General features: G+C 64.8%; 231 protein-coding genes, 2 tRNA genes, 3 pseudogenes and 1 riboswitch (1 of these 237 running past the window's edge). Of the genes and pseudogenes, 84 read left to right on the top strand and 152 right to left on the bottom strand.

Translation table 11 applies throughout. From position 1 onward, the window contains the following. Positions 1-531, bottom strand: the 5' portion of a protein-coding gene (locus ACVISU_RS39505) for a hypothetical protein (protein ID WP_456710534.1). 93 nt of this gene lie to the left of the window's left edge; 531 of the gene's 624 nt are visible here — the first part of the coding sequence; its start codon is at positions 529-531; the stop codon falls past the left edge of the window. A 447-nt stretch (positions 532-978) separates the two neighbouring features. On the opposite strand from ACVISU_RS39505, the gene ACVISU_RS39500 reads away from it, so the two are divergent. The 3 genes from ACVISU_RS39500 to ACVISU_RS39490 all read left to right on the top strand — a co-directional run bounded on the left by ACVISU_RS39500 (position 979) and on the right by ACVISU_RS39490 (position 2,924). After that, a complete protein-coding gene (locus ACVISU_RS39500; protein WP_456710533.1) occupies positions 979-1,962 on the top strand; it encodes an IS1595 family transposase in 984 nt (327 codons plus the stop codon). Positions 1,963-2,191: 229 nt separating this feature from the next. Next, the gene (locus tag ACVISU_RS39495; RefSeq protein WP_456710532.1) at positions 2,192-2,380 is read left to right on the top strand and encodes a hypothetical protein; all 189 of its coding nucleotides are present in this window, start codon (positions 2,192-2,194) and stop codon (positions 2,378-2,380) included. A 118-nt stretch (positions 2,381-2,498) separates the two neighbouring features. Next, positions 2,499-2,924, top strand: coding sequence for a GNAT family N-acetyltransferase (locus tag ACVISU_RS39490; protein ID WP_456710531.1), 426 nt, complete (start codon positions 2,499-2,501; stop codon positions 2,922-2,924). On the opposite strand, the gene ACVISU_RS39485 is transcribed toward ACVISU_RS39490, so the two are convergent. Next, positions 2,921-3,379 carry a hypothetical protein gene (locus ACVISU_RS39485; protein WP_456710530.1) on the bottom strand — a complete coding sequence of 153 codons (459 nt, stop codon included), beginning with the start codon at positions 3,377-3,379 and terminating at the stop codon, positions 2,921-2,923. The genes ACVISU_RS39490 and ACVISU_RS39485 overlap by 4 nt on opposite strands. Before the next feature lie 105 nt (positions 3,380-3,484). Between ACVISU_RS39485 and ACVISU_RS39480 the strand changes: the two genes are divergently transcribed. Then, entirely contained in the window at positions 3,485-3,727 is a 243-nt protein-coding gene (locus tag ACVISU_RS39480; protein WP_456710529.1) for a DUF6471 domain-containing protein, read from the top strand. On the opposite strand, the gene ACVISU_RS39475 is transcribed toward ACVISU_RS39480, so the two are convergent. After that, the gene (locus ACVISU_RS39475; protein ID WP_456710528.1) at positions 3,663-4,427 is read right to left on the bottom strand and encodes a hypothetical protein; all 765 of its coding nucleotides are present in this window, start codon (positions 4,425-4,427) and stop codon (positions 3,663-3,665) included. The two genes, ACVISU_RS39480 and ACVISU_RS39475, sit on opposite strands and share 65 nt — an antisense overlap. Before the next feature lie 105 nt (positions 4,428-4,532). Between ACVISU_RS39475 and dprA the strand changes: the two genes are divergently transcribed. After that, entirely contained in the window at positions 4,533-5,573 is a 1,041-nt protein-coding gene (gene dprA / locus ACVISU_RS39470) for a DNA-processing protein DprA (protein ID WP_456710990.1), read from the top strand. Between the two features lie 165 nt (positions 5,574-5,738). Here the strand turns inward: dprA and ACVISU_RS39465 are convergent, their stop codons facing one another. Beyond that, positions 5,739-6,146: a winged helix-turn-helix transcriptional regulator gene (locus ACVISU_RS39465; RefSeq protein WP_050399757.1), complete on the bottom strand. Its 408-nt coding sequence runs from the start codon at positions 6,144-6,146 to the stop codon at positions 5,739-5,741. Between the two features lie 99 nt (positions 6,147-6,245). On the opposite strand from ACVISU_RS39465, the gene ACVISU_RS39460 reads away from it, so the two are divergent. Continuing rightward, positions 6,246-6,854, top strand: coding sequence for an FMN-dependent NADH-azoreductase (locus ACVISU_RS39460; protein ID WP_050399758.1), 609 nt, complete (start codon positions 6,246-6,248; stop codon positions 6,852-6,854). 188 nt (positions 6,855-7,042) lie between these two features. On the opposite strand, the gene ACVISU_RS39455 is transcribed toward ACVISU_RS39460, so the two are convergent. Further along, positions 7,043-7,207: a hypothetical protein gene (locus ACVISU_RS39455; RefSeq protein WP_172803587.1), complete on the bottom strand. Its 165-nt coding sequence runs from the start codon at positions 7,205-7,207 to the stop codon at positions 7,043-7,045. 158 nt (positions 7,208-7,365) lie between these two features. Next, complete coding sequence (locus tag ACVISU_RS39450; protein WP_050399759.1) at positions 7,366-8,139, bottom strand: SDR family NAD(P)-dependent oxidoreductase; 774 nt, start codon at positions 8,137-8,139, stop codon at positions 7,366-7,368. Positions 8,140-8,248: 109 nt separating this feature from the next. Here ACVISU_RS39450 and ACVISU_RS39445 point away from each other — a divergent pair, with 109 nt between their 5' ends. After that, positions 8,249-8,722: a winged helix-turn-helix transcriptional regulator gene (locus ACVISU_RS39445; RefSeq protein ID WP_456710527.1), complete on the top strand. Its 474-nt coding sequence runs from the start codon at positions 8,249-8,251 to the stop codon at positions 8,720-8,722. Between the two features lie 114 nt (positions 8,723-8,836). Here the strand turns inward: ACVISU_RS39445 and ACVISU_RS39440 are convergent, their stop codons facing one another. After that, positions 8,837-9,076 carry a hypothetical protein gene (locus ACVISU_RS39440; protein ID WP_456710526.1) on the bottom strand — a complete coding sequence of 80 codons (240 nt, stop codon included), beginning with the start codon at positions 9,074-9,076 and terminating at the stop codon, positions 8,837-8,839. A 229-nt stretch (positions 9,077-9,305) separates the two neighbouring features. On the opposite strand from ACVISU_RS39440, the gene topA reads away from it, so the two are divergent. From topA to ACVISU_RS39405, 7 genes are all read left to right on the top strand, one after another. Next, entirely contained in the window at positions 9,306-12,080 is a 2,775-nt protein-coding gene (gene topA, locus ACVISU_RS39435) for a type I DNA topoisomerase (RefSeq protein ID WP_456710525.1), read from the top strand. Then, positions 12,081-14,444 carry a ribonuclease R gene (gene rnr / locus ACVISU_RS39430; RefSeq protein ID WP_456710524.1) on the top strand — a complete coding sequence of 788 codons (2,364 nt, stop codon included), beginning with the start codon at positions 12,081-12,083 and terminating at the stop codon, positions 14,442-14,444. Then, positions 14,435-14,872, top strand: coding sequence for a DUF983 domain-containing protein (locus ACVISU_RS39425; RefSeq protein WP_456710523.1), 438 nt, complete (start codon positions 14,435-14,437; stop codon positions 14,870-14,872). Before rnr ends, ACVISU_RS39425 begins: the two co-directional genes overlap by 10 nt. Positions 14,873-14,908: 36 nt before the next feature. Beyond that, positions 14,909-15,658, top strand: a complete 750-nt coding sequence (locus ACVISU_RS39420; RefSeq protein ID WP_456710522.1) for an NUDIX hydrolase — start codon at positions 14,909-14,911, stop codon at positions 15,656-15,658. Positions 15,659-15,934: 276 nt separating this feature from the next. After that, positions 15,935-17,260 carry an LLM class flavin-dependent oxidoreductase gene (locus ACVISU_RS39415; RefSeq protein WP_050404847.1) on the top strand — a complete coding sequence of 442 codons (1,326 nt, stop codon included), beginning with the start codon at positions 15,935-15,937 and terminating at the stop codon, positions 17,258-17,260. Between the two features lie 128 nt (positions 17,261-17,388). Continuing rightward, positions 17,389-17,556, top strand: a complete 168-nt coding sequence (gene rpmG / locus ACVISU_RS39410) for a 50S ribosomal protein L33 (protein ID WP_018271988.1) — start codon at positions 17,389-17,391, stop codon at positions 17,554-17,556. Positions 17,557-17,668: 112 nt separating this feature from the next. Next, the gene (locus ACVISU_RS39405) at positions 17,669-18,199 is read left to right on the top strand and encodes a hypothetical protein (protein ID WP_050404846.1); all 531 of its coding nucleotides are present in this window, start codon (positions 17,669-17,671) and stop codon (positions 18,197-18,199) included. Here ACVISU_RS39405 and ACVISU_RS39400 read toward each other — a convergent pair. The 3 genes from ACVISU_RS39400 to ACVISU_RS39390 all read right to left on the bottom strand — a co-directional run bounded on the left by ACVISU_RS39400 (position 18,196) and on the right by ACVISU_RS39390 (position 21,459). Continuing rightward, positions 18,196-18,324, bottom strand: a complete 129-nt coding sequence (locus ACVISU_RS39400; RefSeq protein ID WP_244522036.1) for an inositol phosphorylceramide synthase regulatory subunit KEI1 — start codon at positions 18,322-18,324, stop codon at positions 18,196-18,198. The two genes, ACVISU_RS39405 and ACVISU_RS39400, sit on opposite strands and share 4 nt — an antisense overlap. 71 nt (positions 18,325-18,395) lie before the next feature. After that, positions 18,396-19,793: an ammonium transporter gene (locus ACVISU_RS39395; protein ID WP_050404844.1), complete on the bottom strand. Its 1,398-nt coding sequence runs from the start codon at positions 19,791-19,793 to the stop codon at positions 18,396-18,398. Between the two features lie 433 nt (positions 19,794-20,226). Next, on the bottom strand, positions 20,227-21,459 hold the full coding sequence (locus ACVISU_RS39390; protein ID WP_456710521.1) for an MFS transporter: 1,233 nt from the start codon (positions 21,457-21,459) through the stop codon (positions 20,227-20,229). A 132-nt stretch (positions 21,460-21,591) separates the two neighbouring features. Between ACVISU_RS39390 and ACVISU_RS39385 the strand changes: the two genes are divergently transcribed. Then, positions 21,592-22,194 carry a TetR/AcrR family transcriptional regulator gene (locus ACVISU_RS39385; protein WP_050404842.1) on the top strand — a complete coding sequence of 201 codons (603 nt, stop codon included), beginning with the start codon at positions 21,592-21,594 and terminating at the stop codon, positions 22,192-22,194. Positions 22,195-22,327: 133 nt separating this feature from the next. Beyond that, positions 22,328-23,533 (top strand): serine hydrolase domain-containing protein, encoded by a 1,206-nt coding sequence (locus tag ACVISU_RS39380; RefSeq protein ID WP_456710520.1) that lies wholly within the window; start codon positions 22,328-22,330, stop codon positions 23,531-23,533. Positions 23,534-23,636: 103 nt separating this feature from the next. Here the strand turns inward: ACVISU_RS39380 and ACVISU_RS39375 are convergent, their stop codons facing one another. Further along, positions 23,637-25,010, bottom strand: a complete 1,374-nt coding sequence (locus tag ACVISU_RS39375; protein ID WP_456710519.1) for a PleD family two-component system response regulator — start codon at positions 25,008-25,010, stop codon at positions 23,637-23,639. 15 nt (positions 25,011-25,025) lie between these two features. Continuing rightward, on the bottom strand, positions 25,026-25,391 hold the full coding sequence (locus ACVISU_RS39370) for a response regulator (RefSeq protein ID WP_016845968.1): 366 nt from the start codon (positions 25,389-25,391) through the stop codon (positions 25,026-25,028). 228 nt (positions 25,392-25,619) lie between these two features. Between ACVISU_RS39370 and ACVISU_RS39365 the strand changes: the two genes are divergently transcribed. Then, the gene (locus ACVISU_RS39365; RefSeq protein WP_050404840.1) at positions 25,620-25,919 is read left to right on the top strand and encodes a DUF3572 domain-containing protein; all 300 of its coding nucleotides are present in this window, start codon (positions 25,620-25,622) and stop codon (positions 25,917-25,919) included. Then, positions 25,898-27,214 (top strand): DNA polymerase IV, encoded by a 1,317-nt coding sequence (locus ACVISU_RS39360; RefSeq protein WP_456710518.1) that lies wholly within the window; start codon positions 25,898-25,900, stop codon positions 27,212-27,214. The genes ACVISU_RS39365 and ACVISU_RS39360 overlap by 22 nt, the downstream gene beginning before the upstream one ends. 115 nt (positions 27,215-27,329) lie before the next feature. Here ACVISU_RS39360 and ACVISU_RS39355 read toward each other — a convergent pair whose 3' ends face one another. Both ACVISU_RS39355 and ACVISU_RS39350 read right to left on the bottom strand, forming a co-directional pair. Beyond that, positions 27,330-27,731: a RidA family protein gene (locus ACVISU_RS39355; protein ID WP_050404838.1), complete on the bottom strand. Its 402-nt coding sequence runs from the start codon at positions 27,729-27,731 to the stop codon at positions 27,330-27,332. Positions 27,732-27,889: 158 nt separating this feature from the next. Further along, on the bottom strand, positions 27,890-28,756 hold the full coding sequence (locus ACVISU_RS39350) for a cell envelope integrity EipB family protein (RefSeq protein ID WP_050404837.1): 867 nt from the start codon (positions 28,754-28,756) through the stop codon (positions 27,890-27,892). Between the two features lie 267 nt (positions 28,757-29,023). Here ACVISU_RS39350 and ACVISU_RS39345 point away from each other — a divergent pair, with 267 nt between their 5' ends. From ACVISU_RS39345 to ACVISU_RS39330, 4 genes are all read left to right on the top strand, one after another. Beyond that, on the top strand, positions 29,024-29,491 hold the full coding sequence (locus ACVISU_RS39345) for a RidA family protein (RefSeq protein WP_050404836.1): 468 nt from the start codon (positions 29,024-29,026) through the stop codon (positions 29,489-29,491). Positions 29,492-29,494: 3 nt separating this feature from the next. Continuing rightward, positions 29,495-30,247: a glycerophosphodiester phosphodiesterase family protein gene (locus tag ACVISU_RS39340; protein ID WP_456710517.1), complete on the top strand. Its 753-nt coding sequence runs from the start codon at positions 29,495-29,497 to the stop codon at positions 30,245-30,247. Between the two features lie 155 nt (positions 30,248-30,402). Then, positions 30,403-31,650, top strand: a complete 1,248-nt coding sequence (locus ACVISU_RS39335; RefSeq protein WP_456710516.1) for a GNAT family N-acetyltransferase — start codon at positions 30,403-30,405, stop codon at positions 31,648-31,650. A 53-nt stretch (positions 31,651-31,703) separates the two neighbouring features. Beyond that, a complete protein-coding gene (locus ACVISU_RS39330; protein WP_456710515.1) occupies positions 31,704-32,129 on the top strand; it encodes an HIT domain-containing protein in 426 nt (141 codons plus the stop codon). 117 nt (positions 32,130-32,246) lie between these two features. Here the strand turns inward: ACVISU_RS39330 and tsaA are convergent, their stop codons facing one another. The 5 genes from tsaA to ACVISU_RS39305 form a co-directional block, all read right to left on the bottom strand. Then, the gene (gene tsaA / locus ACVISU_RS39325; protein ID WP_050404832.1) at positions 32,247-32,738 is read right to left on the bottom strand and encodes a tRNA (N6-threonylcarbamoyladenosine(37)-N6)-methyltransferase TrmO; all 492 of its coding nucleotides are present in this window, start codon (positions 32,736-32,738) and stop codon (positions 32,247-32,249) included. Positions 32,739-32,741: 3 nt separating this feature from the next. Further along, on the bottom strand, positions 32,742-33,722 hold the full coding sequence (locus ACVISU_RS39320) for a Bug family tripartite tricarboxylate transporter substrate binding protein (RefSeq protein WP_063695449.1): 981 nt from the start codon (positions 33,720-33,722) through the stop codon (positions 32,742-32,744). Positions 33,723-33,784: 62 nt separating this feature from the next. Further along, positions 33,785-34,129: an AzlD domain-containing protein gene (locus ACVISU_RS39315; RefSeq protein WP_050404831.1), complete on the bottom strand. Its 345-nt coding sequence runs from the start codon at positions 34,127-34,129 to the stop codon at positions 33,785-33,787. Next, on the bottom strand, positions 34,126-34,878 hold the full coding sequence (locus ACVISU_RS39310) for an AzlC family ABC transporter permease (protein WP_050404830.1): 753 nt from the start codon (positions 34,876-34,878) through the stop codon (positions 34,126-34,128). The genes ACVISU_RS39315 and ACVISU_RS39310 overlap by 4 nt, the downstream gene beginning before the upstream one ends. Before the next feature lie 188 nt (positions 34,879-35,066). Next, positions 35,067-36,155: a transglycosylase SLT domain-containing protein gene (locus tag ACVISU_RS39305; RefSeq protein WP_456710514.1), complete on the bottom strand. Its 1,089-nt coding sequence runs from the start codon at positions 36,153-36,155 to the stop codon at positions 35,067-35,069. 121 nt (positions 36,156-36,276) lie between these two features. Between ACVISU_RS39305 and ACVISU_RS39300 the strand changes: the two genes are divergently transcribed. After that, positions 36,277-37,206 (top strand): glycine/sarcosine/betaine reductase selenoprotein B family protein, encoded by a 930-nt coding sequence (locus ACVISU_RS39300; protein WP_456710513.1) that lies wholly within the window; start codon positions 36,277-36,279, stop codon positions 37,204-37,206. A 139-nt stretch (positions 37,207-37,345) separates the two neighbouring features. Here the strand turns inward: ACVISU_RS39300 and ACVISU_RS39295 are convergent, their stop codons facing one another. Next, positions 37,346-38,335: a bile acid:sodium symporter family protein gene (locus ACVISU_RS39295; protein ID WP_456710989.1), complete on the bottom strand. Its 990-nt coding sequence runs from the start codon at positions 38,333-38,335 to the stop codon at positions 37,346-37,348. Between the two features lie 120 nt (positions 38,336-38,455). Here ACVISU_RS39295 and ACVISU_RS39290 point away from each other — a divergent pair, with 120 nt between their 5' ends. After that, entirely contained in the window at positions 38,456-39,307 is an 852-nt protein-coding gene (locus tag ACVISU_RS39290) for a LysR family transcriptional regulator (protein ID WP_050404827.1), read from the top strand. A 195-nt stretch (positions 39,308-39,502) separates the two neighbouring features. Here the strand turns inward: ACVISU_RS39290 and ACVISU_RS39285 are convergent, their stop codons facing one another. Continuing rightward, positions 39,503-40,555: a phenylacetaldoxime dehydratase family protein gene (locus ACVISU_RS39285; protein ID WP_456710512.1), complete on the bottom strand. Its 1,053-nt coding sequence runs from the start codon at positions 40,553-40,555 to the stop codon at positions 39,503-39,505. A gap of 35 nt (positions 40,556-40,590) precedes the next feature. After that, positions 40,591-41,598: a carbon-nitrogen hydrolase family protein gene (locus tag ACVISU_RS39280; protein ID WP_050404825.1), complete on the bottom strand. Its 1,008-nt coding sequence runs from the start codon at positions 41,596-41,598 to the stop codon at positions 40,591-40,593. Positions 41,599-41,820: 222 nt separating this feature from the next. Between ACVISU_RS39280 and ACVISU_RS39275 the strand changes: the two genes are divergently transcribed. The 3 genes from ACVISU_RS39275 (at position 41,821) to ACVISU_RS39265 (ending at position 44,835) form a co-directional block, all read left to right on the top strand. Further along, positions 41,821-42,777, top strand: a complete 957-nt coding sequence (locus tag ACVISU_RS39275; protein WP_456710511.1) for an AraC-like ligand-binding domain-containing protein — start codon at positions 41,821-41,823, stop codon at positions 42,775-42,777. A 151-nt stretch (positions 42,778-42,928) separates the two neighbouring features. Beyond that, positions 42,929-43,282 (top strand): PilZ domain-containing protein, encoded by a 354-nt coding sequence (locus tag ACVISU_RS39270; RefSeq protein ID WP_456710510.1) that lies wholly within the window; start codon positions 42,929-42,931, stop codon positions 43,280-43,282. A 131-nt stretch (positions 43,283-43,413) separates the two neighbouring features. Next, the gene (locus ACVISU_RS39265; protein ID WP_456710509.1) at positions 43,414-44,835 is read left to right on the top strand and encodes an MFS transporter; all 1,422 of its coding nucleotides are present in this window, start codon (positions 43,414-43,416) and stop codon (positions 44,833-44,835) included. A gap of 90 nt (positions 44,836-44,925) precedes the next feature. Here the strand turns inward: ACVISU_RS39265 and clpA are convergent. Both clpA and clpS read right to left on the bottom strand, forming a co-directional pair. Continuing rightward, a pseudogene (clpA, locus tag ACVISU_RS39260) lies at positions 44,926-47,335 on the bottom strand (ATP-dependent Clp protease ATP-binding subunit ClpA). 259 nt (positions 47,336-47,594) lie between these two features. Then, positions 47,595-47,927, bottom strand: a complete 333-nt coding sequence (gene clpS, locus ACVISU_RS39255; protein ID WP_050399822.1) for an ATP-dependent Clp protease adapter ClpS — start codon at positions 47,925-47,927, stop codon at positions 47,595-47,597. 509 nt (positions 47,928-48,436) lie between these two features. Here clpS and ACVISU_RS39250 point away from each other — a divergent pair. Beyond that, positions 48,437-50,326, top strand: a complete 1,890-nt coding sequence (locus tag ACVISU_RS39250) for a pilus assembly protein TadG-related protein (RefSeq protein WP_456710508.1) — start codon at positions 48,437-48,439, stop codon at positions 50,324-50,326. A 74-nt stretch (positions 50,327-50,400) separates the two neighbouring features. On the opposite strand, the gene ACVISU_RS39245 is transcribed toward ACVISU_RS39250, so the two are convergent. Further along, complete coding sequence (locus ACVISU_RS39245) at positions 50,401-50,739, bottom strand: phasin family protein (protein ID WP_050399774.1); 339 nt, start codon at positions 50,737-50,739, stop codon at positions 50,401-50,403. Between the two features lie 423 nt (positions 50,740-51,162). Between ACVISU_RS39245 and ACVISU_RS39240 the strand changes: the two genes are divergently transcribed. Then, positions 51,163-52,956 carry a serine hydrolase gene (locus tag ACVISU_RS39240; protein ID WP_456710507.1) on the top strand — a complete coding sequence of 598 codons (1,794 nt, stop codon included), beginning with the start codon at positions 51,163-51,165 and terminating at the stop codon, positions 52,954-52,956. 241 nt (positions 52,957-53,197) lie between these two features. Here the strand turns inward: ACVISU_RS39240 and ACVISU_RS39235 are convergent, their stop codons facing one another. Then, positions 53,198-53,917: a DnaJ domain-containing protein gene (locus tag ACVISU_RS39235; protein ID WP_456710506.1), complete on the bottom strand. Its 720-nt coding sequence runs from the start codon at positions 53,915-53,917 to the stop codon at positions 53,198-53,200. A gap of 129 nt (positions 53,918-54,046) precedes the next feature. On the opposite strand from ACVISU_RS39235, the gene ACVISU_RS39230 reads away from it, so the two are divergent. Continuing rightward, a complete protein-coding gene (locus tag ACVISU_RS39230) occupies positions 54,047-54,454 on the top strand; it encodes a DUF302 domain-containing protein (RefSeq protein ID WP_456710505.1) in 408 nt (135 codons plus the stop codon). Between the two features lie 13 nt (positions 54,455-54,467). Here ACVISU_RS39230 and ACVISU_RS39225 read toward each other — a convergent pair whose 3' ends face one another. The 3 genes and pseudogenes from ACVISU_RS39225 to ACVISU_RS39215 form a co-directional block, all read right to left on the bottom strand. Continuing rightward, positions 54,468-55,208: a vWA domain-containing protein gene (locus tag ACVISU_RS39225; RefSeq protein ID WP_050399778.1), complete on the bottom strand. Its 741-nt coding sequence runs from the start codon at positions 55,206-55,208 to the stop codon at positions 54,468-54,470. A 98-nt stretch (positions 55,209-55,306) separates the two neighbouring features. After that, the gene (locus tag ACVISU_RS39220) at positions 55,307-56,248 is read right to left on the bottom strand and encodes an alpha/beta hydrolase family protein (protein WP_050399779.1); all 942 of its coding nucleotides are present in this window, start codon (positions 56,246-56,248) and stop codon (positions 55,307-55,309) included. A 330-nt stretch (positions 56,249-56,578) separates the two neighbouring features. Beyond that, positions 56,579-57,318, bottom strand: a pseudogene (locus ACVISU_RS39215) (helix-turn-helix transcriptional regulator). Between ACVISU_RS39215 and ACVISU_RS39210 the strand changes: the two are divergent. Next, positions 57,312-57,555, top strand: a pseudogene (locus tag ACVISU_RS39210) (alcohol dehydrogenase); the annotation flags it as partial. The pseudogenes ACVISU_RS39215 and ACVISU_RS39210 overlap by 7 nt on opposite strands. Here ACVISU_RS39210 and ACVISU_RS39205 read toward each other — a convergent pair. From ACVISU_RS39205 to ACVISU_RS39195, 3 genes are all read right to left on the bottom strand, one after another. Continuing rightward, positions 57,552-58,706: a serine hydrolase domain-containing protein gene (locus ACVISU_RS39205; RefSeq protein WP_456710504.1), complete on the bottom strand. Its 1,155-nt coding sequence runs from the start codon at positions 58,704-58,706 to the stop codon at positions 57,552-57,554. The pseudogene ACVISU_RS39210 and the gene ACVISU_RS39205 overlap by 4 nt on opposite strands. A gap of 98 nt (positions 58,707-58,804) precedes the next feature. Continuing rightward, a complete protein-coding gene (locus tag ACVISU_RS39200; protein WP_456710503.1) occupies positions 58,805-59,950 on the bottom strand; it encodes a helix-turn-helix domain-containing protein in 1,146 nt (381 codons plus the stop codon). Between the two features lie 5 nt (positions 59,951-59,955). After that, entirely contained in the window at positions 59,956-60,879 is a 924-nt protein-coding gene (locus ACVISU_RS39195; RefSeq protein WP_456710502.1) for a division plane positioning ATPase MipZ, read from the bottom strand. A gap of 307 nt (positions 60,880-61,186) precedes the next feature. Between ACVISU_RS39195 and panC the strand changes: the two genes are divergently transcribed. Beyond that, positions 61,187-62,038, top strand: coding sequence for a pantoate--beta-alanine ligase (panC, locus tag ACVISU_RS39190; protein WP_050399783.1), 852 nt, complete (start codon positions 61,187-61,189; stop codon positions 62,036-62,038). A 74-nt stretch (positions 62,039-62,112) separates the two neighbouring features. Here panC and ACVISU_RS39185 read toward each other — a convergent pair whose 3' ends face one another. The 5 genes from ACVISU_RS39185 to ACVISU_RS39165 all read right to left on the bottom strand — a co-directional run bounded on the left by ACVISU_RS39185 (position 62,113) and on the right by ACVISU_RS39165 (position 65,400). Next, a complete protein-coding gene (locus ACVISU_RS39185) occupies positions 62,113-62,553 on the bottom strand; it encodes a DUF1489 family protein (protein WP_050399784.1) in 441 nt (146 codons plus the stop codon). Between the two features lie 131 nt (positions 62,554-62,684). Continuing rightward, positions 62,685-63,635, bottom strand: coding sequence for a hypothetical protein (locus ACVISU_RS39180; RefSeq protein WP_456710501.1), 951 nt, complete (start codon positions 63,633-63,635; stop codon positions 62,685-62,687). Between the two features lie 146 nt (positions 63,636-63,781). Beyond that, positions 63,782-63,985, bottom strand: a complete 204-nt coding sequence (locus ACVISU_RS39175) for a hypothetical protein (protein WP_092114848.1) — start codon at positions 63,983-63,985, stop codon at positions 63,782-63,784. A gap of 216 nt (positions 63,986-64,201) precedes the next feature. After that, positions 64,202-64,570: a YidB family protein gene (locus ACVISU_RS39170; RefSeq protein WP_050399786.1), complete on the bottom strand. Its 369-nt coding sequence runs from the start codon at positions 64,568-64,570 to the stop codon at positions 64,202-64,204. Positions 64,571-64,746: 176 nt separating this feature from the next. Beyond that, entirely contained in the window at positions 64,747-65,400 is a 654-nt protein-coding gene (locus ACVISU_RS39165; RefSeq protein ID WP_456710500.1) for a glutathione S-transferase N-terminal domain-containing protein, read from the bottom strand. 116 nt (positions 65,401-65,516) lie between these two features. Between ACVISU_RS39165 and ACVISU_RS39160 the strand changes: the two genes are divergently transcribed. After that, positions 65,517-66,194, top strand: a complete 678-nt coding sequence (locus ACVISU_RS39160) for a DUF599 domain-containing protein (protein WP_050399788.1) — start codon at positions 65,517-65,519, stop codon at positions 66,192-66,194. A gap of 13 nt (positions 66,195-66,207) precedes the next feature. On the opposite strand, the gene ACVISU_RS39155 is transcribed toward ACVISU_RS39160, so the two are convergent. The 13 genes from ACVISU_RS39155 to psrA all read right to left on the bottom strand — a co-directional run bounded on the left by ACVISU_RS39155 (position 66,208) and on the right by psrA (position 80,545). Continuing rightward, complete coding sequence (locus ACVISU_RS39155; RefSeq protein WP_456710499.1) at positions 66,208-67,119, bottom strand: hypothetical protein; 912 nt, start codon at positions 67,117-67,119, stop codon at positions 66,208-66,210. Positions 67,120-67,325: 206 nt separating this feature from the next. Continuing rightward, positions 67,326-68,108, bottom strand: coding sequence for an aldo/keto reductase (locus ACVISU_RS39150; protein WP_050399790.1), 783 nt, complete (start codon positions 68,106-68,108; stop codon positions 67,326-67,328). A 130-nt stretch (positions 68,109-68,238) separates the two neighbouring features. Further along, positions 68,239-68,622: a hypothetical protein gene (locus ACVISU_RS39145; protein ID WP_456710498.1), complete on the bottom strand. Its 384-nt coding sequence runs from the start codon at positions 68,620-68,622 to the stop codon at positions 68,239-68,241. Positions 68,623-68,841: 219 nt separating this feature from the next. Next, a complete protein-coding gene (locus tag ACVISU_RS39140) occupies positions 68,842-69,726 on the bottom strand; it encodes an alpha/beta fold hydrolase (protein WP_456710497.1) in 885 nt (294 codons plus the stop codon). Between the two features lie 45 nt (positions 69,727-69,771). Beyond that, on the bottom strand, positions 69,772-71,184 hold the full coding sequence (gene hydA / locus ACVISU_RS39135) for a dihydropyrimidinase (RefSeq protein WP_456710496.1): 1,413 nt from the start codon (positions 71,182-71,184) through the stop codon (positions 69,772-69,774). Continuing rightward, the gene (locus tag ACVISU_RS39130) at positions 71,184-71,948 is read right to left on the bottom strand and encodes an aspartate/glutamate racemase family protein (protein ID WP_456710495.1); all 765 of its coding nucleotides are present in this window, start codon (positions 71,946-71,948) and stop codon (positions 71,184-71,186) included. Before ACVISU_RS39130 ends, hydA begins: the two co-directional genes overlap by 1 nt. Then, positions 71,945-72,748, bottom strand: coding sequence for a GntR family transcriptional regulator (locus ACVISU_RS39125; RefSeq protein ID WP_050399794.1), 804 nt, complete (start codon positions 72,746-72,748; stop codon positions 71,945-71,947). Before ACVISU_RS39125 ends, ACVISU_RS39130 begins: the two co-directional genes overlap by 4 nt. After that, positions 72,745-73,521: a maleate cis-trans isomerase family protein gene (locus ACVISU_RS39120; protein ID WP_456710494.1), complete on the bottom strand. Its 777-nt coding sequence runs from the start codon at positions 73,519-73,521 to the stop codon at positions 72,745-72,747. The genes ACVISU_RS39125 and ACVISU_RS39120 overlap by 4 nt, the downstream gene beginning before the upstream one ends. A gap of 54 nt (positions 73,522-73,575) precedes the next feature. Then, positions 73,576-74,880, bottom strand: a complete 1,305-nt coding sequence (locus ACVISU_RS39115; protein WP_456710493.1) for an MFS transporter — start codon at positions 74,878-74,880, stop codon at positions 73,576-73,578. A 377-nt stretch (positions 74,881-75,257) separates the two neighbouring features. Then, positions 75,258-76,574, bottom strand: a complete 1,317-nt coding sequence (locus ACVISU_RS39110) for an MFS transporter (RefSeq protein WP_456710492.1) — start codon at positions 76,572-76,574, stop codon at positions 75,258-75,260. Between the two features lie 95 nt (positions 76,575-76,669). After that, positions 76,670-78,118 carry a phosphonoacetaldehyde dehydrogenase gene (gene phnY / locus ACVISU_RS39105; RefSeq protein ID WP_456710491.1) on the bottom strand — a complete coding sequence of 483 codons (1,449 nt, stop codon included), beginning with the start codon at positions 78,116-78,118 and terminating at the stop codon, positions 76,670-76,672. Between the two features lie 23 nt (positions 78,119-78,141). Further along, positions 78,142-79,386: a phosphonoacetate hydrolase gene (gene phnA, locus ACVISU_RS39100; protein ID WP_456710490.1), complete on the bottom strand. Its 1,245-nt coding sequence runs from the start codon at positions 79,384-79,386 to the stop codon at positions 78,142-78,144. Between the two features lie 28 nt (positions 79,387-79,414). Next, the gene (gene psrA, locus ACVISU_RS39095; protein WP_050399825.1) at positions 79,415-80,545 is read right to left on the bottom strand and encodes an iron-containing alcohol dehydrogenase PsrA; all 1,131 of its coding nucleotides are present in this window, start codon (positions 80,543-80,545) and stop codon (positions 79,415-79,417) included. Between the two features lie 80 nt (positions 80,546-80,625). Here psrA and ACVISU_RS39090 point away from each other — a divergent pair, with 80 nt between their 5' ends. Continuing rightward, on the top strand, positions 80,626-81,534 hold the full coding sequence (locus tag ACVISU_RS39090; protein ID WP_456710988.1) for a LysR substrate-binding domain-containing protein: 909 nt from the start codon (positions 80,626-80,628) through the stop codon (positions 81,532-81,534). On the opposite strand, the gene ACVISU_RS39085 is transcribed toward ACVISU_RS39090, so the two are convergent. The 4 genes from ACVISU_RS39085 to ACVISU_RS39070 are packed head-to-tail and all read right to left on the bottom strand — an operon-like array spanning position 81,503 to position 84,130. Then, positions 81,503-82,669, bottom strand: coding sequence for an MFS transporter (locus tag ACVISU_RS39085; protein WP_456710489.1), 1,167 nt, complete (start codon positions 82,667-82,669; stop codon positions 81,503-81,505). The two genes, ACVISU_RS39090 and ACVISU_RS39085, sit on opposite strands and share 32 nt — an antisense overlap. After that, on the bottom strand, positions 82,666-83,091 hold the full coding sequence (gene arsC / locus ACVISU_RS39080) for an arsenate reductase (glutaredoxin) (protein ID WP_456710488.1): 426 nt from the start codon (positions 83,089-83,091) through the stop codon (positions 82,666-82,668). Before arsC ends, ACVISU_RS39085 begins: the two co-directional genes overlap by 4 nt. Next, a complete protein-coding gene (locus ACVISU_RS39075; protein ID WP_050399826.1) occupies positions 83,088-83,774 on the bottom strand; it encodes an aquaporin in 687 nt (228 codons plus the stop codon). Before ACVISU_RS39075 ends, arsC begins: the two co-directional genes overlap by 4 nt. Next, positions 83,774-84,130 (bottom strand): ArsR/SmtB family transcription factor, encoded by a 357-nt coding sequence (locus tag ACVISU_RS39070; RefSeq protein WP_050399803.1) that lies wholly within the window; start codon positions 84,128-84,130, stop codon positions 83,774-83,776. Before ACVISU_RS39070 ends, ACVISU_RS39075 begins: the two co-directional genes overlap by 1 nt. 49 nt (positions 84,131-84,179) lie before the next feature. On the opposite strand from ACVISU_RS39070, the gene ACVISU_RS39065 reads away from it, so the two are divergent. Further along, on the top strand, positions 84,180-84,707 hold the full coding sequence (locus ACVISU_RS39065) for a DUF6428 family protein (RefSeq protein WP_456710487.1): 528 nt from the start codon (positions 84,180-84,182) through the stop codon (positions 84,705-84,707). 56 nt (positions 84,708-84,763) lie between these two features. Here ACVISU_RS39065 and ACVISU_RS39060 read toward each other — a convergent pair whose 3' ends face one another. The 3 genes from ACVISU_RS39060 to mgtE form a co-directional block, all read right to left on the bottom strand. After that, positions 84,764-84,973, bottom strand: a complete 210-nt coding sequence (locus ACVISU_RS39060; protein ID WP_050399827.1) for a hypothetical protein — start codon at positions 84,971-84,973, stop codon at positions 84,764-84,766. 240 nt (positions 84,974-85,213) lie between these two features. After that, a complete protein-coding gene (locus ACVISU_RS39055; protein WP_456710486.1) occupies positions 85,214-85,534 on the bottom strand; it encodes a helix-turn-helix domain-containing protein in 321 nt (106 codons plus the stop codon). Between the two features lie 95 nt (positions 85,535-85,629). Then, positions 85,630-87,051 (bottom strand): magnesium transporter, encoded by a 1,422-nt coding sequence (gene mgtE, locus ACVISU_RS39050; protein WP_050399806.1) that lies wholly within the window; start codon positions 87,049-87,051, stop codon positions 85,630-85,632. Between the two features lie 84 nt (positions 87,052-87,135). On the opposite strand from mgtE, the gene ACVISU_RS39045 reads away from it, so the two are divergent. Both ACVISU_RS39045 and ACVISU_RS39040 read left to right on the top strand, forming a co-directional pair. Beyond that, the gene (locus tag ACVISU_RS39045) at positions 87,136-87,951 is read left to right on the top strand and encodes a polysaccharide deacetylase family protein (protein WP_456710485.1); all 816 of its coding nucleotides are present in this window, start codon (positions 87,136-87,138) and stop codon (positions 87,949-87,951) included. 95 nt (positions 87,952-88,046) lie between these two features. After that, a complete protein-coding gene (locus ACVISU_RS39040) occupies positions 88,047-89,423 on the top strand; it encodes a polysaccharide deacetylase family protein (RefSeq protein WP_456710484.1) in 1,377 nt (458 codons plus the stop codon). Between the two features lie 13 nt (positions 89,424-89,436). Here ACVISU_RS39040 and ACVISU_RS39035 read toward each other — a convergent pair whose 3' ends face one another. Then, positions 89,437-89,811 (bottom strand): hypothetical protein, encoded by a 375-nt coding sequence (locus ACVISU_RS39035; RefSeq protein WP_456710483.1) that lies wholly within the window; start codon positions 89,809-89,811, stop codon positions 89,437-89,439. A gap of 233 nt (positions 89,812-90,044) precedes the next feature. Between ACVISU_RS39035 and ACVISU_RS39030 the strand changes: the two genes are divergently transcribed. The 3 genes from ACVISU_RS39030 (at position 90,045) to ACVISU_RS39020 (ending at position 97,028) form a co-directional block, all read left to right on the top strand. Further along, entirely contained in the window at positions 90,045-93,203 is a 3,159-nt protein-coding gene (locus tag ACVISU_RS39030) for a hypothetical protein (protein ID WP_456710482.1), read from the top strand. Beyond that, positions 93,200-94,870 carry an SWIM zinc finger family protein gene (locus ACVISU_RS39025; RefSeq protein ID WP_456710481.1) on the top strand — a complete coding sequence of 557 codons (1,671 nt, stop codon included), beginning with the start codon at positions 93,200-93,202 and terminating at the stop codon, positions 94,868-94,870. Before ACVISU_RS39030 ends, ACVISU_RS39025 begins: the two co-directional genes overlap by 4 nt. A gap of 352 nt (positions 94,871-95,222) precedes the next feature. Then, positions 95,223-97,028 carry a reverse transcriptase family protein gene (locus tag ACVISU_RS39020; protein WP_456710480.1) on the top strand — a complete coding sequence of 602 codons (1,806 nt, stop codon included), beginning with the start codon at positions 95,223-95,225 and terminating at the stop codon, positions 97,026-97,028. A 225-nt stretch (positions 97,029-97,253) separates the two neighbouring features. On the opposite strand, the gene ACVISU_RS39015 is transcribed toward ACVISU_RS39020, so the two are convergent. After that, positions 97,254-97,338 (bottom strand) — tRNA-Leu (locus ACVISU_RS39015). Between the two features lie 93 nt (positions 97,339-97,431). Continuing rightward, positions 97,432-97,677 (bottom strand): FliM/FliN family flagellar motor switch protein, encoded by a 246-nt coding sequence (locus ACVISU_RS39010; RefSeq protein WP_021080574.1) that lies wholly within the window; start codon positions 97,675-97,677, stop codon positions 97,432-97,434. 60 nt (positions 97,678-97,737) lie between these two features. Between ACVISU_RS39010 and lipB the strand changes: the two genes are divergently transcribed. Beyond that, positions 97,738-98,466, top strand: a complete 729-nt coding sequence (lipB, locus tag ACVISU_RS39005) for a lipoyl(octanoyl) transferase LipB (protein WP_456710479.1) — start codon at positions 97,738-97,740, stop codon at positions 98,464-98,466. A 3-nt stretch (positions 98,467-98,469) separates the two neighbouring features. Here lipB and ACVISU_RS39000 read toward each other — a convergent pair whose 3' ends face one another. Further along, entirely contained in the window at positions 98,470-98,895 is a 426-nt protein-coding gene (locus ACVISU_RS39000; RefSeq protein WP_456710478.1) for a tautomerase family protein, read from the bottom strand. Positions 98,896-99,009: 114 nt separating this feature from the next. On the opposite strand from ACVISU_RS39000, the gene ACVISU_RS38995 reads away from it, so the two are divergent. Then, positions 99,010-99,867 carry a LysR family transcriptional regulator gene (locus ACVISU_RS38995; protein ID WP_456710477.1) on the top strand — a complete coding sequence of 286 codons (858 nt, stop codon included), beginning with the start codon at positions 99,010-99,012 and terminating at the stop codon, positions 99,865-99,867. A 20-nt stretch (positions 99,868-99,887) separates the two neighbouring features. Here ACVISU_RS38995 and ACVISU_RS38990 read toward each other — a convergent pair whose 3' ends face one another. The 4 genes from ACVISU_RS38990 to ACVISU_RS38975 all read right to left on the bottom strand — a co-directional run bounded on the left by ACVISU_RS38990 (position 99,888) and on the right by ACVISU_RS38975 (position 103,006). Continuing rightward, positions 99,888-100,220, bottom strand: a complete 333-nt coding sequence (locus tag ACVISU_RS38990) for a hypothetical protein (protein WP_456710476.1) — start codon at positions 100,218-100,220, stop codon at positions 99,888-99,890. A 103-nt stretch (positions 100,221-100,323) separates the two neighbouring features. After that, positions 100,324-101,760, bottom strand: a complete 1,437-nt coding sequence (locus tag ACVISU_RS38985; RefSeq protein ID WP_456710475.1) for a TIGR01777 family oxidoreductase — start codon at positions 101,758-101,760, stop codon at positions 100,324-100,326. Next, positions 101,757-102,422, bottom strand: coding sequence for a DUF4166 domain-containing protein (locus ACVISU_RS38980; protein ID WP_456710474.1), 666 nt, complete (start codon positions 102,420-102,422; stop codon positions 101,757-101,759). The genes ACVISU_RS38985 and ACVISU_RS38980 overlap by 4 nt, the downstream gene beginning before the upstream one ends. 26 nt (positions 102,423-102,448) lie before the next feature. Further along, positions 102,449-103,006, bottom strand: a complete 558-nt coding sequence (locus tag ACVISU_RS38975; protein WP_456710473.1) for a GbsR/MarR family transcriptional regulator — start codon at positions 103,004-103,006, stop codon at positions 102,449-102,451. A 170-nt stretch (positions 103,007-103,176) separates the two neighbouring features. Between ACVISU_RS38975 and ACVISU_RS38970 the strand changes: the two genes are divergently transcribed. Then, a complete protein-coding gene (locus ACVISU_RS38970; protein WP_456710472.1) occupies positions 103,177-103,989 on the top strand; it encodes a class I SAM-dependent methyltransferase in 813 nt (270 codons plus the stop codon). On the opposite strand, the gene ACVISU_RS38965 is transcribed toward ACVISU_RS38970, so the two are convergent. The 5 genes from ACVISU_RS38965 to ACVISU_RS38945 all read right to left on the bottom strand — a co-directional run bounded on the left by ACVISU_RS38965 (position 103,986) and on the right by ACVISU_RS38945 (position 107,841). Continuing rightward, on the bottom strand, positions 103,986-104,285 hold the full coding sequence (locus ACVISU_RS38965; RefSeq protein ID WP_456710471.1) for an acylphosphatase: 300 nt from the start codon (positions 104,283-104,285) through the stop codon (positions 103,986-103,988). The two genes, ACVISU_RS38970 and ACVISU_RS38965, sit on opposite strands and share 4 nt — an antisense overlap. Further along, complete coding sequence (locus ACVISU_RS38960) at positions 104,282-105,148, bottom strand: isocitrate lyase/PEP mutase family protein (protein WP_456710470.1); 867 nt, start codon at positions 105,146-105,148, stop codon at positions 104,282-104,284. The genes ACVISU_RS38965 and ACVISU_RS38960 overlap by 4 nt, the downstream gene beginning before the upstream one ends. A 100-nt stretch (positions 105,149-105,248) precedes the next feature. Further along, the gene (locus ACVISU_RS38955; RefSeq protein ID WP_456710469.1) at positions 105,249-107,264 is read right to left on the bottom strand and encodes an acetyl-CoA carboxylase biotin carboxylase subunit; all 2,016 of its coding nucleotides are present in this window, start codon (positions 107,262-107,264) and stop codon (positions 105,249-105,251) included. 188 nt (positions 107,265-107,452) lie between these two features. Further along, on the bottom strand, positions 107,453-107,659 hold the full coding sequence (locus ACVISU_RS38950; RefSeq protein WP_456710987.1) for a hypothetical protein: 207 nt from the start codon (positions 107,657-107,659) through the stop codon (positions 107,453-107,455). Between the two features lie 53 nt (positions 107,660-107,712). Continuing rightward, complete coding sequence (locus tag ACVISU_RS38945; RefSeq protein ID WP_283807390.1) at positions 107,713-107,841, bottom strand: hypothetical protein; 129 nt, start codon at positions 107,839-107,841, stop codon at positions 107,713-107,715. A gap of 159 nt (positions 107,842-108,000) precedes the next feature. Between ACVISU_RS38945 and ACVISU_RS38940 the strand changes: the two genes are divergently transcribed. Both ACVISU_RS38940 and ACVISU_RS38935 read left to right on the top strand, forming a co-directional pair. After that, positions 108,001-108,819, top strand: a complete 819-nt coding sequence (locus ACVISU_RS38940; RefSeq protein ID WP_050405573.1) for a thermonuclease family protein — start codon at positions 108,001-108,003, stop codon at positions 108,817-108,819. A 69-nt stretch (positions 108,820-108,888) separates the two neighbouring features. Continuing rightward, entirely contained in the window at positions 108,889-111,357 is a 2,469-nt protein-coding gene (locus ACVISU_RS38935; RefSeq protein ID WP_456710468.1) for a PAS domain-containing protein, read from the top strand. Positions 111,358-111,376: 19 nt separating this feature from the next. Here ACVISU_RS38935 and ACVISU_RS38930 read toward each other — a convergent pair whose 3' ends face one another. From ACVISU_RS38930 to ACVISU_RS38915, 4 genes are all read right to left on the bottom strand, one after another. Then, positions 111,377-111,646: a septal ring lytic transglycosylase RlpA family protein gene (locus ACVISU_RS38930; RefSeq protein ID WP_083992153.1), complete on the bottom strand. Its 270-nt coding sequence runs from the start codon at positions 111,644-111,646 to the stop codon at positions 111,377-111,379. A 107-nt stretch (positions 111,647-111,753) separates the two neighbouring features. Then, on the bottom strand, positions 111,754-114,462 hold the full coding sequence (locus tag ACVISU_RS38925) for a bifunctional diguanylate cyclase/phosphodiesterase (RefSeq protein ID WP_456710467.1): 2,709 nt from the start codon (positions 114,460-114,462) through the stop codon (positions 111,754-111,756). Positions 114,463-114,594: 132 nt separating this feature from the next. Further along, complete coding sequence (locus tag ACVISU_RS38920; protein WP_050405576.1) at positions 114,595-115,113, bottom strand: hypothetical protein; 519 nt, start codon at positions 115,111-115,113, stop codon at positions 114,595-114,597. 149 nt (positions 115,114-115,262) lie between these two features. Next, the gene (locus tag ACVISU_RS38915; protein WP_456710466.1) at positions 115,263-115,757 is read right to left on the bottom strand and encodes an ArsI/CadI family heavy metal resistance metalloenzyme; all 495 of its coding nucleotides are present in this window, start codon (positions 115,755-115,757) and stop codon (positions 115,263-115,265) included. A 93-nt stretch (positions 115,758-115,850) separates the two neighbouring features. Between ACVISU_RS38915 and ACVISU_RS38910 the strand changes: the two genes are divergently transcribed. The 5 genes from ACVISU_RS38910 to ACVISU_RS38890 all read left to right on the top strand — a co-directional run bounded on the left by ACVISU_RS38910 (position 115,851) and on the right by ACVISU_RS38890 (position 123,053). Further along, complete coding sequence (locus ACVISU_RS38910) at positions 115,851-116,084, top strand: hypothetical protein (RefSeq protein WP_050405578.1); 234 nt, start codon at positions 115,851-115,853, stop codon at positions 116,082-116,084. Positions 116,085-116,168: 84 nt separating this feature from the next. Next, entirely contained in the window at positions 116,169-116,519 is a 351-nt protein-coding gene (locus tag ACVISU_RS38905) for a hypothetical protein (RefSeq protein ID WP_157113496.1), read from the top strand. 113 nt (positions 116,520-116,632) lie between these two features. After that, the gene (locus ACVISU_RS38900) at positions 116,633-117,856 is read left to right on the top strand and encodes an efflux RND transporter periplasmic adaptor subunit (RefSeq protein ID WP_456710465.1); all 1,224 of its coding nucleotides are present in this window, start codon (positions 116,633-116,635) and stop codon (positions 117,854-117,856) included. Further along, on the top strand, positions 117,849-121,073 hold the full coding sequence (locus ACVISU_RS38895; RefSeq protein WP_456710464.1) for an efflux RND transporter permease subunit: 3,225 nt from the start codon (positions 117,849-117,851) through the stop codon (positions 121,071-121,073). The genes ACVISU_RS38900 and ACVISU_RS38895 overlap by 8 nt, the downstream gene beginning before the upstream one ends. A 138-nt stretch (positions 121,074-121,211) precedes the next feature. Next, positions 121,212-123,053, top strand: a complete 1,842-nt coding sequence (locus ACVISU_RS38890; RefSeq protein WP_456710463.1) for an alkaline phosphatase family protein — start codon at positions 121,212-121,214, stop codon at positions 123,051-123,053. 60 nt (positions 123,054-123,113) lie between these two features. Here ACVISU_RS38890 and ACVISU_RS38885 read toward each other — a convergent pair whose 3' ends face one another. Further along, a complete protein-coding gene (locus ACVISU_RS38885) occupies positions 123,114-123,695 on the bottom strand; it encodes a hypothetical protein (RefSeq protein ID WP_050405582.1) in 582 nt (193 codons plus the stop codon). A gap of 388 nt (positions 123,696-124,083) precedes the next feature. On the opposite strand from ACVISU_RS38885, the gene ACVISU_RS38880 reads away from it, so the two are divergent. Beyond that, positions 124,084-124,743 carry a peroxiredoxin gene (locus ACVISU_RS38880; protein ID WP_050405583.1) on the top strand — a complete coding sequence of 220 codons (660 nt, stop codon included), beginning with the start codon at positions 124,084-124,086 and terminating at the stop codon, positions 124,741-124,743. Positions 124,744-124,764: 21 nt separating this feature from the next. Beyond that, a complete protein-coding gene (locus ACVISU_RS38875; RefSeq protein ID WP_456710462.1) occupies positions 124,765-126,228 on the top strand; it encodes a cryptochrome/photolyase family protein in 1,464 nt (487 codons plus the stop codon). Here the strand turns inward: ACVISU_RS38875 and ACVISU_RS38870 are convergent. Next, the gene (locus ACVISU_RS38870) at positions 126,225-127,097 is read right to left on the bottom strand and encodes a DMT family transporter (protein ID WP_050405585.1); all 873 of its coding nucleotides are present in this window, start codon (positions 127,095-127,097) and stop codon (positions 126,225-126,227) included. The genes ACVISU_RS38875 and ACVISU_RS38870 overlap by 4 nt on opposite strands. 149 nt (positions 127,098-127,246) lie before the next feature. Further along, positions 127,247-127,621, bottom strand: coding sequence for a hypothetical protein (locus tag ACVISU_RS38865; protein WP_456710461.1), 375 nt, complete (start codon positions 127,619-127,621; stop codon positions 127,247-127,249). Between the two features lie 234 nt (positions 127,622-127,855). Here ACVISU_RS38865 and ACVISU_RS38860 point away from each other — a divergent pair, with 234 nt between their 5' ends. From ACVISU_RS38860 to ACVISU_RS38840, 5 genes are all read left to right on the top strand, one after another. Next, complete coding sequence (locus ACVISU_RS38860; RefSeq protein ID WP_456710460.1) at positions 127,856-128,083, top strand: hypothetical protein; 228 nt, start codon at positions 127,856-127,858, stop codon at positions 128,081-128,083. Positions 128,084-128,166: 83 nt separating this feature from the next. Next, positions 128,167-128,352, top strand: a complete 186-nt coding sequence (locus ACVISU_RS38855; protein WP_456710459.1) for a hypothetical protein — start codon at positions 128,167-128,169, stop codon at positions 128,350-128,352. Positions 128,353-128,398: 46 nt separating this feature from the next. Next, positions 128,399-128,698 (top strand): plasmid stabilization protein, encoded by a 300-nt coding sequence (locus ACVISU_RS38850; RefSeq protein ID WP_456710458.1) that lies wholly within the window; start codon positions 128,399-128,401, stop codon positions 128,696-128,698. A 168-nt stretch (positions 128,699-128,866) separates the two neighbouring features. Further along, the gene (locus ACVISU_RS38845) at positions 128,867-128,995 is read left to right on the top strand and encodes a hypothetical protein (protein WP_283807391.1); all 129 of its coding nucleotides are present in this window, start codon (positions 128,867-128,869) and stop codon (positions 128,993-128,995) included. Positions 128,996-129,390: 395 nt separating this feature from the next. Next, on the top strand, positions 129,391-131,655 hold the full coding sequence (locus ACVISU_RS38840; RefSeq protein WP_456710457.1) for a cation:proton antiporter domain-containing protein: 2,265 nt from the start codon (positions 129,391-129,393) through the stop codon (positions 131,653-131,655). 47 nt (positions 131,656-131,702) lie between these two features. Here ACVISU_RS38840 and ACVISU_RS38835 read toward each other — a convergent pair whose 3' ends face one another. Next, positions 131,703-132,149, bottom strand: a complete 447-nt coding sequence (locus tag ACVISU_RS38835) for a hypothetical protein (protein WP_021080599.1) — start codon at positions 132,147-132,149, stop codon at positions 131,703-131,705. A 223-nt stretch (positions 132,150-132,372) separates the two neighbouring features. Here ACVISU_RS38835 and ACVISU_RS38830 point away from each other — a divergent pair, with 223 nt between their 5' ends. The 4 genes from ACVISU_RS38830 (at position 132,373) to ACVISU_RS38815 (ending at position 134,542) form a co-directional block, all read left to right on the top strand. Beyond that, on the top strand, positions 132,373-132,645 hold the full coding sequence (locus ACVISU_RS38830) for a hypothetical protein (protein WP_050405589.1): 273 nt from the start codon (positions 132,373-132,375) through the stop codon (positions 132,643-132,645). 85 nt (positions 132,646-132,730) lie between these two features. Continuing rightward, positions 132,731-132,807, top strand: a tRNA-Arg gene (locus tag ACVISU_RS38825). Positions 132,808-133,833: 1,026 nt separating this feature from the next. Next, entirely contained in the window at positions 133,834-133,977 is a 144-nt protein-coding gene (locus ACVISU_RS38820) for a hypothetical protein (protein ID WP_456710456.1), read from the top strand. A gap of 376 nt (positions 133,978-134,353) precedes the next feature. Beyond that, a complete protein-coding gene (locus ACVISU_RS38815) occupies positions 134,354-134,542 on the top strand; it encodes a hypothetical protein (protein ID WP_456710455.1) in 189 nt (62 codons plus the stop codon). Positions 134,543-134,662: 120 nt separating this feature from the next. Here ACVISU_RS38815 and ACVISU_RS38810 read toward each other — a convergent pair whose 3' ends face one another. Further along, a complete protein-coding gene (locus ACVISU_RS38810) occupies positions 134,663-134,998 on the bottom strand; it encodes a VanZ family protein (protein ID WP_050405592.1) in 336 nt (111 codons plus the stop codon). A gap of 444 nt (positions 134,999-135,442) precedes the next feature. Here ACVISU_RS38810 and ACVISU_RS38805 point away from each other — a divergent pair, with 444 nt between their 5' ends. From ACVISU_RS38805 to ACVISU_RS38795, 3 genes are all read left to right on the top strand, one after another. Beyond that, a complete protein-coding gene (locus ACVISU_RS38805; RefSeq protein ID WP_050405593.1) occupies positions 135,443-135,631 on the top strand; it encodes a hypothetical protein in 189 nt (62 codons plus the stop codon). A gap of 9 nt (positions 135,632-135,640) precedes the next feature. Beyond that, positions 135,641-135,790, top strand: coding sequence for a hypothetical protein (locus tag ACVISU_RS38800; RefSeq protein ID WP_172803588.1), 150 nt, complete (start codon positions 135,641-135,643; stop codon positions 135,788-135,790). Positions 135,791-136,348: 558 nt separating this feature from the next. Then, a complete protein-coding gene (locus ACVISU_RS38795; RefSeq protein WP_456710454.1) occupies positions 136,349-137,203 on the top strand; it encodes a sterol desaturase family protein in 855 nt (284 codons plus the stop codon). On the opposite strand, the gene ACVISU_RS38790 is transcribed toward ACVISU_RS38795, so the two are convergent. Then, positions 137,200-138,210 (bottom strand): helix-turn-helix domain-containing protein, encoded by a 1,011-nt coding sequence (locus ACVISU_RS38790; protein ID WP_456710453.1) that lies wholly within the window; start codon positions 138,208-138,210, stop codon positions 137,200-137,202. The genes ACVISU_RS38795 and ACVISU_RS38790 overlap by 4 nt on opposite strands. A 160-nt stretch (positions 138,211-138,370) precedes the next feature. Between ACVISU_RS38790 and ACVISU_RS38785 the strand changes: the two genes are divergently transcribed. Further along, positions 138,371-139,516 carry an alkane 1-monooxygenase gene (locus tag ACVISU_RS38785; RefSeq protein WP_050405597.1) on the top strand — a complete coding sequence of 382 codons (1,146 nt, stop codon included), beginning with the start codon at positions 138,371-138,373 and terminating at the stop codon, positions 139,514-139,516. Positions 139,517-139,546: 30 nt separating this feature from the next. Here ACVISU_RS38785 and ACVISU_RS38780 read toward each other — a convergent pair whose 3' ends face one another. From ACVISU_RS38780 to ACVISU_RS38755, 6 genes are all read right to left on the bottom strand, one after another. Continuing rightward, the gene (locus tag ACVISU_RS38780; RefSeq protein ID WP_456710452.1) at positions 139,547-140,266 is read right to left on the bottom strand and encodes a hypothetical protein; all 720 of its coding nucleotides are present in this window, start codon (positions 140,264-140,266) and stop codon (positions 139,547-139,549) included. Between the two features lie 243 nt (positions 140,267-140,509). After that, on the bottom strand, positions 140,510-140,881 hold the full coding sequence (locus tag ACVISU_RS38775; protein WP_456710451.1) for a hypothetical protein: 372 nt from the start codon (positions 140,879-140,881) through the stop codon (positions 140,510-140,512). A 131-nt stretch (positions 140,882-141,012) separates the two neighbouring features. Further along, positions 141,013-141,306, bottom strand: a complete 294-nt coding sequence (locus ACVISU_RS38770; protein ID WP_050405601.1) for a hypothetical protein — start codon at positions 141,304-141,306, stop codon at positions 141,013-141,015. A 202-nt stretch (positions 141,307-141,508) separates the two neighbouring features. Next, positions 141,509-141,973, bottom strand: coding sequence for a zinc-ribbon domain containing protein (locus ACVISU_RS38765; RefSeq protein WP_456710450.1), 465 nt, complete (start codon positions 141,971-141,973; stop codon positions 141,509-141,511). Next, positions 141,970-142,200 (bottom strand): hypothetical protein, encoded by a 231-nt coding sequence (locus tag ACVISU_RS38760; RefSeq protein ID WP_456710449.1) that lies wholly within the window; start codon positions 142,198-142,200, stop codon positions 141,970-141,972. The genes ACVISU_RS38765 and ACVISU_RS38760 overlap by 4 nt, the downstream gene beginning before the upstream one ends. A 129-nt stretch (positions 142,201-142,329) precedes the next feature. Then, positions 142,330-143,193, bottom strand: coding sequence for a bifunctional 5,10-methylenetetrahydrofolate dehydrogenase/5,10-methenyltetrahydrofolate cyclohydrolase (locus ACVISU_RS38755; protein WP_456710448.1), 864 nt, complete (start codon positions 143,191-143,193; stop codon positions 142,330-142,332). A gap of 15 nt (positions 143,194-143,208) precedes the next feature. Then, positions 143,209-143,288, bottom strand: a riboswitch (ZMP/ZTP riboswitch). A gap of 217 nt (positions 143,289-143,505) precedes the next feature. Here ACVISU_RS38755 and ACVISU_RS38750 point away from each other — a divergent pair. Then, positions 143,506-143,919 (top strand): hypothetical protein, encoded by a 414-nt coding sequence (locus ACVISU_RS38750; RefSeq protein WP_456710447.1) that lies wholly within the window; start codon positions 143,506-143,508, stop codon positions 143,917-143,919. A 120-nt stretch (positions 143,920-144,039) separates the two neighbouring features. Here ACVISU_RS38750 and ACVISU_RS38745 read toward each other — a convergent pair whose 3' ends face one another. Beyond that, positions 144,040-144,570 carry a hypothetical protein gene (locus tag ACVISU_RS38745; RefSeq protein ID WP_456710446.1) on the bottom strand — a complete coding sequence of 177 codons (531 nt, stop codon included), beginning with the start codon at positions 144,568-144,570 and terminating at the stop codon, positions 144,040-144,042. A gap of 216 nt (positions 144,571-144,786) precedes the next feature. Then, positions 144,787-145,395 (bottom strand): hypothetical protein, encoded by a 609-nt coding sequence (locus ACVISU_RS38740; RefSeq protein ID WP_050405606.1) that lies wholly within the window; start codon positions 145,393-145,395, stop codon positions 144,787-144,789. A gap of 263 nt (positions 145,396-145,658) precedes the next feature. On the opposite strand from ACVISU_RS38740, the gene ACVISU_RS38735 reads away from it, so the two are divergent. After that, a complete protein-coding gene (locus ACVISU_RS38735; protein ID WP_050405620.1) occupies positions 145,659-146,042 on the top strand; it encodes a VOC family protein in 384 nt (127 codons plus the stop codon). Positions 146,043-146,056: 14 nt separating this feature from the next. On the opposite strand, the gene ACVISU_RS38730 is transcribed toward ACVISU_RS38735, so the two are convergent. Then, positions 146,057-146,488 carry a hypothetical protein gene (locus ACVISU_RS38730; RefSeq protein WP_456710445.1) on the bottom strand — a complete coding sequence of 144 codons (432 nt, stop codon included), beginning with the start codon at positions 146,486-146,488 and terminating at the stop codon, positions 146,057-146,059. Positions 146,489-146,723: 235 nt separating this feature from the next. Between ACVISU_RS38730 and ACVISU_RS38725 the strand changes: the two genes are divergently transcribed. Beyond that, positions 146,724-147,074: a GrlR family regulatory protein gene (locus tag ACVISU_RS38725; protein ID WP_456710444.1), complete on the top strand. Its 351-nt coding sequence runs from the start codon at positions 146,724-146,726 to the stop codon at positions 147,072-147,074. Positions 147,075-147,219: 145 nt separating this feature from the next. Here the strand turns inward: ACVISU_RS38725 and ACVISU_RS38720 are convergent, their stop codons facing one another. The 10 genes from ACVISU_RS38720 to ACVISU_RS38675 all read right to left on the bottom strand — a co-directional run bounded on the left by ACVISU_RS38720 (position 147,220) and on the right by ACVISU_RS38675 (position 161,616). Beyond that, positions 147,220-148,305 (bottom strand): SMP-30/gluconolactonase/LRE family protein, encoded by a 1,086-nt coding sequence (locus ACVISU_RS38720; RefSeq protein ID WP_050405608.1) that lies wholly within the window; start codon positions 148,303-148,305, stop codon positions 147,220-147,222. A 182-nt stretch (positions 148,306-148,487) separates the two neighbouring features. Next, positions 148,488-151,169 (bottom strand): PAS domain S-box protein, encoded by a 2,682-nt coding sequence (locus ACVISU_RS38715; protein ID WP_050405609.1) that lies wholly within the window; start codon positions 151,167-151,169, stop codon positions 148,488-148,490. A gap of 256 nt (positions 151,170-151,425) precedes the next feature. Next, positions 151,426-152,337, bottom strand: a complete 912-nt coding sequence (locus tag ACVISU_RS38710; protein WP_456710443.1) for a DMT family transporter — start codon at positions 152,335-152,337, stop codon at positions 151,426-151,428. A 188-nt stretch (positions 152,338-152,525) separates the two neighbouring features. Further along, on the bottom strand, positions 152,526-153,347 hold the full coding sequence (locus ACVISU_RS38705) for an NUDIX hydrolase (protein ID WP_456710442.1): 822 nt from the start codon (positions 153,345-153,347) through the stop codon (positions 152,526-152,528). Between the two features lie 2 nt (positions 153,348-153,349). After that, positions 153,350-154,306, bottom strand: a complete 957-nt coding sequence (locus ACVISU_RS38700; protein ID WP_456710441.1) for a dihydrodipicolinate synthase family protein — start codon at positions 154,304-154,306, stop codon at positions 153,350-153,352. 79 nt (positions 154,307-154,385) lie between these two features. After that, positions 154,386-155,264, bottom strand: coding sequence for an SDR family oxidoreductase (locus tag ACVISU_RS38695; protein ID WP_050405613.1), 879 nt, complete (start codon positions 155,262-155,264; stop codon positions 154,386-154,388). 77 nt (positions 155,265-155,341) lie between these two features. After that, positions 155,342-156,202, bottom strand: a complete 861-nt coding sequence (locus ACVISU_RS38690) for a MaoC/PaaZ C-terminal domain-containing protein (RefSeq protein ID WP_456710440.1) — start codon at positions 156,200-156,202, stop codon at positions 155,342-155,344. A 203-nt stretch (positions 156,203-156,405) separates the two neighbouring features. Then, complete coding sequence (locus ACVISU_RS38685; protein WP_279706606.1) at positions 156,406-156,795, bottom strand: Zn-ribbon domain-containing OB-fold protein; 390 nt, start codon at positions 156,793-156,795, stop codon at positions 156,406-156,408. Continuing rightward, positions 156,795-157,952 carry a thiolase domain-containing protein gene (locus tag ACVISU_RS38680; protein ID WP_050405615.1) on the bottom strand — a complete coding sequence of 386 codons (1,158 nt, stop codon included), beginning with the start codon at positions 157,950-157,952 and terminating at the stop codon, positions 156,795-156,797. Before ACVISU_RS38680 ends, ACVISU_RS38685 begins: the two co-directional genes overlap by 1 nt. Before the next feature lie 169 nt (positions 157,953-158,121). Next, the gene (locus tag ACVISU_RS38675; RefSeq protein WP_456710439.1) at positions 158,122-161,616 is read right to left on the bottom strand and encodes an indolepyruvate ferredoxin oxidoreductase family protein; all 3,495 of its coding nucleotides are present in this window, start codon (positions 161,614-161,616) and stop codon (positions 158,122-158,124) included. 243 nt (positions 161,617-161,859) lie between these two features. Between ACVISU_RS38675 and ACVISU_RS38670 the strand changes: the two genes are divergently transcribed. Then, entirely contained in the window at positions 161,860-163,086 is a 1,227-nt protein-coding gene (locus ACVISU_RS38670) for a cytochrome c (RefSeq protein WP_050402292.1), read from the top strand. A gap of 24 nt (positions 163,087-163,110) precedes the next feature. On the opposite strand, the gene ACVISU_RS38665 is transcribed toward ACVISU_RS38670, so the two are convergent. After that, positions 163,111-163,752, bottom strand: coding sequence for a trimeric intracellular cation channel family protein (locus tag ACVISU_RS38665; RefSeq protein WP_050402291.1), 642 nt, complete (start codon positions 163,750-163,752; stop codon positions 163,111-163,113). Between the two features lie 145 nt (positions 163,753-163,897). Here ACVISU_RS38665 and ACVISU_RS38660 point away from each other — a divergent pair, with 145 nt between their 5' ends. Further along, a complete protein-coding gene (locus tag ACVISU_RS38660; RefSeq protein WP_456710438.1) occupies positions 163,898-164,338 on the top strand; it encodes a hypothetical protein in 441 nt (146 codons plus the stop codon). 63 nt (positions 164,339-164,401) lie between these two features. On the opposite strand, the gene ACVISU_RS38655 is transcribed toward ACVISU_RS38660, so the two are convergent. Genes ACVISU_RS38655 through ACVISU_RS38645 form a run of 3 tightly spaced genes read right to left on the bottom strand, consistent with a single transcriptional unit; the run spans position 164,402 to position 165,968 of the window. Beyond that, entirely contained in the window at positions 164,402-165,220 is an 819-nt protein-coding gene (locus ACVISU_RS38655; RefSeq protein ID WP_456710437.1) for an isocitrate lyase/PEP mutase family protein, read from the bottom strand. A 56-nt stretch (positions 165,221-165,276) separates the two neighbouring features. Then, on the bottom strand, positions 165,277-165,627 hold the full coding sequence (locus ACVISU_RS38650) for an antibiotic biosynthesis monooxygenase family protein (RefSeq protein WP_050402288.1): 351 nt from the start codon (positions 165,625-165,627) through the stop codon (positions 165,277-165,279). 32 nt (positions 165,628-165,659) lie between these two features. After that, positions 165,660-165,968, bottom strand: coding sequence for an NIPSNAP family protein (locus ACVISU_RS38645; protein ID WP_456710436.1), 309 nt, complete (start codon positions 165,966-165,968; stop codon positions 165,660-165,662). Between the two features lie 90 nt (positions 165,969-166,058). Here ACVISU_RS38645 and ACVISU_RS38640 point away from each other — a divergent pair, with 90 nt between their 5' ends. Beyond that, entirely contained in the window at positions 166,059-166,754 is a 696-nt protein-coding gene (locus tag ACVISU_RS38640; RefSeq protein ID WP_456710435.1) for an ArsR/SmtB family transcription factor, read from the top strand. Between the two features lie 308 nt (positions 166,755-167,062). After that, positions 167,063-167,329, top strand: coding sequence for a GCG_CRPN prefix-to-repeats domain-containing protein (locus ACVISU_RS38635; protein WP_050402285.1), 267 nt, complete (start codon positions 167,063-167,065; stop codon positions 167,327-167,329). A 70-nt stretch (positions 167,330-167,399) separates the two neighbouring features. On the opposite strand, the gene ACVISU_RS38630 is transcribed toward ACVISU_RS38635, so the two are convergent. Continuing rightward, the gene (locus ACVISU_RS38630; RefSeq protein ID WP_456710434.1) at positions 167,400-167,732 is read right to left on the bottom strand and encodes a twin-arginine translocation signal domain-containing protein; all 333 of its coding nucleotides are present in this window, start codon (positions 167,730-167,732) and stop codon (positions 167,400-167,402) included. A 255-nt stretch (positions 167,733-167,987) separates the two neighbouring features. Here ACVISU_RS38630 and ACVISU_RS38625 point away from each other — a divergent pair, with 255 nt between their 5' ends. Continuing rightward, complete coding sequence (locus tag ACVISU_RS38625; protein WP_456710433.1) at positions 167,988-168,317, top strand: cupin domain-containing protein; 330 nt, start codon at positions 167,988-167,990, stop codon at positions 168,315-168,317. Positions 168,318-169,290: 973 nt separating this feature from the next. Here ACVISU_RS38625 and ACVISU_RS38620 read toward each other — a convergent pair. The 3 genes from ACVISU_RS38620 to ACVISU_RS38610 all read right to left on the bottom strand — a co-directional run bounded on the left by ACVISU_RS38620 (position 169,291) and on the right by ACVISU_RS38610 (position 171,852). Beyond that, positions 169,291-169,653, bottom strand: coding sequence for a BA14K family protein (locus ACVISU_RS38620; protein WP_347336835.1), 363 nt, complete (start codon positions 169,651-169,653; stop codon positions 169,291-169,293). Positions 169,654-169,866: 213 nt separating this feature from the next. Continuing rightward, positions 169,867-170,214 carry a hypothetical protein gene (locus ACVISU_RS38615; protein ID WP_050402281.1) on the bottom strand — a complete coding sequence of 116 codons (348 nt, stop codon included), beginning with the start codon at positions 170,212-170,214 and terminating at the stop codon, positions 169,867-169,869. 105 nt (positions 170,215-170,319) lie between these two features. Then, positions 170,320-171,852 (bottom strand): acyl-CoA carboxylase subunit beta, encoded by a 1,533-nt coding sequence (locus ACVISU_RS38610; RefSeq protein ID WP_253608234.1) that lies wholly within the window; start codon positions 171,850-171,852, stop codon positions 170,320-170,322. Between the two features lie 160 nt (positions 171,853-172,012). On the opposite strand from ACVISU_RS38610, the gene ACVISU_RS38605 reads away from it, so the two are divergent. Beyond that, positions 172,013-172,414 carry a DUF4260 domain-containing protein gene (locus ACVISU_RS38605; RefSeq protein ID WP_456710432.1) on the top strand — a complete coding sequence of 134 codons (402 nt, stop codon included), beginning with the start codon at positions 172,013-172,015 and terminating at the stop codon, positions 172,412-172,414. Here the strand turns inward: ACVISU_RS38605 and ACVISU_RS38600 are convergent. Together ACVISU_RS38600 and ACVISU_RS38595 are read right to left on the bottom strand one after the other, a co-directional pair. Beyond that, on the bottom strand, positions 172,407-173,207 hold the full coding sequence (locus ACVISU_RS38600; protein WP_083992158.1) for a PilZ domain-containing protein: 801 nt from the start codon (positions 173,205-173,207) through the stop codon (positions 172,407-172,409). The genes ACVISU_RS38605 and ACVISU_RS38600 overlap by 8 nt on opposite strands. Before the next feature lie 273 nt (positions 173,208-173,480). Next, positions 173,481-174,395 carry a DMT family transporter gene (locus ACVISU_RS38595; RefSeq protein WP_050402279.1) on the bottom strand — a complete coding sequence of 305 codons (915 nt, stop codon included), beginning with the start codon at positions 174,393-174,395 and terminating at the stop codon, positions 173,481-173,483. 154 nt (positions 174,396-174,549) lie between these two features. Here ACVISU_RS38595 and ACVISU_RS38590 point away from each other — a divergent pair, with 154 nt between their 5' ends. Continuing rightward, on the top strand, positions 174,550-175,905 hold the full coding sequence (locus ACVISU_RS38590; RefSeq protein WP_050402297.1) for an aminotransferase-like domain-containing protein: 1,356 nt from the start codon (positions 174,550-174,552) through the stop codon (positions 175,903-175,905). 6 nt (positions 175,906-175,911) lie between these two features. On the opposite strand, the gene ACVISU_RS38585 is transcribed toward ACVISU_RS38590, so the two are convergent. From ACVISU_RS38585 to ACVISU_RS38565, 5 genes are all read right to left on the bottom strand, one after another. Next, positions 175,912-176,568 carry a carboxymuconolactone decarboxylase family protein gene (locus ACVISU_RS38585; RefSeq protein WP_456710431.1) on the bottom strand — a complete coding sequence of 219 codons (657 nt, stop codon included), beginning with the start codon at positions 176,566-176,568 and terminating at the stop codon, positions 175,912-175,914. Positions 176,569-176,652: 84 nt separating this feature from the next. Then, entirely contained in the window at positions 176,653-177,465 is an 813-nt protein-coding gene (locus ACVISU_RS38580; protein WP_456710430.1) for a penicillin-binding transpeptidase domain-containing protein, read from the bottom strand. An 82-nt stretch (positions 177,466-177,547) separates the two neighbouring features. Beyond that, on the bottom strand, positions 177,548-177,811 hold the full coding sequence (locus tag ACVISU_RS38575; protein ID WP_050402277.1) for an EscU/YscU/HrcU family type III secretion system export apparatus switch protein: 264 nt from the start codon (positions 177,809-177,811) through the stop codon (positions 177,548-177,550). Continuing rightward, positions 177,808-179,391, bottom strand: coding sequence for a flagellar hook-length control protein FliK (fliK, locus tag ACVISU_RS38570; protein ID WP_456710429.1), 1,584 nt, complete (start codon positions 179,389-179,391; stop codon positions 177,808-177,810). The genes ACVISU_RS38575 and fliK overlap by 4 nt, the downstream gene beginning before the upstream one ends. Positions 179,392-179,455: 64 nt before the next feature. Further along, positions 179,456-180,241: an ATP12 family chaperone protein gene (locus ACVISU_RS38565; RefSeq protein ID WP_456710428.1), complete on the bottom strand. Its 786-nt coding sequence runs from the start codon at positions 180,239-180,241 to the stop codon at positions 179,456-179,458. A gap of 69 nt (positions 180,242-180,310) precedes the next feature. Here ACVISU_RS38565 and ACVISU_RS38560 point away from each other — a divergent pair, with 69 nt between their 5' ends. The 4 genes from ACVISU_RS38560 to ACVISU_RS38545 all read left to right on the top strand — a co-directional run bounded on the left by ACVISU_RS38560 (position 180,311) and on the right by ACVISU_RS38545 (position 185,675). Further along, positions 180,311-180,766 carry a hypothetical protein gene (locus tag ACVISU_RS38560; protein ID WP_456710427.1) on the top strand — a complete coding sequence of 152 codons (456 nt, stop codon included), beginning with the start codon at positions 180,311-180,313 and terminating at the stop codon, positions 180,764-180,766. 397 nt (positions 180,767-181,163) lie between these two features. Continuing rightward, complete coding sequence (locus tag ACVISU_RS38555) at positions 181,164-182,903, top strand: multicopper oxidase family protein (protein WP_456710426.1); 1,740 nt, start codon at positions 181,164-181,166, stop codon at positions 182,901-182,903. Then, positions 182,903-185,077 (top strand): alkaline phosphatase family protein, encoded by a 2,175-nt coding sequence (locus ACVISU_RS38550; RefSeq protein WP_456710425.1) that lies wholly within the window; start codon positions 182,903-182,905, stop codon positions 185,075-185,077. The genes ACVISU_RS38555 and ACVISU_RS38550 overlap by 1 nt, the downstream gene beginning before the upstream one ends. 139 nt (positions 185,078-185,216) lie before the next feature. After that, positions 185,217-185,675 carry an N-acetyltransferase family protein gene (locus ACVISU_RS38545; RefSeq protein ID WP_456710424.1) on the top strand — a complete coding sequence of 153 codons (459 nt, stop codon included), beginning with the start codon at positions 185,217-185,219 and terminating at the stop codon, positions 185,673-185,675. Between the two features lie 54 nt (positions 185,676-185,729). Here ACVISU_RS38545 and ACVISU_RS38540 read toward each other — a convergent pair whose 3' ends face one another. From ACVISU_RS38540 to ACVISU_RS38525, 4 genes are all read right to left on the bottom strand, one after another. Then, positions 185,730-186,944: an amidohydrolase family protein gene (locus ACVISU_RS38540; RefSeq protein ID WP_456710423.1), complete on the bottom strand. Its 1,215-nt coding sequence runs from the start codon at positions 186,942-186,944 to the stop codon at positions 185,730-185,732. 122 nt (positions 186,945-187,066) lie between these two features. Further along, entirely contained in the window at positions 187,067-188,263 is a 1,197-nt protein-coding gene (locus tag ACVISU_RS38535) for an RluA family pseudouridine synthase (protein WP_050402270.1), read from the bottom strand. Between the two features lie 334 nt (positions 188,264-188,597). Continuing rightward, complete coding sequence (locus ACVISU_RS38530) at positions 188,598-189,932, bottom strand: replication-associated recombination protein A (protein WP_456710422.1); 1,335 nt, start codon at positions 189,930-189,932, stop codon at positions 188,598-188,600. Beyond that, the gene (locus ACVISU_RS38525) at positions 189,929-191,341 is read right to left on the bottom strand and encodes a DegQ family serine endoprotease (RefSeq protein ID WP_050402268.1); all 1,413 of its coding nucleotides are present in this window, start codon (positions 191,339-191,341) and stop codon (positions 189,929-189,931) included. The genes ACVISU_RS38530 and ACVISU_RS38525 overlap by 4 nt, the downstream gene beginning before the upstream one ends. A 290-nt stretch (positions 191,342-191,631) precedes the next feature. Here ACVISU_RS38525 and ACVISU_RS38520 point away from each other — a divergent pair, with 290 nt between their 5' ends. Continuing rightward, positions 191,632-193,230, top strand: coding sequence for an OprO/OprP family phosphate-selective porin (locus ACVISU_RS38520; protein ID WP_456710421.1), 1,599 nt, complete (start codon positions 191,632-191,634; stop codon positions 193,228-193,230). 155 nt (positions 193,231-193,385) lie between these two features. On the opposite strand, the gene ACVISU_RS38515 is transcribed toward ACVISU_RS38520, so the two are convergent. Beyond that, on the bottom strand, positions 193,386-193,763 hold the full coding sequence (locus ACVISU_RS38515) for a winged helix-turn-helix transcriptional regulator (RefSeq protein ID WP_050402266.1): 378 nt from the start codon (positions 193,761-193,763) through the stop codon (positions 193,386-193,388). Positions 193,764-193,882: 119 nt separating this feature from the next. Between ACVISU_RS38515 and ACVISU_RS38510 the strand changes: the two genes are divergently transcribed. From ACVISU_RS38510 to ACVISU_RS38500, 3 genes are all read left to right on the top strand, one after another. Next, complete coding sequence (locus ACVISU_RS38510; RefSeq protein ID WP_456710420.1) at positions 193,883-194,896, top strand: zinc-binding alcohol dehydrogenase family protein; 1,014 nt, start codon at positions 193,883-193,885, stop codon at positions 194,894-194,896. Positions 194,897-195,260: 364 nt separating this feature from the next. Beyond that, positions 195,261-196,340 (top strand): phosphotransferase family protein, encoded by a 1,080-nt coding sequence (locus ACVISU_RS38505; RefSeq protein WP_456710419.1) that lies wholly within the window; start codon positions 195,261-195,263, stop codon positions 196,338-196,340. 21 nt (positions 196,341-196,361) lie between these two features. Further along, complete coding sequence (locus tag ACVISU_RS38500; RefSeq protein WP_456710418.1) at positions 196,362-197,489, top strand: hypothetical protein; 1,128 nt, start codon at positions 196,362-196,364, stop codon at positions 197,487-197,489. On the opposite strand, the gene ACVISU_RS38495 is transcribed toward ACVISU_RS38500, so the two are convergent. Together ACVISU_RS38495 and ACVISU_RS38490 are read right to left on the bottom strand one after the other, a co-directional pair. Further along, complete coding sequence (locus ACVISU_RS38495; RefSeq protein WP_456710417.1) at positions 197,486-197,782, bottom strand: DUF1330 domain-containing protein; 297 nt, start codon at positions 197,780-197,782, stop codon at positions 197,486-197,488. The two genes, ACVISU_RS38500 and ACVISU_RS38495, sit on opposite strands and share 4 nt — an antisense overlap. Positions 197,783-197,788: 6 nt before the next feature. After that, positions 197,789-198,583, bottom strand: coding sequence for an SDR family NAD(P)-dependent oxidoreductase (locus ACVISU_RS38490; protein WP_456710416.1), 795 nt, complete (start codon positions 198,581-198,583; stop codon positions 197,789-197,791). Between the two features lie 398 nt (positions 198,584-198,981). On the opposite strand from ACVISU_RS38490, the gene ACVISU_RS38485 reads away from it, so the two are divergent. Continuing rightward, positions 198,982-200,976 (top strand): methyl-accepting chemotaxis protein, encoded by a 1,995-nt coding sequence (locus ACVISU_RS38485; protein ID WP_456710415.1) that lies wholly within the window; start codon positions 198,982-198,984, stop codon positions 200,974-200,976. Positions 200,977-201,034: 58 nt separating this feature from the next. Here the strand turns inward: ACVISU_RS38485 and rplQ are convergent, their stop codons facing one another. The 31 genes from rplQ to rpsL all read right to left on the bottom strand — a co-directional run bounded on the left by rplQ (position 201,035) and on the right by rpsL (position 220,050). Then, complete coding sequence (rplQ, locus tag ACVISU_RS38480) at positions 201,035-201,451, bottom strand: 50S ribosomal protein L17 (protein WP_021081645.1); 417 nt, start codon at positions 201,449-201,451, stop codon at positions 201,035-201,037. 123 nt (positions 201,452-201,574) lie between these two features. Continuing rightward, entirely contained in the window at positions 201,575-202,606 is a 1,032-nt protein-coding gene (locus ACVISU_RS38475) for a DNA-directed RNA polymerase subunit alpha (protein ID WP_050402259.1), read from the bottom strand. A gap of 118 nt (positions 202,607-202,724) precedes the next feature. Continuing rightward, positions 202,725-203,114: a 30S ribosomal protein S11 gene (rpsK, locus tag ACVISU_RS38470; protein ID WP_006021048.1), complete on the bottom strand. Its 390-nt coding sequence runs from the start codon at positions 203,112-203,114 to the stop codon at positions 202,725-202,727. A 114-nt stretch (positions 203,115-203,228) separates the two neighbouring features. Next, the gene (gene rpsM, locus ACVISU_RS38465; protein WP_050402258.1) at positions 203,229-203,597 is read right to left on the bottom strand and encodes a 30S ribosomal protein S13; all 369 of its coding nucleotides are present in this window, start codon (positions 203,595-203,597) and stop codon (positions 203,229-203,231) included. Positions 203,598-203,788: 191 nt separating this feature from the next. Beyond that, positions 203,789-204,676, bottom strand: coding sequence for an adenylate kinase (locus ACVISU_RS38460; RefSeq protein WP_456710414.1), 888 nt, complete (start codon positions 204,674-204,676; stop codon positions 203,789-203,791). Between the two features lie 70 nt (positions 204,677-204,746). Continuing rightward, positions 204,747-206,081, bottom strand: a complete 1,335-nt coding sequence (gene secY / locus ACVISU_RS38455; protein ID WP_021081647.1) for a preprotein translocase subunit SecY — start codon at positions 206,079-206,081, stop codon at positions 204,747-204,749. A 157-nt stretch (positions 206,082-206,238) separates the two neighbouring features. Beyond that, a complete protein-coding gene (gene rplO, locus ACVISU_RS38450) occupies positions 206,239-206,724 on the bottom strand; it encodes a 50S ribosomal protein L15 (protein ID WP_456710413.1) in 486 nt (161 codons plus the stop codon). 21 nt (positions 206,725-206,745) lie between these two features. Then, a complete protein-coding gene (gene rpmD, locus ACVISU_RS38445) occupies positions 206,746-206,937 on the bottom strand; it encodes a 50S ribosomal protein L30 (RefSeq protein WP_024578582.1) in 192 nt (63 codons plus the stop codon). Between the two features lie 34 nt (positions 206,938-206,971). Continuing rightward, on the bottom strand, positions 206,972-207,547 hold the full coding sequence (gene rpsE, locus ACVISU_RS38440) for a 30S ribosomal protein S5 (protein WP_021081649.1): 576 nt from the start codon (positions 207,545-207,547) through the stop codon (positions 206,972-206,974). A gap of 58 nt (positions 207,548-207,605) precedes the next feature. Continuing rightward, positions 207,606-207,965 carry a 50S ribosomal protein L18 gene (rplR, locus tag ACVISU_RS38435; protein ID WP_050402255.1) on the bottom strand — a complete coding sequence of 120 codons (360 nt, stop codon included), beginning with the start codon at positions 207,963-207,965 and terminating at the stop codon, positions 207,606-207,608. An 11-nt stretch (positions 207,966-207,976) separates the two neighbouring features. Then, the gene (rplF, locus tag ACVISU_RS38430) at positions 207,977-208,510 is read right to left on the bottom strand and encodes a 50S ribosomal protein L6 (RefSeq protein WP_024578581.1); all 534 of its coding nucleotides are present in this window, start codon (positions 208,508-208,510) and stop codon (positions 207,977-207,979) included. Positions 208,511-208,526: 16 nt separating this feature from the next. Further along, positions 208,527-208,925 carry a 30S ribosomal protein S8 gene (gene rpsH, locus ACVISU_RS38425; protein WP_021081651.1) on the bottom strand — a complete coding sequence of 133 codons (399 nt, stop codon included), beginning with the start codon at positions 208,923-208,925 and terminating at the stop codon, positions 208,527-208,529. Between the two features lie 16 nt (positions 208,926-208,941). Further along, the gene (gene rpsN / locus ACVISU_RS38420; RefSeq protein ID WP_016843757.1) at positions 208,942-209,247 is read right to left on the bottom strand and encodes a 30S ribosomal protein S14; all 306 of its coding nucleotides are present in this window, start codon (positions 209,245-209,247) and stop codon (positions 208,942-208,944) included. Positions 209,248-209,293: 46 nt separating this feature from the next. After that, positions 209,294-209,851, bottom strand: a complete 558-nt coding sequence (rplE, locus tag ACVISU_RS38415) for a 50S ribosomal protein L5 (RefSeq protein WP_021081652.1) — start codon at positions 209,849-209,851, stop codon at positions 209,294-209,296. Then, positions 209,844-210,158 carry a 50S ribosomal protein L24 gene (gene rplX, locus ACVISU_RS38410; protein ID WP_050402253.1) on the bottom strand — a complete coding sequence of 105 codons (315 nt, stop codon included), beginning with the start codon at positions 210,156-210,158 and terminating at the stop codon, positions 209,844-209,846. The genes rplE and rplX overlap by 8 nt, the downstream gene beginning before the upstream one ends. Beyond that, entirely contained in the window at positions 210,158-210,526 is a 369-nt protein-coding gene (gene rplN, locus ACVISU_RS38405) for a 50S ribosomal protein L14 (protein ID WP_011473865.1), read from the bottom strand. Before rplN ends, rplX begins: the two co-directional genes overlap by 1 nt. A gap of 75 nt (positions 210,527-210,601) precedes the next feature. Beyond that, complete coding sequence (gene rpsQ / locus ACVISU_RS38400; protein ID WP_016843754.1) at positions 210,602-210,850, bottom strand: 30S ribosomal protein S17; 249 nt, start codon at positions 210,848-210,850, stop codon at positions 210,602-210,604. A gap of 11 nt (positions 210,851-210,861) precedes the next feature. Beyond that, complete coding sequence (gene rpmC / locus ACVISU_RS38395; RefSeq protein WP_021081654.1) at positions 210,862-211,068, bottom strand: 50S ribosomal protein L29; 207 nt, start codon at positions 211,066-211,068, stop codon at positions 210,862-210,864. A 5-nt stretch (positions 211,069-211,073) separates the two neighbouring features. Then, positions 211,074-211,487, bottom strand: coding sequence for a 50S ribosomal protein L16 (rplP, locus tag ACVISU_RS38390; protein WP_016843752.1), 414 nt, complete (start codon positions 211,485-211,487; stop codon positions 211,074-211,076). Between the two features lie 30 nt (positions 211,488-211,517). Further along, positions 211,518-212,219: a 30S ribosomal protein S3 gene (gene rpsC / locus ACVISU_RS38385; protein WP_018272135.1), complete on the bottom strand. Its 702-nt coding sequence runs from the start codon at positions 212,217-212,219 to the stop codon at positions 211,518-211,520. A 20-nt stretch (positions 212,220-212,239) separates the two neighbouring features. Beyond that, a complete protein-coding gene (rplV, locus tag ACVISU_RS38380; protein WP_018272136.1) occupies positions 212,240-212,626 on the bottom strand; it encodes a 50S ribosomal protein L22 in 387 nt (128 codons plus the stop codon). A gap of 10 nt (positions 212,627-212,636) precedes the next feature. Then, the gene (gene rpsS / locus ACVISU_RS38375) at positions 212,637-212,915 is read right to left on the bottom strand and encodes a 30S ribosomal protein S19 (protein WP_018272137.1); all 279 of its coding nucleotides are present in this window, start codon (positions 212,913-212,915) and stop codon (positions 212,637-212,639) included. 12 nt (positions 212,916-212,927) lie between these two features. Then, on the bottom strand, positions 212,928-213,761 hold the full coding sequence (gene rplB, locus ACVISU_RS38370; RefSeq protein WP_050402252.1) for a 50S ribosomal protein L2: 834 nt from the start codon (positions 213,759-213,761) through the stop codon (positions 212,928-212,930). A gap of 12 nt (positions 213,762-213,773) precedes the next feature. Next, positions 213,774-214,073 (bottom strand): 50S ribosomal protein L23, encoded by a 300-nt coding sequence (locus tag ACVISU_RS38365; RefSeq protein WP_074126940.1) that lies wholly within the window; start codon positions 214,071-214,073, stop codon positions 213,774-213,776. Continuing rightward, positions 214,070-214,690, bottom strand: a complete 621-nt coding sequence (rplD, locus tag ACVISU_RS38360; protein WP_194460838.1) for a 50S ribosomal protein L4 — start codon at positions 214,688-214,690, stop codon at positions 214,070-214,072. Before rplD ends, ACVISU_RS38365 begins: the two co-directional genes overlap by 4 nt. A gap of 1 nt (position 214,691) precedes the next feature. Continuing rightward, positions 214,692-215,411 carry a 50S ribosomal protein L3 gene (gene rplC / locus ACVISU_RS38355; RefSeq protein ID WP_050402250.1) on the bottom strand — a complete coding sequence of 240 codons (720 nt, stop codon included), beginning with the start codon at positions 215,409-215,411 and terminating at the stop codon, positions 214,692-214,694. 54 nt (positions 215,412-215,465) lie between these two features. Continuing rightward, positions 215,466-215,774 (bottom strand): 30S ribosomal protein S10, encoded by a 309-nt coding sequence (rpsJ, locus tag ACVISU_RS38350; protein ID WP_002712302.1) that lies wholly within the window; start codon positions 215,772-215,774, stop codon positions 215,466-215,468. Between the two features lie 84 nt (positions 215,775-215,858). Then, positions 215,859-217,049, bottom strand: a complete 1,191-nt coding sequence (gene tuf / locus ACVISU_RS38345; RefSeq protein WP_021081658.1) for an elongation factor Tu — start codon at positions 217,047-217,049, stop codon at positions 215,859-215,861. Positions 217,050-217,089: 40 nt separating this feature from the next. Next, complete coding sequence (gene fusA, locus ACVISU_RS38340) at positions 217,090-219,162, bottom strand: elongation factor G (protein WP_456710412.1); 2,073 nt, start codon at positions 219,160-219,162, stop codon at positions 217,090-217,092. A gap of 30 nt (positions 219,163-219,192) precedes the next feature. Beyond that, positions 219,193-219,663 carry a 30S ribosomal protein S7 gene (rpsG, locus tag ACVISU_RS38335; RefSeq protein ID WP_050402248.1) on the bottom strand — a complete coding sequence of 157 codons (471 nt, stop codon included), beginning with the start codon at positions 219,661-219,663 and terminating at the stop codon, positions 219,193-219,195. A gap of 15 nt (positions 219,664-219,678) precedes the next feature. Continuing rightward, positions 219,679-220,050 (bottom strand): 30S ribosomal protein S12, encoded by a 372-nt coding sequence (gene rpsL, locus ACVISU_RS38330; protein ID WP_006611834.1) that lies wholly within the window; start codon positions 220,048-220,050, stop codon positions 219,679-219,681. Between the last annotated feature and the right edge of the window lie 233 nt (positions 220,051-220,283).

Here is a 220,283-nt window from a genome sequence, read left to right as displayed (position 1 = left end):
TACAATCTGTTCCAGATTGGCAATTGCCAAGCACAGGCGACTGGTCCGTTCCACGGCTCCGAAAATGTCAAAATACTTGACGATCACGATCAGATAAATTCGCTGCCCAGATTTATGGATTTCGGAGATCGTCCCCAAGCTGATGGGGCCCCGCATCTGGCGGGATGCCTCGCCCCCTATGGTGCCGTTGTTACCTACGCTCATCCCGCCAACGTAGCGCTCGGGCTTGGGTTGCGGGACGATAAAATCTTTCGGGAGCGGGAACGGCCAGATTTCAAGCGTCGAAGCATGTCGCACGTTATGAGCGGGAGTTTGACCCGTGTTTCGCAGTTCGTATCCGGCGCTCACCACGCCGGAAGGGCCGTGAAGATTGACCGCTTTTGGATCGATGGCGACATAGGCGCGCAACTGGCGCTGAGCCGTCTCCTCAGCGCCTCGCCACAGCTTGATAGTCGCCCAAACGAGCCATGCCGTCGCAAAGACCAGCAAGAAAGTGAAGAACCCGACAACGAACCCCTCGTTGTGGTTCATGAATTGTCTAGCCGCCCGTAGGGACGCCAGCGACACCACAAACGAATGGCTCGCCTACGGCTTTATGCTCATGCTGGGCATTCCCATCGTTGGTCTTATTGCTAGGCGTCGCGTGACCATCGTTTGGTGCGGGCTTAGCTTTGTACTCTTGCTGGTAGGAGCAATTCGCGGCCTGATATCCTAGGATCGTCTCCCAAAGACCAAAGAGAACGAGACCAGCCGCAAACGCCAAAAACAACTCTGGATACCTAAAGTGCATCTGTTTGAAATCGCTATAGTTTGAAATTCTCCCATACTACCTGTTGGGGTTATGAGGCCGCAATACACCCCAGAGCTAATGCCGCGATGCAACCTAACGATTTCGTGACCTAACGAAAACGATAGATTTCTTGACCTAAGGCTAAACCTATCATATTCGTTACCTATCGTATTCGTTAGGTAGCGACTGTGTCCCAACACTTCCTCCTCAGCAAAGCGGCAAAGACCCTGAGCCTAGCCCAGGTCTTCCGCATGACTGACGCGGAAGCCGAGACAGCCTTCAAGGCCATCCGTTGGGCTTCTACCGCTGGCGCTCCGGTTTGCCCTTCTTGCGGCTCCGTAGAGGCTTACGAGGCCCGTCGTCCGAACGGCTCCCTGCGCTTCCGCTGCAAGGGCTGCAAGAAGGACTTCACCATTACCAGCGGAACACTGTTCGCCAGCCACAAGCTGCCATTGCGCGGCTATCTGGCGGCCATCGCGGTGTTCTGCAACGAGGTGAAGGGCAAGTCCGCGCTGGCGCTCAGCCGCGACCTGGGACTGTCCTACAAGTCCGCATTCGTGCTCCTGCACAAGCTCCGCGAGGCGATGGCTGAGGAAATGAAGGATCGCGTCATCGGCGGCGAAGGCAAGACTGCGGAAGTCGATGGCGGCTACTTCGGCGGCTACGTGAAGCCCGCCAACCTCAAAGAGGATCGCATTGACCGCCGGTTCGCTCAAAACCAGAATGGCAAGCGCAAGGTTGTTGTCGTGGTGCGCGAGCGCGGCGGCAACTCGGTCCCGGCAGTGTTCGGCTCCGAGAGCCAAGCCGCCGCGTTCATCAAAGCCCGGATCGCCAAGGGGACCGTCGTCAACGCTGACGAAGCCGCCTCTTGGGATGGCCTCCATGAGCGTTTTGAGATGCGCCGGATCAACCATCAGGAGGCGTACAGCCTCGACGGTGCCTGCACCAATCAAGCTGAGGAGTATTTCAGCCGCCTGCGCCGCGCTGAAATCGGCATTCACCACCATATCGCTGGCGCGTACTTGCTCCGCTATGCGCAGGAGTCCTCATGGCGCGAGGACAACCGCCGCGTCTCGAATGGCGATCAGGTAAACCGCATCGCGGCGCTGGCGCTGAAGCGCGGAAAGAGCGCGGATTTTACGGGGTACTGGCAGCGACATATTGTTGATTAGTCAACAGGTATCGAAGAATTTACTTGACAGCCCTTAGCTAAGCCCCGTTACTACTTAGTAATCCCCTTGAGGTTAAGCTCCAGAATTCCTTAAGTTCAGGACGAAAGGCGGGTTTACCCGCCGAGCCGTAGGCTTCGTCCTGAACTTAAGGATTCTGGAGCTTATTTGACGATTTGCCAATAGGAGCGACTCCTGTAACGTGGGAACGTCTCCCGCAAGGAGCGAAAAGATGGCCCTTTCTGATAAAATTTCATCTTTTTGGAGCACGCCTGCGAAACAGTCGGATTCGACGAAAGCGCGTGAATTCGTGAAAGAATCTTATAAAAAGTCTGGTGGTAGACCCACCCCCGAGCTTGAGCGGGTTTATGGCGAATATCTTAGGTACGAGCGGAACAAAGCCGCCCCGAAAAAAGATTGACCCCGCTAGAATTGAGTTTAGGCGCCTCTCTGAGACCTGTCCGAGAGGCGCTTTTTCATGTGGTTACACCCACATTGATGACTTCCTGAACAACAAGTCTTGGGACCACCACGAGACTTTGCTTTCCCGCACAGTAACGGCCCACCTTGATGGCGGTGATGATCCTGTAGGGTTCTATGCCATGACAATTGGCCCGGAGCCCGCAGATCAGTTTGTCGCGGAAGAAGAACAATCATGGCTCTCGACCATGAAGGCGAGGTTCCTGCGCAGTCAGCTTACAACAGTGCAACTGCTATGGGTTGGCGTGGAAACTCGCCTCCATCGCTTGGGTATTGGAACCCTTTTAATGGGTCACGCGCTTGACGATTTTTATCAAGTAATCGAGCGCACCGGGGTTGCCGCCCTTACCCTTCATCCTATCAGCACAAACGCAGCCACATTCTATTCGTCGATCGGATTTCAGCCCTACGGAACTGGAAACCCCAAGCGTATGCTGCTGTCTGCTGATGCAGTAATAGAAACTCAGAAGAAGGCGAGCACTTAGTCTGTAGAAGCGATGGCCCACCGCGCCGGGCTGGCCTCGCCAACTCGCTCCACCCCTTTCCCCTCATGGTTCTTGAGACTGTGCTGGATGCCCAGCGCGATGCCCTGTACGTCGTCGCCGGTCGCGTCCTGCACGCCATGGGCGGCTAGAACCGCCTTCGCCAGCTCCGTGGTGGTCATCGGTTCCGTGGCCGTCCTGAGCACGTCCAGCGCCCGCCTGTAGAGGGTGCCGCGTTTGAACCACGGGTTGGGCTTCCGCCGCTTCACCGCGATCCGCCCCAGGTTGTACGTGGGGTCCAGCATCTTGATGACGGCCTCGACGTGCCGCATCTGCTCAGCCAAGGCGTCGTGCTGTTGCCGGTTGGCGAGTATCTGGCCGCCCAGCTCCATATGGAGCCGTTCAAGGGTGTTGATCGCCGGGCGGGTGTGTGGGTCTTTCGTCGGTCTGCCGCGCATTGCCGCATCCTATCGAATGTGATAGCTAACGGATATGAAGGGTTTGACCGGAAGTCAAGGCCGGTCTATCATATTTGTTAGCTCACGGAATCGATAGGAGATGCCATGGTTCTACCCAAGGCAGAAGAGGAATGGGCCGCACGCGCCAGCGCCTTCCTCAAGGCAAAGATGAAAGAAGCAGAGGTCACCTATGCGGAGCTATCCAAGCGGCTCAAAAAGCACGGCTTTAAGAATGAGACCGAAGCCGGGATCACGATGAAGCTCAAGCGCGGAACATTCTCGGCTACGTTTTTTCTGGCGTGTCTGGCTGCAATGGAGCTTGAGGGGGTTGGGCTGGAAGAGCTTTAGTCTCATCCTCGGGTGTGTTGGCTTGCAACTCTTTCCCGTCAAGCTGCTTCATGCGTTCCGCAATGTGCTCTGGACTCGGAGGGATGCTGATCCAATTGACATTCGGGTTGTCCTTCCAGCTTGCGTAGTTCTCTACGCTGGCAAACAAGGTGATGCGCTGGAATGAACAATTGCGGAAAATGCAATTGCTGAAGACGAAGCCATTATTGAAAATTGCGGTTGGTCCAAGCCAAACGGCATCTATTTTAGGAGGCCTGATAGGCTGCGCGTTATTCGAGGTCGCGAAATAAATGTTCGCGGGTCCTATTAGGTCGCATTCTATGAATGTCTTCCCGTCAATGAATGCAAAAGACGGTAAGACGAAATCGTTCAATAGAATTCTCTTCCTTTCGAAGGTCAAATCGAGCGGGTTCACACGCGAGCCATCTTGAAGGGATTTGGCATCAAACCTCGTGCGGACCTTTAACCGGTTCGCCCCCTGCCAAAGCACCCGGATAAACGACCAAATCAGCACCCCCAAGAATCCAGCCACCACCCACGAAAAAGGCGAATATTGAGAAAAGATGCTGGCGGCCCAAACTGCCCATGCAGGCAAGCTGAAACTCGCCACTAGGCCGCTCCCCTGAATGAGAGCGACCAGTGACCAGCGCGATTCTAGAGTATTGAGAAGCCGCCCGGTTCGTTCCGAAATTGCCGCCATATGAATTCCCACCCCTAGGGCACCTTAACCCAGCGGCGGCAACCTGAGAATGTGTCGCGGAGCGCTGTCCCAAGGTCATTTTCGGGACCTTGTGGCGTTTGCGCCATAATACCGGGCCCGCGCACCTTTGCATCGCTGCTCCGCCATTTTGGCGATGCGGCGCACGCGCTGGAGCGCCTGCCCGATCTCGCGCGACGCGGCGGCGCATCGGGACCCGGGCGTATCACGAGCGAAGCCGATGCCGCCGCGGAGCTCGCGGCCTGCCGCAGGTTCGGCGTCGATCTCGTCGCGCCGGAGGAAGCCCACTATCCGGCGCGGCTTGCCAGCATCGACGACGCGCCGCCGCTGCTCGGCGTACGCGGCGCGCGTGACACCTTGACGCGCCCGATGATCGCGATCGTCGGCTCCCGCAATGCGTCCGGCGCCGGGTTGAAATTTGCTGGCACCCTGGCACGCGATCTGGGCGACGCAGGCTTCGTCGTGATCTCCGGCCTCGCCCGCGGCATCGACCAGGCGGCACATCGCGCCACCGTAGCAAGCGGCACGGTCGCCGTGCTGGCCGGCGGCCACGACAAGATCTACCCGCCGGAGCATGAAGACTTGCTGGCTGCCCTCCTCGCGCGCGGCGCGGCGATCTCGGAGATGCCGCTCGGCCACGTGCCGCGGGCGCGCGACTTCCCTCGCCGAAACCGGCTGATCTCGGGCGCATCGCTCGGCGTCGTCGTGGTGGAGGCCGCGCATCGCTCGGGCTCGCTGATCACGGCGCGGATGGCTGCCGAACAGGGCCGGGAGGTGTTCGCGGTACCGGGCTCGCCGATCGATCCGCGCGCCGCCGGCGCCAACGATTTGATCAAGCAAGGCGCCACGCTGGTCACCGAAGCCGCCGACATCATCAGCGCAGTCACGCCGATCATGGAGCGGCCGATCATGCTGTCCGCGCGCGAGGACGACGAACCGCTGGATTTCGCCACCGATAGCGGAGATCGCGCCCGCATCATCAATCTGCTCGGCCCGAGCCCGATCAGCCTCGACGATCTGATCCGGATGGCCGACGCCTCGCCCGCCATCGTTCGCGCGGTGCTGCTGGAGCTCGAGCTCGCCGGCAGGCTCGAGCGTCACGGCGGCGGGCTGGTGTCGATGATTTAGGGCCACGAACGGGCGTCTTGCGAATGTCTATCACCGTCATCCCCGCGCAAAGGCTTCGCCTTTGTCGCTGGAGGTGCACGCGGAGCGAGCCTCGAAGGGTGCACGGCCCCGCTGGTGGCCGTCGCCCCTTCGAGACGCGCTACGCGCTCCTCAGGGTGACAGAATTCACTCCGCGTTCCGCGCGTCGAAATCATTTCGCGCGCCCTCGATCTCAGGCAGATGGGCAAACGCCCATTCGCCGAGCGCCATGACAGGCACGGCGAGCCCGCGCCCGAGATCGGTCAGCTCGTAGTCGACCCGCGGCGGGATGGTCGGAAACACCGTGCGCGTCACCAGGCCGTCGCGCTCCAGCCCGCGCAGGGTCAGCGTCAGCATGCGCTGCGAAATGCCGTTGATCATGCGTTTCAGCTCATTGAAGCGACGCGGTCCGTCGCGCAGCAGCATGATGACCAGCACGCTCCATTTGTCGCCGACCCGCGACAGCACAGAGGCCACGCCGCGGCAGTCCTGGTGCGTCCCGGGTTGACGCGGCAGGCCGGTCTCAGCGGTTACATCGATGTGCTCGGGTTCCATTGGTGTGCTCGGGTTTCAAAAATGTGCGTTCTTGCGAACATTTAGGGCGGTCACTCATATAGCGCCAGTTACAAACCTATACCAAAGGTGACCCCAGCCATGAAGCTCCTGCACATCGACTCCTCGGTCCTCGGCTCCCACTCCGTCAGCCGTCAGGTCTCCGCCGCCGCCGTCGAGCGGCTGCGCCAGGCCAACGCCGGCCTCGTCGTGAGCTACCGCGACCTGACTCAGACCCCGCTCGCCCACCTCTCCGGCCTGCACCTCGCCGCCAGCCAGGGCGCGGCCCCGGATCCGTCGGTGCGCGACGACATCGCAACCGGCCAGGCCGTGCTGGACGAGTTTCTCGCCGCCGACATCGTGGTGATCGGCGCACCGATGTACAATTTCACCATTCCCTCCCAGCTCAAGGCCTGGATCGACCGCATCGTGGTCGCGGGCAAGACCTTCAAGTACGGCGCCGGCGGCGTCGAGGGGTTGGCCGGCAACAAGCGCGTCATCATCGCGATCTCGCGCGGCGGCTATTACGGTGCCGACACGCCGATGGCCGCGCTCGAGCACCTTGAGACTTATCTGCGGGGGGTGTTCGGCTTCATCGGCGTCACGAATCTCGAACTGATCTCCGCCGACGGGATCCAGGTCGGTCCCGAGCATCGGGAGAAGGCGGTCGCGGGCGCGCTGCAGGCCGCCGGCAGCCTGAACGCCGCCTAGTTCCGGAACCGCTGTCGTCACCCGCGAAAGCGAAAGCGGGTGGCCCAGTATTCCAGAGACGCCGTTTATTGAACCGAGAGGCCTCGGCGTACTGGATACCCCGCATACGCGGGGTATGACAGTTGTGGGTGAGGCAAGGTCTCGTCCAAACGCCACGCGTCATGCATGGACTTGCCCCGCGCGATACCTCAGAACCAGACGCCTTGAATGCCGAGGATGACGGCAACGAGCGAGATCAACAAACCGATGCCGGAAAACAGCGCGACCGTCACGAATTGTGCTGCGTCTGAATTTTCATTTTCGGACGTAGACGAAACCGGGACCGGCGTCGAAATGCGGGCTGCTTTCGGCATGAAGGAACTCCAAAATGATTCCGTGGTGAAAAAATCCCCGCCCATTCAGGAGTCCGGCGAGTTCGTCAAAGGTTCAATACGAGATAAGATAGCCGCGCACGAAATAGTCCGGTGTGAACTGCTTCACACCGGCCGTTCGCTACAATGAGAAACAAAATCTAGCCGCGATAGATCGGCGCGCCGGCGGGCGATGCGGTTGAACCGCCGTCGATGAACAGTTCCTGCCCCTGCACATGCGCCGCGTCGTCGGACGCGAGGAACAACACAGTCTTCGAGATGTGATCGGGTTCGCCGATCCGTCCGAGCGGCGTGCTCTTGCCAATCCGCTGTTCGAACGCCTTCTCGGCCTCGGGCGTTGCGATTGCCGCGCCCCAGATCGGCGTGCGCACGGCGCCCGGCGCCACCACGTTGACGCGGATGTTGCGCGGCGACAGTTCTGAGGCCATCACCCGGGCCATCGCACGGACGCCGGCCTTGCTCGCCGCATAGGCCGAATAGCCGGGATTGCCGAGCACCGAAATCACCGAACCGTTGAGGATGATGGACGCGCCGTCGTTCAGATAGGGCGCGACCGCCTGCACGGTGAAGAAGACTCCGGTCAGATTGGTGCGGATGACGTTCTCGAATGCGGCGAGCGTGGTGCCGCCGACCGGCGTCTGGCCGGGAATGCCGGCGTTGGCGAACAGCACGTCGTACTTGCCGAACTTCTCCGCGCCCTGCTTCACCGCGGCTTCCAGCGCCGCCACATCGGTGGCATCGGCCACGACAGCGAACGCATTCGGCCCAAGCTCCCTCGCCGCCGCCGCGAGCGTTTCCTTGTTGCGCCCGGTGATGACGACCCTGGCGCCTTCGGCGACGAACAGCCTTGCTGTCGCGAGACCGATGCCGCTGTTGCCGCCGGTGATCAACGCCGTCTTGTTCGCCAGTCTCATGTCCGCCTCCAATTGGTTGCATTATTAAACTTCGTTGCCTACCTACGGCATACGGTTTAATATTGCAACCACACAAGCCCGTGATGGCCGAACTTTTGGAGCGCGCGTCGTGAAACGAACCAGCCTTGCAGGCGACAGCTGCCCGGTGGCGCGCGCTCTCGACGTGTTCGGCGACTGGTGGTCGCTGCTGATCATCCGAGATGCCAGCCTCGGCCGGCGCCGCTTCGGCGAATTCCAGGCCAGCCTCGGGCTGGCGAAGAACATCCTCGCCACCCGGCTGCGCACGCTGCTCGAGCGCGGCATCCTGAAGACGGTCCCCGCCTCCGACGGCAGCGCCTATCAGGAATATGTCCTGACGCCGAAGGGCCACGGCATCTTTCCGATCCTGGTCGCGCTCCGGCAATGGACCGAGGAGTTCGACGACCATCCGGACGAGATCGCGACCATCATGGTCGACCGCGACAGGGGCAAACCGGTGAAGAAGCTCGCACTGCTTTCGCAGGACGGGCGGGTGCTGGGAGCGGGCGACACGACACTGAAGCCGCGGCCTGCGCGGAAGCCGGCACGACGCGCATCAGCGTGACCACGTCATCGTGGTCCTGGCAAAAGCCAGGACGCATTACTCCAAATCTCAATTGTTGCACGACGCTGGGGCCGCGATCACGCTGCCGGCCCCGTCATCCCGCAAGACATACCCTCACGACAGCTTCCTGCGGCTGCGCGCGCGCAATTGCTCATCGGCCTCCAGGCGCGTCATCGCAAGCAGGTGGTCGAGGACATCGAATTTGTGGCGCTGGGCGAGTTTGGCGAGTTCGGTCGCTGCCGCGGCGATCAGGACCAGGGCGTCATCCGGGCCGCCCTCCCCACCTGACTCGTCGCCCGCCGGTCGCCGTCGGCCGGACGGCCTGGGCTTGCGCCCGCCCCCTGTGCTGCTCAAAAGGCCTAATCCGATTCCCATCCCATATATAAAGAGATACGCCCTTTCCGACCGCAACTCTAGGACGCATTTTTCAACCTTTGGGATAGAAACTCCACAGCTTGAGCCCTCCCTTCAATATCTGGCGATTTGACACCGACCGCCCCAGCACCCATGTTCGCCCCGACATGGCGGGCCGCGAGTCTAGCGGAACCCACCTTCAAGTTTTCCCGTAAGCTATTGGAATGACATGAATATCGTCATTGTGGAGTCGCCGGCCAAGGCCAAGACGATCAACAAATATCTGGGGTCCTCCTACGAGGTCCTGGCGTCGTTCGGCCATGTTCGCGACCTCCCGGCCAAGAACGGTTCGGTCGATCCGGACGCCAATTTCCAGATGATCTGGGAGGTCGATGCCAAGGCTGCCGGCCGGTTGAACGACATCGCCAAGGCGCTCAAGGGGGCCGACCGCCTGATTCTGGCAACCGACCCTGATCGCGAGGGCGAGGCAATCTCCTGGCACGTGCTGGAGGTGATGAAGGAGAAGCGCGCGCTGAAGGACCAGAAGGTCGAGCGCGTGGTGTTCAACGCCATCACCAAGCAGGCGGTCACCGACGCCATGAAGGCGCCGCGACAGATCGACGGCGCGCTGGTCGACGCCTATATGGCGCGCCGCGCGCTGGACTATCTGGTCGGCTTCACCCTCTCGCCGGTGCTGTGGCGCAAGCTGCCCGGCGCCCGCTCCGCCGGCCGCGTGCAGTCGGTCGCGTTGCGGCTGGTCTGCGACCGCGAGCTCGAGATCGAGAAGTTCGTGCCGAGGGAGTACTGGTCGCTGGTCGCGACGCTGCTGACGCCGCGCGGCGAAGCCTTCGAGGCCCGGCTGGTCGGCGCCGACGGCAAGAAGATCGCACGGCTCGACATCGGCTCCGGCGCGGAAGCCGAGGACTTCAAGAAAGCCATCGAGGCCGCGCTGTTCAAGGTTGCGACCGTCGAGGCCAAGCCGGCGCGACGCAATCCGCAGGCGCCCTTCACCACCTCGACCCTGCAGCAGGAAGCAAGCCGCAAGCTCGGCTTCGCGCCGGCGCATACCATGCGCATCGCGCAGCGGCTGTATGAAGGCATCGACATCGGCGGCGAGACCACCGGTCTGATCACCTATATGCGAACCGACGGAGTGCAGATCGATCCGTCCGCGATCACCCAGGCGCGCAAGGTGATCGGCGAGGATTACGGCAACGCGTATGTGCCGGACGCACCGCGCCAGTACCAGGCCAAGGCCAAGAACGCCCAGGAAGCCCACGAAGCGATCCGCCCGACTGATCTGTCGCGTCGCCCGGCCGCCATCGGCCGCAGGCTCGATGCCGACCAGGCCAAGCTCTACGAGCTGATCTGGAAGCGCACCATCGCGAGCCAGATGGAATCCGCCGAGCTCGAGCGCACCACCGTCGACATCGAGGCCAAGGCCGGCGCCCGCGTGCTGGAGCTGCGCGCCTCCGGCCAGGTCATCAAGTTCGACGGCTTCCTCGCGCTCTATCAGGAAAGCCGCGACGACGAGGAAGACGAGGATTCGCGCCGCCTGCCCGCGATGAGCGAAGGCGAGGCCGTGAAGCGCCAGAGCCTTGCCGTCACCCAGCATTTCACCGAGCCGCCGCCGCGCTTCTCGGAAGCATCGTTGGTGAAGCGGATGGAAGAGCTCGGCATCGGCCGTCCCTCGACCTACGCGTCGATCCTGCAGGTGCTGAAGGACCGCGGCTACGTCAAGCTCGAGAAGAAGCGGCTGCACGGCGAGGACAAGGGCCGCGTCGTGGTCGCATTCCTGGAAAACTTCTTCTCGCGCTACGTCGAATACGACTTCACCGCCGACCTCGAGGAACAGCTCGATCGCGTCTCCAACAACGAGATCTCCTGGCAGCAGGTGCTGAAGGATTTCTGGCGCGGCTTCACCGGCGCGGTCAACGACATCAAGGACCTGCGCGTCTCCGAGGTGCTCGATGCGCTCGACGAGATGCTCGGCCCGCATATCTATCCGCCGCGCGCGGATGGCGGCGACGTCAGGCAGTGCCCGACCTGCGGCACCGGCCGGCTCAACCTCAAGGCCGGCAAGTTCGGCGCCTTCGTCGGCTGCTCGAACTATCCGGAATGCCGTTACACCCGCCCGCTCGCAGCCGACAGCGCCGAGAGCGCCGATCGCGTGCTCGGCACCGACCCCGACACCGGGTTCGACGTCACGGTGAAGGCTGGCCGCTTCGGGCCCTACATCCAGCTCGGCGAGCAGAAGGATTACGCCGAAGGCGAGAAGCCGAAGCGCGCCGGCATTCCGAAGGGCACCTCGCCTGCCGATGTCGATCTTCAGCTGGCGCTGAAGCTGCTGTCACTGCCGCGCGAGATCGGCAAGCATCCGGAGACCGGACAGCCGATCACCGCCGGCCTCGGCCGGTTCGGGCCGTTCGTGAAGCATGAGAAGACCTATGCCAGCCTCGAAGCCGGCGACGAGGTCTTCGACATCGGGTTGAACCGTGCCGTCACGCTGATCGCGGAGAAGATCGCGAAGGGCCCGAGCGGCCGCCGCTTCGGCGCCGATCCGGGCAAGCCGCTCGGCGACCACCCGACGCTCGGCGCCGTCGCGCTGAAGAATGGCCGCTATGGCGCCTATGTCGCGGCCGGCGGCGTCAACGCGACGATCCCGAGCGACAAGACGCCCGACGAGGTCACGCTTGCGGAAGCGATCGCATTGATCGACGAGCGCGCGGCCAAGGGCGGCGGCAAGAAGGCCAAGAAGGCGAAGGCGGCAAAGCCCGCCAAGGCCACAAAAGCCAAGGCGGCAAAGGCCGAAGAGGCCGACGGCGACGCCGAGGCCAAGCCCGCCAAGAAGGCTGCGTCCAAGAAGGCCGCGGCAAAGCCGAAAACGGATGCGACCAGCAAGGCGCGCGCGCCGGTTGCTTCCGGTGCCAAGACCTCGCCTGCAAAGTCATCGGCATCAGCGAAAGCGCCCGCGAAGAAGAGCGCCGGCAAGGCACGAGGATAAGTGAAACGAAAACCCGACCATGGCTTTCCGGGCCGGGACGCCATCGTCGCCTTCATTCGCGCCAATCCAGGCAAGGTCGGCACCCGCGAGATCGCGCGCGAGTTCGGCCTGAAGAACGCCGACCGCATCGAGCTGAAGCGGATCCTCCGCGAACTCGCCGACGACGGCAAAATTGCAAAACGCGGTCGCAAGATTCATGAGCCGGCGGCGCTGCCGCCGACGGTGCTCGCCGACGTCACCGGCCGCGACAGCGACGGCGAGCTGATCGCCACGCCCGCCGAGTGGGACTCCGAGGACGGCACCGCCCCGAAGATCCGCATCGAGATGCCGCGGCGGCCGAAGCCCGGCACCACCGCCGGCGTCGGCGACCGCGCGCTACTGCATGTCGAGGTGGTGACCGACGACGGCGACGGCACGCCCTATCGCGGCCGCGTCATCAAGGTGATCGATCACGGGCGCACACGCATCCTCGGCATCTTCCGCCGCAACCCCGATGGCGGCGGACGCCTGATCCCGGTCGACAAGAAGCAGGCGGGCCGCGAGCTCAACATCGCCAAGGCCGACAGCGGCGGCGCCGAGGACGGCGACCTGATCAGTGTCGACCTGATCCGCACCCGCGGCTTCGGGCTCGCCTCCGCCCGCGTCAAGGAGCGGCTCGGCTCGATCGCCAGCGAGAAGGCGATCAGCCTGATCGCGATCAACACCCACGACATCCCGCAGGTGTTTTCGTCGTCTGCGCTACGCGAGGCGGAAGAGGCAAAACCCGCGACCTTGCAGGGCCGCGAGGACTGGCGCGAAGTGCCGCTCGTCACCATCGACCCGCCTGACGCCAAGGATCACGACGACGCCGTGCATGCCGAGGTCGACCCGGATCCGAACAACAGAGGCGGCTTCATCGTCCACGTCGCGATCGCTGACGTCGCCTACTACGTGCGGCCCGGCTCGGCTCTCGACCGCGACGCGCTCCAGCGCGGCAATTCGGTGTATTTCCCCGATCGCGTGGTGCCGATGCTGCCCGAGCGCATCTCCAACGATCTCTGCTCGCTGGTGCCGGGCGAGCCGCGCGGCGCGCTCGCGGTACGGATGGTGATCGGCGCCGACGGCCGCAAGCGCTCGCACACCTTCCATCGCGTGCTGATGCGCTCGGCCGCGAAGCTCGCTTACGCGCAGGCGCAGGCGGCGATCGACGGCAGGCCCGATGACGTCACCGGCCCCCTGCTCGATCCGATCCTCAAGCCGCTGTGGTCGGCCTATGAGCTGGTCAAGCTCGCACGCAACGAGCGCGACCCGCTCGATCTCGATCTGCCCGAACGCAAGATCCTGCTGAAACCGGATGGCACCGTCGATCGGGTGATCGTGCCGCAGCGGCTCGATGCGCACAGGCTGATCGAGGAGTTCATGATCCTGGCCAACGTCGCCGCGGCCGAGATGCTGGAGAAGAAGGCGCTGCCGCTGATCTATCGCGTGCATGACGAGCCGAGCCAGGAGAAGGTGCACAACCTGCAGGAATTCCTGAAGACGCTCGACCTGCCCTTCACCAAGCAGGGCGCGCTGCGTCCCTCGCAATTCAACCGCGTGCTGGCGCAGGTCGCCGGCGAAGATTACGAGCCGCTGGTCAATGAGGTCGTGCTGCGCTCGCAGGCGCAGGCCGAATACTCCGCCGAGAATTACGGCCATTTCGGCTTGAACCTGCGCCGCTACGCGCACTTCACCTCGCCGATCCGCCGCTACGCCGACCTGATCGTGCATCGCGCGCTGATCCGCGCGCTCGGCCTCGGCGAAGGCGCCTTGCCGGCCGACGAGAGCGTGGAGACGCTGGCCGAGATCGCCGCGCAGATCTCCGTCACCGAGCGCCACGCGATGAAGGCGGAGCGCGAGACCACCGACCGCCTGATCGCGCATTTCCTTGCCGACAAGGTCGGCGCCTCGTTCCAGGGCCGCATCTCCGGCGTGACGCGCGCCGGCCTGTTCGTGAAGCTCGACGACACCGGCGCCGACGGCCTGATCCCGATCCGCACCATCGGCAGCGAGTATTTCAACTACGACGAAACCCGCCACGCGCTGATCGGCACGCGCAGCGGAACCATGTATCGGCTCGGCGACGTCGTCGACGTACGGCTGGTCGAGGCCGCGCCGGTGGCGGGCGCGCTGCGCTTTGAGCTATTGTCCGACGGTCAGGCAATTCCGCGCGACAGAAAACGCGACAGCGCAGGGTCCGGGCGCCGCGCCGCAGGATTTGCCAAGGGGCCAAAAAAAGGATCGGGCAAGCAGGCGCACAAGGAACGAAAGGCGCGCAACAAGAAGGATCGCAAGCCGGCGAAGCAAAAGTCCGGCAAATCGAAGCGAGGCAAGTCATGGACGTGACACCGCCAACAGTGGTCTGGACTCGCGACGCCGCCGAGCCCGAGAAGCGCGACGTATGGACCGCGATGAAGCGCGGGTTCCTTGGGCGATGTCCGCGCTGCGGAAAAGGCAGGCTGTTCCGCAAGTTTCTCAAATGCGACGGCCATTGCCCGGTTTGCGATCTCGATTTCACGCCGCATCGCGCCGACGATCTGCCCGCCTATCTCGTCATCGTCATCGTCGGCCATATCGTGGTACCGACCGCGCTGTGGATCGAGACCGACTATTCGCCGCCGGTGTGGCTGCAACTTGCGATCTATCTGCCGCTCACGCTGTTCGCATCGCTGACATTGTTGCAGCCGGTGAAGGGAGCCGTGATCGGCTTGCAATGGGCCCTGCGCATGCATGGCTTTGACGAGAATCCCCCTAGCGACATCCCGCCGGTCTAGCTAAACCGGACGCCAAGAAGAAATGAAAGGGATGAAATGACTGACGCTGCCGCCCCTGCCGCCGTCGTCCATCAGGGCGAGAAGGAAGCCGATCATCACGCGTATTTCCGGCCGAAGGATGCGGCGACGCTGATCCTGATCGATCGCTCCGGCGCCAAGCCTAAGGTCTTGGTCGGCAAGCGCCACGACAAGGTCGTGTTCATGCCGGGCAAGTTCGTCTTCCCCGGCGGCCGGGTCGACAAGGCCGACAACCGCGTGCCGGTCGCGGCTCCAATCACGCCGGAGCTCGAAGCCAATCTGTTGAAGGGCAGCCCGAAGATCACGCCCGGCCGCGCCCGCGCACTCGCCAACGCGGCAATCCGCGAGGCCTGCGAGGAGACCGGGCTCTGCCTCGGCCGCAAGGTCGAGAAGACAATAAAGCTCGACGGCCCCTGGGCGCCGTTCGCCGACGCGGGTCTCTTGCCCGATCCGTCCGGCCTGTTCCTGATCGCGCGCGCGATCACCCCGCCCGGCCGCGTGCGCCGCTTCGACACCCGCTTCTTCACCGCCGATGCCTCGACGATCGCGCATCGGGTCGAGGGCGTGGTGCATGCCGACGCCGAACTGGTGGAGCTGGTCTGGGTCGAGATCGGCTCCGAGCCGCTCGCCGACGCGCATGCCATGACCAAGAACGTGCTCGTCGAGCTCGACCGCCGTCTCGCCACGGGCCCACTCCGTCACGACGCGCCGGTGCCGTTCTTCCATTTCTACGGCGGCAAGATGCAGAAGGACGTGCTGGGGGCGTGAGGCTCGTCATTCCGGGACGACGCGAAGCGGCGAGCCCGGAATCCACTCCTCCACCAACCATGCGGCCTGATGGATTCCAGGCTCGCGCATCCAAGTCGGCTGTTGCCGACTTGGACAAATGGCAAACGCCGAACTCGGGTAGACCCGAGTTCGGTCGGCGCGCCCCGGAATGACGATGTTGAGGGAGCCGCCAAAAACAAAATAATCTTCCCGATGGCGCGCCGCAAAGCGCCTCCCTATCTGTTCCGCTAACGACAACAACGACGGAACGGGGCAATGGCGAAGCGTCAACTCAAGCTCGGCGCGTTCATGCGGCCGATCAGCATTCACACCGGTGCCTGGCGCTATCCCGGGGCCTGGCCGGACGCCAATTTCAACTTCGATCATATCAAGACGCTGATCCGCAAGCTCGAGGCCGGCAAGTTCGACGCCTTCTTCATGGCCGATCATCTGGCCGTGCTCAACATGCCGATCAACGCACTGAAGCGCAGCCACACCGTGACCTCGTTCGAGCCGTTCACGCTGCTGTCGGCGCTGTCCGCCGTGACCGAGAATATCGGCCTGATCGCGACCGGCTCGACCACCTTCGACGAGCCCTATCACGTCGCCCGGCGCTTTGCCTCGCTCGATCACATCTCCGGCGGCCGCGCCGGCTGGAATATCGTCACCACGTCCAATCCGGACGCCGCGCTGAATTTCGGCCTCGACGATCACATGGAGCACGCCGAGCGCTACAAGCGCGCCCGCGAGTTCTACGACGTCGTCACTGGCCTGTGGGACTCCTTCGCCGACGATGCATTCGTGCGCGACGTCGAGTCCGGGCTGTTCGTCGATCCCGACAAGATGCATGTGCTCAACCATAAGGGCAAATACCTCTCGGTCCGCGGCCCGCTGAACATCGCCCGCCCGGTGCAGGGCTGGCCGGTCATCGTGCAGGCCGGCGCCTCCGACGACGGCCGGCAGCTTGCGGCCGAGACGGCGGAGGCCGTGTTCACCGGCGGCGGCAGCCTTGCCGACGGCCAGAAGCTCTACGCCGATATCAAGGGCCGCATGGAGAAGATCGGCCGCGATCCCGAGCATCTGAAGATCCTGCCCGGCGCCTTCGTCGTGGTCGGCGACAGCGTCGAGGAAGCAAAAGAGAAGCGCGCGCTGCTCGACAGCCGCGTGCATTACGACAGCGCGATCGCCTCGCTCTCGGTGATCCTCGGCACCGATGCCTCCACCTTCGATCCCGACGGACAATTGCCGCCGATCCCGGAAACCAACGCCAGCAAGAGCGGCCGGCAGCGCCTCGTCGACGTCGCCGCGCGCGACAAGCTCACCGTGCGCCAGCTCGCGCAGCGCGTCGGCGGCTATGGCGGGCTCGCCTTCGTCGGCACGCCGCAGACCATCGCCGACCAGATGCAGGAATGGCTGGAAGGGCGCGGCAGCGACGGCTTCAACATCATGTTCCCCTACCTGCCGCAGGGCCTGTTCGAGTTCGTCGACAAGGTGGTGCCGGAACTGCAAAAGCGCGGGATTTTCCGTAACCAGTACGAAGGGCGGACCCTGCGCGAGAATTTGGGCCTGCCGCGGCCAAAAAATCAGTTCTTCGGGGGGTAGTCGACCCGGATTCGGGATGGTCTTGGCTCGGAAATCCTTGACTCTGGGCGGTTTCTGGCTAGTTTCCGGGCCAAACGCGGGCCGATTTGGCCGGCTCCCGATACCCCTTCATTTTCGAGGTTTTGCATATGGCCAAAGCGGTCACCATCAAGGTCAAGCTCGTGTCGACGGCCGATACCGGCTTCTATTACGTCGCCAAGAAGAATTCGCGCACCATGACCGACAAGCTGGTCAAGAAGAAGTACGACCCGGTCGCGCGCAAGCACGTCGAGTTCAAGGAAGCCAAGATCAAGTAAGCAAGATCGCCTGCTTCTGACGTTCAAACGGGGCCCTCGCGGCCCCGTTTTTGCTTTCTAGCCTAGCGTCATCCCTCACGATTCCCGGACCAGTCCCGGGCGCGGGGTTCACATGATCGCAAGCTTGGACGAGGGAAACGTCGGCGGCTATTCGGTCGCCTACGGCCGCGAGGACACCTACTTTCCGGTCTATGTCACGGCCGCCTTGGCCGCGATCTTCCTGACCGCGAGCTGGATCACCGGCGCGCTCTATTGGCTGGCGCCGGCGGCGGCCGCGGCCGCCTTCACCTACTACAACATCCCCCTGCTGGAGGCCGGTCGTCCGACCATCGGCGCCAACCAGTACGGCATCTTCATCCAGGCCTTCGGGCTGATCCGCTGGCGAGCCATCACGCGCATCGACCTCGTCGAGATCGCCGAGCGCGCGATGACCGTTCATGAGTTGCAGATCGCGCTCAACGGACCGCTGGGCAGCGCGCTGGTGGCGGATTGGCGCAAGCGGCCTGCCTATCGGCTAATGATGCGCCTGCCGTGGCGCATGGATCATCGCGGCGTGGTGCGCGTCGATCTCGAGCCATTCGACCGGACGCCCGATGAGATTCACCGGACGTTTCTCAGGATGTGGCGCTACTACCGGAGCTAGCGCTTGAACGCCTCGTCGCGCAAATGCCCGTCGGCGATGCGCGCATCCGGATTGTTTGTGATGGTCATGAACCAAATGAGGCTGAAGAACAGCGACCACGCTGTGTTCCAATAGAACCAGTTCATCGGATCACCTCGAACAGCTTTGTCCCGCGACAGCCGGCTGATATCGCCGGCTGTGCAGGATGCCGCCAAGTCTACTGCACGACCTCGCCGTGCAGTGCCAGATCCAACCCTTCGCGCTCGATGTCGCGCGTCACGCGAAGCCCGACGAAGAGATTGATCACGAACAGGATGATCAGGCTCACGACGGCATCATACACGAAAACCGTCGCGACGCCGATGCATTGATTGATGAACTGCCCGGGATTTCCCTCCAGAACGCCTGCCGTTCCACCATACTGCTCGACCGCGAACACCCCGGTCAGCAGGGCCCCGACGATGCCGCCGAGGGCATGGACGCCGAAGCAGTCCAGCGCGTCATCGTAGCTGAACATGCGCTTCAAGCCGGTGCACCCCCAGTAGCAGCAGACGCCGGCGGCGATGCCGATGGCGAAGGCGCCGACCGGCCCGACGAAACCGGAGGCCGGCGTGATCGCGACGAGGCCCGCAACGGCACCCGAGCAGATGCCGACGACGGTCGGCTTGCCCTTCAATGCCCACTCCACCAGCATCCAGGTGAAGCCCGCGACTGCGGTCGCGATCTGGGTCACCAGCATGGCCATGCCGGCCTGCATTCCGGCCGTAACGGCGGAGCCGGCGTTGAAGCCGAACCAGCCGACCCACAGCAGCGAGGCGCCGATGAAGGTCAGCACCATGTTGTGCGCCGGCCCGGTCTCGACGCGCTTGCCGAGCATGATGGCGCACATCAGTCCGGCCACGCCGGCATTGATGTGCACCACGGTGCCGCCGGCGAAGTCGAGAACCTTGACGTACGCAGCGTCGTTGCCCGCCGAGAAGATGCCGTCGGGTCCCCAGACCCAATGCGCGATCGGCGCGTAGACGAAGATCGCCCACAGCCCGATGAACCAGAGCATCGCGGAGAATTTCATCCGCTCGGCGAACGCGCCAGCGATCAGCGCCGGCGTGATGATCGCGAAGGTCATCTGGAAGCAGATGTAGACGGACTCAGGGATGGTCGCGGCGAGCGGGTTGGGATTGCCTATGCCACCCTTGCCGATGTCGCTCAGGATGTCCTTGAGGAACATGCGATCCAGACCGCCGATGAACGGCGTGCCGGCACGAAACGCCAGGCTGTAAGTGATGACGGCGAACAGGATCGTCACCAGGCAGGTCACGGCGAAGCTGGTCATCACGGTGTCGCCGACATTCTTCTTGCGCACCATGCCGCCGTAAAACAGGCCGAGCCCCGGCACCGTCATCATCAGGACGAGCGCGACTGATGTGAGCATCCAGGCGGTGTCGCCGGAATTCGGCGTGCACTTCTCGAGGATCTTGCCACCGCAGGCCGGCGGGGCCGCCGCATCTTCAGCCAGAGCAAGGTCGCTGAACAGCAGGCAAAGAACCGCCACGCCAAGCAGAGCAACCAGAATTCTCAAGAGCTTCGGGCGCATGTATGTCGCAGACTCCATCATCGTCCTCCCATCACAAGAAATGCTGGTGTTCGGAATGGCGCAGCGCGTTCTGCGCGTGAGCGCCGAAGTCGTCGCGGCATCAGGCCGGACGCGGGGCACAATGGCCTCCCGCTCGGCGGCGCGGCGAAAGCCGTGGTGCGCGGATGGCTGGAGAATGACGGCGACTAGCCCCATTGCGGCCAGCCCTTCCCATGAATCCCCAGGCCGGAACTCAGCGATGAGTTGCCGGCACGATTTCTAGCCAAATTCAATCAAGATTCGTGCCAGCGATGCGCACGCTGTAACAGCTTGAAGACGCTGTGACTTCAATGCGGGCAAGCAAGGGCTTCGCGCGCCATTGCACGTTCACACAGCAAGCGATTGATGGAAAAATAAGCAGCAACGCGCGGCTGCCCGCAGACGGGGCAGTCGCCATCTTGCCCGAGATCGGAGCCTAGGCGGCCTTCAGCAGCGGCGGTTGCGCCGGCCGGATCAGCGCGAAAGCGAGCTGGATGATGCCGCCGGCAAGACCAAGCGCGACGCCGATCCGCCAGGCCATGGTGTAGGAGCCGAGCGAGTCGTAGATCACCCCGCCTCCATAGGCGCCGAGGAAGCTGCCGACCTGGTGGCTCATGAAGGCAAGGCCCTGGATCATCGCCTGCCAGCGCAGACCGAACATCTCGGCCACCGCGCCCGCGACCAGCGGACCGACACCCATCCAGAGGAAGCCCATGATGGCGCCGAACAGCAAGGTCGAGTCCGGCGTCGCCGGCAGCATGAAGTACCAGGCGAGCGCCAGCGAGCGCAGGATGTAGATGCCGCCGAGCAGCGCGAGCTTGTTCCAGCGCTGGCCGGCCCAGCCGAAGAACAGCGAGCCCAGCACGTTGAAGCCGCCGATCATGCCGAGCGTCTGCGCGCTCAGCATCGGATCGAGCCCGCAGATCGCCAGATACGACGGCAGATGCGTGGTAAGGAAGACGAGTTGCATGCCGCAGACCATGTAGGCGCACGTCATCACCACGAAGGACGCATTGCCGAACGCGGTCTTGGCCGCGGTCGCCGCAGTGGCGTTGCCGATGTCGTCCGCCGCGGGTTTCGGCAGCGGGATCTTGTCGACCCGACCGGCGTACAGCGCGGCTGGAATCATCCCGATCGACAGGATCACGAATCCGGCAAGCCCGACACGCCAACCGAACCCTTCATTGAGCATCTGGCCGATCGGCGCCGACAGCAGCGCGCCGAGCGAGCCCGCGGCGGAGACCATGCCGAGCACCGTCGAGCGCACCGTCTCCGACACCGCGCGCGCCGCGACCGACATCGCGATCGCATTCGCAGTGCAGGCGAGCGAAAGGCCGATCAGCACACCGGCGCCGATCATGATGCTGACGAGCCCATCCGCCGTCGTCATCAGCAAGAGGCCCGCGGTGTAGGCCAGCGCGCCAACCACCATGATCGGGCGGAAGCCGTAACGCACCGTCATTGCGCCCGCGAGCGGCTGCAGAAAGCCCCAGGCGAGGTTCTGCACTGCCAGCGCCAGCGTGAAGTACGACACCGAGATGCCGATGTCATGCGTCAACGGCTGCATGAAGATGCCGAGGCTCTGCCGCAGCCCCATGCTCAGCGTGAGCATGATGGAGGCACCGATCAGAATGGGAAGCGTGGGACGCAGGACCTGCAACAGGGGCATTGTTCTTATTCTCCCAAGACGGGGCGGCACGCGCGCCACGGCCTGCAATTCACGCATGTTTGGTTACACAGACCTGTGTACTTAGGCTATAGAGAGGGCCAACTGTCAAGCGAAGAGGATCACGGCCGGCGCATGGCTTCCCCGCCTCCCAAACAGACCATGAAAGAGCGGATCCTCGAGACCGCCGACAAACTGTTCTACCTGCAAGGCATTCGCGCCATCGGCGTCGACACCATCGCGGCCGAGATCGGCATCAGCAAGCGCACGCTCTACAACCACTTCCCGTCGAAGGACGCGCTGATCGAGGCCTATCTGCAGCGCCGCTTCGTGCAGCCCCGCTCCTCCGACAAGCCGCCGGCCGAGCAGATTCTCGCAACCTTCGATTCGCTGCAGCGGCGGTTCTCGGCGAAGGATTTTCGCGGCTGTCCGTTCGTGAACGCGGTCGCCGAGCTCGGGCCGGACGACGAGGACCGTACCGTCCGCAACATCGCCGTCGCCTTCAAGGAAAGCCGCCGGGTCTGGTTTCGCGAGCTGCTGCGGCAGCTTGGCGTTGCCGACGCCGAGGGGCTTGCGACCCAGTTGACGCTCTTGGTCGACGGCTCGATCGCGCAGGACCTCGTGCGCGACGATCCGACCATGGCGCGCGCGGCGAAGGAAGCCGCCCGCGTGCTGCTGGCGAATGCGGGCGTCAAGGTCGGCGGGTCCGCGCCTGCTGACAACAAGCGCACTGGATAAATCCGGTTGCGTCCCCAAATCCGGTTTGGTTGTTAGCATCGACCGCACACGACGGCATTCCCGATTTGGATATTCCGTCCGGCGAGATTGGCGGCGACCGCGTAACAACTTGCGGCACAACTGGGGAACGACCATGGAAGATTTGAAGGTGACGGCCACCGGCTACGATTTCGCGCCGGCTCGCGCCGCCATGCAGCGCTATGTCGACAACAATCTGCTGTCCGGCATCTCCTGGACGGTTCTGACCGGGCGCGACGTCGCTGACACCGGCTGCGTCGGATGGGCCGACAAGGAAGCACAGATCCCGCTGCGCGCCGACCACATCTTCCGGGTGTTCTCCAACACCAAGCTGATCACTTCCTGCGCGGCGCTGCTGCTGTTCGAGGACGGCCGCTTCCGGCTCGACGACCCGATCGAGACCTTCATCCCGCAACTCGGCAACCGCAAGGTGCTGCGACCGGGCGCGACGTCGATCGATGACACCGAGCCGGCGCAGAGCTCGATCACGATCCGCCAATTGCTGAGCCACAGCGCCGGTTTGAGCTATGGGTTCTTCGATCCCGGCACCGTCATTTTCAAAGCGCTGAACGAGCGCGGCGTGCACAATCCCAACACGACCCTGGCTGAAATGGTCGATGTGCTCGCCGATCTGCCGCTGATCTATCAGCCGGGTACGTCATGGGAATATTCGCTTGCGATCGACGTGGTGGCACGCCTGGTCGAAGTCGTCAGCGGCCAGAGCTTCGACACGTTCATCAAGGCGCGCATCCTCGATCCGCTCGGCATGGCCGATACCGGCTTCGTCGTTCCGGAAAGGGATCACAGCCGGCTCGTCGCCTATTACGCCGGCGCCGACCTGATGGAGCCGATGAAGCCCGGCCTCACCCGCACCGACAATGCGCCCTTCCCCGGTGCCTATCTGCGCCCGGTCGCAAGGCTCAACGGCGGCGGCGGCCTGGTGTCCACGCTGCCCGACATGGTCGCGCTGATCCGCAGCCTGCTGCCGGGCGGACCGACATTGCTGAAGCCGGACACGATCGCAATGATGATGTCCAACCAGTTGCCCAACGGACAGTGGATCCGGTTCGCGATGATGGGCGAGCAACCCGGCAAGGCGCACGGACTTGCCGGTGGCCTGATCCTCAATCCCTCGCCGATCGATCATCCGGACGCAGCCGGCGAGTTCTATTGGGGCGGCGTCGCGGGCACGCAGTGGTGGATTTCGCCCAAAAAGGGCATCGCCGGCGTGATGATGGCGCAGCGCCAGATGGCGTTCGTCCATCCGTTCTCGTTCGAGTTCAAGCGGATGGCCTACGACGCGATGAAGCGCGGAAGATAACGGCGCTTCGTAGCCCGGATGAAGCGCAGCGAAATCCGGGTATCGCGCCAGATGCACAGGCGTCCCGGATTACGCTTCGCTTCATCCGGGCTACGAGATCGCGTTACGCCGCGGCAGACACCACGCGGTTGCGGCCGTCGTGCTTGGCGCGATAGAGCGCGGTGTCGGCGCGCTTGAGCACATCGGTGACCTGCTCGCCTTTGCGCTCCAGCGTGGTCAGCCCGATCGAGATCGTGACCGTGATCCGCTTGCCGCCCTTGTCGACGGCAAACGGCTCGCCCGCGATCGAGCGCCGCAGCCGCTCAGCGACCATGCTTGCGACGTGCAGGTCGGTCTCCGGCATCACGATCACGAACTCCTCGCCGCCATAGCGGCAGGCGAGATCGATGCCGCGGATCGACTTGCGGATGCGAACGGCGAATTCGCGCAGCACGTCGTCGCCGGCGTCGTGGCCGTAGGTGTCGTTGATCGCCTTGAAGTAGTCGATGTCGAGGATCATCAGCGCCAGCGGCTTGCCGCGGATCGAAGCCTGCTCCGCCAGCGTCGCGAGGTGGCTCTCCATGTAGCGCCGGTTGTTGAGGCCGGTCAGCGCATCCGTGATCGCCATCTCGATCGAGTTCTGCACGTTGTCGCGCAGATGATCGGTGTAGCGGCGGCGGCGGATCTGGGTGCGCGCCCGCGCCAGCAACTCGTTCTTGTCGACCGGACGCAGCAGGTAGTCGTTGACGCCGATCTCGAGCCCGCGCATCAGCCGCGCGTTGTTGTCGGCATCCGAAACCGCGAGGATCGGCACCTGGCGCGTGCGCTCCAACGAGCGGGCCTGGCTGCACAGCCGCAGGCCGTCGAAATTGTCGAGGCTGAGCGACACGATCAGGAGGTCGTAATTGCCTTCGGCCGCGTGGAACAAAGCTTCCGCCGGATTGACCTCGACGTCGACGGTGTGCTCGGCGGAAAGGATCGGCGCCAGCTTCTCGTAGGACGACGGCCGGTCGTCGACCAGCAGGATGCGGCCGCCCGTTCCCCGGTCGGCGATCGCGCTGCGCTCGGGCGCCTGCATGCCGATCTCGAGCGAGGTGATGGCGCGCATGCGCAGCTCATCGGTCATCATCTTCAGCCGCGTCAGCGAACGTACGCGCGCGATCAACACGACGTCGGACACCGGCTTGGTCAGGAAATCATCGGCGCCGGCTTCGAGGCCGCGCACGCGATCGGCCGGACTGTCGAGCGCGGTGACGATGACGACGGGAATGAAATGGGTCGCCGGATTCGACTTCAGGCGGCGGCAGACCTCGAAGCCGTCCATGTCAGGCATCATGACGTCGAGCAGGATGATATCGCATTCGGCGCGCGTGCAGATCTCCAGCGCCTCGGTCCCGTTGGACGCGGTCAGCACATCGAAATATTCGGCTGACAGACGGGCTTCCAACAGCTTGACGTTCGCCGGAACGTCGTCGACGACGAGGATACGCGCGGACATGGCACCACAACTCCCCTATCCGATAAAGCGTCGGACAGTCTCAATAAATTTGCCGACCGAGATCGGCTTGGACAAATAGGCTTCGCAGCCGCCCTCGCGGATGCGTTCTTCGTCGCCCTTCATGGCGAAGGCGGTAACCGCGACCACCGGAATCGTGCGCAGATCGGGATCGTCCTTGATCCAGCGCGTGACCTCGAGGCCGGAAACCTGCGGCAGTTGAATATCCATCAGGATGAGATCGGGGCGCAGCTTGCGGACGAGATCGAGCGCTTCGAAGCCATTGCTGGTGCCCGAAGTCTGATAGCCATGCGCTTCCAACAGATCGCGAAAGAGCTTCATATTGAGCTCGTTGTCCTCCACGATCAGGACGGTTTTGGCCATCCCGTCCCTCCCAGACTTAGGAAACAGGCCCGGCTGCGGCACCTCACGCACCGCGCGCGGAGCGCGTCGAAAATGTGAATTCAAACTAGCGCCAGAATCGCTCTAACCCGTTAACTCGACATCCAACTTCCGCAGCGTGGTTTCCGTTGCTTGAACACACGCGGAAGACTCGGGCATGATGGGCCTCTCAATAGAGACCATAAGTTAACGGAAAGGCAAACCGGCGCGTTGAAAAAGCCTGTTCACAACCCCCGGGAAGTCGCTGAAATCGTTGCGATTCAGGCGCTGGGCTTCATTGCCGGCGATCCTGAACGGCTGGGCCTGTTCCTGGCCGAGTCCGGAATCGGTCCGGAGACGCTGCGGAACGCGGCGTCCGATCCTCAATTTCTTGCGAGCGTGCTCGAATTCGTGATGCGCGACGATGCCACGGTGACGGCGTTCGCCAAGGCCTCGGAACTGCACCCGACCAACATCGCCGCCGCCCATCAGGTGCTGGGCGACCCGAAATGGGAGCGCGACGTGCCGTGACGACGGCAGCGGCGGCATCCGACGGCCCCCTCAGTTTCTGCCGAGACTGCCTCGGCGATCTCGATATCAAGGTGAAGCGATGCGGCCATTGCGGGTCGCCGCGGCTGGTCCGTCATCGCACCCTGCCCGCGCTGGCGCTGGCGCATATCGATTGCGACGCGTTCTACGCCACCGTCGAGAAGCGCGACAATCCCGAGATCGCCGATCGCCCCGTCATCATCGGCGGCGGCAAGCGCGGCGTGGTGTCGGCCGCCTGCTACATCGCCCGCACCTACGGCGTCCGTTCGGCGATGCCGATGTTCAAGGCGCTGGAACTCTGTCCCGACGCCACCGTGATCCCGCCCGACATGGCGAAATATGTCCGGGTCGGGCGCGAGGTGCGTCAGGCGATGCAGGCGCTGACGCCGCTGGTCGAGCCGCTGTCGATCGACGAGGCCTTCCTCGATCTCTCCGGCACGCAGCGCGTCCACGGCATGATCCCGGCCAAGGTGCTGGCGAAATTCGCCCGCGACGTCGAGCGCGACATCGGCATCACGGTGTCGGTCGGGCTGTCCTGCAACAAGTTCCTCGCCAAGATCGCCTCCGACCTCGACAAGCCGCGGGGCTTTGCCGCGCTCGACCAGGACGAGGCGCGCGAGATGCTGGCCAGCAAGCCGGTCGGCTTCATCTACGGCGTCGGCCCTGCGACGCAAGAGAAGCTCGTGCAGTGCGGCTTCCGCGTCATCGCCGATTTGCAGCGCGCCGACGAGAACGAGTTGATGAAACAGTTCGCGAGCGAAGGCCGCAGGCTGTGGCGGCTGGCGCGCGGCATCGACGACCGCTCTGTGGTGCCGGATCGCGGCGCCAAGACGATCTCGAGCGAGACCACCTTCGAGACCGACATCCGCGACTTCGCAACGCTGGAAAGGCTGCTCTGGAAACTGTCGGAGAAGACCTCGGCGCGGCTGAAGAGCAGCGAGCTTTCGGGCTGCACCATCACGCTGAAGCTGAAGACCGCTGATTTCCGCCAGCGCACCCGTTCGCAATCGATCCAGACGCCGATCCAATTGGCCGCAAAGATCTTTGCGGTGACGCGCGAGATGCTGGCCAAGGAGATCGACGGCACCGCCTTCCGCCTGATGGGCGCCGGCGTCAGCGCGCTGCGCCCGGGCTCGCAGGCCAATGATTCCGACATGCTCGACCGCCGCTCGGCGCACGCCGAACGCGCGATCGACAATCTGCGCAAGAAGTTCGGCAACGCCGCCGTGATCCGGGGCATTGCCTATGAGGGGCCGCCGAAGAGCGCGGAGGACTAGCAGCTATTCCAGCCCCGTCATTGCGAGCGAAGCGAAGCAATCCATGCTTCAGCATACGGGGAACGATGGATTGCTTCGTCGCTTCGCTCCTCGCAATGACGGGGAGGCACTGTCCTCAATCCGCCACCGCCACCGCCTCGATCTCGATCAGCCATTCCGGCGCCGCGAGCGCGGTGACGCCGACGAGCGTCGAGGCCGGCGGCTCCATGCCCTCGAAGAACGCCGAGCGCGCCTTGCCGATGATCGGCCGCAGCTCCGGTCTGTAGCCGACGACGAAGGTCGTGATCTTGACGATGTTGGCGTAGCTCGCCCCGGCCGCCTTCAGCGCCATGCCGAGGTTCTGCATCACCTGCGTCGTCTGCGCTGCGAGGTCGCCGGCGCCGACCACGCGCCCCTCCTCGTCGACAGAGACCTGTCCCGAAATGTAGATCGTGCGCGCGCCCGAGGCGACGACGACGTGGGAGTAAGCCGGATTGTGATGCAGGCCGCTGGGGCGCAGATGGTCGAGCTTGGTCATGAGGTGCCTCCCTGACACACGCGTGTTTGGGGAAGCCTATCCGGCCGCAGCGCGCTCGACTAGAGAGGACGTCATTCCGGGATGGTCAAGGACCAGACCCGGAATCTCGAGATTCCGGGTTCGATGCTTCGCATCGCCCCGGAATGACAACTACGTTGTCACTTGCAGGGCTTGGAATCCCTGACGTCGAACTTGTCGAGCGCGCCCGAGATCACGAAATCGTTGTAGTCGAGCACCAGCGCGCGGGAGACGCCGTTCTCGTAGAGCTCGAACGACATCGCATAGACCGGCGTCTGCTCGCCGTCCTTGGCGCGTGCGTCGCTGTCGTAATAGCTCACCGTCACCGGCCAGCGCGTCATGGTCTTCATCGCATCGCTCGCGGTCGACGGATCGGGCGACGACGGCGCGCGGTCGCCGGCGATCGGCCGGCCGATCACGGTCAACGTGTTGTAGACCTTCTCGCCATTGTCGGAGCCGTCATAGACGGTCTGCTCGAGCACCGATTTGCCGTCGCGGGCGGCGGCGATGATGTGCTGGATCTGCTCGGTCGGGAACACGATCTTGCCGTCGAGATTGAAGGTCTTCTTCACCGGCTGGGTCAGCTTTACGGTGATATGATCGCCGACGCGCTCGGCGATCCCGTCGACCGGCGAGGAGTCGCTGTCGTTCATCCGCGTGTCGATCTTGAAGCGGTAGCTCTTGCCCGAGGCGTCCTCCCAGGACGAGGAGCGCAGATCGGACAGCGTCACCTTGCCTTCGCCGCTGTCGAGCTCGGACACCTGGCGGAATTCGGAGGTGTAGCCTTCGCAGGAGCTGCCGGAGAAATTGTAGAGGATGCGTCCGCGCGCATCACTGACCGAATTGGAGCCGCGCGATTTCACGAGGCTCAGATCGTACAGCGCCTGATGCGCCAGAAACGGCCCGCTCGCCGCGGCAGCCGACGACCCCTGCGCCAGACCGGATCCTGCGGCAACGGCGATCGTGAGCACCAGGGCACGCGACGGATTGCGAAACGGCAGGGTCATGGTTTTTCCTCGATGAGGCGGGGATTCGTCACAATAGTGACGGTGGTATTGCGCCGCAACTGGGGCAAATCTGACAAAATCGCAATGTATGCGGCGAAAATGCCGTGATTCTTGACCGTTTTCCGTGCGATTCCTCAACGTCGGGGCGCGCGCGCCCTTCACCTGACCGCCGCTTGCAACCGGCGGCACGATGCGCGAAACAATCGAAACAAACTTGGCCCTGACCGCGTTTCAGGCTTCGTGCAAATCCAATCTGGGGACAAAAAGATGGCGGGTACCGTCGAACAGAAACTGGCGTCACAGGGCATCACACTTCCGCAGCCGACCTCCCCGGTCGCGAATTACGTCCCCTTCGTCCGCAGCGGAAACCTGTTGTTCGTCTCGGGCCAGGTCTGTTTCAACGCCGAAGGCAAGCTGATCGCCAAGGGCAAGCTCGGGGCCGGCGTCACGCTCGAGCAAGGCGTCGCCGCGGCGCAGGGCTGCGCGATCAACCTCCTGGCCCAGGTCAAGGCCGCGCTCGGCGATCTCGACAAGGTCGTGCGCGTGGTGCGGCTCGGCGGCTTCATCAACTCGGCGCCGGATTTCTTCGACGGGCCCAAGGTGCTGAACGGCGCCTCCGACCTGATGGTCGCAGCGTTCGGCGACAAGGGCCGCCATGCCCGCACCACCGTCGGCGTCGCCTCGTTGCCCGCCGACGCCGCGGTCGAGGTCGAGGGCGTGTTCGAAGTCGCCTGATCGATGCGCGCCCCTGAGTGGCTGACCAAACGGCCGGTCGCCCATCGCGGCCTGCACGATGCCGCACGCGGCGTCATCGAGAACATGCCGGCCGCGGCCAACGCTGCGGTCGCCGGCAATTTCGCCATCGAGTGCGATATCCAGCTCACCGCTGACGGCGAGGCGATGGTGCATCACGACGATGCGCTCGGCCGCCTCACCGAAGGTTCGGGCCTGCTCGCGACCAAGACCGCCGCCGAGCTGAAGGCGGTGAAGTTCAAGAATACCTCCGAGCACATGATGACGCTCGGCGATCTCTGCACGCTGGTCGCCGGCCGCGTGCCATTGGTGGTCGAGGTGAAGAGCCATTTCGACGGCGACCGCAGACTGGTTCGACGTATGGCCGAGGTGCTGTCATCCTATTCCGGCCCTGTCGTCGGCATGTCGTTCGATCCCGACCAGGTGCTGGCACTGCGCGAGATCATGCCGAACCTGCCGCGCGGCATCACCGCCCAGCGCACCTATGACGACAGTTCCTGGACCAAGCTGACGCCGGCGCAGCGCGACGGCATGCTGTACTTGCGCCACGGCTTCAGGACCGAGCCGCATTTCGTTGCCTTCTGGGTCAACCAGCTGCCGGCGCCGGCGCCCTGGATCGCCCGCAACGTGTTCGGCTGCCCGCTGCTAGCCTGGACCGTGCGGACAGTGGAACAGCGTGAACGCGCGGCACGCTACGCCGACCAGATGATCTTCGAGGGGTTTGTGCCGCGAACCTGACATGACGTCCGCAGTCTTGAACTCCTCGCTGCGACGCACGATGTTGTCGGGAGTTGGTCGTCATCGGCGATGGCGGAATGCGGAGCATGATCCGGAAGTGGAGCCAGCTGTTCCGGAAAGATCATGCTCGAAAGAGGCACCGGTCTTCACTCTCGATGGCGTCGTCTGAAATCACCCTAGAGGCTGTAGCTGACATCGGCGGCATTCCGGCCGCCGAGTGGGACGCCTGCGCCAATCCCAAGGCCGACGTGGACAGCATCCACAAGCTCGACACGCTGGCCTCGCCCGCTTCCGCAGGCGATTGCCAAACGATCGCAAGTTCGAGCTACAACCCCTTCGTTTCCCACGCCTTTTTCGCCGCAGCCGAAGCCTCCAACTCGGCCTGCCCGCGGACCGGCTGGGGCCCGCGGCATCTGATCGCCAAGCTCGATGGCCGGATCGTCGGAATCGTGCCCTGCTATCTGAAATCGCACTCGCAGGGCGAATACGTGTTCGACCGCGGCTGGGCCGAGGCCTATCACCGCGCAGGCGGCAGCTATTATCCGAAGCTGCAGGTCTCCGTCCCCTTCACGCCCGCCACCGGGCCCCGGCTGTTGATCCGCGAGCGGGTCGACCGCGAAGTGATCGGCTCGGCGCTGGCGCGCGGCCTGCGGGCGCTCTGCAACGCCACCGAGGCCTCCTCCGTGCACGTCACCTTTGCCCGCGAGGACGAGGCAAAATTCCTCGGCACCCACGGCTTCCTGCAACGCACCGACCAGCAGTTCCACTGGCACAACCAGGGCTACAAGACCTTCGACGATTTCCTGGGATCGCTGAACTCGCGCCATCGCAAGGGCATCAAGCGCGAACGCCGTGAGGCGCTCGCTGCCGGGATCACCATCCACTGGCTGACCGGCTCCGACATCACCGAGGACGCCTGGGACGCGTTCTTCGAGTTCTACATGGAGACCGGCTCGCGCAAATGGGGCCGACCGTATCTGACCCGAAAATTCTTCTCGCTGATCGGCGAGAGCATGGCCCGCGACGTGCTGCTGGTCATGGCCAAGCGCAACGGCCGCTGGATCGCCGGCGCCATCAACTTCATCGGCTCGGACACGCTGTTCGGCCGCAACTGGGGCGCAATCGAGCACCACCCGTTCCTGCATTTCGAGGTCTGCTACTATCAGGCGATCGATTTCGCGGTTCAGCGCGGGCTCAAGGTCGTCGAGGCCGGCGCGCAGGGCGAGCACAAGCTGGCGCGCGGCTACCTGCCGCAGACCACCTATTCGGCGCATTTCATTGCTGATCCCGGCTTGCGCCGCGCCATCGCCGATTACCTCAAGCGCGAGCGCGATTATGTCGCCGAGGTCGGCCGCGAGCTCACCGAGGCCGGTCCGTTCCGCAAGACAGTCGACGACGCTTGACGTTTGCCTCGCGACCGAGACATTAGATCCACAAAATCCAGGGAGCCGCCGCCATGCCCGCCGCCTATGACAACAACAACCCCTTCGCAAAAATCCTGCGCGGCGAGTTTCCCAGCTACAAGGTCTACGAGAACGAGCACGTGCTCGCCTTCCTCGACATCATGCCGCGCTCGCCCGGGCATACGCTGGTCATCCCGAAGGCCCCTGCCCGCAACATCCTCGACATCACGCCCGACGACTACGCCCACGTCGCGCGCGCCGCCCACAAGATCGCCGCCGCCGCGATGAAAGCGTTCGAGGCCGACGGCATCACCGTGCAGCAGTTCAACGAGCCCGCCGGCGGCCAGGTCGTGTTCCACCTGCACATGCATGTGATGCCGCGCAAGGACGGCGTCGCGCTGCTGCCGCCCGCCAGCCACAAGGAAGACGGCAAGGTGCTGGAGGCGCACGCGGCGAAGCTGATCGCGGCGTTGAAGTGACGCCCACCGCTGTCATTCCGGGGCGCGCGTAGCGCGAGCCCGGAATCCATTTCACCAGGAGACGCGCGGCCAGATGGATTCCGGGCTCGTCGCTACGCGACGCCCCGGAATGACGAGCTACTCCGTCTCGAAATCCCCCGGCTGCGGCGGGGCCAGCGGGGTGAACTCGCAGCGGTCCGGTTTGACGTCGATCAATGGCGTCTCGTCGAGGCAGTCGAGGCCGCGCACCAGGATGACGTTGCCCTCGACGCCGACCAGCTTGACGATCGAGGTCCCGATCGGGTTCGGCCGCACCGGCGAGCGCAGCGAGAAGGTGCCGCGGGTGTTGCCGTTGTTCTTCGGAGATTGCAGCACGATGTCGCGGCGCGACTGGTGCAGCCAGTACAGCACTTCGAGGTTCGAATAGAAATCGACGCCCTTGATCGCGGCGACCCAGGGCTCGAAGATCTCGAGCCGGCATACCGGGCCGTCATGCCGCCCCTGCCGCGGCGTCGCCAGCCGCGAGGTCCAGGGCGTGCGGATGCGGCCGATGAAGACCAGCGCGGCGTCGCGTGCCACCGGCATGTCGACGGCGACCTCGCCCTGGCGCAATTCCATTTCACGTACCATGTGTCAGTCCAGCGATATGTTCAGCGCCTTGACCACGCCCGCCCACCGCGCGCGATCGGTGTCCACAAATCTGTCGATCTCGGCCTGGCTCTTTACGCGCAGCGGCGGAAAGCCGATCCTGACCAGCGAAGCGCGAAACGCCTCGTCGTTCAAGGCCCGGTCGAGGCTCGCCTTGATCTTGGCCGCGATCTCGTCCGGCACCTTCGACGGCGCTGCAATACCATACCAGACGCTGACCGCATAATCGGGATAGCCGCTCTCGGCGATCGTCGGCAGGTCCGGCAGATCGGGGATGCGCTCGGTCGAGCTGACGCCGAGCGCGCGCAGCAGGCCTGACTTGATCGGCGGCAGCGCGGTGCCGAGCGTGTCGAACATCAGCTGGATGTTGCCTGACAGCAAATCCTGCAACGCGGGTCCCGCGCCCTTGTAGGGCACGTGGGTCATCTCGACGCCGGCCATCTGCTTGAACATCTCGCCGGCGAGGTGAACCGTGCCGCCGGTGCCGGCCGACCCGAAATTGAGCTTGCCGGGATTCTTCCTGGCGTAGGCGACGAACTCAGCGATCGTCGTCGCGGGCACGGACGGATTCACCTCCATGATCATCGGTGCATCCGTGATCACAGACAGCAGGCGAAAATCCCTCGCGGGATCGTAGGGCAGCTTCTTGTAGAGCAGCGGATTGAGCACGAAGATCGAGGCGGCCGTCACGAACAACGTGTAGCCATCAGGGTCGGAGCGCGCCACCGCCTCGGCACCGATCGCGCCCTGCGCGCCGGCCTTGTTCTCGACCACGACCACCTGCTTGAGATCGCGCCCGAGATATTCGCCGACGAGGCGGCCGAGCACGTCGGTCGGCCCGCCCGCGGCATAGGGCACCACGAGCTTGATCGGACGCGTCGGATAGTCGGCGGCACGCGCCGGCAGCGCTGCTGTCAGCAAGGCAGTCAGAGCCACGATGAAGGCCGATGATGCACGCCGCGGCATGGCGTTTCCCCTGTTCTTGTTTTCTTGAAGAACGAGAGTAGCGGATAATGCGGGCGCCGCAATCAGCCGAGCCAGTATTTGCCCGCGATCAGGACGATCTCGCCCACGAGCACGCCGGCGAAGATCGACTTCCGCGCCAGCATGAACGCGACGAAGCCTGCGGCGACGGCGCCGTAACGCAGCCAGTCCGGCACGCTGGCGAGCGCGCCCGGCGGCTGCACCACGATCTGCGCGATGATGCCGGCGAGGATTGCGGTAGCGACCGCCCTCACCCAGACCAGCAGCTCGGAATTCTCGTCGATGCCGCCGCCGAACCACAGGCCGAGCATGCGCCAGATCTGGTTGGGGATGACGCCTGCCACGAACAGGATCGCCAGCGCGTGCCAGTCGCCGATGAAGGTGCTCATGCGCCCGCCTTCACCATGCCCGCCCTCGCCCGGTGCACGCCATAGGCGACGGTTCCCGCGAAAACGCCGCTGACCAGGATATCGACGCCGCTGTTCAGCATCGCCGCCAGTGGGAACAGCAACAGTCCGAGCACCAGCGCAATGACATCTGCGAGCTCGCGGCAGTTGCGCGCGGTGGAGAACAGGAAGGCGAGCGGCGTCAGCATCAGCATGCCCGCGGCCAATAGCGGCGTCAGGTTTGCGGCGAGCGTGTAGCCGATGGTGTTGGCGAGCAGGCAGACCGAGACCAGCCCGAGGCCGAGCCCGTGGATGAAGGCGATCCGCCGGTTGCGCGGCACCTGCGGCAGGAAGCGGTAGCATTCGACCCACAGCGTTACCGCTGTGAGATGCGCCACCAGGATCAGTTGCCGCCGCTTGGTTTGTTCGGTGCGCATCAACGGCAACACCGACACCACCATCGGAAACAGCCTGATCGCGCTGACCGTGACCGCGATCGCCGATTGCAGCACGGTAGCGCCGGAGCCGAGCGTGGTGATCACGATGATCTGCGCGGGGCCGGCCCAGACGAACGCGGTGCTCGCCAGCGTCCAGCCCAGCGAGAAGCCGCTATCATGCGCCAGCGCACCGATGCCGAGATAGGTCGCAAACAGCACCAGGGTCAGCACCGTCGCACCAATCGACCGCGCACCCCACAGGAAGGCGCGGAACGAGGTCTGCCATTGCGGAGAATCGAGCGGAGGAAGCGCCACGGGAAGCCGGATGGTTTGCAATGTCGGCGGCTTAGGGCGCGATGCTCAATGGGTCAAGCAAGCGGCGGCACAGGGCGGGTATGCAGTAGCCCGGATGGAGCGAAGCGCAATCCGGGACAGCTCTGCCCCACAGCAAGAGCGGCCCCGGATTTCGCTGGCGCTTCATCCGGGCTACGGGAGCTACGTCATCACGCCCGGTTCTTCAGCACGAAGCACGCGCCGCCAGCCTTGCGGATGCGGTTGCACAGGCCGTCGGCCTCGGGGCGCGTGTCGGCGCCGATGCGTACCTGGTAGAAGGTCGCGCTGCCGCGGGTGCGCAGCCGCGAGCCGAGCAGGCTCGGATCCTGATCGCCGATCACGCTCGACAGCCGCTTGATGGCGCGGGCATACATCGCGAGCGCCTTGTCGCGGCTGAACCCGGCGGCGAGCTGCACGCCCCAGACCTTCGCCGCCGACAGCGTGATGTGCTGCTCGAGACCCGCGACGAACGGATTGGGCGCGCGCTTCAGCAATGCCATCAGCTCGCGGCAGCTCTTGGCCGGCGGACGCTCCGGCATCTTGCCGTTGTTGCGGGCGGCGGCGGCCCAGTCGTCGACGCTGGAGCCGGTGATCGCGGAGACATAGTTGCGCGTCTCCTGCGGCATGTAGCCGGTGCCGGCGAGCCAGTCCTGAATCCGGCGCGGGCCGGCATTGTAGGCTGCGGCAGCGAGGCCGAGATTGCCGAACTGGTTGCGCAGCTCGCTGAGGAATTCGGCCGACTTCGGCAGCGCCTGGACGGGATTGAAGGGATCGAGCAGCCCGCGCTCGTTGGCGGTGCCCGGCATGAACTGCGCGATGCCCTGCGCCCGCTGGCCGCTCCGCGTCACGGGACCGACCGCGTCGGCCTGGAAGCGGCTCTCCTGCCAGATCACCCGCGCGAAGAACTCCAGCGGCAGGTCGTTGGCCCGCGCCGCCGACTCGATCATCAGGCACATCGCCTCGCGGGTGTCGCTCTCGCGCGCGTCGTCTGCGGGTTTCTCGGTCGTTGCCGCAGGTTTCTCGGCAGGCGTCGCCGGCATGTCCGCGGGGGGGGCAGGTTTTTCAGCCGATGGCGCAGCCTGCTCACCCGGCGCTGGCGCATGCTGGTCTGCCGGCGCAGCCGCGGGTTTCTCGGCGGGCGCTACGGGCTTGTCCGCAGGCGGCGATGCGGGCTGCTCGGCGCTTGCTGGCGGCGCCGGAGCGGAGGCAGGCGCGTCCTCCGCGCCGACGCCGGCCGGCGGCACCAGCAACACAAGCATGACCCATGCGGCGCAAAGACCCGTTCGCATCGCAAATCTGTTCCCGCGCAACGCGGCTTGACACCGCAAGCTCGTGGTCTAGCTATGGACTGAAATGATGGCGCACAAAAGGGAGCGCAAAATGGCAGCAAGCCCCGACGATCAATCCGGCTTTGCCCCCGACGACGACGCCCCGATCGGCTACATGAAGCGGACCCGCGATTATTACGCGGCAATCGGCTACACCACCCCCTACCGCTGGGCGCACTACACCGCCGCCCCGTTCCAGCCGCTGCAGAAGCCGGTGAGCCAGTCCCGCGTCGCCATCATCACGACGGCGGCACCGTTCGATCCCGCCAAGGGCGACCAGGGCCCCGGCGCGAAATACAATGGCGGAGCGAAATTCTATTCGGTCTACGACGGCGACACGTCGCAGCCACAGGACTTGCGGATCTCGCACATCGCCTATGACCGCACCCACACCGCGGCCACCGACAGCGGCACCTGGTTCCCGCTGGCGCAGCTCAAGCGCCTCGCCGCGGCCGGCACGATCGGCGAAGTCGCACCGCGCTTCTTCGGCGCCCCCACCAACCGCAGCCACCGCGTCACCATCGAGACCGATGCGCCTGATATCCTCAGGCGCTGCCGGGACGACAAGGTCGACGCCGCGGTGCTGGTGCCGAACTGCCCGGTCTGCCACCAGACCGTCAGCCTCGTGGCGCGGCATCTCGAAGCCAACGGCATCCCGACCGTCGTGATGGGCTGCGCCAAGGATATCGTCGAGCACGCCGCGGTGCCGCGCTTCCTGTTCTCCGACTTCCCGCTCGGCAACTCGGCCGGCAAGCCGCATGACGTGGCCTCGCAGGCCTTCACGCTGGAGCTGGCGCTGCGCGTGCTGGAGTCTGCCCCCGGTCCGCAGACCACGGTGCAATCGCCGCTGCGCTGGAGCGAGGACGCGTCCTGGAAGCGCGACTACAGCAACGCCGATGCGCTGAGCACCGAAGAGCTGGCGCGCCTCCGCCGCGAGTTCGACGCGCAGAAGGAAATCGCGAAGGGCTTGCGCGTCGCGTAAAGCCTACCCCACTCGAGCTCTCATCGCCCGGCCTCGACCGGGCGATCCAGTATTCCAGAGACGTCAATGAATCACGGAGAAGCCGCGGCGTACTGGGTCCCCCGGACAAGCCGGGGGACGACGAGCGGAGGCGAACTGCCTACGCATGCGCCGGGGCGGCACTATGTGACGCCGTGTCCTCGCTGCCCGCATAGCGGCGCGCCAGCGCGGCGCAGGTCATCAGCTGGATCTGGTGAAACAGCATCAGCGGCAGCACGATCAGGCCGACTGACTGCCCGGCGAGCAGCACGCTCGCCATCGGCAATCCGCTGGCAAGGCTCTTCTTCGAGCCGCAGAACATGATGGCGATGCGATCGGCGCGCGAGAAGCCGAGCAGCTTACTGCCGAAATTGGTGACCAGCAGCACGGTTGCCAGCAGCAGCGCATCGAGGCCGATCACGATCGCCATCTGCGTTGCGTTGACCTGGTGCCAGATGCCGTGGCTGACGCCGTCGCTGAACGCGGTATAGACGATCAACAGGATCGAGCCGCGGTCGACGACGCCGAGCATCGCATGGTGCCTGGCGACAAAGCCGCCGATCAGCGGCCGCGACAATTGCCCGGCCACGAACGGCAGCAGCAGTTGCACGACGATGTCGAGCGCAGCATTGCCCGAGAACCCGCCATGGCTGGAGAGCAGCACGCCCGCCAGCAGCGGCGTCGCGACGATGCCGAGCAGATTGGAGGCGGTCGCCGAACACAGCGCCGCCGACACATTGCCGTGCGCGATCGAGGTGAAGGCGACCGACGACTGCACCGTCGACGGCAGGATGCAGATCAGGATCACGCCCGCCCACAGCGCCGGGGTCAGCAGATGCGGCGCCAACGCATGCGCGGCGAGCCCGAGCAGCGGGAACAGGGCGAAGGTCGAGAGGAAGATCACGAGGTGCAGCCGCCAGTGCCGGGCGCCGACCAGTGCCTCCGTCGTCGACAGCCGGGCGCCGTGCAGGAAGAAAAGCAGCGCGATCGCCACCTCGGTGGCATAGCCGCCGATCACCGTGCCCTGCCCGTGCAGCGGCAGCAGCGTGGCGAGACCAACCATGCCGACGATGGCGGCGATGTAGGGGTCGACGGGCACGAGCGAACGCAAGCGGCTGATGGTCATGGCGGCTTCCTTTCCTTGAGCGGAAAATGGCCCTCCCCGCGCCGATTGTGAACCGCGCTTACCGATGTTATTGTCATTACGCTATGTAATGACCGTTTGGCCGCCATGCTCGACCCGACCCAGCTCGAAACCTTCCTGACCGTGGTGCAGACCCAGAACTTCACCGAGGCCGGCCGCCGGCTCGGCCTGAAGCAGTCGACGGTCAGCCAGCACATCCGCAAGCTCGAGGCCGCCGCCGGGCGCCGCCTGTTCGTGCGCGACACCCATTCGGTGGTACTGACCGCCGACGGCGAGGCGATGACGGGCTTTGCGCGGCCGATCCTCGAGGCCAATGCGCGCGCCCGCGATTACTTCGCGGGGTCGCAGGTGCGCGGCAAAGTCCGGTTCGGCGCCGCGGAGGATTTTGCCAGCTCCCGCCTGCCCGATCTGCTGCGCGATTTCGTCCGCCGCCACCCGCAGGTCGATCTCGAGCTCACGGTCGGCCTCAGTGCCGTGCTGTACCAGCAGCTCGACGCCGGCGAGCTCGACCTCGTGCTCGGCAAGCGCCGGCCCGGCGACGCGCTGGGGCAGCTGGTGTGGCAGGATAGGCTGGTATGGACCGGCGCGCCCGGCATGCGGTTCGATCCCGAGCAGCCCTTGCCGCTGATCCTCTACGCGCCGCCGAGCGTCAGCCGCAGCGTGGTGCTGGAGGCGATGGAGCGGTTCGGACGACCCTGGCGCATCGTCTGCTCCAGCGGCAGCCTCAGCGGCCTGCGCGCTGCGGCGCTGGCCGGTCTCGGCATCACCCCGCAGGCGCAGGGCCTGATCCCGGACGGACTGGAGGCTTTGCCCGGAGCGGGCCTGCCTCCGCTGGGCAACGTCGAATTCGTGGTCCGCACCGCGCGCCGGACCAAACGCGGCCCGGCCGTCGAACTGGCGCAAGCGATCACGGAACGCGGCGGCCGGCTGCGGCCATAGAAATACAGAGGAAGTGAAGCTACATCCTCGTCCACGCCGTCGTCGAGCCGCACGCATAATTTCGGATTAATAGAACTCGACCCCTGAGTTGCCCGACGAGTCAAGCCGCCGTGTCCGCCGGCAGCCGCCGGCTACTTTGCATGGGGTTGTTTTCGATATTTTGGCAGCGCCCCTGCTCGGACCAAGCTGCCCGCGTCAGGCGGATGGCGCCCCCGCGAGTTGCACCGCGCCCAGCATGCCGGTCCGCTCGTGGCAGCCGAGATATTCGAAGAACTGCTCGTCGGCAGCTGCGACCGTGACCTCGTGATACAGCCTGAGCTTCGCCGCTGGCCCCAAGGTCGACAGATACTTCATCGCCGCGCCGAAGATCCGGACATGGGTCGGATGCGACTCCGCCCAGCGCTCCAGCGCAGCGAGGCTCTTCCACCAGCTCTGGCCGTAGGACTTCTCGGTCGGCCGTCCCTCCGCATCGACCACCCGCATGTAGCGGTTGGCGTAGCAGCCGATCGGCACGCCGTCGTCGCGCAGAAAGTCCATGCCCTCGCGCAGCACCGGCTCGACATCGTCGAGATACATCTTGCGCTCCGACGCCTCGGTGTCGCTCCAGTCCTGGCCGGAGCGGATCAGGCAGAGATTGTCATGCGCGACCACGCGGATGCGCGCACCGTCGCGGATCGCGCGTGGTTCGCCGCCGGGCGTCATCGCGTCGGTCTGCGACAGCGGGATGCGGTCGCGCATGCCACCCCAGTAAGCATGCTCCTGCACCTCGCCGCTCATGCCGTCGGCAAGGACCGCGACGCCCTCGGGGCGGCCGAGCGACGAGAACAGCGTCTCGTAGCGCGCAACATGCGGCCGCAGCACCTCGATGAAGCGGCCGACGCCATCGCCGGCACCGCTGCCGGTCCAGGCCTCGCGCGCACCTTCGAACCAGGCGTCGAACCTCCCGGCATCGTCCCAATAGGCGACCGAGACCACGTTGGTGTAGCCGGCCTGGTCGACATATTGCGCGCGGTCCCAATGCGTCGGGCCGTTGTCGCCGGCAAAGCGCTTTGCGATCGACGCCAGCGCCTCAGTCACCGCGGCGGTCGGCTCGCCACGATATTGCACGCCGAAATAGGCCATGATGACGCGTGCGACCGCGGGCTTGTGGCGCGCGACGAAGGACGGATAAGGCGGCGCGTAATCGTCCGGGACGCGACGATGACGCGAGCGGGCCGTCTGCAGATGAGATGGAATAGCGGATTCCATGGCAGTCGCCTCCGGTTGGATGTTGCCCTGATGCGTCAGCTCGCGGCCGCGTCGATCTCTTCGATGTCGAGCGGCAGCGCGAAATGCTCGACCCGCTTCGAGGGCTTCTTGTTCAGCAGCAGCCGCGTGACGTCGGGCCGCGAGTAATGCCCGGCCGGATCGGCGGCGTTCTTGGCGACCCCGATCGCGCCGAGATCGATATCGGCGAGCAGCAAGCCCTCCTGGTCGGGCGGCAGCTTCTCGGCGATCATGCTGCCGTCCGGCCCATAGATCGCGGCGTGTCCGCCGCCGACATGCAGCAGCGCGTGCTTGTCGTCGCGATCGCACATCTCGTCGATCATCGCCTGCGAGACCGTCGCGCACGGCGCCAGCACGAAGCAGGAGCCCTCGACGGCATAGACCCGCGAGGCCGCGTTGTTGACCTCCCAGCCGAGCGCCGGCGCGAACGGATCGTACAGCGAGAAGCTCGGCCAGGCCGCGACGTGGACCTGCTCGTTCTGGGCGTACATCGCGTATTTCGACAGCGGCTGCAGATGCTCCCAGCAGCACAGCGCGCCAAGCCGGCCGATGCCGGGGCGGTCGTGCACCGCAAGGTCGCTGCCGTCGCCCTCGCCATAGACGGTACGCTCGGCATGGGTCGGCCGCAGCTTGCGCCGTTTTGCAATCGTCTCGCCGTCAGGGCCGATCAGCCATTGCGCGAGATAGAGGCTGCCGCCGTCGCGCTCGGACAGGCCGAGCACTGCGGTCATGCCGGCCTTCTTCACGGCGAGCCGCAGCTTCTCCGCCTGCGGGCTGTCGTAGCTCAGCGAGTTGTCGAAATAGCGCTGCACGAAGCCGCGTCCGATCGCCCAGGCCGGCGAGTCCAGCCAGATGTACCAGGGATAGCCGGGGATGAACGCCTCGGGGAACGCGATCAGTTTGGCACCCTTGGCGGCGGCCTCCTCGATCAACGCAATGCTCTTGGCGATGGAGGCGTCGAGGTCGAGCCACGCAGGCGCCGCCTGCACCACCGCAACGCGATATTTCGGATGTTCGATGCCCATGATGTCCTCCTCGCAGGCAGCCGCTCGGGGCCGGTTCGTGCTTGATCGGGCCTATTGATAAGTCCTGGCGGCCTCTGACATCATGCTGCCCCGGGACCGGGAACGCCGTTCGACCAGAACGGAAGGAAAATTCGACTGCGGAGGAGATTCCCCCAGCCGTCCCCGGTACGAAGCTTGCTTTGTTTGCGTGGCCAGCGTTTGCACTCGTGAAGGGAGGAAATCATGCCGGCCCTGTTCACCACGGAAGCCGCGCCCACGCATCGGCGCCTCGCGCTCTGGCGCGACATCGTCTGCGACGTGTTCGTGCAACTCGACTGCAAGTCCGATCTCGGCACCGCCTTCCACGGCGCCATCACCAGCGCGCAGCTCGGCGCGGTGAAATGCTCCGTCGTCTCGTCGGGCCGGCAGCGCGTGCTGCGCACCCCGTCGCGGATCGCGCGCACCAGCGAGGATTTCGTGCTGTTCGCGCTCGGCCAAAGCGGCACGGGCGGCGTGGTGCAGGACGGCCGCGAGACCGTCATCCGGCCGGGCGAGTTTGCGTTCTATGACACCACGCGCCCGTATGAGCTGCGTTTCAACGACGATTTCACACAAACCATCTTCCAGGTGCCGCGCGCGATGCTGCACCGGCGCTTTGCCGGCACCCAGGGCCTGACCGCGACAACGTTCACATCGGATCGCCCGGTGCAGCGGCTCGCCTGGCAGTTCATCTCAGGACTCTCCGAGATCGCTGACAGGCTCGATCCCGACAATGCGATCCGCCTCGCCGATCAGGCCGCCGACCTGCTGGCGATGGCGATCAGCGAGCGGCTCGGTGGCGCTGCGCTACCGGCCTCGACGCATCGCTCCGCCCTGCTCTACCGGCTGAAAGCGCATGTGCTCGCGCATCTGCCGAACCCCGAGCTCAACCTCACCGATACCGCCGCGACGTTCGGCATCTCGCCGCGCTACGTCAACAGCCTTTTGGCCGACGAGGACACTTCGTTCCAGCGCTTCGTGCTCGCAGAGCGGCTGGAGCGCTGCAAGCGCGATCTCGCCTCGCCGGCCCACGCGCATCGCCACATCGGCGAGATTGCGTTCGCCTGGGGCTTTAACGATCTCTCGCATTTCGGCCGCGTGTTCCGCGAGCATTACGGCCTGTCGCCGCGCGATTGGCGACAAAGCCGGGTTCCGAACTGACTTCTCGGGTGGTTTGCGGCGCAAAATAGCCGGGAATCCGGACCTTCACAGATGCAAACAATTTACACTAACTGCAACGGGTTCCGTTGGTACCCTTCTTTTCGCGGGTCCGGACCGGTACAGTCGTGCCGTTGATTTAGGAGGATTTCCCATGCAGGACCGGCGCCAGAGCCCACGTGACAAGGTGTTTTACGGTGCGGTTGCGGAGATCAATGAGCGCGGCTCGACGATGGATTGCGTGGTCCGCAACATCAGCGAGGGCGGTGCCTGCGTCGAATTCGGCGACGCCGCACGCTTGCCCGAAGAGATCAATCTCAGCGTCGCGCGCAAGGGACGCACGTTCCTGGCGCGCATGATCTGGCGCCAGGCCAACAAGGTCGGCCTCGCGTTCCGAATCATGACCTCGGACACCCCGGTCAGCGATCTCGACGAGCGGGTCCGCCGCAGCGAGATGAAGAAGCGGCAGCTGCAGCGGCGGATCAAGGAACTGCTCGGCCAGGGCTGAGCGTCCTCTCGCAGCTTCCCGGCGGCGTTCGGATCGCGGGCGACATCTGTCATTTCGGGGGTTGCAAAGGCCAGGTTAATCCAGCATCCGGGTAAGCCCGCCATTGCTGGAACCGAAGGCCATTTCACGACATGTCGTCCGCGATATCAGAGCATCCCGACGGGCTGCCGCAGCCGCAGCGCAATTGGGCCATTCTCACCATCGCGCTCGGCCTCGTGATGGCCGTCGTCGATGGCTCGATCGCGAACGTCGCGCTGCCGACCATCGCGCGGGATCTCAACGCCAGCCCCGCGTTTTCGATCTGGATCGTCAACGGCTATCAGCTGGCGATCACGATCTCGCTCTTGCCGCTCGCCTCGCTCGGCGAGATCATCGGCTATCGCCGCGTCTATCTGGCGGGGCTGTTGCTGTTCACGCTGGCCTCGCTGTTCTGCGCGCTGTCGCACACGCTGCCGCTGCTGACGGTCGCCCGCATCCTGCAGGGGTTCGGCGCCGCCGGAATCCTCAGCGTCAATACGGCGCTGGTCCGCTTCATCTATCCGCATTCGCAGCTTGGCCGCGGCATCGGCATCAACGCGCTGGTGGTCGCGATCTCGGCCGCGGTTGGCCCTACGATCGCCTCGTTCATCCTGGCGGTCGGGACCTGGCCATATCTGTTCGCCATCAACGTCCCGCTCGGCATCGTCACGCTGGCGCTGGGCTGGCGCTTCCTGCCGCACACCAGGCCCGCGGTTCACGCCTTCGACTGGCAGAGCGCAGCGATGAGCGCCATCGCGTTCGGGTTCGGCATCAGCGCGATCGACAGCGCCGGCCACGGCGAAGCGCTCTATCTCTGCGCCTTGGAGTTCGCGATTGCCGCAGTCGCCTCGCATCTCTTGTACCGGCGGCAGCAGCATCTGCCCTCGCCGCTGCTGCCGGTCGACCTGTTACGGATTCCAATCTTCGCGCTGTCGATCGGCACCTCGATCGCCTCGTTCTGCGGCCAGATGCTGGCCTTCGTCGCGATGCCGTTCTATCTCGAGAACCATTTCGGATATTCGGCGGTGCAGATCGGCCTGTTGATCACGCCGTGGCCGATCGCGGTCGCCTTCGCCGCGCCGATCGCGGGCTGGCTGGTCGAGCGCTACCCGGCCGGCCTGCTCGGCGGCATCGGCCTGCTGCTGTTCGCATTGGGGCTGGGCACGCTGGCGTTCATGCCTGCCAATGCGACGCCGATCGACGTGATCTGGCGGATGGCAATCGCCGGCGCCGGCTTCGGCCTGTTCCAGACCCCGAACAACCGCACCATGATCGCCGCCGCCCCGCGCGAACGTTCCGGCGGCGCCAGCGGCATGCTGGGCACCGCGCGCCTGCTCGGACAGACCATCGGCGCCGCGCTGGTCGCGATGCTGCTGGCGCGCTATCCTTCCGACGGCACGAGAATCTCGCTGATGGTCGGCGTCGGCTTTGCCATGGTGGGTGCCGTGCTCAGCACGCTGCGGCTGTCCTCGGCCGGCAGCCGCGGCGCCGATCAGGTGCGGGTCCATGAGGGCCAGCGGCTGAAGGGCGAGTGAGGCGGCGCGCACGCGACTTGCGACTCCAGCGGCACAAACAAAAAGGCCGGCTGTTCAGCCGGCCTTTTCATTTGGTTGTTCGCTCGCGCCTCAGGCCTTGACCATCGGCCCCTTCGAGGCCGGCCCCTTGGTGCCGCCTCCGCCGCCATTGTTGGGGCCACCCTTCGGCGGCTTGCGCTTGCGCGGCGGCAGGCTCTCGGGTTTCGGCGTGACCTGGGCCCTCGACATATTCGAAGCCGATCTTGTCCTTGGCGGCCGCCTCGTCCTTGACGAGGACGACGCGAACGTGTCCGCCGCCCTTGAGGTGGCCGAACAGAACTTCATCCGCGAGCGGCTTCTTGATGTGCTCCTGGATGATCCGCGCCATCGGACGCGCGCCCATCTGTTCGTCATAGCCGTGCTCGATCAGCCAGGCCTTGGCGGGCTCCGACAACTCGATCGTGACGTCGCGGTCGGCGAGTTGGGCCTCGAGCTGCAGCACGAACTTCTCGACCACCATGCCGATCACCTCGGCATTGAGGTGTGCGAAGGAGACGATCGCATCCAGCCGGTTGCGGAACTCCGGCGCGAACTGCCGGTTGATCGCCTCGTGATCGTCGCCTTCTCGCTTCGAGCGGGTGAAGCCGAAGGCCTGCCGCGCGAGGTCAGCCGCGCCCGCATTGGTGGTCATGATCAGGATCACGTTGCGGAAGTTGACCTGCTTGCCGTTATGGTCGGTGAGCCGGCCATGGTCCATGATCTGCAGCAGCACGTTGTAGAGATCAGGATGCGCCTTCTCGATCTCGTCGAGCAGCACCACGCAATGTGGATGCTGGTCCACGCCATCGGTGAGCAGGCCGCCCTGGTCGAAGCCGACATAGCCGGGAGGTGCGCCGATCAGCCGCGACACGGTGTGCCGCTCCATGTATTCGGACATGTCGAAGCGCAGCAGCTCGACGCCCAGCGACGCCGCGAGCTGCTTGGCCACTTCGGTCTTGCCGACGCCGGTCGGCCCCGAGAACAGGTAGCTGCCGATCGGCTTCTCCGGCTCGCGCAAGCCGGCTCGCGCCAGCTTGATCGATGCCGCCAGCGACTCGATCGCCTTGTCCTGACCGAACACCGTGCGCTTCAGGGTCTGCTCAAGATGCTTCAGCACCTCTGCATCGTCCTTCGACACGCTCTTCGGCGGGATCCGCGCCATGGTGGCGATCGTTGTCTCGATCTCCTTGATGCCGATCGTCTTCTTGCGCTTGCTCTCGGCGACCAGCATCTGCGCCGCGCCGGACTCGTCGATCACGTCGATCGCCTTGTCGGGCAACTTGCGGTCATGGATGTAGCGCGAGGACAGCTGCACCGCCGCCTCGATCGCCTCATTGGTGTATTTCAGCCGATGGTAATCCTCGAAATAGGGCTTGAGGCCCTTGAGGATCGCGATCGCGTCTTCCACCGTCGGCTCGTTGACGTCGATCTTCTGGAAGCGCCGCACCAGCGCGCGGTCCTTCTCGAAGTGCTGACGATATTCCTTGTAGGTCGTCGAGCCCATGCAGCGGATCGTGCCCGAAGCCAGCGCAGGCTTCAGCAGGTTGGACGCATCCATCGCGCCGCCCGAGGTGGCGCCGGCGCCGATCACGGTATGGATCTCGTCGATGAACAGGATGGCGTTCGGATGCGCCTCCAGCTCCTTCAGGACCTGCTTGAGCCGCTCCTCGAAATCACCGCGGTAGCGGGTGCCCGCGAGCAGCGTGCCCATGTCGAGCGAGAACACGGTCGCGGCCGCCAGCACCTCAGGCACGTCGCTGTCGACGATGCGCTTGGCGAGGCCTTCGGCGATCGCGGTCTTGCCGACGCCGGCTTCGCCGACGAACAGCGGATTGTTCTTCTGGCGGCGGCACAGCACCTGGATCGCACGGTTGATCTCGGCATTGCGGCCGATCACCGGATCGATCTTGCCGTCGCGCGCCTTCTTGTTCAGGTTGACGCAATAGGTCTCGAGCGCCTCACCCTTCTTCTTGGCGTCCTCGTTGCCCTTGGTCTCGGTCTCCTCGTCGACGCCGCGCACCGGACGCGCCTCGGAGACGCCGGGCCGCTTGGCGATGCCGTGACTGATATAGTTGACGGCGTCGTAGCGCGTCATGTCCTGCTCCTGCAGGAAATACGCGGCGTGGCTCTCGCGCTCGGCGAAGATCGCGATCAGCACGTTCGCGCCGGTCACTTCCTCGCGACCGGACGACTGGACGTGAATCACCGCGCGCTGGATCACGCGCTGGAACCCGGCGGTCGGCTTCGCGTCGTCGGCGCCGTCAGTCACCAGGTTTTCGAATTCGGTCTCGAGATAATTGACGAGGCTGGTCCTCAGCTTGTCGAGATCGACGCTGCAGGCCCGCATTACCGCCGCCGCATCCGAGTCATCGATCAGCGACAGCAGAAGGTGTTCGAGCGTCGCGTATTGATGGTGACGCTCGTTCGCGATCGCCAATGCACGATGCAAGGATTGTTCTAGGCTTTGGGAAAAAGTAGGCATTCGCGTCCTCTATGGCCCCCGGCCATCATGATCGCCATTACCGGGTCAGGCAATAACAACCTTCGTGATCGCCATTGATATAGTTACGACGGATCGTGGCGAAAGACCGGTCCCGAGGTGATGGTTTTCTTCTAAAATTCAGGCGCCGGGACGTGGTCCGGCCGCGCCCCGTGATCATACGGGAACACCGTCCGCTGCCGTCAAAAACGCGAAGCAAGACCCGTTCCGCTTCCCGCGGCAGGTCAATCGTTGCCGCGAACTATTTCTTTTCCATCACACATTGCAGCGGATGCTGATGCTTCCGCGCGAAGTCCATGACTTGCGTCACCTTGGTCTCGGCGATCTCATAGGTAAACACGCCGCACTCACCGATCCCGTGATGGTGGACGTGCAGCATGATCTTGGTCGCCGCCTCGGCGTCCTTGTTGAAGAATCGCTCCAGCACGTGAACCACGAACTCCATCGGCGTGTAGTCGTCGTTCAGGATCAGGACGCGATACAGGTTCGGGCGTTTGGTCTTCGGCTTGACCTTGGTGATGACCGAGGTCGACGGGCCGCCGCCCGCTCCATTGCGGTTATCGTCATTGCTCATTTTCGGCGCCGGCGCGGCGGACACCGCGGGCTTGGCCGAAACCGGCTCGGAGATCGGGACTGTCAACGTGTATCGCAGCATGGCTCAGGCGTTCGAATTCCCCAAGGAGACCGGCGGGAAACCGGTTGGCAATTGGAAGGTGGACGCGATTGCCGCAAGACTGATCGCGGAACCCCCAGCAAGTACTCTCCGATTGCCGCTCCCGGTCCGATCCGGCGGCCGGATTGACCTCCCGAATATGGGCCTCACGACGCCCCGCCGCAAGCGCAGACCCGCCGCAGCCCACCGGTTCGTCTCCCGGCGCGGCAACCCCGCAAGGTTAATCTTTTCTGCCCGATTTGACAAAGGAGCAGGGCATCCAGTTTAGACGGCATTCAGGATGGCACCTGCTTTTGCCCTGCTTTTGACCATCTGCGGGGGCCGCGCCACCGGGTTTCCCTAGGCCGATTCACCATCTGTTTAGCCACGCTAGTCGAGATGGCCCCGCAATCCATTTTGACGAGGGCGCCATGCTTGGCTCAGCCGTTTCCAATCGCATCCGCGCGGCCCTCCGCCGGTTTTCCAGGGCAACCGACGGCAATGTCGCGGTGATCTTCACCCTCGCCATCCTGCCGATCCTCGCCTTCGTGGGCGCTGCAATCGACTATACCCGCGCCAACAACGCCCGCACCGCGATGCAGGCGGCCCTCGATTCCACCGCGCTGATGCTGTCCAAGGATCTGACCATGGGCACCATCACGGCCGCGCAGATCCCGAGCAAGGCGCAGACCTATTTCAACAGTCTCTTCACCAACAAGGACGGCCAAGGCATTGCCATCTCGGCCACCTATACGACCCCGACCGCGAACACGGCGGCGACCATTCTCCTGAGCGGGTCCGGCTACATCAACACCTATTTCATGAAATTTGCTGATCTGTCCGGCGGCAATTTCCAGAAAATGAACTTCGGTACCTCGACCACCACCACCTGGGGCAACGTCAAGATGCGCGTCGCCCTCGCCCTCGATAACACGGGGTCGATGGCGGACAACGGCAAGATTACCGCGCTGCGCAACGCGGTGGCAGGATCCGGCGGCCTGATCGACCAGCTCAGCGCGCTGAGCAAGAACAACGGCGACGTCTACATCTCCGTCATCCCGTTCGCCAAGGTCGTCAATGTCGGCTCCAGCAACTATACCCAGAACTACATCGACTGGACCGACTGGCTCAATCCTCCGACCACGCAGCCCAACAACGGCAGCACCCAGGCAACCCTTCCCATGAACTGGCATGCGGTGGGACCGGGTGCACGATGCCCCTGGACCAACGGGAACGGCGGCTTCACCTGCACGAAGGGGCCGACCAATTCATCCAGCACGACCTACATCCCGTCGAGCGGGACCTATTCGGGCTACATCTGCCCGAGCGTCGATTACAATTCGCACACGAAATACAATGGCTGCTGGGTCAGCACGCAAGTTGGCACGGGCGTATTCTGCTCCGGCTCGAACTCGTGCTCCTGTCCCACGGACTCGACGGGCAACCCCGTCAGCGGCTGCAGCTGCGGCACCAAGAACGGCGTCTATCAGTGCACCGGCACGCTGTATACCCATGACTGGACACAGCCGGGCCCCAACGACACGGTCGACAACAAGAGCCAGCCCCGGGTCACCGCCGTCGTCGGCTGGACCAACAACCAATGGACTGCGACCAACCAGACGCCGACCGTGGTGAACAACTGGCAGCAGCCCTCCACCAATCCCATCAGCACATGGACAGGCTGCATCACTGACCGCACGCAGCCAAACGATGCGACCGGCGTACTGCCGAACACATCCGACGTCACCACGATGTTCCCGGCCAACGAGTACTATGAAAACAGCACGGCCTATTGCAGCAGCAGCGCCTCGACGACGCTCGGGCCGATCATCCCCCTGAGCTACAATTGGAGCGCGCTCAAGACGGCGGTCAACGCAATGCAACCGACGGGCGGCACCGACCAGTCGGTCGGCCTCGCCTGGGCGTGGCAGTCCCTTCTGGTGGGCGGTCCGCTAAACGCGCCTGCCGAGGACGCCAACACCACCTACAACCGGGTCATCATCATACTTTCCGACGGTCTGAACACCGAGGACCGCTGGCCCGATTACGGCGACGGCAGTTCACAGGCCTCAGGCAATCCGATTGACGCCAGGCAGGCCCTGCAGTGCCAAAATCTGCAAGCCGCAAAGGATGCCAACGGCGCGCCGATGTACACGATCTACGCGATCCAGGTGAACACGAGCGGCGATCCGACCTCGACCGTGTTGAAGAACTGCGCCAGCAGCCCCGACAAGTTCTTCATGCTGACCAGTTCAACCCAGATCGTGACCACGTTCAACACGATCGGAACCGCTCTCAGCAAGCTGCGGCTGGCGAAATAACCGCCCGCTTCACGCGCAACAAAAAAGCCCGGCCAAAACGGCCGGGCTTTTGGTTTATCTTGGATCGGCGACGCTTACTGAGCGGCGGGCGCGAACTTGGAGACCAGGCCCTCATAGGGCTTGAAGGTCTGCTTGGCGCAGTCGCTGTAGAGGCCGGCGATCTTCTGCGATTCCGCGACGAAGGTCTCGTAGGACGAGCGCAAGAACTCGGTCTGGGCCTCGAGCGCCTTGTCCAACGACTTCACGCCCGACAGCTTCTCGACGAACGACTTGGTGTCCTCAAACGACTTCTTGGCGTAGTCGCCATAGGCGGTGGCGATCGCCTGAACGCCGCTCTGCAGGTTGTTCGCAGACGCAGTGACGGACTCGAAATGCTCTTTGCCGTAGTTCTGAATGTCTTCGATCTTGACCATGGATGGAATTCCTTTTCCCAGACTTGAAGGCGCAAATTCCCATTGCCGGGAAGCTCCCGGCCCCCAGACAACGATTGGAATATCGCATCGCACAATAAAGTCAACAAATATTGTGCGCCGCACAATGATGTTTGCCCGAATCCTGAGCATTTGCCATAAACCTTGGGGAGCTACGCAACGGTTGCTTAATCTTTTGGAAACTCGGGCCGCCTAACCTGATTCCCGGACTTTGTTCGCCTTCCGACGGACAGCCTTGAAAGCTGTTTGTGAACAACACCTTAGCTAGAAGAGCGACCTGAGCCGCCATGAGGGCCGATGGTTCTGCCCGAAGTGGTCTGTTGCGCAGGCAAGGATCGACGGCCGCCGGGCACAATTTCGCCTCACGAGCCGGTGATCTAGATAGAAATTGGGACGGGGAAGTAGATGCTTCGAACAACCTTGGCCTCCTCGCGGGCGCTGCGAGTTGGCGTTCTTGGGCTCGTTACCGTCACGACGGCGATCCTGATCACCAGTGATAGCGCGGAGGCGCGCCGTCACCGGCGTCACACCGCACGTCACCACCACAGCGAGTCCGCGCGCGAAAGCTACAGCCCGCAATTCGCGTCGATCGTCGTCGACGGCAACAGCGGCTCGGTGCTGACGTCGAACAGTCCCGACGGCCTGCGGCACCCCGCCTCGCTCACCAAGATCATGACGCTCTATCTGCTGTTCGAGCGCCTCGATTCCGGAAAGATGAAGCTCGACACCGAGATGCCGGTCTCCGAGCACGCCTCCGAGCAGGACCCGACCAAGCTCGGCCTGCGGCCCGGCCAGACCATCAGGGTCGAAGACGCCATCAAGGGCCTCGTCACCCGCTCCGCCAATGACGCCGCGGTCGTGATCGCCGAGGCGATCGGCGGCAGCGAAGACGACTTCGCCCGGATGATGACCCGCAAGGCCCGCGCGCTCGGCATGAGCCGGACCACCTACCGCAACGCCTCCGGCCTGCCCAACGACGAGCAGATCACCACCGCGCGCGATCAGGCGACGCTCGGCCGCGCCATCCAGGATCGCTTCCCGCGTTACTATCGCTACTTCTCGACCACGGCGTTCAATTTCCGCGGCCACACCATCACCGGCCACAATCGCCTGCTCGGCAGCGTCGAGGGCGTCGACGGCATCAAGACCGGCTACACCCGCGCCTCCGGCTTCAACCTCGTCACCTCGATCCACCGCGGCAACCGCTTCCTGGTCGGCGTGGTGCTCGGCGGCCGCAGCGGCGGCTCGCGCGATGCCATCATGCGCAACCTGCTGGCCGAAAACATCGGCAAGGGCGCGACCACCCGCACTGCCGCCGCGATTACCGAGCGCAACCCGGCCGACGCCAATGTCGAGGTTGCCGATGCCGACAACGGCCGCAGCGCGGACACCGCGCCGGTCGCGGCCTCCGAGCCCGCTGCGGCAGCCGTCGCGGTGCAGTCGCCGCGCCCGGCGAGCAAGCCTTCGCTGATGGCGGCAGTCGCCGCCGCTCTGCCACCGCCCCCGGCGAAGCCTGAGCCGCAGGCCAAGCCCGAGCCGGCCCCGTTGACCTCAGGCGTGATCCAGACCCAGCCGATCACCGCGATCCCGGGCTCAGCCGAACCGATGAAACCGGTCAAGGTGAAGACCGTCCAGGTGAAGGCCGGCCAGGTCAGGCTTGCCGCCGCAGGCCCGGCACAGTCCGCGCCCCCGATCACCAGCACCATCCCGTCACGCGGCGAAGTTCCCGAGACCTCCAATGCGATGATAGCGCGGGCTGCCGAGACCTCGCGGCCCGAGATGCCGGCGCAGCCGGCCAATTTCGGCACCGGCAACGGCATCCTCGGCGTGCTGCCGGCCTCGGCCGTCCATGCACCGGCCGCCGCTCCGGCACCGCAGGCCGCGGCCTCGATCGAACCGACCCGCAGCCTGCAGGCCTCCCCGCAAACCAGCGTCGTCAAGCCAGGTGCCCCGCATTCCGGCTGGATCATCCAGGTTGGCGCGCTCGAGTCTGAAGGCGAGGCCAACAAGCGTATCGACCTTGCGCGCAGCTCGGCCCGCGGCCTGCTCAGCAAGGCTGACCCGTTCACCGAGGTGGTGGCCAAGGACAATCGCAAGCTCTACCGCGCCCGATTTGCCGGCCTCGAGCGCGATCAGGCGGAAGCTGCATGCAAGACGCTGAAGCGCGCCGAGATCTCCTGCATCACCGTTCGCAACTGATCGACGCGATCTCTTCATTGCAAAGGGCCGGCGCCGCAAGCGCCGGCCCTTTTGCTTGGCAGGCCGCCGTGAACGACCGACCTTTCCGCGCGCGGCGCAACCATGAAACTTCTCGTCAAGATTTTACGGTTAAGTTTTCCCGAAAGAACGATCGGCCACGCCGGACAGCGGCGGGCCACGCGGGGCATCAATCAGAAACGGAAGGCAGCTCTCGGCTGTGGCGTCAGTAGCGTAGCCGGAGTTAGAGATGCGTGCGAAGCAGAGTATCCTTGGCCTCGTTCACACGGGCAGCGAGATACGTCGAGCCCCCCTGGTCGGGATGCAGTTTCTTCATCAGGGTGCGGTGAGCCCGGCCAATATCGTCACGCGACGCTCCCGGCTGCAGGCCAAGGATCTGATAGGCCTCCTCGTTCGTCATTTTGCCACTCGCCGCCGCGCGGCCCTGCCCCCCTGTCCGATCGCCCTGCGCGTCCTGACGCCAGGCGGGAAAGCGGCGGTCCAGATAGCTTTCAAGTAGCGCTACGCTTTCGGCGTCGAAGCTCGGCACCATCGCCAGCAGCTGCGACAGGTCGAACTCGTCGAGCATGCGGCCGGCCTGCGGTCCCGCCACGATCTGGCCCTTGAGCACGCCGCTGTCGTGATCGAGGCTCATGTCGAGATATTGCGAGCGCACCCGCGAGCTTTGTCCCTGATTGCGCGAGCCGCCGAACATGCCGCCGAAATTGGGAAGACCGGTGCTCCCGAACGGCGACCAGCCGAGCAGTCCGGCGCCGAAGATGCCGAGCGGGATTGCCACCGCCAGTTCGCCCCGCACCCCGGTAAAGGCCGCAACGGCAAGCGCAAGCACCCCGCCCCCGATCTTGATCGCACGCGCGAGCACGGCAGGATTGGCCGCACGAAACATCTGCAGCGCGGAATAGAGGACGACAACGGCGACGACGCCGGCGATCAGGGTTGGCATGCGCGGAATATAAGCGGCCCGGCGGCAAAAAGCATGCGAAGCTTCGTCTCACTGGAGCGTGAAGGCGTATTGCGTGGCGCCGTCCCCTGCGATTGAGTAGCCTGCGGCAATCGCGCTGGAGCAAGCTTAATGGCGATCGACGGACTGATCAGCCTTCGCAGCGATGCCGGGCCGAAGCAAACGGCCGACCGGCTCAAGGCCGAGCTGCAGGCGCGCGGTCTGACCTTGTTCGCGCAGATCGATCATGCGGCGGGCGCAGCTAGCGCCAGTCTTGCACTCCGTCCGACCGAACTGTTCGTGTTTGGCAACGCCAAGGGCGGCACGCCCTTGATGCAGGCTGCGCAGAGCATCGGGATCGATCTGCCGCTTAAGGCGCTGGTCTGGCAGGACGAAGCCGGCGCCTGCTGGTTCTCCTACAATGATCCGGCCTGGCTGACGGAACGGCACGGCGTCGCGGAGCCGACCCAACAGGTCACGGCCGGCATGTCGGCGCTGCTCGGCGCAATCGCCAAAGCCGTGACGTCGGGCGTAACCTGACCCGGCGGGGGGCCTATTTCATCTGGCCGATCAGCCTCGCCGCGCCGCTCGCCGTCTTCGCCAGCTGCAGCAGCGCCTCGCGGCCGCCGGCAGCATAGGCCGCCGCGGCGCGCAGCAGTTCGCGGAGTTGTGCCGCCGCGCCGGGATCGAACCTGCACCATGCGCCGCCGGTCAGCCGCGCGATCTCGCGAAACGTCCGCTCGGCGGTTGCGTCCGCGCCCTCCTGGAACATGAAGACCGGCACCTTGAGCAGGCCGAGCTCACCGGCGCTTGCGCACAGCGCATCCGCGTTCTCCTCCATCGCGTCGCCCACGAACACCAGCGCGCGCACGCCTGCCGCAACCGCCTCGCGGCGGGTCTCCGACAACACCTTGCCGATCTGGGTATTGCCGCCCCGGCAATCGATCTTGCTCATCAACCGCGCGAGCTGCGCGCTGTCGGAGATCCAGCCCGACGCACGGCACTCGTTGAAGCCACGATAATAGACGAGGCGGATATCGAGGCTGCCGAGCGCGCCAGCCTCGCGGAACATGTCCGCTTGCAACGTGCACGCCATGTCCCATGTCGGCTGCCGGCTCATGGTGGCATCGAGCGCGAACACCAGCCGGCCGCGTGCGCCGGCGCGATGCGGCGACATCGCGCGCGCCTTGGCCACGAACGCGGCGATGTCATTGGCGCTCGATGCCGGTGCGCCAGGCGCATCGGCCGGGCGCACCTCGCTTCCCGATGTCGGTCTGATCGTCTTGCCAGCCATCAGCGCTTGCCTCGTACAGCAAACACTATGTGGGCCGCGGTATCGGATTGGTCAACGTTGCGCGCCCGCCGAGCCGGTTCGGATCCCGGGCAGCCCCTTCAGTTGGTGACCGACGGATCCTTCTTGGTCTCGGTCTTGGTCAGCGAGAGCGACTTCTTGACCTTCTCGCCAAAGGTCTGGGGCTTCTCGACCGGCACGTAGAGCGAGACGGGACCCGGCTCCAGAATCTTCGGCGGCGCATTCCTGGTGTCGACCGCCGCGACATCGCTGTCGGTGTCGGCCAGGAATTTATCGAGCATCGCCTGGATCGAGTCCTTGGCCTTCTCGGGTCCGGTGTCGCGCATGTCGTTGTGCTGGAAGTTGGTGTTCACGACAGTGATGCCGGCCTTCTCGCACTGCTCCTCGTCCGGCACGACGCCGGGATCGGGTTTGAATTGCTGATCGTGCGATCGGAACGAGAGGATCTTGAACTTGCCGTCGGTCATGAACGGAACGCGCAGATTGTCCAGCGTGACGACCTTCTTGATCTCGTCAGGATACTGCTTGGCGAAATACATCGCGATGTCGCCGCCATTGGAATGGCCGACCATTGTCAGCTTGCTGTAGTCCGCGTTCGGCTGACGCTTCTTCATCTCCTCGATCGCAAATTTGATGTTGGTGATGCCGCGCTGATATTGCGGCAGGCGCCCGACATAGAGCTCGCCGACCTTGGTCACCATCGGTCCGTCCGACGGCAGGTCGTTCTGAATGCTGATGGTCAGATAGCCGCGCGCGGCGAACACATTCGCGAGGAAGGAATATTCGGTAAATTTGACGGTATTGCCATGATTGAGGATCGCAACCGGGAGCTTGATCATGCCGGCGTCGGCCTGCATCTCCTTGTCGAAGCGCACGGCAACGTCGACCGCGACCGGCCGCTCATCGCGGGTCGGATCCTTGAACATGAGAGTTTCGTGACGGATCGCCCACTTGCTCGCGGTGAAATACGCACCCGTAATCACAACGGAGAGCGAAAGCAGAACGAGAATTCCACGCTTCATGACGTCCTCGAGGTGCCAGCCTTTACAGGGCGATTTTGGCGGAGGCTCTTCGGCCTCCTTTTGAGAATATATGTCACAGCGCCGTGACAGGAAGTCCAAATATTGTGGCTTCGGTGGCATAACGTTGTGCGTCGCACCTATACTTTGTGCAATTGCACACGCCTTGCCGTGAGGGCTCGTGCTCTCCTCTCCCCTTTGACGCGAGTTCCCAAGGTTGCGTTCGAGCGTTGAATCGCCCTTGGATCGACGCTGGGGAGAAACTGGATTTCGGCTGCTTTGTTCCGGCTTTTTGGCCGTGGCGTGGCCAAAATCACCGGGAAACCACGGAATTCAGCCAATTTCCGTGTAGATAATCAGCTTCAGGCCGGGATCGTCGTTGGCCTGGAAGGTGGCGTATTCAAATGTCAGCCGGCCACGCTTGGGGTGGTTGAACTCCTTTCGGCCGGCGACGCTGACGCTGACATCGTGGGTCCCCCACCAGCCGTCGAACTCCGGGCAGCCCCGCCGAAGCCGCGCCTGCAGATCGAGAAATGCGGGGTCGCCGGCCCAGAGGTCGTGGGTCCGGCGGAACTGGGTCGCGATACGCCGCGCTTCCTCGGCCCAACTGGCGCCGAACAGCCGTCGGCTCCTGGAGTTGGTCAGCACACAGATCAACGTGTTCCGCTCGTTCTCCGGCAAGCGGCCGAAGGCGAAGACCTCCTCCGCGGCCTTGTTCCAGGCCAGCACGTTCCATCGCCGTCCCGTGACATAGGCCGGCTGGTTGAGGCTTTCGACGACCCGCCGGATCGCGGGCGGCACGGCCTCCGCGGCGAACGGCCGGCGGTCGCCGTCCTTCGCAAGCGCCCGCAGGTGCGTGTGCTCGGCCTTGCTGAGGCGCAGCGCCCGCGCCAGCGCGTCGACCGTGGTGGCGGACGGGCTGACCGAACGGCCCTGCTCGAGGCGGATGTACCAATCGACCCCGACACCGGCGAGTTCGGCCACCTCCTCGCGGCGCAAACCGGGCGTGCGGCGCCGCCGCCCGGCCTGGGCGCGGTGAGCTTGGGCGTCAGCTTCTGCCGCCGAGAGCGCAGGACCGGGGCTCGACCTGCCCTACCCCTGGATCATGCGCGAATGCATCAGCATTCACGGTGTGTGGATGTATCCGCCGGAGGCCACCTTCGGCCTCGTCAACCTCGCCCGCGCCGGGCTGTTGCGGCTCGATCAGTTCGAGGTCACCACCTTCGATCTCGGACCACGCCAACCACGCCGTGGCACACGCCGCCGCCAATAGCGGCCCGTTCAAGATGACGGTGCTGGAGCCGAACTAGGTCGGCGGCGAAATCGCACCCAGGACGTCTTTGAAGACGGCGTACTGCGCGCGAAAGGCCTCCGGGCTGTAGTCCTGATAGTAGCCTCCGGTCACCACGACAACGAGATCGAGCTCCGGCACGATGCGGATCGACTGCCCGCCACGCCCCAACGCGCCGACCCATTGGACTGCGCGCCCATTGGACTGGGAGCGGCCGAGCCACCACAGGTATCCATATTGCTGATGCTCCGAGGCCTTGAGTTTCGGTGCCGTCGAGCTCTCGATCCATGCCTTTGGGACGATCTGGCGACCGTTCCAGCGGCCACCCGCGAGGACGAGCTGGCCGATCTTGGCCATGTCGCGCGGTCGCAGCCGCAAGCCGCCACCGGCGTCGGTGTCACCCTTGCGGCGCTTCCACTCCACGGCCGTGATGCCAAGAGGCTCAAACAACACCTCCCGAGCAAATTCGTCTAGCGGGCGTCCGGTCGCCTTGCGCACGATGGCCGATACGAGCGCGAGCGCGCCGGTGTTGTAGAAGAACTCCTGTCCCGGCGGGGCCGTCACCGGAAGACCGAGGACGTACCGGCAGGAATCGGGCGACCTGTTCATACGCGCCTCGTCGTTGTCCTCGTCTCCCGTCTCCGGCGTCGCCTCCATCCACTTCTGACCCATCGACATTGTGAGTGCGTGCACCAATTTGAAACGGTTCCGCTCAGGAGAATGCAGATCGGACAGTTCGGGGAAGAAATTCAGGATCGGTTCGTCGACGCTGGCGATCAGGCCGCGATCGATCGCGATACCTGTTGCGAGCGACGCGACGCTCTTCGAGACCGACTTCATGTCGTGCAGCGTGTCGGCATCGAAGACGACGTTCCTCAGCTTGCGGTTGTCCACCTCGTCGGGACCGCTGAAGTACCGCTCGAACACCAGGCCGCCTCCGCGCGCGACGAGGACGGAGTGCACGTTGGTAGTCTTCGCGAGGCGATCGGCCATCCTGCACAACGCACCGCGATCGACGAGCCCGTCCTCAGTCACGGGGGCGACGGGCCAACCGTCGTCGCGGCGAACCGGAGCGCTGCAGCCATTGGAGGGGTCCGCGACAGCTGGCAATCGGGCGAGCGGTGTCAACGCAGCGCCCCCGAGCAGTGAAACAAACTGGCGCCGATCCATTCGATCCTCCACTTCGCAGCCCTTGCGACCGCTTGGAGAAGTCTGCCCAATGTCTTCGGTCCGCGCTTGCCGGGTTCAGAATTCGGCTGGCCGATTCCTCAGTCCGACTGGCCGATTCCTGGCTTTCCTGCGCTTCCTGGGCTGCTCGCGCCGTCACCGAACGCGTGCTTCGCCAGCGCCAGCCGCCGGAATTCGGTCGGTGTCAGGTCGGTGGCGGCCTTGAACGCCCGGTTGAACGGACCGATCGACTGAAAGCCGGCGTCCATCGCGATCGTCAGCACCGGCACTTGCTTCTGTGTGGGATCCGCGAGAGCCGCACTGGCATCCTCAATTCGGTAGTGATTGAGGAATGCATTGAAGTTGCGATACCCGAGCCCTTCGTTGATCAGCTGCCGCAGCCGGTATTCCTGAACGCCGAGCTCGGCCGACAGCGAACCGATGGTCAGTTCCCGCCGATAGGCGCAGTCGACCGTCATCAGGCGCTGCAACCTGCGCAACAGCTCGGCATCGACCGCCGACGGCTTGTCCTCCCGTCCAGGCGGAGCCCCGCCGATACCGCCGGGAACTTGAGCCGCGGCGGGCAGAAGGACGGACGGCTGCTGTGTTGGTGCCACCTGAAACCGGCTCCATGCCGTGATACCGAGCAGCGCCCCCAGCACGGACGCGTTGGCTGCGCTCCAGACCGATGAACTGGCGACCAGGGTCGGCCAAACATTGTGAAAGAAAACGGCGGCGCTCCAGGCCACCGCACCGAGCAGGACGATCGCGCGCAACCGCCGCCGTCCCGCCATCAGGTCCGCCTGCCATGTCGCAACCGTCTGTGCCGCGGCCAGCACGGCGAAGCCGAGATAGACGAACGATAGTGAATCATCGAGCCCACCCCGGAGCACGCCTCGAGCGGGCCAGGCATCGAACAATTGCGCGCCGACGACCGCGACCAGCAAGGCGCCGTGCCACGGCCGGAGCACGAAATCGTCATCGAAGGTCGCGCGCGCCCAGAGCCAGAACAGCACCGATCCGCTGCAGGACAAGGCCAGCAGGATCAGCGCCCAATATGGCCATGGCCGCGGAAATCCCGGCGCCCCGGAAATGGCGGAAGCGGCGACTGCAACCACCAGCGCGGCGGCCAGGCGTGCCGCCGTGTCACGGCGGTCGCGCAGCAACACGGCTGCGATCAGCAACGACAATCCGACGACGGCACCCCGACAACCCAGATCGATCGCCGCCAACGCGCTGCTGCTCACGATCGCTAGCTGCCGATGATGTCGTCGACTTCGAGCGGCTTGTCCACCTGGCTGAACCATTCGGCCCGGTTGGCGGCGCGGCGGCGGCCGCGCTCGTCGAGCGGCAGCTTGAGCTGGCGCAACAGCCCCATCACCTCCTCACGGGCGGTGACGTGCCCGAGGCTCGGGCGGGTGCCGAGCGTCGCTTCGTCGATGTCGTCGAGCGCGGTCAGCCCGCGCGGGAAGAATTCGCGATAGACCACCCGCTCGGCAAAGCCGTCGACCGCACGGAACCCGAGCCGCAGCGACAGCTGCTTCAAGCCGTCGGCGACCAGCTGCTTGTTGCGCGAGCCGAGCATCGACAGCCGGTTGCGCACCACGATCCAGTCGGTCGAGGCCCCGTCGAGCTGGCGACGCTTGCGCCTGGCGTCGCGCACCATCTCCGCATAGTGGCTCTCGCCGATCACCGCATAGGTCGCGGGATCGACGGTGCCGAGCACGTCGAAATCGAGGAAGCTGTCGTTGATCGGCGTCACCAGCGTGTCGGCCATCGAATGCGCGAGCCGCATCAGGTAACTGTCGGAGCCCGGGGTATCGATGACGATGAAATCATAGGCACGTTCCACCGCGCTCACCGCGGCCATGAACTGCTGGAACTCGGCGTTCTCGTTCTCCTCGATCTGCATCGTCTCGCCGTACTTGATGCAATAATGCGCGGGGAGCTCGAGATCGAGCCCGGAGCGGCGAGCCCAGGCCTGGCGATTGCCGATGTAGCGGGTAAAACTCTGCTGGCGGCAGTCGAGATCGATGCTGGCGACGCGCTGTCCGGCCTTCAGGAGCGCAACGGCGATATGCAGGGCGGTGGTCGACTTGCCCGAACCACCCTTCTCGTTGCCGAGCACCACGACATGTGCGGAGCCGGATTGACCCTGACTAGCCTGCACCAACATGATTCAATCCCCGCAATGATCTTCAAATCGCGCACGGCTGCGGTCAAGTGAAATGCATCACTGCGCAACGAAATCAATTGCAGCCGCCCTTAATGATGAATCGAACGCGCAAGCTGGCTGCGTCGATCGCAGCCGGCTGCGTCGATCGGCGGCGCGCGGCCAGCGATCCATGCGCGTGCGAGATCGGGTAATGCTTGCGCGGCGGTTTGCCGATGACGGTTCGAACTTGGTAAGCTCCGCTACCTGCCGAATGCCAGACGTTCTACCCGGATTCCCCCACCCAGCTTGCCCCGCGAGTCGAGACCAGATGCCGAGAAATCCCACCGTCGTCCGTACCGTCCCCGCCCTTCGTCGCGCCGTCGACACCCTGCGCGCCAGGAAGGCGACCGTCGCGCTGGTCCCGACCATGGGTGCGCTCCATGACGGCCATGTGTCGCTGGTGCGGCTCGCCAAGCGCCGCGCCAAGCGGGTCGTGGTCTCGATCTTCGTCAACCCGACGCAATTTGCCCCCACCGAAGACTTCGGTTCGTATCCGCGCACCTGGAAGGAGGACGTCGCCAAGCTCGCCGCCGAGGGCGTCGACCTGATCTGGCACCCCGAGGTGAAGGCGATGTACCCCGACGGCTTCGCCACAAGGATCGTGCCGGAGGGACCGGCCACCGCCGGTTTGGAGGATCGCTTCCGGCCGCACTTCTTCGGCGGCGTCGCCACCGTGGTCGGCAAGCTGTTCACGCAAGTCCGGCCCGATGTCGCGATCTTCGGCGAGAAGGACTTTCAGCAGCTTCGGGTGGTGACCCAGATGGCCGCGGATCTCGACCTCGGCGTCAAGGTGATCGGGTCGAAGACGGTGCGCGAACGCGACGGCCTCGCGATGTCGTCGCGCAACGTCTACCTCTCGGCGGAGGAACGGCGCGCGGCCCCCGCGCTCAACCGGGTGATGAAGCAAGCGGCGGGCCGCCTGCGCGCCGGCGAGGACCCCGCGACCACCATGGCCGCCGGCGCCGCTGAGATCACCAGGGCCGGCTTCGTGCTGGATTATCTCGAGGTCCGCCACGCTGCCTCGCTGGCGCCGATCGGGTCGCTGAAGGACGGCCCGATGCGGATGTTGGTGGCGGCAAGGATCGGCAGCACACGCCTGATCGATAACATCGCGGTCTGAATGGGGCCGGCGGCATTTCGTGACGCAGCGACCCGCGCCAGCCTTCTTCCGATTGCTCCGAGCAGTCCGATCGTTCAAAGCAATCCGAGGTCGCGCAATTCGCGGCGCATCGGCTCCGGCATCGACGCCACGCTGGCTGCACTCGACTTGGTCAGATCCGCGGGCGCGGAGTCGGCGGTCAGGTAGCGCCAGCCCTGGAACGGCCGCATCGGCCGCGGCGAGACCGCGATCACCTTGGGCTGCATCACGATGCGGCAGCGTCCGATGCCGTCCTTGTCGCGGAACGGCTCGATCGCGATGATCTTCTCACGCGCGGCGATCTCGCCCCGGATCACCCAATACAGCGAACCGCCGGCGAGGATCTCCTCCTCGCGTTTCGGCGTCATCCGCGTGATGTGGACGTGACGGAGCGGCAGGCCCTTTTTCTTCGCGGTCGCCATCCGCTCGGCGACCCAGCCCTTGAGTTCCTTGACCGAGTCGCAACCGACGGCGAGCTTGATGAGATGAAGCGGCATCCGCGGGATGTAGCTGCCGGCGGCCGCTTTGGAAAGGGAGCGAAATCGGCGGCAGTGGATATCGGGATTTCCTGCAAGGAATGATGCAACGACGACGGCTCAGGCCGCCGTCGTCACGCACGGTATCACGCTCAGTCCTGGCTCGCGGCCGCCGGCGCACTCGCCGCGGCAGGTGGCGGCGGTGCCGCCGGCGCAGCAGCCGGCGCGATCTGGACCGGGCGCTTTGCTGCAGGCGGCCGCTTCGGGGCGGCGGGAGGCGCGGCAGCAGCGCGTGCGGCCGGCGGCGGGGCCGCGGCGGCCGGCTTCGCCGGTTCGGACGTCATGATGCTGACCGGCGGCGTCGACGACGCGCTCGGAAACTCCGCATTGGTCGGCTTGCCGGTGGGCATCGACGGCGGCAGCGCCGCGACCAGGCCGGCGGTGGCCGACGCCTGCGCGCCGGCCGGCGCGTTCCAGGACGCCGCGTAGCGCGTGACCAGGTTCTCGTACGTCCGCTCGTTCATGTTGTTGATGATCTGATGGTTGTCGCCAAGCGAGCGGAACGCGGGACATGCAGTCGGGGTGCAGTGGTCCCGCGCCATCAGCGCATAGGCCACTAGACCGTAGCGGTCGTGCTCGACGGCGCGGCGCAACGCCTGCAATTCGGTGGTCGTATTGCGCTCCGCGGTTGCGAGGTCGCCGAGCGCGGTCAGGCGCGAAATTTGCGCCGCCGCATAGCTGACCGCGGCTGCAGCCGTGTCGGACGAGCCGAACAACACCTTCTCGCAGGCATTGAGGACGGCGTCTCCGGCGAGGTCGTCGATGCAGGCCAGCGCCGGCGCGGTCTGGCTGGTGAATTGCGCCGTGCGCGTGTCGGCGGGAGCCGCCTGCCCGCCCGGCCCGAAGCCGCGGATCGTCGCGGCGACCGCAACCGCGATCGACAGCAGCGTGATGACGGTCAGCGCGCCGTTGGCGACGGACTTTTCCGCGCGCAGCAGCGTGACCAGGACGACGATCCCAAAGAAGCCCGCCGCGGCCAGCGTCAGCCACATCGGGAAGGTCGGTGAGCGCCAGATCTGATCCAGCGAGGAAGCCCAATTCATGCGCGATGTCCCTCAACGCAGCGTAAGCACAACCGGCGACGGCGAACGCCGCCACCCCGACGTCCAACCTTCAGCACAATGGGTCTGCGAACAGGGCCTTTTGACGGCGACGGCGCGGATCCCGCTCCAGCCACCGCACAACGCGTTCAGGACAGCGCCAGCTGACTCTCCTTAGCCACTCGTTCGAAAGCTTCAGTCGAGCTCTTGATGCGATACTGGCAATCGTCCCCATCGGTCGGCAGGAGGCGGATCACCTCATAGGTGCCGCTCGCAGCGGGGCGCGCCACGTTGCTGGCCGTGAAATAGACGATCTCGCCAATCGAGTACTTATGCTTCAACGCCCTCTCCATTTTCTTAGAGATTGCTGGCTGAGCTGACAGTCCCGATAGCTCAAGCCGGCATTTTGAGAACCCTGCGGCAAGCTAGCACATCGCCCTGCCCCAAATCCAGCAAGATTGGGGCGTGGCGGAGGTGCGATTTTGCAGATTTTTCAGAGCGATAGGCAGCAATTTGCGCGCCGGCCGAAAATTGCCCGCCGACCTCGGCCGGAACCCGGTTCCAGCGGCTCAGGCGGTATGCGGCAACTTACCGTTGGGGCTCGCGCCGTCGACGGCTGCCGGAAGTTGCTGGGCCAGCACCTTGGACAGCTGGTCGACCGGGATGTTGAACTTGGCGGCGAGCTGCTTGACGGTGTCGCTGCCCAGCACCTCCTGGAGCTGCTCGGCAGTGATCGGCAGGTTCTGGCCGGTGCCGATCCAGGATTTGACCTGTTCGCCGAGGCCGGCCTGCTCGAGCTTGGCGACGATCGCCGACAGGCCGCCCTGCCCGCCATTGCCCATCACCTGGCCGAGCACGACCGGGATCACAGCCGCCCCGAGCTGGCCAATCATGCCCTTCAGCTCCGGCGAGTTCTCCAGGGAATCGAGAATGCCCATGGTCTAAGTCCTTTCACGACTTGCAAAACCGCTGCTCCGGATTCGACGCCTTCGGCCCCGCGGCGTCAAGCCGCGATCTTTGTCGGCGCTGTCACAATTCGGCAGCGCAAGAAGCGTTTTCGAGCGAGGTGGATGCCGGCTCGCGTGAAGAAAACGCGGCAAAACAAGGATCTAGCTCAGGCGTCCTCGAATCGGTCGATCCGCAGCGTCTCGGCGAGGCCGTCGCTTGTCCATTGCTGGAACGCCGGCAGCTGCATCATGGCATCGACATAATGCTGCGCCTCGGGCTTCACCGGGATTGCGTAGGTGCGGAAGCGATGCACCACGGGCGCGTACATCGCGTCCGCGCCGGAGAATGCCCCGAACAGGAACGGACCCTGTTTGCCGTAGCGCGCGTGGCAGTCGGCCCAAATCTCCTCGATCCGCGCCACATTGGCCCGCGCATCGTCCGACAGCGCCACGGCGCGGATCGGCCGGTGCAGGTTCATGCCGCATTCGCTGCGCAGCGGCACGAAGCCGGAGTGCATCTCGGCCGAGATCGCGCGGGCATGCGCGCGCGCGGCGCGATCCGAAGGCCAGAGCTTCGCCTCGGGAAACTTCTCGGCAAGATACTCGATGATCGCCAGCGAATCCCACACCGTGACGTCGCCGTCGATCAGCGTCGGCACCTTGCCGGCCTTGCTGAAGCTGAGGATACGGTCCTTGTCGGCCTGGTCGGTGTAGAGCGGAATGAAGACTTCCTCGAACGGGATGTCGTTGGCGCGCAGCGCCAGCCAGGGCCGCATCGACCATGACGAATAGTTCTTGTTGCCGATGACGAGCTTAAGCATGTCCGGGAATCCTGTTGGCACGCCAGTTTGCCATAGTGCATTGCACGCGTTCAACCTGTACATGACGCGGGATGCAGCGCGGCGGACCGGCCGCACGTTGACGAAGGAAGACAGCAATGACCGGCTATTGGGTCGACATCCTGGCCGTCGGCTTCTTTGCCCTGGAATGGCTGGTCTATGCCATCACGCTGGAGCACACCGCCTATGGCCGCGACAGCCTGTCGGCGCGCATGCATGTCTATCGCGAGATCTGGGTCAGGAACCTGCTCAACCGCGACGCGCGGATGGTCGACATGCAGATCATGGCCAGCCTGCAGAACGGCACCGCGTTCTTTGCCTCCACCAGCCTGATCGCGATCGGCGGCGCGCTGGCGCTGCTGCGCGCCACCAATGACGCGCTCACCGTGCTCGGCGCGCTGCCGGTCAACCTGACGCCCTCGCCCGCGCTGTGGGAGATCAAGTGCATCGGGCTGATCCTGATCTTCATCTACACGTTCTTCAAATTCGCCTGGGCCTATCGCCTGTTCAACTATGTTGCGATCCTGTTCGGCGCGATGCCGCCGGCCGGCCAGCGCGACACGCCGGAGGCCGAGGCCCACGTGATCCGCACCACGCGGCTGTTCGAGACCGCGGGCCGGCACTTCAACCGCGGCCAGCGCGCGTTCTTCTTCGCGCTCGGCTATCTCGGCTGGTTCGTCAGCCCGTGGGTGCTGTTCGCCACGACAGCCGCGGTCGTCATCGTGATCTGGCGCCGGCAATTCGCCTCGAATGCGTGGCAGGCGATGGGGAGTTGAGATTTGCCCCGGCTCACGACGCGAAATCGCGCGGCGTGAAGTCGAGGTCGAGCACCTTCCATTCGCCGTAGCGATCCCGCGGCAGCATCGCGTAGGGCTGGCAGGCCTGCAGCGCCTCGGTCGCGCTCTTGAGCAGCAGCGGCCCTTTTTCCGATGCGGTGGCTTCGATCAGCAAGGGCGCCGCGCCGAGCTTGCCGTCGGGCTTCATGAACACCCTGAGCTTGATCCTGACGTCGTCGCCGGTGCTCAGCGTCGCCGGGAGCTTCATGCAGCTCTTCAGATGACGGCGGAATTCGGCGACCACGCTGGAGCCGACGTCGGCCTGCTCGGTGGCCGCGGCGTCGAAATTGTCCTTGCCGGGACCGGGGCCGTGCGGCGCTTCCGGCAGCTTGACGGGGATGTCGGGCGGCAGGCCGAGCATGACATTGTATTTGACGGACAGGTCCGGCTCGGGCTGCGCATAGGCAGGTTGCGACGGCGGCGTTGCTTGCTGCGCCATCGGCCGGGGCATCGGTGGCGTCTGAGGTGCCGGGGGTGCGGCCGGCTGCTCGAGCGCGGCATGCTGCGGAGCCGGGCTGGGTTTGGGCTCCGGCGTCGCCTGCTTCTGCGGCGGTTGCTGCTGGGTCTGCTGTGGTTGCTGTGCGGGCGCTTGCGCTTTTGGTTCAGACTTCGCGGTGTCGACCGGCTTGTCGAGCGAAGGCAATTGCAGTTCGGGCGTCGGCGACGGGCTCGGCACCGGATCGGGCTTGATCTCGGCCTGGACCTCGCTCCTGGCGACCTCCTGCGGCGTCACGATCTCGACCGGCACCGTGTCAGCTGCGACGGGATCGAACTGATGCACCTCCGAATACAGGAAAATCAGCCCGAGCAGCATCAGGTGCACGAACACCGATGCCATCAGATCCGCGTTTGGCCGAAACTTCATCCCACTCGATCACATCAGTGCCGTCTCCCCGACGGTCACAATACCGGCCGGAACCCGCCGGCCTCAATCCCCATTCGGTCGAGAACCGCAATCGGCCATCGGGCAATAGCATGATCCGGACCCGTGCCCAGCCATTTTCCGCGTCGCGATTCACAGGCAGGGACCCGATGGGCCATAGGTCGTCAGATGAGCCGCCGGATCGGCCGTCAGCGCGTGGCGCTCCCCATCGCCGAAATTTCGCGCATGTCCTCATCCGACAATTCGAAGTCGAAGATGTCCAAATTCTCCTGGAGCCGCTCGAGCTTCGAGGTGCGCGGGATCGCGGCGACATTCTGCTGCACCAGCCAGCGCAGACTGACCTGGGCAGCCGACTTGCGATAACGGTCACCGATCCGCGTCAGCGCGCGGTCGCCCTTGACTCGCCCTTTCGCGATCGGGCTGTAAGCGACGAATGCCATGCCATGGCGTGCACAGGCCTCGATCACATCGGCCTTGCCCAGATAAGGATGATACTCGACCTGATCGCAGGCGAGCGGCTCGGGGCACGCCGCCACCGCCTCCTCGATCAGTGCCACATTGAAATTCGAGATCCCGATATGCCTCGCCAGTCCCGCCTGCCTGACCCGCGCCAGCGCGCCGAGCGTCTCGGCAAGCGGCACCTGCGGATTGGGCCAGTGCAGCAGCAACAGATCGACCTCGGTCATCCGCAGCCGCGCCAGACTCTCCTTGGCGGACCGTTCGAGATCCTTGGCCATGAAGTGCGTGGTCCAGACCTTGGTGGTGACGAACACATCATCGCGCTTGATGCCGGAGGCGCGCAGCCCCTCGCCGACCTCACGCTCATTGTCATAGATCTGGGCGGTGTCGATATGCCGGTAACCCAGTCGCAGCGCCTGCTCGACGATGCGGGCGCAGGTCCGCCCGCGCAGCTCCCATGTGCCGAGCCCGATCGCGGGGATTCTGGCACCGTTGCCTTCGACCACATTCATGCGGCCATTATGCGCGCACGACGAAGACCTGCCAACTCACGTATGAGTTCCGCGGTGAGCCGTCGCGACCGCTCACCGCTCCGGCTGGTAACCATCGGTCAACGTCTTCAGGAACGCGATGATGCCGGCTTCATCCTGCGCCGTCGCAGAGATGGCGCTCGAACGGCGGATCGCTGACGTCGACATTGCCGTGATGCTTCACCGGCAGCTCGTCGTATTTCTGCACCGTACCGTCGGCGGCACGCGGATACACCTTCTCCGGATTGGTATCGCGGAAGTTATAGAAATCGAGCACCTGCTCGAGGCTGGTGAAGACGCCATTGTGGAAGAACACACGGCGGGTTGCGGAGTTGCGCAGGGTCGGCGTCAGAAACATTCCGCAACGCTGCGTCTGCTCGGCAACGTTCGTGCGATACGGAAACTCACGCGGCAATTGCAGCGCGCGCGAACGGCGGGTGAACGCAACGCTGAACGCGCTTGCGGAGCCATAGCCGACGCGTTCTGGCCGGACCAACGCATGATGCGATCAGGTTGCATCGGAGCGGCATCACTTCTCCCTTCGGAGAGGTAAACCGAGAGAAAGGGATGCCGCACAATTTCGGAATATTAGAAGAGTATCCCTGAGTTGCCCGACGTGTCAAGTTGAATGCCGGCCGCCGCCCGCTACTTTGCATGGGGTTGTTTTCGATATTTTGGCGTCGGCCCTGCGACGACCCCGTCATTTCACGTTGTTCTAGCCCTTCATTCCCGTGATAGAGGCACTGACCGCACGCGGATCGCGCTGCGGCCAGCGGCCGCTTTCGACCTGCGCCAGGAAATCGCCGACGATCCGGTTGTATTCGTCGGGCTCCTCGATGTTGATGGCGTGGCCGCAGTTCGGCATCACCGCAAGCGCGGCGGACGGGATGCTCTGCTTCATCAGGATGCCCGGCAACAGGCACGGCCAATCCTCGTCGCCGGTGATGACCAGCGTCGGCACCGTGATGCGCTTCATCTCATCGACCAGCGTGTAGAGCGAGGGACGCTCCTTCTGCACGCCCTGCTGGGTGTTGGCCGATCCCACCGCCGAGTGCTCGGCCAGCATGGCCTTGAATTCGGCGTGGCCGCGGGGGTCCTTGTTCTCGTACTGCACGCGGGTCGGCCCGTAGGCATAGCGCTCGGCGAACGCCGGCATCCCCTCCTTGCGGATCATGGTGGCGATCACGTCGGCCTCGGCGCGAAACGTCTCGCGCTTATCGAGCTCGGCGCCGTAGCCGCACCCGCCGATGCACAGCGACAGCGCTCGCGTCGGATGACGCAATCCGAAATGCAGCGTTGCAAAACCACCCATCGAGAGGCCAATGATATGGGCCTTGGGCGCACCGATATGATCGAGCACCGCCAGGATGTCGTCGGCTGCGCGCGCCTGCGAGTAGGACGAGACCTGTTCCGGCACGTCAGACGGCGGAAAGCCGCGCGCATTATAGGCGATGGTACGGAAGCGCTTGCCGAAATGGCGCATCTGCGGCTCGTAACTGCGCAAATCGCCGGCGAATTCATGGACCAGGATCACCGGATGGCCGGATCCGGTCTCCTCGAAATAGAGCCGCACGCCGTCATCTGTTATAGCAAAGGGCATGGTGGTCTCCTGCCTTCTTGTTTCGCGGGTTGCTTCCTTCGCGCGTTACGGGATGGTCGCCCCCGCCGGAGGTTTGGCGCGCGGCAAGTATGTGCCGTGCGCCTTGCTGCCGACAAGGACCCCGTCGTCGACGACCACCTTGCCGCGCACCATGGTGAGCACCGGCCAGCCGGTGACCTCGAGCCCTTCATAGGGCGTGTAGTCCGAGCCGTCGTGGATCAGCTCATGGCGGATCGTCACCTTGCGCTTGGGGTCCCACAGCGCGATGTCGGCATCGGAGCCGACCGCAATGGTGCCCTTGCGCGGATAGAGCCCGTAGATCTTGGCGTGATTGGTGGCGCTGAAGGCAACGAAGCTGTTGAGGTCGATGCGCCCCTTCACCACGCCCTCAGAGAACAGGATCGGCAGCCGCGTCGCCACGCCGGGGATGCCGTTCGGCACCCAGCGGAAGCTGGTGCGTCCCTTGGGCGCGAGCTTTCCTTGCGGGTCGTCGTAGCGGAACGGACAATGGTCCGACGAGAACACCGAGAACACTTTCTGCTGCAGGCCCTCCCAGCACGCCTGCTGGCTGGCGACGTCGCGCGGCGGCGGCGAGCAGACGTACTTCGCGCCTTCCATGTTGAGCTGATCGAGATCCTTCTCGGTCAGCATGAGATATTGCGGGCAGGTTTCGCCCATCACCCTGAGGCCCCGCTGCTGGGCGCGGCGGATTTCCTCCATCGCCTCGCGGTTCGAGACATGCACGATCATGATCGGCACGTCGACGAGCTCGGACAGCGAAATCGCGCGATGGGTGGCCTCGCGCTCGACCGGGATCGGTCGCGAGGTCGCGTGGAAGCGCGGCGCAGTGTTGCCGGCGCGTTCCAGCCGGTCGGTGAGAAAGCGGATGGCGTCGAAGTTCTCCGCATGCACCATCAGCATCGCGCCGGTCTCGCGCGCCACCGACATGGTCTCGAGCAGCTCGCGATCCGACAGCGCCAGCCCCTCATAGGTCATGAACACTTTCAGCGAGGTGTAGCCGTCCTCGACCAGTGCCGGCAGCTCCTGGCCCAGCACGTGCTCGGTCGGATCGGTGACGATCAGATGGAACGCGACGTCGACATGGCATTCGCCTTCGGCCAGCGAGTGATAGTGCTTCAGCGCCTCGCGCAGCGTCTGCCCCTTCTCCTGCAGGCAGAACGGCAGCACGGTGGTGTTGCCGCCGAACGCCGCCGAGCGGGTGCCGCTGGCAAAGCCGTCGGCCATCACGATGCCGTCGCCCGACGGCTGGGCGAAATGGACGTGGCTGTCGATGCCGCCGGGCAGCACCAGCCGGTCGGTGGCGTCGATGATCCTGGTTGCATCGCCGAGATCATGACCTAGCGCCGTGATCTTGCCGTCGCGGATTCCGACGTCGCAGGCGAAGGTGTCGGCAGCGGTCACGACGGTGCCGCCGCGGATGATGGTATCGAAGGACATCAGTTTGTCCCCTCTTTCGGTGAGCGATGTTCGATGATGGCGGCAAGCGGCTCGGCGAGGCCGATCGTCGGCTTCGGATCGGGCCGGCGGAAGGTGCCGGCGACGGCCTTGCGCGGCTTGAGCACGGCAAGCGTCTCCGCCTGGCGCACGGCGGCCGCGACCGGATCGATCACGGGCACCGGAATGCGGTCGCGGACCTTTGCGGCGAGCCCTGCGAGCGGCGCGCCCGACAGGATGACGACGTCGGCGCCGTCCTGCGCGACGGCCTGGTTGGCGAGCGCGACCAAGAGCTCTTCCTTCTCGGACTGCACGTCGGAGATCGACTGGAAGCTGCCGTCGAGCGTGCGGATGCCCGCGCAGCGCGCGCTCAAGCCATGCATGGCGACGCACTCCTCGTACCATGGCGCCAGCGCGCCGGCGAAGGTCACGATCGAGAACCGACGGCCGAGCATGCAGGCGGTGAGCATTGCCGCTTCCGCAAGGCCGACGACCGGAAACGCGAACAGCTCGCGCGCGCCGAACAGGCCGGGATCGCCGAACGCGGCGATGATCGCGGCGTCGATGCCGGGGCCCGCCTCGGCCAGCATCGCCAGCGCGATCGCGCCGCCGATCTGCGCCTCGGCGCGGGTCGCAATATAGGGCACGCCACGCGTTGCAGTGGCAGGAACAAGCTCGGTCCCGGCTGACGCGGCCTTGCTGCCGGCGACATGGAGCAGATCCGTTACCGCCGCCGTGGTGTTGGGATTGAGCAGCAGGATCTTCATGATGCAGCATTCCTCGTCTTGCGGCCACGCGGCTTCGCGGAAGTGTCCGCGACCGCGGCCTCATCTCCCTTGCCATCCAGCGTCTCGGCGACGATCTCGCCGGTGCGGCGCACGTGGTGCGCCAGGATCTGCCCCGCCCGTGCCGCATCGCGGCGCCTGAGCGCGGCTAGGATGTCCTGGTGCTCGCGCACCGATTCATCCCAGCGCCCGAGCACCGAGAGTGCGAAGAAGCGTGCCCGCTCGGCCCGCGCCAGCAGCGCCTCGTGCGTCGACTTCAGCACGGCGTTGCGCGCGAAGCCGACGATCGCCGAATGGATCTGCTGGTTGGCCTGGAAATAGTCGCGCAGCTCGCCGCGGCCGTGATGCCACTCGATCTTGTCCTGCAGCGCATCGAGCCGTTCGAAGTCGGCATCCTCCATGCGCAGCGCGGCGAGTTCGGCAGCGCAGCGCTCGATGCCGCTGACCGCCTCGAACAATTCGGTCAGCTCGGCGCGGCGGAATGGCGCGACCACCGCGCTGTGGTTGAGCCTGAGCTCGACCAGGCCCTCGTTCGCCAACTGCTTCAGCGCCTCGCGCAGCGGGGTCCGCGAAATGCCGAGCGCATCCGACAGGTCCGCCTCGCCGAGCGACTGTCCCGGCGCGAGCTCGCCGCGCACGATCATGGTGCGCAGCCGCGCAGCCGCCTGCTCGTGCAGCCCGACCCGCGGTACGCGCAGGCGGCGCCGTTGCAGCGCCGTGATCGCGCGCTTGGGTTCCTTGCTCCGTCTGGTCGGCTTTGCTTCGGTCTTGGCGTCAGTCACCGCATGCCTTCATTGTCTTGATGGGAGATCGCGGTCGCTGCGCGCAGATTGGGATTCGTAAACAAGCTGCCCCAGCCTTGCACGCGCGAGGGGTCGCTGCCGACAGCTGCGAGGCATGCCCACAGCGTCACGGCGATCGAATCCAGCACCGGCACGCCAAAACCGCGCTCCAGTCGCTCGGCGGCGCCGGCGCCGCGCATGTTGGTGCAGAGCACGACGGCGGCATCGCAGCCCTCGCGCACGACGTCCTCGATCAGGCCGGCGACTTCGACCTCGCTGACCTCGGCAAAGGAAAAATTGTCCTGCAGCGACAAATGCCGTTCGGCGAAGCAGTGCAGCCCCGCCGCATTCCAGTTGGCGATGATCCGCTCCTGCACATCCTTGCGATACGGCGTCACCAGCCCGATCCGTTCGGCGCCGATCCGCCGCAGCAGGTCGCGATAGGCCAGCACCGTGGTGCAGGCCTTGATCCCGGTTGCTGCGGTGATCTTCTCGCACAGGCTCTCATCACGATCGAAGCCGAGCCAGCTTGCCGAGGTGCCGTTCCAGGCGATGACGTCGACCTTGGCGTGGGCAAGCAACTCGGCTGCGCGCAAGATCTCGGTGGCGTCGAACTGGCGCAACGCCTGCTCCGACAGCGCGATCTCTGTCACCTTGAAGCGCGCGAAATGCGCGGTGACGTCATCGACCCCACCGAGCATCGCATAGGTGATCGGCTCGAGGGCGGTATTCGACGACGGCGTCAGCATGCCGAGCCGGACAGGACGTGTCATTCGTAAGGCCTCATCAACCGGCCGAACCCTGCGCAGGACTCGGCCGTCTTCGTTCTAGACCGGGAGCTTGCGGCTGTAGTCGATCAAGGTCGAGCAGATCAACAGAGCAATGCCTGCGGCGGCAAAATACATCAGGGCCAGGAAGTAGGAACCCGTCGCCTGCACGATGAAGCCGACAATCAGCGGCGTCGTGATGCCGGCGATGTTGCCGCCGAGATTCATGCAGCCGCCGAGGAAGCCGGACTTGCCGCGGCCCGCCAGCGCCGACGGGATCGCCCAGTACATGCCGCACCAGCGCAGGAAGAACAGCGTCGTCGACAGCAGCACCACGACGACAACGGGGTTGGTGACATAGGCGACGAGGAAGATCGACACCGTCGCCATGATCGCCGCGATGCCGAACAGGGTGCGGAACACGGTGTTGGGCGCCCCGCCCCGCGCACGCCAGCCGTCGCCGATCCAGCCGCCGACCAGTTCGCCGACGAAGCCTGCGAAGAAGATGATGAAGGACGCGCCGCCGAGCGCCTTGATGTCGAAGCCATGCACCTTGAACAGATAGGTCGGCATCCAGGTCAGTAGACCATAGAAGGTTGTGTTGAAGAACATCCAGCCGAGGCACATACACCACACCGAGCGGAAGCGGAAATAGGCCATTCCGCTTGCGCCCGACGACGGCGGCGTCGCCGCGTCCTCGATCGCATGCGCCTCCTCGAGATAGCGCGCCTCGGCTTCATTGACCGAGGGATGCTCGCGCGGCACGTTGCGGATGTAGTACCAGGCCCACAGCCCGCACAGCATGGTTCCGACGCCGGCGACGACGAACGCCACCCGCCAGGAGCTGAACGCCGCCATCAGCCAGGCGATCACGATCGAGCCGAGCGCAGCCCCGAGCGGCGCGCCGCCGTCCAGCAGGGTGGCGCCGCGGCCACGTTCGGTCTGCGTCATCCAGATCGCGTTGAGCTTGCCGCCGGCCGGATAGATCGGCGCTTCCGACGCGCCGAGCCCGAGCCGGGTCATGAGCAGCAGCATCCAGCTGGTGGACAGCGCCGCCAGCGCCTGGAAGAAGCCCCAGAACAATGTCGCGAGCGCGATCACGATGCGCGGCTTGAAGCGGTCGGCGAGCATGCCGCCCGGCACCTGCATCAGCGCATAGGTCCAGAAGAACGAGCTCAGGATCAGGCCCTGCATCGCCGGATCGATGTCGAACTCCTTGGCGATGACCGGCATCGCCACCGACAGCGAGGCGCGATCGATGTAGTTGATCGAGATCAGGAACAGCATCAGCAGGAAGATCTTCCAGCGCACGCCGGAAGGCTTCGCCGCATCTGCCATTGCGATGGTGGACACCTGATCGCTCATTGCTCGCTCCTCTGCCGGCAGATTGTTGTTTGCCCCTGGCGCGACCCTCGTCATCGAAGGTCATTGGCCTCTCCTGCCCCGCGCGAAGTCTGCTTCAAGGAGATTGACGCGACAAGCACATTTTGCATTTTGCATGCAACTTTTTATAATAGATTGATATCACGTGATATTTCTCTATAATAGATTGATTTTTGATCAACCTGTGGCGAGGAATTGGGCGCCAGCTCACCTGCCTGCGCCGGACGATTTTCAGCGAATTGGCCCGGCGTTGCGGCGCACGCGACCGCGCACACGGCGTTATGTTCTTCAAAAAAAGAGCAGTCCGCGCCTCCCGTGGAAGCGCGGACCTGTCGTGAGTCAGTGATGCGGATCGCCCGTCAGCGGCGGATGAAGGCGGCCACCACCGCGCTGGAGGTTGCGCAGACCGCGACGACGAGGAACACCAGCGACGTCTGGTTATGCTTGTCCATGAAGTGGCCGATGATCGGCTCGCCGAGACCTGCGAACAGGTAGGCGAAGGAATTCATTACCCCGGTCGCGGTCCCTGCCCGCTTGTGGCCGACCAGATCCGGGCACAGCGCCCAGAACGAGGATTGCGGACCGTAAGTGAAGAAGCCGCACAGGAACAGCACCGTCATGCCGAGATAGATCTCGGTGGTGGGAATCGCGTACATGCACAGCGCGGTGACCGCGGCGAGCACCATGTAGAGCACGATGGCGAGGTAGCGGCGCGAGCCGAACACCTTGTCCGACACCCAGCCGTTGCTGAACGCGCCGACCGCCATGCCCACCGGCAGCGCGATGCTGATCCAGCGCGGATCGATCACCGAGGTAGCGCCGGCCTTGGCCCAGTTGCTGCCGAGGAAATGCACGGGGACCCACACCAAAAGGCCGTAGCGCGCCGCGTTCTGGAAGCCGATCGAAACGCCAGCGACCAGGAGGCGCCAGTTCGACAGCACCGCCTTGTAGCGCGCGAGCGAGCCCTCATTGGCGTCGACCGCGGCCTCCGTTGCCACAACGTCGTCGGCCTCGTCATGCGGCGAGGCAAAGCCCATGTCCTCGGGCTTCTCGCGCGCGATCAGATAGAAAGCGATGCCGCCGAGCAGCAGCAGCACCACCGGAATGCGGAAGATCCAGCGCCAGTCGAGCTGGAAATAGCCGACCACCACCAGCGACGTGACGAACGACAGCACCGAGGCGAGACCGGCCGCGAAAGTGTAGAGCCCGTAGACCGTGCCGCGCTCGTGGCGCCCCCACCAGTTCGACAGCAGCCGGCTGCCGGGCGCCCATCCCATCGACTGGAAATAGCCGTTGATGCCCCAGAACGCGGTGAGGCTGACGATGCCGATCGACAGGCTGGTGGCCCAGTTCATGATGAAGGAGAGGATCGCGCCGGCGCTCATCACGCGACGGCCGCCGAACTTGTCGCCGAGATTGCCATTGATGGCCTGCCCGACCGCGTAGCACCAGAGCAGCGCCGCGCTGGCCCAGCCCAATGCCTCCTTGGTGACGCCGAATTCGGCCTGGATGCCGGGAATGGCGAAGCCGAAGGTTTGCCGCCCCGTATAGAAGAACAGATAGCAGAACATCGCCGCGAACAGCATCCGCCACTGCGCGCGGCGGAACGATGTCGCAAGCTCGGGATTCTGGACCCCGATCGAGCCGACGCTCGACGGACTGAACGTGATCGACATTGCGGCCTCCCCTGATGATTGTCTTGTTGTTCACCCACGGCCGCCGCGCCGTTCTTGTTGTGCGCGTGCGGTCCTGCTTCGGATCGACGCGCTTCCTAGACCGGCCAGGGCAACGAATAGGTCTTGACGTTGGTGAAGCTCTTGATCGCCTCCTGCACGCCTTCCTTGTAGCCAAGGCCGGAGTCCTTGATTCCGCCGAACGGCGACATCTCGATCCGGTAGCCCGGCACTTCCCAGACGTTGACGGTGCCGACGTCGAGCTCGTTGACGAACCGCGTGATGTAGTCGAGCCGGTTGGTGCAGACGCCGGACGACAGCCCGAACGCGGTCGCATTCGAAATCCGAACCACGCTGTCGATGTCGTTGGGCACACGGACGATCGGGATCACCGGGCCAAAAGTCTCCTGCATCACCAGCTCGCTAGTGTAGGGAATCCGGTCGACCACCGTCGGCGGGTACAGCGCGCCCTTGCGGTCGTTGCCGTGCAGGAGCTCGGCGCCGTCGGTGACGGCCGCATTGACCCGGCGCTCGAATTCCTTCGCCGCGCCCTCGTGGATGACGGTGCCGACATCGACGGTCGGGTCCATCGGATCGCCGCACTTCAGGGTGCGTGCCTTCTTCAGCACCAGCGCGGCAAAATCGTCGGCGACCGCCTCGACGCAGAGGATGCGCTTCACCGCCGTGCAGCGCTGGCCGGAATTCTTGGTGGCGCCGGTGACGGCAAGCTCGGCCGCCTTCTCGAGGTCGGCGTCCTCCATCACGATCAAGGGATCGTTGCCGCCAAGCTCCAGCACCAAGCGCTTGTAGCCGGCTCTGTCGGCAATGTGCTTGCCGACCCTGACGGAGCCGGTGAAAGTGACGAGATCGGCGTCGGGATCGGTGATCATCGCATCGCCCATCGAGTGCGGATTGCCGGTCACCACCGACAGCATCTCGGGCGGCAGCCCCGCTTCATACAGCACGTCGGCGAGCGCCAGCGCGGTCAGCGGCGTCAGCTCGGTCGGCTTCAGCACCACGCGGTTGTTGGTCGCGATCGCCGGTGCGATCTTGTGGCTCACCATGTTGAGCGGATGGTTGAACGGCGTGATCGCCGAAATCGCTCCGAGCAGCGGCGTCCGTATCGTGAAGATCTTGCGCGCCTTGCCTTGCGGGCTGATGTCGCAGGAGAAGGTCTCGCCGTCGTCCTTGATCGCCAGCTGCCCCGCGAACGAGTAGACGTCGTAGGCGCGGCCGGCCTCGTAGAGCGAGTCCTTCCAGCACAGGCCGGACTCGGCCGTGATCAGCCGAGCGAAATCCTCCTTGCGGCCGGCCAGGATCTCGGCGGTGCGCAGCAAGATGCGCTGGCGCTCGTACCGCGTCAGCTTCGGCTTGAATGCCGCCGCCTTGGCAAAGGCGCTGCGAACATGCTCCGGGCGTGCCGCCGGCACCGTGCCGACAACCTTGTTGGTGTAGGGATTGAAGACCTCGACATGCTCGTCGGTGTCGATGAGGCTGCCTGCGATCCGCATCTGCTCATGGCGAACGGCCGGGCTCTGGATGTTCATGATGGTGTCCTTTGGGCCCGATGTCACTGGATGCGGTTGAGCGCGACGTCGAAGGCGTCGAAATTGCGCAAGGCGTGACCGGGCGGCAGCGCGATCCTGCGGTTGGCGATCAGCGGCACCCGCTCCTCGGTCAGCCCGCCGTGCGAGCGCAGTGGCTCGGTCAGGCCGGACAGATCGTGGCGGGCTTCGCTGGTGCCGAGCACCTTGTGCCTGGTCGAGATCACGACGATGTCGCCGATACGGTCCGGCGGCAGCTCGAACCGGGCGCAGGCGTCGTTGCGCTTCAACGCCACCTCGATGCCCTTGATGTCGCGCAGCCGCATCAGCAGCGCGTCGACGTCGGCCCCGTCGGGCGTGTAGATCGTCGCGAACGAGCCGAGCGAGCCGTGATGGGCGACGTAGGGATCGGTGATCGGCAGGATCACCCTTGCGGCGCCCTTCCCCGTCCAGTCGTCCATGACGTCCTGGAGGTAGATCACGTCGGGCTTGCCGTCGGGCAGGAACTTGTCGTTCATGCCGTGGTCGGCGGTCGCGACGATGTTGCAGCCGAGTGCATCGAGCTTGGCAAGATAGCCGTCGATCATCGCGTAGAAGTCGTTGGCGATCCTGGTGCCGAGCCCGACCTTGTGCTGGATGTAGTCGGTGGTCGACAGATACATCAAATCGGGACGATGTCGCTCGACCAGCTTGACGCCCGCCGCGAACACGAAGCGCGACAGATCGGCCGAATAGACCTCGGGCAGCGGCAGGCCGACGAAATCGAGCACGTTGTCGATGCCGTTATTGGCCAAGGTGGCTTGATCGGCCTTCTCCGATGAGAAGGCGATGGCGCGGCCGCTCGCATAGTCGAGCCCATAGGCGAGTAAGGTGCGCAGCTTGTCCTTGGCAGTGACCGCGGCGACCTTGTAGCCGGCGTCATGAACACCGGCCAGGATGGTCGGCGCGCGCAGGAATTTCGGATCGTTCATCATGACTTCGGCGTTGCTCGCCGTGTCATAGAAATAATTGCCGGCGATGCCGTGCACTGCAGGCGGCCGTCCGGTGATGATCGAGAGGTTGTTCGGATTGGTGAAGCTCGGAATCACGCTGGTGGCATGAACGTGCGCCCCCTCCTTCATGAAGCGTGCGAAGGTCGGCGCCACACCGGCCGCGATCGCCTGCTCGATGTAGCCGGGCTCTGAACCGTCGAGGCAGATCACGACCGTTGGCCGCGTCGGCGCGTCGTAGTGGCGCCCGTTGACGGTGATAATCTTTTTGTTGTCTTGCATCATGTGTCTCCTTGTCACCGCGCCGTCGTCACGCGCTCGCCGCGCTCGGCATCCGCAGCGTCTGCGATGCCTCGATCAGCCGTTCCTTGGACCCCAGGAAATTGCGGCCGCGCTCGCCCTCGAGCGAATCCGCGATCAGCGCGTGCCATTCGGCGCGCTCGATCCTGTAGGCCGCCGGATTGCAGGAGATGCCGAGCCGCGCCATGAAGTCCTCGAGATCGTCGGCGGCGCGCGCGAGATCCGTACCGAAGATTTGCCGGAGGCTGTCCTCGCAGAGCCCGCCGGCCCCGCGCACGCTGCGCAGCACCATCGGCAGCGAGAACGAGCAGGCGATGCCGTGCTGCACCCCGTGCCGCAGGGTGATCGGATAGGACAGCGAATGCGCGATCGCGGTCTTGGTGTTGGAGAACGCCAGGCCAGCGAACAGCGCCGCCTGCGCCATGCGGCTGCGCAGTTCGAGATTGCCGAGATCATGGGCGAGCTTCGGCAGCACGTCGAGCACGCCGCGCGCCGCCGCCACCGCATGATTGGCCGACACCGGATTGTTGTTGACATTCCAGATGCTCTCCAGCGCATGCGACAGCGCATCGAGGCCGGTGCTGATGGTGAGGAGCTGCGGCTTGCCGAGCATCAGCCGCGGATCGATCACCGCATGGGTCGGATAGAGCGACGGCCGTGCCAGCGAGTATTTCTTGCCGTTGGCCTCGTCCCACACCGTGCCCCAGCACGTCACCTCGCTGCCGGTGCCCGCGGTGGTCGGCACCGCGATGATCGGGATCGCCGCGAGGCGCTCGGCGCCCTGCTGCGTCTCCAGATAGGTTTTAACGGTCGCGAAGTCGCCGCCGGCGGCAGCGAACACCTTTGCGGAATCGATCACCGAGCCGCCGCCGAGCGCGACGATCACCTCGGGCTGCCTGGCGAGCCCGATAAAGCGCGCAGTCTGTTCGGTAAGCAGGCGGTAGTCCGGATTGGGCGCGACGTCGCGGATCGTCAGCACGGATGGGCCCGCCGCGGCGCGCAACCGCCGCTCGAGCCCCTCGAAGACCGGCTCGCCATAGGTCACGAGCGCATAGGCGCGCTTGCCGATCAGCGCCGGCAGTCTGTCGAAGCTGTCGGCGCCGAATTCGATCCTCACCGGGTTGGAATAAGTCCAGTCCATCCACGCGTCCTCCATTTGGCGCGAAGGTACGGCGCCGGCTGCTATTGACAAATTCATTCTTCGGATGCGTTCTATTGATTATGCCAATAGTGTTCAGCCAGCTTCGCGCTTTCCATGCGGTGGCCGCCCATGGCGGCTTCACCGCGGCCTCGCGCGTGCTCAATGTCGGGCAGCCGACGCTGACCATCCAGGTCAAGGAGCTGGAGGAGACGTACGGCGTCGAGCTTTTGATCCGCAAGCCGCGGCACACCGAGCTCACCGAAGCCGGCAGCGCGCTGTTCGAGATCACGCGCGGCATCATGACGTTCTGCGACGAGGCGCACGAATTGCTGGCCGCACACGGCAAGGCGACCAAAGGGCATCTAAGAGTTGCGACCGTCGGGCCGTTTCATGCCACCGAGATCATCGCCGCGTTCAAGCGCGATCACCCCGAGGTGCAGATCTCGACCCTGCTCGGCAATTCCGAACGCACCCTCCGCCACATCGTCAATTTTGAGGCCGACGTCGCGATCCTGGCGGAGGTGCCGGAAGACCCGCGCGTCACCATGATCCCCTACCGCACCCACCGCGTGATCGTGTTCGTCAACCGCGATCATCCCTGGTTCAAGCGGAAATCGGTCAAGCTGCGCGAGCTCGCCGACCAGCCCATCGTGCTGCGCGAACGCGGCTCGACCACGCGGCGCGCCTTCGAGGCGACGATGCAGGCCGAGGGCATCCGGATCGAGCCGGTGTTCGAGATCGAGAGCCGCGAGGGCGTGTGGAAGGCGGTCGAGCGCGGGCTCGGCATCAGCGTGGTCGCCGACTTCGAATTCGTGCCGCATCCGAACCTGCGCGCGCTCGAGATCAGCGACCGCACCATCAAGACGCAATACAGCATCGCCCATCACAGCGGCCGCGGTCACTCCCCGATCATCAAGGCCTTCATCGATACGGTTCGGCGGATGAAGGTGCGTGAGGTTACTGCGAAGGGGTCTTCGGTTCGGCCTTGAGAGCGAACAACGCCAGCAGCGCGGCAAGACTAAGCGCCGATGTGACTGCGAGCGTATAGCCGCCAAGCGGTGAGATCAGGAAGCCGAACACCAGGGGCGCGATCGCTTGCGACAATCGCGACGGCGCACCGAGCAGTCCCAAGCGATAGCCGTAATCCTTTGGACCGAAGATCGCCAACGGCAGCGTGCCGCGCGCAATGGTCAGGATCCCGTTTCCGGCACCGTGCAGCAGCGCGAAGATGCCGGCGAAGCTCCCGCCGAACAGGCCGATGACGCAGGCGCCCAATGGGTGCGTGATGCAGGCCAGTCGCGCCGACCATAGCGGATGGAAGCGCTTCAGCAGGCTCGCTTCGACAATCCGTGCAGCCACCTGCGCCGGGCCGATCAATGCGCCTGCCGCGATCGCCTGGGTCTGCGTCGCCCCCAACGCCTCCAGAATTCGCGGCAAATGCACCGCCATCGCCGACGTGACGCTCCAGGCGGCCGCGAAAGCAAAGGCGAGCAGCAGCATCGCTCGGTCGATCGGAATATGCGACTTTGGCGTGTCGGCTGCGATCCGATGCTCGCTCTTTAGTTTGGGGACCAGGAAGGCGTTGAGCGGCAGGCAAATCAGGATGTGCGTCGCCGCCCAGCCGAAGCAGGTCCAGCGCCAGCCGATGGTTGCGAGGCCCCACGCGGTGAGCGGCCAGCCGATCGTGCTGGCAAATCCGGCGATCAGGGTGATGCCGGTGATGGAGCGGCGGGCGGAATTGCCATAGATGCGGCCGAGCGCCGCGAAGGCCGCATCATACAGGCCAAGGCCCATGCCGATGCCGAGCAACAGCCAGCTCGCGGCCAACAGAATCGTACCCTGCGAAAGCCCGAGCAGGATCAGGCCGGACGCCAGGATCAGGTTGGACGCGCAGAGAACTTCGCGCCCGCCCATGCGATCAATCTGGCGGCCGACGCGCGGGCCGAGCAGTCCTGAGATCACGAGCGCCATTGAGAACGCCGCGAACAGCCAGTTCGTCGACATGCCGAGGTCGCGCGCAATCGGGTCCGCGAGAATGGCGGGCAGATAGTAGCTCGACGCCCAGGCCAGGGTTTGCGTGGTACCGAGCGCGATGATCAGCAGATTATCTGCACGGCGGCTCATCCAGCGCGCGCACCCGGCGTTCTGGGCAAAACCACTTCGCCGTCTTCCTTTACGAACCGGCCGATGTCGGCAACCGCGAGAAGTTCAAGGACGGCCTCGGAAGGTCGGCACAGCTTTACGCCTTTCGGCGAGACCACGATCGGCCGATTGATCAGGATCGGATGCGCCATCATGAAATCGATCAATTCGTCGTCGCTCCATTTCGGATTGGCGAGATCGAGCGCGGCATAGGGCGTGCCTTTCTCGCGCAGCAGCGCGCGCGGCGTCATGCCCATCGCGGCGATCAGCGCGATCAGCTTGTCGCGCGAGGGAGGCGTCTTGAGATATTCGACGATCTCGGGCTCCTCCCCGCTCTGGCGGATCATGGCCAGGGTGTTGCGCGACGTCCCGCAATCGGGATTGTGGTAGATCGTGATCGTCATCGGACTGCTTCCTTGGTGGCTTCGGCGCCCCCTGCGAGCCAGGTCATGAATGCCGCCGCGACCACGGCCCCAAAAACCTCGGCGATGATGAACCCCGGCAGATCCTGCGCGCGGATTCCGGAAAACGTATCGGTGAACGATCGGGCGATCGCAACGGCCGGATTGGCGAACGACGTGGATGCGGTGAACCAGTATGCGGCCGTGATGTAAAGCCCGACCAGCCATGGAATTGCGGCCTCGCGAAACCGGAGGCCACCGATGATCGTTGCGACCAGTCCGAACGCCGCAATAAATTCCGCAAACCACTGCGGAAATCCTGTCCTTGCCTTGGCCGAGAACTCCAGGAGCGGCAGGCCGAACATGGCGTGCGCCACCATTGCACCGAGGATTCCCCCGAGCACCTGCGCCGCGATGTACTGCGCGGCATGCGGCGGGCGGAGTTCGCCCTTGAGCATGAAGACCAGCGTGACCGCCGGATTGAAATGCGCGCCGGATATTGGTCCAAGAATTGTGATCAGCACCACCAGAATGGCGCCGGTCGGAAGGGTGTTGCCGAGCAGCGCCAACGCCACGTCCTTGGTTAGCGTCTCAGCCATGATGCCGGAGCCGACGACGGTTGCGACCAGAAGCAAGGTGCCGAGGCCCTCGGCAACAAGGCGCCGTGGCAGGTCGAAAGCGCGCATCAGGCACGCGCCTTCTTGGCCGTCGAAGGCCGGCACTGAACATCGGCGAGCGCCGGCGCGCAGATTTCGGGGTGACCCGCGCAGCAATCCTTCATCAGGAAGGCGATGAGATCGCGCAGCCCAGTGAAATCCGCGGAGTAGATGATCGAACGCGCCTCGCGGCGCGGCACGATCATGCCGGCATGCTCGAGGTCCTTCAGATGGAACGAGACGTTGGATGGCGACACTGCGACCGCCTCGGCTATCGCCCCTGCCGCCATGCCATCGGGACCGGCCTGCACCAGCAGCCGCACGATCCGCAGCCGCGTTTCCTGCGACAGCGCGGCGAAGGCGGTTCGGGCTTGACGCTCCTCCATCTTTCGACAATCCTACAATTCAATAATCATTGAAATGAGGATAGCAGCCATGATCACGCTTGCCAATACCCGATCGACCGTCGGCGCCCTGCTCGCGGTGGAAGAGCTCTCGTTCGCGACACTGCTTTCCAGCCTCGAAGCGCACAAGGAGAAGCCGCTCATCTTCAGTTACGACGGCCGCGATGTCCGCCCCAGCTACCACGTGACGGAGGTCAAGACCGCCTCATTCAGAGGGCTCGATTGCGGCGCGAACCCCGAGAGCTGGAGCGAGACCTTCATTCAGCTCTGGGACATCGAGGAGGAAAACCGGGACCATATGCCGGCCGGCAAGTTTCTCGCGATCATTCGCAAGGTCGACGAGGCCGTCGGTTTCGATCCGCAAGCCAAGCTGACCTTTGAAGTCAGCGATGGCGTCCGGCCGATGCAGATCTATCGCGCGGAACGCATGGATGCGGGCGACGCCGCAATCCGCGTCTATCTCTCGGCGCGTCCATCGAGCTGCAAGCCACGGGACCGATGGCTGCAGGAACAGCAATCGTGCTGCGCGCCGAAAGCCAAGCAGCCGTGCTGCGGGTGATAGTGTATGAGCGCAGCCGGCAAATGCCCCGCTGGCCCGGAGGTTCCGGTCGCGCGCTATCCGCCCTCGTCGAGGCGAGCCAATGCTCCCTCGATGAGCTCGATCTCCTCGGAGAGGGTGTCACTCACGACCGACGGCCTGAAACCCGGAACGCTGTGGGTTCGAACATCGTCCAGCAATTGCTGGCGATGGTCTCGGAGCTGTTCAAGCGCTTGACGATTCTTCAGCGACACGTAGCCGGCAATGATCTGCTCGATGGCCTTCATGGGAAATCCCACGCTTGGAAATAAAAAATCTGCAATCCTTCGATTAAGACGGCCAAACCGCCTCGCTGGCAAGTCCCATAAGATTGGGCGGGAGGTTAGCGCTGCTCCCGCAAGACCACGCCGCGCGCTCAGACACACTCAGTGTCGTACCCTAGGGCGAAAGCCGGGACGATGGTTTCGAATGTGGCGCGTGAACCCGATCAACTGGCTGACACTGATGGCGGAGCACACCGCCTCCGCTCACGCCGAGGTCGGCTCGCTCGACAGCGCGGCGAACACCGTCTCCGGCGAATGGGCGATCACCGCGAGCAGCGCGCGGGCCGGTCCGCGCGGCGCACGCTTGCCCTGCTCCCAGTTGCGGATCGTCTCCACCGGCACGCCGAGCTTGGCGGCGAATTCGAGCTGGGTGAGCTGGGCGCGGCGGCGCAGATCGCGCACAGCCGGTTGCGCAGCCGAAGGCTGCACCGCCACCCCGGCCGGATGTGCGACCGCGAGCGGAATTTCCTGCCCGTCGCGCAATTCGACGATCCGTCCGTCCGCCTTGAGCCGCAACCGCTGCATGATGAGCCCCCGTGATGGCCCCTTTGGAGATAGGAGCATCATCCGCCAACCGCGTTAAGGCGCGATTAACGATAAGCGAGCCCGCGGGCGCCGGCTTACTTCAAGCCGAACCACAGCGTGGCGATGCCGAGGAACGAGAAGAAGCCGACCACGTCGGTGACGGTCGTGACGAAGGTGCCGGAGGCCACCGCCGGGTCGGCCCGCACCCGTTCCAGCACCATCGGGATCAGGATGCCGCCGAGCGCGCCGGCGACCAGGTTGCAGATGATGGCGAGCCCGATCACGAGGCCGAGACCGGGGATCTTGAACCAGGCCACCGCGGCAACGCCGGTGATGACCGCAAAGGCGATGCCGTTAACCAGCCCGACCATGGTCTCGCGCAGCACCACCCGCATCGCGTTGAATGCACCGAGTTCGCGGGTCGCGAGCGCGCGCACCGCGACCGTCATGGTCTGGGTCGCGGCATTGCCGCCCTGGCTGGCCACGATCGGCGCCAGCACCGCGAGCGCCACCATCTTCTCGAGCTGGCCCTCGAACAGGCCGAGCACCGAGGATGCCAGGAACGCGGTGGCGAGATTGACCAAGAGCCAGTTGAAGCGGCCGCGGGCAATGGTCCAGACCGTGTCGGACAGCTCTTCGGGATGGGTGACGCCGCCGAGCGCCTTGAGGTCCTCGTCGGCCTCCTCCTCGATCACGTCGACGACGTCGTCGATGGTGATCACGCCGACCAGCCGATCGGTGGTGTCGACCACCGGAGCTGCGACCAGATTGTACTTGCCGAACATCCGCGCGACCTCTTCCTGGTCCTCCAGCGCAGAGACCCGGCGGCGGTCCTCGTCGATCAGGTCCTTGACCGGAACGGGGCGGCGCGCGCGCAGCAGCACGTCGAGCGCCATCGCGCCCAGCAAGTGCCTGTCGGCGTCGACCACATAGATCTCGTAGAAGCGCTCCGGCAGATCGGGCGTGTCGCGCATGTAGTCGATGGTCTGCCCGACATTCCAGTCCGGCGGCACCGCGATGAACTCGGTCTGCATCCGCCGGCCGGCGGAATTCTCCGGATACAGCAGGCTGCGCTCGATGTCCTCGCGTTCGGCCGCCGGCAGCTTCTCCAGGATCTCTTCCTGGTCCTCCTCGTCGAGGCTCTCCAGCAACTCGACGGCGTCGTCGGATTCGAGCTCGCGGACGCCCTCGGCAACGGTCTCCGGCTCGAGTTCCTCGAGGATCTCCTCGCGGACCGTCTCGTCGACCTCGTTGAGGGCCGAGAAGTCGAAATCCGCGCCGGTGATCTCGACCAAGGTGACGCGGTCGTCCGGCTCCAGCGCCGCGATCAGGTCGCCGAGATCCGCCTCATGCAGTTCCGCCACCACCTCGCACAGCAGCGGTCGGTCGGCGGCATGGATCGCCCGGGTGATCCCAGCGACGAATTCTGGGCGGAGCTGGCCTTCCTCGTCCCGCATCGGCATCCCGGCGAGCGGGTCGGCCTCGGCGGGTTCGGCAACGTCGATATTCTCGGCCATGCCGTGTTTCGCCGGTTTGACAGGAGGAGAAAAACTGGTTGGATGAGTGCGGAACGGATTACCTAATCGGTGGGGGCCAGTGCAATGAGAAAGATGTCGAGCGCACCGCGACCGATCCTCAACATTGTCGCGGCGCTGATGGCGCTCGCACCTGTTGCAATGTTCAGCTTGGCGCAGGCCGCCGAATGCCCACGCAAGGACGCGCTCGGCACCTCGCGTGTGCTCGAGGTCGACCCTGCGACCTATCCGCGCGTCGGGCTGAAGAGCTTTCCGCAGACCCTGCCGCTACGGGATGGCGAGGTCGTGCTGACCTTCGACGACGGACCAACACCTGGCGTCACCGACAAGGTGCTGTCGGCGCTGGCAACCGAATGCGTGCAGGCCACCTTCTTCATGGTCGGCCGCAATGCAGCCGATCATCCCGACATGGTCCGGAAGATCGCACGGCTCGGCCACAGCATCGGCTATCACAGCTGGGACCACCCGCATCTCAACAAGATGCCGACGGACCAGGCCGAGGCGAACATCAATCGAGGGATCGAAGCGGTCCAAATCGCCCTGCGCGGCACCGCGAGCACGGTCCCGAGCACGCCGTTCTTCCGGTTCCCCTATTTCGAGTCGACGCCCGCCCTGCTCGAGCGCCTGGAAAAACGCCGTATCGCGGTGTTCGGAGCCGATTTCTGGGCCAGCGATTGGAACAAGATGACTCCCGAGGAGGAACTCAAGCTGCTCACCGGGCGGCTCGAAGGCCACCGCAAGGGCATTATCCTGCTGCATGACCCGCAAATGCGGACCGCCGAGATGCTCCCTGCTTTCCTAAGATACCTGCAGGAGCATAATTATCACGTCGTCCACATCGTGCCGGCCGCGATGAAGACCGTGTCCGACCGGACACGTTGAACCCGGCACCCAAGGTGGATTACAGACCGTTAAGGTGGCATTCATGGGGCCGTCCTTAAGGATTCGTCAGTGCGTTCGGAATACGGCCGAGATTGATGATTGCAAACGCTGTGGTGATGATCCGGAAGCGGTCGCGGACCGTGATGGGCGCGGCGCTACTGGGCTGCTGCTTCATGACGCCGCAGGCCGGTCTCGCCGCGGATTGCCCGGGTAACCCCAACGCACTCGGCACCTCGCGGACCATTGTCGTCGACCCCAGGGAGCATCCGCGGATCGGCACCATGCAGTATCCGGAGACGCTGCCGCTCGCCGACCACGAGGTGGTGCTGACCTTCGACGACGGCCCCCTGCCGAAATACAGCAATCAGGTGCTGGCCATCCTCGCCAGCCAGTGCGTCAAGGCGACCTTCTTCACCATCGGCTCCCAGGCCCGGTTCAATCCGGAGGGCGTGCGCAAGCTGATCGCCGCCGGGCATACCGTCGGCACGCACAGCCAGAACCATCCGTTGACGATGAACAAGATGCCGCTGGAGAAGGTGCGGCAGGAGGTCGACGACGGCATCGCCTCGACGCTCGCGGCGCTTAACGGCGACAAGAGCAAGCTGGCGCCGTTCTTCCGGATCCCCGGCCTGATGCGCGCCGAGATCCCCGAAGCCTATCTTGCGTCACAGGGCATCCAGGTCTGGAGCGCCGATTTCCCGGCCGACGACTGGCGCCACATCTCGCCGCAGCGGGTCTACGATCTTGCGATCCAGCGGATCGAGGCCAAGCACAAGGGCATCCTGCTGCTGCACGACATCCAGCCGCGCACCGTCGCGGCCCTGCCGCGCATCCTCAACACGCTGAAGGAGCGCGGCTACCGCATCGTCCATGTCGTGCCGGCAACGGCTGACCGCCCGGCGACGCCGACCGAGCCGCAGCAATGGTTCATGCGTCCCCCGACCGAGACGGTCGCGATCACGCGCTGGCCCCAAATTCCCAACTTCGTGTTCACCGCAACGCGGACGCTGCCGGCCCCGGTGCTTGCCGACATGGATTGGCGCGACGCCGAAATCCTCGATCACGCGCAGCGCGCGCGCGTCGGCGCATCCGTGCGCACGCAGTGGCCGCAGCCACAGCTTTCGCAGCCCGCGCCGGTCTCCACGCTGCCCACCCCCGCGGCGGACGTGTTTCGCGTTCCCGAAGCGCTGGACCTGACCCTGCTCGCGGCCCGCACCGCGGCCGATCGCCGCCTCGCACGGCGCGCGGCAACCGCCCCCGTGGCCGGCGCACCGCGCGCGCAGGCGATCTCCACGGGTCAGACGAGGCATCCGAGGCAGGCTGCGCATCAGATCCCCGCTGCGGCTCCGGGCCAGCTTCACGGCGCGCCCTTGCGGGTTGCACCGTTGGCCGCAAGCAATGCGTCGCTCCATGTCGCCAAGCGCACCCCGCGCGCCGAGGCCTCGGCGGCCAGCAAGCGCATGCCGGACTAAATTAGCGCACGACCTAGCTGACCACGATCTTGGCGACGCAGAGCAGGATCACCAGCGCCAGGAAGAAGATGTCGATATAGGATTTGATCTCGCCGGCATGCCTGAGCTCGGTGACATCGGCGACGATCTGCTTGCGCGAGGCCACCGCATTGGGCCCCTCACCGGCCGCAGCCGCGAGCCGCCGCGTCTCGCCTTCGAGGCGCTCGATCCGCTGGAAGAAATAGAACGAGCGCAGGCCCGAGAGGGCATGCATCGTTGCATAGACCAGGACCAGGATCGCGACCGTCGCGCGCTGCTCATATTTCTCCAGCAGGTTGAGCGTGAAATAGACCAGTCCCAGGAACACGAAGTTGGAGAGGCTACGGTAGGCGTAGCTGGCAAAGATCATCAGGCACTCCGGGTGGGCCGCGCGATCGGAAGAGGCAGCCTGTGGTCGGCAGCGACATACCAGCAAGGCCATGCATCCGCTACTCTACCCGATCGGTGTTACAGGACGGCATCGACCACAGCTTCACGTCACCAGCCGGCTCGACCAGCATGGCTGGCGCGCGGGTCGTCGGCCCATTGACGCGGCGCGGCCGGCTTGCGATGTAGGCGGCCCCGGACATCCCAGGGTGGTCAATGCAAACCGTTCGTTCCGTTCGCCTCTGGATGAAGGAAGGCAGATCTGACAAGCTCTATGAAGTAGATTTGGTCGATCTGGAACGCGCCGACAGCGACGCACGATATCTCGTCAATTTTAGATATGGCCGCCGCGGCACCTCGTTGAGGGATGGAACGAAGACTCCGTCGCCAGTTACCCGCCCGAACGCCGAGAAGCTGTTCGACAGTGTCGTCGTATCCAAGATCAACGATGGTTATCGCCGCATCGACGGCGACGCTCCAGCGCTGACCGTTCCCGACGCCGACGTCGATCCTACCGGTCGCGACACGGAACTGCTCAGGAAGCTCGCGATCTGCGCGCGCAGCTCGTGGCCGGAGAAGGAGCGCGACCGCCTGTTCTGGCGCCTCGGCGTGATCCGGCTGACCGCCGCCTATCCCCAACTCGCCGCCTTCGCCGAGAAGATCGGCGCGACCAACGCGAGTTACAGCCTCGTGTATGCGCTGGCGCGCTGTGGCGGTGCGGACGCCGCCGATCTGTTGCGCAGCTGCGCTGACCACAACGTCAGCCCGGTGACGCGCGACTACGCCGCCTATGCCCTCGCAAGCGACCTGATGGGCGCGCGGCAATCGTCGCCGCGGCGGTCGCTGCCGCGAACCACCGATGCAGCAGCGACACGCGATATCGAGACGGCGCTGGCGAACGGCAATGGCGCGGGCCTGACGCAGGCCCTGCTCGCGGCGAACTCGGCGCAACCGGGCTTCGCCAATCAGTTCCTCATTGCCTTCGCCCACCACGCGCTCGCGGACGACTCCGCGCGCAAGACGCTGCTCGCGGCCGTGCATGCGATGAGCCCGCGGCCGCCCTACATGCAGGTGCTGCGGCGCCTGTTCAAGTATGCCGATCTCACCGACGACGGCCCGCTGTTCGCCGCGACTGCACGGCAGTTCGAGCTGGCTACGCCGATGTATTATCGCGGCCGGGTCCACAACGACCGCGTCTGGGTACCCGGTTCGCGCCAGGCGATGAAGCTCAGCGAGGAACAGCACAGCGCGGCTCCGCGCATCGCGCTGTCCGACCAGACCCTGTTCTACTTCAAGCGGCGCGCCTGGCGCATGCTGCGCAAGCGCGCCGAGCTCGGACAGGACGCCTTCACGGCGATGGCGAGCGAACTCCTGCTCGCCTTCACCGACGCCGACGGCATCAAGCCGGCGACGTGGACCGAGCATGTCCGCATCGACGGCAGCTTTCGTTCCGTTCCCCATTCCGCCGAGGCGCTGAGCCGTGTCTGGAGCGTCAGCCACCTGCTCTATGCCGGGAGCCAGACCAGCCGCTTCAATGACAAGGCTCTCACCCATCGCCATGTCGGCACGCGCACGCCCGTGCAGCGCGAGGAAGCCTTCCCCGCGCTATGGGATGCGCAGCCGCAGCGGCTGCTGCGGATCGCGACGCTGGCGCGCAATCATGCGGCCGCGCGCTTCGCGGCAGGGGCGCTGCGGCAGGGCCCGCCGCGGCCCGATGCGATGGATGTGGCTGCGATCGGCGGCCTGCTGGCCTCGCCCTATCCCGAGGTCAGTGCGCTCGCGGCCACGATCGCGCGGCGCCTGATCGATGCCGGCAAGGCCGATGCGGCATTGATCGCCGCCCTGCTCCAGGCGCCCGCACCTGACATGCGCGACCTGGCCATCCGTGCCATTGACGACCGCCCCGACTGGCCGTTTGCCGATGCCGCCCTCGCACGCGCCGCGCTGACGAGTCCGGACGAGCACGTGCAAGGCCGTACGCGCGGCTGGCTGCGCGACCGAGCGCCTTCACGGGACCAACGCGCTCGTGCGACGGAAGCGTTCGCTGCCTGGCTCGCACAATTGCCGGCCGAACTCGACGACACGCTGCGCGCCGGCCTCGCCGCGGCTCTCGCGCTGCTGCCACAGCTCTGGCCTGATCGCGACTGCCCGCTGCAGCCGGAGGTGATCGAAAGTCTGACCGGCCACGCCAGCCCTGACGTGCAGGCGGCCAGCATCCAGCTGATCGCGGTGACACCGACGCGGCCTGACGACCTGCCGACAGCGTTCTGGCTGGCGATCCTGCAGGCCGACGCGCCGGAAATTCGTATTGCCTCGATGAGTCTTCTGGCACGGCTCGACGACGCCGCGCTCGCGCAACATCGCGATGGCATCGCATTGGCGGCCACCGGCGCTCACACAGGGCTGCGAGCGGCCGCGCGGCCGCTCGTTGCGCGCCTCGCGGCGACCGATGAGGCCTTCGCCATCCGGTTGCGCGATGCGTTGATGGCCGGCTTCTTCCGCACTGAGCCGGTCGAAGGCCATGCCGCCGACATGGTCACCCTCTTCGTCGAGGCCTTGCCGCAGGCAGCGGCTGCAATCGACGACGGGACGCTGTGGCGCCTGCTGCAGGCGCGCGCGGCCGGCGCCCGCATGCTGGGCGCAAAGCTGCTGGAGAGCCGCGACGCGTCGCGCTTCTCGGTCCGTCAGCTCGCCCGCCTCGGCAACCATTCGTTCGCCACCGTGCGCCGCTTCGCGCTGCACGCGTTTGCGACCGACGAGCCCCGCTTCCGCGCCGACCCACAAAATGCCGTGCTGCTGGTCGAGAGCGAATGGGACGATGTACGAACCGTCGCAGTGAACCGCCTCACGGCATGGCCCAGCAACGCGCTGCCGGCGGCGGCGCTGGCAGTGATGGCGGACTCGACCGTGCCTGCGGTGCAGGACGGCGCTCGCCTGCTGCTGCGGCGCAGCCTCGCTGACGGCGATGTCGCCGAGGTGCTGGGGCGCGTATTGGAGCACCCCTCCGGCAGCTTCCATCTCTTCGTCACCGAGCTGATCACAGGCGATTCGCTGGCGGATGCAGCGATCTTCGCCAAATTCCTCACGCAGGCCCGCATCATCCTGATGCAGATCAACCGCGGGCGCATCGCCAAGGACCGGATCTTCACGGCGCTGCGCAACGAGGCGCTGGCGCACCGGGACCGCGCCGCCGCGATCGCGCAGCTGCTGCACGACTTCACGCTCAGCGTGACTCTGCGCGACAAGGCGCCGGCGCTGATCATCCTGCGCGACATCGCGCATGCCTGGCCGGATCTCACGCTGCCCGTCACCGTGGCGCGCGCCGGCCGGACGTTGCCGGGCGGCGGCTCGCAAACCAGCGGAAACGCCGCATGAATTTCGCATATCGGTTTCTCGGCAGCACCAGCGCCTCGTCCGATGCCGCCTCGTCGTCGTTCGCCTTCGCGCCGGACACGCTGCGCCAGCCGACATTCTTCACCGGCAAGGTCGCACGCCATCTTGCGTTCCGCGAGGCGATCTCTGCACTGCATCATGTCGTCGTGTCGGACTTGCGCTTCAAGCCGCGCGACCGTACCGCCTATTTCGAGTGGCTGAAGCAGAACGAGGCCAATTTCCTCGCCGAGGCGACGGCGCAGTCCGCGGCGCTCAAGCCGCGCATCGCGGAATTGCAGGACCGCATCCGCGGCTTCGACCGCGAGCGCGATCGGCTGATGAAGCCCTTCTGGGCCGCGCGGCAATCCTATTTCAACTACCTCTACAAGCAGAACCGCGATGCCTGGATCGTGCTCGACCCGGTGATCACGGTGCATCCCGACGAGATCTTCTTCGAGTGCTTCAGCCTCGACGAATCCAGCTACGGGCGGCTGTCGTGCGACCACGACGTGTTCGAGAGCCTCGGCGAGATGGCGTTCGGCACCACCAATATCGACTACAGCCACGCCCTCTACGACGAATTCCAGAAGATCCGCTCCTATCGCGACACCACGCTCACCATCGACCCGTCCGGATTCGAGGTGCAAACCGGCGACGACCTCGACTTCCGCGAGGAAAAGATCGATCTGCCGGACAGCTGGGTGCGCGGCTTCCTGCAAGTGTCGAGCGCCATGACCTTGCCGGCGCATGTGTTCGACCTGCATCCGGTGGACATGGCCAATATCCTCACCCGCCTCGCGCAGAGGAAGGAACAAGCCGGCCCGCGCTCGCTGCGCTTCGTGCTGAAGCCGGATGCGCCGGTGGAGGTGGTCATCGAGCCGTGGCACGACCGGCTCACCTTCCGCCGCTCGATCTATCGCGGCAAGTCACCCGCCGAGGTCCGCATCTGGGGCCGCCGGCGGCTTGCGATCCTCGGACGGGCGCTGCCGCTGGCGCGGTCGGTGCGGGTGCATTTGACCGGGACCGGCCTGCCATCGTTCTTCGTGGTCGACTTCGGCGGTCTGCGCTTCACGCTCGGCCTGTCCGGCTGGACCGCGAACGACTGGTCCTCCGCCGGACAATTCGACCTGCTCGCGCCACGCCACAGGATCGACAACGACACCGCCCAACGCGTTTTCGCGGCGCTCGGCAAGTCGCATGCGGCGACCGCCGCTGAGCTGGCGCAGCACACCGGCGTCGACCAGGCGCTCGTGCATGCGGCACTGACGGCCTACACCCAGGCCGGCCGCGTGATGTTCGACCTCGACAAGTCGCTGTACCGCCTGCGCGAGCTGACGCGCGAGCCGCTGTCCCCCGCCCAGTTGCGCTTCGCCAGCGCGCAGGAGGAGAAAGCCGATCGCCTGATCAACGCCAACCTCGTGACGATCGGCAATATCGATCGCAACCATGGCGTTCGCGCGATCAACGGCAGCGTGCTCGACAACGCCCGCACCGAGCAGGTGAATCTCGTCATCGACGATGACGACCGTCTCGTCGAGGCGCGGTGCAGCTGTCATTTCTACGGGCACAACAAGATGATGCGCGGCCCTTGCGAACACATGCTCGCATTGCGACGGATATTCCATTCGCAAGTCGAGGGCGTCGCCCAGGACGGGCCCGCCATCGCATGAGTGACATGAGAGCTGCCATCCGCAGAGCCGGCTTGAACCGGCCACGACAATTCGCGTATCACTGCATTCGGAAGGGCGCAGGCCGGTCAGGACCTTGCAATCCGGGCGGCGTATCGCCGTCCTTGCACCATGACCACGCACGCGTCACTGGCCCGATCTCCACTGGGCCGGGGCAGTCCACCCGTACGCAATCGCAGAATGGGTTCCTTGAACCCAATTGCGTACGGGTGAACGCCCCGGCGTCGAGTGGATCGATCCAGTTCTTAGAAGAGACGAAGGCAACCCGGCCTGCGCCCTTTCCGATCCCCCTCCGCAAGACCGCCGCCGCCCTCCTGAGCGGAGGGCTGGCCGCATGAACGAGACCGTTGCTCCCGGCACGCTGACGCGTCAGGAACTCTACGACCGCATCCGCCAGTCGTCGAAGGACGAGGTCATCCTCGAAGAGATGATCCGGCTCGGTTTCTGGCCCGACGGCGAAGACGCGCCTGCGCCGGCCGCGGACGTGATCCGCGCCCGCGCAGACGCGATGCGCGAACTCACCGAGTTGCAGCGTCAGAACGCCATGCTCGGAGATCCCGAGCGGGCGCTGAAGGAGATGCACAAGCGCCGCAAGGCCGAAGCGATGGCGCGGCGGCAGGAGACCAAGCGTCGCAACGCGGAGGCACGTCAAAGCCGGGCCTTTGCCTGGTATGATCGGCGCAAGCGCGACGTGCTCTATCTCGGCGAGGACGTCTCGCCCGGCCTGCATAACCGTACGACCGCCACGCCGTTGCATGACGGCCTGCCTCCGCTCGCCGATGCCAAGGCACTGGCTGACGCGATGGGCATAACGCTGGGCGAATTGCGCTTCCTCGCCTTCAACAGAAAAGTGGCGTCGGTCAACCACTATCAGCGCTTCACGATCCCCAAGAAGAGCGGCGGCGAGCGGTTGATCTCGGCGCCGATGCCGCGTCTCAAGCGCGCGCAATATTGGGTGCTGGACAATATCCTCGCGCGGGTGCCGCTCCATGATGCCGCGCACGGCTTTGCAGCGCAGCGCTCCATCCTGACCAGTGCACGCAACCATGTCGGCCGTGACGTGGTGATCAATCTCGATCTCAAGGATTTCTTCCCGACCCTGACCTACGCGCGGGTCAAGGGCCTGTTCGAGGCGCTCGGCTATGCTGAAGCTATCGCGATTCCGCTCGCGCTGTTGTGTACCGAGCCAATGGTCGACGAAGTGACGCTCGACGGTGAACGCCACTTCGTCGCCGACGGCCGCCGGCTGCTGCCGCAGGGCGCGCCGAGCAGCCCGGCGATCACCAACCTGATCTGCCGCAAGCTCGACCGACGTCTTGTCGGGCTCGCGCGCACACTTGGCTTCGCCTACAGCCGCTACGCCGACGATCTGACCTTCTCCGGCTCGGGCGAAGCCTTGAAGAAGATCGGCACCTTGCTCAAGGCCGTGCACGGCATCGTCGAGGCCGAAGGGTTCAAGGTCCATCCCGACAAGACGCGCGTGATGCGCCGCTCGACGCGCCAGGAGGTCACCGGCCTCACCGTCAACGAGGCGGTAGCCGTGCCGCGCGAGCTGCTGCGCCGTTACCGCGCCGTGCTGCAGCAGGTCGAGCGCCACGGACCGGCCGGCAAGCACTTCGGGCCCGGCAAGGACGTGATCCGGTCGCTGCTCGGCTTCGGCCATTTCGCCGCGATGGTAGATCCGGAAAGCGGCACGCCGTTATTGCAACGAGCACAGCGCCTCGCCGCGCAATATCGATCCGTCCCTTCTGCGCGGCGCCCGACGCGCACCGCATTCCGCAAGGCCGCAGCCGCCGGCCAGACGCCGCCGGGCCGGCAATGGAATCCCGCCGAGCGGCCGCCGCCACCGCCGGACCCGGTGCTGGTCGCGCTGGCACGACAGGACGAAAAGAAGCGGACGGCGCAAGCGCGCACCGCAGCGCCGGTCTCCCCGCGCATGCCCAATGTTCCGCCACCGCCAGCGAGCGTGACGCGCGCGGTGCAGGCTGCGGCCCCGTCGGCACCAAGCGGGAAAAAGCAGCCATGGTTCATTACGGCACTGGTCATCGTCGCGGCACTCGCCGTCCTGCCGTTCCCTGGCGGCCCCGCAATCGCCGGCGCGATGCTGTTTCTTTACTTCAGCCGTTGGTGGAAACGGTGAACGACCGCCCCGTCGCGTCGATCTTCGACCAGCCGACGAAGGACGGAAGATAGCGAGTCCAGGGGGAGAATCGCCGGGGGTGATTCACCTGGGCGGGCGTCGTTATGGTGGGCTTCCGCGCAGGACGGAAGCGGACCTGAACTCCACCGTTCGACGTTGCCCCACATCCCGAACCGGGAGCATGGGCGCTAAAACCGCAACAATTTCAATTGGAAATTCCAAGTGTGGTGCGCTCGGAGGGACTCGAACCCCCACGGTGTTACCCACTGCCACCTCAAGGCAGCGCGTCTACCAATTCCGCCACGAGCGCTAAGGATGTCGGATGGAACCCTAAGGCGCCGCCGCATCGAGGGGGCCATGTAACAAATCACGGATGCAGGGACAAGGCGCTTGATGCGTGAAATTAACTGCGAACCCCGGGAGATTTCGGCAGCATTTGCTTGACCTCGACCGCAATCCGGTTGCGATCGACCAGGACGACGCCGCTGGCCACCGGCAGGTTGTTGGCGAGGATCTTGACCTCGTCGGCCTCGGTGGCATCCAGTTCGATGATGGCGCCACGGGACAGCCGCATGACCTGGTGAATCGGCATGGTGGTGGTACCGAGAACCACCATGAGATCGACGCTGACTTTATCGAGCGTGGGCACTTCTGAACCGCCGAACCGGAACTAAATTGTGGTTTCACCTGACCACGTTAGGGTTAGCTAATGGTTAACGACCGCCAACGCCTCGATTTGACGACCTTTGCGCACCCTGTGGGCGGCCAAGCGGTCGAGTGGCTGATCGCGGACGGTCAGGTGCCCTACCCCGATTCTCTCGCCGCAATGGACGCAAGGGTGGCGGCGATCGCCGCCGGCTCAGCACCTGAACTGGTGTGGCTGCTTGAGCATCCGCCGCTCTACACATCCGGTACCAGTGGCAAGCCCGACGATTTGCTTGCCCCGCGCTTTCCGACCTTCCAGAGCGGCCGCGGCGGCCAGGTCACCTATCACGGCCCGGGCCAGCGCGTTGCCTATGTGATGCTCGACCTCAAGCGGCGCAGGCCGGACGTGCGCGCCTACGTCGCCTCGCTGGAGGAATGGATGATCCGCACGCTCGCCGCCTTTAACATCCGCGGCGAACGCCGCGAGGACCGCGTCGGGGTCTGGGTGAAACGCCCGGATAAAGGCCCAGGACATGAGGACAAGATCGCTGCGATCGGCGTCAGGCTGCGCCGCTGGGTCTCGTTCCACGGCATCGCGATCAATGTCGAGCCCGACCTCTCGCACTTCCAGGCCATCGTGCCATGCGGCGTCGTCGATCCGCGCTATGGCGTGACCTCGCTGGTCGATCTTGGACTGCCGGTCACGATGGCCGATGTCGACATCGCGCTCCGGCAGGCATTTGCCGAGGTGTTCGGCGACACTACTGCGCGCCTGCCGGAAGCCACCGTGTAAGGCTCACGCCGCCTTCTGCGGCGCGACCTCAAGCTTGCCGGCGATGTAGCGGCGCTCCTGAGTCAGGCCGCCGAAGCCGTAGGCATCGCCCTTCACCTCGTCGACATGGGCGTAGCTCTCGGTGTGGAGCGGCCCGAGCAATTCGCCCATCCGCTTGAACAGCGCGGCGAGATAGGCCGCCTTCTCGTCCTTGGTGTTGGTGCCTTCGCTGACGTGGACATCGAGCCAGTAGCTCGCGAGCCCTTGCTCGGCGAGCGACTTGCCGCCGGCGAACCAGTCGGCGGCATCAGCGGACTTGACGATGATCGCGGTGACCTTGGGGTCTTTTTGCAAAATCCCCGCGGTCAGATCCGACACGGCGGCGGCGATGTCGGACTTCAGCGACGGCCTCTCGCGGGAGGTCGCGTAGGTGACGGTGATGAGCGGCATGATCGGTCTCCTTGAATTCGGTCGGCGCGGTCAATCGCGCCGTCTTTAGCTAGACCTTTTCGCATCATCTTGGTATCTTATCTATATGTATAGCAATGATAACGATCTTTGATCATGACCGCGACGCTCGATATCGACACCGTGCAGGCCTTCCTCCTGGTCGCTGAGCTGCAGGGCTTCACCCGTGCTGCCGAGGCGCGCGGCACCACGCAGGCGGCGATCAGCATGAAATTGCAGCGGCTCGAGACCGTACTCGGCAAGCGGCTGGTCGAACGCTCGCCGCGCGCGGTGCGGCTGACCGCTGACGGCGCGGCCTTCCTGCACCACGCCCGCGCGCTGATCGAGGTGCATGACCGCGCGCTGTCCGGCGAGAAGCCGGCGCGGCAACAGCTCACACTCGGGATCAGCGATCACGCTGCGGGCGCGGAGCTGGTGCCGCTGCTGGAACGGCTGCACGCGATGGCCTCGCAGCTCGCACTTTCCGTGAACATCGGCTTCTCGCGCGAGATGCTTGACGCCTACGATGCCGGCGAGCTCGATGCCGTGATCGTCCGTCAGGAAGGCAGCCGTCGCGGCGGCGAGAAATTGGCCGAAGACGAATTCGGTTGGTTCGCCGCCAGGCGCTTCGTCTGGCCGCGCGGCGATGCGCTGCCGCTCGCTACACTGGCGCCGCCCTGCGGCGTGCGTGCGCTCGCCGTGCGCTCGCTCGACAAGGCCGGCATCGAATGGACCGAAAGCTTCGTCGGCGGCGGCGTTACGGCGGTAGCGGCTGCCGCGCTCGCGGGCCTTGCGGTTGCTCCCCTCGTCCGCCGCATTGCGCCGCCGGGCTTGATCGACATCGGACCCGCGCACAAGCTGCCGCGGCTCGGCGCCTCAAAGGTGGTGCTGCATTCGAAGGTCAGCGATCCCGCGAAGCTCGCGGCGTTGCGGACGCTGGCTGCAACGTTCCGGAGCGTGGCGTCTGCGGCGTAGTGCGGCACAGCTCCCCGGCATCACAACGAATGCTCGGCGGCTTCGAGCTGTCTCAAGACAAACCAGTAAGTCAGGCCCGCGACAAATCCGGCGGCCGCAAACAGACAGACAAGTCCGGATGTCCAGACGACTGGAGACCGCAGCAGCACCGTGATACAAAACGCACCGATCGTAGCGCCTGTGCCGGCAAAGAACCCGGCGCCTCGGATCTGGAACTGCTCACTTAGCCAGATCGCGATAGCTGCGGGAACCGCGGTCAGCAGACATGTGGTGACAAAGACTAGAAACGAGGGAAGCAGAAGCGCGATGGCGCCTCCCAGCAGCCTCATGATGTCGCCGCCGGATGCGACCATCAGGAGCGTCTGAGCAACGCCGGAGAGAACCGCAGTTGCCGCTCCGCATCCAGCGAGCCAACTTCCGAATGCGCGGGAACAAGTGCTCGACATCTCGCCCTCCTCACAAGATCGCCTCGAATGCGCTACGCAAGGTTTCGTGCCGGAACACGAAGCCGTTGCTCAGCGCCTTGTTCGGCAGCACGCGCTGACCGCCGAGCAACAGCTCGTTGGCAAAGTCGCCACCGACGGCACGGAGCAGCGCGGCGGGCACGCGGAAGATCGCGGGCCGGTGCAGGCGCCGTCCCAACTCTTCGGTGAATTTCGTGTTGGTCACCGGGATCGGCGCCGTCGCGTTGATCGGCCCTGAGAGCTCCGGCTTCGCGATCACATGTGCGATCAGGCGCACCAGATCGTCGCGCTCGATCCATGACATCCACTGCTTGCCCGAACCGAGCGGTCCGCCGAGACCGAACTCGAACGGCGTCAGCATCCGCGCGATGAACCCGCCATCGGTGCCGACCACGAGACCGATCCGCAAATACGCCACGCGCACGCCGTGATCGGCGGCCGGCTTCGCCGCGTTCTCCCAGGCCTCGCACAGTTCGTGGCTGAAGCAGGCGTGGGATTTCGCCGACTCCGTCAGCACCTGGTCCTGCCAGAGACCGTACCAACCGATCGCGGAGCCGCTCACCAGCACCGACGGCTTGCGTTCGAGCCGCGCGATCAGCCTGACGACGTCGGCCGTCATGTCTATCCGCGAGGCGATGATCCTGCGCCGCTTGGCCTCCGTCCACAGACCGTTGCCGATCGGTTCGCCTGCGAGATTGACGACGGCGTCGATCCCTGTGCCGGCAGGCAACTGGTCGAGGCTCGTAATCAACGTCACCGGCGGCGGCAGCATCTCGGCCTTTGCCGGATTGCGGATCAGCGCGATGACCTGATGACCCGACACAGCGAGACTTGCGACGAGACGGCTGCCGATGAAACCGGTCGCGCCGGTGACGAGCACGATCTGCCGCGCCGGGAGTTTCTCGACCAGGGCGGCGGCCGGCCCGTTGGACATCCGTCCCAGCCGCCTGGCGGCGGCGAAGTCACGCACAGCGAACAGCGCCGCGCCGAAGGCCGCGGCGGTTGCGAACAGGCTAAGCAGACCCGCATAAGCCGGCGCCACAGCCGTTGGCAGCATCGCCCAGCCGATCAGGACCGGCACCAGCAGCACGAGGATGGCGCCGTAGTTGATCGCGAGCAGCGTGTGATTGATCCGCTCGCTCGGCGGTAGCTTTCGGCTCAAATCCTCTTCCACGAAATCCATCAGCGTGATGACAACCTCGATGACCAGCACGGCCATGATGGCCAGCGCGAGAATGCCGTGCACCTCGAGCCAACCGAGCACCAGGAACAGCAGCGCATAGAGCATGTTGCGCACGCTGTGCAGCTGCAGCTCATGGCGCTGCGACGCCCGCCACGCCAGCCGTTCGGTGAATTCGTGGTGATAGAAGGTGTCGAAGGCGCCCATCGCGATCTGGATGGCGACCAGGGTCCAAAGCAGCGGCGTCATGACGAAGCCTGCCTGAACACGGCGGACTGACGGATCAGCCGGCCGAAACGCGGGTGGATGATCTCCAGCGTGAAGCGGAAGTCGCCGCAGCCGAGATCGGAATGGGTCACGGTAAGATCGCCGGGCGTGAGCCAATCGGGCAGCGGCAAGCGAAACGGACCGAACTGCAACGAATAGCCGACGCTGTGAAATACCAGCGCCTCGTGCTCGACCGCGATGCGCAGCGCCATGCTGACGCCGAAGCCGACATACTCCTCGAGCCCGGTCGGCCCGGCAAAGCGCTTGGCGGAACGGATCACCTGCGGAAAGCCGTCGCGGCGCGCGCAGATGCGGGTCCAGATCTGGCCGCCGCTCGCGGCGTCCTCGGTGACCGTGACGATCATGGGCACACGGGTCTGGGTACCGGTCGGAAGTGGGCCGCCGATCAGCCGCGCGGCCTGTGCCAGCCACCAGCCGGCGCGGCTGCTCGAGGCCTCCTCGACCTCACCAACATAGACGACGGTGTTGCCGTCCTCGAACCGCTTCGAGAAGCGCCGCCAGATCGCGACCGGCAGGCGGCCCCAATCCTCGTCGGACAGCAATGCGCGGAAGCGATGATCGTCGAGCAGTTTCGTATCGGAAGCCGGCGCTGTCTTTAAGGTGGATATCCTTGCTGACGTCATCGCACACTCCCGTTACGCCGTCGCCCCTATTTGGCTCTGCCTGTGGGCAGGAAACTCACGATCTTCTCGCCGAGCTTGACCAGCGCGACCAGGCGCGGCCGCGGCACGTTCAGCATCTGCGTGTACCAGCGGTCGACCAGCTCGGTGAATGTCAGCATCTCCTTCAGCCGCTTGCTGGCGAGCGGGCTGATGGCGGGATCGTCGGCCGCGTCGGAGACGCAGGCGCGCAGCGCCGCCAGCGCCGGATCGATCTCGCGCTCCTTGCGCCCGGCGGCGATCTTGGCTGCGACCTCCCAGATATCGGTCTCGGCCTCGAAATGGTCGCGGCGATCGCCGAGGATCGGCACCCGCCGGATCAGGCCCCAGGACAACAGCTCCTTGATCGAGTTTGAGACGTTCGAGCGCGCCATGCCGAGCGTGTCGGCGATGTCCTCGGCGGTCATCGGCGCCTCGGCGAGATAGAGCAGCCCGTGGATCTGGCTGACCGAGCGGTTGACGCCCCATTCGTCGCCCATGTCGCCCCAATGCAGGATGAAGCGCTCGACAGCGGCAGGAAGTTTCTTCTTGGCGGTTATTTCTGTCATGACAGAAATATCAGACAATTCGGAGCAGAAGTCAAGAGCTCCGGCCGGCTGCAGAACAGGCGTCGGGGCACACCATTCGAGCCATTGGCCGGAGCGGCTCGCTGGTCCATATTTCGGTCGCGGCTTCCGCCCGTGATGGCCCGGCCACTCGCCTTTTCGAGGGAACGCATATGACAGCCCCCCTTTCCGACAAGGTCTTCGCCGGATCGGTTCCACAGCTCTACGACCGGCTCATGGTGCCGATGATCTTTGCGCCCTATGCCCGCGACCTCGCGCAGCGCATCAAGGGCCACCGGCCGCGCGACCTGCTGGAGATCGCGGCGGGCACCGGTGCCGTCACGACGGTCCTGGCTGCGGAATTGCCCGATACGACGATCACCGCGACCGACCTCAACGAGCCGATGCTGGCGCAGGCGAAGACGCACCTCGCGGGCAAAGCGAACATCAAATGGCAGCAGGCCGACGCGCTGTCACTGCCCTTCGGCGATGCGAGCTTCGACATCGTCGCCTGCCAGTTCGGCGCGATGTTCTTCCCCGACCGCGTCAAGGGTTACGCCGAGGCGCGGCGTGTGATCAGGCCCGGCGGACGGTACTTCTTCAATGTCTGGGACAAGATCGGGGAGAACGATTTCGCCGACGTGATGCAGCAGACGATGTTCCGGGTGTTTCCGAGCAACCCGCCGCAGTTCATGGCTCGGACGCCGCACGGCTATCACGATCCGGCACGGATCCGCGCCGACCTGGCCGCTGCAAGCTTTCGCGACATTGCCATCGAGCTGGTCGCCCATCGCAGTCTTGCCGGCTCGGCACAGGATGCCGCCATCGCCTACTGTCAAGGCACGCCGATGCGCGGTGAGATCGAGGCGCAGGGTCAACCGGACCTCGAGGCTGCGACGCAGCGCGTGGCAGAGGCGTTGGCACGCCGCTTCGGCAACGGTCCTATCGAGGGAAAGATTCGGGCGCTGGTGATCTCGGCGGCTTAGAGCGTCGGCAGGAAAGCGAACCGCTCGCCTGCCCCGCGCAGGTTCAAGAGGTCGGGCGTGCCGGCATCTGCCTGAACGCTGTCGACGTGCGCCGAGAACGGACCGCGCCGGCAGGCCGCGATCATGTCGGCCACAACGTCATCGGGACCTGCGAACACCGCCTCGACGCTGCCATCGCGGCGGTTGCGGACCCAGCCTTCGAGGCCGCGCACGCTTGCCTGCTCGTCGACCCAGGCGCGATAGCCGACGCCCTGTACGCGCCCGCTGATGGTGACGTGGCGGATGACGTCGCTCATTTCTTCAGGCCGAGGAACTCACCGCTGCGCGCCTTGGTCTCCGCCTCGCGCATGACGCGGCCGGTCAGTTCGGACGAGGCGATGCCCTTGAGGTGCTTCGGCGAAGTGCCATCGCGCAGCGCCTTCAGCGTCTCATAGACGGCCTGGGTTGCGGCCGCGAACGGCGCGTGGCCCTGCAGCGCGATCCTGACCCGCTGGCTCGCCAGATAATCCAGCGCGGTCATCTCTTCCGGCGCGCCGCCGAGCACGATCGGCAGCGTCGTCGCGGCCGAGAGCGCCTCGAGCTCGCCGCGCGACTTGACGCCGGTGAAGAACAGCCCGTCGACACCGACCGCCTCATAGGCCCTGGCACGCGCGATCGCGTCGTCGAGATCGGTGATCGACGCGGCGCCGGTGCGGCCCAGGATGACGAGCGACGGATCGCTGCGGCCGTCAAGCGCGGCCTTCATCTTGCCGACGCCTTCCTCGCGCGAGATCAGCTGCGGCTTGGCCTCGCCGAACGCCTGCGGCAGCAGCGTGTCCTCGATAGTGAGACCGGCCGCACCGGCGGCTTCCACCTCCTGGACGGTGCGGCGGACATTGAGGGCGTTGCCGTAACCGTGGTCGGCATCGACCAGCACCGGGAGGGTCGAGGCCCGCGACATGCGGCGGATCTGCTCGGCGAACTCGGTCAGCGTGATCAGCGCAATATCGGGATCGCCGAGCACGGCGAGCGAGGCCACCGAGCCGCCGAACATGCCGAGCTCGAAGCCGAGATCCTCCGCGATCCGGATCGAGGTCGCATCATAGACCGAACCCGGGCGGATGCAGGTTGATCCGTTGAGGATCGATCGCAGTGCTTCGCGGCGCTTGCGAAAGGCCATGGTGCAGTCTCCATCCGCGTCATTGCGAGGAGCGAAGCGACGAAGCAATCCACGGCTTGAGGAGATATGGATTGCTGCGGTTCGCTTGCAATGACGAGTCTTAAGCGAACTCCAGGATCAGCGCGTCGACCGCGAGCGTGGCGCCGGCGGCGGCGTGGATCTTCTTGACCGTGCCATCGCGCTCGGCGCGCAGCACGTTCTGCATCTTCATGGCTTCCACCACCGCGAGCGTCTCGCCGGCCTTGACCTCCTGCCCCTCGGTCACCGCGATCGACACCACAAGACCGGGCATCGGGCACAGCAACTTCTTGCCAGTGTCGGCGGCCGAGACCACCGGCATCAGCCGCGCCGAGGTCGCTTCGGTCTCGGTGAAGACATAGACCGGCACCTCAAAACCCTGATGCGCGAGACGGAAGCCGTTGTTGATGGCCCGCACCTGGACGGCGACGAAATTGCCGTCGATGGCACCTTGCCAGACCGGCTCGCCCGGCGCCCAGCTGGACACCAGATTGTGCGGATTGCCCGGCAACCCGTCGGTGCCGATGAAGCGCACCGCGATGGCGTCGTCCTCGCGCGCCACATCGAGCGCGATCTCGGCTCGGTCGAGCCATACCGCGCGGCGGCGCTCGCGCTGCACCACGCGGCCGCCCATCTGGCCGGAAATCTGCCGCTTGCGCTCGCCCAGCACGTGATCGATCGCAGCGCCGACCGCCGCAAGCCGCCGCGCGATCTCGCCCTCGGGGGCACGCGCGGAAAATCCCTTCGGGAATTCTTCCGCGATGAAGCCGGTCGAGAGCCGGCCCTCGCGCCAGCGCGGATGGTTCATCAAGGCCGACAGGAACGGAATGTTGTGCCTGATGCCGTCGACATAGAAGGCGTCGAGCGCGGTCGCCTGCGTCTCGATTGCGGCGGCGCGCGACGGGGCATGGGTGACGAGCTTGGCGATCATCGGATCGTAATGGATCGATATTTCGCCGCCCTCCTGCACGCCGGTGTCGTTGCGGATCGTGATGCCGTCATGGCTGGCCTCGGCCGGCGGACGGTACTTCACCAGCCGGCCGATCGAGGGCAGGAAGTTGCGGAACGGATCCTCGGCATAGACGCGGGACTCGACCGCCCAGCCGGTCAGCGTGACGTCCTTCTGCGCGATCGCGAGCCTTTCGCCGGCCGCGACGCGGATCATCTGCTCGACGAGGTCGATGCCGGTGATCAGCTCGGTGACGGGATGCTCGACCTGCAGGCGGGTGTTCATCTCCAGGAAGTAGAAGCTCTTGTCCTGGCCGGCGACGAATTCCACTGTGCCGGCCGAATCGTAGTTCACGGCCTTGGCCAGCGCGACCGCCTGCTCGCCCATTTTGCGGCGGGTCTGCTCGTCAAGCAGCGGCGACGGTGCTTCCTCGATGACCTTCTGGTTGCGGCGCTGGATCGAGCACTCGCGCTCGCCGAGATAGATCACGTTGCCGTGCTTGTCGCCGAGCACCTGGATCTCGATGTGCCGGGGATCGACGATGAATTTCTCGATGAAGACGCGGTCGTCACCGAACGACGACTTCGCCTCGGCCTTGGCGAGGTTGAAGCCTTCGGCCACCTCCGCCTTCGAATGCGCGATGCGCATGCCCTTGCCGCCGCCGCCGGCGGAGGCCTTGATCATCACGGGATAGCCGATCTCGTCGGCGATCTGGACGGCGTGCTTGTCGTCCTCGATGACGCCGAGATGGCCCGGCACGGTCGAGACTTTCGCCTTCGCAGCGGCCTTCTTGGATTCGATCTTGTCGCCCATCGCGGCGATGGCGCCGGGGTTCGGGCCGATGAAGACGATGCCGGCCGCCTCCAGCGCGCGCGGAAACGCCTCGCGTTCGGACAGGAAGCCGTAGCCGGGATGAACCGCCTGCGCGCCGGTCTTGCGGCAAGCCTCGACGATCTTGTCGATCAGAAGATAGCTCTCGGCCGCGGCCGGCGGGCCGATCAACACGGCCTCATCGGCCATCTCGACATGCAGCGCATCGCGGTCGGCCTCGGAGTAGACGGCAACCGTCTCAATCCCCATACGGCGCGCGGTCTTGATGACCCGGCAGGCGATCTCGCCGCGGTTGGCGATCAGGATTCGTTTGAACATGCTCTTCTTGCTTGGGCTTCTTGGGACTTGGCTTCTGAGTGGGCTTTGGCAGGATTCCTCCCCGCGCAATCCGGCACGGGCCACTCCGTTGGTACAGCAAAATGCCCCGGAGGCAACGGTCTAATGCTGACCGGGCCTGATGCTCGGCCTGTGCCTGGCCGGTCCTTGGCGGTAGCCCGAGGGGTATTTCAGCCCGTATAGGTCCTGAAGCGGCCGCGCGAATGCGCCTTCGCGACGGCTTTCATCAGCTCGCTGACCTCATTCTCCAGGAATTCATTGGCCACGATCAGCGCCCGGATGGTCGCGCGCAGATTGCCGCCGCAGGCGGAAATGGCCTGATCGACAGCCGCTTCCAGCCCGTCATCGTCATCAGATTCGGGCCGTGCAGACATCATGGGGCATCCGGGATTCAGGTGGCACATCATGTTCCTATTTTGTTCTCATCAAGTCAATCGGATCTTTGATCGGAGGCTGTCTGTTGAGGCGCCTGTCTCTTCCGCCGCCAGCGCGCGAGACATTGCAGGGTCGAGATTTCGGTGACGACATCGGCAATGATGGTGATGATGAACTCGGCCATACCAGCATCCCTTCGATGGCAATGTCGGGCCGTTCTACGCCGCGGAATGCCGATCGGGATGTGACCGCGCGCACGCATCATCTCGCGAACGGGACTTGGTTGGATCGTACCTGCGTGTGCTAGAAGTCCGGCTGCCCGCCAAAGATCTGAAGTGAGAAAATGCGGTTTCGCAATCCGGTCATCACGACGCTTCTCCTGACCTGCCTATCCACGAGCCCCGTCCTGTCTGCGACGGCTGCCTTGTCTGCGACCGGTAGCCCCTCCACCACGGCGATCGTCAAGGATGCCGGCACGGTTCAGCTCGGCAACACGGTTTACCGGCTCGACGGCATCGACGCGCCGGCGGCCGACCAGCTCTGCATCGACGAGCACGCCGACGTCTGGACCTGCGGGATAGAGGCGCGCGACCAGCTGACCAAGCTGATCGGCGGCAAGCCGATTCATTGCGACGACATCGGCGTCGATCCGACCTTCAAGAAGCGCCGTCTCGGCGTCTGCAAGCTCGAGGGCGACCCAACCAGCCTCAGCCAAGTGATGGTACAGAAGGGCTATGCCCTCAACGTCGAGACGTCGGCCACTGGCCGATTCAAGCCGGATCAAGCCACCGCCAACGACAGTCGTGCCGGGCTGTGGAAGGGCTGCTTCGTGGCGCCGCGCGATTTTCGTCTCGGCAAGAAGGACGGCGCCCTGCTCGGCAACGCCTGCCCCACCGACCGTGATACGCAGATCCGTACTGCGCTCTTCCCGGACGACCTGCCGATGCCGGCAAGCTGCAACATCAAGGGCAAGTACGCCGTGCGCGCCCGCGTCACCGGCAATGTCGGCATCTATCATTTGCAGGCGTGCCGCAGTTACCCGGGGCTCAGCAATCCGGATCGCTGGTTTTGCTCCGAGGAGGATGCGCAGGCCGCCGGGTTCCGCCGGGCCTATAATTGCCGTCCGCCCAAAGCAAGTGAAGGGCAAGTGAAGAGCAAGTGATCGCGCTAAATCACGCTGGCAAAGCCGCCTCCTCCTGTGTGAAACTACACCCAGAGGCTGCCGGCGCGAATGACCCCACCCGATCCCTCTGATGTGCTTCCCGAAGCTGCGGCAGCCGAACGGCTGCGGCGGCACCTTGAGAAGATCGCGCGCGAACGCGATCGGGCCCATCGCGAGCTTCAGGAGCGCGAGGCCGAGCTGGCGCGGATCCAGCGCATCGCGCGGGTCGGCGGGCTCGAGATCGATTTTCGCGACGGCGTGCGCAACCGCCGCTCCCCCGAATATCTGCTGGTCCACGGCCTGCCGCCCGAGGAGGTCAACGAGACCTACGAGAACTGGGTCGCGCGCATCCACCCCGACGATCGCGAACGAACCACCAGCCACCTGTTCGGCGTGCTCAAGGCCGGCGGCGAGGATTACACCGCCGAGTACCGCATCATCCGCCCCAACGACGGCGAGAGCCGCTGGATCCGTGTCGTCGCCAAGATCGAGCGCGACCACAGCGGCCGCGCGCTGCGGCTGGTCGGCGCCGATCTCGACGTCACCGACCAGATGCTGGCGCAGGAAACCCTGCGCGAGAGCGAGGAACGCTTCCGCCTGATCGCCAACAGCGCGCCGGTGCCGATCTGGGTCACCAAGCTCGACCGCACCCGCTCCTTCGCCAACCAGGCCTATCTGGATTTCCTCGGCCTGCCGTTCGAGGAAGCGGTCGTGTTCGACTGGCGCAAGGCGCTGCATCCGGACGATCTGCCGAACATCCTGCAGGAGCAGATCACCGGCGAATTGTCGCTCAAGCCGTTCGTGCTCGAGGCTCGCTATCGCAATGCCGCGGGCGATTGGCGCTGGCTGCGCTCGGAATCGCAACCGCGCTGGGACCCGAACGGCAAGCATATCGGCTTCATCGGCGTCGCCCATGACATCACGGCGGCCAAGGAAGCCGAGATCGAGCTGCGCAAGCTCAACGAGTCACTGGAGCGACGCATCCTGGAGCGCACCGCGCAGCTGGAATCCCGCGAGGCGCAGACGCGCGCGATCCTGGAGACGAGCCATCAATACCAGATGCTGCTCAACCGCGATGGCGGCCTGCTCTACACCAACCAGACCGCGCTGGCCGGCATCCGCGCCGAGGCTGCGGATGTCGTCGGCAAGCCGTTCTGGGATACGCCGTGGTTCACTGCGACTGACGGCATGCCGCGCGTGATCCAGAATGCGTTCGCGACCGTGATGCGCGGCGAAGAGGTCAAGATCGAGCTGCAATTGCAGCTACCGATCGGCGAGCGTTATTTCGATTTCGCGATGCGGCCGCTGCAGGACCAGCACGGCACCATCGTCGGCGCGGTGCCGGAGGCCGTCGATATCACCGAACGGCGCCGCGGCGAGGAAGCTCTGCGGCAATCGCAGAAGATGGAAGCGGTCGGCCAGCTCACCGGCGGTGTCGCCCACGACTTCAACAATCTGCTCACCATCATCCGCTCGGCGACCGACTTCCTGCGCCGCCGCGAACTGCCGGATGAACGGCGGCGCCGCTACATCGACGCAATTTCCGAGACCGTGGAGCGGGCCTCAAAGCTCACCGCGCAGCTGTTGGCATTCGCGCGCAGGCAACCGCTCAATCCCGAAGTCTTCAATGTCGGAACGCAGGTCGACAGCGTAGCGCAGCTGATCCGCCCGCTGGTGGGCGCACGGATTCACATCGAGGTCCGGATCGAGGATCCGGATTGCTTTGCGATCGCCGATATCGGCCAGTTCGAGACCGCGATGATCAACCTTGCCGTCAACGGCCGTGATGCCATGAACGGCGAAGGCCAGCTGACGATCGGCGTCAGGAAGGTCAAGCACATCCCTGCCCTGCGCGCCCAGGCCTCGCGCAGCGGCGATTTCGTGACCGTCTCGATCCAGGATACCGGCACCGGCATCTCGCCGGAAAATCTCGACGCGATCTTCGAACCGTTCTTCACCACCAAGGAGGTCGGCAAGGGAACGGGCCTTGGGCTGAGCCAGGCCTTCGGCTTCGTCAAGCAATCCGATGGCGATATCGAGGTCACCTCTACGCCGGGACACGGCGCGACATTCACCATCTATCTGCCGCAAGCGATGCGCCCGGCGGACGCCAAGGTCGCGGCCAGCGCCGGCATCGAGCAGGCCTCGATCGGCCGCGGCTATCGCGTGCTTGTGGTCGAGGACAATGACGATGTCGGCCAGTTCTCCACCGAGCTGCTCGAGGATCTCGGCTATTCGGTCAAGCGTGCGGCGAACGCCAACGCCGCGCTGTCGATCCTTTCCGAGAACGAGTTCGCCGCCGACCTCGTGTTCTCTGACGTGATCATGCCCGGCATGAATGGCGTCGAGCTCGCCGGTGTGATCCGCGACCGGTTTCCCGGCCTGCCCGTGGTGCTGACCAGCGGCTACAGCAATGTGCTCGCCGAGAACGCGCATAGCGGCTTCGAGCTGATCCAGAAGCCCTATTCGGTCGAGGCGCTGTCGCGCACGCTCCGCAAGGCGATCGCCGAGCAGCGAGCGACCGCCTCAAAACCCTGATCCCGCCGCAGGCGGTGCGCTACTCGATCTCCACGTGCGCGACGCCGAGTTGAAGGATGCCGAGCGCGCGGGCCGCCGTGGTCGAGACATCGATGATCCGTCCGCGAACGAACGGTCCCCGGTCGTTGACCCGGCACCGGATCGATTTCCCGCGGTAGGACACCGTGACCATGCTGCCGAACGGCCGCTTGCGATGCGCGCAGGTCATTTCACCAATTCTGCCGATGCCATGATAGTAGGACGCAAGGCCACTTTCTGCGTTTGCCACGCACGAAGCAAACAGCAGCATGGCCGCGGACGTTGCTGCGGTTTTCATTGATTGCCTGCCCTTCGAGACCAGCGAGGAAGCGCGGTGCGGGTAGAACGGACCCCAGAAATATGGCTGTTACGCGGCAATTACGCCGCATTCTCGACACCGGCGGTCAGCAGCGTCCGGAGGTCCTGCGCCGGCACCGGCTTGCTGAACAGGTAGCCCTGCATCTGCGTGCAGCCGAGCATCTGCACGGTGTCGCGCTGCTGATCGGTCTCGACGCCTTCGGCTGTCGTGATCATGTTGCGGTCGGCGGCGATCGAGACCACCGCGCGAATGATCGAGGCCGATCCGCTGTTGCGGGTCACTTCCTTGACGAAGCTGCGGTCGATCTTGATCTTGTCGAACGGGAAGCGCTGCAGATATTGCAGCGACGAGTAGCCGGTGCCGAAATCGTCGAGCGCGATGTGGACGCCGAGCGCGCGCAACTGGCCGAGCGTGACCAGCGCCGCATCGTCATCGGCAATCAGCACCGCCTCGGTAATCTCGAGCTCGAGCCTGCGCGGGTCGAGCCCGCTCTCGGCTAGCGCGCTCGCGACCTTCAGCGCCAGCGTCTCCGACTTGAACTGGATCGGCGAGACGTTGACCGCAAGGTGCACATGCGCCGGCCAGGCCGCCGCCTCGATGCAGGCGGTGCGCAGCACCCACTGCCCGATCTCTTCGATCAACCCGGTCTCTTCGGCGACAGGTATGAACTCCGCCGGCGAGACCATGCCGCGCACCGGATGGCGCCAGCGCAGCAATGCCTCGCAGCCGGTGACCTCGTCGCTGCGCAGGTCGACCAGGGGCTGATAGTGCAGCTCGAACCGATCCTCCGCCAACGCACTTCGCAGATCGGCCTCCAGCGCGCGGCGCAGATTGGCCTGCTTCTCCATCGCCGGATCGAAGAACCGATACGTCCTGCGGCCGGCGGCCTTGGCCGCGTACATGGCGAGATCGGCGCATTTGAGCAAGCCGAACAGGTCGGAGCCGTGACGAGGGGCGATCGCAATCCCGATGCTGGCGTCGCTCGCCAGCCAATGGCCAAGGCAATCGAAGGGGGTACGCAGCGACTGATAGACACGCGCGACCAGATCGCTGACATCGTCGTCCGATATGATGTCATGCTGGACGATCGCGAATTCATCGCCGCCGAGGCGCGCGATGAAGTCGTTCGATCCGACTGATTGGCGCAGCTTCTCGGCGACCCGTCTCAGGAACTCATCGCCGATCGGATGACCCAGCGTGTCGTTGATCCGCTTGAACTCGTCGATATCGATGTAATGGATCGCGAACTCGCGGACGACAGCCTCGCGCAACAATTCTTCTGCGTGACGCTGGAACAGCGTCCGGTTCGGCAGATTGGTCAGGGCATCGTAATGTGCGAGATACTCGATCTGCGCCTGCGCGCGCCGCCCGTCGGTGACGTCCTCGAGCGTGGTGGCCCAGCCGCCGTCAGGAGCGCGCTTGTAGATCAGGCGGATGCTGCGGCCGTCAGGCGTCATGATCACCGAGTCCCGGATTTCATCACCCTTGGGATTGGTGAACCGCGCACAGTACTCATCGACATCGCCGACGAAAGAGCCGAGCGCCTGTCGATGCAGGATCAGGTCGCGCAGATGGCACCCGGGCTTGGCGACATCGGGCGACAGGCCGAACATGTCGATGTATCGCTGGTTGCAGATCACGAGCCGCGCCGAGGCGTCGAACAGCAGGAGCCCCTGCGTCATGGTGTTGATGGCGGTGTCGAGATGCTGGCTCTTCTCGGACAGCCGGCGCTGTGCCGCATCATGCTGCCTCCGCAACTGGCGGACGATCAGGAAGATCGTCATGACGACAATGAGCACCGCGAGCACGGCGGCGCAGAACTGCAACTTGGTCTGGGCGCGCCAATCCTCCAGCGCGCTGGAGGTCCGTGTGGTTGCAAGGATCAGGATCGGAAAATGCGACAGTGACCTGACCGCGCCGACATTCTCCTCGCCCGCGGCGCCGACGAACCGCCCTGACGTGTTACCGCCAAGACCAATGATCTTCCGGAATAAGGGCTGGTCGGTGATGTTGCTTCCCACGATGCCGGCATCTTGCGGATAGCGCGCGACGATCGTGCCGTCGCGATGGATCATCGAAATCACGGTGTCGCCGTTCAGCGCCAGCGAGGCCACGAAATCTTCGAAATGGCTGGGCTCGACGCCTCGGTTCGCGAAGCCGATGATCTCGCCGTTGCGCCCGGTGATCTTGCGCGCAAAGATCGTGGTCCACTTGCCGGTCACCTTGCTCATCGCAGGCTCGACGATCACCGGCGACGTGGGCCGCCCCGAGGTGAACTCCTGGAAATAGCGCCGATCCACAATGCTGATGTCGGGCACCGGCCACATCTCGGACGAGTTGATCAACCATCCCTTGGCGTTGAACAGATTGAGCCCGCCGACATGCGGCAGCGCCGCCAGCCGCGTGCGCAGCATCTCGTGCACACTCAGGAGCGACATGTTCTTCTCGAACTGATCGGCGGTCTCGACCTGCTCCGACCGCAGATAGTTCACGATGTCGTCGTGGACATGCTGAAGGTCGCTGAGCTGCTGGTCGAAATGCCGCGACAGCAGCAGCGCGGTGTTGTTGAGCTCGCGCTCGGACATCTCCAGCGCGCGCTCGCGAAACTGCAGCGCGAGATAACCGGTCCCGAGCGTGATGGCGAGCACCAGCAGCGCGGCGCTCAGAACGAGCCATTGAATGGCGCCCATCCTGGTGGCGCGCAGCATGCGCTTGATCGACAGCCGCCGGTGCTCCGGCTTCACGCTGTTCGTTGACACAACCGACATTTTCCTGCCCCTGCGGGGGCTCTTCTACGGGAACACAACCCAAGGGGTCGTTAGGAAAATCAGTTATCGGACTGTTAAGGCGGATGAGTAGCTGAGCGCGATCAGCACGGGATTCCTCCGGACGCGGCCGCATCAGCCGGCCCCGGTCGCCTCCTTCAGAGTGCATTCGATCAACGCACCCTCGATGCTGAATTTCGAGAATGGAGAGAACGGCGTCGCGGCCTTGAGAGCGGCGAAAAATTGCGAATCGCCCGGACTCTTGAGGAGAAAACGGATGTGGCCGGCCGCCAGAGCATCACGCGACAGCCAGACGACGCCGGAGAACAGCGCCACGAGCATCTGTGCGTAATCGCTGACATCGGCGAGGCCGAGATCGTAGATCGGAGAGACATTGATGAACCGCGCGCTGAGAGCCGGCGACGTGTATCGGCTCATCAGCAGACGCCTGACCTGGCAGACTGCGTGGACCCGTTCGCCGTCGGTCAGGTGATACAGCCCCTGACTGTCGCCTTCCCTGGCGGTCAGCGCGTCAAAGGCTCCGATGCCGCCAAAGGTGGCAAAATCCTCTCCGACGCCTTCAGCGTCCTTCTTCCATTGTGCCTTGATGAGACGCCAGGACCGCTCGGGATCCTTGATTGGCAAAAGCCGCATGGTTAAGGGGCTGTTAGCACGGAGGGGAGTCTTCGCTGAGATAATATGTCGCAGGCATTAAGCCTTTGCTTACAGCGGTAGCCGGCTGCGTCGACGTGAGGGCTGCCCCGGCGACCTCTTGACGTTGGTATGCGTGACCGTGCCTCAGCTCACGATCTGCAGCAGACTGAAGCCTCAGGCGGCAGGGCGTGAGGCTCCGGCGCGCAACCAGCGCTCTGCTTGGCGTCCTGCTTCTCGTGCGCGACGCGTGCGTTCCGCTCACCGCTGCCGTCGCCATAGACGATGCTCTCACCTGTCGTATGGAAGGTCTCCCACGCAATCCCCGCGGGATCGTCGATCCACGACTTCTCGGACCTGGCATAGCAGCACACCGTCTGGCCCTGCTCGATCACCTCGCCGCCCGCCTTGCGCAGCCGGCCATAGACCTCACCAAGCTCCTCGGCGCTCTCTACCTGAATGCCGAGGTGATCGAGCCCCGGCTCGCGGCCGCGGGTCGAGATCGCGAAGTTGACGCGGGGATCATCGAGCATCCATTTGGCGTAATCGGATTTCACGACCGTCGGCTCGGCGCCGAACAACGCCGAGTAGAAGCCGACCGATTGTTGGATGTCCTTGACGGCGACGTGAACATGCATGCGCTTCATGGGGCAATCCCTTCGGGCGACGGCGCTGGATGGATATTCCAACCCAAGCATGCTCAGATATCAACGGCGTTACAACAGGGGTCCTGCTGCGGAATGGATGCGCTCACGCTGTTCGGTTTGTTCGCCGTAACCATGATGCTCGTCTGCTACGCAGCCGAGGACCGCAGCCCGTGGTTCATCCTGGCCTTCGCGGTCTCCTGTGCGCTCGGCTCGGCCTACGGTTTCCTGCAGGGCGCATGGCCGTTCGGGCTGGTCGAAGCGATCTGGGCCGTCGTGGCAATGCGCCGCTGGCTGATGCGCCGAACCTCGGAGCGTGTAACGTTATAGTATCCACGGCCAATCTGTCGCGGCGTCGAACTTGAATGCGCGCAGTCGCGGCGCTAATTAGGGCCCATGGACGCCTCGCGCACCATGATTCAGCCTTCCGCTCATGCAACGGGATCGCGCCGCTGGCGCAGCCTGCTTGCGGGGCTGATTTCGCTTGCGCTGGTGCTATCGTTCTTCCACGGCTGGGCCTTCGACGGCGATGACGATGCAGCTCCGAGCTTCTCGATCGCGCAGTCGATCAACGACACCGGCGGCAAGGCTCCCGCGCATCCGGCCTCACTGCATGGCGATCACTGCCTGACCCACGTCGCCTCGGTGGCGTCGCAGGAGACGGCATTCCCGATCGCTTATGCGCCGCACAGCTATGGCCACAGCAGCATCGAGCTGCCGGCGTCGGCCGATCGCCTCTCTCCCTTCAAACCACCCCGCGCCTGATCCGGTCGGCATAACCGGCCGTGCGCCGCCGGCATCCGGTAGCGCGCACGCTTCCGCACAGATCGATGTCGCGACAGCGCATGGCCATCAGCATGCGCTGCGGAGAGGCGCATATGAAACGGGTTGTTCTATTTTTCGCCGGCGTGGCTGCCGGTATTGCACTGATCATTCTGGCGGCCGGATGGATCGGCTGGCCGGTCAAGTTCCCCGCCACGACGCAAGAGACCGCGGTCACCGCCGTACCGAAGGCTGAGGCCACGCACGAGGCCCCCGGGCATATCGAGCTCAGCGAGGACCAGATTCGTGAAGCCGGCATCACGCTCGCACCGGCCAGTGGCGGCATGCTGAAACGGCATTTCCTCGCGCCGGGATCGCTGATCCCCGACGCCGACCACATCGGCCGCGTCTCGGTGCGCGTGCTCGCGACGGTCACCGAACTGCGCAAGCGTCTCGGCGACGTGGTCGAGAAAGGCGAGATCGTCGCTGCGATCGAAAGCCGCGAGGTCGCCGACGCCAAGAGCGAATACCTCGCCGCGCGACTCACCAACGACCTGCAGCAGACGCTCTACGCCAGGCAGAAGACGCTGGTCGAGACCCGCATCGTCTCGGAGAACGAGTTCCTGCGCACGCGGCTGACCGCGAACGACGCCCAGATCAAGCTCGACGGCGCGCGGCAAAAGCTGTTTGCGCTCGGCCTTTCGGAGAGCGAGATCGCCGATCTGCCCAACCAGCCGCCGGAAAGCCTGCGGACGCAATTTTTGCGCGCGCCGATCAGCGGCCGGGTGTCCGAACGACGTGTCGATCTCGGCGGGCTGATCGGGCGCGAGGGCCAGGAAAGCGAGCTCTACGTTATCGTCAACCTCGACGACATCTGGGTCGATCTGGCGGTTTCGCCCGAAGACATCGGCGCGGTCCGCGAAGGCGTTTCGGTCAAGATAGGCGCCATCGGCACCGAGAATGAAGCGAGTGCTGGCGTGATTTTCGTCAGCCCCCTGCTCGACCGCGAGACGCGCAACGCACGCGTGATCGCGACCATGCCCAACAAGGATCACCGCTGGAAACCGGGCACCTTCGTAACCGCGGAGGTCCCGCTGTCAGGCGCGCCATCGACCGTGATGATCTCGAAGAAAGCCATTCAAACCATCAAGGGGACGCCGACCGTATTCGTGCGCGATCCCGACGGCTTCGAGGCGCGGTCCGTGCGAACCGGCCGCGAGGACGATGACGACATCGAAATCCTGTCAGGTCTTGCCGCCGGTGAGACCATTGCGGTGCAAAACACCTTCACATTGAAGGCTGAAGTCGGGAAGGACGAGGCGGAGCACGACCATGATTGAGCGCATCATCGGTCTTGCGATCCAGCGGCGCTGGGTCGTCGTCACCCTGGCGGCGGTCCTGATGTTCCTCGGCGGCCTCGCGTTGACCAGGCTGCCGATCGACGCGGTGCCCGACATCACCAACAAGCAGGTCCAGATCAACACCGTGGCCCCGGCGCTCTCGCCAGCAGAAATCGAGAAGCAGATCACCTTCCCGATCGAGACGGCGCTGGCGGGCGCGCCAGGGCTGGAGAGCACACGGTCGCTCTCCCGCAACGGCTTCTCGCAGATCACGGCGGTATTCAGCGAAGCCACCGATATCTATTTCGCCCGGCAGCAGGTCGGCGAGCGTCTGACCGAGGTTCGCGCGCGGCTGCCCCAGGGCATCGAGCCGCGAATTGGCCCGACCTCGACCGGCCTTGGCGAAATCTACATGTGGACCGTGCACTACTCAGGCCAGAAGGTGCAGACCGACGGTGCGCCCGGCCTGCAGAGCGACGGCCGCTTCCTGACGGCGGACGGCCAGGCGCTGCAAAGCGAGGTCGAAAAGGACGCCTATCTGCGCACGGTACAGGACTGGATCATCAAGCCGCAGATCAAGATGGTGCCTGGCGTCGCCGGCGTCGATTCGATCGGCGGCTATCTCAAGCAGTACCAGGTCCATCCCGATGCGGCGAAGCTGATCGCGCTCGGGCTGACCTTCGCCGACGTTGCCAAGGCGATCGAGACCAACAATGTCAGCCGCGGAGCGCGCTATATCGAGCGCAACGGCGAAGGATTCGTGGTGCGGTCCGGCGGCCGCCTCGAGAATATCGAGGACCTCGGCGGCGTCGTCGTCACCACCCGGGGCGGCGTTCCGGTCCGGATCCGCGACCTCGCGACGCTCTCGATCGGTGGCGAAACCCGCACCGGCAGCGCCAGCGAGAACGGCCGCGAGGTCGTGGTCGGCACCGCGTTGATGCTGATCGGCGCCAACAGCCGCACGGTGTCGGCCGCGGTCGACGCCAAGCTGCGCGCGATCACGCCGTCCTTGCCGGCGGGCGTCGCGGTCGAGACCATGCTCGACCGCACCCAGCTGGTCGATGCGACGATCGGAACCGTGGCGCGCAATCTGAGTGAAGGCGCGCTGCTGGTGATCGCGGTGCTGTTCGTGCTGCTCGGCAATTTTCGCGCCGCGTTGATCACGGCACTGGTGATCCCGATCGCCATGCTGATGACGGCGATCGGCATGTGGCAGGGGCGCATCAGCGCCAATCTGATGAGCCTCGGCGCACTGGATTTCGGCCTGATCGTCGATGGTGCCGTCATCATCACCGAGAACAGCCTGCGTCACCTCGCCGAGAAGCAGCACGCGCTCGGCCGCGTGCTGACGCGCGACGAACGGCTGGCGACGGTGCAGGCGTCCGCTGTGGAAATGGTGCAGCCGAGCCTTTACGGCCAGGCCATCATTCTCTTGGTCTATGTTCCGCTGCTGACCTTCACCGGCGTCGAAGGCAAGATGTTCGAGCCGATGGCGCTGACCGTGATCCTGGCGCTCGCCGCCGCCTTCGTACTGTCGCTGACGCTGGTACCCGCGCTGATCGTGATCGGCATCACCGGCCGCGTGCAGGAGAAGGAAAACTGGCTCGTTGCCGCATTGAAGCGCTGGTACAGCCCGCTGCTGCGGCGCGCGGTTGCGACGCCGCTGCCCGTCATCGCCGTGGCGGTCCTGTTGTTCGCGACCGCCCTGTTCGGGTTCTTCCGGCTCGGCCAGGAGTTCATCCCCTCGCTCGACGAGAAGAACATCGCCATGCACGCGCTCAGGATTCCGAGCACGGCGCTGTCGCAGTCGCAGGCGATGCAGCTCTCGGTCGAGAAGGCCGTGAGCCGCTTCCCGCAGGTGTCGTTCGTCTTCTCCAAGACCGGCACCGCGGAGGTGGCGAGCGACCCGATGCCGCCGAATGCGTCCGACACCTTCATCATCCTGAAGCCGCGCGCAGAATGGCCGGATCCCTCGCTGACCAAGGAGCAGTTGATCGAGGAGATCTCGAAGGCTGTCGGCCGGTTGCCGGGCAACGTCTATGAGTTCACCCAGCCGATCCAGATGCGCTTCAATGAGCTGCTGGCCGGCGTTCGCGGCGACATCGCGGTCAAGGTGTTCGGCGACGAGTTCGAGCCGATGCAGAAGGCCGCCAACCAGATTGCCGGCGCCCTCCGTGGCGTGCGCGGTGCGACCGACGTCAAGGTCGAGCAGGCCAGCGGCCTGCCCGTGCTCGAGATCAAGGTCGACAAGGCGGCGATTGCCCGGCGTGGCCTGAGCGTCTCCGAGGTCCAGGACGTGATCGGTGCGGCGGTCGGCGGCCAGGATGCCGGCGTGGTCTACGAAGGTGATCGAAGCTTCGACATCGTCGTGCGATTGCCGGAGAGCGTGCGCTCCGATCTCGAGGCGTTGAGCAATTTGCCGGTCGCCTTGCCGAAGGCAACGCCGAGTTCGCCGGTGCAGAGCCTGCCGCTCAACCGCGTCGCGCAGTTCTCCTTCGCCGATGGACCGAACCAGATCAGCCGCGAGAACGGCAAGCGCCGCATCGTGGTGACCGCCAATGTCCGCGGCCGCGATCTTGGCTCGGTGGTCGAAGAAGCTCAAGCAAAGGTCGCGCAATCGGTGAAGCTGCCGCCCGGCTACTGGATGACCTGGGGCGGCCAGTCGGAACATCTCGCCGCGGCGCGCCAGCGCCTTGTCGTCGTGGTACCTGCCTGTTTTGCGATGATCTTCCTGTTGCTGCTGGCGGCGATGGGCTCGGCGCGCGATGCGCTGCTGGTATTCAGCGCGGTGCCGCTGGCGCTCACCGGCGGCATCGCGGCGCTGTGGCTGCGCGGCATGCCGTTCTCGATTTCGGCCGCGGTCGGCTTCATCGCGCTGTCGGGCGTTGCGGTGCTGAACGGGCTCGTGATGCTGAGTTTCGTCCGGCAATTGCGCGAGCGCGGCGTGCCGATGCGGGAGGCCATCGAGCAAGGCGCCCTCACCCGCTTCCGGCCCGTGGTGATGACCGCGCTGGTCGCCTCGCTCGGTTTTGTGCCGATGGCCTTCGCCACCGGTACCGGCGCCGAGGTGCAGAAGCCGCTCGCCACCGTCGTGATCGGCGGACTGATCAGCGCGACCCTGCTCACGCTTGCCGTCCTGCCCGCGCTCTATGCACGGTACGGGTATGCCGGCAGCGCTGCGCGCAATGAGAGAACCGCGATTCAGCCGGCGGAATGACGCTGTGTTGACCCGCAGTCGGCAGGATAAATCAGGCAGTTGCCGCGCCGAACAGGCGCTGTAACATTTCTGTCATATGACAAAACTAAACGAAGACGGCGGCGGCCTGCCGCGGGGCGTCATCAGGGGGATAACAAAATGCGCCGTGCCATTACATTGCTGTCCGCGAGCATGATCGCGCTTTCCGCCGGTGCCGCTTCCGCGCAAAATGCAAAACCCCGCAACCTGATCCTGTTCGTTCCGGACGGCCTGCGCGGCGGCATCGTGACGCCGCAGACGGCGCCCGCGATGGCCGAGATCCGCGACAAGGGCGTCCATTTCAAGAATTCGCACTCGCTGTTCCCGACGTTCACTATGGCGAACAGCTCGGCGCTGTCGACCGGCCATTATCTCGGCGACACCGGCACGTTCTCCAACACGATCTTCACCGGCTACACCTCAGTGCCCGCCGGCGACACCGTGGTGCCCTTCATCGAGAACGACGCCGTGCTCGCCGACATCGACGATCACTTCAATGGCGACTACCTCAACGAGGAGACGCTGCTCAAGATGGCGCGCGGCCAGGGTTTCAGCACCGCAGCCATCGGCAAGGTTGGCCCGACCCTGCTGTTCGACCACACCGATCGCGGCAAGAACACGATCGTGGTCGACGATTCCACCGGCGGTAAGACCGGCGTGCCGCTCTCCGACGAGATGAAGGACGCGCTGACCAAGGCCGGCCTGCCGCTCGCCACGCCGAGCCGCGGCGACAATGCCAAGGCGGGCGACGCCAAAACACCCGGCACCACCGTCGCCAACGTCGCGCAACAGGCCTACATGGCCGACGTCGCGACCAAGGTCGTGCTGCCGATGTTCAAGGCGCGCAACAAGCCGTTCGTGCTGGTGTTCTGGTCGCGCGATCCGGACGGCAGCCAGCACAACACCGGCGACAGCCTCAACACCATCACCCCCGGCATCAACGGCCCGACCTCGATGGCCGGCATCAAGAATGCCGACAACAACCTCGCCCAGCTCCGCAAGGCGCTCGACGAGCTCGGGCTCTCCGCCAACACCAACATCATGGTCTCCTCCGACCACGGTTTCTCGACCATATCGAAGGAGAGCAAGACCAGCCCCTCGGCCAAGATCGCCTATGACGACACGCCGAAGGATTTCCTGCCGATGGGTTTTCTGACGATCGATCTCGCCAAGGCGCTGAACCTGCCGCTATTCGACCCCAACGACAAGAACGCCAAGGTCGCCGACAACGCCCACCCGAAGGCCGGCAACGGCGTGCTCGGCCAGGACCCGACCAAGCCCGACGTCGTGATCGCTACCAATGGCGGCTCGGACCTGATCTACCTGCCGAACCGCGACAAGAAGCTCGCCGACCGCGTCATCAAGGCGCTGCTGGAGCAGGACTATGTCAGCGGCCTGTTCGTCGACGACAAGCTCGGCACCTTCCCCGGCACGCTGCCGATGTCGAACCTCAATCTGAAGGGCAAGGCGGTGACGCCGAATCCGTCGATCGTGGTCAACTTCCGCTCCTGGTCGAGCGGCTGCGAAATCCCGACCAACTGCTCGGTGCAGATCGCCGACACCGTGCTGCGCCAGGGCCAGGGCATGCATGGCAGCTTCAGCCGCGGCGACACCTACAACTTCACCGCGGCGATCGGCCCCGACTTCAAGGCCGGCTACGTCGATCCGCTGCCGGTCAGCAACGCCGATGTCGGCATGACCGCGGCGCAATTGCTCGGCCTCCGCGCGCCGAACAACGGCGGCTTGATCGGCCGGGTGATGTCGGAGGCGCTGCCGAACGGCATCGTGCCGAAGATGGCCGAGGGCACCATCATGTCGAAGAAGCCTTCGGCCAACGGGCTGCGCACCGTGCTGAAATTTCAGCGCGTGCTCTCGACCCGCTACTTCGACGTCGCCGGGTTTCCGGGGCGAACGCTCGGGCTCGAGGAGAGCGACGGCAAACAGAAAACGGCGGGGAAATGATCTCCGCCGCTCTCGCTTGAAGTCGTTGGTCCGGGATGATGCAGGCATCATCCCGGATGATCACATCATCCCGATGTCGAACACGTTGGGCAGTTGCGCCGCGAGCGGCAGCGCGGTCGCGCCGACCAGCGTCGCCACCATCCCAGCAAGCGCACGGCCGGTGCGGCGCTGACCGCGCATCCGGCCCGCGATCCATTCCAGAACCTTGGTGTCCATTTTGGTGCCCTGCGTCGGCGCCCAGCGATCGATCGCGGTATCCGGCGACAGCGCCACCGTGCGCGGCGGTACCGGCAGGCCGGACTCGGACGCAGCGTGATGGGCGATGGCCTTGGCGAGCAGGTCGTCGAACCGGCCGCCATCGCTGCGCTCGGCAGCGGCCTCAGCGATCGCGAACAGCGCCTCGATCTCGGCCCGGCTGACCGGCTGATGTTCGACCGCGGCCGCCGTCAGGATGCGCGCGCACCAGGCAGCGTCATCGGCATCGAGCGACCGGGAGAAATGGATGCGGCCCTTGGTGGTCGGGCCTTCGCCGGTGATCACCCCATCGCGCACGATGGTCAGCGCATGGGCGGCGGTCTTGCGGCAGGACGGATGCAACGCACCGCTGAGAGCCTCAGCGGTCTTGGTACTTGGGGTAGACATTGTGGGAGCTTTCAATTCCTATCTCAGGCCAGCTTTTCCATGCGGGCGTAAACGAGTGGTTAATGATTCGGAACTTGGATTCCGAGATCTTTATATGGTTGCTATTGGGTCGCTTTAAACGCCGTCAGGGTTCAGCGCTATAGCAGCCCGGGCCGGCGTGATGACGGCGATAAGCGGCTTTATCTAGGCATTTCCGAGCTTTTGTGCCGCATCTGATATTTCGTCGTAGAGGTAAGGATCAAAACAAGTTGCTTGGAATTCCACCCTCAAGGAGAAATGTTTCATCTTCTTTCAGAAGCCGTTCACTTAAGCCGTGTCGCGTCCTATACTGGAACCGACGACCTCAAACACAATTTTAGCAGCAACATCAAAGCGATGAGGTAAAATCATGGCACTTCAGATCGGCGCCGTCGCCCCCGACTTCGAAGCTGAGACCACCGAAGGGAAAATCAAGTTCCACGACTGGATCGGCAACAGCTGGGTGCTTTTGTTCTCTCATCCCAAGGACTTCACCCCGGTCTGCACCACCGAGCTCGGCACACTCGCCCGCCTGAAGCCCGAATTCGACAAGCGCGGCGTCAAGCTGATGGGCTTGTCGGTCGATCCGGTCGACCGCCACGCCAAATGGTCCGAGGACATCAAGGAGACCCAGGGTGCCGCGCCGAACTACCCGATGATCGGCGACACCGATTACAACGTGTCCAAGCTCTACGACATGCTGCCGGCCTCGACGTCGGGCGATCCCCTCACCCGCACGCCGGCGGACAATCAGACGGTCCGCAACGTCTTCATCATCGGCCCCGACAAGAAGATCAAGCTGGTGCTGGTCTATCCGATGACCACGGGCCGGAACTTCCAGGAGATCCTGCGCGTCATCGACTCGCTGCAGCTCACCGCCACTCACCGCGTGGCCACCCCCGCCGACTGGAAGCAGGGCGAAGACGTGATCATCGCGGGCTCGGTCAGCAACGACGAGGCCAAGACAATCTATCCGCAGGGCTGGAAAGAACCGAAGCCCTACATCCGCATCGTGCCGCAGCCGAAGTAGCGGCTGGTAAGCAGCATCCGGGTGGCCCGCGCACAGCCTGTCATCGTCTGGTTCCGCGACGATCTGCGGCTGTCGGATCACCCGGCCCTGCATGAAGCGGCCAGCCGCGGCGCGCCCGTGGTTGGTCTCTATGTCCGCGACGAAGAAAGCCGGGCTTTGATGCCGCCGGCGGTGCGCCGCCTCGGGGGAGCGACGCGATGGTGGCTGGCGCAGTCGCTGCGCGCGCTTCGCAAGAGCCTTGAGGCGATCGGCGGAACGCTGGTGCTGCGCACCGGACCGGCCGCGTCCGTGATCGCCACGCTGGCCCGCGAGACCGATGCGCGCGCGGTGCTCTGGAACGACGTCGCGCAGGCGCCGCATCAAGCCGTTGGCAGAGATGTCGAAGCTGCGCTCGCAACTGACGGCATCGACTCGCAAATTTTTGCCGGCGACCTGCTCGTCGACCCCAAGGTCATCCGCAACAAGGACAACCGGGCCTTGCGCGTGTTCACACCGTTCTGGCGGCGCGTGCAGGGCCTCGGCGATCCGCCAGAGCCGCTGCCGCCACCGAGGAAGCTCAAATCGATCAGCGGCGTCGTGAGCGAGGCCCTCGACGACTGGGGCCTCGAGCCAACCCGCCCCGATTGGGCCGGCGGCCTGCGCGAAAGCTGGCCCCCCGGCGAAGCCGCCGCCCAGGCGCAGCTGAAGGCGTTCCTCGACGACAGCATCAGCGGCTACGCCGGCAACCGCGACCGGCCCGACCGCGACGGCACCTCGCGGCTCTCGCCGCATCTGCGCTTCGGCGAGATCAGCCCGCGCCAGGTCTGGCATGCCGCCCGCTTCGCCGCCGCCGAGCATCCGCGCCTTGCCGGCGATATCGACAAGTTCCTCAGCGAGCTTGGTTGGCGCGAGTTCTGCCGTCACCTGCTGTTCGATGCGCCTGATATGGCGGATCGGAATCTGCAGGAGCAGTTCGACGCCTTTCCGTGGAAACGCGACGCCCATGCACTGAAGGCGTGGCAGCGCGGCCTGACGGGTTATCCTATCGTGGACGCCGGGATGCGCGAGCTCTGGCACACCGGCGTGATGCACAACCGGGTGCGGATGGTGGTCGCCTCGTTCCTGGTGAAGCACCTTCTGATCGACTGGCGCGCCGGCGAAGCATGGTTCTGGGACACGTTGGTCGACGCCGATGCCGGCTCCAACCCCGCGAACTGGCAATGGGTCGCCGGCTCCGGCGCAGATGCCGCGCCCTATTTCCGCGTCTTCAATCCGATTCTGCAGGGCGAGAAGTTCGATCCAGACGGCGCCTATGTCAGGCGCTGGGTGCCGGAGCTCGCGCAGCTCCCCAACGACCTGATCCATCAACCGTGGACAGCGACGCCGATCGAGCTGGCGAGCGCCGGCATTGAGCTCGGCAAGACCTATCCGCCGCCGATCGTCGATCACAAACGAGGTCGCGAACGGGCGCTCGCCGCCTACGCCACGATCCGCGGCAAGGATTAGGCGCGGCGGTTGACCACCAGCACCGCGGCGGCGCAGGCGCCCATGCCGGCCATGGCGACGTAATCCAGGCGCTCGCCGAACAGCACATAGGCCATCAGCGCGGTCACCGCCGGCACCAGATAGAACAGGCTCGCGACCGAGGTCGCGGCATGGTGACGGATCAGCCAGTACAGCAGCCCGATCGAGCCGATCGACAGCGCAAACACCAGCCAGGCGATCGCCAGCACGAACTCGCTGGTCCAATGCACGATGTTGGTCTCGAACAGCCGGGCGCCGATGCCGAAGAAGATCGTCACCACGACGTACTGCACGAGATTGCCGGCGCGCCAGTCAATCTGATTGCAGTAGCGGCGCTGGTACAGCGTCCCTAGCGTGATGCTGATCAGCGAGACGCCGGAGGCAAGCCAGCCCCACCCTGCATCGCCCGTCATCGGCCGGTTGTGCAGGATCAGCACGACGCCGGCGAGGCCGAGCACGAGCCCGCCCCATTGCAGTGGCGTGACGCGCTCGCCGAGCCAGCGGTTGGCGATGGTCGAGGTCAGGATCGGCTGCAGGCCCGGGATCAACGCCGACAGGCCTGCCGGAATCGAATGCGCGATCGCAATCGCGGTGCCGCCGAGATAGAAGCCGTGAACCAGGATGCCGGCGACCGCACTGTGGAAAACGCCTGTCCGGTCCGGCCATTTCGGCCGAGCGACCGCAGCGATGATCGCCATCACCACCACCACGAACGCCATCCGGATCGCCAGATAGGTCAGCGGCTCCGCATTGTTGATGACGTATTTGGTGCCGATGAATCCCGTGCTCCACAGCACGACAAAAATCGCCGGCGCCAGGCGAGCGGCAGTTTCCTCTAAGCTCTTGTTCATTGCAGGCCGTCATTGCCTGAAGATGAGGCAATCGGCAATCGCGAATTGCGGCGGGATGGTGGGCGAGCCGGCCGCTGCAAGCAGGTGGCGGCCTCGTCCAGAGTGTCGTCTCTGCGAAAGTTTCGCAGGGACGACACTGAACGTGATCGTCACCTGAGGTGATACTTCCTGCCGTTGGTGTTCGGGTCGGAATTGTCGCTTGTCGAGAACATCAAGGCCGGACCGAAATAGCCCCAACGACCCCGGTAAATTCCAAACCGGCCGGCGCCCGTGTCGATGATCTCTTGCTCGGTGCTGTTCGCCGGGCCGAGCAGCCTGTCGTCTTCGTAAAGTCGGGCTGTCTTGATATCGCCATCCACGTATATGACGGGAACGAGAAACGCGTGCCCCTGAAAAAAGTGAAAGGTGCCGCGCAACAGTTGTCTGTCGATCGGGCTCGGTGGAATCAGAGAAAGCAATGCACTCGACGCGAGGGCAAACAGCGTTGATCCGATCACGATGCGCGTATTGGCGGATATCTTCAACGGCATTTTCTCCAGGCGCTTACTTGCCACGTGTCTCTGTAGCGCGCGACTTCATCGCATACAACCGATGGACGTCCGCCACCGCCGTCGCGGCCGATGCGGAAGCCGGTTCGACGGGCCGTATGGGCATGAAGGGCGTGGCCGGCGTATCCGAAGTGAGGAACGCCCGCCAGGCACCGGCGTTTTCTATCTATCTGGCGAGCCGGGCATGAGCCGCCCGCCCAAGGATTCGAGATGCCCTACGCGCTGTTCGATCATGACAGACAAATTGACCAGGCCTTTGCCACGGAGAAGCAAGCCTGGGAACATGCGCTGGTGTCCGGGCTGATCTTCGATGTTCCGGTCGCGGACGAGGCACCGGGCCGATTGCTTCCGGCGGGCTATCACATGAAGCAGATTCCTGCCGACGGCGAAGTCTGCGAACCGGCGCCCGAGTGGAAATTGCCGAACGAGATTTCGTGACCGGTCCGCGGCCTGGACCGGTTGCGATCGCGGTGTTGCGCGATACGTAACGCCGGACCAGACAAACAATTCAGGATGAGCCCATGGCCGACACCGGCAAGTATTTTCACGTTCGCTGCGTCGACAACACGTTGCAGCGGGACACGCTCTCGGTTGGTCGCATCTATGAGGTGACACGGGATATCGAACGTGACGGCTATTACGAGCTCGGCGGATTGGGCCGCTTCAGCCGATCCAGATTCGAGGTTGTGGAGCCGAATGACGACTAGGTCGAAGTCCGGCCGACGTCTCAATCAAAATCGACAGGAGAGCGCGATGCCCAGAGGCGACAAGTCAAGCTACACCGACAAGCAGAAGCGGCAGGCCGAGCACATCGAGGAAGGCTACGAAAAGCGCGGCGTACCGGACCGCGAGGCCGAGCGGCGCGCGTGGGCTACCGTCAACAAGGAGACCCACGGGGGCAAGAAGAGCGGCTCCGGCCGCGGCACGCGCGAAGATCATTCGCCGTCGCGCAAGGGCGGCAAGCTCGGAGGCAAGGCGGCCGCTACGTCCGGCGGCGCGCGATCGCGCTCGGCCAAGAAGGCCGCGCGGACGCGCAGGCGGCGGGCGGCCTGATCCGCACCGGCATCACCTCCCCAGCGGGAAGGCAGTACCGCGCATTGGAGGCGTCACCTCGCAAATGCGTGATTGGGCGCCGCCACCGGTTGCCTTCATTTGGGCACCTGTCGGGAACAAGCTTGCCCGGCAAGAAACAAAGGCGGCCGCCGCAGGGGGTGCCTCCAATTGACCTATCGGTCCCACAGCAGCTGGCAGGACGTTGATCTGCGCAATCTCGTCCGGGTCATATCGGCCTGCACGCTCGGACTATGGGCGTTTGCGGCCGGTCTCCTGATCGGGACCTTCCTGCTTTGATGTTGCCTTGCTTTGATGTTTGCATAGGCGGAAACACGCCGCCGGTCCTAGCCGCTCAGGTGATGTGCGGCGGCGAACAGGACGAGCGCGCTTAGCACCAAGGCTGACGTGGCGCCGACGACGCTGCGCGCAAGTTCAGCCTTCGATAGATTGGACCTGGTTGCCATCACAACCTCCTGTGCGTGCGAGCTGAGGCCGGTCCGCTGTGGCGGTGCGGCCCGCTCTCGCTCCTGGGACCACCGTCGCATCATGAGGATGAACGCATCATGAGCAAAACGAATGGCCGGTGTCCCGGTTCCAAATTCTGACCGTGGTGGATCGCTTTCGGAACGGGGGCGTTGACCGCATGCGGCAAACGGGCAAAGCCGCGCTGGAATTTGGCAATCGGAGACGCAATGGCGATCCGCTGGGGGCGGCTTCAACCGACGACCTGGGCGGTCATGTTCCTGGTTGCGACCGCCACGGCGGCCGGCGCCGAAAGCGATAGAGCGAGCAAGCCCTCCGAGTTCATGCTGCTCGTCCAGATCGCACTCCTGATCGCGGTCGGCCGCGGCCTCGGCGAACTGATGCAGCGGATCGGCCAACCCTCCGTGATCGGCGAACTGCTTGGCGGCCTGCTGCTCGGCCCGTCGCTGTTCGGCTGGCTGTGGCCGTCTGCGCACGACGTCGTCTTTCCGCCGTCTGGCGAGCAGAAGGCGCTGCTCGACGGCATCGCGCAGTTCGGCATCCTGCTGCTGTTGCTGCTGACGGGCATGGAGACCGACCTCAGGCTGGTGCGCAAGGTCGGCCGCGCTGCCATGACGATCTCGGTCGCGGGCATCGCGGTGCCGTTCGTCTGCGGCTTTGCACTCGGCGAATTCCTGCCCCAGAGCCTGTTGCCGCACCCCGAACAGCGGCTGATTGCATCCCTGTTCCTCGGCACCGCGCTGTCGATCTCGTCGGTGAAGATCGTCGCCGTCGTGGTGCGCGAGATGAATTTCATGCGCCGCAATGCCGGCCAGATCATCGTCGCCTCCGCGATCATTGATGACACTATCGGCTGGATCATCATCGCTGTGATCGTCAGCCTCGCCTCGCGCGGCACCCTCGATCTGCTTTCGGTCACGCAGGCGCTGTTCGGGACGCTGGCCTTCCTCGCGGTCAGTTTCACGGTCGGCCGCCGGCTGGTGTTCCGGCTGATCCGCTGGGCCAACGACAATCTGTTGAGTTCGGCGGCGGTCATCACCGTGATCCTGCTCCTGATGAGCGTGATGGCGATGATCACGCATCTGATCGGCGTCCACACCGTGCTCGGCGCCTTCATCGCCGGCGTGCTGGTTGGGGAATCCCCCATCCTGACCCGACAGATCGACGAGCGGCTGCGCGGGCTGATCTCCAGCCTGTTCATGCCCGTATTTTTCGGGCTTGCCGGCCTCAGCGCCGACCTCACCGTGCTGAAGGATCCGGCGGTGCTGGGGCTCACCGCCGCGCTGGTCCTGATCGCGAGCATCGGCAAGTTCGGCGGCGCTTTTGTCGGCGGCGCGCTGGGCGGGCTGACACGGCAGGAGTCCTATGCGCTGGCGAGCGGCATGAACGCGCGCGGCTCGACCGAGGTGATCATCGCCACCATCGGCCTCTCGATGGGTGTGCTGAGCCCGACCATGTTCTCGATGATCGTGACGATGGCGATCCTGACCACGATGGCGATGCCGCCGATGCTGCGCAGCGCGCTGGCGCGGCTGCCGCTCGGCAGGGTGGAGAAGGAGCGGCTTGAGCGCGAGGAGATCGAGCAGCGCGGCTTCGTCGCCAATCTCGAGCGGTTGCTGCTCGCGGTCGACGAGAGCAGCAACGCGAAATTCGCGGCCCATCTCGCCGGCCTGCTCGCCGGCGGCCGCGGCCTGCCGATCACGGTGCTGCATGTCGGCGCCAACGCCAAGCTGCACGAGCAGAACCGCGCCGATCAGGAGCGCCGCGAGGCTGCGGTGATCAACGCGGCCAAAGCCAGTGCCGAGGCCGACGCCGACGGCGGCGGCAATGTCGACATCATCAGCCGCATCAGCGAAAAGACCGCGCCGGAAGCGATCGCGGAGGAAGCCAGGAAGGGTTTTGACCTGCTCGTCATCGGCATGAACGAGGTCGCTGGCCCCGACGGCGGCTTCGACCGCCGGATCGACGACCTCACCTCCGGCTTCGACGGCCCGCTAGCAATCGCAGCCGCCAAAGGCGTGCACGAGAGCGAGCCGACCGCGAATGCGTGGAAGATCCTGGTGCCGGTGTCGGGCAGCAATGTCTCGCGACGCGGCGCCGAGGTCGCGATCGCGCTGGCGCGGCTCTCCAGAGAACCGCTGCAGGTAGTCTATGTCTCGACCACACGCGACAAGGGCGCCCGCCGCACCAGCCCGAGCATGTCGCTGGCGCCTGAAGAAGCGATCCTGAAGGAGGTCGCCGCGACCGCGGCGCGGTATGACATCAATGTCGCGACACGGCTGCGCGCCAATACCGCGCCCGAGGTTGCGATCCTGCAGGAGATCGCGGCAAGCCGGGCCGACCTCGTCGTCATCGGCGTCGACCGCATCCAGGGCGACAGGTTGAATTTCGGCAGCGTCGCAGCCACCGTGCTCGGCAAGTCGAAGGCGTCAGTGCTGCTGGTGTCGGATGGCGTCGTCAGGACCAAGGACTGAAAACCAAGACCTGACGAACAAGGTCCGGAGCGCGCGAGCGCCCGCGCCTACCACTCTTCCGGGCAGGGATCGACGATCTTCCAGAGATCGACGCCGTTCTTGATCTTCTTCATCTCGGTGGTGAGCCCGCCATTGCGGCGGATCCAGTCCTTCACCGTATCGGGATAGTAGGACATCAGGTCGGAAGTGCCCTCGAGGCTGGTGACCTTGATGCCGAAGGTGAAGGCCTTGTCGTAATAGGCCTGGTGGAAACCGATGCTGGCCTTCGGCGTCACGCAGATCTTGTTCAGCGGCACGATGCCGAACACCAGCGTGCAGGCCGAATTGCAGATGCCGTCGATCACGACGCGCTCGCGGCGGTCGCGGATTTGTTTGTACTTGGCCTTGTACTCCTCGACATAGCCGCCATGGTCGCGCGTGATGTGCAGAACGGCTCGCGCTGGCGTGACCGCCAGAACCGAGAGCAGCAAAGCGACAAGGGGCGTGATGCGCATGGAATCTTCGAAACCGAGGGAAAGACGGCCCGGCCGGACCTGACCGCAAGACTCTGGCCGGACTGTGTTGGCAATCCGTTAAGCATCCGCAAAAAGGCAAAAATTGGCGCGCTGTGACTGATTTCCCGCAGCTTTTTGGCCGAATTCCGGGTTAAATGGAGCGCCAGAGGAGCTTGGACCGGCTGCAGAGGCCGATTCCAGCGTGAATGCCAGGAGCCCGCCAATGACCACGACCAAGCTTTTCGCCGCCCTCGCCGTGACCGTTTGCCTGGCCACCCCGGCTGCCGCGGCCGACCTCTCGGCCACCCCGCGCCACTACCGGCATTACCACCACGCGCATTGGGGCCTACCCTATCACATCAGCTATCTGCACAATTACGGCCCCGGCCTGGCCGCCGGCAGGTTCGCCTATTACGACGGCCCGTCGACCAACAAGTGCTACCAGAGTTCGGCGGCCTATATCGGCCAGGATCGTCGCCGGCACCCCTGCTTCTGAGCTCAAAGTAAGGCCGGAGGGACGCCCGGACGCCGCGCGGTCCCTGCTGGCCCCGACAGCCCAAGTCTGATAATCGACCCGCAACGCGCTCGTAGCTCAGCTGGATAGAGCATCGGATTTCGATTCCGAGGGTCGGGAGTTCGAATCTCTCCGAGCGCGCCATCGTTTTCATCGATCGTACAATGGCTTAGGACGGACCGATTTCGATCGGGATGATCGTTTCGTGTTCCGAGCTCAACGCGCCGCCAACAAAATCGAGACATTACCAACCGCTTCAAATCACTCCGCGCAACAGGGCGGTTTGGCGTTTGTTTTGAATCCGATGTGCACAATGAGGAACGACCCCGACGCGGACGGCGCGCCGAGGTCGCCATTCTGTCAACTCCCGACCGGGTGGGGGGTGTAAGGGCCGGGAGCCGACAGACTACCTCTGATACCGCCGCTCGTTCCGCCCCTTAGCAACGCCATTAAGGGTTACTCCCGCTCACCCTGCCGGAAAACGATATCCATTCGCCGCCGGTCGAAGGCGAGCCGAGGAGGCTGTTAGCAAATCAGCAAGGAGGTCGGCGCAGGCTTCTCAGAGGGACGGGACCGGTTTGGGGAACGTCTTACGGTCTCCGTTTCGGAGGAGCTGGCGTACAGGCCCTGGCGCCGGCTCCTCTTTCTTAAAATCAGTTCTATGCACCGCAACAGTCACGAGGCGAGGCAATCAAACTTCGCGAAGGGCGCTTCGGGCTAGTTCAAGCAGGCTGAGGGTTCCAGGTCGCCAGCCTCTGCTTGATCTGCTCGGCCTGCTCCTTCGTCAGTTTCTCAGCCAAACTGTAATCGTTCAATTGGGCCGCCCCCTTCCGTTGTCGATCGTAGACCATCCAGTCGGTGCTTCCTTTTCGAACGAGGAACCTTGCCTGTATCGGTGCCGTGCAATTCATCGTAGACTCCGTCAGCAATATGAACGACTGCAATATGTCCTGAAATATAGCACCTGGTTTTCGATACTTCTGTGAACTTGCACACACCTTGCCGAACGCCATAAGTCGATCATTCGACCGATGCCCCCTACCCGAAATGCGCTCGAGATCCTGCCCGAGGTTCGCAGCGCAAGTTCGCTGCTGATACGCCGAACCCGATCCGATCAACCCCAATAGAGCATCTGCGGGGTCAGCAAAGGGTCGGAAACAGTACGGCCCTATGGCCGCTGCGAAAGCCGAACGGTTTCACGAAATCCGCACCACGCTTCTGCACAAAGACCAGCGTCCGATCAACGTCGTGCGGCGCGTCGTCATCATCGCCGTCGAATTGGACTATTATCTCGCGCCGCGCAGCCCGACATGAGGCTTTCCGCCTCGCTCCAATCGTCATCGGCGCAGGCTCGTGAAAATATTCAACTCGCAGATCACCCACTGCATCAAACATGGTTCCGCGGGTCGCGGGCGACAGGTCACAGAAGTGTGTCGCGCTCGCAACGTCACAACAGTTCCCTGTGTGGATAGGCCTGTTTGGACTTCACTGCGTAGCGCATTTGCCCTCTACTCATATCGGACCTTCGGCGGCGATTTTATTGCCAAGACGTTCATTTGAAATCCGGGTCCAGGAGGCCGCTGTTCAGCGGCCGGCGGCCTCTTTCGTTATTTGAAATTCATCGATTTGCAATGACATCTTCCGACGCCGAGTTGCGTCAATCGGACTGCCATTAAGTCGTGGGGACAAAATGATTGAAGAACGCAAACCTTACGTGGCATTTGGCGTAGATCCTGCCGGCGTCGCCCGCGCAACGTATGAACTTCGTTGCAGTGACGACGAAGAGGCAAAGCGCCGAGCTGAGGGTTTTTTGGACGAGCACGAATTCGTCGAGCTGTGGATCGACTACAAAAGGATCGCTCGCCTGCAGCGAAGCTAGCACTATGACAACGCCGCACGGAGACCGTCAGCGTCCGACTGTCGTGCTCGCTTCAGCATGGCGACCTTTCTCGCCCTCTCGAGAAGCTGCTTGCCCGTTCGCGAAATTCAACGGTTGAAGTCACCGGCCGGACTGGTTGCGCAGAACGAGCAGCATTAGTAGCTGGCCCGCTCCGATTCCGGCGAGGCCTCCCGCGACCTTGAAGATTGCGTCGGCCAGGTGGCCGTGCCGGTCAGGAGTCAGCAATTGCATTGCTTCTAGCGTGAACGCACTGAAAACGACCAAGAGCACGACCAGCGTGGCGCGCCGGGGATAGCCTACCATAAAGGCCAATGCCATCACCGCGAACGCGGCGAAATGCTCGACGTGCGGATCAGCAACAAACGAGGGCCGGTCCCGGATCGGAGACAGCGTGGCAAACGCAATAGAGGCCAGCGCTAGCCAGCCAATGACCATTCCGAACGCCCTGATCCTTGATGCAAGCAAGCAACGGTTTCCAAGTCGTGGTGCCCTGGATGCACCGTCGCTGAATTAGCCCATCGCGCGCGTGCGCGACAGGAGGGATCGGCGCGAACCGGGGTGGCCCACAAGGACTAATCCCGATGGTGCCTCCCGTACAGCCGCCGTAAGTCGAAATTCCAACTTCGCGGCGCGCCGCAAGCGCTACGATGAACAACGAGGGGGCGGCACCTCACCTTGAAAGGCAGCGAGGCCGTTATGGAGCGCTTATACCTGGGCATCACCGTTACCAGCACATACGTCTTGGTCACGATTGCGCTGATGGCGGCTTTCATGCACTGACCGGCAGATAGGGCTGGCGCGATTGGTCTGCGGCGAGCCACAACAACTTTCACCCTCACGCGCGACTATCGACGAGAGCCAGGATCCCTACTCTCTGGCATGTTCACTCCCCGAAAGCCGATCGAAGTTCCGCCGGAGGTCGCCCGCCAGTTCGCGGCCGACATGCAGGCCTACCACTTCGCGCAGGACGACATCCAACGAAACCGGATCACAGTTGGCAGCCGACATGCGCTGCCGCAGCCCACTGCCGGCACCGAGTTGCGGTTGAGCTCGGTCAGACTTTCTTGAGTTGATGCGATGAAAACTGTCTGGATCTACATGGACGCAGCGAAAAAGGTCGGCGACGAGAACCACATCAAGGTCTTCGCAACAATCGAGGTCGCTGAAGAATGGCTAGAGGAAAACGACCCTGAGGGCGTTGCATTTGAGTACGATGTCCTGGAGTAACCATAACAATGGACGTTTTGCTGTCATTGCAATTGCCGCATTGGCTCATGATCGCCGGAGCACTGTTAGTGGTCGTCGGCTGCATGGGACTTCTGATCCGCCGCAAGCATCTGGCGGAGTCTGGGGCGAGCCACACAAAAGAGCCGAGACCCCTTGCACGTCCCCAAACTGGGGCACCTGCCGATCGAGATCTGGCCTAGCGCCAAGGGCCAGCCAAGGGTGGCGCTGTTGCCGCCATTCGTAAGCGCAAACGTCCATACGGCCTGATCCGCTGGCAGGTCTCTTCCGTCCGACATCCACGCGGGCTGCAAGCGCCGCACCAGGTTGTTTGAGCGCAAGATTGACGCCGAGGCGTGGCTCGTCGACACCGCCATGGTCTAGCGCGCAGGCCATCTCCCCGGCCGCGCAGATCCGCGATGTTGGACCTGGCTGGTTTCCTGCCGCCACCGGCAAACTGGAATCGGCCGCTTAACGCTTCCTGGGCTTGGGCTTTCCTTCCTATTGACGCTGTTGGGAGCCGAGATGATAGGCTACCGCCATTTCAGGCGGCTATTTTGAATGCGCGATTTATTTGGACTGACTCAGTTTTTGCTGGCGGTTTTGATCTTCGTGCCTCTCGAGCGACTGTTCGCTGCGAGGCCCCAGAAGATTTTCAGGCGTGGCCTGCTGACCGACATGGCCTTCCTGTTCATCAACGCCGGGCTGGTGCTGGCCGGCGTGATCGCGATCATGACGGCAGCCATTCTGGTCAACCAATCGGTCCTGCCTGCGGCAGTGACGCAGACGATCGGCGATCTTCCGTATCTGGTGCAAGTGCCCGTCGTGATCCTGATCGCCGACCTCGGCGTCTACTGGACACACCGCATCCTGCACGTCGTGCCCGCCATGTGGCAGATCCATTCCGTTCATCACGCGGTCGAGGAACTGGATTGGCTCGCCGCTATACACCAGCACCCGCTCGACGTGATGTTCATGAAGGCCGGCGCGTTGTTTCCGCTTTATGCGCTCGGCTTCTCCACGGAAGCGATCGGGACTTACCTGCTCGTCTACTACTGGCAAGCCTGGCTGGTTCACGCCAATGTCCGCCTGAACTATGGACCTCTGCGCCACGTCCTGGTGTCGCCGGAATTTCATCACTGGCACCACAGCAGCGAGACCGCAGCCAGAGACAAGAACTTCGCCGGGATGTTCTCGTTCTACGATGTGCTGTTCGGGAGCGCCTACCTTCCGAAGGGGCAGGATCCGAAGGCATTCGGCGTCGATCATCCAATGCCCTCCGGCTATCTGGCGCTGCTGGCCTACCCGTTTGTCGCGTGGACCGCGAAGCGCAAGCGCGACGATCCGTCAGAGGTACAACCGATGTCGAAGGGTGGAGAGCCTGCACATCCGCGCCAGAGCGCGCCGCTGAGCTAACCGCGCAAACTCTTCTCGCCGAACCAGCGCCGGCACGCGCGGCTGAAGCTCGTCGCGTCGGTATAGCCGAGCGCGGCCGCCATCTCGTCGCGCGACTGAGTATCGGCCGCGAGCATTGTCCGGGCGCGCTCGCGCAGCACGCCGTCGAGCAACGGTCGGAAGGCGCAGCCGGCCTCCGCCAGCCGCCGCACCAGCGTCCGCCGCGAGGTGCCGACGAGGCGCGCGGCCTCCTCCTCGCCGAGCCGCTGCGGCAGCCGCGCCGCAATCAGGCTCTCGACCGTCCGCGCCAGCGCCGCGGTGTCCGAGCGCGGCTTCTCGATCTCCTCGAGCGCTTCGATCGCCTTGGCGTGCAGTTCAGGATCGGCGAACGGCGAAGGCCGTGCGCATAGCTTCTTCGGCACGTCGAAGATGAAGGCGGGCGCGTTGAACTTCACGGCGCAGGAATAATGCTGCATCAGCCGCTCCGCGCCCGCGGGCGGCGGCCAGGGAAACTGCAAGGTCGCCTGGTCGATCGCATCCTCGAGCAGCTGCGCGTAGACCGCGTGCACGTTGAGGCTGACCGCCAGCGCCACGGCGCGCCACAACGCGCCGTCCATGGCGACCGCAGGAGAGATTTCAATCTGGATGGAGCGCGGCGTCGTGCGCAGCTGGTTGCGGATGAAGGGCGCGCGGGTCGACCCGAAGCGCGCGCCGGTGCTGAGCGCATCCGCGATGGTCGGCGCCGTCCTGGTCGCGACGTCGAGCGCCCCCTGCAGTGATGTCGACCAGACCGCCGCGGCCGACAGCGGCCACAACTCGCCATGCCGGCGGGTGATGTTGGCGGCCAGGATCACCAGCGACGACACCGGCATATGCGCGCCGGGCTGCTCGAGCACATCCTGCTCGATTGCGGTACCCTTCAGCAGTTCGTCGCGCTCGCCGCGCGTCTTGCCGAACGCACGCGCCAGCGCCCGCGCATAGGCCACGGACACCGGCGTGCGAAGGGCATCAGCCTCCGTTCCCTGCATTGCCTTGGCGGCCTCCCTCACGAACGTCCAGCCGAACAGGCCTGGCGCAAAATGCCACAAAATTGGCCTGTTGGGAACTGGCGGCGCAGGCCCGCCTCGCTGCATCCTCAGCGGAAACAACGGCGAATGCCGCGTCGACAAGAGAGCTGGAGGGAATGCGATGATCTTTACGGGCACCAATGCCGCTGGCGAAACCATCACCTACCGGGACGGCAAGCGCTATCTGTGGATGCTCTCATTCATCCCGCCGCTGATCCCGCTGTTGTCCTACTGGCTCTTCCTGCGGACACACAATCCGCTGGTGACGCTGATTCCATTCGTCTTCATCTTCATCCTGATCCCGTTGCTCGATGTCTTGATCGGCGAGGACACGCACAATCCGCCGGCGGAAGTGGTCGCCGCGATGGAGGCCGATCCTTACTATCTGCGGCTGGCGCGCATCACCGTGGTATTTCCTTGGATCAACTACGTCGCCCTGATCGCCTTCTTCGGCACGCAGGAGCTGCCGTGGTGGTCCTATGTCGCCTTATTGCTCGGCGTCGGCACCATCAATGGCGGCGCGCTGCTGATCGGGCACGAGCTCGGCCACAAGGCTGACCGGCTCAACATCTTGTTCGGCATGCTCGCCAACTGCGCGGTCGGTTACGCCCATTTCCGTGTCGAGCACAATCGCGGCCATCACACCTGGGTCGCGACGCCGGAAGATCCCGCCAGCGCGCGGTTCGGTGAATCGATCTATGCATTCGCTACCCGCGAGCTGCCGGGCGCCTTCAAGCGCGGTTGGCGCAACGAGGCCGAACGGCTGACCCGGCGCGGCGAGCCGGTCTGGTCGGTCAATAACGAGATCCTGCAAGGCTTTGCGCTGACGCTCGTCGTCGCGGCCATCCTGATTGCGCTGTTCGGCTGGAAGGTCGCGCCGTTCATCGTCGCGCACCATTTCCTCGGCTGGTACGCGCTGACCCAGGCTAATTATGTCGAGCACTACGGGCTGCTGCGCGAGAAGCTGCCGAACGGCCGCTACCAGGCGGTCGAGCCGCGCCACTCCTGGAACACCAACCACATCGTCTCGAACCTGATGACGTTCCATTTGCAACGTCATTCCGACCACCACGCCAACCCGATGCGCCCCTACCAGTCGCTGCGCGATTTCGACGATATCCCGCGACTGCCGAACGGCTACACCGGCATGTTCGGCCTGGCTGCGATCCCACCGCTCTGGTTCCGCGTGATGGACCCGAAGACGCTGGCCTGGGCCGGTGGCGACAAGGGCAAGCTCAATCTGGGCGAACGACCGGCGAGTTCGTGATCCACTCGCGTTGGTCGGCTGTTGATGGTCCTACGTCTGCATTGAGCGCCGCTTCATGGCGCCGATGCCGAGGAACGAGCCGTTGACCGACGGATATTGGCTGGTGAATTCGAACGTATCGAAGCTCGGCGCTTCGAACTGCTTCAGCGCCGTCCAGAGCAGCGTCGTGTCCGGACAGGCCTGCGAGTGGATATCGTGATGCACGATGATCCTGGCATGTGAGCGCACCATGAGATGGTCGAGCATTGCACCGCGCAGGCTGTGATCCCCGTCGATATAGACGAAGTCGGGCTTCACGCAATCGACATAGGCGCTGACATCAGGCGCATTGGAGTAGGCCTGAAGATAGACCGGTTCGATCTCCGCCCGCGCGCGCAAGAGATCGAAGTAGGTCGTGATGAATGGCGTCGGATCGATCGGATCGAGCGCGACGATGGTCCTGAGCTCCGCGCCGCTGTTCCTCAGCCACTCCGAAACCAGGATGAACATGCCGCCCCAGCGGCAGCCGATTTCCATGAAGGACGAAATGCCGGACGCGTTGCGCGAGAGCCAGGCCAGGTACGGCGCAAGCTGGCTCGGATACTGCCAGAGGTGCAGACCCTTGCCGAAGCTCGCCGACAGTTCCGACGGCTGCTCGCGAAGCGACTCGTCGTTGAGACCGAGCGCTGGGATGAACTCCCGCTCGAGGAAATCCACGTCGGCGCGCTGAGCTGCACTCAGTCCGGCGATCGCGACGACGGCCTCACTCACGGTATCCGAAAGGGCGGCGAAACGCTGGTATCGGTCGGCTTGAGATCGCGAATATGTTGAGCATTGGCACCATCGGATCGGACGGGAGGGCACGCGCAGACGTTTTTTGTCCTGATGGTTGAACGCGGCGCACGTCCGTCTCGGGCGCAGAATCTGGCATCCGCCCCAGATATTCCGCCTCGCCTCCGGGAAACGCGCCTGGCACCAATGCGAATCGCGCCGGCGAGTTGCCACCCAGCGCCTTCAGCCGCTCGGTATCTTCCGCCGCACCGCCTCGACGCCCGCCTCGGTGACGCGATATCTGCGCCCCATCTCCGGGACGATCCAGCCCTTCTCGATCATTCCGGCAATGGTGCTCGGACCGACGCCTGCGGGAAACGAACGGCGCGTTCGGATCGCGTCGATCGCGACCCTTTCGAGATGGGTGGCGACATGCGAGGGGCGCGCGCGAAACGCCTTGGCCATGATGAGGATCGACAGCACTTCGGCGCGCCGGCGCACCGCCGACGCGCTGCGGGTCAGTTCGTTGCTGATCTCGAGCGCGTTCTTGCCGGCCCTGGCGAGGTCTCTGAGCTTCTCGTCCTCGTCAGAGCTCCAGCGTCGCACGATCCCCATCTGCCCCTCACCGCCTGGGTACCCATCTCGAACCGATGCATACGCAGACGGTGCTGATTTGCCATGTGACTTTCGGCACCCTCTTGATGTGACGTTGGAGACTGTCACCATCAAGAAGCACGATGCCGCACTCAGTGCCTGCTGGGTTCAAGCGTGATGAGCACGCCGGTCGGCTCGGGTTCGTGCGGCCGCAGCGACGTCAGCTCCGGATCGCTCCACTCGGCAAGGCTCACCACCTCGCCGGTCTGCCCAGGCATGTCGGAACTCTGGGCGGGTTCGAGCACCTTGAGGCCACTGGTGTCGACGAAGAATGTGTGCTCGCCGAACACGCTGTTCAGTTGCGCCACCGCCGGATGATCATCCGGAAGCACCTGCGCGTTCAGCTGCGTCATGGTCTGTTTGACTTGCGTAGCATTAAGCTTCATCCGCTGCTCCTTCTTGTTGGTTCCGGCCGCCTGGTATCCTTGGCTGGTTCCTCCCCCGCCCGCACCCTTCACCGGGGCTTCGAAGTCTCGAACCGATCAGGCCATCAAACGTTCCGCACCCGCAACGCATTGACCGCGGTGTGCACGGGGTTCCCGATCGATCGATGCATGAGGCATGGCGCCGCGTCACGCCGACCGCCACTCATGTGGCGGAAGGCTTCTTCCTCGCGAGCCCTTCCAGATGCACGCGGCGCGCGGCGGACTTGCGTGTGCGCTCCCTGGTGCGGCAGGCCCGGCAGCGCACGGCCTTGGTGAACACGTCGCCCTTGGCAGTCTCGTACCACCACTTCTGCTGCAACGGCGTCCAGACCTCGGCCACACCGCAGTCCTTGCAAACAAAGGGCTCGGGTCGATAAGTGCCGCGTTCGACGAAATCGGGGATCGAATAGCTGTTCGAGGGCGCAAGCGCGCTCGTCACGACGGCAACCTCAGCGCGCGCCAGCGCAATCCCGTAGTCGCGCAGGCGACGGTGTTCAGCGGCTTTTTGCGCCTGCAGGCGGAGCCATTCGTCGGCATTGCGCCGCTTCGCATCGATCTCCCCACGCTTCTGCCTGTTGCCTTTCACGTCCGCACACCGCATCGCACGTCGAACCAAATGCCCGGTCAACCAGGCCCGCCCGGCCGCATCAAAGATGCGCTGCAGTTCGGCCGCTGGCTTGCCACAGTAGCCGCAGCATTGCTGGGCGGCCAGATCATTCCAGGCGAAGCTAGGTGCGCCCCTGTTCCGCCGGTCGCATGTGGATCAGAGCGTCGAGCGGCGAACTCCAGGATCTCAGCCTCGCCGATCGTATAGCTGCCGAGCTGGAATGTCTGGCCTTCGGTGAGATTTTCCATCGCGCGCCTCCGTCTGTTGCACGACGATAGACCAACGCTGCGGGCTTTCCACGACCTCTGAAGTCGTAACTTCACGCGCAGCGGACGCGAGCGGCACCAGCTGCGCGCGCCTCGCCTGAGCAAGCAGCGCTACTGCAGCCGCGCCGCCCTCGCCTTGGCGGCCTTCACCGTGTTCTCCATCAGGCAGGCGATGGTCATCGGGCCGACGCCGCGCGGCACCGGCGTGATCGCTCCGGCGACCTGCACCGCCTCGTCGAAGGAGACGTCGCCGCACACCGCGTAGCCGCCGTCCGGCTTCGCAACGCGCGTAGTGCCGACGTCGATGACGATGGATTGCGGCTTGATCCAGTCACCACGCACGAGACCCGCCTTCCCCACCGCGCTGACCAGGATATCGGCCTGACGGCAAATCTTGCTGATGCCGCGGGTGTGGATGTGGGTCTGCGTCACGGTCGCCCGCTCCTGCAGCAGCAGCGCGGCCATTGGCTTGCTGACGATGTTGGAGCTGCCGATCACCACGGCATGAGCGCCGGCGAGATCGGGCCGGATCGATTTGATCAGGCGGAGACAGCCGAGCGGCGTGCACGGCACCAGCGCATCGTTGCCGTGAAACAGCCGGCCCGCGTTCAGCGCGTGCAGGCCATCGACATCCTTCGCGGGATCGACCGCCGCCATCACGCGCAAGGCGTCGATATGCGCCGGCAGCGGCAGCTGGATCAGGATGCCGTCGACATCGTCGCGTGCGTTGAGCGCGTCGATCCTGGCCAGCAGATCGGCCTCGCTGGCTTCATCCGGCAGGCGTTCGACCTCGCCGCGCAGGCCAAGCCGCTCGGCCATCCTGACCTTGCTTTGCACGTAGATCTGGCTCGCCGGGTCACAGCCAACCAGCACGACGGCGAGCCCGGGCGCGCGGGGCAGCCGGTCCAGTTCGCTCGCAACCTTGTCGATGACAATTTGGGCATGTGCATGCCCGTCAAGAATGTTCGCCGTCATGGCACCTCCGTTTCGAAGCGGTGCCCAGGCGCGCGGCGTTCAGTCTCTGCGCTCCCCGATGGTGGTCCATCCAAGCGCCAGTCGCGCAGATGGCGGCGTCATAGCCGCCCGGCCCGGCAAACGCAAATGACGCTCGCTTGCGGCCCAACCGGCGACGAATTGCCCCTTTTTTTGCCGGTGGATCGGTGCCGGGCGGGCCTCTACCGGGGGTAGGATTCGGACAAAACTTGCGATAAGTGTCGGCGCTTGCCGGGCTTTTCCGATCCCCGGCGCCATCCTTCCGGTCATCACGCCACTTCGGATATTTTCACCATGAGATATATCATCCTCGCGCTGGCGCTCTTCTGCCCGGCTGCCGCGCTTGCCCAAGGCACCACTCCGGTCACCACGCCACCCCCAGCCGCCGACGGGCCTGCGGCGACCCCGCAGCCGATGGTGGGCGACAAGCCGCTGGTCCAGGTCGGCAAGAAATCGGCGGTCAAGAAGGGCGAGAAGGCTGCACCCGGCAAGCCGCAATCGGTCGCGCAGAAGCTCCAGGCCTGCCAGGACATCGACGACGCCACCAAGGAGCGGCTGATGTGCTACGACGAGATCTTCAAGCCGCAGCCCAAGCCGAAGGCCGCCCCTGCCAAGGGCGTCGCCGAATGCCGGTTCGTCAAGGAAGAGGACGAGCGGCTGACCTGCTACAATGGCTTCGCCGACAAGATTCCGCGCCTGCCGCGCTAGCCACTTCAGGCCACCCAAGCGCCAGTCCGCAATTGGTGGCCGCTTGGTGTGGCGGACATGAAAACGCCGCCGCAAGTGTTTGCGGCGGCGTATTCATTGCCGGTTGCGGCGTGTCCTTGCTTACCAGGTTCCGAACCCGCCAAAGAAGCCCATCCGCGGCTGCTGCTGCGCGACGCGGTAAGGCTGGTACATGCCGGGCTGGGCCAGCCGCATCGGCTGCTGGGGATGGGCGTGGTAGCGCGCGACCTTGCGCTTCTTCGGTGCCTGAGCTTGAGCCGGCTGCTCGGCCAGCTTCGCCTCGGCCACGACCGCGCCCTTCTGCGCGTCAGCCTTCTCCGGCGGAATGAACTGGGCGAACGTGTTGCGAACGCGGGCCTGCGCCGAGGCATCGCCGGCGGCCGGCGGGGTCGCCGCGGCGACTGCGTTCACCTGCGCAGGAACGATGGTCGGCAGGCTGGTGTCGTACACCACCCGCTCGGGCAGTTTCTGGCTCGACTTGATGCGTACCATGGTCTTGTTGTCGACGCCGGGCGACGACAGGCCCTGGTTCTGGCCGGCGACCACGGCCTCCTGCGGCACGATGGCATTGACGACGAAGAGCAGCGCAAGCAGCACGCCACCAACGAACAGGAAATAACGCGCCACAGGCATTTTGGGTGCTCCCCCCGCGCCACGGCGCGGCTCAACTCGACGCGATGACGTCGGTCATCGCGCAACGAACTCATCGTCTGCGCATGATCACCCGGACGGTCGCCATCCAGCGCTTCCGGATCGTTCTCTAACGGTCGGCCTATTAGTTAGTTCCTGCCCGGCCGTTACGGTTCACCCGGCAATTCAATTCCCGGTCACTTTTTCGGGATACGTGGTTTAGACCCGGCTGGCGGTCACGACCGAGCATTTCGCCTTGTTTGCGTTAACGTTGACGAACCCGATCAACATCCGCGGGTAGGTCTTGCGGCTCTTCATGGCGATGGTGTCCGGGATCAACCGCTTGCGTTCGGTCACGGGGCTGCCGTCGCTACGGATGAAGGCGCAGGCGATCTCGATATCCTTCACCGCGAAATCGTTGGCATTGCGCAGTGTCAGGGTAACGAGCACCTTGGAACCCAGCCCGCCGCGCTGCCAGGACTGCGAGGCGATCCGCAGCCGATCCAGCGGCGATCTTTCGCCGGGCTCGGGCCGCCTCGCCTCCTCTGCGGTCGACGGAGTGATCGCCGCCCCGACCGTGGCCGGCTCATCTCCCGCGATATCCTTTGCGGCCTGTGGCGCCCGGGTCGATGCATCCTGCGCGCTGCGAACCACGGTGGAAGACACCGGCCAGACATCCTGGTCTCCGGCATCACTCGGCTCCGGGAGCATGAACCAGGCCGCAATCCCAGCGACCGCGATTACCGACAGCAGCAGGCTCGCGTAGAAGCCGCCCTCACCAAGACGTCCGGCGGCAAACCTTCGAAACGACGCCAGGCCGATCCGCATCGTCGTGCCCTCACCCTCGCCCGATCAAGCCGCCACCCCGCTGCGGTCACCGCGAGCATCGCTTCATGCGGCATCCCGGGACGGCCGCAGGTCGAGCGGCCACGCGAGAACAATCACCGGCGGCCGGAATGGTTTCATTCCGGGACGACAATCTTGCAACAGGCTGGACGGGATGGCATCACGGTCGGCCGCTCGCTACATTCGCGCCGCCCAAGAGCGAGTGCCGCGCACCCAAGTGGCGCGAGAATAACAAGGAGACCGCAATGCCCGTCGTCACCTGGGACCACGTCCATCTGCGCAGCCCCGATCCGGAGGCCACCGCGACCTGGCTGCGCGACATTCTCGGCGGCGAGATCATCCGCGGCCCCGGCCGCATCGACGTCCAGCTCGGCGGCGCCAAGGTGTTCATCGCCGAGGTGTCGCAAGGCGACGGCGTCAACGCCCCGCCGGTGACGCCGTATCAGGGGCTCGATCATTTCGGGCTGACCGTGAAGGACATCGACGCGGTCGCTGCCGAGATCAAGGCCAAGGGTGTCGAGTTCACCAAGGAACCGACCACGATCCGCCCCGGTGTGCGGATCTGCTTCATCCGCGGGCCGCAGGGCATCTCGATCGAGCTGCTCGAGCGCGACAGGAAATACGCGTGAGCGATCCCGGTCCGCTACGTCATGCTGCCGGGCATGAAGCAGCGGATCGTTACGCCCATGTAGCTCTTGATCGGCCAGACCATGGCGCGGCCGACCCGGTTGGGCTCGGTGACTACGGCCTCGTCGGGGACGTCGACCCAGACTCCGTCGAGACGCACGCGGTAGTGTCCGTCCTTCGATTCCCAATCGACGTCGCTAACCGCGCTGCCGTCGGCATCCGAGCAGCATGGCCCCTTGCCGCTGCGCAAACCGTCGAACCATTCCTTGAGTGGCGAATTGGCGTAGCGGCCATCGGGATCGCGCGCCCGCGCGATTTGCACGGCCGCGGCCAGCACCAGCATCATCAGCCCGAGAGACACCATCACGCGGCCCCCACGACGAGGCCAAGTTCCATTGGCATTGCGAGGGCGCGCCAAACGACGGCCCGATTCAATCCAGTCTGACATGTGTTCGCTCCAGCACTCACCGGCCAGTGCAACCAGAGCTATGCATTTCGCGGGCCAGTTCGATTCGCGCGCACGGTCCGCTGTCATCGCGCCGTCACACCGCCTGGCAGGAACCGAGGGTTCACGTCCGCTCCGGGCCCCGGAATCAACCTGCCTCATTGCACGAGGTTGCTCGCTTTGGCATAAAAAACCAATCCGGATTGCTGCGGGCGCGGCAGCCGGTAAATGGGACGTTATGAAGAACGGGCTGTACTCAATCCACGTCACCCTGCTGGACGGACGCGTCGGCAAGGGCAGCGGAGTGATTCTCTTCCGCGACGGGCAAATTCTCGGCGGCGATGCCTATCTCTATTACACGGGCAGCTACACGGTGAAGGGTAATGCGTTCAAGGGCGAGATCCTTGTGCAGCGCCACACCACGCCACGCGAGACCGACAACCCGCTGTTCGGCGGGCCCGCGCCGGTCGGCATCGGCCTCTCCGGCACCTTCACCGATACCCGCGGCACCATGAGCGGAACCGCGCTGGTCGGCAAGGCAAGCCTGATCTTCGGCGCCACGCTGCACAAGCTCGCGGATATCAATTAGCTTTTCGAGGCTCGCTGCTAGATCCGTAACCCCGGGTCGACGGCCACTAGCGGGGCCCGAGCATCCTCGAGACGCGGCTTCGCCGCGTCTCAGGGTGACGGGAACGGGCTGAGCTTGCAGCTGCTTTCCCTATTCACGATATCTCTCACGTCGCGCCGTGTGCTTCGACATGGAGCGCGTAGATCGAATGGCACGACGCCATGTACAGGCGGTTGTTCTTGGGTCCGCCGAAGGTCAGGTTCTCGCAGCGCTCCGGCAGGCGGATGAAGCCGAGCGGCTTGCCCTGCGGGTCGAACACCATCACGCCGTCGAGATCCTCAGGTCTGCCCTTGAGCTGATAGACCTTGCGGCCGCCGGCCTCGACAGGCTCCGACTGCAGCGCGCCGTTGCTGCCCCAGCCGCACCACAGGTTGCCGTCGCGATCGACGCGGAAGCCGTCGAGCGATCCCTGATCGACGGCGTCGATCAGCTTGGTCTTGTTGGAGACGGTGCCGTCGGCATTGACGTCGTAGCTCCAGATGCTGCGATTCGGCGTGCCCTTCCACTCGACGACGTAGAGCTTCGTCTCATCCGGCGAGAACGCGAGCCCGTTGGGATTGACCAGATCGGTGATCACCGCCGTCAGCTTTCCGTCGGAGCCGATCCTGAACACGTTGGTGTTGTCCTGCTCGCGCTTGGCCTTGAAGCCTTCCCACTCGCCGGCGATGCCGAACACAGGATCGGTGAACCAGATGGTGTCGTCCGACTTCACCACGATGTCGTTCGGCGCGTTGAGGCGCTTGCCCTCGAAGCTGTCGGCCAGCACGGTGATCTTGCCGCTCTTCTCGGTGCGCGTAATCCGCCGCGTCACCGAATGCTCGCAGGTGACGAGCCGCCCCTGCCGATCGCGGGTGTTGCCGTTGGCGAAGTTGGCGGGGCTGCGAAAGACGCTGAGGCTGCCGTCCTTCTCGCGATACTTCATGATGCGGTTGTTGGGGATGTCGCTGAACAGCAGATAACCGCCTTCGGGGAAGTACACAGGCCCCTCCGCCCAGCGCAGGCCGGTCGCGACCTGCTCCAGCGTAGAGCTGTAGAGCCGGTACTTGGCGAACGCCGGATCGAGGATTTCGACAGCCGGATCCGGATAGCGCTGACTGGGCCTGAACGGGAACGACTGCGCCATGGCCCGGCCCGTCGCCGCGCTCGCTAAGCCCACGCCGATGCCGGCCACCAGATTGCGCCGTGAGATCATATCGTCCTCCCTGCCGCTGCCGTCCGTCGATTCCCGGATCCGCTGAGCGAGCCGTAGGGGTCTTGTCGCAGGTGGTCCAATGCCGTTCAGGCATCGGTTGATACTGATCGAATATGGATACTCCGACCGTCACCCTGACAAGCGCGCAGCGGGCCAGCCGGCAAACGTCGGCCGAAAGCGCCCTACTCCGCGGCCTGCTCCAGCGGCGCGACGCGCGGCAGGATCATCTGGATGCGGGTGCCGTTGCCCGGCGCGGAATCCAGCGAGAGGCGGCCGCCGAGGCGGTTGGTGACGATGCTGTAGACGATGTGCAGCCCGAGGCCGGTGCCGCCCTGGTCGCGCCGCGTCGTGAAGAACGGATCGAAGGCGCGGCGGCGCACGTCGAGGCTCATGCCGCAGCCATTGTCGGCGAAAATCACCTCGACATAGTCGTTGCCGGAGGCGTGCACCTGGATCTCGACTTCGCCGGCCTTGCCGTCCGGGAACGCATGCGCGACCGCGTTGAGGAACAGATTAGTCAGCACCTGGCCATACGGTCCGGGATAGGAATTCATGATCAGGTTCGGCTCGCAATCGACGTTGAGCGTCAGATTGTGCTTGCGCAGGCCGGGCCGCAGACTCATCACCACCTGCTCGGTGAGGTCGCCGAGATCGAAGCTGCGTTGGTCCGAATAGTTACGGTCGGCGGCGACCTGCTTGAACGACTGGATCAGCTCCGCGGCACGGTTCAGATTGGCGACGAGCTGCGAGGAGGCGTCCCGCGCCGTGTTCAGGAAATCGTTGAGGCTCGAGCGGCGCAGGTCGCCGCGCTCGACCTGGGTCGCGAAGTTCGCGGTCTTGCGCTCCAGCGCGGAGGCCACCGTGAGGCTGATGCCGACGGGATTGTTGACCTCATGAGCGACGCCGGCCACCAGGCGGCCGAGCGCGGCGAGCTTCTCGGCCTCGATCAGCGAATTCTGGGTTTCCCGCAAATTGCGCAGCGCCGCCTCCGCGGAATCCCTCGCCTTGCGCATCTCCTGTTCGGACCGCTTGCGCTCGCCGATGTCGAGCGCGACCGTGACGATGTTCTCGATGTCGCCCTGCGCATCGACGATCGGCAGCTTGTTGACGAGCCATTGCCGCATGTTGCCGGCTGCGTCCTTGTACTCTTCCTCGTAGAACCCGAGCTCGCGGCGCACCGACAGCACACGCTTGTCGTTCTCGTCGGTCTTGGCTGCGCCATAGCGCGCCATCAGCTCGGCGGTGGTCTGGCCGATCGCGTCCTGCGGCTCGATGCCGAAGATGCCCGCCATGTAGCGGTTCATCAGCACGTAGCGCAGGTCGCGATCCTTGACATTGATGACTGCGGGCACCGTGTCGATCACCATCTGCAACAGCCGGCGGCCTTCGGCGATGGCATCCTCGGCGCGCTTCTGGTCGGTGATGTCGCGCACCGTGCCCTCGTAGCGGATCACTTCGCCCTCGTCGTTGCGCACAACGGTCGCGGAATCGGACAGCCACAGCACGGTGCCGTCGCGCGAGCGCACCTGATATTCGTAGTCGCGCACCGTGCCGTCGCGCAGCATCAGCTGCTGGTACTGCTGGCGCGCCGCCGGATCGACGTAGACGGTGGAGGCGATGTCGCCGATCCCATTGATCAGGTCCTGCGGCGTGGCATAGCCCATCATCCGCGCCAGCGCCGGATTGGCGTTGAGCAGCGCGCCGCCCGGCGTCGTGACGTAGATGCCGTCGACCGACGCCTCGAACAGCTTGTGGTAGCTCTCCTCGGCGAGCCGCTGCTCGGCAAGCGCGCGCAGCGCGGCCTCGCGCGCGCTGTCGGCGTCGACCAGGGTCTGACGGAACACTTCGGCGGCGCGCGCGATGTCGCCGATCTCGTTGTCGAGGTCGGCACCCGGAATGAACGCGCTCTTCTCGCCGCCCGCGACCTTGCGGATCGATCCGGCGATCCTGGCGAGCGGGCGAACGGTGCGGCGAACCACCAGCACCGAAGCGAACAGGCCGATCAGCACCCCCGCGGTGCCGAGCACGATGCTCTGCCATTTTGCCTCCGCCAGCGTGCGCGCAAAATCGCGCGACAGCACATGGCCGCGACGGGAGCTGAGCTCGCGCAACAGCTCGGTGACCTTTTGGATCAGGCGGCCTTCGGCGCCGAGCACCTCGCGGTCGATGTCGGCGATCTGGCCCTCGCGCACTGAAATCGCGCTGATCGCTTCGGCATAGTTGTCGACCGCGCCGCGTAGTGTGGGATCGGCGATGGTCATCGCCCGCATGCTCTGCGCAGCCTGCTCGGCGGCCGACGTGTTGTGCGCCAGGAGCGCGGTGGCGATACGGCTCTGGGCCTGCGACAGCGTGTTGGCCAGCGCCGCATCATTGCTCGCGGCGACCGCTTTGTCGAACGCGTCGCGCAGCGGCGGCAGCCCGGCGACGATCTCGGCGCGGCGGCTGAGCAACGCCGAGATGCGTTCGATCCCGCTGCGATAAGTCGCCAGCCGCTGGGTGACGCCGTCGATCATGTCCTGCTGCTCGGGCGCCAGCTCGATCCGGGTCTTCTTCAGGATCTCGCTCAGCGACTGGGCCGCCTCTGCGACCTGGGCCGACTGATTGCCGGGCTCGGTGACGAAGTCCCGCGCCGCCAGCCGCAGCTCGTTGGTGCGCCGGTCGATATCCTCGGCGATGTCGCCGACGCTTTGCAGCCGCTGCAGCTCGGCGAAGGTCGTGTCGATGTGCCGGATCGCGATCACGCTGGCCGTGGACGTGATGATGATCACAGCCAGCACCAGCAGGAAGCTGCCGAACGTGAGCTGGCCAATCGAGAGGGAGAACGCACGCGGCGCTTGCGAATTCGGCGGCAATTCAGCGGTCATGTCATCAAGGCCGGGGTCCAATGCGCCCCAATATACGGGAAATTACGGGCTTTGGGGAAACATGCTGAAAGGCCGGGCCGATGGGTGTGACCTCTGTCACCCGGGGCCGCTGGTGGCCGATTCCGGCACAGGGCAGCGTTCGGGCTGCTCCAGCGGGGATGCCGGCTTCCTTGACGCATCCGGGGACACCCGGCCGGAAGGCAGAACGTCAGGCGCCCGCGGTCGTCCGCGCCGGGACGTCATGGCGGCAATGACCTTAGGCCGCAGCGATCCTACGCTCAGGAATTGTCATCGCGGCGACACCGATCACGACGCAGGCAAGCCCGAGCCACGCCGTCGGGCTCAGCCGCTCGCCCAGAAAAACGACGCTGAGCGCAACGCCGATCGGCACCCGCAGATAGGCCTGCGCGGTGGTGCCAACCGAGCCGAGGGTCTGGATCAGGCGAAAGTAGATCACGAAGGCGATCGCGGTCGAGAACACCGCGAGCGCCAGCAATGCGGCAAGCGAGCTGGTCGACGGCGTCAGCGTCCAGGGCCGCTCGACGACGAGGCTGAGTGGAATCAGGATCGCGGCGCCCGCCATTAGCGAGCCCGCGGCCGGCGCCATCGGATCGAGCCCCTTGAAGCCGCGGCTGAAGATCGCGGCGCAGGCGTAGCAGATCGTGGCGGCGACGATCGCGACCTCGGCCACGATGCCCTCCCCGAGATCGCGGAACGCATCGACGCCGACGATCAGGCAGATGCCGGCCATGCCGGCGATCACCCCGAACAGTTTTCGCGGGCTCGCGGCCTCGTGGCGGGTGATCGCGGCCGTGAACAGGAAGGTGAAGATCGGCGAGGCTGAATTGAGGATGGTGGCAAGGCCGGCATCGACGAAGCGCTCGCCCCAGGCGATCAGCGTCCACGGGATCACGCTGTTGAGGCAGGCCTGGAAGATGAAGCGGCGCCAGGTCGCGCCGTCCGTCGGCATCGATACGCCGCGCATCCGCATGATGACGAGCAGCAGGAGCCCTCCGATTGCGGTGCGCGCTGCGATCAACGTGATCGGCGGGATGGTCGCAACGCCGAGCTTGATGAAGGTGTAGGAGCCGCCCCATAGGGTGGCAAGCGCGAGCAGCAACGCCAGCTCGAAGGCCATGCTGGGCTGGCGGGGCTTGGTGGTGGTCATGGGTGGGATTCCGTCTCGAGGATCGGACGGAAGCTACATCGGCGGGAGGCGATGATAGTTCGCTATAGACCGAAGTGTGGAGAGAAGCGATGCTCCAGCCATCGTAGACTTGGCTTTCGCCAGGACGACATCGAGCCTGTTGCGCCGCCTGCGAGTCGTGAACACGCCACCGCGGGAGATGACGGGAACTACCCCAGCGCGCCGACGTCGAACACCTCGCCGTCGTAACCCGCTTCCTTGGGGATGCGGAGTTGGCGGCCGCCGGCGGTCTTGGTCATCACGGGCATCACCGTGACGATCGGCTTGCCCTTGCTGTCGGCGAGCGCGGCGCCGACGTTCGGCTGCTTGCCGAGCCTGATCAGATTGCGCGTGGTCGGGAACGGCAGCTTGAAGCGGCCGGTCTCGCCGCCCTCCAGCGCCTCCCGTGTCGACACCCAGATCGAATCGGTCGATTCCTTGCCGTCATGGGCGCCGAGCTGTTCGGGCGGCGCTGCGGCCAGGAAGAACCAGGTGTCGAAACGCTTCGGCATGCCTTCCGGCGTGATCCAGTGCGCATACGGCACGAGCTCGTCGAGCGCGAGCACCATGCCGTTGTCCGTGAGCACCTTGAGGAAGCTGATCTTGCCTTCGTTCAACGCCGCACGATGCGCGGTCGCGATGTCGTTCGCACGCCCGGCGTCGACCAGATCCTTCGATCCAAGCGGCCGCGCCAGCAGGATGCCGCTCTCCTCGAAGGTCTCGCGGATCGCCGCGATGCGGAAGCCGAGCGCATCCGTATCGAGGCCTTCCCCGCCCGAATAGAGTGCGGGATCGGCGGCGATCTCCTTGTCGTTCTTGTCGACGCTGCCGCCCGGAAACACCAGCGCACCCGAGTTGAACTCGATCTGGTGATGGCGAACCATCATGAAGACTTCGATTTCGTCGCGGCTCTTGCCGTCGACATCGGACGATGTTCCGTCACGCAGCAGCAGCACGGTCGACGCAAGGCGCGGGGCAACGATCTCGGTCATGATTATCCTGCTGCACTGGATTGCGGTTGCAGATTGGCGCGACGATCGACGCGCGCCACGCGCGAAAGCAGATAATCGACCTCCGCCCTCGCCTGCGGCGTGATGACGGCACCGGGCTTACGCTGGGCGCTGGAGGAGATGATGCCGCGCTTCTGCAGCACGTATTTGCGCACGGTGAGGCCGACGCCGGGCTGCTGCTCGTAGCGGATCAGCGGCAGATGGGCGTCGAACAGATCGTGCGCGGCATCGCGCTTGCCCGCTTTCGACAGATTGACGACGTCGATCAGGAGTTCGGGGAAAGCATAGCCCGTCATCGCACCGTCGGCACCGCGCTCCATCTCGAAATCGAGGAACAGGCCGCCATTGCCGACCAGGATCGACAGCGGCCGCAGCGAGCCGTCCTTCTGGAAGTTGCGCAGTGCCGAGATCTTCTCGAGGCCCGGCCAGTCCTCGTGCTTGAGCATCACGCAGGACGGCGAATCCATCACGATCTTACGGATCACCGCGGGCGTGAATTGGACGGTCAGCGTCAGCGGATAGTCCTGCAGCACCCACGGAATATCGTCGCCGATCGCTTCCTGCGCCTGCTTGAAATACCCGATGATCTGGTCGTCGGTGCGCAGATGCGGCGGCGGCGCGATCATGACGCCGGCGGCGCCGGCATCCATCGACTTCTTCGCCAGCGAGCGCATCGTGGCGAAGCCCGGTGCCGAGACGCCGACGATCACCTGCAGCTTCCTGGCGCGCTTGACGAAGCGCAGCGCGACCTGCTCCGCCTCGGCCGCATCGAGCTTCGGCGCCTCGCCCAAAATGCCCAGCACAGTGACGCCGTCGCAGCCGACCTCGGTGTAGAAATCGGTCAGCCGGTCGATCGATGCCTCGTCGATACGGCCGTCGTCATGGAACGGGGTCGGCGCAATCGCAAAAGTTCCGGCGGCCTGGGCGGTGAGTTTGGTCATGGGTGCCTCGTCTGTTTCCGCCTCTATACAGTGTCATTCCGGGCCGCGCCACTTGGCGCAGACCCGGAATGCCGTCAGGTCAGAACCGCCGCGCACCCATCTTGATCTGCTCCTCGGAGAAGAAGATGTCCTTGGCGTGGGCGACGATGTCCTCGGCCTTCCAGCCGGTAAAGGGCGGCTTCCAGCCCTCCATTTCCATCATCCGCATCTCGCGGACGCCGCGCGGGCCCGAGACGCCGAGCACCTTGCCGGTCTGGTCGCCCGACAGGTCGCTGACCATGTAGAGCACCGCCGGCGCGATGCCGTCCGGACCGAGCGCCGCACCCGGGTTCTCCTTGTAGCGCGGCAGGTCCGCGGTCATGCGGGTCAGCGCGCCCGGCGCCAACGTCCAGACCCGGATGTTGTACTTGCGGCCCTCGATCGCCAGCACGTTGGAGAGGCCCCAGATGCCGCCCTTGGCTGCGCCGTAATTGCTCTGGCCGAAATTGCCGATCAGGCCCGAGGTCGAGGAGGTGTTGACGATGACGCCGCCGCCATTGTCGCGCATCCATTTGAACACCGGCTGGGTGCAGCAAAAGGTGCCTTTGAGATGCACCTTCATCACCTTGTCCCAGTTGGCTTCCTTGGCCTTGTGGAAGGTCTCGTCGAGCAGGATGCCGGCGTTGTTGACCAGGATGTCGGCGCGGCCGAAATGCTTGATGGCATCGTCGAACACCGACTGGCCGCCGGCCAGGGTCGAGATGTCGGCGCCGTTGGCGACCGCACGGCCGCCCTCGGCCTTGATCGCGTCGACCACCTTGTCGGCCATCGACTTGTCGGAGCCCGAACCGTCGCGCGGACCGCCGAGGTCGTTGACCACCACGGCCGCGCCCTCGCGCGCAAACAGCTTCGCGTAGGCCTCACCAAGTCCGCCGCCGGCGCCCGTGATCAGCGCCACCTTGCCGTCGAGTAATCCCATGGTCGTCTCTCCGTTGTTGTTTCTTCTTCAACTCTCCCCGCAAACGCGGGGCCAGGGAGCGCACCCGCCCTCACCGCTTACGCCAGCACCGTCTTGCCGCTCTTGATCACGGTGATGCCGCGCGACTTCACCTTGGCTTCGAACGACACCACGTTGCCGTCCTTCCACAGCTCCATGGTCACGGTCTCGCCAGGGAACACCGGCGAGGAGAACCGCGCCGCGTGCTGCTTGAAGGCGGACGGATCGTAATCGGCATAAGTCTGCAACACGCCGCGGCAGGTGATGCCGTAGGTGCACATGCCGTGCAGGATCGGCCGCGGGAAGCCGGCCTTCTTCGCAAACTCCGGATCGGAGTGCAGCGGGTTGCGGTCGCCGCAGAGCCGGTAGATCAGCGCCTGGTCGGGCCGCGTCGTGATATCGACCACCTTGTCCGGCGCACGCTCCGGCACCTTGTGCGGCTCGGGCTGGCCGTCTGACGGGCCGCCGAAGCCGCCATCGCCGCGGGCGAAGCGCGAAGCCACCAGCGTGGCCAGCTTCTCGCCCTTTTCATCCTTCAGCACGGTCTGGTGGCGGATCACCGCGCCCTTGTCCTTGCCCTTGTCGAACACGTCGAGCACGGTCGAGTCGGCCGTGATGTGGGCTGCGGTCGCGAACGGCTTGTGGAAGGTGATGTCGCGCTCGCCGTCGACTACCATGACGCGGTTGAGATTCATCTCACCGGGACCGGCGCCCCAGGCCGCGACCGACGCGAATGTCGGCACCACCTTGAGCGGGCGCGGCGTCAGCACGCCCTCATTGACGAAGGCAAGCTCCTTCTCGTCCATTGGATCGGCGCCGAGGCCGATGCCGTAGGCATAGAGCATCACGTCGCGATCGCTGTAGCTGTATTTCTGGCCGAGGTTCTTCAGGGCCATCAGCTGTTCGTACACGATTGGCATTGTTGTTTTCTCCCCGAACTCGTTTCTCGCTCTGCGCATTGATGCGCCCTCTCCCCTTCTGGGAGAGGGCTGCACCGGCAGTCGTCACAATCTCACTTCGGTGAGGGGTTCGCGCCGCAAAGAGACTCTTCGCGCGGAGGGAAACCCCTCACCCGCCTTCGCTTTCAGCGAGGGCCCCCTCTCCCACAAGGGAGAGGGTAAAATCAGGCCGGCGTGAAGAACGGCAGCGGCGCGCCGTCGGTCGGCTTCCACACCACCTTGACCTTCTGGCCGATCTTCACCGTCTCCAGATCGCAATCGACGATGTTGGTCTGCAGCGACGGACCTTCCTTCAGCGTCACATAGGCGATTGCATAGGGACCGGTCGGCGACTTCCGCATCAGGCTAAAGGTGTAAACCGTCGCCTCGCCGCTCGACTCTTCCCACACCGTCTTGTCGGAGAAGCAGAACGGGCAGATCGCGCGCGGGAAGTAGTGCGCTTCGCCGCAGGTGGTGCAGCGCTTGATCATGAACTTACCCGCCTTCGCCGCTTCCCAGAACGGCGCAGTCTCCGGATTGGTGACCGGGGCATTGTACTTCTTGGCTTCAGACATCACGCACGCTCCAGAATGCAGGTTGAGGCGGCGTGGCGAACGCCGAGCAGACCGCCGGTGCCGTGGGCGATCGCGAGGTCGCAGTTCTGCACCTGCACCTTCGGATGCGCCTCGCCGCGCAACTGGCGCACCGCCTCGAGGATCTTCGTCATGCCGCCGCGGTTGACAGGATGGTTGCTGCACAGGCCGCCGCCGTCGGTGTTGAACGGCAGCTTGCCGACACCGGAGATCAGATTGCCGTCGGCGACGAACTTGCCGCCCTCGCCCTTCTTGCAGAAGCCGAGGTCCTCCAGCTGCATCAGCACGGTGATGGTGAAGCTGTCATAGATCGAGGCGTATTTGATGTCCTTCGGCGTCACGCCGGCTTCCTCGAAGGCGCGCGGGCCGGACCACACGCCGGCGGAGTAAGTCAGGTCGAGATCCTTGCCGCCGCGCGGGCCCTTCATCGCCTCGCCATGGCCGATCAGGCGCACCAGCGGCTTCTTCAGGCTCTTGGCGATCTCCGGCGTGGTGACGATCATCGCGCCGCCGCCGTCGGTGACGACGCAGCAATCCATCCGGTGCAGCGGGTCTGAGATCATCGGCGAGTTCAAGACGTCCTCGACGGTGACGACCTCCTTCAGCATCGCATGCGGATTGTATTGCGCGTGATGCGAGGCCGCGACCTTGATCCAGGCGAGCTGCTCGGAGGTGGTGCCGTAGTCGTGCATATGGCGCATGGCACACATGCCATAGGCATTGTGCGTGGTAGCCCCGTAGGCCAGTTCGAAATCGGCCTCGGCGCCGGAGGCGCGCGGCGGCATCGGACCGGTGCGCGGCTTGCCCGCCAGCGTGACCAGCGCGACCGAGCACTTGCCCGCAGCGATCGCCTCGGCAGCATGACCGAGATGGATCAGATAGGAGCAGCCACCTGTCTCGGTGGAGTCGACGTGACGCAGCTTCTTGGTGTTGAGGCCGAGGTAATCGACCATCGGCCAAAGCCCGCCAGGCGCGTCGCCGGCACAGAAATAGCCGTCGATGTCGTCCTTGGTCAGCCCGGCATCCTCGATCGCACCCTTGGCGACCTCGGCGTGCAGCTGTGCTGTTGATTTATCGGGTGCATGCCGGGTGGGATGCTCGTAGATCCCGGCAATGTAGGCCTTGCCCTTGATGGTCAAATCGCTCTCCGCTGGCGTTTCTCGCTCCAGCGTTTTTCTGAACCGACCAGGCGACCTTGGCAAGCGCGGAAATATTCCGTCAGGCGAGACTGTCACGAGCGCACAATATGCGCGCCTCAAAACGGATATGTCCCGGCGAAGGCCGGGACGACGCCGAACATGCCGCTCCCTACTCCGCCGCCATCTGCCGCGGCGCCGGCGGCGGGTTGGCGAGGTCGGCGGCGAGTTGCGCGTAGCGAACTTTTGCCTCCTTGATCGCCTTCTCCTTCACCGGGCCGTAGCCGCGGATGCGGTCGGGCAGCGACAGTAGTTCGACCGCGATGTCGTGGTTGAGCGGCGACAGCAGGCTCAGCACCGTCGCGACATCCTTCTCGTAGCCCGCGATCAGATCGCGCTCGAGCTTGCGGTCGGCGTTGTAGCCGAAGACGTCGAGCGGCGTGCCGCGCAGGAAGCGGAACCGTGCCATCACCTTGAACACCGACATCATCCACGGCCCGAAGGCGCGCTTCTTCGGACGGCCCTGCGCGTCGAGCCCGCCGCCGAGGATCGGCGGGGCGAGATTGAAGCTGAACTTGAAGTCGCCCTCGAACTGATCGCGCAGTTGCTTCTCGAAGCGGCCGTCGGTGAACAGGCGCGCCACCTCATACTCGTCCTTGTAGGCCAGCAGCTTGGCGTAGTTGATCGCGACCGCGCGCGGCAGCGCTTCGCCATAGCCGCCCTTGGTGGCGGCATCGCGCACCTGGTCGACCAGCTTGCGGTAGCGCTTTGCCAGACGCGCGTTCTGGTAGCCGGTCAGAAGCGCCATGCGGTGGGTGATGACCTCGTCGAGCGACATTGCATCCAGCGTCTTGACCGGCGCGGCGGCGTCATCCTGCCCCTTCATCATTGCGGCGAGCCGCGCCGGATCGGCTGCGGCCAGACGCCCGAGCTGGAACGCCTGCGTGTTCATCTTGATCGAGACGCCGTTGACCTCGATCGCCTGCTGGATCGATTCCGCCGACAACGGCAGCAGCCCGCGCTGATAGGCAAAGCCCATCATCATGATGTTGGTCGCGATGCTATCGCCGAGCAGCGCTTCGGCCGGCTTGGTGAAATCGAAGAAGGTGGAGTCCTTGCGCAGTTCGGTCTCCAGCACGCTGTTGACCTTGCGGGTCTGGAAATTGAAGTCGCGGTTGAGGATGAAATCCGCGGTCGGGATGATGTGGCTGTTGATGATGCCGACGGTCCGGCTCGGCTCGCACAGCGTGATGGTGTCCTTCGACACCGCCACGACCTCGTCGGCCGCGAGCACGAGATCGGCCGTGCCGGTGACGATGCGCGAGCAGGTCACGTCGGCGGTGTGCTCGGAGAGCCGGACGTGGCTCAGCACCGCGCCGCCCTTCTGCGCGAGACCGGACATGTCGAGGATCATCGAGGCCTTGCCTTCGATATGCGCGGCCATGCCGAGCAGCGCGCCGATCGTCAGCACGCCGGTGCCGCCGACGCCGCCGACCGCGATGTTATAGGGCCGGTCGAGCGCGGGCTTCGACGCCGGCTCCGGCAAGGCACCGATGTCGCCAAGCTCAGCGGGTGCGCGACGCTTGAGAGTGCCGCCGTCGACCGTGACGAAGGACGGGCAAAAACCCTTCACGCAGGAATAGTCCTTGTTGCAGGTCGACTGGTTGATGGTGCGCTTGCGCCCCAATTCCGTCTCCAGCGGCTCGACCGAGATGCAGTTCGACTGCACCGAGCAGTCGCCGCAGCCTTCGCAGACGGCAGGATTGATCAGCACGCGGCGCGCCGGATCCTCCATCAGGCCGCGCTTGCGGCGGCGGCGCTTTTCCGCGGCGCAGGTCTGCACGAACACGATCGCGGACGTGCCCTTGGTGTCGCGGCACATCTTCTGGACGTTCTCGAGTTCATCGCGATGAAATAGCTTGACGCCGGGCGCGATGGTGTCGGCCGGATAGGCGTCGGGATTTTCCGAGACCAGGTAGATCTCGCGGATGCCTTCGGCGTGCAGCTGGAAGGTGATCTGCTGCGGCGACAGGTCGCCGTCATGGCGCTGGCCGCCGGTCATGGCGACTGCGTCGTTGTAGAGGATCTTGTAGGTGATATTGGCCTTGGAGGCGATCGACTGACGGATGGCAAGAATGCCGGAGTGGAAATAGGTGCCGTCGCCGAGATTGGCGAAGATGTGATTCTCGTTGGTGAACGGCGCGATGCCGACCCACGGCACGCCCTCGCCGCCCATATGGGTGAAGGTCTCGGTGGAGCGGTTCATCCACAGCGCCATGAAATGGCAGCCGATCCCGCCGAGCGCGCGGCTGCCTTCCGGCACCTTGGTCGAGGTGTTGTGCGGGCAGCCCGAGCAGAAATACGGCGTGCGGCTGACGGGTGCGGTCGCCTGCATCTGCGACGACTGGCGGCCGTTGAACCAGTCCGCCTTGGCGCGCAGCATCTCGGCGATTTCAGGATTGAGATTAAGTCGAAGCAGCCGCTCGGTGAGCGAGCTTGCAAGCGAGGCCACACTGAGCTCGGCGGCGAAGGTCAGGAAGCGCTTGTCGTGATCGTCCATCTTGCCGACGATGCGCGGGCGCACGTCGTCGCGCCAGTTGAACAGCTCCTGCTTGACCTGGTTCTCGACGATCTCGCGGCGTTCCTCGACGATGAAGATCTCCTCGAGGCCGACGGCGAAGTTGCGTACGCCTTCGGGCTCTAGCGGCCAGGGCATGCCGATCTTGTAGAGGCGGATACCGATCTTGGCGGCGATCTCGGGCGTGATGCCGAGCTCGCGCAGCGCCTGGCGGATGTCCTCATAGCTCTTGCCGGACGCCATGATGCCGTAACGCGCGTTCGGCGAATCCATGGTGATGCGGTTGACCTTGTTGGCGCGGGCAAAGGCGATCGCGGCAAAGCCCTTGTAGTCCTGCAAGCGCCGGTCCTGCTCGAAACGGTCGTCGGGCCAGCGAATGTTGAGGCCGCCCGGCGGCAGCTCGAAATCGCTCGGGATGATGAACGGGGTCATCTCGTCGGTGAGGTCGATCTCGGCCGTGGTCTCGACCGTCTCGGTGATCACCTTCATGCCGACCCAGCAGCCCGAGTAGCGCGACATCGCGATACCCAAGAGGCCCATCTCGATCATTTCGTGGATGCTGGAGGGGTAGAGGTAGGGCATCAGCGCGGAGATGAAGGCGTGGTCGGACTGATGCGGGACGGTCGAGGATTTTGCGCCATGGTCGTCGCCGGCAAGGCAGAGCACGCCACCATGCTTGGCGGAGCCCGCCGCATTGCCGTGGCGGAAGACGTCGCCGCAGCGGTCGACGCCGGGGCCCTTGCCGTACCAGATGCCGACCGCGCCATCGTATTTGGCGCCGGACGACAGGCCGAGCTGCTGCGAGCCCCAGATCGCGGTGGCCGCGAGGTCCTCGTTCACGCCGGGCTGGAATTTGATGTTGTACTGCTCGAGATGCTTGCGGGCGGCGAATAGCTGCTGGTCGTAGCCGCCGAGGGGGGAACCGCGATAGCCGGAGATGAAGCCCGCCGTATTGAGGCCTGCGGCGCGGTCGCGTCTGATCTGCGCCATGGGCAGGCGGACCAGCGCCTGGATGCCGGTCATGAAGACGTGGCCGGTGCCTTGGGTGTATTTCTGGTCGAGGCTGATAGGCCCTTGGTTGATTCCCATTTAGCCCTCTTTGCGCTGGTCGCGACGCCTGCTCTTTAGCTAGTCATCCGAGCTTGTTAGAACCAGTCTATGTCGGATATTCCGGCCCGCGCAGCACAATTCTGGGCGACCGGGCCCGTCGCTCAAAAATCGCAATTTCGTGCCGGGAATATTGCAGCGCTGTTTCGGTTTCTGTCGCTGGACAGGCCCGCGACGAAATGGCGTAACGCGTCCTGTGGACCGGAAGGTTCAGAAGGTGAGTGGATGCGGCAGCGACATCGAACGACCGGCGCGATTCTGGCCAGTCTGCTGTTGTGCAGTGCGTTGGCGGCCCGCGAATGCACGGCCGCGTCAACTGACGACCTCGTCGCCCGCGGCAAGGCGCTGACGATCGCCGGCGACTGCGCAAGCTGCCACACGGTCGACCCGGCAAAGCCGTTCGCCGGCGGCAAGCGGATCGACACGCCGTTCGGCGCCGTGTTCTCGCCGAACCTGACCCCCGATCGCGACACCGGCATCGGCGGCTGGAGCGACGACGACTTCCTGCGCGCGCTGCGGATGGGTGTCGCGCCGAACGGGGCGCATTATTACCCCGCCTTCCCCTACCCGTCCTTCACCAAGCTGATCCGCGACGACATCCTGGCGATCCGCGCCTATCTCGCGACGCTCGCGCCGGTCAGCAACAGGACGGCGCCGCCGGAGCTGCGCTGGCCGTTGAACTACCGCGTGGTGATGCGGGTCTGGAACGCGCTGTTCTTCACGCCGGGCATCATCGAGCCGGACCAGGGCAAGACAGCGGAATGGAATCGCGGCCGCTACCTCGTCGAAGCCCTCGCCCATTGCGGCGCCTGCCATACGCCGAAAAATGCGTTCGGCGCCGACAAGCGCGACCAGGCGCTCGGTGGCAGCATGGTCCAGGGCATGTTCGCGCCGAGGCTCGACGGCGCCGCGCGCAGCGGGCTGAAGTCATGGAGCGCAGACGACATCGCCGAATATCTGCAGAGCGGCCGCAATGTGCACAGCCATGCCGGCCCCCTGATGTCGGAGGTCGTGGTCAATTCGACCTCGAAGATGAGCGACGCCAACGTGCGCGCGATCGCGGTCTACCTCAAAAGCCTGCCGGCCGGCACGCCGGAGCCGCAGGTCACCCCGCCCTCGCCAGCGCAGATGAGCGACGGTGAGCGGATCTATCGTGGCGCCTGCGTCGCCTGCCATGAACTGGATGGCTCGGGCGCACCGCGGATTTATCCGCCGCTACCCGGCAACGCCAACCTGCAGTCGGCTAATCCCGCAAGCACGCTGCGCGTCATCCTCGACGGCGCGCAGACCGTGACCACGCCGCGCGCGCCGAACGCAGGCTCGATGCCGGCCTATCCGAAGCTGACCGACCAGGAGATCGCCGACGTCGCGACCTATATCCGCAACTCCTGGGGCAATGCGGCACCGGCCGTGACGGCCGACGAGGTCGCCAAGGCGCGGACCGCGAAGTGAAGGCGCGGATGGCGAAATAGCTGATCAGCGGTCCTCGCCGCTGAACACGAATTTCGGCATCTCCCATTTGTAGCGGATCGCCAGCATCCGAAACGTCAATCCGAGCACGAAGGTCAGCACGGTCCAGGCCTGCGGGTTGAGGTTCAGCCCGAATGCGGTCGCATAGAACAGCCCCGTCACCACCGAGACGCTGGCGTAGAGCTCGCTGCGAAACAGCAGCGGCACCTCGTTGCAGAGGATGTCGCGCAGCACGCCGCCGGCACAGCCGGTGATCATGCCCGAGACGATCACGATCGGCAGCGAGGCGTCGACCTGCCAGGCCACGTCGCAGCCGGCCATGGTGAACACCACGAGCCCGATCGCATCGAGCACCAGGAAGGCTAGATTGAGCCGGTGCACCAGCCGCGCCAGCAGGATGGTGGCGAAGGCGCCCGCCGCCGCGATGGCAAGGTAAATCGGCTGCGCGACCCAGAGCAGCGGATAATGCCCGAGCAGCACGTCGCGGATGGTGCCACCGCCGAGCGCGGTGATCGCCCCTAACATGCAGACGCCGGCCCAATCCATGCTGCGCCTGCCGGCCGCCAGCGCCGCCGTCATCGATTGCGCCGCAACGGCAATGAACGAGAGCACGTGCAGCACCGAATCGGTGGGCGGCATGGTCCACATTGAAAAAGCCTCACGGAACAGGTTCGGAACCCAAGGAATCGGTGGTTCCCGCATGAACAGGTTGCAACATTGGCGCGGAACATCCTCTTGTGCCAGCCATTGTCCCATGCGTTTAGCTTTGAGGTGCTAACGGAGGAACTTTACGATGGCTTACAACCCTGACGATCCGTATCGCGCCAACCTGACCGATGACGAAATTCGCCGTCAGGCGCGCTTCAACAGCCTGGACAACGAATTGCAGCCGGATCCGGAACTCCAGGAGGGACCGGCGAGCAGCACCAAGATCGCGATGTTCGCAGTTGCGGTGGCCGTGGTGCTCGGCGCGCTGTTCTATGGGTTGAACAATACATCGGTGCACGAGGCCGGCACGACGCCGTCGACGCAGACCGCGCAGACCCAGCCCGCCAATCCGGCCGGGGCGCCCCCCGGCATGCGCGACGTGACGCCGAAGCCGAACAGCCAGCCCGGCATGACTACGGGCGCGGCCCCGGCCCAGCCGGCTTCACCTCCGGCCGCCAAGCCCGGCGGACAGGAGATCGACCGTTCGGCGGCGCCGTCCGATTCGACCGGCGACAAGAACAAGTAACTCGCTCGCGTATCGTGAGCGGTGCAGCAGCGGGCTCAGGCCCGCTGCTTTTTTGCGCGAGGCCTACTTGAACATCTTGTTCAGTTCGCCGCCGGGATAGCCGTTGCCGAATTCGGTGAAGGTGCCCTTCTCGGCCATTTTCTTGGCCGCCTTCATGACGCCGGTCCAGGCCATCCGCGCCAGCGCGCCGCCGACGCTGATCCGGCGCACGCCGAGGTCGGCGACCGCCTGTAGCGTCAGCTCCGACGCACCGCCGATCAACAGATTGACCGGCTTCGGCGCCACCGCCTTCACCACTGCGGTGATTTCCTCCTTGGTCGAGATGCCCGGCGCATACAAAACGTCGGCCCCGGCGTCGGAATACGACTGCAGCCGCTCGATCACCAAATTCAGGTCCTTCTTGCCCCATAGGAACGCCTCGCAGCGGCCGGTGAGCAGCACACCGCTGTTATCGGCGTCGATCGCCTTGCGCGCCGCCCGGATGCGCTCCACCGCAAGCTTGTGCTCGTACAACACGTTGGCGGTGTCACCGGTCGAGTCCTCGATCGACAGCCCGGCGACGCCGGTCTTGACGCCGCGCACGACATTGACCGCGACCTTGTCCGGTTCGACGGCAAAGCCGCCTTCGAAGTCCGCATTGACGGGGATATCGACCGCCGCGCAGATCGCAGTCAGATGATCGCAGACGTCGTCGACGGTGACGCGGTTGTCGGCCTTGGCGATGGTCCAGGCAAAGCCCGCGCTGGTCGAGGCTAGCGCCTTGAAGCCGAGATGTTGCAAGGCGCGCGCGCTGCCGACATCGAACGGGTTCGGAATGATGAAGCATCCGCTCTCGTGCAGCTTCTTGAAGGCGGCTCTTTTGTCAGCAGTTGGCAGTGGCATTGGTCGCTCCCTGAGGTCGTTGGCCGCGCAGAGATAGGCACGCGCGTTCCGTGGTGCTAGTGCGGCTCGTGCACCGCACGGCTATCCTTCGGCGCCTGATCGCGTTCGTTCAGGCCGTAGTCGCGCATCACGTTTGCGACTCGCAGCCGATAATTCTCGAAGATCCGCGCGCGGCCCTTGGCCTGGGTGCGGCGGTGCTCGATCGTGTTGCGCCAGGCTTCTACCGCGGCCTCGTCGCGGAAGAATGACAGCGACACGAACTTGCCCTTCTCGGTGATGCTCTCGAACCGCTCGACCGAGATGAAGCCGTCGATCTCCTGCAGGATCGGCTTCAGCTCGGCGGCGAGATCGAAATATTGCTGCCGATGCTCCGGCTTCGGCCAGACTTCGAAGATCACGGCGATCATGGGCGCCTCCGCTCGATGTTGTTATCGAGGCACTATAGCTCGACCTTGCGCAGAAATGTCCGCTCCTCGGCGAGGATGAAGCGGTTTTGTTCCGCAAAGTTGAAGTTCGCCACGCCCTCGCCGTCCTGGCGCAGCCGCGCGCGATAGCCCTCATAGGCGGCAAGGCTCTCGAACGAGATCAGCGCAAAAGCGATGTTGTTGGTGCCCTCATGCGGCATCCAGTAGCCGAGCAGATCGCCGCCGCAGCGCGGGATGATCGAGAGCCAGTTCCGCGAATACTCCTCGAACATCGCCCGCTTGAACGGATCGAGCTGGTAGCGGATGAAGGCGGTGACGGTCATTGGGGCCTCCTGGTGTTTCGTCATTGCGGGCGACGGCACGATGCACACTACCGCCTTGCTCGACCTCGATGCTTCGGCTATCATCGAACTATGAAAGCAGGACCCGACATCTCCCGGATCGCCGCCCTGGTCGGCGATCCCGCACGCTGCAACATGCTGACCGCACTGATGACCGGCCGCGCGCTGACCGCCAGCGAGCTGGCGCAGGAGGCCGGGATCACGCCGCAGACGGCGAGCTCGCATCTTGCCAAGCTCGAGGCCGGCGGCCTGATCGAGCCCGAGAAGCAAGGCCGCCACCGCTACTACCGCCTCTCCGACCCCGACGTCGCAGACGTGCTCGAGGGCCTGCAGGGCATCGCCGCCCGCGCCGGCCATATGCGCGTGCGCACCGGACCGAAGGATCCGGCGCTGCGCCGCGCCCGCATCTGCTACGACCATCTCGCCGGCGATCTCGGCGTGCAGATGCTCGACAGCATGCGGCGGCAGAAGCTGGTGCGCCAGAGCAAGCAGGCGCTCGAGCTGACCGGCGAAGGCAAGCGCTTCATGGCCGAGGAGCTGCAGATCGACGCCGATACGCTGACGCATCCGCGTCGGCCGGTGTGCAAGGCCTGCCTCGATTGGAGCGAGCGGCGCCATCATCTCGCCGGCACGCTGGGCGCTGCCATGATGGATCGCTTCACCGAATTGAAATGGGCGGCGCGCGATGCTGCGCCGGGCAGCCGCGTCGTCAATTTCTCGCGGAACGGCGAGAAGCGGTTCGCCGCGCTGTTCGGCGCGGGCGAGTAGGATCGCGCGTTCAAGTCGCGGTCATTCGCGAAGCTCCGGTCCCGCTTGTCTTGCTCTCCGATACATTTGGTGCGCTCGCCGCTGTGCGCTTCATCCGACGCGCGCCTTGCGAAATATTTTGAAACGATGCTGAGCGTGCTTGCGACGCACTGACGCAGGTGTGATGCGCAACATTCATGTCGCATTCAGCCCGCAACATTATGGTCGGCGACATCGGGCAAGGCTTCTGCAATGATCCGGCCGGGCGAATCGGTAATCTCAAGTTTGTTGCGGAGCCGCCGCGCGCGGCCCATTAAGAAGGAGAAGTCATGAAGTATCTTTTTGCAGCAGCAGTTTTGGTGACGACCGCTTTCGCCGGCATCAGCGCCGCTGATGCTGCCGGTGGCTGCGGCCCCGGCTGGCACCGCGGCCCCTACGGCGGCTGCGTCAGGAACCGCGGCCCCGTCGTCGTCGCTCCGGGCGCCGTTGTCGTTCGCCCGCCGGTCGTGGTCGAGCGCCCCGTCGTGGTGGCGCCGCGCGTCCGCGCCTGCCCGTACGGATTCATGTGGCGCTACGGCCGTTGCCGCCCGATCTGATCGCGGCGCATTCCGAACAAACAAAACCCCGCTTCGCGCGGGGTTTTTCTTTTTCGTCGTGACGTCGACATCACCAACGGCGCCAGTGATGATGATGCCAATGATGATGGCGCCAGCCCCAATGCCTGTGGTGCCAATGCCGGTGGTGCCAACCCCAATGGCGGTGGTGCCAGTGCCTATGATGCCAGCCCCAGTGGCGGTGATGCCAGTGCACCTGTTCCGGCTTCAGGCGACCAACCTCGTCGCCCGTGGTGAGAGCGGGTTGCGCATCGCGATCGACGGGCGACTGTGCCTCGCGGCTGAGAGGAAGCGGTGCGAGCGGCGCTGCCTGCACGGTTGCTGTGAAGGCGGCCGCACAGGTAGCGACGGCAAAGGCCATCTTTAGAAGATTCCGGCGTTCCATGAGCGTTTCCCTTTGTTGCTGAACGGGATCAACAGCGTCAGCAAGTTTTTTCCCCGCGACCTGAACGCTCGCTGAACCTCGCATTCATGTTGTCATGGAACTCGACGCCCTGCGTCCGCAACGTTGCGACGTCACGCAACCATCACGACACGACGGCCTCGTTCGCGCGCACCGGTCATGCTCGTTCCGACCGTTCCGCGCGCGACCGAACGGAACTAGCATCGCGCATCACAAGAACATCTCCGGGAGGCCGCCATGAAGTCAGGACAACCGATCAAGGATGCCAGCCATCTCTACGAAGTCGAGCGCCGCGCCCAGCACGCCGCCCGCCCCGGCTTCCGCATCATGGAGCTGCAGCTGTCGCCGACCCAGAAGGTGCCGTGGCACATCCACAGCAACATCTCCGACACGTTCTATGTGCTCGAGGGCCAGATGCGGCTGTTCCTGCAGGAGCCGAAGGAGGAAGTGAACCTCAAGCCCGGCGAGGTCTATGCCGTGCGGCCGACCCGCCCCCACCTCGTCACCAACGCCGGCACGACGTCGCTGACGTTCCTGGTTCTGCAGGGCGTCGGGGAATATGATTAAGTGCCGCTGGCGGCGACGCGATCGCCGCGCGCTGCTGTCAATCCCGTCATCCCCGCGCAAGAGCTCGGCCTTTGTCGCTGGAGGAGCCGCGAAGCGGTGTCTCGAAGGATCGACGGCCCGGCTGGTGGGCGTGCATCCTTCGAGGCTCGCTCCGCTCGCACCCCACGATGACGGTGCCAATACCGATTCACGTCTCAAACAGCCTGTACGGTGTCCTCACCCGCGCATGCGGGTGATCCAGTATTCCAGAGACGCCGATGCTTGAGCCGAGAGGCCGCGGCGTGCTGGATCGCCCGGTCGATCCGGAGGATGACAGTTGTGGTGGGGATGTAGCTTCGCATTCTCGCGACATGAATCGTCCGAGCTTTGCGTTTCGTGTCACCCTCCCATCGAATAGAGGGCGCAGGGAAAGCCGGGTGCCGATCGCACCCATGGGCCCCGAGCAAGTGGGTAGAAAGCTCGGGGGGTAGGACCACAGGTGTAACCGGAGACAACCCGGCTTTCCCTGCGCGATGGCTACGGCTTACTTCGTGCTCTCCCCGGCGAGACTGGGCTTGCTTGTCACCGTCTTCGCAACGCGCGATCTGCGCAATCGGAAAAGACACCTGCCGTTAGGGCGTCAGGACCACACGACTTCACCGTCCGCTTCGTGCGCACTCGTCAGTCGCGCAATCCGCGTCCACCGCATCTCGACCCGCGTTCGTGACGACCGCGAAGCGCCCCTCGTGTCGGGCGAGACGGGCAGACCATATACTGTGTCGCGCTTCGGATAAAGCGAAATATTTTCATGCGCGGCGGTTGACAGGTTTTGCTGTGTTGCCCGTCGGGTTACTATGCCGCAGCCGGCGCGCTCGAATTTGATTTGCCTGCGGCCCAATCAGTGGCTGCGCGACTGATGTCGCGCAGAGTATCTCATTCCATCACCTGCCGAAGCGCGGCGATGCGAGGGCGCGAAGCCCTCGCGATTGCCGACTTACCGGCAGGGATAGCGGCGGCCGTCCTTGCCCTGGAACGTGCCGGTACCGGGATCGTAGGACCTGTAGCGCTGCGCGCAGTAAGCATCATGCTGCTGAGCGGCAGCAGCAGCCTCCTGCTGGGCAGCAGCGTTTGCCGCACCGGCAACGATGGCGCCGCCGATCAGGCCGCCGATCAATCCGCCGACCGCAGCACCGCCGCCCCCACCGCCGTCGCAATAGCCATGATGGCACCAGACCTTGTGCGTGGCAGACGGTGCCTGAGCCTGCAGATCGCTGGGAAGCAAAGGCGCGGCATTCGCCGGAAGCGATGTTGCGAGCAGCGTGACGGACATCACGGCAATAGCAAAACGAGACAGCACGGGACAACTCCATTTCCAAAAAGCAGAATGTCCCAGTTACTGGAGTTGTCCGGATTTTCAATCCGGAAAGTGTGGTTCCATGGGGACAAACCCCGGGGTTGCAATGCTCCATTGTTCACATTGCAGGCCTGTGCGTTGGCGGCAATGAACAGCGCGCAACGAGAGTGACGTCACTCACATCAGTGATACGCATCGAACGACGCGTGACGTCGATCACATCAGCTTCAGCGGCGCATCGTGCACCAGGCGCAGATCGATGCCGCCGATCAACCGCGCGCGGCGCGCCTCGGCGGTGCTGATGGCGGCCTCGGTCTGCCGCAACGTGCTGACATTCGATCCGAGCGACACGATGCCGCCGAGCACGAGCGCAATCGATCCGAGCGCCGCGGTCTCACCAGAGCTGAGCAGGCCGAGCAGCGCAGCGACCAGCAAGACGAACCCGCCTGCGATCGCGATCTTCGACCCGAGAATGATCCGCCGGGATCGCTCGGCGCTTTCGGCAAGCTCCTCGATCTGCGCCTCGATCTCGGCAATCTCGTCGGTCGGCTCGTCTTCGGTCATCAGACTGAAACCTGTAAGGCGGGTTAGGCGTAGCCGTAACCCGCCACGGACCGCGCGGTACGAAGACGGTGGGTTACGCCTTCGGCCAACCCACCCCACGCTCCATCACAACGGCAGATTGTCGTGCTTCTTCGCGGGGATCTCGACTTTCTTGTCCTTGAGCATCGCCAGCGCCCGCGCGATTCGCCGCCGCGTCGAATGCGGCATGATGACGTCGTCGATGTAGCCGCGCTCGGCGGCGATGAAGGGTGACAGGAAGCGGTCTTCGTATTCCTTGGTGCGGGCGGCGATCTTGTCGGGATCGCCGATGTCACTGCGGAAGATGATCTCGACCGCGCCCTTGGCGCCCATCACGGCGATCTGCGCGGTCGGCCAGGCGTAGTTCATATCGGCGCCGATTTCCTTCGAGGCCATCACGTCGAACGCGCCGCCATAGGCCTTGCGGGTGATGATGGTGACGAGCGGCACCGTGCACTGCGAATAGGCGAACAGGAGTTTGGCGCCGTGCTTGATCAGGCCGCCATATTCCTGCGCGGTGCCCGGCAGGAAGCCCGGCACATCGACGAAGGTGACGATCGGGATGTTGAAGGCATCGCAGAACCGCACGAAGCGCGCGGCCTTGCGGGAGGCATCGCTGTCAAGCACACCAGCCAGCACCATCGGCTGGTTGGCGACGAAGCCGACGGTGCGGCCGGCGATGCGGCCGAAGCCGGTGACGATGTTCTTGGCAAAAGTCTCCGAGATCTCGAAGAAGTCGCCCTCGTCGACGACCTTCAGGATCAGTTCCTTCATGTCGTAGGGCTTGTTCGGATTGTCGGGGATCAGCGTGTCCAGGGACATGTCGACCCGGCCGATATCGTCGAAGCTCGGCCATTCCGGCACGCCGTCGGTGTTGTTGCTGGGAAGGAAGTCGATCAGCCGGCGCATCTGCAACAGTGCGTCGACGTCGTTCTCGAACGCGCCGTCGGCGATCGAGGAGCGCGTGGCGTGCACTGACGCGCCGCCGAGCTCTTCCGCGGTCACCACCTCGTTGGTGACGGTCTTCACCACGTCGGGGCCTGTGACGAACATGTAAGAGGTGTTCTTCACCATGAAGATGAAGTCCGTCATCGCCGGCGAATAGACGTCGCCGCCGGCGCAGGGGCCCATGATGACCGAGATCTGCGGGATCACGCCCGAGGCCTGCACGTTGCGGCGGAACACGTAGGAGTAACCCGCGAGCGCCGCGACGCCCTCCTGGATGCGCGCGCCGCCGGCGTCATAAAGGCCGATGATCGGCGCCCTCGCCTTCATCGCCATGTCCTGAAGCTTCGTGATCTTCAGCGCATGGGTTTCAGAGAGCGAGCCGCCGAACACGGTGAAGTCCTTGGCGAAGACAAAGGTCTTGCGGCCGTTGACCGTGCCCCAGCCAGTGACGACGCCGTCGCCGGGGATCCTGGTCTTCTCCATGCCGAACTCGATCGAGCGGTGCTCGACGAACATGTCGAATTCCTCGAACGAGCCCTTATCCAGCAGGAGCTCGATCCGCTCGCGGGCGGTCAGCTTGCCGCGGGCGTGCTGCGCCTCGATACGCTTTTCGCCGCCGCCCAGCTTGGCTCCGGCGCGCCGCTCTTCGAGGGTGTCGAGGATGTCTTTCATTTGTTTCCGCCCGTGTTAGCTACAGTCCGCGTCCCGGCGCGGGCTGAAGCCCGCTTCGTTCGGAATGGCTTTAGCACGGCCATTTCGGAACCGGAAAGGCGCTTGTGACCGGCTTTGGGCGCAAAAACGGTAGGATTTTCCGACGTCTGGGGAGACAGCGATGACTGATTCGATCACGGCCGAGACCGGCGCCGCCACCGGCGGGGTGCGCTCCCTGCTCCGGCTGGAGGGACTGGTGCTGTTCGTCGGGATGACCGTGCTCTACTACAAGTGGGAGGGTTCCTGGCTGGTTTACGTCCTGCTGTTCCTGGTGCCGGACATCAGCTTTGCCGCTTACCTGATCAGCCCGCGGGCCGGCGCCATCGCCTACAACGCCGCCCACACTTATCTGGCGCCGGTGGCGCTGATGACGCTGGGCTTTGCCAGCGAAGGACCGCTGGTGCTCTCGATCGCGATGATCTGGCTTGCCCATATCGGGATCGACCGCGCACTCGGCTATGGGCTGAAATATTCGGCCGGCTTTGGCTTCACCCATCTCGGGCGGATCGGAAAGCTCAGCTGAACCGGACGCCGATCCGGCCTTTCCTGCGCCACACCACACGGCAGCACCGTTCGGTGGCCTCCATCTCCAGCACGAGGCGGAAGCTGTCGGGGATCGCGGCAGGATCGGTCGTCTCGACTGCGGCGCCGGTCGCGGAGAGGTTGCGCACGATGCAGGTCATGCTGCGCCGGGCGAAGCTGATCCGCGCGGCCCGCGCGACAGTGCGCCTGGCGGCCCTGCGCTGGTCGCCGCCGGCCTCGCTGGTCGCGCCGGTCGAGAAGCCGGACCTGATCTTGCCCTGCAATCGCACGTCCGCCTGCATGTCGAAATGCTTGACGATGCGGGGCCTGCTTCCGACCACGGTCAATTGCAGCGACGCCAGCAGATGCTCGACCTTGTTGCCGCCGCCGAACGGCAGCAGCAGCCGCTCGCAATCGACCTGCTGATCGTTGGCATCGATGGTGGAGAACACCATGTACACCGCGCAGCCGCTCGCGGCGCATTCCTTGGCCGGTCCGAGCGTGATGCGCCGGAGCGACATCGAAACCACCTGCTCCATCGTCTTGCCGGCCCAGGCGGAATTGAACGCCTCGGCAACATTCTCGCCCTGATACATCGCGCGGAACTTGCGCAGCCGGCCCTCGCCTTCGACCGCCCATGCCACGAGTTGCCGCGGATCATGGATCGCCGGATCCGGCTTCAATTCGGCGAATGCGGGAAAGGGCCGGCCGGCGGCCAGCTGATCCCACTGTTCCAACAATGCGCGCTGGCTTGCCGACCTGATCGTGTCAGGCGCCATGAACCTGAAGGTCATCAGCCCCTCTCACGTCGCGTCAGCGCGCAAGGTGGGCAGCTCTGCTTAATGATCGCTGAAACCCGATCCGTAACAGTGCGGGACTTCGCGGCCGGCTGGATGAATTACCACTTGGCATGGTTAGCGCGCGCTTTACAGTTCGGCCATTTATAACCCGGTTGCGAGTAGCAAGGCCTATATCGCGCGCCTTGTCGGCGGCAACCCACTGCGCGCCAGGCCCGCAAGGCGGTCAGCGATTTCCTGCAGACGTTGTGCAAGCTGGGCTGATTGAGATTACGCGAACCTTCGCGCGAACACCACGCAGGCGACGACCAGCATGGTCGCGGCGATCATCGACCAGGCGACCGGCTCATGCAGCAGCAGCCCGGCCAGCGCGAGGCCGAAGAACGGCTGCAGCAGCTGCAACTGGCCGACGCTGGCGATGCCGCCGAGCGCAAGCCCGCGATACCAGAACACGAAGCCGACCAGCATGCTGAAAACAGAGACGTAAGCGAGCCCGAGCCAGGCCGGCGCGCCGATGCCCTGCCAGCTCGGCGGCAATGTCATGATGGTCATCACGAGCACCACTGGCACTGAGAGCACCAGCGCCCAGCAGATCACCTGCCAGCCGCCGAGCCGCCGCGACAGCGCCGCACCCTCGGCATAGCCGAGGCCGCAGACGATGATGGCGGCGACCATCAGCAGATCGCCGGTCAGCGACGCCGATCCGTCGCCCGACAGAGCGAAGGCTGCGACCGTCGCGCTGCCGACGCAGGAGAACAGCCAGAACAGCGGCTTCGGCCGCTCGCCGCCGCGCAGCACGCCGAACACCGCTGTCGACAGCGGCAGCAGCCCGATGAACACGATCGAATGCGCCGAGGTGATGTGCTGCAGCGCCAGCGCGGTCAGCAGCGGAAAGCCGATCACGACGCCGAGCGCGACGATGGTCAGCGACACCAGGTCCTTGCGCTGCGGCCAGGGCTGCCGCAGCACCGCCAGCAGTGCGGCGCCGAGCAGCGCCGCGATGGCGGCACGTGCCGAGGTCAGGAACAGCGGCGTGAACCCGCCGACCGCGACGCGGGTCGCCGGCAGCGAGCCGCTGAAGATGATCACGCCGAGCAGCCCGCTACCCCAGCCCTCCAGCGAAGCACTGCCGCTGCTGCCCTCGCCCGACCACGACTTGCCCGACAACGTCTTCGAATCGCTCATCGCGCACCTCGTCTTTCGCGGGCGACGATAGCGACGGCAGGCTGGTCAAGGCAGCTACGGATCAGTACAATATAGCCGTACTGTATGGGTGAAGGTAGTCATACACTTGCGACAGCCATCGAATGCGCCGAAGGCGACGCGCACCGCCGACGTGATGAACGCGATCCGCGCCAAGGTGGCGAGCCGCGCGCTGGGCGCCGACGACCGCCTGCCCTCGATCCGCAGCTTCGCTGCGACCATGGGCGTCTCGCCCTCGACCGTGGTCGAGGCCTATGACCGGCTCGCCGCCGAGGGCCTGATCCGGGCGCGGCCGGGCTCGGGCTTCTATGTCTCGTCCGCGGCGCTGCCGCCGCTCGCGCTGGCCAAGGACCAGCCGCAGCGCGACCGCGCCGTCGATCCGTTCTGGGTGTCGCGGCAATCCCTCGACGCGGTGAGCGGCGCGCTGAAGCCGGGCTGCGGCTGGCTGCCGGCCGACTGGATGCCGACCGAGGCGCTGCGGCGCGCGTTCCGCGGCCTGGCGCGGGCCGACGATGCCGTCCTAGCCGACTACGGTGCGACGCGCGGCTCGCTGGCGCTGCGCCGCATGCTGATGGCGCGGTTCGCCGGCGAGGGTCTCGAAGTGTCGCCCGAGCAGGTGCTGCTGACGATGTCCGGCACCCAGGCGATCGACCTGATCTGCCGCTTCCTGCTGCGGCCCGGCGACACCGTGCTGGTCGACGATCCCTGCTACTTCAATTTCCGCGCGCTGCTGCGCGCCCATCAGGTCAAGCTTGTCAGCGTGCCCTACACCCCGTCGGGGCCCGATGTCGCAAGCTTCGAGGCCGTGCTCGAGGCCGAGCGGCCGCGGCTCTACATCACGGTGTCCGGGCTGCACAATCCGACCGGAGCGACGATGTCGCCGCAGACCGCGCACCGCGTGCTGAACGCGGCCGCAGCCTTCGACCTCACCATCGTCGAGGACGACATCTTCGCCGATTTCGAGCCCGAGCCGTCGGCGCGGCTCGCAGCGCTCGATGGGCTCACCCGCGTGATCCGGATCGGCAGCTTCTCCAAGACGCTGTCGGCATCGCTGCGCTGCGGCTTCATCGCTGGCCGCGCCGACTGGATCGAGCAGTTGGTCGACCTGCAGGTCGCGACCGGGTTCGGCGGCCCCTGCGCGGTCGCGACCGAGATCATCGCGAGCGTGCTGGCGACCGGCTTCTACCGCAAGCATGTCGAGGAACTGCGCCGGCGGCTGGCACGCGCCCGCCGCGACGTCGGCGAGAAGCTGCAGCGCATCGGCATCGAGCCGTGGCTGATGCCGCGCGGCGGCTTCCAGCTCTGGTGCCGCCTGCCCGACGGCTGCGACTCCGCCGAAGTCGCGCGCGCGGCCCTCGCCGACAACATCGTGCTGGCGCCGGGCAACGTGTTCTCGACCACGCAATCAGCGACCGGCTTCATGCGCTTCAACGTCGCGCAATGCCGCGACCCGAAACTGATGCCGGCCCTGCAGCGCGCGATCGGGCGCTAGAGCGCCCTACTTCTCACCCACTTTGAACGGCTCTTCCTTGCCCGGCGGCACCGTCTCTTCCGCCATCGCCAGCAGCATCGCGACCATCACGTAATTGCCGGCGACCGCGGTGAGATCGACGATCTGCTGGTCGTTGAAGATCTTCTTGGCCCGCGCATAGGTCTCGTCGGAGACCTTCTTGGTCGTGGTCAGCTCGGTGACGAAATCGTACACCACGGCCTCATCGTCGGCCATTTTCGACGGACGGTTGCCGGCCTTCAGCTCGGCGATGACGTCGGCCGACAGACCGGCCTTGGCCGCGAGCGGCGCATGCGCGAACCATTCGACCTGCGAGCGCCATTGCCGGCCGATGATCAGGATCGCGAACTCGTTCAGCTTCGTTGGCACCGAGGTCTGCCAGCGCAGATAATAGAACAGATCATAGAGCCGCTGGCCGAGCACCGGGCTGCGAATCATCGGATTGTACGGCCCGCCGATGCCGACGCTCGACACCTTCATGATCGCCTCGCCGAGCGGCCGCTGCTGGTCGCTCAGCTGATCCATCGTGAGCTGTGGGAAGCGCGGCTCCTTGCTGGTGGCCGGCGCCGAGAACATCGTGGCCGCGACCCAGCCGCCGGCCGCGGCCAGCGTGAGCGACGACAGCCAGACGGATGCCGATTGCATGGTTTCCTCCGATTCTGCTTTTGTCGGAGGATGCTAGTCGAGCCGCGCGGCACTCACCAGCCGTGGCGGACGCAGGTCAGGTCGTCACAGCGCGACGATATCGGTGAGGCATTGCTGCGTGACGCTCATCCGCGCGTCGATCTGCGCCTGCGTCTTGCAATCCATGTTCATCGCGAACACCGTGACGTCGCTGCCCTTCTCGGCCCAGCCGACCAGCCAGCCGAGCGAGCCGTGTTCCTTGTCGGTGAGGCCGGTCTTGGCGCGAATGACGGCGTCGCCGACCTTCGTCACCGGCAGGATATCGCACACCAGCTCCTGGCTGCGCTTGCCGACCGGCAGCACGCCGCGGCGCAGCCGGTCGAGGAAATCGATCTGCTGCACCGGATCGATCCGCAGATTGCCCGTCACCCAGAACTGGTCGATGCCGCCGCCGATGTCGCGATTGCCGTAGTCGATGATGTCGAGATACTTCTGCATCCGCTCCGCGCCGATCCGGCGGGCGATCTCCTGGAACACCGGGAAGGCCGACACCGCGAGCGCCGAGCGCAGCGTGTGATCCTTGTTCCAGGCCTCGATGCTGCGCGTGATGCCGTCCCACTTGAACACATCCTTGTCGGGGTCCTGCACCACGCCGGTCTCGAGCGCGATCAGCGCGTTCGGGACCTTGAAGGTCGAAGCCGGCAATTTGCCCTCGCCGGAGCGAACCTTGTCGCTGGCGATGATCAGGTAGTCCTCGATCTTGTAGCCGACGAAGGTGCCCTCGGTGCCGAGATCGAAGAACCGTTTTTGCAGGTCCTCGCGAAACTCGCTGCGCTGGTAGGACACGTTGGCGAAGCTGCGCGAAGGCACAATGGCGGCGGCAGCAAGCAGACCGAGCGCATGGCGGCGATGGATCACGACGTGACTCACGAAAGGCCTGAACTGTTTCGGGTTGACCACGATGGTTGATGCCATCGTGGTGAAAGGATGGCAACAGGAGTTAGCGCGCCCGGCCCGACATCCGCAGCACGAACACCAGCACCTCGGCGACGGCCTTGTAGAGCTCGGCCGGGATCTCGTCGCCGAGCTCGACATTGGAGAGCGCGCCGGCCAGCACCTCGTTCTCCTCGATCGGAATGTCGTTGGCCTTGGCGACCTCGATGATCTTGGCGCCGATCGCGCCCTTGCCTTTCGCCACCACGCGCGGCGCGCCGGCGTGGTCGTAATGCAGTGCGACCGCGAGCTGGTTCTGCGGCTCGCTCATGATGCGCGGTCCAGAAAATGGCCGGCGCGCGCGGGCGCGGGCTGCGGCGGACTCCCGTCGCGGATCTCGATGTCGCCGGGCACGAGCTCCGCCCGGGTCAGCGCCTGGCTCAGTTCGGAAGCGCCGGCACGCAGCTGCGCGGCGGTCGAGGGACGCTCGGCCCACATCCGCACCGAGGTGCGCTCGCCATTCAGTGAGACCAGCGCATGCACCGGCCCGGCCGGCTCGACGTCGAGCGTGAAGCGCGCCCGCCACACCCGCTTGGCGGCCTCGACCTCGGTGCCGCCGCCGTCGCGGGAAATCTCGAACTGCGCCATCGCCGTGCCCTGCTGGGTCAGGAACGGAATCTCGAAATTCCAGCGCGGCACCATGGCGTCGAGCTGCGGACGCGAGCCGTCGCCGCGATCCGGCAGCGAAGCGATTTGCAGCAGCGTCTGCCGCGAAAGTGCCGCGTCGGTGTTTTCCAGCAGGCGATGCGCGGCGGTCGGAAGCGGCGTGCCTGATGCAATCGACGGCTCGGCGATGGCCTGCGCCGACGGCAGCGCGCCGTGAAACGGCGGTGGCGGCGTGCCGCCGCGCGCGGACAGATCGCCGGGCAGCATCTCCCGCGGCACAGCGCCCTGCCGCGCCGGGTTGCCGAGTTCATGCAGCGCTTCCTGAATGAGATTGAGCGCGCCGCCAGATGACGGACCGGCATCGAGTGCATCCGCGAGTGCGCCGGCGAGCCCGGTCGCGCCGCCGCGAGCGATATCTTCGGCGAGCGGCACGCGGGCCTGCGGCAGCAGGATCTCCTGAACGTCGAGGCCTTGTGTGCCTGATGGCACGAGGCTCGGCGCCGTGCCTGCACTCGCCGGCGCAGACTGCTGCAGCGGCGTGGATGCGGGCTTTGCGGCATCGCCGGCGCCGAGCGAGGTCAGCGCCTGGCGCAGCACGATCAGCGCGGCCTTCAGATCGGGCGCGCTGCCGCTCGGCGGCGCAACGCCCGCTGCGAGCGTCGCCTCGAGCAGCAGGCCTGATTTCTGGAAGCCGGCCTTGACCGCGTCGCCGCTCAGATTTTCGTCGAGGCCGGTCTGCTGCGCCAGCACCTGCGCGATCGCGGCCTGCAGCTTCGGCGGCAGATTGGCGGTAGCGACCGCGGCGAGATTGGCAAACAGCGGCGCTTGGCTGCCCTGCACCGCCGCCGCATGCTGCGCCGTTGCGGTGATGGTGATGCGCTCGAGTGGCGACAGCGCTGCCTTCGGGGCCGCGGCGACGGGTTGGGGAGCAGCGGTGACGTTGGCCGCCGCTGGCGACAATTGCACGGCATCGCCCGTGTCAGCCCCCGGCCCGACCAGCTGCAAGCGGATGCCGTCATTGGTCTGCGAGACCGCGAGTTGCAGGTTCTGTCCCTGCTGCAGCGGCACCTCGGTCTGGACGTCGATCGACAGGCTCGCAATCGCGATCCGCACCAGATCGGCCGACAGCACCTTCAAGACCTGCGCGTTGACGACACTGCCGGCCTCCAGCGTGAGATCAGGTGCAACGCTGTCCGCCTCCTTCGAGGCGAGCACCGGCAGCACGGGATTGACGGCGATAGCCATGTCGGAGGTCTCGGCCAGACGGCAGGATCAAGCCGCAGGCTAGCCGGGCGCCGTAAAGGTCTCGTTAACCGGCCGCCGGCCTGAACGCCCTGAGAACGCCGGCGGCGGCCTTGAAATCGGCCTGCCGGGCGGCGCGGCGCGCGGCGACCTCCTCGTCGACGCCCCATTTCTCGATGTTCCAGTCCTCGTCGACATGGGCGGCGGCCCAGACCTGGTCCTCGTCGCGGACGCCGTGCGCCAGCGCCAGCGCCAGCAGCGCCGAGCCGGTCAGGGTCGTCACCACATGGAGCGCCGCGACCGACCACGGGTCAGTCGGGAACGCAGCACGCGCCGCCCTGATCGCCGGCTCAGGCTGGCCGACATGCATGACCCCCTCGGCCATCACGAAATGGGCACCGAGCGCATCGGCGGCCCAGAACAGGATCGGGTCCCATTGCTGGGCCTCGCGCGCCACCAGCGTCTCGGGGTGGCCGGCGCGATAGAACAGCAGATCGCTGCCGAGGAATTTGGCCGCATCGTCGGCCACCTCGTCGACCCGATCGATCACCCCTTCAATCACGCTATTGGCGAGCCGCGTCAGCGGCATGGTCATGGGATCGATGGTCTCGCCCTGTGCATTCCATTCCGCCGCGATCGCATCCGCAATGGCGCGGGTCGGCACCACGACCGGCTTGCCGGACGGCGAGCGGACCTGCTTGCCGTCGAGCGAGATCGAAAATCCGCCATCGGCCTCGGCGACGCCGGCGCTGGTGTAGAAGCGCTTGCGCTGCGGCGTGCGGATGTGACGCCGGACCGCCTCCTGCGGATCGAGCGGGGATTGGTTTGGGACGTCGTCAAAGAGTTCGCGCATCGCGCCGGCCGGCTTTCGTTCGGGAGGATTTCCTGCAAGATATGTCAAGGACAACGGCAAATAAAGCTGATGGAACGCGCCCAAATCCTCGCGGGTTTTCTGCTTGTTGCGGCCGTCGTGGCTGCCGCCCGCGCCGACGCCGGGTTCCGCTCGCCGCAATCGCTGATCCGCAACGTCTACGCCCACTACGGAAGAGGCAGCCCGGCGTTTTCCAACGGCCTGCCGCGCGACGACGCAACCGCCCGCCAATTCTTCGATTCCCCGCTGCGCGGCGCCTGGACCGCCCTGCACGACGCACCCTACGATTTCCTGGTGCAGAGCCCGACCTGGCGGCTCGGCCCGATCTCGATCGCCATTCCGCGGCGGCAGTTTGACCGGACCGACGTGACCGTGACATTCGACAATGAGGGCCGCGCAGTCACGCTCACCTTCATCGTCGTCAACGGTCCCGACGGCTGGGTGATCTCGGACGTCGAGAGCCCGCACGATTCGTTGCGGATGTTTCTGGCGCAGTTCCGGCGCTGATCTCGGATCGTCCGAAGGTGACGACGGCAAAAAATTTCTGACGGATGCCTGCGTGTCCTTCTTTCTCCGCAATTCAATCGGGGAATGCTCCATCCGATTGATCGTTCAGCAAGTTTGAACAACTCTCTCGCGCACCGCGTCGAAGTGCCGCAAGACACCGTCATCTGCGTGTTAAAAACCTGCCAGATTTCGGCAACAACGCGCGGCTAGCGTCCCGATACCAAACAGAAGCATTTGTCGACCATCGCGGTCGCAAGACGTGGACCGACGTCACGCGTGACGTCGGTAGCGCGCTTGCGCGCGCGTGGCGGCGCATAAGCGGGGCGGCGTGGCACGACGACTATCGACCGTTTGTTGTGTCATTGCCGCGGCCTGCCTCGGGCTTGCCGTGAGCGGCATGACGGCATGGCTCGGCGCAACCGGCTTGCAGGATGCGCCGCGCGCGCAACAGGACGTTTGTGCGCGTCCCGAGCCCGGAAGCGCGATCGAGGAAGCTGCTGAATTGCGCAGCCGCGATGGCGTGCTCGAAACCGACCTCAGCATCCACGATCAGAAGCTGCCGGACGGCACGAGTCGTTATTGCTATCGGACATCGGACGGCAGGCCGTCGCCGACCTTGCGGCTGAAGCCGGGCGATCAGCTGGTCATTCATTTCAAGAACGACATCGTCGACCTCGATACCGCAACGCCTGCGATCGACCGCCCGCTCGCCGGCGCGCCGATCTGCACGACGCGAAAGCAGGCCGATGTTTGCGCGAGCGGCGCGATGACGACGATCTCGACCAACCTGCACTTCCACGGGCTGACGGTGCCGCCGGTCTGCCATCAGGATGACGTGCTGAAGACCTCGATCCAGCCCGACGACGCGCCGTTCGAATACCGCCTGCGCATTCCGGACGACGCACCGCCCGGCCTCTATTGGTATCACCCGCATCTGCACGGCTTCAGCAAGACGCAGGTGCTCGGCGGCGCGTCCGGCGCCATCATCATCGAAGGCATCGAGCGCGCCGATCCACAGCTCGCCGGCCTCTCCGAGCGCGTGCTCGTGATCCGCGACCAGGACCTCGTCAATCCCGACGCACCGCCGTCGAAATCCGAGCCGGTCATGACCAAGAGCCAGCTCGACAATGATGGCGACGTCGCCAACTCCGGCACCGGCTTCGGCAAGCCGTCGAAGGATCTCTCCGTCAACTTCGTGCCGGTGCCCTATCCCAACTATCCGCCGGCCCAGCTCAAGATGAAGCCCGGCGAGCGGCAGCTCTGGCGGGTGCTGAATGCGTCCGCGATCACCTATCTCAACCTCGCGCTGCTGGTCGGCCGTGCGCCACAGCAGATCGGGATCGTCGGGCTCGATGGCGTGCCGCTGCAATTCCAGGGCAGCCCATCGCCGTCGGTGCAATGGGTCAACCATATCGGCCTGCCGCCGGGCTCACGCGCCGAATTCATCGTCGAAGGACCGCCGGCCGGCAGCTCGGCCTTGCTGGTGACGCGCGCAGTCGATACCGGGCCGGCCGGCGAGAACGACCCCAACCGCGCGCTGGTCGCCATCACCGCCTCAGCCGATGCCGGCGAGCCGCAGGCCGTGCTGCCCGCTCGCGCCGAACCGCTTCCGAAACCGGAGCGGCCGTGGCTCGGGAACGTCGCGCCGGTGCGCGTCAGAAGGCTGTTCTTCTCCGAGCAGCCGGAGAACCCGAACGATCCGAACAGCCCGACCAAGTTCTTCATGACCCTCGACGGCGAGACGCCAAAACCGTTCGACCCGCAATCGGACATTCCCGACATCACCGTGAGGCAGGGCGACGTCGAGGACTGGATCATCGAGAACCGCTCGATGGAGCTGCATGATTTCCACATCCATCAGCTTCACTTCCAGCTCCGCGACTGGTCCGGCGTCGCAGTCAACGAGCCGTTCCTGCGCGATACCGTCAACATCCCCTACTACAACACCCGGATGCTGAAATATCCGAGCGTGCGTCTGCGCATGGATTTTCGCGATCCCAACATCGTCGGCACCTTCGTCTACCACTGCCATGTCCTCGAGCATGAGGACGGCGGCATGATGGGACGCATCAGGGTCGTGCCGCGCGACACCGCAAGTTCTACCAAGCCGCTCAACCAGCAAAAAGGAGAGCTCTAATGCGCCACAGGCACAAGTCACGTTGGCTGCAAGGTTGCCGCCTCACCCTCAGCGCGCTTGCGCTGGGTCAGTTCACCGCCGGCCCGGTGCTTGCACAGGACTGGGATCACCACGGCGGACACGAGACGCGATCGCCGATCAAGCACGTGATCGTCATCATCGGCGAGAACCGCAGCTTCGACCACGTGTTCGCGACCTACGTGCCTGAACGGCGCGACCAGAGCGTGTTCAACCTGCTTTCGCAAGGCATCGTCAAGCTCGATCACAACAAGAACGCGGTCCGCGGGCCGAATTTCGAGAAGGCGCATCAGCAGGCAGCGACCGATACCGGCCTGAACGATGCGTTCCTGCTGAGCCCGCCGAAGCAGAACTTCCCCAAGGATCAACTGCCGGCTCCGCTGGTCGGCGGCCCCAAGGTCTCCTACATCCCGAACAAATGCGGCAGCTCGCCGATCACCACCTGCGAGGCGTCGCTCGTGCTGGCGCAGCAGTCGGAATCCGGCCTGCCGTCCGAGTACTACCAGTTCCTGCTGTCCGGCGGCACCGGTCAGACCTCGCAGACCCCCGACCAGCGCATCAGCAATGTCAGTGCGCTGCCGGCCGGTCCGTTCCAGCTCACCAACAACGATGCGATGCCCTACGACTCCTATTCGGCAAGTCCGGTGCATCGCTTCTACCAGATGTGGCAGCAGCTGAACTGCAACCATTCGGCGGCCAGCCGCGACAATCCGTCGGGCTGCGGCGGCAATCTGTTCGCCTGGGTCGAAGTCACCGTCGGCGCCGGCGCCAACGGTGCGGCGCAGCCTTCGAACTTCTCCACGGAGTACTCGCCGACGGCGACGACCACGGGCGAAGGTTCGACGGCGCTCGGCTTCTACAACGTGCAGAAGGGTGATGTGCCCTACTTCACCTCGCTCGCGCAAAAATATGCGATGAGCGACAACTTCCACCAGTCCGTCAACGGCGGCACCGGCGCCAATCACATCATGTTCGGTCATGCCGACATGCTCTACTTCAGCGACACCTACGGCAACGCCGCGGTGCCGCCGAACGGCACGCAGGTGTTCGGCGGCACGCCCGACGCCGGCATCGTCCATGAAATCGAGAATCCGAATCCGGCTTCAGGCACCAACAACTGGTACACCGAGGACGGCTACGGCGCCGGCGGCAATGGCGGCTTCCCGCCGCCCTTCCAGACCAGCCCGGTGTCCGGCGGCGGCTCCTACAGCGACTGCTCGGATCCGGGTCAACCGGGCGTCAAGCCGATCCTGGACTATCTGAAGGGGATCCACATCAACCCGAACTGCGAGCCGGGGCACTATTATCTCTTGAACAACTACAATCCCGGCTATTTCGGCAACGGCAAGAACGCCTACACTGACACCAATCCGTCCAACACGCCGTTCACGATCCCGCCGTCGACCCGCAAGAGCATCGGCGACAGCCTGAACGAGCGGAACATCTCCTGGAAGTATTACGGCGACCAGTGGAACAACTACGTCAACGATCCCTACCAGCTCAACTGGGGCGTGGCCGGTCCGAACGCGGACGAGTACTGCAACATCTGCAATCCGTTCCAGTACGACACCTCGATCATGTCGCACCCGGACCAGGTCGCAGCCCACATCAAGGACTCGGTTGATCTCTACGCCGACCTCTCCAAGCACACGCTGCCGGCGGTCTCCATCGTCAAGCCGAGCGGCTTCACCGACGGTCACCCGTCATCCTCCAAGCTCAATCTGTTCGAAGGCTTCACCAAGAAGATCGTCGACCAGGTCCAGGCCTCGGACTATGCCAAGGACACCGCGATCTTCATCACCTTCGACGAAGGCGGCGGCTACTACGACTCCGGCTATGTGCAGCCGCTCGACTATTTCGGCGACGGCACCCGCATTCCGCTGATCGTGGTGTCGCCGTTCGCGCGTCACGGTCACATCTCGCATGAATATGCCGATCACGTCTCGATCATCAAATTCATCGAGCGGAACTGGCGCCTGGAGCCGATCACGAACCGCAGCCGCGACAACTTCCCGAACCCGGTTGCGGCGCCCGGCAATCCCTATGTTCCGGTCAACAGCCCGGCGCTCAGCGATCTGTTCGATTTCTTCGACTTCGACGACGGCGGCCATCATCATGGCGGCGGCTGGGATCATGACGGTGGCTGGGACCACTGACGACCGCGCCCTGCAAGACAAAAATCCGCCGGCCCGAAAGGCCGGCGGATTCATCTGTACCCGGCCCGGATGTCCATAGCCTGCGTGAGCCTGTAACGTGTCTGGCGACGTCGACCTCGCCGCCATGGAATCTCGCTCAATGACATCGATCACTTTCCGCCAGGCCCAGCCCGCCGACCTCCGGGCCATCATCGCCCTGCTTGCCAACGACCTCCTGGGTCGGCAACGCGAGGACCCGAACTCGCCGCCGAACCCGCGATATGTCGACGCATTCGATGCCATCCTCGCCGATCGCAACCAACTCCTGGCCGTGGCAACCCTGGACGAGGCGGTGATCGGGACCCTTCAACTCAGCTTCATTCCCGGAATGGCACGCCTGGGCGCCTGGCGCGGCCAGATCGAGGCAGTCCGGATTGCCGAGACGCACCGCAGCTCAGGCGTCGGGCAACGGATGTTCGAATGGGCGATCACGCAATGCAAAGCGAGAGGCTGCGATATCGTGCAGCTCACGACTGACAAGGCGCGCCCCGACGCGCACCGCTTCTATGAGCGGCTGGGATTCGTCGGCAGCCATATCGGTTACAAGCTGATGCTTTGACGGAATCGCCACACGGGGTTGCCGCATGAGCGACGGGCCAATGCGTCAACGCCCTCACGGCTTCTGATAGATCACCTGACCCGCACGGATCGTGGTGCTCACCTTCGCAAGATTCGCGACGTCGCGTAGCGGATCGCCGTCGAGCACCACGAGATCGGCGTCGAAGCCCTGCTCCACCCTGCCCTTCTTCGCGGCCTTGAAGAACCGCGCCGGATTGGTTGTCAGCGAGGCCAGCACCTGGCGTTCCGACAGCGCGCGGTGCATCAACTGGAATTCCTGCGTGGTGTCGTACAGCGTGGTGAAGCCGACATCGGTGCCGAACAGCACGGTGCCGCCATTGTCGGAGAACTGCTTGAGCTGGTTGACAGTCGCGGCCACCAGACGGTTGGTGACGTTGGGGTCGAGAACCACCGTCGTAAACAACGACAGCGTCGGGATCAGCGCGGTCCCCTGCGCCTTGAACCGCGCCAGCTGGTCATCCGTGTAGCTGCCCTCGCTGGGCGTCGTGTGCGCGAGCACGTCGACGTCGGCTGCGATCACCGTCTCGACGCCGATCTTGTTCTGCGGATGCGCGAACACCGGCCTGCCCTGCACATGAGCGACATCGACGGCTGCCTTGGCAATCGCCGGGTCCATGTTGATGATCGGCTTGTCGCCCATGAACGCGCCGGTGAACAGCTTGATGCCGTCCTCGCCCATCGCGAGCCAGTCGCGCGCCCACTTCGCCGCCTCCTCCGGGGTCGCGGCTTCGGGAAGCTGAATCTCGGGCGGCAGGTAGACGGGATGCCCGCCCTTGGGAAACACATTGCCGGCGAGCAGGATGGTGGGACCGGCGACCTCGCCTGCGGCGATGCGCTTGCGCAGCGGCAGCGTGTTTCGTGGATCGGAGCCGAGGTCCCAGACCGTGGTGAAGCCCCAGCGGGTCAGCATCTCCTGCATGTGCAGCGTCAGCGGCGCGGCGGGCGCCTCGCCGGCGAGGTGCCAGACATGGTCAGTGAAATGCACGTGGCTGTTCCAGAACCCGGCAACGACGGTCTTGCCGCTGCAATCGATCAGGCGCGCATCCGGAGGCACCGTGACATCGCCGGACTTGCCGACTGCGCTGATGACGCCGTCCGTGATCACGATCGTCGCATCCGGCAGCGCGTCTGCATCAGCCGATGCGTAAAGCGTGCCGCCCCGCAGCACCACGGTGTCGGCGCGTGCGGTCGCCGAGGCGACGGCCGAGCCAATCAGGAAAAGCACGACGCGTAGCCAGGTTCCGGTCATGGACAGCCTCTTTGATGGTTGCATGCCGGCGGTGCCCGGCGCGCGGCAACATAGCCGCAGCAGAGTGAGCTGCTTTGATCGTTCTTGCTGTCCGCAACGGATCTCGGAGGCGGCGTCCGCCGTCACTCCTCGGGTGCGTTCTCGATCGGGTCGAACCGGTCGGCCTCGAGCCCGAGCAGATTCCAGGATTGCAGCATGTGCGGCGGCAGCGGCGCGGTGGCATCGATCACGCCGCCGCGCGGGTGCGGGATCACGATGCGGCGGGCCAGCAGATGCAGCCGGTTCTGCAGGCCGCCCGGCAGCTGCCAGTTCTCCTTGTTGAAGTATTTGGGATCACCGACGATGGCGTGATCGATATGCGCCATGTGGGCGCGCAATTGATGGGTGCGGCCGGTCACCGGCTTGAGCGAGACCCAGGCGAGCTTCGTCGCCGAGGCCTCGACCACGGCATAGTAGGTCACGGCATGGCTGGCGCCCTCGTCGCCATGCGCCGCGATCCGCATGATGCTGTCCTCTTCGCTCTCCTCCTTGGCGAGATAGGTCGAGATCCGGCCCTGCTTCGGCTTCGGCACGCCGGCGACCAGCGCCCAATAGATCTTGCGCGCGGAGCGATGCCGGAACGAGCCGGTCAGGGCGGTCGCGGCGAAACGCGTCTTGGCGATCAGCAGGCAGCCCGAGGTCTCGCGGTCGAGCCGGTGCACCAGCCGCGGCTTCTGGCCCTTGGCGTCGCGCATCACCTCCAGCATGTCGTCGACATTGCGCGTGATGCCGGAGCCGCCCTGAACCGCCAGGCCTGCGGGCTTGTTCAGCACCATCACGTCGGCGTCCTCGAACAGGGTCATGTCCTTGAGGTCCTGGAGGGTCTTCCTGGCGGCTTCGGAGAGGCTCGCGGCCGCCTTCGGCGTATCGAGCCGCAGCGGCGGAATGCGGACGCTCTGCCCTTCTTCGAGCCGGTCCTTGCTGTCCGCACGCTTGCCGTTGACGCGCAACTCGCCCTTCCGAACGATGCGCTGGATGTGGGAAAACGACAGGCCGGGGAAACGCGCCTCGAGGAAGCGGTCGACGCGCATGTTGTCCTCGTCCGCCGTCACCACCACGGTCTGCACCTTGGTCGGCAGCGCCGGCGGCTCGGCGACGCGCTCCTCCGGCTCGGGCACGAATGGCTTGGGCGCCCGCTGCTTGTCGCCAAGGCGCACCGCCGCCGACTTGCCGCCCGCACGATGCGCCGGCCCCCGCTCGGCGGCCGGGCCGCGATGGGGACGCGCGCCTTTGGCGCGGTCGCCCGCTGGGCGGAGGGGTCTCTTGACGCGGCGGCTCATGGGGTTGCAACTCCGAAGTTAAGCCCGTGGGTAGCGCAAATGCCGCGAATCGTCACGGCGAAATCGGTACGAATCCGGCGCACCATCGGCCATGTTCGGCCGCAAGCGGCAAGCGGGCGCTGCCAAAATATCGAAAACAACCCCATGCAAAGTAGCCGGAGGCCGTCGGCGTGCGACCAAGCGACTTGACACGTCGGGCAACTCAGGGATACATTTCTAATATTCCGAAGTCACGCAAATCGCATATGGCATTTGCGGGCTTCTGCAACTTCCCTCGCCGCAGGCGGGAACGCCAACGCGCGTTATTTGTGGCCACGGCTGATCTCGTCTTGCGCTAGCTCCCGCCGCGCTCCTTGCGCAGCCTGTTCCAGTAATCCAGCCGCTTGCGGATCTCGCGCTCGAAGCCGCGGTCGGGCGGGTCGTAGAAGGTCTGCCGTCCCAGCGCTTCCGGGAAATAGTCCTGGCCGGAGAACGCGTCGGGCGCGTCGTGATCGTATTGATAGCCGGAGCCATAGCCTTCCGACTTCATCAGCTTGGTCGGCGAATTCAGGATGTGCTTCGGCGGCAGCAGCGAGCCGCCCTGCTTTGCGGTCTGCATCGCGGCGCCGAACGCGGTGTACACCGCGTTCGATTTCGGTGCGGTGGCGAGATAGACCACGGCTTGCGCGATCGCGAGCTCGCCCTCCGGCGAGCCCAGGAAATCATAGGCATCCTTGGCGGCGTTGCAGACCGCCAGTGCCTGCGGATCGGCGAGACCAATGTCCTCGACCGCCATGCGCACCACGCGCCGCGCCAGGAACAGCGGGTCCTCGCCGGCGTCGAGCATGCGCGCGAGATAATACAGCGCCGCGTCCGGATCGGAGCCGCGCACCGACTTGTGCAGCGCCGAGATCAGATTGTAGTGACCGTCGGCCGATTTGTCGTAGATCGGCGCGCGGCGTTGCAGGATGGCCTGCAACTGCTCGGCGTTGAACACCTCGCCCTCGCGCGCGGCGCGCCAGACCTCTTCGGCCAATGTCAGCGAGGCGCGGCCGTCGCCGTCGGCCATCCGCACCAGCACGGCGCGTGCCTCCGCATCGAGCGGCAGGGCCTTGCCCTCGATCTTCTCGGCATTGGCAAACAGCCGTTCGATCGCAGCCGTATCGAGCGAGTGAAACACCAGCACGCGGGCGCGCGACAGCAGCGCCGCGTTGAGCTCGAACGACGGGTTCTCGGTGGTGGCGCCGACCAGCACCACCGTGCCGTCCTCCATCACGGGCAGGAAGGAATCCTGCTGCGCGCGGTTGAACCTGTGCACCTCGTCGACGAACAGCAGCGTGCCCTTGCCGGTCTCGCGCCGGGCCCGCGCGGCATCGAACGCCTTCTTCAGATCGGCGACGCCGGAGAACACCGCGGAGATCTGCTCGAAATGCAGCTCGGTGGCGTCGGCGAGCAGCCGCGCCACCGTGGTCTTGCCGGTGCCGGGCGGTCCCCAGAACACCAGCGAGCCCAGCGTGCGCGTCTCCAGCATGCGGGTCAGCGCGCCGTCGGGGCCGAGGATGTGAGCCTGGCCGACGACATCGGCCAGCGTGCGCGGGCGCAGCCGGTCGGGCAGCGGGTGTGGCGCGTCCTGCTCCATCCCCGCCGCTGCGAACAGGTTGCTGGCCTCGCGCGGTCGCTTGGGACTCATCCGCCGAGTGTCACGTTGATCTGCTGGCCGCCGCGCACCAGCGTGATGCGCCAGACCCGCAACCCCGCCTTCGATATCTTGTCGAGGTCGCTCGTGCGCACGATCTTCTCATTGTTGACGGCGAGAATGATGTCACCCTTCTGGAAGCCGACATTGGCGGCGGTGCCATCATCGGCGAGATCGGTGACGACGACGCCCTCCGCGCCGGCGTCGAGATGCAGCTCATCGGCCAGCGCCGGCGAGATGTTGGCGACCTTGGCACCCTGGAACGGCGAACGCGCGGTCAGCACGATCTCGTCGCGGTTGGTGTCGGGCGCGGTCTCCAGCGGCACCGTGAGCTTCACCGGCTTGCCGGCGCGCTGCACCTCGATCTCGGCGTTGCCGCCGAGCGGTCGGGTCGCGAAGCGGTAGTCGAACGCGTTGGGATCGTCGATCGGCGTGCCATCGATCCCGACGATCAGGTCGGACAATTTGAGCCCGGCCTTCGCCGCCGGGCTGTTCGGCGCGACATTAGCGACCAGCGCGCCGGTCGGCAGTTTCAGCCCCAGCGTCTCGGCGATCTCCGGCGTCACCGCTTGCAGCCGCGCGCCGAGCCATGGCCGCTTCACAGCCTTGCCGCCGCTCTTGGCGGAGGCCACCACCACGCGCACCATGTTGGCGGGGATCGCGAAGCCGATGCCTTGCGAGCCGCCGGAGCGCGAGAAGATCGCGGTGTTGATCCCGGCGAGCCGTCCGGTCATGTCGACCAGCGCGCCGCCCGAATTGCCCGGATTGATCGCCGCGTCGGTCTGAATGAAGAATTGATAATCCGTGATCCCGACTTGGGTGCGCGCCAGCGCCGAGATGATGCCGTGCGTCACGGTCTGACCGACGCCGAACGGATTGCCGATCGCGAGCACGACGTCACCGACCTGCAGCTGATCCGAATTGGCGAAGTCGAGGGTCGCGAACTTCTCCCTGTTGGTCCCCTTCAGCCGCAGCACCGCGAGGTCGGTGCGACTGTCCTTCAGCACGATCTCGGCCTCGTATTCGCGCTTGTCGGCGAGCGAGACCTTGACCTGGTCGGCGCCCTCGATCACGTGATTGTTTGTGACCACGAGGCCGGACGCATCGACCATCACGCCGGAGCCGAGCGAGCGCTGCATCTGCTCGGGCTGCTGCCCCGGGACGCCGAAGAAGCGGCGGAAGATCGGATCGTCCAGGAACGGATTGCGGTTCTGCACCACCTTGGCGGCGTAGACATTGACCACCGCCGGCTGCACCCGCTGCACGATCGGCGCATAGGACAGCTGCAACTCGGCCTGCGAGGACGGCACGCGGCGGTCCTGGGCCGCGGCCGGGGACAGATTCCCTATGAAAGCCAATGTGCACAGAGCGGATATGGCAGCGCAGCGGACGGGTCGGAGCATTCTCACCTCTCGTGGAAACGCCGGAATATAGGCGTGTTCGCCGGGCAATTGAAGGGCGCCGGGGCGGATAACTGGCCCCCGCCGGACCGGTGCAAAACCGGCCGCAGCCGCGTTGAACCGCGTCGCCGAGCTCCTATGATGACTGTCATCTCACTGCGCCGCTCCGCCTGTTGCCTGCGGACAACAAGCGGAACTGCGATGCCTCGAAGCGCTGTCGTGCGTCAGTCACGATCAACTCCTAGGACGTTTCAGTGAGTGAGTGGGGAATTCAAACACAACAGGGGTGCACAATGGGTGCGACAAGAGTTGGTGCAATCGCCGTCGGGCTTGCGGGGGCACTCGCCGCCTCGCCGGCCTATTCGCAATCGGCCGGCGGCGGCAGCGACGCGGAGATCGCGCTGCTGAAGCAGCAGCTGAAGATGCTCGAGCAAAAGCTCGACAAGCTGCAGAAGCAGACCAACGCCAATACCGCGACCGCGGCCAGCGCAAATGCGAACGCGAAGGCGGCGGACGCCAAGGCCGCCCGCGTCGCAAGCGCCAACGCAGCCATTCCGGTCAAGGGACCGATCGCGCCGTCCGGCGTCGTGGTGACGATGCCGAACAACCGGCCGACGATCTGCACCGCGGACGAACAGAACTGCGTCGCGATCACGAGCCGCGTGCACTGGGATGTCGGCGGCTACGACTATCGTCCGAACACCGCAGCCACCTCGCCGCAGAAACTCGACAGCGGCGAGAACCTCCGCCGCGCGCGCATCGGCATCGTCGGCAAATTCTTCGGCGACTGGAATTACGCGCTGATCTATGACTTCGGCGGCTCGTCCGACGGCTTCGGCGGTACGGCACCGGGATCGCTTCCGGGCGGCGGCACCTCGGGCGTCGAGAACGCGTATCTGAGCTACACCGGCTTGAAGCCGTTCGGCGGCAAGATGGCGATCGAAGGCGGCATCATGGACCTGCTCTGGACCATGGACGAATCGACCAGCTCCAACGACATCCTGTTCATGGAGCGCGCCTCGGCCGGCATCATCGCGCAGAACGTCGCGGCCGGCGACTTCCGTTCCGCGATCGGCACCCGCTGGTGGAACGACCAGCTCTGGCTCGGCGGCTATGCTACAGGACCGACCACCGGCCAGATTCATTCGGCCTCCAGCGTCACCCCGGCCGGATCATCCGAGCAGTACGGCGCGGTGGTCCGCGTCGCCGGCAATCCGATCAGCGGCAAGGACTATTCGGTGCATATCGGCGCCGATGCCGAATGGCTGGTGCAGCCGCCGCGCAACCAGCTGACGCAGGCGCAGACGCTCACGCTGAGCGACCGGCCCGAGCTGCGCATCGATCCGACGACGCTGATCTCGACCGGTGCGATCGCCAACGTCTCCGGCGCCCAGGTCTACGGCGTCGAGGCGGCGGCGACCTACGGTCCGTTCATCGCGCAGGGCGAATACTACTGGTTCAATGTCGACCGCACCGCGAATACCGGGCTGCCGCCGTTCGGCGCGTCGAGCCTGAAATTCGACGGCGGATACGCGCAGGTCGGCTACGTGCTGACCGGCGAGAACCACGCCTACAATCCGGCCACGGCCTCCTATGGCGGTATCAAGCCGCACGATCCGTTCTCGCTCGCCGGCGGCGGCTGGGGCGCGTGGGAGATTGCGGGCCGCGTCAGCCAGATGAACCTCAACGACCAGGTCGGCCAGGCCGTCGGCGTCGCCGGCGGACGGCAGACCGTCTACACCGCGGCGCTGAACTGGTACGTCAACAACAACGTCCGCTTCATGCTGAACTACCTGCACGGCGACGTCGCTAAGCAGGCCTCGGCAACCTCGCCCGTGGATGCCGGTTCGAAGTTCGACGCCGTCGCGCTGCGCACGCAGGTCGCGTTCTGAGGCGATGTACCTCTCCCCAACGGGGAGAGGTCGAATTGCTAAGCAATTCGGGTGAGGGGTGCCGCTTGCTCGGTAGAGCGTAATCCCTCACCCGGATCGCATCTTGCGATGCGATCCGACCTCTCCCTCCGGGAGAGGTGAAGCGCGAACGCCCATCAGGCCGCGCGCTTCTTCTTCGCCACGACGTCCGGCGCCGGCGCGCAGGATAGCCGCTCCTGATGGCCCTCGCCCCAGGCTTTCAGAATATCGATCACCGGACGCAGGCTCTCGCCGAGTTCGGACAGCGTGTATTCGACCCGCGGCGGCACCTCGGCATAGACCTTGCGGATCACGAGGCCGTCGTCCTCCAGCGCCCGCAGTTGCTTGGTCAGCATGCGCTGAGTGATGCCGGGCATCCGCCGCCTGAGCTCGCCGAAGCGCTGGGTGCCGGCTTGCAGGTGATACAGGATCACGCCCTTCCATTTGCCGTCGATCAGGTCGAGTGCCGCCTCGACCGCGCAGCCCGGCCGGCGCGCGAAATTCTTCCGTTTCATCCGGTATTTTCCCAATAGTATACAAACAGGGACTAGTTCCCTGTTTTTACAGTACTTGCCAAATGGACGCCAGCGCGACAGGTAAGACCGCAGGCAACCGCCCACCACGGAGACCAGGCATGAAGGCCGTCGGATACCAAAAATCGCTGCCGATCGAGGCGGCGGATTCGCTCGTCGATTTCGAGATCGCCAAGCCCGAACCGAAGGGACGCGACGTCAGAGTCGCGGTGAAGGCCATCTCGGCCAACCCGGTGGACTACAAGGTGCGCAAGCGCGCGGCGCCGACCGACGGCGGCTACAAGATCCTCGGCTTCGACGCGGCCGGCGTGGTCGACGCGGTCGGGCCCGACGTCTCGCTGTTCAAGCCCGGCGACGAGGTGTTCTACGCCGGCTCGATCCTGCGCCAGGGCACCAATTCGGAATTTCACCTGGTCGACGAGCGCATCGTCGGCAACAAGCCCACCTCGCTGTCATTTGCGCAGGCCGCCGCCCTGCCCCTGACCTCGATCACCGCCTGGGAGCTGCTGTTCGATCGGCTCGGCGCGGTGCCCGGCAAGAGCCTCGATCCGCGCACGCTGCTGATCACCGGCGGCGCCGGCGGCGTCGGCTCGATCCTGATCCAGCTGGCGCGCCGCCTCACCGGGCTGACCGTGGTTGCGACCGCAACGCGGCCGGAGTCCCAGAAGTGGTGCCGCGATCTCGGCGCGCATGCGGTGATCGATCACTCGCAGCCGATGAAGGAGCAGATCGAGAAATTGAAGCTGCCGCCGGTGGGCCTCGTCGCCAGCCTCACCTTTACCGACCAGCACTACAAGTCGATCGCCGACTTCATCGCGCCGCAAGGCAAGTTCGGCCTGATCGACGATCCCGCCGAATTCAACGTCGCCGTGTTCAAGGGCAAGGCGGTCTCGGTGCATTGGGAATCGATGTTCACGCGCTCCTCGTTCCAGACGCCCGACATGATCGCGCAGCATCACCTGCTCAATGACGTTGCCGACCTCCTCGACAAGGGCGTGCTGCGCACCACGCTCGACCAGACCTTCGGCACCATCAACGCCGCCAATCTCAAGCGCGCCCACGCACTGCTGGAAAGCGGCAAGTCGCGCGGCAAGATCGTGCTGGAAGGCTGGTAACTCCACTGCGGCGGGGACTGGGCCTAATGCGTCACGGTTCTGTCTCCGTCGTCATTGCGAGGAGCGATAGCGACGAAGCAATCCATCCAACCGCGTTTGCGGGCAGATGGATTGCTTCGCTTCGCTCGCAATGACGGCTGGATTCGCTTACCGCCACAGGATCTGTGAAGAAACGGCAGCAACGGGGTAAGAGCAGCTAAACCTTCCTACGCACCTCTCGAGATATCCCCACTGGCCGATGCATGGCTTTGCCAAAGCCACGGCATCGCCTGTATGATTTGCGCAACGATCACCCCGTCCTCAATTCGGCCGCGCGAGACGCGGCCGGAACGGTGGTGACGCCCACGGGGATGGGAGGAAACCGATGAGTTTACTCACGGCCGATCCGTCGCGGATCGATCCGGAGTGGATGACGCGGGCGCTGCGCGCAGCCGGTGTGATCGACCAGGCCAGGGTCGTCGATCTCGTCTGCAAGCCGATCGGCAATGGCCTTGTCGGCGACAGCTATCGATTTCACCTGACCTATGACGGCGATGAACCGAACGCACCCGCGAGCGTCGTCGGCAAATTCCCCGCAGCGGATCCCGACAGCCGCCGCTCCGGTTCCGCGCACACGCTCTATGTCCGCGAGGTCGCGTTCTATCGCGAGCTGGCGGCCACGGTCGCCATTCATACCCCGCGGCCGATCCTCGCCGAGATCGATCCGGCGACCGACGACTTCACGCTGATCCTGGAGGATCTGGCACCCGCACGCCCGGGTGATCAGCTCGCCGGATGCGCGATCACCGACTGCCTGACCGCGATGCGCGAGGCCGCCGCGCTGCATGCACCGCGATGGAACGATCCGACGCTCGACACCGTGCATTGCTTCACGGTTGCCGCAAGCCGACGCAAGGACCTTCGCGCGGTGCTGCCCGGCATCATCGATCACTACAAGGAGCGCTATCACGGCGTGATCGAGCCGGAATTCCTCGATCTGATCGACCGGCTTCCGGACGCGATCCCGCGCTACCAGTCTGATCGATCCGTGCCGCGAACCCTGCAGCATGCAGACTTCCGGCTCGACAACGTGCTGTTCGAGGTGCGCGGCAACAGCCGCCCGATGGCGACGCTGGACTGGCAGACGCTGACGGTGGGGCCTGGCCTCGTCGACGTCGCCTATTTCCTGTCGGCCGGCATCGACCCAATCGAGCGGCGGCTTCATGAAGCCGATCTGGTCCGGTTCTATCATTCCGAGCTGATCCGCCGCGGCGTGCGGGACTATGGCTGGGACCAGTGCTGGCGGGATTACCGGCGCTACACCCTGCATGGCATCATGATGGGCGTCGTCTCCGCGCTCAGCGTGCAGCGCTCCGAGCGCGGCGATGCACTGTTCCTGAAAATGACCCGCGGCGCCTGCGCGCAAGCGCTGGACCACGGCAGTTTTTCATACTGGCAGGAATGAGGATCATCGAAAGGGATCGGCGTGCTTAATAAACTGGACGACTTCCCCATCCACCAGACGCCGGAGCCGATCGCGGTTCCCGCGACCAGCGACCGCAACGTGTATGACCGGACCTGGTTCAATGGCTACACCGCCGACGGCGCGTATTATTTCGGCATCGGGATGGCGATCTACCCGCATCGCAGGATCCTCGACTGCGCCTTCAGCGTCGTAGAGCGCGGCGGGCTTCAGCATTGCTTCTACGGCTCGCGGCGGGCGCCGCTCGAACGCACCGAGATGCAGGTCGGCCCGTTCAGGCTCGAGGTCATCGAGCCGATGCTGCGGACCCGCGTCGTGCTCGACGACAATGCGACGGGCCTTTCCTGCGACCTGACCTTCTCCGCGCGCACGGCGGCGATCCAGGAAGCGCGCCAGACGCTCTGGTCGGGCGACCGCCGCGCGATGGATTCGACCCGGTTCGACCAGTTCGGCCGCTGGAGCGGCATCGTGCGTCACCCGGACGGCGAGATCAAGGTCGACGATCGCACGTGCTACGGCACCAAGGATCGCTCCTGGGGCGTTCGCAATGTCGGCGAACGCGACATCGGCGGCGCGCCGATGCCGTTGCCGAGCGTGTTCTTCCTGTGGGCGCCGCTGGTCTGGGACGACCACATCTCGCACGCCATCTTCTTCGACGGGACGCATGGCGAAGCGCTGGTCCGCGAAGGCATCACCGCGCCGCTCTACCGGAGCGAGGCCGAGATCCCCGGCGTCGTCGACGGGCTCGACCGCCGCATGGCGACCGCGCGGCACCGCGTCAAATACGTGCCGAACACGCGGCTCGCGCAATCGGCCGAAATCGACCTGGTCGACATCGACGGCCACACCACGACCATCGCACTCGACCCGATCCTCAAATTCCAGATGAAGGGCCTCGGCTACGGCCATCCGCAATGGGGCCAGGGCATGTGGAAGGGCGAGCTCGAGATCGGCGGCGAAACGTTCGATCCTGCAACGCTCGACCCGCTCGCCCGCGAGAACGTGCACGTGCAGCAGGTGGTGCGCGCCCGCCAGGGTGACCGGGCGGGAATTGGGGCACTCGAGCAGATCTGCTTCGGCCCCTACCGTCCGGCCGGCTTCAGCGAGTTCCTGGACGGCGCCAAGGGTTAGTCTGGCGGCATGCCTTCGACGAAGATCAGCCGGCGGTCCAATGCCGTCTGTCGATGCCTGAGCGCCTCGGCATATTCCGGTGACGCGTACCACTCGCGCAGACGCGCCATGGTCGGAAATTCGACGATGACGATCGCGTTCGGCGGCGGACCGCCCTCGACCAGTTCGGCGGCGCCGCCGCGGACGACGTAACGGCCGCCGTACTGTTCAATGGTCTTCGCCGCCTGCGTGCGATAGGCCGCGAACGCGGCAGCATCCCGCATCTCGACCTCCGAGATCACATAGGCCGGCATGCCGCCTCACGCGATCGTATTGACGATGCCACCCTCGGCGCGCAGCGCGGCGCCGTTGGTCGCGGAGGCCTGCTTGGAGCAGACATAGACCACGAGGTTGGCGATCTCCTCGGTGCTGGCAAAGCGCTGCAGCAGCGAGGTCGGCCGGTGCTGCTTGACGAAATTGGAAGCCGCCTCCTCGAGCGACTGGCCGTTCTGCCTGGCGAGATCCTTGACGAAGGTTTCGACGCCCTCCGACATGGTCGGTCCGGGCAACACCGAGTTGACGGTCACGGCGGTGCCCTTGGTCAGCTCCGCGAGGCCGCGCGCGATCGCGAGCTGTGCGGTCTTGGTCATGCCGTAGTGGATCATCTCGGTCGGGATGTTGAGCCCGGATTCCGAGGAGATGAAGACGATGCGGCCCCAGTTGCGCTTCAGCATGCCCTGCATGTAGCCGCGCGACAGCCGTACGCCCGACATCACGTTGACCTCGTAGAAGCGGCTCCAGTCCGCGTCGGGAATGTCGAAGAACGGCTTCGGCTCGAAGATGCCGGCATTGTTGACGAGGATGTCGACCTCGGGCAGCGCCGCAAGCAGCGCTTCGCAACCGGCCGCTGTCGAGACGTCCGCGGCGATGCCGCGGACCTTGGCGCCGGGTACCGCCTTGCCGATCGCGGCAACCGCCGCATCGACCTTGGCCTGGCCGCGACCGTTGATGACGACATCGGCGCCGGTTCCCGCCAGTCCCTTTGCGATCGCATTGCCGATACCTGCCGTCGAGCCGGTCACCAGCGCAGTCTTTCCGGAAAGATCGATTTTCATGAGAAGTCTCCCGTCAGTCGTACCGGACATATTTGGATGCGCGTCCCGCGGATGCAACCGCGGAGTACGACGTCACGGCGGTGCGGACGACATCTCAGCACCGGCAGCTGCGAAAGACAATCATGTCGCGCTGATGACGCATTGAGCGCGGTGCGCATTTGCGTTGCGGGTCAAATTGCCACGAGCAATCATGGTTGATGGATCGTCTCGCCGGGCTTCATCCAATCTTCACATGAAACATCGCGCCCACGTGGATTGCTTTCACACATTGTCAATTCGCGGCCGCTAAGCGTCGCCGCAAACAGCCCGGGCGTGCCTGGGCTGTTGTGTTGGCAACCGGACGCGCCAGTCTGTTCATAACGACGCCCGGAGCCCTGCGACTGACAGGAATGCATCAGATGTTCGTGATCTCCAGGATGAAGCCGCTTGCCGCGTTTATCCTGAAACGATTTCGCCCCAGCCTCAAAAGCCAGATCGCGATGCTCGGGATTGGCGGCGTCGCCATCATCAGCGTCACCTGCCTCGGCGGCCTCAACTACGCTGCTCGTATTCAACGCGAGTCGAACGACAGCATGCGCTTCAGGGCCCAGCTGTCCGAGCTCTCGGACGGCTTCCTGGAAACGCAGCAAATCGCGACCAGATTCCTGAAGTCGCGCGACGAAGCACTGGCGAAGAAGCTTTCCGGTCGCGTCGCCGACGAGATCGCTTTGCTCGACCAGCTCGAAGCATTTGCCGCGACTGTGCCCGACGGTGATCCGATCCGGCAAGTCACCTCGCTGCGGAGCGGAATCAACCTCTATGCGACGCGCTTCCAGAATATCGTCGGCGCCCAGCGTATCCTCGGCCTGAATCCGAATGACGGCTTGCAGGGCAAGCTGCGCAGCGCGGTCCAGCAATTCGAAACCAAGGTCCAACAGGTCGATCAGCCGCAGCTGACCGTGCTCCTGCTGACGATGCGCCGTCTCGAAAAGGATTTTGCGCTGAGCGGCGAGGAACGGTTTGGCGACCAGCTCAATGACAGGGAATCCGAGTTCGAAACCGCCCTGGCGGCGTCCGCGGTGCCGGCGGATCGGAAGGGCGAATTGCTCGGTCTTGCCCGCGCCTACAAGCTCGCCTTCGCCGGTTTCCTGGTTTCGCGTCAGACGCTCGACGACCAGCTCGACGACCTGTCGCAGATCTTCGACCGCACCCGGCCGGCGCTGGTCAAGGTCGCTGACGCCGCCAACATCCGCGCCGAGCTCGCACAGCACAGGGCCGACGCGTTCAGGCAGACCTTCAGCTGGCTGATCGGGATCGTTGCGTTCGTGCTGACGCTGTCTGCGATTCTGTTCGGCCGGCGCGTCGCTGGCCTGATCAGCCGGATGAGTGCGGCGATGCGGCAATTGGCCGAAGGACAATTCGACGTCGTCCTGCCCGGCCTCGAGCGCACCGACGAGATCGGCGGCATGGCGCGGGCGGTCGAGCGCTTCAAGACCAGGGCGCAGGACAAGGCGCGCGCCGAGCTCGACGCCCGGCTCGAGGAAGACCGCCGCACGGCCGAGCGGCATAAGACCGAACTGGCACGGCTCGCGGCAGCGTTCGAGGCCAGCGCCGGCAGCGTCATCGCGACGGTTTCGGCGGCGTCCGAAGAGCTCGCGGCTTCCGCCCGCGATCTGAGCGACACCGCCCATCACACGCAGGATCTGTCCGCCAATGTCGCAGCCGCCTCCGAGGAGGCCTCGGACAATGTCCGGCGGGTTGCGGCAGCGACCGAACAGATGATGGCATCGGCTTCCGAGATCGGGCGCCGGGTCGGCGAATCCGCCGACATCGCCAGCGAAGCCGTCGCGCAGGCGCAGCAGACCGACGAGCGGATGGCGCAGCTCGCATCCGCCGCCGACCGCATCGGCAACGTGGTGCAGCTGATCGCAACCATCGCGCGGCAGACCAATTTGCTCGCGCTCAACGCGACGATCGAGGCCGCACGGGCCGGCAAGGCCGGCTCCGGCTTCGCCGTGGTCGCGCAGGAGGTCAAGACGCTCGCCAGGCAGACCGCGGAGGCCACCGAGGACATTCGCGCCCAGATCGCGGATATCCAGGCCGCCACGCGGGAGTCCGCCGGCGCGATCAGCGATATCACCGGCACCATCCTGCGCATCTCGCAGATCGCCTCCGACGTCACCAAAGCGATCGATGCGCAAGGCGGCGCGACACGGAGCATCGCGCAGAACGTTCAGATCGCCTCGGAGCGAACTGCGCAAGTGGCGGTCAACATCGGCCAGGTGGCGAGCGGCGCATCCAGGACCGGCAGCGCCTCATCCCAGGTGCTGAGCTCCTCGCGGCTGCTGTCGGACGGCAACAGCCGCCTGAAGCAGGAGCTCGACAACTTCATCGCCACCATCCGCGCGGGCTAGCCCGACAAAAAAACGGCGCCCGAAGGCGCCGTTTTCAAAACCTTGGCTCAAGCGCGGCTTACGCCGCTTCGGCTTCCTTGTCCTGGGCGGGACCGGAGTCCTGGCCCTTGGCGTCGACGTCGCGGTCGACGAACTCGATCACGGCCATCGCCGCGTTGTCGCCGTAGCGGAAGCCGGCCTTGATGATGCGGGTGTAGCCGCCCTGGCGGTCCTTGTAGCGGGTCGCCAGCGTGTCGAACAGCTTCTTGACCTGATCCTGGTCGCGCAGCTCCGAGATCGCCTGGCGGCGCAGGGCGAGACCGCCCTTCTTGCCGAGGGTGACGAGCTTCTCGACGATCGGCCGCAGCTCCTTGGCCTTCGGCAGCGTGGTGACGATCTGCTCGTGCTTGATCAGCGCGGCCGCCATGTTGGCGAACATCGCACGCCGATGCTCGGCGGTGCGGTTGAGCTTCCGATGAACCTTGCCGTGACGCATTGTCTATTCCTTACTTTGTAATCTGCCGCGACGGTTCGTCGGACATGTTGCTCAGGTGGGCCTGCCTGCGTTCGCCCGTTAGAATCATGGCCGGGAGAGCCCGGCCATGATGATTGATGCGGATCAGTAGTGATCCTCGAAGCGCTTGGCGAGCTCGTCGATGTTCTCCGGCGGCCAGCCCGGCACTTCCATGCCGAGGTGCAGACCCATCTGGGCCAGCACTTCCTTGATCTCGTTCAGCGACTTGCGGCCGAAGTTCGGGGTGCGGAGCATTTCCGCCTCCGACTTCTGCACGAGATCGCCGATGTAGACGATATTGTCGTTCTTCAGGCAGTTTGCCGAACGCACCGACAGCTCGAGCTCGTCGACCTTCTTGAGGAACGCCGGGTTGAACGCGAGATCGGGGATGATCTCCTGCGTGACTTCCTTGCGCGGCTCTTCGAAGTTGACGAACACGTTGAGCTGATCCTGCAGGATGCGCGCGGCATAGGCCACCGCGTCCTCCGGCGTGATCGCGCCGTTGGTCTCGATCGTCATGGTCAGCTTGTCGTAGTCGAGGATCTGACCCTCACGGGTGTTCTCGACCTTGTAGGAGACCTTGCGGACCGGCGAGAACAGGCTGTCGACCGGGATCAGGCCGATCGGCGCATCCTCAGGCCGGTTGCGCTCGGCGGCGACATAGCCCTTGCCGGTCGTGACCGTGAACTCCATGCGGATCTCGGCGCCGTCGTCCAGCGTGCAGAGCTGCAGGTCGGGGTTGAGCACGGTGACGTCGCCGACGGTCTGGATGTCGCCGGCGGTGACAGCGCCCGGGCCCTGCTTCTTCACGACCATGCGCTTCGGGCCTTCGCCCTGCATCTTGATCGAGATGTCCTTGATGTTGAGGACGATGTCGGTGACGTCTTCACGGACACCGGCGATCGAGGAGAACTCGTGGAGCACACCGTCGATATGCACCGACTGCACCGCCGCGCCCTGCAGCGAGGACAGCAGGATACGGCGCAGCGCGTTGCCGAGCGTCTGGCCGAAGCCGCGCTCGAGCGGCTCGGCGACCACGGTGGCGAACCGGCTCGCGTCCGAGCCCGGCGTCACCTGCAGCTTGTTCGGTCGAATGAGTTCTTGCCAATTTTTCTGGATCGTCACTTGTTCACCCATGTGCCAGTCGCAGGGCCCGTCGAATGGCCGAACCTGGCGTTGGAGATCGCGGAACAGTCCGCGCGGTCAATTCCAAAAACCATCGCAGGGCGGCCGGAAGCCGCCCGCGACTCACAGATCAAACGCGCCGACGCTTGCGCGGACGGCAGCCATTGTGCGGGATCGTGGTCACGTCGCGGATCGAGGTGACCGTGAAGCCCGCAGCCTGCAGCGCACGGAGCGCCGACTCACGGCCCGAACCGGGGCCAGCCACCTCAACCTCCAGCGTGCGCATACCGTGTTCCTGCGCCTTCTTGGAGACGTCTTCGGCCGCGACCTGCGCGGCATAGGGGGTCGACTTGCGCGAGCCCTTGAAGCCCATCGTGCCGGCCGACGACCAGGCGATGGTGTTGCCCTGCGCGTCGGTGATGGTGATGGTCGTGTTGTTGAACGACGAATTCACGTGCGCGATGCCGGAGGCGATGTTCTTGCGTTCGCGGCGGCGTACGCGGGTGGCTTCCTTGCCCATTTCAAACCTTTCCTGTGATCTCAACGCCGCCGTAGTGCCAGCGGCTACACCTCAAAACGCAAATGGCGAGCAGCGAATTTCGATTCGCTACCCCCCACCTGCAATTCGCAAAACTTACTTCTTCTTGCCGGCGATCGCCTTGGCCGGCCCCTTGCGCGTACGCGCATTGGTGTGGGTGCGCTGGCCGCGCACCGGCAGACCGCGGCGATGACGCAGGCCGCGATAGCAGCCGAGATCCATCAGCCGCTTGATATTGATGCCGACCTCACGACGGAGATCGCCCTCGACCAGATAGTCGCGGTCGATGACTTCGCGGATCTGCAGGACCTCTTGGTCGGTCAACTGGTTGACGCGACGGTCCGCGGGGATCTTGACCTTCTCGATGATGTCGGCCGCATTCTTCTGGCCGATACCATGGATGTACTGAAGCGCGATCAGGACGCGCTTGTTGGTAGGAATGTTGACGCCGGCAATACGGGCCACGGACTTCTCTCCTGTCGCCGATCCATCACGGATACGGGCTTCTCAAGTTCTTGCTCTCTGCGGGCTTGTGTCCACAAACGCGAACACGACGCCCTTCCCCTCATGTCCTTCGGGGCCCGGCATCGTCATAAAACTATCCAACCTGGATGCGGGGCTTATTAAAGGATTCATGTCGGTTTCGTCAACCGCTCCTAGCGCTTAGCTCGCTTTTTCGTGAGCTTTTTTGCTGTCTTTTTGGCGGCTTTTGCCCCTTTCCGGGCATTCGCGGCGCGGGCAGCCTGCTTTGCGGCTTTCTTAACGGCTTTCTTGGCCGGCTGCTTCGCGGTTTTCTTGGCAGCCTTCCTGGCAGCTTTAGCCTTGCGACCCGCCTTCGCGGCCTTGCGGGCCGGTTTGGCGGCCTTTTTGGCCGATTTAACTGCCTTGGTCGTCTTCTTCGCGGTCTTGGACGCCTTCGAGGCGCTCTTGGCCTCCTCGTGCTCCTTCGGTTCCAATGCGCCGAGCGCCGTCAGGATCCGGTTGATCTCGCGGGTGACGTGCTCGATGGTCATCATGCCATCGACCGTCAGAAGCTTGCGCCGCTCCGAATAATAGTGAATCAGCGGCTCCGTCAGCGAACGGTACTGCGCCAGGCGCTTGGTCAGCACTTCCGGCGTATCGTCGAGGCGGACTTCCTCGCCGCGCGCGCGGGTTTCCTCGGCACGCTTCTCGACGCGGGCCAGCAGCGCGCTTTCGTTGACGCGCAGTTCGACCACGGCGTCGAGCTTGAGGTGCTTCTTGCGGAGCAGCTCGTCGAGGGCCTCCGCCTGCGGCACGGTGCGCGGGAAGCCGTCGAGGATGAAGCCCTTCTTGGCATCAGGCTCCTCGATCCGATCGGCGATGATTCCCACCACGACCTCGTCGGGAACCAGCCCGCCATTGGCCATGATCTCCTTGGCCTGCAAGCCGACCGGGGTGCCCGCGGCAACTGCGGCACGCAGCATCTCGCCGGTCGAGAGCTGAACGATGCCATGCCGGTGCACCAGCCGCTGCGCCTGGGTTCCCTTGCCCGAGCCCGGCGGCCCCAAAAGGATCAGTCTCATATCTGTTTCGCCCCCCGGCTAGGTGGCGAATTCCGCACACCTGTGTTTTGCGTTTGAAGCCGCGCCGCGATCAGCGGCGGCGGCCTCCCCTGAGCTTCGACTTCCTGATCAGCCCTTCATACTGGTGGGCGAGCAGATAGCCCTGAACCTGCGACACCGTATCCATCGTTACACTGACGACGATCAAAAGTGAGGTGCCACCAAAGTAGAACGGGACCGAGGCGTAGGAAATCAGAATTTCGGGAATCAGGCAGACGATCGCCAGATAGATCGCGCCGAGCACCGTGATGCGCGACAGCACGTAATCGATATATTCCGCCGTGCGCTCACCCGGCCGGATGCCCGGAATGAAGCCGCCATGCTTCTTCAGATTGTCCGCGGTCTCGGTCGGGTTGAACACGATCGCGGTGTAGAAGAAGGCGAAGAACACGATCAGCGCGAGATACATCAGCAGGAACAGCGGACGGCCGTGGCTGAGCTGGGTGGTGAGCCACTGGAACCACTCCGGCCCCTTGCCGGCGTTGAAGTTCGCAACTGTGGTCGGCAGCAGCAGCAGCGATGAGGCGAAGATCGGCGGGATCACGCCCGACGTGTTGAGCTTGAGCGGCAGATGCGAGGACTGGCCCTCGAACATCTTGTTGCCGACCTGGCGCTTCGGATACTGGATCAGCAGCCGGCGCTGCGCCCGCTCCATGAACACGATGAAGGCGATCACCGCGACCGCCATCACGATGACGATCAGGATCAGGCCGGTCGACATCGCGCCCTGGCGGCCGAGTTCCAGCATGTTGGCGAGCGCCGACGGCAGCTCGGCGACGATGCCGGACAGGATGATCAGCGAGATACCGTTGCCGATGCCGCGCGAGGTGATCTGCTCGCCGAGCCACATCAGGAACATGGTGCCGCCGGTCAGGGTGATCGCGGTCGAGATCCGGAAGAACATGCCGGGGTCGCTGACGACGTTGCCGGCGCCTTCGAGGCCGATCGCGATGCCGTAGGACTGGAACAGCGCCAGGATCACCGTGAGATAGCGGGTGTACTGGTTCAGCGTCTTGCGGCCCGCCTCGCCTTCCTTCTTGAGCGCCTCGAGCTGCGGCGACACGGTGGTCAACAGCTGCACGATGATCGATGCCGAGATGTACGGCATGATGTTGAGCGCGAAGATCGCCATGCGGTGGATGCCGCCGCCGGCGAACATGTTGAACATGCCGAGGATGCCGCCGGACTGGCTGCGGAACACCTGCTCCCAGATGTTGGGATCGATGCCCGGCAGCGGGATGTAGGTGCCCAGCCGATAAACAAGCAGCGCACCCAGGGTGAACCAGATGCGCTTCTTCAGCTCGTCGGCTTTCGCCAGCTGTCCGAAATTGAGGTTGGCGGCAAGTTGTTCGGCTGCTGAGACCATGTTCGGCTTTCTCCCGGAGCCCGCTTCGCCGACGCCCCAAGAACTCGTTCTATCGGGGCGATCGGCAGACACCGGACATTATCTGGTGCTCGGCCTCGATAAGTCCATCATTCGATCTGCGGATTGCCCGCGCCGCGCGCGGGCAATGACGCAGATGTTACGCCGCCTCGCCTTCTTCCTTGGCGGGGGCCAGGATCTTGACCGAGCCGCCGGCCTTCTCGACCGCGGCAATGGCCGACTTGGAAGCGCCGTGCGCTTCGATCGTCAGCTTGGTCTTGATCTCGCCACGGCCGAGCAACCGCAGGCCGTCCTTGGCGCGGCGCAGCACGCCGGCCTTCACCAGCGACTCGACGGTCACGGTCTCGCCGGCGTTGACCAGCTTGTTGTCGATCGCTTCCTGCAGACGGTCGAGATTGATCTCGGCGAAGTCGAGCCGGAAGATGTTGTTGAAGCCGCGCTTCGGCAGACGGCGATGCATCGGCATCTGGCCGCCTTCGAAACCCTTGATGCGGACGCCCGAACGCGCGGTCTGGCCCTTGCCGCCGCGGCCCGAGGTCTTGCCCTTGCCGGAACCGATGCCACGGCCGACACGCATGCGCTTCTTGCGCGAGCCGGCGTTGTCGGCGATATCGCTGAGCTTCATCGCCCTTCTCCTTATCTCTGCTTACTCGCCGACGACGCGGACGAGATGCTGAACCTTGCTGATCATGCCGCGAACTTCAGGGGTATCCTGCAGCTCGGCAACCCGGCCGATCTTGTTGAGCTTGAGGCCGATCAGCGTCGAACGCTGCGAGTGATGGCGGCGGATTGCGCTGCCGGTCTGCTCGACCTTGATCGTCTTGCTGGCCTTGGCCATCGTCTTGAACTCCAGAAAGCGCTGGTCGCGCGGGTTATTCCGCCACCACTTCGGCGTCGCCGCCCACGCGGCGCGACTGCAGGGTGGAGACCTTGATGTTGCGGCGCGCAGCCACCGAACGCGGCGAATCCTGATGCTTCAGCGCGTCGAAGGTGGCGCGAACCATGTTGTAGGGATTCGACGAGCCGATCGACTTCGCCACCACGTCCTGGATGCCGAGCGTCTCGAACACCGCGCGCATCGGGCCGCCGGCGATGATGCCGGTACCCGCCGGAGCGGTGCGCAGATAGACGCGGCCGGCGCCGTGACGACCGGCGACGTCGTGATGCAGCGTGCGGCCTTCGCGCAGCGCGACCCGGGTCAGATTGCGCTTCGCCGATTCGGTCGCCTTGCGGATCGCTTCCGGAACTTCGCGCGCCTTGCCGTGGCCGAAACCGACCCGGCCCTTCTGATCGCCGATCACGACCAGCGCCGCAAAGCCGAAGCGCTTGCCGCCCTTGACGACCTTCGCCACGCGATTGATGTGGACGAGCTTGTCGACGAACTCGCTGTCGCGCTCCTCGCGCTCCCTGCTCCGTTCGCGTCCGCCGCGTTCGCGTTCACCTGCCATGGTGTTTTCCAATCTCTAGGAGGCCTTACGCCTCTTTCCTCGTAATCGTTCGATTCGGTTAGAAGCTCAGTCCGCCTTCGCGCGCTGCATCCGCGAGCGCCTTGACGCGCCCGTGATAGATGTAGGCGCCGCGATCGAACACGACTTCCTTGACACCCTTCTGCGCCGCGCGTTCCGCCAGCAGCTTGCCGACGGCCTTCGCCGCATCGATGTCGGCGCCGGTCTTGCCGGTGTCGCGCAGGGTCTTCTCCAGCGACGAGGCGGACGCGAGCGTCTCGCCCTTCTGGTCGTCGATGACCTGGGCGTAGATGTGCTTGGACGAGCGGAACACCGACAGCCGCGGACGGCCGTTTGCCGAGCGGCGAAGCGCAAGGCGCACGCGCTGCTTGCGCCGGGCATTCGTAACCTTGAGTGACATGACCGGCTCCGTTACTTCTTCTTGCCTTCCTTGCGGAAGATGAATTCGTTGGCGTACTTCACGCCCTTGCCCTTGTAGGGCTCCGGCGGACGGTAGGCGCGGATCTCGGCGGCGACCTGGCCGACGCGCTGCGGATCGTTGCCGGTGATCGTGATCTCGGTCGGCTTCGGCACCGCGATGGTGATGCCTTCCGGGATCGCATAGACCACGTCGTGGCTGTAGCCGAGCGCGAGCTGCAGGTTTTTGCCCTGCATCGCGGCGCGGTAGCCGACGCCGGTGATCTCGAGCTTCTTCTCGAAGCCCTTGGTGACGCCCTCGACGAGGTTGGCGACCTGCGCGCGCGCGGTGCCGTACATCGCCTGCGCGCGGTTGGTCTTGACGCGCGGAGCGACCTTGACCTGGCCGTTTTCGAACTTCACCTCGACGTCGTCATGCACGACGAACTGAAGCTGGCCCTTCGGCCCCTTCACCTTGACGGTCTGGCCCTCGACGGTCGCCGTCACACCCGACGGGATCGCCACCGGCCTTTTGCCGATACGTGACATCGTAAAAAATCCTTCCTCAGAACACCGTGAAGAGAACTTCGCCGCCCACGTTGGCGTCGCGCGCCTCGTGGTCAGCCATGATTCCCTTCGGCGTCGACAACACCGAAATGCCGAGACCGTTGTTCACGCGCGGCAGGTTCTTCACCGAGGCGTAAACGCGGCGGCCCGGCTTCGACACCCGCTCGATCTCGCGGATGACGGGCTCGCCGTCGAAATACTTCAGCTCGATCTCGAGCTCGCTGCGGCCCGAGGCATGCTCGACGCTGGCGTAGCCGCGGATGTAACCCTCGGACTTCAGCACCTCGAGCACGTTGGCGCGCATCTTCGAGCCGGGGCTCGAGACCTTGGACTTCGAACGCATCTGCGCGTTGCGGATGCGGGTGATGAGATCGCTGATCGGATCGTGCGTAGACATTGTTCCGACCCTCCCCTTACCAGCTCGACTTCACGAGCCCGGGAACCAGGCCCTTGGAGCCGAGTTCACGCAGCGCGATGCGCGAGAGCTTGTTCTTGCGATAGTTCGAGCGCGGACGCCCGGTCAGCTCGCAACGGTTGCGGATGCGCGTCGGCGACGAGTTGCGCGGCATCTCGGCGAGCTTCAGCGTCGCCGCGAAGCGCTCTTCCATCGGCTTGGTCTTGTCGGCGATGATCGCCTTCAGCTTCTCGCGGCGCGGGCCGGCGTTCTTCGCCATCCGCTTGCGCCGGTTGTTCTTCTCGACTGAACTCTTCTTTGCCATGCTTGGCTCCTGGGTATCCGCGTTTGAGTGGCTTTGGCTCAGCTACTCACTGCCGGAACGGGAAATTGAAAGCGGTCAACAAGGCCCTCGCCTCGTCGTCGGTCTTAGCGGTGGTGCAGACCGTGATGTCCATGCCACGCGCTTCCGAGACCTTGTCGAAGTCGATCTCGGGGAAAATGATGTGCTCCTTGATGCCGAGCGAATAGTTGCCGCGGCCGTCGAAGCTCTTCGGGTTCAGGCCGCGGAAGTCGCGGACGCGGGGCAGCGCCACGTTCACCAGGCGGTCGATGAACTCGTACATATGGGCCTTGCGCAGCGTGACCTTGCAGCCGATCGGCTGGTTCTCACGCAGCTTGAAGGTCGCGATCGCGATCCGCGAATAGGTCACGATCGCCTTCTGGCCGGCGATCTGGCTCAACTCGGCGGCGGCGGTCTCGGCCTTCTTGCGGTCGTTGACGGAATCGCCAACGCCCATGTTGAGCACGACCTTGTCGAGGCGCGGCACCTGCATCACGTTGGCATAACCGAACTTCTCGGTCATCATGCCGCGGATCTTCTTGTCGTACTCCGCGCGCAGACGCGGCGTGTAAGCTGTATCAGCCATCGATCTCTGCTCCCGAGCTCTTGGCAACACGAACCTTCTTGCCATCGGCCTGAATCTTGAACCCGATGCGGGTCGGCTTTCCGTCCTTGCCGACATACGCGATGTTCGAAAGGTCGATCGGCATCTCCTTGGAGATGATGCCGCCTTCCTGGGTCTGGCTCTGCTTCTGGTGACGCTTCACCATGTTGATGCCGCGAACGAGAGCCTTGTTCTCGTCCGGACGCACCTCGAACACCTCGCCGGTGCGACCCTTGTCGCGGCCGGTGAGCACCATCACCTTGTCGCCCTTGCGGATCTTGGCAGCCATCACAGCACCTCCGGCGCGAGCGAAATGATCTTCATGTGGTTCTTGGCGCGCAGCTCGCGCGGCACCGGCCCGAAGATACGGGTGCCGACCGGCTCGGACTGATTGTTGATCAGCACGGCGGCGTTGCGGTCGAAACGGATGACCGAACCGTCGGCGCGACGGATGTCCTTGCGGACCCGGACCACGACGGCCTTCATCACGTCGCCCTTCTTCACCTTGCCACGCGGAATGGCTTCCTTGATCGACACAACGATAACGTCGCCCACGGTGGCATAGCGGCGCTTGGAACCTCCAAGAACCTTGATGCACATGACACGGCGTGCGCCTGAATTATCGGCCACGTCGAGGTTGGTCTGCATCTGAATCATTGATGCACCTCGTCCTCTTTCTGCGCTTGAGCGCGCTCAAAATTTCCCTGAATGACTTCGGCCAGGCCGAAGTAATCAGGCCGTTTTCTTGTGTTCGCCCCGGACCACGGTCCAGCGCTTCAGCTTCGAGATCGGCTTCGATTCCTCGATCCAGACCATGTCGCCCGGCTTGAACTGGTTGTTCTCGTCGTGCGCGTGGTAGTTCTTGGAACGGCGGATCGTCTTCTTGTAGATCGGGTGGGTGAAGCGGCGATCGACGCGCACCACGATCGTCTTGGCTTGCTTGTCGCTGACGACCACGCCCTGCAGAGTACGTTTCGGCATAGGCTTGCCCCTTACTTCTTCTTCGCGCGCAGCTGCGCGGCGATGGTCTTGATACGAGCGATATCGCGGCGGGCTTCCCGCATCCGCGACGTGTTCTCCAGCTGCCCGGTGGCGCGCTGGAAGCGCAGGTTGAAGCGTTCCTTCTTCAGGTTCAGGACCGCGTCTTCCCGCTGGTCGTCGCTCATCGCGCGAATGTCTTCAACTTTCATCTCGGCCATGGCGATTACTCCGCAATGCGCGCAACGAAGCGCGTCTTGATCGGCAGCTTGGCGGCGGCGAGCGACAGCGCCTCCTTGGCGGTCTGTACCGGCACGCCGTCGATCTCGAACATCACGCGGCCCGGCTTGATCCGGACCACCCACAATTCAGGCGCACCCTTGCCGGAGCCCATGCGGACTTCGGCGGGCTTCTTCGACACCGGCACGTCCGGGAACACGCGGATCCAGACGCGGCCGGCGCGCTTCATGTGACGGGTCAGCGCGCGGCGGGCGGCTTCGATCTGACGGGCGGTGACGCGCTCAGGCTCCATCGCCTTCAGGCCGAACTGGCCGAACGCCAACGTCGCGCCAGAGGTCGCAACGCCGTGGATACGGCCCTTATGCGCCTTCCGGAACTTCGTCTTCTTAGGTTGCATCATGGCTTTAAGCCCTCAAATTCCTGCTTTGCCTCAAGCGGCGTCGCGGCGCGAACGCGGCGTGTTGTCGCCCTCGGCCATCTTCTTGTCCTGGGCCATCGGATCGTGCTCGAGGATCTCGCCCTTGAAGATCCAGACCTTGACGCCGCAGGTGCCGAAGGTCGTGAACGCGGTGGCAACGCCGTAATCGACGTCGGCGCGCAGCGTGTGCAGCGGCACGCGACCTTCGCGGTACCACTCCATGCGCGCGATTTCGGCGCCGCCGAGACGGCCCGAGCAGTTGATGCGGATGCCCTCGGCGCCGAGACGCATCGCCGACTGCACGGCGCGCTTCATGGCGCGGCGAAACGCAACGCGGCGCTCGAGCTGCTGGGCGATCGATTCAGCGACCAGGGTCGCGTCGAGCTCCGGCTTGCGGATTTCGACGATGTTGATCACGACGTCCGACGAGGTGATGTCGGCGACCTTCTTGCGCAGCTTGTCGATGTCGGCGCCCTTCTTGCCGATAACGACGCCCGGACGGGCCGAATGGATCGTCACGCGGCACTTCTTGTGCGGACGCTCGATCACGATGCGGGCGACGGCCGCCTGCTTGAGCTCCTTGTGCAGGATCTCGCGGATCTTGACGTCCTCATGCAGCAGCTTGCCGTATTCCTGCTTGCCGGCGAACCAACGGGAGTCCCAGGTCCGGTTGATGCCGAGACGCAGCCCGATTGGATTGATCTTTTGACCCATCGTCTTCTCCTGCGCCCTTCTTAGGCGCTTGCCTCGGCCTCGACCTGACGAACCACGATGGTCAGGTGCGAGAACGGTTTGAACACACGGCCCGAACGGCCACGGCCGCGCGGAGCAAAACGCTTCATCACGATGCCGTTGCCGACATGCGCCTCGGCAACGACGAGATCGTCGACATCGAGGTCATGGTTGTTCTCGGCGTTGGCGATCGCCGATTCCAGGCACTTCTTGACGTCGACCGCGATCCGCTTGCGCGAAAACTGCAGGTCGGCGAGCGCAGCGGACGCCTTGCGGCCGCGGATCAGCTGCGCCACCAGGTTGAGCTTCTGCGGGCTGACGCGCAGCATGCGGGCGACGGCCTTGGCCTCATTGTCCGCGAGGCTACGTTCGCGCTTTGGTTTGCTCATCGTCTATTCCTCAAGCCTTCTTGGCTTTCTTGTCGCCCGAGTGGCCGTGGAAGGTCCGGGTCGGCGAGAACTCGCCGAACTTGTGACCCACCATTTCCTCGTTGATCGCCACCGGCACATGCTTCTGGCCGTTGTAGACACCGAAGGTCAGGCCGACGAACTGCGGCAGGATGGTGGAGCGGCGGCTCCAGATCTTGATGACGTCGTGACGGCCGGACGCGCGGGCGGCATCTGCCTTCTTGAGCAGAGAACCCTCGACGAACGGGCCTTTCCAGACTGAACGAACCATGTCCGGCGTTCCTTACTTCTTCCGCTTGTGGCGGCTGAGGAGAATGAATTTGTTGGTCGACTTGTTGGTGCGGGTCTTCTTGCCCTTGGTCGGCTTGCCCCACGGAGTGACCGGGTGACGACCGCCCGAGGTACGACCTTCACCACCGCCGTGCGGGTGATCGATCGGGTTCATGACGACGCCGCGGTTGTGCGGACGCCAGCCGAGCCAGCGGGTACGACCGGCCTTGCCGATCGAGATGTTCATGTGATCGGGGTTCGAGACCGCGCCGATCGTGCCGCGGCAACGGCCGTGTACGAGACGCTGCTCGCCCGAGTTCAGGCGGACGATCACGTAGTCCTGGTCGCGGCCGACGATCTGGGCATAGGTGCCGGCGGAGCGCGCCAGCTGGCCGCCCTTGCCGATCTTCAGCTCGATGTTGTGCACGATCGTGCCGACCGGCATGTTGCCGAGCGGCATGACGTTGCCCGGCTTGACGTCGACATAGTTGCCGGCGACGACGGTGTCGCCCGCCGCCAGGCGCTGCGGCGCCAGGATGTAGGCCAGCTCACCGTCCTGGTACTTGATCAGCGCGATGAACGCGGTGCGGTTCGGATCGTACTCCAGCCGCTCCACGACCGCCGGCACGTCCACCTTGTCGCGGCGGAAGTCGACGGTGCGGTAGGCCTTCTTGTGGCCGCCGCCGCGGAAGCGCACGGTGATGCGACCGGTGTTGTTGCGACCGCCGTTGCCGAGCTTGCCCTCGGTCAGGGTCTTCACCGGCTTGCCCTTGTAGAGCGCCGAACGATCGACCATGACCAGCTGGCGCTGGCCCGGCGTCGTGGGATTGTAGGTTTTCAATGCCATCGTCGTTGCGCCTTATAGTCCGGTAGTCACGTCGATGCGGTGGCCCTCTTCCAGGGTCACGATCGCGCGCTTGGTGTCCGACTGCGAGCCGAGATTGCCGCGGAACACCTTGGTCTTGCCCTTGCGGACGAGGGTGTTGACGCTCTTCACCTTGACGTCGAACAGCTTCTCGACCGCTTCCTTGATCTGCGGCTTGGTCGCCTTACCGGCGACCTTGAACAGCACCTTGTTGTGCTCGGAGGCGAGCGTCGCCTTTTCCGTCACGACCGGCGAGATGATGACGTCGTAGTAGCGCGGATCGATGTTCTTCATTTGAAGCGCGCCTCCAGCGCATCAACCGCAGCCTTGGTCAGCACCAGCTTGTGGCGGCGGAGAATGTCGTAGACGTTGATGCCCTGGATCGGCAGCACGTCGATGTTGGGAATGTTGCGGGCCGCGGTCGCGAAACCGGCGTTGAGCTCCGCACCGTCGATGATCAGCGCGTTGGTGAGCCCGAGGCCGGAGAAGTGACCGAGCAGCGCCTTGGTCTTAGCGGCCTCGAGCTGCGCATTGTCGATCACGATCAGCCCGCCGTCCTTGGCCTTGGCCGACAGCGCATGCTTCAGTGCCAGCGCGCGCACCTTCTTCGGCAGGTCGGTCGCATGGGAGCGAACCACCGGACCGAATGCACGGCCACCGCCGCGGAACTGCGGCACGCGGGCCGAGCCGTGACGGGCGCCGCCGGTGCCCTTCTGCTTGTACATCTTCTTGCCGGTGCGCCAGACGTCGGCGCGGCCCTGGGCCTTGTGCGTGCCGGCCTGACGCTTGTTCAGCTGCCACTGCACGCAGCGCTGAATGATGTCGGCGCGGGGCTCGAGACCGAAGATCGCGTCCGAGAGCTGGACAGATCCGGCGTCCTTGCCTTCAAGGGTCGTGACTTTCAGTTCCATCTCACGCGCCCTCCTTCTCGGCCACAGCTTCGGCAGCTTCTCCGCCGGCGACCTTGAACTTGCCGGGCTTCGGGGCTTCCTTCGGCAGCGGCTTCTTGACGGCGTCGCGCACCGAGATCCAGCCGCCCTTGGAGCCGGGAACGGCACCTTCGACGAGGATCAGGCCGCGCTCGACGTCGGTCGAAACCACGCGCAGATTGAGCGTGGTGATGCGATCGACGCCCATGTGACCGGGCATCTTCTTGTTCTTGAAGGTCTTGCCGGGGTCCTGACGGCCACCGGTCGAACCGATCGAACGGTGCGAGATCGACACACCGTGGGTGGCGCGCAGACCGCCGAAATTCCAGCGCTTCATGCCGCCGGCGAAGCCCTTACCGATCGAGGTGCCGGTCACGTCGACAAACTGGCCGACCACGAAATGGTCCGCCTGGATTTCCGCGCCGACCGGGATCAGCGCGTCCTCGGACACGCGGAACTCGGCAACCTTGCGCTTCGGCTCGACCTTGGCGACCGCGAACTGGCCGCGTTCGGCCTTCGGCATGTACACCGTCTTGCGGGCGCCCGAGCCGAGCTGAAGCGCGACATAGCCGTTCTTCTCGGTCGTGCGGTGGCCCAGCACCTGGCAGTTGCCCAACTTCAGCACGGTCACAGGGATATGCTCGCCGGTCTCCGTAAAGACCCGCGTCATCCCGACCTTCTGTGCGATCACTCCGGAGCGCATCGGCGTGCTTCCTGTCTTTCTGTCCGCAAGCGGCGGACGTAAAAATCCAAAACCTTAGAGCTTGATCTCGACGTCGACACCGGCGGCCAGGTCGAGCTTCATCAGCGCATCGACGGTCTGCGGGGTCGGGTCGACAATGTCGAGGAGGCGCTTGTGGGTGCGCATCTCGAATTGCTCGCGGCTCTTCTTGTCAACGTGCGGCGAACGGTTGACGGTGAACTTCTCGATGCGGGTCGGCAGCGGAATCGGTCCGCGAACCTGCGCACCGGTGCGCTTCGCCGTGTTCACGATCTCACGGGTCGACGTATCGAGGATTCGATGGTCGAACGCCTTGAGACGGATGCGAATATTTTGGCCGTTCATTGCCGTATTCTTTCTTTAGTGAGTGGCGAGTAGCGAATAGCGAATGGTGACCCACTCGCTACTCGCCATTCCCTATTCGCGTTCTTACTCGATGATCGCGGCGACGACGCCGGCGCCGACGGTGCGGCCGCCTTCGCGGATCGCGAAGCGCAGCTTTTCTTCCATCGCGATCGGCACGATCAGGTGCACTTCCATCGCGATGTTGTCGCCCGGCATCACCATCTCGGTGCCTTCAGGCAGGTGCACAACGCCGGTCACGTCGGTGGTGCGGAAGTAGAACTGCGGACGGTAGTTGGTGAAGAACGGGGTGTGACGACCGCCCTCTTCCTTGGTGAGGATGTAAGCCTCAGCCTTGAACTTGGTGTGCGGCTTGACCGAGCCGGGCTTGCACAGCACCTGGCCGCGCTCGACTTCCTCGCGCTTGGTGCCGCGGAGCAGCGCACCGATGTTGTCGCCGGCCTGGCCCTGGTCGAGCAGCTTGCGGAACATTTCGACGCCGGTGACGATGGTCTTCTGGGTGTCGCGGATACCGACGATCTCGATTTCCTCGCCGACCTTGATCACGCCGCGCTCGACACGGCCGGTGACGACGGTGCCGCGGCCCGAGATCGAGAACACGTCTTCAACCGGCATCAGGAACGGCTGGTCGATCGGACGCTCCGGCTGCGGAATGTACTCGTCGACATTGCGCATCAGCTCGAGGATGGCGTCGTGGCCGAGCTTCTTGTCCTTGTCTTCGAGGGCGGCGAGCGCCGAACCCTTGATGATCGGAATATCGTCGCCCGGGAACTCGTACTTCGAGAGCAGTTCGCGAACTTCCATCTCGACGAGCTCGAGCAGTTCCGGATCGTCGACCATGTCGCACTTGTTCAGGAACACGACGAGCGCGGGCACGCCGACTTGGCGGGCGAGCAGGATGTGCTCGCGGGTCTGCGGCATCGGGCCGTCAGCAGCCGACACGACCAGGATCGCGCCGTCCATCTGGGCGGCACCGGTGATCATGTTCTTCACGTAGTCGGCGTGGCCGGGGCAGTCGACGTGAGCGTAGTGGCGGTTCTGCGTCTCGTACTCGACGTGAGCGGTCGAGATGGTGATGCCGCGCGCCTTCTCTTCCGGCGCCTTGTCGATCTGGTCGTAGGCGGTGAACGTCGCGCCGCCGGTTTCTGCAAGCACCTTGGTGATCGCTGCGGTCAGCGAGGTCTTGCCATGGTCGACGTGACCGATGGTGCCGATGTTGCAGTGGGGCTTGTTACGCTCGAATTTTGCTTTGGCCATTTGACTCTCCGTTCAGTCGTTAGCTGCTAACCAACGACAATCAAGCAAACTTTTTCTGGACTTCAGCCGACACGTTCGCCGGAGCTTCGGCGTAGTGATCGAACTGCATTGTGAAGGTCGCGCGCCCCTGGCTCATCGAGCGCAGGTTGTTCACGTAACCGAACATGTTCATGAGCGGCACCATCGCGTTGATGACGTTGGCATTGCCGCGCATGTCTTGGCCCTGGATCTGGCCGCGCCGGGAATTCAGGTCGCCGATGACCGAACCGGTGTAGTCTTCCGGAGTCACCACCTCGACCTTCATGATCGGCTCGAGCAGAACGGACTTGCCCATCTGCAGCGCCTCGCGGAAGCAGGCGCGCGTGGCGATTTCGAAGGCCAGTGCCGACGAGTCGACGTCGTGGAACTTACCGTCGATCAGCTGCACCTTGACATCGACGATCGGGAAGCCCGCGACCACGCCGGAGGACAGCACGCTCTCGAGGCCCTTTTCGACGCCCGGGATGTATTCCTTCGGCACCGCGCCGCCGACGATCTTCGATTCGAACTCGTAGCCCTTGCCGGGCTCGTTCGGCTCGACGATCAGGGTGACGGCCGCGAACTGGCCGGTACCGCCGGTCTGCTTCTTGTGGGTGTAGCTATGCTCGACCCGCTTGGTGACACGCTCACGGAACGCCACCTGCGGCGCGCCGATATTGGCGTCGACCTTGTAGGTGCGCTTGAGGATGTCGACCTTGATGTCGAGATGCAGTTCGCCCATGCCCTTGAGGATGGTCTGGCCGGACTCGTGGTCGGTCGACACGCGGAAGGACGGATCCTCCGCCGCGAGCTTGGCCAGCGCCACGCCCAGCTTCTCCTGGTCGGCCTTCGACTTCGGCTCGATCGCGATCTCGATCACCGGCTCCGGGAATTCCATCTTCTCGAGGATGACGGGCTTGCCGGGATCGCACAGCGTGTCACCGGTGCGCGCTTCCTTCAGGCCGGCCAGCGCGACGATGTCGCCGGCATAGGCTTCCTTGATGTCTTCGCGGTTGTTCGCATGCATCAGCAGCATCCGCCCGATCCGCTCCTTCTTCTCGCGGGTCGAGTTGATGACGCCGGTGCCCGACTGCAGGATGCCGGAATAGATGCGGCAGAAGGTGATGGTGCCGACGAAAGGGTCGTCCATGATCTTGAACGCGAGCAGAGCCAGCGGCTCCTTGTCGTCCGCATGGCGCACGACTTCGTTGCCATCCTCATCGGTGCCCTTGATCGCGGGCACGTCGATCGGCGACGGCAGGTAGTCGACGACGGCGTCGAGCAGCGGCTGCACGCCCTTGTTCTTGAACGCGGAGCCGCACAGCACCGGATAGAACGCACCGGTCAGCACGGCCTTGCGGATCAGGCGCTTCAGGGTCGCCTCGTCCGGCTCCTTGCCGTCGAGATAGGCGGCCATGGCATCGTCATCGAGCTCGACGGCGGCTTCCACCATCTTCTCGCGATATTCCTTGGCCTGCTCGACCAGGTCTTCCGGGATGTCGACATAGTCGAACTTGGCGCCGAGCGATTCATCGTTCCAGACGATGCCCTTCATCTTCACGAGGTCGACGAGACCCTTGAAGTTGTTCTCGGCACCGATCGGCAGCTGGATCGCGATCGGCTTGGCGCCGAGGCGGTCGACGATGTCGGACAGGCACTTGAAGAAGTCGGCACCGGTCTTGTCCATCTTGTTGGCGAAGACGATACGCGGAACCTTGTACTTGTCGCCCTGGCGCCAGACGGTCTCGGTCTGCGGCTCGACGCCCTGGTTGGAGTCGAGGACGCAAACGGCGCCGTCGAGCACGCGCAGCGAACGCTCGACTTCAATGGTGAAGTCGACGTGGCCGGGGGTGTCGATGATGTTCAGGCGCTTGCCGTTCCAGAACGCGGTGGTCGCAGCCGAAGTGATCGTGATGCCACGCTCCTGCTCCTGCTCCATCCAGTCCATCGTCGCGGCACCTTCGTGCACTTCGCCGATCTTGTGGCTCTTGCCGGTGTAATACAGAATGCGCTCGGTGGTCGTGGTCTTGCCGGCGTCGATATGCGCCATGATACCGAAGTTACGGTAGTCCTCGATGGCATGTTGGCGGGGCATGAGACTGTTCCTTAGATTCCGTTGTTCGCCTTACCAGCGATAGTGCGAGAAGGCGCGGTTGGCTTCCGCCATCCGGTGCACGTCTTCACGCTTCTTGACGGCGTTGCCGCGGTTGTTCGAGGCGTCGAGCAACTCCGCCGAGAGACGCTCCGTCATGGTCTTCTCGTTGCGCTCACGGGCGGCCGAGATCAGCCAGCGGATGCCGAGCGCCTGACGGCGCACCGAGCGGACTTCCACCGGCACCTGGTAGGTCGCACCGCCGACGCGGCGGGAACGGACCTCGATGGTCGGCATCACGTTCTCGAGCGCCTGCTCGAACACGCCGAGCGGCGGCTGCTTGGTCTTGGCCTCGATCATGCCGAGCGCACCGTAGACGATGTTTTCGGCGACCGACTTCTTCCCGGCGTACATCACCGAGTTCATGAACTTCGTAATGATGACGTTCCCGAACTTCGGATCCGGAAGAACTTCACGCTTCTCAGCAGAATGGCGACGCGACATCTGATCGTTTCCCGCTTACTTCGGACGCTTCGCGCCGTACTTCGAACGACGCTGCTTACGGTTCTTGACGCCCTGGGTATCCAGCACGCCACGGAGGATGTGGTAGCGCACGCCGGGCAAGTCCTTGACGCGGCCGCCGCGGATCATGACCACCGAGTGCTCCTGCAGGTTATGGCCCTCACCCGGGATGTAGCCGATCACCTCGAAGCCGTTGGTCAGGCGCACCTTGGCGACCTTACGAAGCGCCGAGTTCGGCTTCTTCGGGGTCGTGGTGTAGACGCGCGTGCACACGCCGCGCTTCTGCGGCGACTGCTGCAGCGCCGGCACTTTCTTACGCGACTTCTGCACTTCACGCGGATTTGCGATCAGCTGGTTGATCGTCGGCATGCAGCCTTCACCCTTTAGTTCGCGCGGAAACCTTGAATGGCTCCGCAAATTTCTTCTCAGGACTAGCCGTCCCGTACGGCCCGCTCGACGCGGAGCAAATACCCGCGCAAAGCGAAATCGCGCCAACCACTCATCACTGAGCGGAAAGCGCATCGACGCCACAGAGGACCGCGACTCCGAACCGTTCAGCGTTTGCTGTCCGGCCCGCTACCGAGGTCATGCATCCGAGTTCA

The organism is Bradyrhizobium sp. USDA 4452 (assembly GCF_054063575.1).
Note: the sequence above shows the minus strand (reverse complement) of the source record. Positions and strands in the feature narration are given on the sequence as shown.

Bases quoted from the DNA above. Each gene is read 5' to 3' on its own strand.
- ACVISU_RS39495 (WP_456710532.1), top strand. From the start codon at position 2,192: ATGGCCCTTTCTGATAAAATTTCATCTTTTTGGAGCACGCCTGCGAAA.
- ACVISU_RS39485 (WP_456710530.1), bottom strand. From the start codon at position 3,379: ATGCGCGGCAGACCGACGAAAGACCCACACACCCGCCCGGCGATCAAC.
- ACVISU_RS39480 (WP_456710529.1), top strand. From the start codon at position 3,485: ATGGTTCTACCCAAGGCAGAAGAGGAATGGGCCGCACGCGCCAGCGCC.
- ACVISU_RS39475 (WP_456710528.1), bottom strand. From the start codon at position 4,427: ATGGCGGCAATTTCGGAACGAACCGGGCGGCTTCTCAATACTCTAGAA.
- ACVISU_RS39465 (WP_050399757.1), bottom strand. From the start codon at position 6,146: ATGGAACCCGAGCACATCGATGTAACCGCTGAGACCGGCCTGCCGCGT.
- ACVISU_RS39460 (WP_050399758.1), top strand. From the start codon at position 6,246: ATGAAGCTCCTGCACATCGACTCCTCGGTCCTCGGCTCCCACTCCGTC.
- ACVISU_RS39455 (WP_172803587.1), bottom strand. From the start codon at position 7,207: ATGCCGAAAGCAGCCCGCATTTCGACGCCGGTCCCGGTTTCGTCTACG.
- ACVISU_RS39450 (WP_050399759.1), bottom strand. From the start codon at position 8,139: ATGAGACTGGCGAACAAGACGGCGTTGATCACCGGCGGCAACAGCGGC.
- topA (WP_456710525.1), top strand. From the start codon at position 9,306: ATGAATATCGTCATTGTGGAGTCGCCGGCCAAGGCCAAGACGATCAAC.
- ACVISU_RS39425 (WP_456710523.1), top strand. From the start codon at position 14,435: ATGGACGTGACACCGCCAACAGTGGTCTGGACTCGCGACGCCGCCGAG.
- ACVISU_RS39420 (WP_456710522.1), top strand. From the start codon at position 14,909: ATGACTGACGCTGCCGCCCCTGCCGCCGTCGTCCATCAGGGCGAGAAG.
- ACVISU_RS39415 (WP_050404847.1), top strand. From the start codon at position 15,935: ATGGCGAAGCGTCAACTCAAGCTCGGCGCGTTCATGCGGCCGATCAGC.
- rpmG (WP_018271988.1), top strand. From the start codon at position 17,389: ATGGCCAAAGCGGTCACCATCAAGGTCAAGCTCGTGTCGACGGCCGAT.
- ACVISU_RS39405 (WP_050404846.1), top strand. From the start codon at position 17,669: ATGATCGCAAGCTTGGACGAGGGAAACGTCGGCGGCTATTCGGTCGCC.
- ACVISU_RS39400 (WP_244522036.1), bottom strand. From the start codon at position 18,324: ATGAACTGGTTCTATTGGAACACAGCGTGGTCGCTGTTCTTCAGCCTC.
- ACVISU_RS39395 (WP_050404844.1), bottom strand. From the start codon at position 19,793: ATGATGGAGTCTGCGACATACATGCGCCCGAAGCTCTTGAGAATTCTG.
- ACVISU_RS39390 (WP_456710521.1), bottom strand. From the start codon at position 21,459: ATGCCCCTGTTGCAGGTCCTGCGTCCCACGCTTCCCATTCTGATCGGT.
- ACVISU_RS39385 (WP_050404842.1), top strand. From the start codon at position 21,592: ATGGCTTCCCCGCCTCCCAAACAGACCATGAAAGAGCGGATCCTCGAG.
- ACVISU_RS39380 (WP_456710520.1), top strand. From the start codon at position 22,328: ATGGAAGATTTGAAGGTGACGGCCACCGGCTACGATTTCGCGCCGGCT.
- ACVISU_RS39375 (WP_456710519.1), bottom strand. From the start codon at position 25,010: ATGTCCGCGCGTATCCTCGTCGTCGACGACGTTCCGGCGAACGTCAAG.
- ACVISU_RS39370 (WP_016845968.1), bottom strand. From the start codon at position 25,391: ATGGCCAAAACCGTCCTGATCGTGGAGGACAACGAGCTCAATATGAAG.
- ACVISU_RS39360 (WP_456710518.1), top strand. From the start codon at position 25,898: ATGGGAGCGCGACGTGCCGTGACGACGGCAGCGGCGGCATCCGACGGC.
- ACVISU_RS39355 (WP_050404838.1), bottom strand. From the start codon at position 27,731: ATGACCAAGCTCGACCATCTGCGCCCCAGCGGCCTGCATCACAATCCG.
- ACVISU_RS39350 (WP_050404837.1), bottom strand. From the start codon at position 28,756: ATGACCCTGCCGTTTCGCAATCCGTCGCGTGCCCTGGTGCTCACGATC.
- ACVISU_RS39345 (WP_050404836.1), top strand. From the start codon at position 29,024: ATGGCGGGTACCGTCGAACAGAAACTGGCGTCACAGGGCATCACACTT.
- ACVISU_RS39340 (WP_456710517.1), top strand. From the start codon at position 29,495: ATGCGCGCCCCTGAGTGGCTGACCAAACGGCCGGTCGCCCATCGCGGC.
- ACVISU_RS39335 (WP_456710516.1), top strand. From the start codon at position 30,403: ATGGCGTCGTCTGAAATCACCCTAGAGGCTGTAGCTGACATCGGCGGC.
- ACVISU_RS39330 (WP_456710515.1), top strand. From the start codon at position 31,704: ATGCCCGCCGCCTATGACAACAACAACCCCTTCGCAAAAATCCTGCGC.
- tsaA (WP_050404832.1), bottom strand. From the start codon at position 32,738: ATGGTACGTGAAATGGAATTGCGCCAGGGCGAGGTCGCCGTCGACATG.
- ACVISU_RS39320 (WP_063695449.1), bottom strand. From the start codon at position 33,722: ATGCCGCGGCGTGCATCATCGGCCTTCATCGTGGCTCTGACTGCCTTG.
- ACVISU_RS39315 (WP_050404831.1), bottom strand. From the start codon at position 34,129: ATGAGCACCTTCATCGGCGACTGGCACGCGCTGGCGATCCTGTTCGTG.
- ACVISU_RS39305 (WP_456710514.1), bottom strand. From the start codon at position 36,155: ATGCTTGTGTTGCTGGTGCCGCCGGCCGGCGTCGGCGCGGAGGACGCG.
- ACVISU_RS39300 (WP_456710513.1), top strand. From the start codon at position 36,277: ATGGCAGCAAGCCCCGACGATCAATCCGGCTTTGCCCCCGACGACGAC.
- ACVISU_RS39290 (WP_050404827.1), top strand. From the start codon at position 38,456: ATGCTCGACCCGACCCAGCTCGAAACCTTCCTGACCGTGGTGCAGACC.
- ACVISU_RS39285 (WP_456710512.1), bottom strand. From the start codon at position 40,555: ATGGAATCCGCTATTCCATCTCATCTGCAGACGGCCCGCTCGCGTCAT.
- ACVISU_RS39280 (WP_050404825.1), bottom strand. From the start codon at position 41,598: ATGGGCATCGAACATCCGAAATATCGCGTTGCGGTGGTGCAGGCGGCG.
- ACVISU_RS39275 (WP_456710511.1), top strand. From the start codon at position 41,821: ATGCCGGCCCTGTTCACCACGGAAGCCGCGCCCACGCATCGGCGCCTC.
- ACVISU_RS39270 (WP_456710510.1), top strand. From the start codon at position 42,929: ATGCAGGACCGGCGCCAGAGCCCACGTGACAAGGTGTTTTACGGTGCG.
- ACVISU_RS39265 (WP_456710509.1), top strand. From the start codon at position 43,414: ATGTCGTCCGCGATATCAGAGCATCCCGACGGGCTGCCGCAGCCGCAG.
- clpS (WP_050399822.1), bottom strand. From the start codon at position 47,927: ATGAGCAATGACGATAACCGCAATGGAGCGGGCGGCGGCCCGTCGACC.
- ACVISU_RS39250 (WP_456710508.1), top strand. From the start codon at position 48,437: ATGCTTGGCTCAGCCGTTTCCAATCGCATCCGCGCGGCCCTCCGCCGG.
- ACVISU_RS39245 (WP_050399774.1), bottom strand. From the start codon at position 50,739: ATGGTCAAGATCGAAGACATTCAGAACTACGGCAAAGAGCATTTCGAG.
- ACVISU_RS39240 (WP_456710507.1), top strand. From the start codon at position 51,163: ATGCTTCGAACAACCTTGGCCTCCTCGCGGGCGCTGCGAGTTGGCGTT.
- ACVISU_RS39235 (WP_456710506.1), bottom strand. From the start codon at position 53,917: ATGCCAACCCTGATCGCCGGCGTCGTCGCCGTTGTCGTCCTCTATTCC.
- ACVISU_RS39230 (WP_456710505.1), top strand. From the start codon at position 54,047: ATGGCGATCGACGGACTGATCAGCCTTCGCAGCGATGCCGGGCCGAAG.
- ACVISU_RS39225 (WP_050399778.1), bottom strand. From the start codon at position 55,208: ATGGCTGGCAAGACGATCAGACCGACATCGGGAAGCGAGGTGCGCCCG.
- ACVISU_RS39220 (WP_050399779.1), bottom strand. From the start codon at position 56,248: ATGAAGCGTGGAATTCTCGTTCTGCTTTCGCTCTCCGTTGTGATTACG.
- ACVISU_RS39205 (WP_456710504.1), bottom strand. From the start codon at position 58,706: ATGGATCGGCGCCAGTTTGTTTCACTGCTCGGGGGCGCTGCGTTGACA.
- ACVISU_RS39195 (WP_456710502.1), bottom strand. From the start codon at position 60,879: ATGTTGGTGCAGGCTAGTCAGGGTCAATCCGGCTCCGCACATGTCGTG.
- panC (WP_050399783.1), top strand. From the start codon at position 61,187: ATGCCGAGAAATCCCACCGTCGTCCGTACCGTCCCCGCCCTTCGTCGC.
- ACVISU_RS39185 (WP_050399784.1), bottom strand. From the start codon at position 62,553: ATGCCGCTTCATCTCATCAAGCTCGCCGTCGGTTGCGACTCGGTCAAG.
- ACVISU_RS39180 (WP_456710501.1), bottom strand. From the start codon at position 63,635: ATGAATTGGGCTTCCTCGCTGGATCAGATCTGGCGCTCACCGACCTTC.
- ACVISU_RS39175 (WP_092114848.1), bottom strand. From the start codon at position 63,985: ATGGAGAGGGCGTTGAAGCATAAGTACTCGATTGGCGAGATCGTCTAT.
- ACVISU_RS39170 (WP_050399786.1), bottom strand. From the start codon at position 64,570: ATGGGCATTCTCGATTCCCTGGAGAACTCGCCGGAGCTGAAGGGCATG.
- ACVISU_RS39165 (WP_456710500.1), bottom strand. From the start codon at position 65,400: ATGCTTAAGCTCGTCATCGGCAACAAGAACTATTCGTCATGGTCGATG.
- ACVISU_RS39160 (WP_050399788.1), top strand. From the start codon at position 65,517: ATGACCGGCTATTGGGTCGACATCCTGGCCGTCGGCTTCTTTGCCCTG.
- ACVISU_RS39155 (WP_456710499.1), bottom strand. From the start codon at position 67,119: ATGAAGTTTCGGCCAAACGCGGATCTGATGGCATCGGTGTTCGTGCAC.
- ACVISU_RS39150 (WP_050399790.1), bottom strand. From the start codon at position 68,108: ATGAATGTGGTCGAAGGCAACGGTGCCAGAATCCCCGCGATCGGGCTC.
- ACVISU_RS39140 (WP_456710497.1), bottom strand. From the start codon at position 69,726: ATGCCCTTTGCTATAACAGATGACGGCGTGCGGCTCTATTTCGAGGAG.
- hydA (WP_456710496.1), bottom strand. From the start codon at position 71,184: ATGTCCTTCGATACCATCATCCGCGGCGGCACCGTCGTGACCGCTGCC.
- ACVISU_RS39130 (WP_456710495.1), bottom strand. From the start codon at position 71,948: ATGAAGATCCTGCTGCTCAATCCCAACACCACGGCGGCGGTAACGGAT.
- ACVISU_RS39120 (WP_456710494.1), bottom strand. From the start codon at position 73,521: ATGACACGTCCTGTCCGGCTCGGCATGCTGACGCCGTCGTCGAATACC.
- ACVISU_RS39115 (WP_456710493.1), bottom strand. From the start codon at position 74,880: ATGAGCGATCAGGTGTCCACCATCGCAATGGCAGATGCGGCGAAGCCT.
- ACVISU_RS39110 (WP_456710492.1), bottom strand. From the start codon at position 76,574: ATGTCGATCACGTTCAGTCCGTCGAGCGTCGGCTCGATCGGGGTCCAG.
- phnY (WP_456710491.1), bottom strand. From the start codon at position 78,118: ATGAACATCCAGAGCCCGGCCGTTCGCCATGAGCAGATGCGGATCGCA.
- phnA (WP_456710490.1), bottom strand. From the start codon at position 79,386: ATGCAAGACAACAAAAAGATTATCACCGTCAACGGGCGCCACTACGAC.
- psrA (WP_050399825.1), bottom strand. From the start codon at position 80,545: ATGGACTGGACTTATTCCAACCCGGTGAGGATCGAATTCGGCGCCGAC.
- ACVISU_RS39090 (WP_456710988.1), top strand. From the start codon at position 80,626: ATGCCAATAGTGTTCAGCCAGCTTCGCGCTTTCCATGCGGTGGCCGCC.
- ACVISU_RS39085 (WP_456710489.1), bottom strand. From the start codon at position 82,669: ATGAGCCGCCGTGCAGATAATCTGCTGATCATCGCGCTCGGTACCACG.
- arsC (WP_456710488.1), bottom strand. From the start codon at position 83,091: ATGACGATCACGATCTACCACAATCCCGATTGCGGGACGTCGCGCAAC.
- ACVISU_RS39075 (WP_050399826.1), bottom strand. From the start codon at position 83,774: ATGCGCGCTTTCGACCTGCCACGGCGCCTTGTTGCCGAGGGCCTCGGC.
- ACVISU_RS39070 (WP_050399803.1), bottom strand. From the start codon at position 84,130: ATGGAGGAGCGTCAAGCCCGAACCGCCTTCGCCGCGCTGTCGCAGGAA.
- ACVISU_RS39065 (WP_456710487.1), top strand. From the start codon at position 84,180: ATGATCACGCTTGCCAATACCCGATCGACCGTCGGCGCCCTGCTCGCG.
- ACVISU_RS39060 (WP_050399827.1), bottom strand. From the start codon at position 84,973: ATGAAGGCCATCGAGCAGATCATTGCCGGCTACGTGTCGCTGAAGAAT.
- ACVISU_RS39055 (WP_456710486.1), bottom strand. From the start codon at position 85,534: ATGCAGCGGTTGCGGCTCAAGGCGGACGGACGGATCGTCGAATTGCGC.
- mgtE (WP_050399806.1), bottom strand. From the start codon at position 87,051: ATGGCCGAGAATATCGACGTTGCCGAACCCGCCGAGGCCGACCCGCTC.
- ACVISU_RS39045 (WP_456710485.1), top strand. From the start codon at position 87,136: ATGAGAAAGATGTCGAGCGCACCGCGACCGATCCTCAACATTGTCGCG.
- ACVISU_RS39040 (WP_456710484.1), top strand. From the start codon at position 88,047: ATGATTGCAAACGCTGTGGTGATGATCCGGAAGCGGTCGCGGACCGTG.
- ACVISU_RS39035 (WP_456710483.1), bottom strand. From the start codon at position 89,811: ATGATCTTTGCCAGCTACGCCTACCGTAGCCTCTCCAACTTCGTGTTC.
- ACVISU_RS39030 (WP_456710482.1), top strand. From the start codon at position 90,045: ATGCAAACCGTTCGTTCCGTTCGCCTCTGGATGAAGGAAGGCAGATCT.
- ACVISU_RS39025 (WP_456710481.1), top strand. From the start codon at position 93,200: ATGAATTTCGCATATCGGTTTCTCGGCAGCACCAGCGCCTCGTCCGAT.
- ACVISU_RS39020 (WP_456710480.1), top strand. From the start codon at position 95,223: ATGAACGAGACCGTTGCTCCCGGCACGCTGACGCGTCAGGAACTCTAC.
- lipB (WP_456710479.1), top strand. From the start codon at position 97,738: ATGGTTAACGACCGCCAACGCCTCGATTTGACGACCTTTGCGCACCCT.
- ACVISU_RS39000 (WP_456710478.1), bottom strand. From the start codon at position 98,895: ATGCCGCTCATCACCGTCACCTACGCGACCTCCCGCGAGAGGCCGTCG.
- ACVISU_RS38995 (WP_456710477.1), top strand. From the start codon at position 99,010: ATGACCGCGACGCTCGATATCGACACCGTGCAGGCCTTCCTCCTGGTC.
- ACVISU_RS38990 (WP_456710476.1), bottom strand. From the start codon at position 100,220: ATGGTCGCATCCGGCGGCGACATCATGAGGCTGCTGGGAGGCGCCATC.
- ACVISU_RS38985 (WP_456710475.1), bottom strand. From the start codon at position 101,760: ATGACGCCGCTGCTTTGGACCCTGGTCGCCATCCAGATCGCGATGGGC.
- ACVISU_RS38980 (WP_456710474.1), bottom strand. From the start codon at position 102,422: ATGACGTCAGCAAGGATATCCACCTTAAAGACAGCGCCGGCTTCCGAT.
- ACVISU_RS38975 (WP_456710473.1), bottom strand. From the start codon at position 103,006: ATGACAGAAATAACCGCCAAGAAGAAACTTCCTGCCGCTGTCGAGCGC.
- ACVISU_RS38970 (WP_456710472.1), top strand. From the start codon at position 103,177: ATGACAGCCCCCCTTTCCGACAAGGTCTTCGCCGGATCGGTTCCACAG.
- ACVISU_RS38965 (WP_456710471.1), bottom strand. From the start codon at position 104,285: ATGAGCGACGTCATCCGCCACGTCACCATCAGCGGGCGCGTACAGGGC.
- ACVISU_RS38960 (WP_456710470.1), bottom strand. From the start codon at position 105,148: ATGGCCTTTCGCAAGCGCCGCGAAGCACTGCGATCGATCCTCAACGGA.
- ACVISU_RS38955 (WP_456710469.1), bottom strand. From the start codon at position 107,264: ATGTTCAAACGAATCCTGATCGCCAACCGCGGCGAGATCGCCTGCCGG.
- ACVISU_RS38950 (WP_456710987.1), bottom strand. From the start codon at position 107,659: ATGATGTCTGCACGGCCCGAATCTGATGACGATGACGGGCTGGAAGCG.
- ACVISU_RS38945 (WP_283807390.1), bottom strand. From the start codon at position 107,841: ATGGCCGAGTTCATCATCACCATCATTGCCGATGTCGTCACCGAAATC.
- ACVISU_RS38940 (WP_050405573.1), top strand. From the start codon at position 108,001: ATGCGGTTTCGCAATCCGGTCATCACGACGCTTCTCCTGACCTGCCTA.
- ACVISU_RS38935 (WP_456710468.1), top strand. From the start codon at position 108,889: ATGACCCCACCCGATCCCTCTGATGTGCTTCCCGAAGCTGCGGCAGCC.
- ACVISU_RS38930 (WP_083992153.1), bottom strand. From the start codon at position 111,646: ATGCTGCTGTTTGCTTCGTGCGTGGCAAACGCAGAAAGTGGCCTTGCG.
- ACVISU_RS38925 (WP_456710467.1), bottom strand. From the start codon at position 114,462: ATGTCGGTTGTGTCAACGAACAGCGTGAAGCCGGAGCACCGGCGGCTG.
- ACVISU_RS38920 (WP_050405576.1), bottom strand. From the start codon at position 115,113: ATGCGGCTTTTGCCAATCAAGGATCCCGAGCGGTCCTGGCGTCTCATC.
- ACVISU_RS38915 (WP_456710466.1), bottom strand. From the start codon at position 115,757: ATGAAGCGCATGCATGTTCACGTCGCCGTCAAGGACATCCAACAATCG.
- ACVISU_RS38910 (WP_050405578.1), top strand. From the start codon at position 115,851: ATGGATGCGCTCACGCTGTTCGGTTTGTTCGCCGTAACCATGATGCTC.
- ACVISU_RS38905 (WP_157113496.1), top strand. From the start codon at position 116,169: ATGATTCAGCCTTCCGCTCATGCAACGGGATCGCGCCGCTGGCGCAGC.
- ACVISU_RS38900 (WP_456710465.1), top strand. From the start codon at position 116,633: ATGAAACGGGTTGTTCTATTTTTCGCCGGCGTGGCTGCCGGTATTGCA.
- ACVISU_RS38895 (WP_456710464.1), top strand. From the start codon at position 117,849: ATGATTGAGCGCATCATCGGTCTTGCGATCCAGCGGCGCTGGGTCGTC.
- ACVISU_RS38890 (WP_456710463.1), top strand. From the start codon at position 121,212: ATGCGCCGTGCCATTACATTGCTGTCCGCGAGCATGATCGCGCTTTCC.
- ACVISU_RS38885 (WP_050405582.1), bottom strand. From the start codon at position 123,695: ATGTCTACCCCAAGTACCAAGACCGCTGAGGCTCTCAGCGGTGCGTTG.
- ACVISU_RS38880 (WP_050405583.1), top strand. From the start codon at position 124,084: ATGGCACTTCAGATCGGCGCCGTCGCCCCCGACTTCGAAGCTGAGACC.
- ACVISU_RS38870 (WP_050405585.1), bottom strand. From the start codon at position 127,097: ATGAACAAGAGCTTAGAGGAAACTGCCGCTCGCCTGGCGCCGGCGATT.
- ACVISU_RS38860 (WP_456710460.1), top strand. From the start codon at position 127,856: ATGCCCTACGCGCTGTTCGATCATGACAGACAAATTGACCAGGCCTTT.
- ACVISU_RS38855 (WP_456710459.1), top strand. From the start codon at position 128,167: ATGGCCGACACCGGCAAGTATTTTCACGTTCGCTGCGTCGACAACACG.
- ACVISU_RS38850 (WP_456710458.1), top strand. From the start codon at position 128,399: ATGCCCAGAGGCGACAAGTCAAGCTACACCGACAAGCAGAAGCGGCAG.
- ACVISU_RS38840 (WP_456710457.1), top strand. From the start codon at position 129,391: ATGGCGATCCGCTGGGGGCGGCTTCAACCGACGACCTGGGCGGTCATG.
- ACVISU_RS38835 (WP_021080599.1), bottom strand. From the start codon at position 132,149: ATGCGCATCACGCCCCTTGTCGCTTTGCTGCTCTCGGTTCTGGCGGTC.
- ACVISU_RS38830 (WP_050405589.1), top strand. From the start codon at position 132,373: ATGACCACGACCAAGCTTTTCGCCGCCCTCGCCGTGACCGTTTGCCTG.
- ACVISU_RS38820 (WP_456710456.1), top strand. From the start codon at position 133,834: ATGGCCGCTGCGAAAGCCGAACGGTTTCACGAAATCCGCACCACGCTT.
- ACVISU_RS38815 (WP_456710455.1), top strand. From the start codon at position 134,354: ATGATTGAAGAACGCAAACCTTACGTGGCATTTGGCGTAGATCCTGCC.
- ACVISU_RS38810 (WP_050405592.1), bottom strand. From the start codon at position 134,998: ATGGTCATTGGCTGGCTAGCGCTGGCCTCTATTGCGTTTGCCACGCTG.
- ACVISU_RS38805 (WP_050405593.1), top strand. From the start codon at position 135,443: ATGTTCACTCCCCGAAAGCCGATCGAAGTTCCGCCGGAGGTCGCCCGC.
- ACVISU_RS38800 (WP_172803588.1), top strand. From the start codon at position 135,641: ATGAAAACTGTCTGGATCTACATGGACGCAGCGAAAAAGGTCGGCGAC.
- ACVISU_RS38795 (WP_456710454.1), top strand. From the start codon at position 136,349: ATGCGCGATTTATTTGGACTGACTCAGTTTTTGCTGGCGGTTTTGATC.
- ACVISU_RS38790 (WP_456710453.1), bottom strand. From the start codon at position 138,210: ATGCAGGGAACGGAGGCTGATGCCCTTCGCACGCCGGTGTCCGTGGCC.
- ACVISU_RS38785 (WP_050405597.1), top strand. From the start codon at position 138,371: ATGATCTTTACGGGCACCAATGCCGCTGGCGAAACCATCACCTACCGG.
- ACVISU_RS38775 (WP_456710451.1), bottom strand. From the start codon at position 140,881: ATGGGGATCGTGCGACGCTGGAGCTCTGACGAGGACGAGAAGCTCAGA.
- ACVISU_RS38770 (WP_050405601.1), bottom strand. From the start codon at position 141,306: ATGAAGCTTAATGCTACGCAAGTCAAACAGACCATGACGCAGCTGAAC.
- ACVISU_RS38760 (WP_456710449.1), bottom strand. From the start codon at position 142,200: ATGGAAAATCTCACCGAAGGCCAGACATTCCAGCTCGGCAGCTATACG.
- ACVISU_RS38755 (WP_456710448.1), bottom strand. From the start codon at position 143,193: ATGACGGCGAACATTCTTGACGGGCATGCACATGCCCAAATTGTCATC.
- ACVISU_RS38750 (WP_456710447.1), top strand. From the start codon at position 143,506: ATGAGATATATCATCCTCGCGCTGGCGCTCTTCTGCCCGGCTGCCGCG.
- ACVISU_RS38745 (WP_456710446.1), bottom strand. From the start codon at position 144,570: ATGCCTGTGGCGCGTTATTTCCTGTTCGTTGGTGGCGTGCTGCTTGCG.
- ACVISU_RS38740 (WP_050405606.1), bottom strand. From the start codon at position 145,395: ATGCGGATCGGCCTGGCGTCGTTTCGAAGGTTTGCCGCCGGACGTCTT.
- ACVISU_RS38735 (WP_050405620.1), top strand. From the start codon at position 145,659: ATGCCCGTCGTCACCTGGGACCACGTCCATCTGCGCAGCCCCGATCCG.
- ACVISU_RS38730 (WP_456710445.1), bottom strand. From the start codon at position 146,488: ATGTCAGACTGGATTGAATCGGGCCGTCGTTTGGCGCGCCCTCGCAAT.
- ACVISU_RS38725 (WP_456710444.1), top strand. From the start codon at position 146,724: ATGAAGAACGGGCTGTACTCAATCCACGTCACCCTGCTGGACGGACGC.
- ACVISU_RS38720 (WP_050405608.1), bottom strand. From the start codon at position 148,305: ATGATCTCACGGCGCAATCTGGTGGCCGGCATCGGCGTGGGCTTAGCG.
- ACVISU_RS38715 (WP_050405609.1), bottom strand. From the start codon at position 151,169: ATGACCGCTGAATTGCCGCCGAATTCGCAAGCGCCGCGTGCGTTCTCC.
- ACVISU_RS38710 (WP_456710443.1), bottom strand. From the start codon at position 152,337: ATGACCACCACCAAGCCCCGCCAGCCCAGCATGGCCTTCGAGCTGGCG.
- ACVISU_RS38705 (WP_456710442.1), bottom strand. From the start codon at position 153,347: ATGACCGAGATCGTTGCCCCGCGCCTTGCGTCGACCGTGCTGCTGCTG.
- ACVISU_RS38700 (WP_456710441.1), bottom strand. From the start codon at position 154,306: ATGACCAAACTCACCGCCCAGGCCGCCGGAACTTTTGCGATTGCGCCG.
- ACVISU_RS38695 (WP_050405613.1), bottom strand. From the start codon at position 155,264: ATGGGATTACTCGACGGCAAGGTGGCGCTGATCACGGGCGCCGGCGGC.
- ACVISU_RS38690 (WP_456710440.1), bottom strand. From the start codon at position 156,202: ATGCCAATCGTGTACGAACAGCTGATGGCCCTGAAGAACCTCGGCCAG.
- ACVISU_RS38685 (WP_279706606.1), bottom strand. From the start codon at position 156,795: ATGTCTGAAGCCAAGAAGTACAATGCCCCGGTCACCAATCCGGAGACT.
- ACVISU_RS38675 (WP_456710439.1), bottom strand. From the start codon at position 161,616: ATGGGAATCAACCAAGGGCCTATCAGCCTCGACCAGAAATACACCCAA.
- ACVISU_RS38670 (WP_050402292.1), top strand. From the start codon at position 161,860: ATGCGGCAGCGACATCGAACGACCGGCGCGATTCTGGCCAGTCTGCTG.
- ACVISU_RS38665 (WP_050402291.1), bottom strand. From the start codon at position 163,752: ATGTGGACCATGCCGCCCACCGATTCGGTGCTGCACGTGCTCTCGTTC.
- ACVISU_RS38660 (WP_456710438.1), top strand. From the start codon at position 163,898: ATGGCTTACAACCCTGACGATCCGTATCGCGCCAACCTGACCGATGAC.
- ACVISU_RS38655 (WP_456710437.1), bottom strand. From the start codon at position 165,220: ATGCCACTGCCAACTGCTGACAAAAGAGCCGCCTTCAAGAAGCTGCAC.
- ACVISU_RS38650 (WP_050402288.1), bottom strand. From the start codon at position 165,627: ATGATCGCCGTGATCTTCGAAGTCTGGCCGAAGCCGGAGCATCGGCAG.
- ACVISU_RS38645 (WP_456710436.1), bottom strand. From the start codon at position 165,968: ATGACCGTCACCGCCTTCATCCGCTACCAGCTCGATCCGTTCAAGCGG.
- ACVISU_RS38640 (WP_456710435.1), top strand. From the start codon at position 166,059: ATGAAAGCAGGACCCGACATCTCCCGGATCGCCGCCCTGGTCGGCGAT.
- ACVISU_RS38635 (WP_050402285.1), top strand. From the start codon at position 167,063: ATGAAGTATCTTTTTGCAGCAGCAGTTTTGGTGACGACCGCTTTCGCC.
- ACVISU_RS38630 (WP_456710434.1), bottom strand. From the start codon at position 167,732: ATGGAACGCCGGAATCTTCTAAAGATGGCCTTTGCCGTCGCTACCTGT.
- ACVISU_RS38625 (WP_456710433.1), top strand. From the start codon at position 167,988: ATGAAGTCAGGACAACCGATCAAGGATGCCAGCCATCTCTACGAAGTC.
- ACVISU_RS38615 (WP_050402281.1), bottom strand. From the start codon at position 170,214: ATGACCGAAGACGAGCCGACCGACGAGATTGCCGAGATCGAGGCGCAG.
- ACVISU_RS38610 (WP_253608234.1), bottom strand. From the start codon at position 171,852: ATGAAAGACATCCTCGACACCCTCGAAGAGCGGCGCGCCGGAGCCAAG.
- ACVISU_RS38605 (WP_456710432.1), top strand. From the start codon at position 172,013: ATGACTGATTCGATCACGGCCGAGACCGGCGCCGCCACCGGCGGGGTG.
- ACVISU_RS38600 (WP_083992158.1), bottom strand. From the start codon at position 173,207: ATGACCTTCAGGTTCATGGCGCCTGACACGATCAGGTCGGCAAGCCAG.
- ACVISU_RS38595 (WP_050402279.1), bottom strand. From the start codon at position 174,395: ATGAGCGATTCGAAGACGTTGTCGGGCAAGTCGTGGTCGGGCGAGGGC.
- ACVISU_RS38590 (WP_050402297.1), top strand. From the start codon at position 174,550: ATGAACGCGATCCGCGCCAAGGTGGCGAGCCGCGCGCTGGGCGCCGAC.
- ACVISU_RS38585 (WP_456710431.1), bottom strand. From the start codon at position 176,568: ATGCAATCGGCATCCGTCTGGCTGTCGTCGCTCACGCTGGCCGCGGCC.
- ACVISU_RS38575 (WP_050402277.1), bottom strand. From the start codon at position 177,811: ATGAGCGAGCCGCAGAACCAGCTCGCGGTCGCACTGCATTACGACCAC.
- fliK (WP_456710429.1), bottom strand. From the start codon at position 179,391: ATGGCTATCGCCGTCAATCCCGTGCTGCCGGTGCTCGCCTCGAAGGAG.
- ACVISU_RS38565 (WP_456710428.1), bottom strand. From the start codon at position 180,241: ATGCGCGAACTCTTTGACGACGTCCCAAACCAATCCCCGCTCGATCCG.
- ACVISU_RS38560 (WP_456710427.1), top strand. From the start codon at position 180,311: ATGGAACGCGCCCAAATCCTCGCGGGTTTTCTGCTTGTTGCGGCCGTC.
- ACVISU_RS38555 (WP_456710426.1), top strand. From the start codon at position 181,164: ATGACGGCATGGCTCGGCGCAACCGGCTTGCAGGATGCGCCGCGCGCG.
- ACVISU_RS38550 (WP_456710425.1), top strand. From the start codon at position 182,903: ATGCGCCACAGGCACAAGTCACGTTGGCTGCAAGGTTGCCGCCTCACC.
- ACVISU_RS38545 (WP_456710424.1), top strand. From the start codon at position 185,217: ATGACATCGATCACTTTCCGCCAGGCCCAGCCCGCCGACCTCCGGGCC.
- ACVISU_RS38540 (WP_456710423.1), bottom strand. From the start codon at position 186,944: ATGACCGGAACCTGGCTACGCGTCGTGCTTTTCCTGATTGGCTCGGCC.
- ACVISU_RS38535 (WP_050402270.1), bottom strand. From the start codon at position 188,263: ATGAGCCGCCGCGTCAAGAGACCCCTCCGCCCAGCGGGCGACCGCGCC.
- ACVISU_RS38530 (WP_456710422.1), bottom strand. From the start codon at position 189,932: ATGAGTCCCAAGCGACCGCGCGAGGCCAGCAACCTGTTCGCAGCGGCG.
- ACVISU_RS38525 (WP_050402268.1), bottom strand. From the start codon at position 191,341: ATGCTCCGACCCGTCCGCTGCGCTGCCATATCCGCTCTGTGCACATTG.
- ACVISU_RS38520 (WP_456710421.1), top strand. From the start codon at position 191,632: ATGGGTGCGACAAGAGTTGGTGCAATCGCCGTCGGGCTTGCGGGGGCA.
- ACVISU_RS38515 (WP_050402266.1), bottom strand. From the start codon at position 193,763: ATGAAACGGAAGAATTTCGCGCGCCGGCCGGGCTGCGCGGTCGAGGCG.
- ACVISU_RS38510 (WP_456710420.1), top strand. From the start codon at position 193,883: ATGAAGGCCGTCGGATACCAAAAATCGCTGCCGATCGAGGCGGCGGAT.
- ACVISU_RS38505 (WP_456710419.1), top strand. From the start codon at position 195,261: ATGAGTTTACTCACGGCCGATCCGTCGCGGATCGATCCGGAGTGGATG.
- ACVISU_RS38495 (WP_456710417.1), bottom strand. From the start codon at position 197,782: ATGCCGGCCTATGTGATCTCGGAGGTCGAGATGCGGGATGCTGCCGCG.
- ACVISU_RS38490 (WP_456710416.1), bottom strand. From the start codon at position 198,583: ATGAAAATCGATCTTTCCGGAAAGACTGCGCTGGTGACCGGCTCGACG.
- ACVISU_RS38485 (WP_456710415.1), top strand. From the start codon at position 198,982: ATGTTCGTGATCTCCAGGATGAAGCCGCTTGCCGCGTTTATCCTGAAA.
- rplQ (WP_021081645.1), bottom strand. From the start codon at position 201,451: ATGCGTCACGGCAAGGTTCATCGGAAGCTCAACCGCACCGCCGAGCAT.
- ACVISU_RS38475 (WP_050402259.1), bottom strand. From the start codon at position 202,606: ATGGGTGAACAAGTGACGATCCAGAAAAATTGGCAAGAACTCATTCGA.
- rpsK (WP_006021048.1), bottom strand. From the start codon at position 203,114: ATGGGCAAGGAAGCCACCCGCGTACGCCGCCGCGAACGCAAGAACATC.
- ACVISU_RS38460 (WP_456710414.1), bottom strand. From the start codon at position 204,676: ATGAGACTGATCCTTTTGGGGCCGCCGGGCTCGGGCAAGGGAACCCAG.
- secY (WP_021081647.1), bottom strand. From the start codon at position 206,081: ATGGTCTCAGCAGCCGAACAACTTGCCGCCAACCTCAATTTCGGACAG.
- rplO (WP_456710413.1), bottom strand. From the start codon at position 206,724: ATGAAGCTCAGCGATATCGCCGACAACGCCGGCTCGCGCAAGAAGCGC.
- rpmD (WP_024578582.1), bottom strand. From the start codon at position 206,937: ATGGCCAAGGCCAGCAAGACGATCAAGGTCGAGCAGACCGGCAGCGCA.
- rpsE (WP_021081649.1), bottom strand. From the start codon at position 207,547: ATGGCAGGTGAACGCGAACGCGGCGGACGCGAACGGAGCAGGGAGCGC.
- rplR (WP_050402255.1), bottom strand. From the start codon at position 207,965: ATGTCACTCAAGGTTACGAATGCCCGGCGCAAGCAGCGCGTGCGCCTT.
- rplF (WP_024578581.1), bottom strand. From the start codon at position 208,510: ATGTCACGTATCGGCAAAAGGCCGGTGGCGATCCCGTCGGGTGTGACG.
- rpsH (WP_021081651.1), bottom strand. From the start codon at position 208,925: ATGTCTACGCACGATCCGATCAGCGATCTCATCACCCGCATCCGCAAC.
- rpsN (WP_016843757.1), bottom strand. From the start codon at position 209,247: ATGGCAAAGAAGAGTTCAGTCGAGAAGAACAACCGGCGCAAGCGGATG.
- rplE (WP_021081652.1), bottom strand. From the start codon at position 209,851: ATGGCTGATACAGCTTACACGCCGCGTCTGCGCGCGGAGTACGACAAG.
- rplX (WP_050402253.1), bottom strand. From the start codon at position 210,158: ATGGCTGCCAAGATCCGCAAGGGCGACAAGGTGATGGTGCTCACCGGC.
- rplN (WP_011473865.1), bottom strand. From the start codon at position 210,526: ATGATTCAGATGCAGACCAACCTCGACGTGGCCGATAATTCAGGCGCA.
- rpsQ (WP_016843754.1), bottom strand. From the start codon at position 210,850: ATGCCGAAACGTACTCTGCAGGGCGTGGTCGTCAGCGACAAGCAAGCC.
- rpmC (WP_021081654.1), bottom strand. From the start codon at position 211,068: ATGGCCGAGATGAAAGTTGAAGACATTCGCGCGATGAGCGACGACCAG.
- rplP (WP_016843752.1), bottom strand. From the start codon at position 211,487: ATGATGCAACCTAAGAAGACGAAGTTCCGGAAGGCGCATAAGGGCCGT.
- rpsC (WP_018272135.1), bottom strand. From the start codon at position 212,219: ATGGGTCAAAAGATCAATCCAATCGGGCTGCGTCTCGGCATCAACCGG.
- rplV (WP_018272136.1), bottom strand. From the start codon at position 212,626: ATGAGCAAACCAAAGCGCGAACGTAGCCTCGCGGACAATGAGGCCAAG.
- rpsS (WP_018272137.1), bottom strand. From the start codon at position 212,915: ATGGTTCGTTCAGTCTGGAAAGGCCCGTTCGTCGAGGGTTCTCTGCTC.
- rplB (WP_050402252.1), bottom strand. From the start codon at position 213,761: ATGGCATTGAAAACCTACAATCCCACGACGCCGGGCCAGCGCCAGCTG.
- ACVISU_RS38365 (WP_074126940.1), bottom strand. From the start codon at position 214,073: ATGAAGAACATCGATCCGCGCTACTACGACGTCATCATCTCGCCGGTC.
- rplD (WP_194460838.1), bottom strand. From the start codon at position 214,690: ATGGAACTGAAAGTCACGACCCTTGAAGGCAAGGACGCCGGATCTGTC.
- rplC (WP_050402250.1), bottom strand. From the start codon at position 215,411: ATGCGCTCCGGAGTGATCGCACAGAAGGTCGGGATGACGCGGGTCTTT.
- rpsJ (WP_002712302.1), bottom strand. From the start codon at position 215,774: ATGAACGGCCAAAATATTCGCATCCGTCTCAAGGCGTTCGACCATCGA.
- tuf (WP_021081658.1), bottom strand. From the start codon at position 217,049: ATGGCCAAAGCAAAATTCGAGCGTAACAAGCCCCACTGCAACATCGGC.
- fusA (WP_456710412.1), bottom strand. From the start codon at position 219,162: ATGCCCCGCCAACATGCCATCGAGGACTACCGTAACTTCGGTATCATG.
- rpsG (WP_050402248.1), bottom strand. From the start codon at position 219,663: ATGTCGCGTCGCCATTCTGCTGAGAAGCGTGAAGTTCTTCCGGATCCG.
- rpsL (WP_006611834.1), bottom strand. From the start codon at position 220,050: ATGCCGACGATCAACCAGCTGATCGCAAATCCGCGTGAAGTGCAGAAG.